Origin of the sequence: Comamonas sp. lk, from assembly GCF_900564145.1 — a bacterium.
In the GTDB taxonomy this organism is placed as follows: domain Bacteria; phylum Pseudomonadota; class Gammaproteobacteria; order Burkholderiales; family Burkholderiaceae_C; genus Comamonas.
Genome location: NZ_UOOB01000001.1, coordinates 2,452,716 through 2,683,401, shown reverse-complemented (window position 1 = coordinate 2,683,401; position 230,686 = coordinate 2,452,716). Strand labels below are relative to the sequence as shown.

The window sequence follows — 230,686 nt, the reverse complement described above, 5'->3', positions numbered from 1 at the left end:
AAAGCGCTCGCTGTAGTCCTGCGAAATCATGGGCAATGCACCGGTACGCGCTCTGTCGCCCATGCCCACCACGCGCGGGCGCGCCATGCCCTGAAAGGAAAAAATCGTGCACTGGGCAAGCGGCACCTGGCGGCCCAGCAAATGCAAGATCTGCTCGGCCACGCCATCACTGCTGCTGCGCCCCACTTTTTCCATCAAGGCTGTGACATCGGCCAGCGCCACGGGCAGCACGGCCGTCTGGGCTGCTGCGGGCAGCAGCATCCAGTGCGAGGCCTGGACTTGATTCGCGCTTGGATTGACGGCATTCATGGTGAGGAGGCGTGGCGGCAAGAAACGGTGAGGCAGCCCGCATTGTCAAGCCAGTCGCCCATGAAAAATCCGGCTGCCACCTGGGTGAGCCGCCGGATTTTTCATGGAAAGAGCAAGACATTCAAACCGGAGCGACGGCTGGCCAGCTACCACTCGCCCACGTCGCGAATGCGCTGCACCCAGTCGACCTCCTCTTCGGGCTGCACACCTGCCACCCACTGTCCATTGCCTTGCTCCCATTCCAGAGGGGGCGGAGACAGATGTTCGCGGCCAAAAGTATGTTCATTGGCAGGAAGCTCGATGCGATGCGGTGTGGTCATGGCAGTCTCCTTTGCTGCAAAGCGTACGCCAGTCGCCCTGCAAACAGTGTAGGAAAAAGAATCTGTGGCGTGTCTACCTCATCTGGCGGGCACGTCAGCCCCGGCCATTGCCCTGCCGCTTTGGCGGCACGGCCTTGACTACAGGCAGCAAACCAAGCGTCCAAGCTGTACGCACCGGCTTTTGCGGCTATGCTGCGGCCCGCTATGCCCCAGACTCTACGCACCCCCGCCCACAGTGATTTGCTGATCAAGAAAAGCCGCTTCATCGGCTGCGTGCAACCCATGACGGACCGCGCCAGTGCACAGGCCGTGGTCGATGCTTTGAGGCGCGAGCACCCGGGCGCAGCCCATGTCTGCTGGGCCTTGCTGGCCGGCGGTCAATCGGCGGCCGTGGATGATGGCGAGCCCAGCGGCACGGCGGGACGGCCCATGCTGGACGTGCTGCGCCATCAGGATCTGGAAGGCGTGCTGGCCACCGTGGTGCGCTATTTTGGAGGCGTCAAACTGGGAGCAGGCGGACTGGTGCGCGCCTATACCGATGCTGTCGCCCAAGCCTTGCTGACGGCCGAAAAAGTGGCGATTCGCCGCATGCAGACGCTGTGCTGCACCGTGCCTTATGCACTGGAAGGTCTGGTGCGCCGCCAGATCGAGCAAGCAGAGGCCGAGCTGCTGCAGGTGGAGCATGGCAGTCTGGTGACGCTGCACTTTTGCCTGCCCGAGGCGCAAGCGCAGGAGTTTATGGCCAGACTCAATGAAAGCGGCCAGGGCCGCGTGGGTTGGATAGAGCACCAAGCCTGACGCCCCGACGCCGCACGCAATATGCAGCGCAAGGCGGCTTGGCCAGGGCTGTTTAGTCGGCCAGCACCACGCCCAGCTTGGCGAGCTTGGATGCCAGCACATCACGACGGCGCATGGCTTTGGACGCTGTTTCACTTGCCGTTGCAATCGCTCTGGGGCCCTTGGTTGCCACCACCTGGATGAGTGCGGTTTTCTTGGCTGCCTCGGCAGCGACCTTGCGGTAGCTGGCGATCAGTGCAGCATGTGGATTGGCTTGGTTCACGGGAACTCCTTGTTTAACAACGCGCATTGTTGCGTCTAAACACCGGCCTGCATCCAACAAATCCGTTTTAAGCCGCAATTTCATACTTTGCAGCGCCATCCGCTCCAGCCCGGCATGGAAAACAAGACTGCATCGCGGTAATCTGGGAGCTTCATCGGGTTCAACGCGCCAAGCGCAAAGGAGTCACGCATGCTGGACTGGAACGAATACCGCAAGGAACTGGCGGGCCGACTGGGCGAGTTTTCACAGCTGTCGCCCGGCACCATGGAAGGCTACAAGGCCCTGGCCGCCGCCGGCAGCAAGACCGGCCATCTGGATGCCAAAACCCGCGAGCTGATTGCCATCGCCGTGGGCGTGACCACGCGCTGCGACGGCTGCATTGCCGTGCATACCAAGGCCGCCAAGGCTGCCGGCGCCAGCAAGGAAGAAATTGCCGAAGCCCTGGGCGTGGCCGTGGCTCTCAATGCCGGTGCGGCCATGGTGTATTCGGCCCGCGCGCTGGATGCGCTGGGCGAGTAAAGCAAGCGCCTGAGGAAAAAACGGCCGGCCCAACGCAGCGCCTCGCCGTTTTTTCAAACCACTCAAATCGAGCTGCCGCTCACCATTTGTTCCGCCATGGCACAAGTGCTTGTGCGCTACGGTGCTTCATCTTTGCCGCCCAATGCTTCAGACTTGGCGTCTTCTTCAAGGACAAAAACATGAGTATTCCCGCATTTGGCGTCGGCACTTTCCGCCTCAAAGATCAAGTCGTTATCGATTCCGTGCGCAATGCGCTCGATCTGGGCTACCGCGCCGTGGATACGGCACAGATTTACGGCAATGAAGCCCAGGTGGGCCAGGCGCTTGCCGAAAGCGGCGTGGCACGCGATGCGCTCTTTGTCACCACCAAGATCTGGACCGACAACTACAGCCAGGCCAAGCTGATCCCCAGCCTGCAAGACAGCCTGAAAAAGCTGCGCACCGACTATGTGGACTTGACGCTGATCCACTGGCCGGCGCCCGGCAACGGCGTGGAGCTGGAGGAATTCATGGGCGCACTGGCCCAGGCCAAGGCCCAGGGGCTGACGCGACAAATCGGCATTTCCAACTTCAACATCGAGCTGACCCGCCAGGCCATTGCCGCCGTGGGCGCGGGCGAAATTGCCACCAACCAGATCGAGCTGAGTCCCTATCTGCAAAACCGCCAATTGACGGCGTTTCTCACCGAACAAGGCATTCAGACCACCTCGTACATGACGCTGGCCTATGGCAAGGTGCTCAAGGATGCGGTGCTGGCCGAGATTGCCGCCAAGCATGAGGCCACTGTGGCCCAGGTCGCACTGGCCTGGGCGCTGCAGCTGGGGTATGCAGTGATTCCCTCATCGACCCGACGCGAGAATCTGGCCAGCAATCTGAAGGCGCGCGAGCTCCAACTCGATGCCGACGATATGGCGCGCATCGCCCAGCTGGAGCGCAACGGCCGCGAGGTCAACCCCGAGGGACTGACACCCGTCTGGGATTGATGGCTGAGCGTTGAACACCGGGAAAAACAGCTTGCAGCGCTTTTATCAATTGCGCTGCAAGCTATTGATTCAATAGCAAACTAACCATCCACGGGATGCAGCGGCGTCTGTAGCGTCAGCTGATAAAAAGCCAGATCCAGCCAGCGGCCGAATTTGAAGCCCACCTGCGGCATCTGGCCCACATGCGCAAAACCCAGGCGTTTGTGCAAGCCGATACTGCCCTCGTTGGCGGCATCGATGGCACCCACGATGGTGTGCACATCGCCACGGCGGCGGGCCTCGGCAATCAGCAAATCCATCAGCTGCCTGCCCAGGCCCCGCCCGCGGTGCTCGGGGTGCACATAGACCGAATGCTCCACCGTGTACTTGTAGGCCGGATAGGCGCGAAAACTGCCGTAGCTGCAAAAGCCCAGCAACTGGCCCTCGGTGTCCTCTATGCCTATTACCGGCCACTGGCCGGCGCGCTTGGCCTCAAACCAGCTCACCATGTTTTGCGCCGTGCGCGGCTGGTAGTCATAAAGCGCGGTGGAATGAACGATGGCGTCGTTCAAGATATCCAAAATCGCACCCGCGTGGCGCTCATGTGTGCATTGCACAATCTTCAGTTCATTCACAGATCTCTCCGGCTGCAGGGCCTGCGCTGCATCATGCCACTGCCAGCCGCCGCTTTTGGCAAATTGCACGTGGTGCAGCGTGGCGCTCGCACCACCGACGGCTTGACCGCTGGCCTGCTCTGCCTACAATCGCCCACTTTGCACCATTCACGAGGTCTTACACCCATGCGCTATTGATGCCGCCGTCTTGCTGACGGCCACCTCCCCACTCCCTGTTTCACCGCGTGCACGACTTGCAGCGGCCTCCATGGCACAGGGGATGTCTGGCATTCATCGCTTGGGTTTTTATGACCGAACCTCGTTTGACGCTTCATGGCGTCTCTTATGTGCTGCCTACGGGCAAAACGCTTTTCTCTGATTTATCCGCCAGCTTTGGCGCGCAACGCACCGGCCTGGTCGGTCGCAACGGCGTGGGCAAAAGCCTGCTGGCGCGCATTCTGGCCGGCGAGACCGCGCCCAGCAGCGGCAGCGTGGCCCGTTCGGGCCGCGTGCATTATCTGGCGCAAGATCTGCTCCAAACCAACGCTGATCAGACCGTGGCCACTCTGGCCAGCCTGCAGCCCACATTTGACGCATTAGCCCGCATAGAGCAAGGCAGCTGCGCCGACCACGATTACGAGTTGCTGGCCGAGCGCTGGGACATACGCCCGCAATTGCAGGCCGCGCTGCACGCCGCTCATTTGACTGGCCTGCATGCAGACGCCCCTACCCGGCAACTAAGCTGCGGCCAGGCCATGCGCGTGGCCCTGGTGGGCGCTCAGCTATCGGGTGCGGATTTCCTGATTCTGGATGAGCCCAGCAACCACCTGGACGCCGCCCACCGCAGCGCCCTGGCCATGCAGCTGCGCCATTGGCGTGGCGGCCTGCTGCTGATCAGCCATGACCGCAGCTTGCTGAACGCCATGGATTGCATGGCCGAACTGGCATCAAACGCCCTTACCTTCTATGGTGGCAGCTATGATTTTTACTTGAACAGCAAACGGCAGCAGGAACAGGCCGCGCTGCAGACGCTGACCCAGGCCAAGCTCGAGCGCGACCGCCAAGAGCGCAGCTTGCATGAGCAACAGCAGCGCCAGCAACGCCAGCAGGCAGCGGCGAACCGGGCCGGCAAGAACGCAAATCAGGCCAAGCTGCTGCTGGGCACGCAAAAAGCACGCAGCCAGGCCACGGCCGGGCGGCTGGCCCAGCAACAGACCCAGGCCAGAGAGGCTGCGCAGCAGCGCGTGCGCGAGGCAGCCCAGTCCATTGACTGGCAGGCCGCCAGCATTTACCTGCATGTGCCGCCGCTGCAGGAGTTGCTGCCGCCAGAGCGTGTGGTGACAGCACTCGACGCCGTGCAACTGCCCTGGAGTTCCCAACTACCAGCGGTTTCGCTGCGCTTGCAGGCGGGCCAGCGCATCGCCATCACCGGGCCCAATGGCTGCGGCAAATCCACGCTGCTGCGGGTGCTGGCAGGCGAGATAGAGCCGCTGCAAGGCAGGCGCCAGATGACTGCCTCTTTTGCCTGGCTGGACCAGCGGCTGAGCAGCCTGGACGATGAGCTGTCGGTGATCACTCAGCTGCAACAGGCAGCACCACGCACGCCGCAGGGATTACAGCGCATGCGCCTGGCCCAGTTGGGGCTCAATGCCAGCCATATGGATCAACCATGCCGTTTGCTCAGCGGGGGCGAGCGCCTCAAAGCCGCTCTGGCCTGCGCGCTCTACCGCGATGCAGCGCCGCAGATGCTGCTGCTTGACGAGCCGGACAATCACCTGGATCTGCCCTCGCAACAGGCGCTGCAAGCCATGCTCTGCCAATACCCGGGCACGCTGGTACTGGTCTCGCACGACGAAGCCTTGCTGCAGGCTCTGCAGCTGACGCACCGCCTGGCGATCAGCGAAGCCGGATGGGAGCTGCTGGCGGTGTAAGCCGCTTCAGCTAAAGCCGCCATGCTCCAGCCGCCACCATTTGGGCAGCAGCGCCTGGACATCTGCTCTCTGGAATCTGTCGTCCATCAGCACCACCACGCCGCGGTCGCTTTCGGTGCGTATCACCCGGCCGGCAGCCTGCACCACCTTGCGCAGGCCGGGGTAGAGGTAGGTGTAGTCATAGCCCTGGGCCTGCCTATGCGCCTGTTTATGTGCCGCATCACGGCCCCAATAGTCGTCAAGCGCCTGCTTCATGGCCTCGTTCACCGGGTTGACCTGGGGCAGGCCCAGCGTGGCGACAAAAGCGCCTATCAAGCGGCTGCCGGGCAGGTCCACACCTTCTGAAAACACCCCGCCCAGCACCGCAAAGCCTATGCCCCGCCCGCCTTGTACAAAGCGCGCCAGAAACTGGGTGCTGCTGGCATCGTCCATGGCCGGGGTCTGGCTCCACATGGGCAGGCCGGGGTGAAGCCTGGCCAACTCCTGCGCCACCTGCTGCAGATAGTCGAAACTGCTGCAAAAGCACAGATAGTTGCCCGGCTTCAGCGCAAACTGGCGCGCCACGATATCGGCAATCGGTTGCAAAGAGGCCTGGCGGTCGTGCCAGCGGGTGGAGATATGGCCGGCCACCTGCACGCTGAGCTGCTCGGCCTTGAACGGCGCATCCACCTCCAGCCAGGCTGTATGCGCGGGCAGGCCCAGCATGTCGCAGTAAAACTGCGGCGGGCTCAGCGTGCCCGAAAACAGCACGCTGGTATGCGCGGCCGCGTGGCGCTGCAGCAGATGGGGAGCGGGCACCACATTGCGAATGCACAGCGTGGAAAACGGCGCCCGGGCGGCAGAGCCTGCATAAGCGGAACGGCGCGGCAGCACCGTAGCCAGGCTGATATCGAACAGCGCATGCGGCCCGAAGGACTCGGCCAGCGACTGAAACTGCAGCAGCTCCCAATACAGGGCCAGCACCGGGTCGGCAGGCGGCAGGGGCTGATCGGCCTGCACTTCGGCAATGGCGCTGATCGCACGCTGCACGGCGTTCAAAAGACTGCTTGGCGGCTCGGCATAGCTTTGGTAGTTGTGATGCTGCGCCTTGTTCAAGGCATTCCAGGCCCGGTTGAGGCCGTCCAGCGCTTTTTTCACCCTGCCCTGCGCCTGCTTGCGCGCCGCATGCAGCGCAAACTGCGAAAGCTCGGCCGTGTACATGCGCCGCGCACGGTCCAGCAGGTTATGGGCTTCGTCCACCAGCACGGCCGCCTTCCAGCCCTGGGCCTGGGTCAGCGCATACAGCATGGCGCAGCTGTCGTAGTAATAGTTGTAGTCACCCACCACCACATCGGCCCAGCGCGCCAGCTCCTGCATCAGGTAATAGGGGCAGATGCCATGGGCCAGCGCCACCGAGCGCACGGCCGGAGCATCCTGCACAGCCAGGCTGACCGCCTGCTCGCGTGCCGCAGGCAGGCGGTCGTAAAAGCCCTGGGCCAGCGGGCAGGAGTCGCCGTGGCAGGCCTTGTCCGGGTGCTCGCAGGCCTTGTCTCTGGCCTGCAGGTCCAGCACCCGCAAAACACCGGGCGCTGTAGTCTGCTGCAGCTGTGCCAGCGCATCCAGCGCCAGGGCGTGGCCTGTGGTCTTGGCGGTCAGGAAAAACAGCTTGTCCAGCCCCTGGCCGGGCATGGCCTTGAGCAGCGGGAAAATCGTGCCCAGGGTTTTGCCAATGCCTGTAGAGGCCTGAGCCATCAGGCTGCGCCCGCAGGCTTTTGCGTCGCCTGGTTCATCGCCTGGTCTATCGCGTGACTGATCGCCTTGGCTATCCGCTGACGCTGGCGATACTGTCGTGCGATACACGGCCACAGCCAACTGCCGCTGCCCGGAGCGAAACTGCGCATGCGGAAAGTCCAGCGCCTGCAAGGCGGTGTTGCGCTGCGCCCGATGCGCCGCTTCGCCGCGCGCCCAAGCCAGGTAGCGCTGGCACTGGCTGTCGAAAAACAGCTGCAACTCATCGGCGGTGTAGAGGCTGCTAAGCACGGTTTCCTCGCCGCTGCCCACATGGAAATACACCAGCGCCACATTGATCTGCGCCAGCTGCCGCGCCTGGCACAGCAGATACGCATAGACCTTGGCCTGGGCCCAGTGCAAGGCGCGGTGGTTGGGGCGTATGCCGTCCAGCGTGCCGCGATAGGTCTTGATTTCTTCGAGCCGGCAGGCTGCTACATCAAAACCATCGGCCCGGCCCTGAACCCACAGTTCCTGGTATTGCCCGCCAAGGTTGATTTCTGACTCGTAGCCCGCAGCGCGGCGGCGGCGCACCGTGGCATGACCTTCCATGCCTTCCAGCGAAGTGGGCGATGGCGTGAAGCGCAGGTCCAGATCGCCGCTACGGGCCGTGAATTCGCACAGAGCGCGAACGCCGACCACGGCTGGCGCGCTGCTGTGATCGGTGGCTTCAGCGCTCAAGCGCCCTCCGCAGGCAGTCCATCACTCCACTGCACATGGCAGACGCTGACCGGCAGCCCGTGATCCGTGCAATACGCCAGCCAGCGAATCTGGTTGTCCTGCAGTTTGTCGCCTGGCCCCTTGACTTCCACCAGTTCATAACGCGGCCGTTCCTGCTCCCGCGCTGGCCAAAAGCGCACCAGATCGGGAAAGCCGGTGCGGTTGCCCTTCACATCCTGCAGCAGCCGGGCAAAAAACAGCTGCAGATGGGCGGCCGGAATGCAGTCCAGCGCCAGAGCCAGCAACTCCTCGCTCAGCGTGCCCCAAAAGACAAACGGCGACTGCAGGCCCTGCTTTTCGGCAAAGCGCTGGGCAATCACGCGGCGGTAGCTGCCGTCTGCCAGCGCCTGCAAACAGGCATCGAATAGCGCCTGGCGGCGCGGCACAAAATCGGGGGCACTCAGATCGGCCGGGCCGCTTTGAAAAGGGTGAAAAAACGCGCCCGGCAGCGGCGCAAAGATGGCGGGCCAGCACAGCAGGCCAAACAGCGAGTTGATCAGCGCGTTCTCCACATAGAACACCGGCGCCTGCCCGGACTGCCAGTGATCGCGCAGCGCGTACTCCACGGCCATCGGCTCGGCCGGCAAAGCCAGCGTCACATCAGAGCACAGCCCAGCCACGGCAGGGGCCAGTGCGGCCGCGCGCCGGCGTTTCTCCTGGGCTGCGCCCGCCCCTGTGCTGCGACGCAGCCGCGGCAGCATGCGGGCAATGCGCTGGGCCTCTTCCTCACTTTCAGGAGCAGACTGTGCAAGCTCTGCAAGGGCTAGCGCTTGATTGAACTGTTCAAGCCGCTCCAGCACCCGAATCCGGCGGTGGCGCGCGCCCGGGTAGTTGCAGCGCGCATAAAGGCTCTGGGCCAGGGTCCAGTTCTGTGCCCGCTCGCAGGCCTGGCCCAGCTGCATCAAGAGCTTGGCGCGGCGCTTTTCCAGCCAGGGGTTGGCGCTCTGGTATTGAGCCAGCGACTCATTGAGCGCCGCCACGTCTGCGCCTTCGTCCAGCGCCTGGCGACAGGCCGAAAGCGCCAGATAGACATCCACATCGCAGCGCTGCTGAAACGCCCGCGAGCCGGCATCGAACGCTACGCTCTCGTAGCGAAACACGCCCAGATCGGCCAGCACAAACTCCGACCAGTCCTGGTAGAGATTGCCAAAGAACATCAGCCTGAAGCGCTCGCATAGCTCGCCCACCATCAGGCGCCAGACCGGCTCGGCGGCCTGCGGGTGCCACTGGGCATAAGCTCTGTCACCCTGCTGAGCGCTTTGCACCAGCGCCAGCATTTCGCTTTTGCGCAGGCTGGGGCTGATGGTGAAGCTGATAGCAGGACTGGTACCGGAGCTGGTAACGAGGCTGCTGGGGAAATCTCTCAGAATCTGCAGCAGCTCGGGCTTGGTATGCAAGCCAAACAGCTCGGCCGCCGTCATGGGCTGAGCATCGTCAATCCAGCCTTCCTGACGCAATGGCTGTGCTGCATCGGCCAGCGCTGGGATTTCCTCGTACACCAGCTTATCGGCCCTGAACCAGGGCCCACGCCGCATGATCATGCGCACCAGCAGCGCTTGCGAGGCCTGGGGCAGCTGGGCAAAACGCGTCATGAACTGCAGCTCTTGGACGCTCAGCAGATCGCCATAGCGCTGGCCCAACCAGTCCAGCGCACGCTGAAAGTTGTGCAGATAGTAAAAGCGATGGGGGGGCGGCGTGCTCAAGCGATCACCTGAGAGGAATGAAATCGGCTTAACTGTGAATTTATACAGTTAATCATAGCAAAGCCGCCAAACCCCACTTAAAAGCCTGCATCAAACTGCTCTCAACCCATGCTCTTGATGCAGTCTTGATAGCAAGCTGTGCAATCCATACAAGGGCTTGATGGCGTGATTCCTATATTCAAGGCCTCACCACCACGGGCGGCTGTGCCCCGCCTTTTTGTATGAAACCTGTCGCCATCCTCCAGCATGAAGCTTCGCAAGGCCCTGGCATCTTGCTCGATCATCTGCGCCGGCAAGACCTGGCCTATGTGCTGATAGACCCCTGCGCCGAGGGCTCGGCACCGGCCCGTGCGCGAGACTACAGCGGCATCATCGTACTGGGCAGCAACCACTGTGCCAACGAGCAGCTGCGCTGGATTGAGGATGAACGCTGCCTGCTGCAAAACGCACTGGCCTGTGATGTGCCGGTGCTGGGCCACTGCTTTGGCGCGCAGATGCTGGCCCGCGCCATGGGTGCCCGCGTCTGGCGCAACCCCTGCCCCAATATAGGCTGGAGTTCGATATGGACCACGCGCGAAGCCCAGCAACAGATGCGCCTGCCCAGCCAGGCCACCATCTTCAACTGGCATTACGACACTTTTGAAATCCCCAAAGGCGCCAGCCGCACCATGGTGGGCACGCATTGCCTGAACAAGGGCTTCCGCCATGGGCGCCATTGGGCGTTTCAAGGCCACCTGGAGGTGACGGAGCAAAGCATCAAGCAGTGGTGCCGCACCGGCCATGAGGAATTGCTGCTGGCGCACGGCCCCGGGGTGCAGAGCGAGGCGCAGATTCTGTCTCAGCTGCCTGTCCATCTGGGCCAGTTGCATGCCATGGCGCTGCGCAGCTACAGCGCCTGGACGGCTCAGCTGCGACCAGGCCATTCACCGCATTTTTTGGAACAAAAAACCGACCCAGCCCTTGATTATCAATCGCCTCTAGCTAGACAAACCATAGCAATATTGGCGCAAGCCACGCGCTAGAGCAGCGGTCAGCCACGCATCAAAGCCGGCACAGCGACTCTAGACGCCCCAGTCCTTCAAGCTCGGCAGCACCGCCTTGGCGGCCGCATAGCCTTCATCGATGGCTTCCCGGGCACGATGAAAGTCCAGCAGGCCGATATGCGCCACCTTGGGCGCGATCAGCACTTCGGAGGGATCGCCCGCCATGCGGCTGCGCGTGATGCGCATCTGCATGATGTTGACGCTGGACATGACCACGTTGAGCAGCGAGGGAATGTTCTGCTGCAGCTCTTCATCGTTTTTGTGAATGCCGCGCTTGAGTACCGAGGAGGAAAACGACTTCACGCTGGTCATGGAGCTTTTCCACTTGCCGCTCCAGCCCATGGGCGGCACATTGGCATTGAACATGCCCGCTGGCGGCTCCAGATCGGTAAAGGCCGGTTCCGGCTCGGCCGCTTGCTGGGCCTGCGGTTTGCCGGGCCTGGCCGCGGCGGCGCCCATGCCGACCGCATTTCTGTTGCGGCGCATGAGGTCGGCATTCAAGTCCACGGCAATCACCACATCGGCGCCCATGGCCCGCGCCAGCGAGACCGGCACGGGATTGACCAGACCGCCATCGACCAGCAAGCGTCCGTCGCGAATCACCGGCGTGAACAGGCCGGGCAGAGCAATCGAGGCGCGCACGGCATCTGCAATCGAGCCTTTGCGCAGCCAGACTTCGGCGCCGGTATGCAGATCGGTGGCCACACAGCCAAAGGGGGCTGCCAGCTCCTCCATGGTTTCCTGCACAAAATGCTCGCGCCAGAACTCGATGATTCTCTCGCCCTTGAGCATGCCGCTGCCCAGGTTGAAGTCCATAAAGCCAAAGACCTTGCGCATGCCCAGGCCCAGCACCCACTCCTCGAAACGGTCCATCTCCCCGGCCGCATAAGCGGCTCCGACCAGAGAGCCTATGGAGGTGCCGCAGACGATATCGGGTTGGATACCGGCCTCGCGCAGAGCGCGCAGCACGCCAAAGTGGGCCCAACCGCGTGCCGAGCCACTGCCCAAAGCCACGCCCACCACGGGTTTACGTGCAATCACGGTGATACATCCCTCTTGTTCTGCGTTGCCGCAGCATTGTCTTTGTCCATCAGGCGGCCGGCGATGCCGGCGTCTGGCCCTTGAGCAGCGCCAGCATACCGGCTTCGTCCAGCACGGCCACGCCCAGCTCCTGGGCCTTGACCAGCTTGCTGCCGGCCTCGGCCCCGGCCACCACATAGCTGGTTTTCTTGCTCACCGAGCCGGAGACCTTGGCCCCGGCCGCCTCCAGCATATCCTTGGCCTCGTCGCGCGAGAGCGTGGGCAGAGTGCCGGTCAACACCACCGTCATGCCGGCCAGCACCTGGGCCGCCTTCTCGGGCGGTGCACCCTCTTCCCAGTGCACGCCGCAGGCCCGCAGCTGCTCCACCACCTCGCGGTTATGGGGCTGGGCAAAAAAAGTGTGAATGCTGTCGGCCACCACCGGCCCCACGTCGGGCACCTGCAGCAAGGCCTCGACATCGGCATCCATGATGGCGTCCAGCGTGCCGAAGTGGCGCGCCAGATCCTTGGCCGTGGCCTCGCCCACATTGCGTATGCCCAGGCCGAACAAAAAGCGCTGCAGCGTGGTGTGCTTGGATTTCTCCAGCGCCGCCAGCACGTTCTGGGCCGATTTCTCCGCCATGCGGTCCAGAGACGCCAGTGCCGTCAGCCCCAGGCGATACAGATCGGGCAGGACCTTGACCACCTGGGCGTCCACCAGCTGATCGACCAGCTTGTCGCCCAGGCCTTCGATGTCCATGGCGCGACGGGCCGCGAAGTGCAGGATTGCCTCCTTGCGCTGCGCGCCGCAGAACAGCCCGCCCGTGCAGCGGTGGTTGGACTCGCCCTTCATGCGCACCACGGCGCTGCCGCAGATGGGACAGTTTTTGGGCATGTGAAAGTTGGGCACATAAGGCTGGCGAGCAGCGGGCACGGTTTGGCCGCCGGGCCGTCCCAAGGCCAAACCAGCCCCCTCGGGGGGCAGCGAGGACACGCCAGTGCCGAGCGTGGGGGTCATGACGCGCCCAACCACCTCGGGAATCACATCGCCAGCCCTGCGAACGATGACGGTATCGCCTACGCGCACGCCTTTTTTGCGGATATCAAAGATGTTGGACAAGGTGGCGTTGGTCACGATCACGCCGCCCACGGCCACGGGCGCCAGTCTGGCCACGGGCGTGAGCTTGCCGGTGCGCCCCACCTGCACATCGATGCTTTCCATCAGCGTGGGCATTTCCTGGGCCGGATATTTGTGGGCCACGGCCCAGCGCGGCTCGCGTGACTTGAAGCCCAGCTGGCGCTGCAGCGCCAGAGAATTGACCTTGTAGACCACGCCGTCGATCTCGTAAGGCAGAGCATCGCGCTCGGCACCCAGGCGCTGGTGAAACGCTACCAGTTCAGAAGCACCGCGCGCAACACACACCTGGGGTGCGACCGGAAATCCCCATGATTTCAGCGTTTGCAGCATGGCGTAATGCGTGCCGAAATCCGGCCCGCCTTGCGCAGGCGGCGTGATCTCGCCCAGACCATAGGCAAAAAACGACAGCGGCCGCTGGGCGGCAATGCCCGAATCGAGCTGGCGCACCGACCCCGCCGCCGCATTGCGCGGATTGGCAAAGGTCTTGGCTCCGGCAGCGCTCTGGCGCTCGTTGAGCTTTTGCAGATCGGCGCGGCCCATATAGACCTCGCCGCGCACTTCGACCACGGGCGGCACGCCCTGGTCTTTGGGCAGAGACAGCGGAATCTTGCGGATGGTGCGGATGTTGTGCGTCACATCCTCGCCCACCTCGCCGTCGCCGCGCGTGGTAGCCTGCACCAGCACGCCGTTCACATAGCGCAGATTCATGGCCAGACCATCGAACTTGGGCTCGGCCACATATTCCACGGCGGGCGCGCTCTCATCGAGCCCCAGCTCCTTGCGCACGCGGGCGTCAAATGCCTGGGCGCCGCTGGCCTGATTGTCGGTTTCCGTCTGGATGCTGAGCATGGGCACGGCATGGCGCACCGGCTGCAGGCCGTCAAGCACCGCGCCAATCACGCGCTGCGTGGGCGAATCGGGGGTGATCAGAGCCGGGTAAGCGCCTTCCAGGGCTTCCAGCTGCTGGTAGAGGCGGTCGTATTCGCCATCGGGCACGCTGGGCTCGTCGAGCACGTAATACTCGTGCGCCCACTGGTTGAGCTGGGCCCGCAGCTCGGCCACCTTGGCCAGCACTTTTTCTGGCGCTATGCTTTGCGCAGCATCTGGCACATTCCTGGCAGGCGGTTCAGCGGAAAAAAGGTCTAGGTTCTCGGTCATGCGCTATCCGCCGGGGGAAATCAAAAAAAGGGGCCAGAAAATCTGGCCCTGGGCTGTCAGCTGAACAGGCGCCGCGCCAGCAGCGAACCTGCAGAAAGCTCGTGGCTGTCGAGTTTGTCATACAGCAGCTCCAGATCGTGCTGAATCGGGTCCAGCGCCGAGACCGGCAGCAGATAGCCGTTCTGGTCGCAGAGCACGCCGTCCATGGTCTGGCACATCTGCTCGGCCACCTGGCGCAGATGGGCAAAAGGCTGTTCGCCGCGCGGCACCTGGGCCACATCCAGGCTGATCAGGAATTCGCGCACCACGGACTGATCGAGATCGTCAGCCACCGCCGCCTGCGGATCATAGTTGAGCACCAGCACCGGCGGCATGCCGGCATTGGGCGAAGGCAAGACCATGCGCCCGGGCATGGAGCTGGGCACAAAGCCCTGGCGGCCGGCGTTTTGCTGCACATAGCCGGCGCTCCAGGAGGCCTGACGGGCGCGGATCATGAAGCTCAGCTGGGCATCGTGCTCGCTGGCGAATTGGTCGAGCTCGCGGGCACGCGAGACTTCGTTGAGCATATCCGGCAGATCGGGCAGCGCGCTCAAGGCGTCGGCAAAGCGCTGGGTCTTGGCCACGAACTCCGAGAACTCGATCTCGTTGAGTGCGCCCGTGCGGTTGGCCAGTTGCACTCCGGACTGGAAACCCAGATAGCGCTGACCGGCCTGCAGCGGCTCCCACTGACGGGTCTGCTGGTTCATGCCTTCGATGGCAAAAGGCTTGTTGCCGGCGCGGCGTGTGCTGGGCTGGGCCTGCATGGCCACTTCGCCGGGCACGGCCTGACCGACCTGGATCGGGGCGATGGCATCGATCAGCGCATCCAGATGGCCGCGGCGCTCCATGGAAGCGGCCGGCGGCACGGAAGCGGCCAGCGGAGCCTCGGTAAACACCGGCTCCTGCTTGGCGCCTGCCATGTTTGCCTGCTGGGCCATGGCGGCATCGGCGCGCAATGCCGTGGCACCTGACTGCAGCTCATCCTCCATCTCGCCATGGGCCGTGGCCACAACGTGACGCTGCTGCTCGGCATGGGCCTCCTGGGCCACCAGCCTGGCCAGCTCGGCATCGGTCTCGGCAAAGCGACCGCCCGCCTCGGGCATGGGCAGCGGCTCCGCGCCGGGCACGGCCTTGCTGAAGTCGCCCAGCACGGGTTCGTGCTGGTATTTGGTGAGGTCGGAAGTGTGGCCTACGGTGTCCATGCCGGGTTCGTGGCGCAAGGGATCGGCCTGCGCTGCCTCGTCAACCGGCTCGGAGCGCTTGGGCGCGTTGCGGCGGGCAGACCAAGAGTTGTAGGCAACGATCAGGACCAGCAGCACAACGCCCACAACGGCCAGACTGATTTGCAAGTTACTCATTTGGAAAAAAGAGGTTCAAACGGTCAACAGGTTGGGATAGGGACTGCGAGGAGCATCCCCCTCAGGATAGCTCAGCCATGGACAAAGCGGACTCCATGTCCACGGCAACAATTCGTGAAACACCTTGCTCCTGCATGGTCACGCCGATCAGCTGACCGGCCATTTCCATGGCGATCTTGTTGTGGCTGATGAACAGGAACTGCGTGCCCTTGCTCATGCTGTACACCAATTTGGCATAGCGTTCGGTGTTGGCGTCGTCCAGCGGCGCATCCACCTCGTCCAGCAGACAGAAAGGCGCGGGATTGAGCTGGAAGATGGCAAACACCAGGGCAATCGCCGTCAGCGCCTTCTCCCCGCCCGAGAGCAGGTGAATCGTCTGGTTCTTCTTGCCGGGCGGCTGCGCCACCACCTGCACACCGGAATCCAGAATTTCGTCGCCCGTGATCACCAGCTTGGCCTGACCGCCGCCGAACAGCTCGGGGAACATGCGGCCGAAGTGGCGGTTCACGATCTCGAAGGTGCCGGACAGCAGCTCCCGCGTTTCCGCGTCGATCTTCTTGATGGCCTCTTCCAGGGTGTTCATTGCGCGGGTCAAATCGTCCACCTGCGCATCGAGGAAGATCTTGCGCTCGCTGGCCAGCGCCAGCTCGTCGAGTGCTGCCAAATTCACCGCACCCAGGGCCGCAATTTCGCGGTGCAAGCGGTCGATTTCGCCCTGCAGACCGTGCATGCGCACATTGCCCTCGGCAATGGACTGGGACACGGCCGCCAGATCGGCCTCGGCTTCGGTCAGCAAATTGCTGTACTGCTCAAGACCCAGACGCGCAGCCTGTTCCTTGAGCTGGAATTCGGTGATGCGCTGACGCAGCGGGTCCAGCGCTTTTTCCAGGCTCTGGCGGCGCTCGTCGCTGGCGCGCAGCTTGTTGGTCAGGTCGTCGTATTCGCTGCGGCGCTCGGCCACGTCTTTTTCGCGCTGCATCTTCAAATCCAGCGCATCCTGCAAGCCGCCCTGGGCGGCCGCATCGGTCAGGCGTGCCAGCTCATCCTGGGCACGCTGCTGCTCCTCGGCCAAGGCCTTGGCCTGCTGGCTGGCGGTCTCGATGGTGCGCGACAGCTCGGAGCGGCGTGCGTGCAGGCTGCGCTGCGAGAACGTGGCTTCCTGCGCCTGGCGCTCCAGACTGCGCAGCTGCTCGCGCGATTCGTTAAGGCGGCGCTCGGCCTCCAGCACCTTGTCGCCCAGCTGGGCATGGCGCTCCTGGCTGTCGGCCAGCTGCATATCCAGCTCTTCAAAGCGGGCCTCGGCCGAGACTTTGCGCTCCTCGATATCGGACAGCTGGGCCTCCACCTCGGACAGGTCGGCCGTGATCTGCGCATTGCGGGCGCGGGCCTGCTCGGCCAGCTGGGACAGGCGCAAGGTTTCGACCTGTAGCTCATGGGCGCGGCTCTGGGCCTCGGTGGCTTCGCGGCGCGCTGAGACCAGACGCTGCGAGGCATCGGCATAGGCGCTTTCGGCTCTTACCAGGGTGGAGCGCGACTCTTCGGCAATCAGCGCCTGGGCGCGGACTTCTTTTTCCAGGTGCTCGATTTCCTGGGCCCGGGCCAAGAGACCGGACTGTTCGGAATCCTGGGCATAAAAGGTCACGCTATGTGCGGTAACGGCATGACCGGTAGGCACGTAAATGATTTCGCCGGCCTGCAGCTGATCGCGCTGGGTCAGAGCTTCATCAAGCGTGGGCGCGGTAAAGCAGCCCGTCAGCCAGTCCACCAGCACCGCATGCAGGCCGGTGTTGCTGACCTTGAGCAGATCGGACAGGCGCGAGAAACGGCCGCCCGCTGGCGAGTTGCCTGCCTGCGGCGGGCTGATAAAGGCCAGACGGGCCGGCGGCGCATCGTGGCCACCCGATCCCAGAAAGCCGCGCACCATATCCAGGCGACCCACTTCCAGCGCGCCCAGGCGCTCGCGCAGCGCGGCTTCCAGGGCATTTTCCCAACCGGACTCAATGGCGATGCGGCTCCACAGACCTTGCATGCCGTCCAGACCGTGCTTGGCCAGCCAGGGCTGAAGCTTGCCGTCGGTCTTGACTTTTTCCTGCAGGGCTTTCAGGGCCTCCAAACGTGCCGACAGATCGGCATGGCGGCGGTTTTCCTGGTTCACGGCCTGCTGGCGCGTGCGGCGGTCCTCGTCGAGCTGGGGCACGCTTTCCTGCAGCTCGTTGAGCACGGCAGCCGCCATCTCGGCCAGCTCCTGCGCTTCGGCCAACTGAGCTTGCAGATTCAGCAGGCGCGCTTCATCGGGAGTTTGCAGTGCGTTTCGGTCGGTGCGCAGGCGCTCGAAACGGCTCTCGAACTGGCGGCGCTGCTCGTCGAGGCTGCGCTGCTCGGCGGCCAGCACCTGAATCTGCTGCTGCACCTGCACCACCGAGCCGCGCTGGTCGCTATCGGCCTTCTGGGCATGGCGCAGCGCATCTTCCAGATCGGGCAGGCGCATGGTCTGCTCTTCGACCTGGGCGGCCAGCATTTCGGCCTGCTCTTCGGCATTCATGCCCTGGCCTTCGATATTCTCGATCTCGCCCTGGGCTTCCTCGTTGCGGCTGTTCCACAGCAACACCTGCTCGGCCAGTTGCTGCAGACGCTGGGTGACGCGCTGGCGGCCTTCGACCACATAGCGGATTTCGGCCTCCAGCCGTCCCACTTCGGCCGTGGCTTCATACAGCCTGGCCTGGGACTGATTCACCTGATCGCTGGCGTCGTAGTGGGCCTGTCGCAGGGTCTCCAGTCCGCTTTCGTTGTTGCGGATGTCGGCCATGCGCTCTTCGAGCTCGTTGACGACCTTCAGGCCTTCGACGCGCACCCGGTCCTGCTCGGCCTCGGCCTCGCTGCGCTTCATGAACCACAGCTGATGCTGCTTGAGCGTGACCTGGGCATTGAGCCCGTTGTACTTGGCCGCCACCTCGGCCTGCTTTTCCAGCTTGTCAAGGTTGGCGTTGAGCTCGCGCAGAATGTCTTCCACGCGGGTCAGGTTTTCGGTGGTCGCCGAGAGGCGGTTCTCGGTTTCGCGGCGCCTCTCCTTGTACTTGGAGACGCCGGCGGCTTCTTCGAGGAACAAGCGCAGCTCTTCGGGCCGCGACTCGATGATGCGGCTGATCGTGCCCTGGCCGATGATGGCGTAGGCACGCGGCCCCAGGCCCGTGCCCAGGAACACGTCCTGCACGTCACGGCGGCGCACGGGCTGGTTGTTGATGAAGTAGCTGCTGTTGCCCTCGCGCGTGAGCACGCGCTTGACGGCGATTTCGCCAAACTGGCCCCACTGGCCGCCGGCGCGGTGGTCGCTGTTGTCGAAGGTCAGCTCCACGCTGGCCCGGCTCGAAGGCTTTCTGTGCGTGGTGCCGTTGAAGATCACGTCCTGCATGGACTCGCCGCGCAGCTCGCTGGCCTTGCTCTCGCCCAGCACCCAGCGCACCGCATCCATGATGTTGGACTTGCCGCAGCCGTTGGGGCCGACCACGCCCACCATCTGGCCTGGCAGGACGAAGTTGGTGGGTTCGGCAAAGGATTTGAAGCCGGAGAGCTTGATGGAATTCAGGCGCACGGTGTCAGAGGCGGTCTAGCGAGCAGCTTTATGTGGGAGTCAGAAACGGAAAAACCGGCTGCGCCGCAGATGGTTTGAAAAACGACCAAACCCGCAACACGCAACCGATAGGCAATGGCGGGAATCATAACGCGCTCCGCCGCCCGGGAAGCCAAGTTCCATGGACTTCAAAAATCATAGCATCTTGCGCATATCCAACCGGCGCCCCCAGTCAATTTCCCTCTAAAACTGCACATTTCAGGCCTGCAGCGGCCGCGAGCGGTACATTCCGGGCGGGCTGCCGGTCCAGCCTTTGAAGGCACGCTGAAAGGCGGCAGCGTCGGCAAAGCCCAGGTCGGCAGCCAGATCCGTGAAGCTGGCCTGGCTGGTGCCCAGGCGCGAGACGGCGATATCGCGACGCAGCTCGTCCTTGATGGCCTGAAACGAGGTGCCTGCCAACGCCAGCTTGCGCTGCAGCGTGGGCGGCGACATATGCAGGGCGCAGGCCGCGGCCTCCAGCCCCACCCAGGCCGGGCGCGATTGCAGCAAATGGGCATGAACCCTGGACTCTATGCTGTCGCCGCCACGGCTGTGGATGACGGCCGCCGAGGGCCAACTGGCCACAAAGCGCTGCAAGGCCTGCTCGTCGCGGCTGCAGCAGCGCTGCAACACGGCCGCATCAAACCAGAACGCCGAGGCCTGCTGATCGAAGCGCAGCGGAGCGGGAAAAGTCTCGCCATAGTCGCCGGCATAGTCGGGGCGGGCAAAGGCAAAGTCAAAGCGCTGCACCTTGAGCGAGCCGCCTAGCAGCCAGGCCGTGATGCGCCACAGCACGCGCAGGGAAAACTCGTGCCGGAAATTCGGCTGCGGCTCCGAGCCCAGGGGTTGCAGGCAAATACCGACCTGCGTGCCCTCGCGCACCAGGCTCAGTTCCAGGTTGTCCTGCAGCAGGCTGAAGGCCTGGCACATCCGGCGCAGCGCAGGCTCGGCATGGCGTTCGGTCAGCGCCAGCCTGGCAATCAGCTCCAGGCTGCCGCGCTTGAGCGGGCGCGAGAACTGGCCTAGCGCTTCGTCGCCCAGTGCCTCCAGCACCCGCCACATCAGGGCAATGTACTGATCGGAAGTGACACGCGCGCCCTCTTGCGCCAGCAAGCCGGGCGCAATGCCTGCGCGCAGCAGAAAGCCGTCGGGACTGTGGCCGCGACGGCTGGCACCGGCCACGATACCGCGCACCAGGGCCATGGAGACGGTGAAGGGGGCTGCCTTGGCAGCGGTTGCGGTCGCGGGCTTCGCTGGCATGCGCTTTGAAGATTGAGGTCTTTTGACATACGAACGATGCCCTCCGCCATGGGCTGGCGCATCGGTAATTTCTACGATGGCTGATCTCTTTTCAAGCGACCAGGAGCAATTTCATGAGCCGTGATGTGTTTGTGGCGGGCGTCGGCATGATTCCTTTTGCCAAACCGGGCAAAAGCGAGCCCTACTTTCAGATGGGTTCCACCGCCACCCGGCTGGCCCTGGCCGATGCCGGCCTGGCTTATGGCGCCCTGCAGCAAGCCTATGTGGGCTATGTCTATGGCGACTCCACGGCCGGTCAGCGCGCCTTGTACGAGGTGGGCATGTCCGGCATTCCCATCGTCAACGTCAACAACAACTGCTCCACGGGCTCCACGGCGCTGTTTCTGGCCCGCCAGGCCGTGGCCAGCGGCGCGGCCGACTGCGTGCTGGCCCTGGGCTTCGAGCAGATGAACCCCGGCGCGTTGGGTTCGGTCTATAGCGACAGACCCAGTCCTTTCGACCGCTTCGACCAGGAAACCGATGCCCTGGTCGGCCAAAGCGATATTCCCCTGGCCCTGCGCTACTTTGGCGGCGCGGGCAAAGCCCATATGCAGGAGTTCGGCACCCATCTGTCGACCTTTGCCAAAATCCGCGCCAAGGCCAGCCGCCATGCGGCGCGCAATCCGCTGGCCCTGTTTCGCACCGAAGTGAGCGAGGAGGAGGTACTGGCCGCGCCCATGCTGTGGCCCGGCGTGATGACCCGCCTCATGGCCTGCCCGCCCACCTGCGGCGCGGCCGCCGCCATCGTGGTCTCCGAGTCCTATGCCAGACAACACGGCCTGGACCACAGCGTGCGCATACGCGCCCAGGCCATGACCACCGACGGCCCGGAGACTTTCGCGGCCCACGATATGCGCGAAGTCGTGGGCTTTGGCATGGCCCAGGCCGCCGCACGGCAAGTCTATGAGCAGGCCGGCATAGGCCCAGAAGATGTGCAGGTGGTGGAGTTGCATGACTGCTTTGCCCATAACGAGCTGCTCAGCTACGAAGCCCTGGGCCTGTGCCCCGTGGGCGGGGCCGAAAAATTCGTCTGCGACGGCGACAACAGCTATGGCGGCAAATATGTCACCAACCCCTCGGGCGGCCTGCTCTCCAAAGGCCACCCGCTGGGCGCCACGGGCCTGGCCCAGTGCACCGAGCTGGTTCAGCAGTTGCGCGGCAAGGCCGCAGACCGCCAGGTGGCCAATGCCCGCCTGGCCCTGCAGCACAACCTGGGCCTGGGCGGGGCCTGCGTGGTAACGCTCTACGAGCGCGTGTAAGGAGAGCCGGATGATTGACAAGAAATGGATAGGCCACGAACTGCCGGCTTCCACGATCACCCTGGACCGGGGTCGTCTGCGCTTCTTTGCCAAGGCCATTGGCGAGACCGCAGCGCTCTACACCGATGTGGATGCCGCGCGGGCCGCAGGCTATGCCGACCTGCCCGCACCGCCCACGTTTGTGTTTGCCGCCGAGCTGGACTCGGGTGCGGTAGATCAGCTGCTGGCCAGGCTCGGGGTGCCGATTGCCAAGATCCTGCATGGCGAGCAAAGCTTCAGCTACCACCGTGTGGCCTGCGCCGGCGACACCCTGACCGTGCAATCCACCGTGGACGACATCTACGCCAAGAAAAACGGAGCCTTGGAGTTTGTCGTCAAATCCTCACGCGCCACCAATCAACGCCACGAGCTGGTGGCTGAGATGCGCTCCGTCATCGTGGTTCGCCACTGAGGAATACCGCATGAGCACACCCCGATTCGACACCATCCAGGTGGGCGATCTGCTGCCCGCCTTGCAGCTGGCCCCCATCCGGCGCAGCACGCTGGCCCTGTTTGCCGGCGCCTCGGGCGATCACAACCCGATTCATATCGACATCGACTTTGCCCGCCAGGCCGGCATGGCCGATGTGTTTGCCCACGGCATGCTGGGCATGGCCTGGCTGGGGCGCTTGCTCACCCAGTGGGCACCCCAGTCCCAGCTGCGCCAGTTCGAGGTGCGGTTTCTGGGCATAACCCATCTGGCCAATGCAGTCAGCTGCAGCGGGCGCATTGCCGAAAAGCGCGACAGCGACCGCTGCGTGCGGGTACAGCTGCAAAGCACCAACCAGCACGGGCAGACCAAGATCTCGGGCGATGCCTGGGTGGCTTTGCCATGAATATCCGAAAAAAGGAGAGCGGCATGAATGCCAAACTGCAGGACAAAGTGGCTCTGGTTTCAGGTTCGGGTCGCGGCATAGGGCGCGCCATCGCGCTGAAGCTGGCCTCCGAGGGAGCGCGGGTGGTGGTCAACGATCTGGACGCCGCCCCGGCCGAGGAGACGGTGGAACTGATCCGTGCTCAGGGTGGCCAGGCCGTGAGCTGCGTGGGCAGCGTGACCCACACCGACTTTGCCGAGCGTTTCATAGACACGGCCGTGCAGCATTACCAGGGGCTGGACATCATCGTCAACAACGCAGGCTACACCTGGGACAACGTGGTCCAGAAAATGACGGACGAGCAGTGGTATGCCATTTTGGACTGCCATCTAACGGCCCCGTTTCGCATACTGCGGGCGGCCCAGCCGGTGATCAAGCAACTGGCCCATGCCGAGACGCAAGCCGGCCAGCGCGTGATGCGCAAAGTGGTCAACATCTCCTCGGTGGCCGGGCTGTTCGGCAATGCCGGCCAGAGCAACTATTCCGTGGCCAAGGCCGGCATTACCGGCATGACCATGACTTTGGCCAAGGAATGGGGGCGCATGAACGTCAACGTCAACTGCGTGGCCTTCGGCCTGATCAAGACCCGGCTGACCAGCTCGGCGGCCGACGGCGACACCGCGCATATCGAGGGACGCGACATCAAGATAGGCGTCAACCCCGGCCTGATGGCGGCCATGGAGCAGATGATCCCGCTGGGGCGCGGCGGCACGCCCGAGGAAGCCGCCGGCGCCGTCTATCTGTTTTGCCAACCCGAGTCGGACTACATCAGCGGCCAGACCCTGATGTGCACCGGCGGCCTGACGGGGATCTGAGCATGCTGCCGCAACTGCACCAGCATCCCTGGATGGATGCCGAGATCGAAGCCTTTCGCGAGCAGGTTCGCCGCTACATCACACGCGAGCTATGCCCTCAGCTGCCCCAATGGCGCGCCCAGGGCTATGTGCCGCGCGAGGTCTGGCGCGGCTTTGGCCAGCACGGTTTTCTGTTGCCCGAGATGGACGAGCAATGGGGCGGCGGTGGTGGCAATCTGGCCTACCAGCTGGTGGTGCAGGACGAGCTGACCCGGGCCGAGGTGCCGGCCATCACCGGCGTGCACACCATTGCCGCGCACTACATCAAAGCCTATGGAACGCCGGAGCAAAAGCAGCGTTGGCTGCCCCTGCTGTGTAGCGGCCAGATGCTGACCGGCATTGCCATGACGGAGCCCAGCGCGGGCTCGGACCTCAAGGCCTTGCGCACCCGTGCCGAAAAGCAAGGTGACAGCTATGTCATCAACGGCTCCAAGACCTTCATCACCAACGGGTTCACCGCCAACTTGCTGGTGGTGGCAGTGCGCACCGGCGATGCGGGCAGCGCCGGCGTATCGCTGCTGGTGCTGGAGACCGAGAAGCTGCCGGGCTTTCGTGTGGGCCGCCGACTGGAGAAGATAGGCCAGCATGCCTCGGACACCGCCGAGCTGTTCTTTGAAGACGTGCGCGTTCCCGCCAGCCACCTGCTGGGCGGTGTGGAAGGCCAGGGTTTCAAGCAGCTCATGAGCCAGCTGCCTTATGAACGCATGCTGCTCGGTGTGGCGGCCGCCTCCGCCATAGAGCGGGCGGTGGAGCTGACCGTTGACTACACCCGCCAGCGCCAGGCTTTTGGCCAGGCGATTGCCGATTTTCAGAACACCCGCTTCAAGCTGGCCGAATGCGCCACGCTGGCCCATGTGGTGCGCAGCTTTGTCAATGACTGCATACAGCGTCTGCTGGACGGCAGACTGGACAACGAGGCGGCCTACATGGCCAAGTGGTGGTGCAGCGAACAGCAATGCCGGGTGATGGACGAATGCCTGCAGCTGTTTGGCGGCTACGGCTATATGCAGGAGTACCCGATTGCCCGCATGTATGCCGATGCCCGCATCCAGAAAATCTACGGCGGCACCAACGAAATCATGAAGGACCTGATCGCCCGCAAGCTGTTTGCCCATTGAGCTGGCGCCGCAGCACGAAGCGGCCGCATTTTGTGTGCCCCCACCACCTCGTAGTCCCACTGCCAGAAAGGTTTGCCATGTATCTCACCCAGAGTCTGCGCCGCTCCATGCAGCAGCAGCCCCATGCCACGGCCACCATCTACAACGGCCGCAAGCGCAGTTTCGAAGCCATGGGCCAGCGGGTGGCCCGGTTTGCCGGCGCCTTGCGCGCGCTGGGCGTGCAGGCCGGCGACCGCGTGGGCATTCTGAGCCTGAACTCCGACTGGTATCTGGAGTACTACCTGGCCAGCTACTGGGCCGGTGCGGCGGTCAACCCCATCAATATCCGCTGGAGCGCCGGTGAAATCGCCTACTCGCTGGACGACTGCCAGACACGGATCTTGCTGGTCGACGACACGTTTTTGCCGCTGCTGCCTGAAATCCGCCAGCGCAGCCAGGCCCTGCAGACGCTGATCCACATGGGAGAAGGCCCGCCCCCCGAAGGTCTGTTGTCCTTCGAGGCCCTGGTTGCCGCTCATGAGCCCGTGGAAGACGCGCTGCGCAGCGGCGATGATCTGGCCGGAGTGTTCTATACCGGCGGCACCACGGGCTCGCCCAAGGGCGTGATGCTGTGCCACCGCAACCTCTACACCAATGCGATTGCCGCCGTCACCGAAGGCATCACCAGCCGCGCCAGCATAGGCTTGCATGCCGCTCCCATGTTCCACCTGGCCGACGGCGCTTTCATGAACGCCTTGCTGGCCTGCGGCGGCTGCCATGTGATGGTGCCGCGCTTTGATCCCGTGAACGTGCTTCAGACCATGGAGCGCGAAGGCGTGACCGATGTGCTGCTGGTGCCCACCATGGTCCAGATGCTGGTGGATCATCCCGATGTGGCCCGGTACGACCTGAGCCGGCTGCAAATGCTGCTCTACGGGGCCTCGCCCATCTCCGAAGGTGTGCTGGACCGGGCCATGAAAACCTTGCCCAATGCCGGCTTCACCCAGGCCTACGGCATGACGGAGCTGGCCCCGATTGCCACCATACTCAGCCCCGAGATGCACCGCCAGGCCGGGCGCGCCAAGGGCAGGCACCGCAGCGCGGGCCGGGCCACCGTGTGCTGCGAAGTCAGGATTGTCGACCCCGACGGCCGGGAGCTGCCGCTGGGCGAGGTGGGCGAAGTGACGGTGCGCGGCCCCGGCGTGATGCTGGGCTACTGGAACAAGCCCGCCGAAACTGCGGCCGCCATCCGCGGCGGCTGGATGCACACGGGCGACGGCGGCCGCATGGATGAGGACGGTTATGTCTTCATTGTGGACCGACTCAAGGACATGATCGTCACCGGTGGCGAAAACGTCTACAGCGTGGAAGTGGAAAGCGTGATCGCCACCCATCCTGCCGTGGCCACCTGTGCCGTCATCGGCGTGCCGCATGAACAATGGGGCGAGCAAGTGCATGTCTTCATCGTGCGCAAGCCAGGCCAGGCGCTTGAAGCCGCCGAGCTGATGGAATTTTGCAAGCTGCACATTGCCACGTACAAATGTCCGCGCGATGTCTCCTTCATTGAAGCCATGCCCTTGTCCGGCGCGGGCAAGATACTCAAGACCACGCTGCGCGCGCCGTTCTGGACGGACAGAGAAAGAAAGGTGGCCTGATGAGCACTACACCGCTTCACTGGGAGATCCGCAACCGCGTGGGTCATATCGTGCTCAACTGCCCCGAGCGCGCCAATGTCATAGACGCCAGCCTGGCCCAGGCGCTGGCCCGGGTGGTCGGGCAAGCCGGCAGCGCCGCCATAGGTGCGGTGCTCATCAGCGCCAGGGGCAAGCAGTTCAGCGCCGGCGGCGACATCGCCGCCTTTGTACAGCACCGCTGCGAGCTGGAACCCATGATTGCGCAGATGCTGGAGTTGCTCCATCCCACCATGCACCAGCTGGCCCAGCTGCCCATGCCGGTCATCAGCGCCATCCAGGGTTCGGTGGGCGGCGGCGGCATAGGTCTGGGTCTGTGCGCCGATATGGTGCTGGCCTCCACCAACGCCTATCTGCGCGGCGGCTACTCGGCCATAGGCCTGAGCCCGGATCTGGGCGTTTCCTACTATCTGACGCGGCGGGCCGGTGCGGCCAGGGCCAAGTATCTGCTCATGAGCAACCAGGTCCTGAACGCCCAGGAATGCCTGCGTCTGGGCCTGTTTGACGAGCTCCATGCGCCCGACCAGTTGCTGGCAGCCGCCACCCAGCTGGCCGAGAGCCTGGCCGCCGGCCCGGGCAATTCACTGGCAGGCATCAAAAAACTCTGCAACTCGGCCATGGACCATGGCCTGAAAGAGCATCTGGATGCCGAGCGCGACGCCATGCTGGCTTGCGCCCGCAACCCCAACAGTCTAGAAGGCGTGAACGCCTTCATGGAAAAACGGCCAGCGGTCTTTGTGCCGCAATAAGAGCGTCAAAGCCCCAGCGCATCCAGCACAGGCTTTTCATAGGCATCGCTCTCGGCCGGATAGCGCAGGCCCTTGAGGCCCTGTTTTTTTGCCAGCGACCAGACCAGGCTTTCCCCGGCGGGCAGCACATCAGGGGCTTGTTCATAAACGCTGTCAGCATAGGCTTCGCTGGGGTCGATAAGCTTCCAGCCCGCCTCGCGCAGGGCGGCGATCACATCGTCCAGAAACAAGGCGTTGATGGTGTTGGTGTGCAGCAGCAGCACATGATCCACCTCGCGCCCCATGGTCTGGCGCGCCAGCCCCGCGTAATAGCGGGCCCGATCCAGCACATGGCGGATATAGGGCTGCTTGAACGCTTGGGGCGACTGGCCCGGATGCGCGGCCATCCAGGCGCGCAGTCGCTGGTCGTAATACCAGTCGCTGGCATCGATAGTTACCGCGCCCGAGCCATAGTGGTGCGCGGACAGCCACTGTCGCACGCCATCGCGCTTGGCCAGGGTATCGCCTTCCTTGAGATATGGAAACCGATAGCGCCTCGCCCAGCTGGGCAAACGGGCGAGCAGGCTTTCATTGCGCTCCATATCGGAGAGATAGGCATCGAGCGAAACATCGGCTCTGGCCAGATTCAGGTGGGAATAGCTGTGGTTGCCCACCTCATGCCCTTGCTGCATCCATTGCGCCACCAGGTACATGCCGTCCTGGCTGTCCACCCGGGCACCGGCCACGAACAGAATGCTTTTGACCTCGTTGTCCTTGAGGGTCTTGAGCAGCAGATTGTTGAGTTCGCGGGCATTGGCCAGCTGATCGGGGTTGTAGCCGTCATCAAAACTCAGCGCCAGCCGCTGGGCCCGTGCCGAGGGCAGCACGAGCGCACAGACCAGGCAGGCGATCAAGGCGGTGACAGCGGGGCGAATCAGGAGCATGGGCAAAGACTTGAGCGATGGGGTGGGCCACATCATGCCCAAATACCGCAGCAGCCGCAGCCTGTGCGCGCTTGCTGCAAGAATGGGCGGCTCTGCGCCCTCCTTCTATTACAAGCCTATTACCAACACCCACCACCATGCTCTTCATTCTTCTCAAAGCCCTGCACCTTGTGTCCATCATCATCTGGGTGGGCGGCATGTTTTTTGCCCATTTCTTTTTGCGCCCTGCCGCGCAAAACCTGCAGCCGCCCGAGCGCGTGCAGCTCATGCATGAGGTGCTGCGCCGCTTTTTCGCGGCCGTGACGGTCATTGTGGTGCTGGTGCTGGCCACCGGCGTGGGCATGATCGGCAGCATCCACTCCATGGCCGCCCAGGCCGGCAGCAAGTTCAATATGCCGCTGTCGTGGATGGTGATGAGCGCGCTGGGCCTGGTGATGATGGCCGTCTTCGGCCATCTGCGCTTTGCGCTCTTCAAACGCCTGGATACCGCCGTGAAGGCCAAGGACTGGAAAGCCGGCGGCGCAGCCCTGGCCAGCATTCGCCAGTGGGTGGCGCTGAATCTGGCCCTGGGCCTGGTGATCGTGATCGTGCTGCGCGTTCCCCTGCCCTGATCCGCGCCCCTAGGCCTCCGAAGTCAAGCCCGGTACTGCGAATGCAGGCCGGGCTTTTTTGTTGGCTGCGGCTTCATGCCGGCCCGCGCTTGTTTCAGCTCATATCGGCACATAGCCCTTTTTACATCTACGCATAAAGCTATTGTTTTTGAAGCATTCAGTATTTTGACCATGTGCGCTGCAGGATTTTTTGAAGCCAGGGGCTGCACAAAGAAACTAGCCTGAGCAATAATTGCCTCCACAATCATTGACCAGTCAAACATTATCCAATGCCAGCACTGTCACCGCACACATGAGCAGCCCCATCATCGATCCCGAGAACGAAGCCACGTTCTTCTACCAGTCAGGCCAGTACGCGCCCCAGCAAAGCGTGGGCTTTCTCATGCGCCGCGTGCTCAGCTCCATCCTGCAGCTGGCCGACGCCCAGCTGGCCGAACACGGCATGACCTATGTGCAATGGCTGCCGCTGTACAAGCTGCTGATCTGCCAGGACACGACCAGCGCCGCGCTAGCCAAGGATCTGGGCATGGACCCGGCCTCCGTCACCCGCGCCCTGGATCGCATCGAGGCCAAAGGCCTGCTGCGACGCGAGCGCTCCACCACCGACCGCCGCGTGGTGCATCTGGTGCTGACCGACGAAGGCCGCCGCGTGGCGGTAGAAGTGCCCAAGGTGCTGTCCAGAGTGCTCAACTGCCATCTGGCAGGTTTCAGTCACAGCGAGTGCGAGCTGATGCTGTCCATGCTGCAGCGCATGCTGGCCAATGGCGATGCACTGCGCGAAGCCCCCGCCGGCGCGGCGCCAGCGCCAGCAGCCGCTGCGCAGTCGGACGATGGCCCGCCTAGCGCTGCCACCTGAGACTTGCCACCCGCTTCGTCTGCCCGATTTCGCTCTCCCAGCTTTTGAAAACCATACAAAACAAGAAACGCTGATTTCCATGTCCTTGTCCAGACACACTGCGCGCTTTGCGCCATCCTCTTTTTTCGCCGCCTCGGCGCTGTGCGCAGCACTGACGCTGGCCGGCTGCGCCTCCCAGGGGCCCGGCCACGCTGCGGCCCCGCAACTGAACGCCAGCCAGCTAGGCCTTGCCGACAATCAGCAAGCGGGCCAGACGCCGGATCAGGCCGCCAATGCCGCCCTGCCCGCTGCCGACTGGTGGACGGCCCTGGGCGACGCCCAGCTCAACACCCTGGTAGGCCAGGCTTTGCAAGGCAGCCCCAGCCTGGCAGCCAGCAATGCCCGCTTTGACAAGGCCGCCGCACTGGCCGACGCCGCCGGCACGGCCACCGACGTGCGCGGCACGCTGAGCGCCGATGCCACGCGCCAGCGCTACACGGCCAACGGCATGATTCCGGCCCCCATTGCCGGCCATGTCTACAACAGCGCCAATGTGCAGGCCGGCCTGTCCTGGGCGCCCGACTTTTTCGGCAAGCACTCGGCCGAGCTGCAGTCTGCCCTGGGCCAGGCCCGTGCCGCCAAGGCCGATAGCGCTGCCGCCGCCAACCAGCTGGCTGCCCAGGTGGCGCGCAGCTATGTGGCCCTGGCCCGCCTGATTGAACAGAAAAATGTGGCGCAGCGCACGCTGGATCAGCGCCAGTCGCTATTGAATTTGAGTCAGCAGCGCACCCAGGCCGGGCTGGACAGTCAGGTGGAGCTGACCCAGGCCCAGGCCGGTTTGCCCGATGCACGCACGCAAATCGAAATGCTGGCCGAGCAAATCACCCTGGCGCGCCGCACCATTGCCGTGCTCTGCGCCCAGGCCCCCGATGCCCAGGCCACACTCAGCCCCCGGCTTTCGGCCCTGAAGCTGCAGACCGTGCCCCAGGTGCTGGGAGCCGATCTGCTGGGCCGCCGCCCCGATGTGGTGGCAGCCCGCTGGCGGGTGGAAGCCGCCGGTAGCGGTATTGACGCGGCCAAGGCCGACTTCTATCCCGACGTGAACCTGACCGCCTTTGTGGGCCTCAATGCGCTGGGTTTTGACAATCTCTTTCAGGCCGGCTCGCGCCAGATGGGCGTGACGCCCGCGCTGCGCCTGCCGATTTTCGACGGCAAGCGCCTGCGCGCCCAGCTGCGCGGCAAACAGGCCGATCTCGATACCGCCATTGCCCAGTACAACGGCGTGGTGCTCGATGCCGTCAAGCAGGCCGGCGACGCCATTGCCTCGGTGCAATCGCTGCAGCGCCAGCAAGTGCTGCAAACCGAATCTCTGGCCAAGGCCGAGCAAGCCTATGCCTTTGCCGTGCAGCGCTACCAGGCCGGCCTGGGCACGCAGATCACCGTGCTCAACACCGAAACCCAGCTCATCAACCAGCGCCGCCTGGCGGTAGACCTGCTCTCACGCCAGCTCGACACCCGTGTGGCCCTGATGGCGGCCCTGGGCGGGGGCTGGCAGGACAGCAGCCTGCAGCTGAGCGAACGCTGAACAGCCGACTGACGAAACCATTACCAGGGCCATGCCCCAAGGCACAGGCCCGGTCGCAAAACCAGACTCATAGATAACAAAGCGCCCGAAATGACCGATAACAACCAAGCTTCCAAGACTCCTGCAGCTTCGGCTTCCCCCGCCGCCAACCCCGCGGGCCGCCGCAAAGGCCTGACCATCGTGGCTGCGGCTGCAGTGGTCGGCGCCGTGGCCTGGGGCGGCTGGCACTGGATGGTGGCCCGCAACTACCAGACCACGGACAACGCCTATGTGGCCGGCAACGTGGTGCAGATCACGCCCCAGGTGGGCGGCACCGTGATCAGCATTGGCGCCGACGATACCGACTATGTGAAGGCCGGCCAGGTGCTGGTCCAGCTCGATCCTTCCGATGCCCTGGTGTCCCTGTCGCAGGCCGAGTCGCAACTGGCCCAGACCGCGCGCCAGACCCGCACCCTGTATGCAAACAACGCCCCGCTGGCCGCACAAGTGGCCCAGCGCGAAGCCGATCTGCTGCGCCTGCAGGCCGAAGCGGCCCGCGCCAGCGATGATGTGACACGCCGCCGCCCGCTGACCGCCACCGGCGCCGTGGGCAAGGAAGAGTTTGACCATGCCAAGGCCCTGGCTACAGCAGCCAGCAATTCCGTGGTCGCCGCCCAGGCCGCCGTGCGCGCCGCCAAGGCCCAGCTGACGGCAGCCGAAGCCCAGACCAAAGGCACGACGGCCGAGGACTACCCCGCCGTCATGGCCGCTGCCGCCAAGGTGCGCGAAGCCTATCTGAACCTGCAGCGCACGCGCCTGCTCTCTCCCGTGGACGGCTATGTCGCCAAGCGCGGCGTGCAGCTGGGCCAGCGCGTAGCCGCGGGCTCGCCGCTGATGACGGTGGTGGATCTGCACGATCTGTGGGTGGATGCCAACTTCAAGGAAAGCCAGTTGGCCAATCTGCGCATAGGCCAGAAGGCCGAGCTGACCGCTGACGTCTATGGCGACAAGATCAGCTACCAAGGCACGGTGGTCGGCCTGGGCGCAGGCACGGGCGCGGCGTTTTCGCTGCTGCCGGCGCAAAACGCCACCGGCAACTGGATCAAGGTGGTGCAGCGCGTGCCCGTGCGCATCAGCCTGGCGCAAGACATGCTCAAGCAGCACCCGCTGCGCGTGGGCCTGTCCATGGATGTGAAGGTCGATCAGCGTGACCAGAATGGCCCGGCCCTGGCCAACGCCCCGCGCACCACGCCCGTGGCCCAGACCCGCGTCTATGAAGGCACGCTGGCCCAGGCCGAAGAGCGCATAGGCCGCATCATCGCCGGCGATACCGTGCCAAGCCTCAAGCATGTGGATGACCGCGCCAGCGCATCCGCCACACCAGCAGCGGCTGCGGTACCCACAGCGCCAGCCCTTGAAGCGGCCGGCAAGTAAGCAGGCATTGCCATGAGCACGACCTCTTCTGCAACGCCCGAGGGCCAAGGCCCTAGCGCGGCACCGCTGCCGCCACCGGCGGCCATGGCTGGGCGGCCCCAGCCTCTGACCGGTGCGCAACTGGTGCTGGGCACCATTGCCCTGTCGCTGGCCACCTTCATGAACGTGCTGGACTCCTCCATCGCCAACGTGGCCATTCCGGCCATTGCCGGCGATGTGGGCGTCAGCCCCAGCCAGGGCACCTGGGTCATCACCAGCTTTGGCGTGGCCAATGCCATTTCGGTGCCACTGACCGGCTGGCTCACGCAGCGCTTTGGCGCCGTGCGCCTGTTCACCATGAGCGTGCTGCTGTTTGTGCTGACCTCCTGGCTGTGCGGCTTTGCCGGATCGCTGGAGACCCTGGTGCTGTTTCGCGTGCTGCAAGGCGCGGTGGCCGGCCCCATGATTCCGCTGTCGCAAACGCTGCTGCTGGCCAGCTACCCACCGGCCAAGGCCGGAACCGCCCTGGCCTTGTGGGGGGTGACCACCCTGGTGGCCCCGGTGGTCGGGCCTCTTTTGGGCGGCTGGATCACGGACAACATCTCCTGGCCCTGGATTTTCTACATCAACGTGCCCGTAGGCCTGCTCTCGGCCGCCATGACCTGGAGCATTTACCGCAAGCGCGAGACGCCCACGCGCAAGCTGCCCATAGACACCGTGGGCCTGGCCCTGCTGGTGCTGTGGGTGGGTGCGCTGCAGCTGATGCTGGACAAGGGCAAGGAGCTCGATTGGTTTGCCTCCAGTGAAATCATCATGTTTGCCGTGCTGGCCGTGGTGAGCTTTGCCGTCTTTATCGTCTGGGAGCTGACCGACGCCCACCCGGTGGTGGATCTGCGCCTGTTCAAGCGGCGCAACTTTGCAGCAGGTTCGATTTCGCTGTCGATTGCCTACGGCCTGTTCTTCGGCAACGTGGTGCTGCTGCCCCTGTGGCTGCAACAATGGATGGGCTATACCTCCACCGCCGCTGGCCTGGCACTGGCGCCCGTGGGCTTGCTCGCCATCTTGCTGACCCCGCTGGTGGGGAAAAAAGTGGCGGTCTGGGACCCGCGCAAAATGGCCACGGCAGCCTTTATGGTGTTTGCGCTGGTGCTGTGGATGCGTTCGCAGTTCACGGTGGAAACCGATTTTCGCCACATCCTCATCCCCACGCTGATCCAGGGCGGGGCCATGGCGTTTTTCTTTATTCCGCTGACCACCATCACCTTGAGCGGCATCGCGCCCGAGCGCATTCCGGCCGCCGCCGGTTTGAGCAATTTCGTGCGTATCACCGCCGGGGCCATGGGCACTTCGATTGCCACCACGCTCTGGGAGAACCGCGCCGCCATGCACCATGCCCATCTGACGGAGTCCCTGGTTCAGGGCCAGGGCGTGTTCGGCATGACGGTGCAGCAGCTACAGGCCAAGGGACTCAGCGCCGAGCAGGCCTATGTCCAGATCAATCGTCTGATCGACCAGCAGGCCTTCACCCGCGCGGCAGACGATATCTTTCTGGCCTCGTCCTTTCTGTTCCTGAGCCTGATCATCCTGATCTGGTTCACCAAACGACCTGAAGCCAGCGCCGGCGGCGCCGATGCTGCGGCCGGGGCGCACTGACATGGCCTGAGTTTCAGCACTGACTGAAATTCCTATCAAACAAGCTGCTGGCGCATATCCCGTATGCACCAGCAGCTATTTTTTTATAGTCATTGGATGGCTGCAGCCCTCGTCCAAACAGACGGTTTGCAAGCCGGCCCCGCTGTCCACAATAAGCGCTTCACGACCAGGACAAAAAGAGAGCCGACATGACGCCAAGCAGCGCGACGCAGCTGAAGCAACTGGAGCAGCGCATCCAGGCACTGGAAGACCTGGCCGCCATCCAGGCGCTCAAGGCCCGCTATCTGCGCGCCTGCGACCGCAAACAGCCCGAGGTGGTGCGCGACTGCTTTGTGCAGCACGGTGCGGTGATCGAAGCCCAGGGCTTTGCCCCCATGGAGGGCCGCGAAGCCTGGGTGGAACTGTTCACCCGACTGGCCGTGAACAACCCGGCCATCATGGACATGCACCACGGCCACAACGCCGACATCCGACTGACCGGCGCCGACACGGCCACCGGAGTGTGGGATCTGGAGTTCTGCCAGATCAACGTCAAGGAGCGCACCGTGGTCAATATGGCTTGCGAGTACCGCAACGAACTACGGCGCGAGAACGGCCAGTGGAAAATTCACACCCTGCGCTCGCGCCAGACCTCGTTCATCATGCGCAGCGTCGATGAGGACGGCCGCGAAACCGTCACGGCTCTGGGCCAGGCCCCGGCGGCTGGCTTTATAGAGAACGCCTGAAAGCAGTTCAGGGTTCAAGCCTGCGCGGCCTTGTCCAGCCGGCGCAGAAAAACGCCAATTTCCTTGACCACCTGGGCATCGCCCTTGGCCTGCGCCGCCGCAAGCCCTTGCTCCCAGGCCGTACGCGCGGCCGCAGCATCGCCCAACTCCAGGCAGGCCTTGCCCAGCAGCTTCCAGGCCACGGAATAAGCGGCATCGAGCTGCGTCGCATGCTGCAAATGGGTTTGCGCCATGGCGGCATCGCCATCATCGAGATAGTTCTTGCCCAGCGTCAGGCGCAGCATGGCGGAGTCCTTGCCTGCGGCCAACATGGCTTCGAGCTTGGGGGTCATGGGATTCATGGCATTCGGTCCTTTGCCCCGCAGTGTGCCGCAGCAGGGCAACCCGGACGTAAAAAAGGGCTGCAGCGCAGCCCTTGGCGCTCAATGCACGTCGGGCCGCTCAGCCCTCGCCCCACAGCTGCTGGGCCATTGACACGAACTGCTTGCGCATCAAATGCTTTTGCACCTTGCCCGTGGCCGTGGCCGGAAAGGCATCGACAAAATGCACCAGCTTGGGCACTTCGAAGCCGCCCAGATGCTTGCGGCAATGGGCCAGCACCGACTCGGCATCCGCAGCCGTACCCGGCTTGCGCACCACAAAGGCGCAGATGGCCTCGCTCCAGTGCGGATGCGGCAGACCGAACACCGCCGCCGCCGCCACATCCGGGTGGGCCAGCACCACGGCCTCCACCTTGATGCTAGCCACGTTCTCGCCGCCGGTCTTGATCATGTCTTTTTTGCGGTCCAGAAACTGCATGCGGCCCTGTGCGTCCCACATGCCCAGATCGCCCGTGTGGTGCCAGCCAAATTTCTGGGCCGCTGCCGTGGCTTCGGGATCCTTGAAATAGCCCAGCATCACATTGGGGCCGCGATGCACGATTTCGCCCATCTGGCCCGGGCCCAGCAAGCGCCCTTCCTCGTCCATGACGGCGGCTTCGCAGGTATTGAGCGAGGAGCCCCAGAAATTGGCATCGGCATCGGGGTTTTGCAGGGGATAGAAGGTCATGGTGGCCGGATAGATCTCGGTCTGGCCCGTCGCCAGAGAGATGGTCTGGCTCATGCGCTGCGCAATCTGCGCCACCAGCGGCTTGGGAATCGGCGCCATGGCGTAGATGCAGTGGCGTATGGTGGTGGGCGCAAAGTTCGGATCTGCCAGCACCGCCGCATACATCAGCGGCAGGCCTACAAAAATCGTCACCCCCTCCTTGATCACCAATTGCGCCACTTCCTGCGGCACGAACTGGCGGGTCAGCACCACACAAGCCCCCGTGGTGGAGGCGGTGATGCTCAGCGTGTGCTGGGCACAGTGAAACAGCGGCAGCCAGCCGCTGAGCACATCAGTCTCGCTATAGCGTATGGCATCGATATTGCCCATCACCGCCGTATAGACCGACAGATGGGAGTGCAACACACCCTTGGGATGGCCCGTGGTGCCGCTGGTATACATCAGCAGAGCCGGCTGGTTGTCGTCTATGGCCACCTCGGGCAAAACCTCGCTGTGCCCGGCTTCGGCCTGGGCCAGTGTGGGACCGGGCAAGTCGCTGCCGGCCTGGGCGCGGGCAAAGATCAGAGGCACGGCCAGCTGCTTGAGCAACTCGGCCAGCCCCGGCAGCGCGGCCCACAGCTCCTGATCGACCACCACGGCCGAAACCTCGGCATGCTGGAGGATATAGGCCAGCACAGTCACATCCTGCTTGATGTTGACCGGCACCCAGACCTGGCCGGCCTTGTGAATGCCGTTGCAGGCCACCACCATGTCAATCGAGTTGGCGCACAGCATGCCTATCTGCTTGCCCTCCCCCACTAGGCTCAGCAGATAGTGGGCAAAACGCGAGCTGCGGGCGTCCAGCTCGGCATAGTTGAGGCGCTGCTCGCCGTCAACCAGGGCAGTTCGCCCTCCATGCTTGCGCGCTGTCCGGTGCAGCAAATCACCAAGAGCCACCCGCCGAATGCGCCGGGCCGTATCACTGAGCTGGATATCGATCATTGCCTGTCTCCTTGGAGTGTTGGGGGTCAGAAGTCCTTGCCTACCTGTTTTCTGTTTTTTATTCACACCTGTCGTGAAGGTCTCGGCCTTTCAGCGGGCTGGCTGGCTGCCGGTCGCTGCGGCATGCTGGGCGGCCGCCAGAATCATGGGCGCCAGATTGCCTTGCGCACCGCCGTCGCAGGCAATCACCGTGCCCGAGACATAGCTGGCCGCATCGCTTCCCAGATACATGGCCAGCTGGGCAATATCCTCGGGCGTGCCCATGCGGCCCAGCGGCACCATGGCCTTCACCATGGCATCGCCCTCAGGGCCCTGGGGCGCCAGGCGCTTCATACCTTCGGTGCCGGCAATCGGCCCGGGCGAGATGGCGTTGACCCGCACGCCCTGCGCTCCCCATTCCAGCGCCAGCACCCGCGTGAGCTGATCCACCCCGGCCTTGGCCGCGCACACATGGGCCTGGTAGGCCATGGCCACCGCTCCCTGGGGTGCGGTGATGAAAATCAGGCTGGCACCGGGCTTGCGCAGATGCGGCAAGGCGCGGCGCGCCACATGAAAGCTGCCCAGCAGATCGATATCGACCACCACCCGGAACGCGTTGGAGGACATCTGATCGGCCGGGGCCAGAAAATTGCCGGCCGCGCCCGAAACCAGCACATCGACAGGCCCATGGCGGTCCACCGCCTGCTGCAGCGCTGCGGCCACGGCCTCGTCATCGCGCACATCGGCCACCACGCCCAGAGCTTGCGCACCCAGCGTGGCCACCGCCGCATCCACATTGGCCTGCTTGCGGCTGGCCACCGTCACCCGCGCGCCCTGGCGCGCAAAGGCCTGGGCAATCCCCAAATTGATGCCCGTGGTGCCGCCAAAGACCATCACATGGCGACCGGCGAAGTCAAATTGCACATTCATGTTCAAACTCCTGGGTGAAGAGGAACTGGCTCAGGCCGGGGTCAGCTCCGAGCGCAGCACGGCTTTCTGGATCTTTCCTGCCGGTGTCAGCGGCAGCCGGTCGCGGAACACGATCTGCCTGGGCACCTTGTAATCAGCCAGGCGTTCGCGGCAAAAATCCTGTAAACGCTCCGGGGTCAGCGTGCTGCCTTGCTTTTGCATCACGTAGTAGCGGCCTACTTCGCCCATCACCGGGTCGGGCACGCCGATGCCGGCGGCCATCAGCACCTCGGGGTGGGTGCCGATCACCGCTTCCACCTCGGCCGGGTACACATTGAAGCCGCCCTGAATGAACATGTCTTTTTGCCGCCCCATCAGATAGATCAGTCCCTGGACATCCAGATAGCCCAGATCGCCGGTATGCAGCCAGCCCTCTGCATCAAAAGCCCCGCCGTCGCTCTGGGCGCCGACATAGCCGGGAATGACGCCGGCACCGCGAAACCACAGCTCGCCCACCTGACCGGCGGGAAGCGGCGCGCCGTCGGCCCCGGCCACCATCAACTCGGCGCCGGCCAGCGGTTTGCCAATCGATTGCAGCAAGGCCTGCTGGTCGGCCTGCCAGGGCGTCATGGCAATCGCGCCCGAGGACTCGGACAGACCGTAGAGATTCATGAAGCTGGCCTGCGGAAAAGCCGCTTGCAGATGCTCTAGCAAGGCCGGCTCCACGTTCGAGCCGCCCACGATGACCAGGCGCAGACGGCTGAAATCCGCCTGGGCCAGCCCGGGGTTGATCAGCAGCAGCGTGAGCATGGTAGGCACGCCGGTCAGCATGGTGGGTGGGTTGCGGCGCGTCATCTCCAACACCGCATCGGCGCTGAACATGGGCACCAGCTCGCAGCAACCGCCGGCCAGCAGCAGCGTCAACACGCCGCAGCTGATGCCTCCCACATGGTTGAGCGGCATGGCCAGCTGCACCCTGTCCTCGGCATGGGCCTGCGTATGGGCTTTTTGCGCCCCGGCCGAGGCCAGCTGGCTGCGGTGCGTCAACCCCGCCGCCTTGGGCCGACCCGTGGTGCCCGAGGTATAGATGATCATCAGCAGGTCGTCGGGCTCGGCGGCATGCGGCAGCGGCAGTTGCTCATCGCCCGTACCGGCTTGCAGCAGGGAGTGAAAATCCAGCCCTTGGCCTTCCCCCACCTCGCCCAGGAACAGCAGCAGTTGCAGGTTTGGAAAGCGCGCGCGGGCGGCGTTGAGATATTTCACATAGTCGAAGCCTGCAAACTCCAGCGGAGCCAGCACGGCCTTGACCTGGCTGTCGCCGAGCATGAAATCGAGCTCCTCGCCCCGGTAGCGCACGCTCAGCCCCACCACCACCGCGCCCAGCTGGGCAGCGGCCAGATAGGTATGAATCCATGCCATGCAATTGGGCAAGATGATGGCTATGCGGTCGCCGCGCCCAATGCCCAGGGCCTGCAGTCTGCGCGCCAGCACAGTCACCGTGGTCTGCACCTGGGGCCAGCTATAGGACTTTCCATGCTCTATATAAGCCGCTCCCGCATGGCGGGCTGCGGTCTGCGCCAGGGCATGGCCCACGGTGGGCGGCATTGTGTCGAATGTCATGACTTGAGTTCCTTGGCAAGTCGTTCAGACTTCGGACAGCGCGGCCAGGCCCAGCATCTGGCGTGCTTCGGCCGGTGTTGCCACCTCGCGGCCCACATCGCGGGCATAGCGGGCCAGTTGCTCTATCAGCGGAGCGTTGGACGCGACCTTGCTGCCATCGGGCAGATAGAACGTGTCTTCCAGGCCGCTGCGCAAATGGCCGCCCAGCTCGGCGGTGCGCAAATGCGCCGGCCAGATTTCGCTGCGCCCTATCAGCGTGGTCTGCCAGGGCGCATCCTTGATCTTGAGCTTGAGCAAGATGGGCAGCAGATCCGGATCGGCCGGCATGCCGGACTCCACGCCCATCACGAAGTTGTACTCGGGCAGGCCTTGGTACATGCCGGTTTCCACATACATGCCGACGCAGCGAACAATGCCCACGTCAAAGCACTCGAACTCGGGCAAGGTCTGGGTCTCGGCCATCACGTCCAGAAAGTCCTGCACCTTGGCCGGCTGGTTGTCGAACAGCATGGGCGGCCAGGCCCAGCTGCCGTTGCTGCGCACCTTCAGGTAGTTGAGCGAGCCCGCGTTGCAGGCCGCCATCTCGGGGCGGGTGGCTCGCAGGCAGTCGAGCGGCCCCTGGTAGTTGGGGCCGACCACGCCCGTGGTCTGGTTGATGATGATGTCGGGACAGGCGGCGCGCATGGCATCCACGCAAGCCTTGGCCACCACGGGGTCCCAGCTGGGCAGATGGCCTTTGCCCTCTTGCTGCTGGCGAAAATGCACATGGACCACGGAAGCACCGGCGTCGTAGGCGCGGCGCGCCTCGGCAGCCAGCTGCTCGGGAGTGACGGGGACATGGTGCTGGTTCGGGTCCGTCAGAACCCCGGTGACCGAGCAGGTGATGATGGCTTTTTCAGACACGATTCGCTCCTTTTTTAGAAGCTGCTTGCGCATTGTGGATAGGCGCTACAGCCCGATTTGACGCTTAAATCTGCCACTGGCGCGCAGCCAGCTCCTTCATGATCTCGTCGGTGCCGCCGCCAATGGTCAGCACCTTGACTTCGCGGTAGATGCGCTCGCTCACCGTGCCGCGCATGAATCCCATGCCGCCCAGAATCTGCACCGCCGTATCGGCGCAAAACTGCATGGCCTGCGTGGCATGGTTTTTCAGCACGCAGACCTCGCCCACCCAGTCATGGCCGGTATCGCCGCCATCGGCGCGCGCGGCCACGGCCTCCACCCAGGCGGCTGTGGAACGTATGCGCTGCTGCATGTCCACCAGCTTGTGGCGTATGACCTGATGCTGGTTGAGCGTGCTGCCAAAGGCCTTGCGCTGCTGCGCCCAGGCCAGGGCCTCGTCATAACAGGCCATGGCAAAGCCCAGCGCCCCGCAGGCAATGCCGAAGCGCTCGCTGTTGAAGTTGTGCATGATGGCCTTGAAGCCCTGGCCCTCCTCGCCCAGCAGATGGCTGGCCGGCACGCGCACCCCGTCGAAATGCAGATGGGCCGTGTCCGAGCATTGCCAGCCCATTTTTTCCAGCCTGGAGCGCGACAGACCCCGGCTGTTTCCCGGCACGGCCAGCAGCGAGATGCCGCCGCCGGGTGCGCCGGCATCGCCCGTGCGCACCGCCACCGTCAGCCAGTCGGCCCGCATGCCCGAGGTGATGAAGGTTTTCTCGCCATCAATCACATACTCATTCCCTTCGCGCCGCGCCCTGGTGCGCAGCGCCGCCACGTCCGAGCCGCCGCCGGGCTCGGTAATGGCCAGGCCGGCAATCTGCTCCCCGGCCAGCACCGGCGCAATGATTTGCTGTTGCAGCGCCGCACTGCCCAGAGCCAGCACCGGCGGCAGGCCGATATTGTGGGAAAGCAGACTAGCCAGCACGCCGCCGCTGCCGCCGTGGCGGCACAGCTCTACCCACAGCGTGGCACGCAGGCCGCTGGATGCAGGCGTGCCGCCCAGTGCCTGCGGATAGCCCAGGCCCAGCAAACCCAGAGCTGCGGCCTGACGGTACAGCTCGCGCGGGAACTCGCCCGCATCGTCCCATTGCGTCACATAGGGCGCGATCTGCTCGCGCGCAAAGCGGCGCACGGTGGCCGCCAAAAGTTCACGATCTTCGCGCTCTTCTATATCTGCCGCCATGTCTTACTCCTGCTGTGCCGCTGGTGGTACCGCTGACTCTGCCGCTGGCTCGGCCGCCGCAAACCGCAGCAGCACCTGACCGGGCATCACTTGCTGGCCTTCGCTGACCAGCACCTCGGCCACCACCACCGCTGCCGGGGCCGCCAGACTGTGCTCCAGCTTCATGGATTCGATGACCAGCGCCGCCTCGCCCGCCTGCAGCCTCTGGCCGGGCTGCACGGCCAGCTTGAGCAACTTACCGTTGAAAGGCGCGCGCAGCTCGGTCGCCACACTTGCGCCACCGGCAGCAGCGGGCGGCAAATAGCTCACATCCTCGACCCACCAGTCCACGCCATGGGCCTGCATATGCCAGCGGGTTTGCCCCTCCAGGCCCTCCAAGCAGACACCGGTCAGCATCTGACTGCAGTCGCCCAAAGCCACCTGCCAGCCATGTGCGTCCTCGCCTCTCGCCACCGGATGAGCCTGCAACTGATCCTGGCGCCCATCGCCGTACTGCACCTGCCATTGCTGGCGGCCCAGCGCCTTGACGTACAGATCAGCCGTCTGCCCGCGGTGGCGCAGCCGTCTGGGCTGGGGATAGGGGCAGGCCAGGCGGCTAGGTGCATCACCCAGACTGCAGAGCACGGACAGGCTTTGCTGTGCCCGGCCCTCCTTCTCATGAAGCCGGGTTTGCAAGCGATCGGCGTCTGTCGCCAGAAAAGAGATCAGCGCCTTGCCAGCCTTGAAAGTTTCATCCTGCAGGCACTCGATCAGAAACGCCCGGTTGGTAGGCAGACCCAGCAGCTCCAGCCTCAGCAGTGCGCCGGTCAGCTGCTCGATGGCTTCGGCCCGCGTGGCGGCGTGCACGATGAGCTTGCCCAGCATGGCATCGTAGAAAGGCGAGACCTCGCTACCCTGCTGCAAAGCATGGTCAAAGCGCAGTGCGCCCACCTCAAAACATGTAGCAGCTGGCGCTTTCAGGTGCTGGATCTGACCGGTATGCGGCCTGAACATTTCGTCTTCGGCGCATAGACGCACTTCCATGGCATGGCCTTGAAAGCGCAGTTCGGACTGACCCAGAGGCAAGGGCTCGCCACGGGCCACGCGAATCTGCCACTCCACCAGATCCAGACCGGTGAGCGCTTCGGTGACCGGATGCTCCACCTGCAAACGGGTGTTCATCTCCATCAAAAAGAAGTGATTGCCTTCAAGCAAAAACTCCACCGTACCCGCGCCCACATAGCCTGCGGCCCGGGTCAGCGTCACGGCGCAGGCGCCCATGCGCTCGCGCAAGGCCGCATCCACCGCCGGGCTGGGCGCTTCCTCTATGATTTTCTGGTGGCGGCGCTGCACTGAGCAATCGCGCTCGCCCAGGTGCAGGACCTGGCCGTGCGCATCGGCAAAGATCTGCACCTCCACATGGCGCGGATGCATGACGGCGCGCTCTATCAGCAAGTCACCGTTGCCGAAGCCGGCCAGCGCTTCGGAGCGTGCACTGGCCGCTGCAGCTGCCAGCTGGTCCGCACTGGACACCAGGCGCATGCCGCGCCCGCCGCCTCCGGCCACGGCCTTGACCATGACGGGAAAGCCTATAGCCTGCGCCTCTTTGGCAAAGCGCGCATCGCTCTGATCTTCGCCGGCATAGCCGGGCAGACAGGGCACATCGTTGGCCTGTGCCAGGGCCTTGGCCGCCGCCTTGCTGCCCAGCTGGCGAATGGCTGCCGCCGGCGGGCCTATCCAGATCAGGCCCGCATCCTGCACCGCCTGGGCAAAGCCGGCATCCTCGCTCAAAAAGCCATAGCCTGGGTGTACCGCGTCAGCACCGGTGGCCCGTGCCGCCTCCAGCAGCCTAGCCAGGTTCAGATAGCTTTCGGCCGAGGTCTTGCCGCCCAGGGCATAGGCCAGGGTCGCCTCCTGCACATGCAAGGCCTTGGCATCGAGCTCGGAAAACACGGCCACGGTTTCCAGACCCATGCGCCGGGCCGTGGCAATGACGCGCCGGGCAATCTCACCCCGGTTGGCAATCAGGATGCGCTTCATGCTTTCACCTCCTGGCCGGACGCCCAGGGCGCAGGCCGCTTGTTCGCAAAGGCCTGGAGACCGGCAGCCGCCTCTGTGCCGCGCAAGGCCTGTGCAAAAATCTGGGCCGCTTGATCGAGTACCGCGTCCAGGCTTTGGCTCGGCACGGCCGCCAGCAAGGCCTTGGTTGCCGCCACCGCTCCGGGCGCCGCCGCGCTGCAAAGCGCCAGTCTGGTCTGGATCTGCGCTTCGAAATCACCGGCCACTACCTGATTGACCAGACCTGCGGCCAAAGCCTGATCCGCCGTCCAGCGCTGACCGCCCAGCAACCATTCGCGGGCTCTGGCCTCGCCCAGGCGGCGCAGCACAAAAGGCGCAATCTGTGCCGGCACAATGCCCAGCGTCACCTCGGGGGTGGCAAATGATGCATCGGCCGAAGCCAGCACCACATCGGCCGTGCACACCAGGCCCACACCGCCGCCCATGGCCGCACCCTGCACGGCAACGATCAGCTGCTGCGGCAAGCCGGCCAAGGCCTGCAGCAAGCGGCCAAAGCCCCGGTTGACGGCAATCAGCGGGTCTGTCGCGCCGCTTTCGCAGGGCTTGCCTATGGCGCCGGAGAAACTCCTCAGGCTGCCGCCCGCGCAAAAGTGAGCGCCACTGCTGGTCAGCACGATGGCACGCAAGCCCTGGTCAGCCTCGGCCCGCGCGCAGGCCTGCAGCAAGGCCTGCACCATTTCATCGCTCAGGGCATTGCGCGTGGCGGGGGCATTGAGCCGCCAGCATTCGGCAAAGCCATGGCCCAAAGGCCGGCGTTCGATCAAGAGCAGCTCGGACATGTCCATCCCCTTCAGGCGGCAGGCCGCTGAACCATGCCCATGGTCTTGGCGATGATGCCCATCATCACCTCATCCGCACCGCCGCCGATCGAGGCCAGGCGGCCATCGCGATACAGACGCGAGATACGGTTGTCCCAGGTAAAGCCCATGCCGCCCCAAAATTGCAGACAGGTATCGGCCACCTCGCGGGTCAGCCGCCCGGTCTTGAGCTTGGCCATGGATGCCAGTTGCAGCGCATCCTTGCCCTGCATATAGAGATCGGCTGCACGATAGGTCAGCGCGCGCAAGGCTTCCACCTCGGTCTGCAGCTCGGTCAGCTTGAACTGCACCCATTGCTGATCGATCAGACGCGCGCCAAACATCTGGCGCTGCTGCGCCCATTGCACGGTCTCGTGTATGCATTCATCCAGAGCCATCAGGCCGCTGGCCGCTGCCCACAGCCTTTCCTCCTGAAACTGCTGCATCTGGTAGATGAAGCCATGGCCTTCCTCGCCCACGCGGTAGCGCTGGGGCACGCGCACCTCGTCAAAGTAGATCAACCCGGTGTCCGAGGAATTCATGCCGATCTTGCGCAGCTTTTTCGCCACCTCTATGCCCCGGGTCAGCTTGCCATGGGGGCCGTCGCGCATGGGCACCATCACCAGAGTCTTGTTCTTGTGCATGGGGCCGTCGCTGGTGTTGACCAGCATGCACATCCAGTCGGCCTGGATGCTGTTGGTGATCCACATCTTCTGGCCGCTGATGACGTAGTCGTCGCCATCCTTGCGCGCCACGCTCTTGATCCCGGCCACATCGCTGCCCGCGCCTGGCTCGCTCACGCCGATGCAGCCCACCATGTCGCCGGCAATCGCCGGGCTCAGAAACTGTCGGCACAGCTCGGGGCTGCCGAAGCGCGCCAGGGCCGGCGTGCACATATCAGTCTGCACGCCAATGGCCATGGGCACGCCGCCGCAGCGGATATGACCCAGGGTCTCGGCCATCAGCAGGCTGTAGGAATAGTCCAGACCCGAGCCGCCATAGGCCTCGGGCTTGTTCAGGCCCAGCAAGCCCAGATTGCCCAGACCTTTGAAGACCTGGTGCGCGGGAAAGATTCCCTCCTCCTCCCATTCATCCACATGCGGATTGATCTGCTCATCGATATAGCGCTTGAGGGTGCTTCGCACCTGCTCGTGCTCGTGGGTGAACTGCATGGTCTGTCTCCGTCGATTGCAAAGGGGGTTCGAATCTGGAAATCACAGGGAGCGAGCGCCACGGCGCCCCGATCCGGGCCGGCTACATGCGCGCCACGCCGAACTGCATGGGCCGCAGACTGCGCTGCGCCGCCTGGGCCATGGTGTCTAGGCAAAACGCCAGCACTTCGCGGGTATCGCGCGGATCGATCACGCCGTCGTCCAGCAGCAGGCCGCTGGTGTAGAAGACATCGGCCTGGGCCTCGAACATGGCGACGATTTGCTCAAACTGCTGCTGCGATTGCTCGGGGTCTGGCGCAAGGCCTTTGCGCGCCAGCGCGGCCTCGCTCACGATCTGCATGGTGCGGGCGGCCTGCTCGCCTCCCATCACCGCCGTCTTGGCGCCGGGCCAGCTGAACAGAAAGTGCGGCGCATAGCCACGGCCGCACATGCCGTAGTTGCCGGCACCAAAGCTGGCACCGCACTGGATGGTGATCTGCGGCACGCTGGCATTCGTCACGGCCTGAATCATCTTGCTGCCGTGCTTGATCATTCCGCCCTGCTCGCTGTCCTTGCCCACCATGAAGCCCGTGGTGTTCTGCAGATAGATGATGGGCTGGCCCAGCTGACACATCCATTGAATGAAGTGCGTGGCCTTGTTGGCACCGGCCACATCGATGGGGCCGTTGTTGCTGACGATGCCGATCGCATGGCCGCCAATGTCCGCCTGGACGCAGACGGTGGCCACACCGTAGCCGGGCTTGAACTCCAGCAGCTCCGAGCCATCGACCAGGCGCGCAATGATTTCGCGCATGTCCACCGGCTCGCGGTGATGGGCAGGCATCAGACCCAGCAAATCCTCGGCATTCAGCAGAGGCGGGTTTGCTATTTTCTTATGAGCATGTTGCGCCTTCTGACTATGCGTCTCATGGCATTTCCATTGAGACAAGCGATCCACCACGTCGCGCGCCATGGCCAGGGCTTGGCGGTCGTCCTGGGCCAGATGCTCGCCCAGACCCGAGATGCTGGTGTGCATCTGGGCACCGCCCAACTCCTCTTCGCTTGCAATCTCGCCGGTGGCGGCCTTGAGCAGCGGCGGACCGGCTAGAAAAGCCCGCGAGCGGCCCTGCACCATGATGACCACATCCGACAGCCCGGGCATATAGGCCCCGCCCGCCGTGCCCGAGCCATGCTGCACCGTGATCACCGGTATGCCGGCAGCAGACAAGCGTGCCAGATTGCGAAACAGGCCGCCGCCCAGCACAAAGCCTTCGACCCGGTAGCGCATGAGATTGGCGCCTGCGCTTTCCACCAGGTGGATGAAGGGCAGCTTGTTTTGCAGGGCAATCTCCTGGACGCGCAGGATTTTATCCAGGCCTTTTTCCTGAATCGCACCAGCTTCAATGCCCGAATCGCTGGCCACCACCATGCAGCGCACACCGCTGACAAAGCCGATGCCGGCAATCATTCCCCCGCCGGGCACGGATCTGGCCGGGTCCGGGCTGTCTTGCATATAGCCTGCCAAGCTGCACAGTGCCAGCCAGGGCGCGCCGGCATCGAGCAGCAAGCCCACCCTCTCACGCGGCAGCAACTGGCCGCGTTTTTCAAACTGGGGCTTGGATTTGAACGAGGCCTGTGCCGCGCGCTCTTCCAGCTCCCGCATGGCCGCAATGCGCGCCAGCGTGGCCTCGGAGCGCGCCTGAGCCTGCGCGCCGGCGGCATTCCATTGAGATGCGTATTGGCTCATGACTGGAACACCTTGGGCATCTGATAGAGAGGAAAACCAGCGAAAGGCCGTACCGCCGGGCGCTGCTGCACCTCGGCAGAAGCTCCACCGGCCGCCATGCCCATGCGCATCTGAGGCCTGGCACCGTCTACACGCAGCACGCTACCGCTGATAAAGCTGGCGGCGGGGCTGAGCAGAAACACGACGGCGGCAGAAACCTCGGCCTCGTTACCGAAGCGCCCTGCAGGTACGGTGGCCGGCATCTTGCGCAGCAAAGGCGCGGCCTCGGGCGGGTAATGGTCCATGCCGCTGGAGGCGATATAGCCCGGCGCCACCGCATTCACCCGCACACCGCTGCCAGCCCATTCCAGTGCCGCGGTCTCGGTCAAGCTGACCATGCCGGCACGCGCCGCGCCGCTATGCCCCATATTGGGCATAGAGCCCCACATATCGGCCACCATGTTCACAATCGCCCCGCCCTGCGCGGCCATGCACTGGTTAAAGCATTCACGCGCCACCAGAAAACCGCCGGTGAGATTGGTGTCTATCACCGCCTGCCAACCCTTGGCGCTGATGGCTGCCAGCGGCGTCAGGTACTGGCCGCCGGCATTGTTGACCAAGGCATCGATGCGCCCGTGCTCGGCTATCACGGCCTGCACCATGGCCTTCACGGCAGCTTCGTCCCGGATGTCGCAGGCATGGCAACTGGCGCGGCCGCCGGCCTCGGCGATCTCGTCTGCCACGGCCTGCAGCTTGGCCTCGCTGCGCCCGACCAGCACCACCTGGGCCCCCAGGGACGCCAGCTCATGCGCCACACAGCGGCCTATGCCGGAGCCGCCGCCCGTCACCACCGCGACCTGCTCCGCAAACAACGCCGCCTGAAAGATAGATCCGTACATCACCGTTCTCCCATAAACAGAGCCAAGGCTTCGGTTGTCAATGCATCCAGACTCAAACTGCCCTGAGGCGAGTACCACTGCGCCGTCCAGTTGAGTGCCCCGAAAATCAGGAGTCGCGCGATCTCCGGCTGGGCTTTGAGACGGCCGGTTCTATGCAAGGCATTGAGCGCCGGCATCCACTGCCCCTCGTACAGATCTTTCTGCGCCGAGACATCCAGTCGCTGCGCCACCGTGAGCACGCGCCATTCGTACAACATGACGGGAATGAAGTCGCTATCCGGCCCCACCAGCACCTGTAGATGGTTGCGCACCAGCGCACGCAAACGCTCCAGTGCATTGGCGCGGCTGCCAAGCGCTGCCAGCGCCGCACTCTGGCTTTGCATGGCCTGATCCATGCCGCTGCGCATCACCTCGTGCAGCATGGCTTCCTTGCTCTCGAAAAAATAGAACATCGCACTGCTCTGCATGCCGGCGGCAGCTGCGATATCACGGGTACTGGTGCCGTGAAAGCCTTTGAGCCTGAACTGCCGGCCGGCGGCCAGAATCAGCTCGTTGCGACGGTTGCCCTCATTGCGCTCCTGAGCACTCTTGGGCGGCCTGCCTCTACCTCTTCGCGGCGGTGTTGCTATGTCTTTGCTTTCTTGCATGAGGTCAGCTTAGCGGCGTTTTTTATTTTCACAAAGCAATTGATCAGTAAAAATAAAAAGGGGATTCACCAACTTGACAAGTTGCTTAAGCGAAGACTTCAAGGAACTCTAAACAAAGCACTTTTGTGCTTCGAAACAGGCACACAAAAAAGGCATTGCTCGCAAGAGCAATGCCTTCGGTGGCGCAAAGCGTTGGACGCAGAAAACGAGTTAGACCAGCTGCAAAGTCAGCACAGCTTTCTCACGCAACAGTTCCACAGTGACGGCTCCGCAGCATCCAGTCATCCAGTGCGACCGAATCCATACAAAAGCGCGACGCGGCATGACAGGCGCGATGACCTACCCTTGGAAGATGGCAAAGAGGGGCAAGACAGAGTGCGCAATCGAATCAGCCAGTAAAAAAAGCAATCTTTCATTGAAAGACTGCCTCAAATACCTTTAGATATTGCGGTTATGGCTATGTTTTTTGAACTCTTGCTCCCGTTGTTTGGCAGCCAGGAATTCATTGCGCCAATGCCCTCAGCCAGTGAAGGCAAGCGCAAAAGTCTGAACCTTAAAGACTTTCACGCCTGCCCTCAGGCTGTGCCGGCTATCAGCTGTGGTCGATCTTGAGCTTGCCCTGATCGATCAAATCCTTGATCAAGGCATTCTGATCGCTTGCACTGGCCAAAGCATGACCTGCAGTGAGATCCACGCCCTTGAAGGTGATCAGTTGATCGTGCCCGGAACCAAGAGTCCCGTCGGTAGACACCTTGAGCACCGTATCGGTACCGGACTTGGAGAAGTTCAGGAACTTGGACAGGTCGTTGCTGCCTTCTTCACCCTGCAGCAAATCACGCAGATCCAGCACATCCTTGCCCTTCGTATCGGTGCCCATGCCAAAGTCATTGACCACATCGGCAGCGGGTGCAGCCTTGCTACCTTGGTCTCCCTTCACCCAGACAAAGATATCGTCGCCCTCACCGCCAATTAGCGTGTCATTGCCCTTGCCGCCCACCAGCACATCATTACCCTTGCCGCCATTCAAAGTGTCATTGCCAGTGCCGGCCAGCAGGGTGTTGCTGCCATCCGTTCCTGTCAAAGAATTACCGGCTTGGTAGCTCAGATTGATATTGGCAGTATCGTCACTGCTTGCATCTTTCAAAGTATATGTATCGTGTGCAATAGCACCCGAGTAATCAATTTTCAAGGTCAAAAGATAGTCTTTTGCGTCGCTTGAAGTGTTATGCAGATAAATCTGATAATCACCATCAGCCTTGGCTGTGAATTGCCCATTCGAAAAATCACTTGTATTTCCCGAGTAAATATACTTCGCTTCAATACCGGTCGCGTCGCTGGTAAATATCAGCTTTTCACCCGCCTTCAAATTCACAGTAATAAAATCGCCATCGTTGATGGAATTATTGTAATTCTTAGCCAAGAATCCATCAACAGCGACCAATGCAGAGGAAATTGCAGAGTTATTGAAGAAATCCGATCGTGCAATCACCAGCTTTTGATTGCCGACAACATCCTCATTCGCATCGAAATCGATAGTCTTTTTAGTAGCACTGATGAAATCGGCACCAGTCCAGCCTGTAGAAAGCGTCTTATCTCCCTGAATAGAACCATTCTTTCCAGTGACGTCATTGGCCGTCAAAACTGCAGCCTTCAACGTTACTTGCGAACTGAGGATATTGGTTATGACATTGTCATTGACCGCATTGACACCCACTTGCAAATCCAGGCCAGATGACGTATCGACACCTTCAAAATTGCCATCAACCGAAATGACTTTTGCCTTGAGATCTGCGGTGCCATCCGTAGTTACAGATACTGTTCCTCTGCCATTAATATCCAGATTGACATCATAAATTTTCCCACCGATATCCACCTTGGCGACAGGGAATGTATTCACAAAATCATACTTACTGACATCTGGCGGGTTGGAGGTCTGAATTTCAAAAATCACAGAGCTTGGGCCGGCAATGCTGCCTGCATCTCCATCCACCACTTCCTTGTACTTGATCGAGTGAATCAAATAATCTGAATCAGCTCCAACTGCTGAGAAAACCGCCTTGGTAAATGTTTGCCCAGTACCTGGTTCAAAGGTGTAAGCCAAGTCCACCTGGTCGGATCCTCCTGGCGCCATTACGGTCTTGGTCAGCTTTCCGGTCGAATCGAAATACTCAATCTTCGCCAAGGTAGACGTTCCACCTCCCGAGACAATAGCCCAGCCAACAGAAACACCGCTCTTGTCAAAGAATTCAACCTTCGCCACTTCAATGTTCGCTCGCCATGCGAACTGAACATCGAAAGTTTTCACTTCATTATTGAATTCAACCGCTATTTTTTCGCTGACGCCATTTTTTACACCCAACTCCTTGTCATCCCCGGAAGCCGCACCAGCCACACCAAAACCATCGTGGTTGGTGCCAGTAACTTTGGAAATGGTGCCAGGCTTGCCGTCAGCCCCGATTGCAGTCACCTTGAAGCTTCCACTGCTGCCAACGTTTCCAACATCAATTTCGGAAGTCTTGGTAACGATGGCTTTAATGGAAACCGTGGTGCTGTCGATATCGTCCACCACCTTGGTGATGGTCGTACTGCTTGTCCCCAGTGCCTCGTAGTTGCCACCGGTGGTTCCCTTGATGCTGAAGGTTTCGCTGGTCTCACCTTGCTTGTAAGCATCGTCCGGACGACTGTCCACGCTCAGCGCGCTGCTCGTGGTCGAGCCCACAGGGATCGTGACGGTACCCACCACGACACCGGCGCTGTTCTTGATCTCAATCACCAAGGGGCTGCCGGTCACAGCATGGTCCACCGAGGCCGTGACCACGATCTTGCCGCCTTCGATCACGCTGGAGGTCGAGCTCAGCGTGATCTTGGTGGTGTCGGTGGTGTCCTTGACAGTCACCGTGGCCTTATCCGTAGTATCGAGTTTCTCGAAGTTGCCACCGGTCGTGCCGGTCACGGAGATAGTGGTGCTTTCACCATCCTTATAGACGTCGTCGCCCTGCACCGCAAATGGCGTGGACTGCACCACCGTACCAGGCACGTAGTTGGTGCCGAAGGTCACCGTTGAGCCATTGCTCAATGTGACCACCAGCGTGGTTGTTGATTTCCACGCAAGACTGACCCGCTATTTCCATCTCAAACTGACCCACCCTTTGGCTTGAGCCGTAGGCTCAAGATGTGGATAAGGTTTTGCTTCTCTCCCTCTTGATGAGCGGTTGTTGGATTGCACAACTGTGCTTGAAGCGGTAGCTGTCGTTGCCTGTTTCCAGAATATGGCAGTGGTGGGTCAGACGGTCCAGAAGGGCCGTAGTCATCTTTGCATCGCCAAACACGCTGGCCCATTCGCTAAAGCTCAGGTTGGTGGTGATCACCACACTCGTGCGCTCGTAAAGCGTCGAGAGCAGATGGAACAGTAGCGATCCGCCAGATGAGCTGAAGGGCAGATAGCCCAGCTCATCGAGTATCACCAGATCCGTATGCACCAGCCTGTGGGCGAGCTGTCCGGCTTTGCCTTGGGACTTCTCTTGCTCCAAGGCGTTGACCAATTCCACGGTAGAGAAGAAGCGCACCCTTTGGCGGTGGTGCTCGATGGCCTGGATACCCAGCGCCGTAGCAATGTGGGTCTTGCCAGTACCGGGTCCGCCGACAAGCACCACATTGTTGGCCTTCTCGATGAATTCACAGCGATGAAGGCTGCGTACCAAGGCTTCATTGACCTCGCTGTGGGCAAAGTCAAATCCCGCCAGATCTCTGTAGATAGGGAACTTGGCAGCCTTGAGTTGATAGGCAATGGAGCGAACTTCTCGCTCTGCGCTCTCGGCCTTCAGCAGTTGAGCCAGCATGGGATGTGCCGCTTCAAAGGCTGGAGAGCCTTGCTCGGCAAGCTCAGTGATGGCCTGGGCCATGCCAAACATCTTGAGTTGACTGGGCATGATGATGATCGCTGCGATGGCTTGGTCATGGCTCATGGTGCCTCCGTAGGAATTGGTCGTAGCGCACAACGTTGGCTTGGTGGTGGACGAGCAAGGTCAAGGCTTGTGGTGAATAGATGGGTTCAGGCTGCGGTGTTCCGTCAAGCAGGCGAGGCAAGACATTGATGATGTGGGTCTTGCGGGGAACGCCTGCTTCCAAGGCCAACTCCACTGCCGCCAGAACCGCCTGCTCATCGTGCTGCAACACCAAGGCTAGGACCTCCACCATCTCACGGTCGCCGCCAGGCTGCTTGAGCAGCAGAGCTTGCAGCCGTTTGAAAGCCTCTGGCAGCTCTGCAAACGGAGCACCGTTGCGCAATGCACCGGGCTTGCGCTGCAACACGGCCAGGTAGTGACGCCAGTCATAAACCGTACGACCAGAACCTTGGTGATTGCGCTCAATGATGCGCTGGTGTTCGCAGACGACCTGGCCTTCGGCCACGACAACTAAGCGGTCGGCGTAGACCTGCAAGCTCACGGGCCGGTTGGCGTAAGAGGCCGGTACGCTGTAACGGTTGCGCTCAAAGTGCACCAGGCAGGTGGGCGAGACCCGCTTAGCGTGTTCGACAAACCCATCAAATGGTCGAGGCATGGGCATTAATGCCGAGCGCTCTAGCGCCCAGACATCTGCGACTGAGCCAGGCAACTGGCCATGCGTAATCCCTTGCCATAGCGCCTGACATCGCTGCTCCAGCCAAACGTTGAGGGCACTGAGCGTAGGAAAGGCCGGTACAGATTGCCAGATGCGATGACGGGCATCTCGTACATTCTTCTCAACCTGTCCCTTCTCCCATCCCGAGGCGGGATTGCAAAACTGTGCCTCGAACAGGAAGTGGCTGGCCATCGCGCTGAAGCGGGCGTTGATCTCTCTGAGCTTGCCACGGCCGACACGATCGACGGCTGTGCGCATGTTGTCGTAGATGCCCCGCCTGGGGATACCTCCAAACACCGCAAATGCCCGGTTGTGGGCATCAAAAAGCATCTCATGGGTTTGAAGCGGATAGGCCCGTAGATAAAACGCACGGCTGTGACTGAGCTTGAAGTAAGCCCCTTCCCGCTTGCTCCGCACACCCGCAATGACAGCCCAATCCTCACTCCAGTCAAACTGAAAGGCTTCGCCAGCAGCAAAGATCAGTGGAACAAATACGCCTCGGCCCGCTGTTTGTTCAGCTGCATGGAGCTGAACCTTCCATGCTCTGGCAAAAGCGGCTACCCGACCATAGGATCCCGCATAACCCAGAGCCTGCAAGTCTTCGTACATCTGCTTGATCGTGCGCCGCTGCTTGCGAGAGCGATTCGCTTCAGTACGAAGCCAGCCCGAGAGTTTGCTGGCGAATGGGTCTAGCTTGGTGACGATGGTGCGCTGCGCAGGGCGAGGCTGCACAACATCGGAGCGCAAATACTTGCGGATGGTATTGCGAGAAAGCCCGGTTCTGCGGGCGATCTCTCGGATGGACAGGTGCTCACGCAGAGCCCAGCGTCTGATGACACTCAAAGTGGCCACGTCAATCACTCCTGGTCTCCTGCTGCACAAGAAAGCAGCAGGCTAGGGTTAATGCGTGGGTCAGGTTGAGATGGAAAAGCCAGGGGCTAGTGGGTCACTTGTGGGTGGAAATCAACACCGACCAGAAAACTCGAAAACGATGGAATCCCACAATTCCTGCGTCTTCAACCTAGTTGTCTTGCAATGCAAGAAGACATCGTGTTTTGTCTTGAGACAGAGACCTGACAAATAGGCTGTGGCGCTTGCATGGGTCAGGCAGAAATCATTCGGAGGGCTTCCTTTCCACTCACGAGCAAGGCGGAGCTACCGGTTTCTGGCCGATATTCTTTACGCATAACCTTGCTATGGAGCTGATCATATCGATTGCTAAACAATTTACAACAATAAAAACCAATAGTCTCAAACTAAAAGACCTGAACTCTTCGGCATGAGGCGCACCTCGAGTGCTCCTCGCAAGAGTACTCTGACTCTGCGCTACAGAGGCACATATCGCAATAAAGATACATTTTTAGTTACAAAAAACAGGTTATTGACCGATTCAAAATCGTACCCAACAGATCATGAAATTTTGTCAAATTACAAACTAAAGAGATTACCGAGACCGAGTACACCAATACCAAGCACAGAGCCAACCGATATGCACAGTCTCCGCTTGGCAAAATCACTCATCGGGAGTGCTTTGCATAAAATTTCAGCATAGGAAATCCCAAAAAAGCTTGGTCTGTGGGCGACCGAGACCAGTTCTGGCTGCAGATCGTCTGCCGCACTACACAATCAAGGCGTGCAGGATGCGTCATCGCTTGCATTAGGGGCAAAGGACTTTCCTGATGACCATCGAAGTCAAATACCTAAGGCGCGGTAGTCCAGCTTGGCCTCGCGCTCACGGAGTGCCACAGCAAATCAACCGATCGCGGAAACGCACAAAAAGAGGTCACTGCCGAGTGCAACCTCATCGGGCATGCGGTCAACGCCCAGTAAGCGCGACTGCCATTGAGCGAGTTCGGCTTAAATAAGACGCTAGGTACGCGTCCAATGGGTAGCCTTGGCGAAGGAGCTGGAGCCGCTTGATGCCGTTCTTTAACTGCAATGAGGATCGTCACTCCAGCGCAACATACGTGGGTGCATAAGCCTGAGAAAACCCATCAGGCACCGGAGCTCGCTCTCAGCAAAGAAACACCGGCCCATCGATTGAGTCCGGCTCTGCGCAACTACAGCCGGAAGCGAGCCCTGCCAATTCGGAATGGGAAGGCCGCATTACTCCATTTCGCGCTGAGTGCGAAAACCGCATCTTCAGCAGCCGAAGTCCGACAGGCCACACAAAAATTCGGGCAGCCGCCGATAGTCCGACCCTGGCAAACAGGCAAGCTGCTATTTCAGTTCAGGCCTCGAGCTGGCGCCAAACGGTTTTTCCGCCGCTGGATTTGTCCAGCTGCGTCAGCACATCGGCATGTGCCTGCAACTCCTGCTCGTTGGCTCGAACCACTTGCAGCTTGAAAGTGCTCAAGTCCACCGAAGGAATGGCGATGGCACCTGCGGCCTCGGCCTCCGAAGGCTCCTCAGCAACAATGAGCGCGTCCTGGCCGCGGGTGAGGTTGATATAGACATCGGCCAGCAACTCGGCATCCAGCAAGGCGCCGTGCAGCGTGCGGCCGGAGTTGTCGACGCCGAGTCGATCACACAGCGAGTCCAGCGAGTTGCGCTTGCCCGGGTACATCTCCTTGGCCATGACCAAGGTATCGATCACGCCAGAGATGCACTGTTTGAGCGGCGGACGCTTGGCCAGCTTGAGCTCGTTGTTCAGAAAGCCCAAGTCGAAAGGTGCGTTGTGAATGATGAGTTCCGCACCTTGCAGATACTCCCAGATCTCGTCGATCTTGGTTTCGAAACGCGGCTTGTCGGCCAAAAATTCCGTGGTGATGCCGTGCACACGCAAGGCATCGGGGTGGCTGTCGCGCCCGGCATTGAAATACAGGTGCAAGTTATTGCCGGTGAGCTTGCGGTTGACCATCTCCACACAGCCCAGCTCAATCAGTCGGTCACCATCGACCGCCGATAAACCTGTTGTTTCCGTATCCAGAATAATTTGGCGCGACATGCCTGCCCTTTTCTTTGCTGTGCTCAGTGGTTTTCTTTGGCGTGATTGATGGAGTACTTGGGAATCTCCACCGTCACATTTTCACGCGCCAGAATGGCTTGGCACGACAGGCGGGACTGAGGCTGCAGGCCCCAGGCACGGTCAAGCAGGTCTTCTTCTTCTTCCTCAGCTTCATTGAGCGAGTTCAGGCCTTCTCTGACGATGACATGGCATGTGGTGCAGGCACAGCTCATATCGCAGGCGTGTTCGATGTTGACGCCATTGTCCAGCATGGCTTCACAGATCGAGGTGCCGACAGGCGCCTCGATTTCGACTCCGTTCGGGCAATACTCGGCGTGGGGAAGGATTTTGATAATGGGCATGACTGACTGCTAATGTCTGCGGATCGAATTAAAGGGACTGCACGTTCTTGCCGGCCAGAGCCTGCTGGATGCTGCGGTTCATGCGCTCGGCGGCGAAGGCTTCCGTGCCCTTGGCCAGAGCCTGTGTGGCGTGCTCAACAACGGCAGGATCATCGCTGCCCACGCTGGCACGCAGGGCGGACAACAGCCCCTCAATCAGCTCACGCTGCTCGCTGCTGAGCACATCACCATCGGCTTGCAAAGCGCTTTGCGTGGCCAGCAGCATGCGATCGGCATCCACACGGGCTTCCACCAGGGCACGAGCCTTCATGTCTTGCTGGGCAGTGGCAAAACCGTCTTGCAGCATGCGGGCGATTTCATCGTCCGACAGGCCATAGGAAGGCTTGACGTTGATGCTCGCCTCCACTCCGCTGATCTGCTCTTTGGCGCTCACCGCCAGCAGACCATCGGCGTCCACGGTAAAGGTCACGCGAATGCGTGCCGCACCAGCAGCCATGGGTGGAATGCCGCGCAGCTCGAAGCGGGCCAGGCTGCGGCAATCGGCCACCAGATCGCGCTCGCCCTGCACCACATGAATGGCCAAAGCGGTCTGCCCGTCCTTGTAGGTGGTGAAATCCTGAGCACGTGCCGTAGGAATGGTTTCGTTGCGGGTGATGATCCGCTCAGCCAGCCCACCCATGGTTTCCACGCCCAGAGACAACGGAATGACATCGAGCAGCAGCAGATCACCTGCCGTGTTGTTGCCCGCCAGCTGATTGGCCTGGATGGAGGCGCCCAGGGCCACGACTTCGTCGGGGTTGAGATTGGTCAGCGGCTGGCTGCCAAAGAAATCGGCCACGGCCTGGCGCACCTGCGGCATGCGCGTGGAGCCCCCAACCATGACAACGCCTTGCACCTCATCGCGGGTCAAGGCGGCATCCTTAAGTGCACGACGCACGGCAGACAGGCTTTTAGCAGTAAGGTGAGCAGTCGCCGCGCTGAAATCCTCACGCTTGACATCAAAACTTAGTGAACCCGAAGACAGATCAGCGGTAAATGCTACAGTTTCTGCATCTGTCAACGCCTGCTTGCAGTTGCGTGCGGCAATGCGCCAACCCGTCTTATCGGCTGCGTTTTGCAGCTGCACGCCGGTTTTATCAGCCACAAAAGCGGCCAGCGCATCGTCGTAATCATCACCGCCCAGGGCCGAATCACCGCCCGTGGCAATCACTTCAAACACGCCTTGGGACAGGCGCAGCACGGAGATATCGAAAGTGCCGCCGCCCAGGTCGTAAACGGCGTAAACACCCTCCGCCGCGTTGTCCAGGCCATAGGCAATCGCCGCAGCCGTGGGCTCATTGATCAGGCGCAGCAGGTTGATACCGGCGAGCTTGGCCGCATCCTTGGTCGCCTGACGCTGGGCATCGTCAAAGTAAGCGGGCACGGTGATGACGGCGCCATACAGCTCATCATCAAAAGTGTCTTCGGCGCGAAAGCGCAGCGTGGCGAGAATTTCAGCGCTGATTTCCACGGGCGTCTTGGCGCCGCCCACGGTTTCGATAGCGATCACACCGCTGCTCAGGCTGTCTGCAGCAAACTGGTAAGGCAGTTTCTCGGGTGACTCGATGTCCTTGAGACTGCGACCCATGAAGCGCTTGGCCGAGCTGATGGTGTTGACTGCATCTGCGGCCTGCGATTCTTTGGCATCAAAGCCGATCTGACGACGGCCGCCGCTCAGGTAACGCACCACGGAAGGCAGGAGCACGCGGCCTTGCTCATCAGGCAAGCACTCGGCTACACCGTTGCGTACGGCGGCCACCAACGAATGGGTAGTTCCCAGGTCGATACCGACTGCGATACGCCGTTGGTGGGGATCAGGAGATTGACCGGGTTCGGAAATCTGCAAAAGCGCCATGGAAATTCTATTTATGAAGGTGACAGGCCAGCGGGGATGGCCTTTTCAAGATCGGACTTTCTCTTTGCATCTGCAGGAATACATCGCAGAGAGAACTGCTGGGTCTTATTGTCCCAGTTGATCGCGGCGGCGCTCTATGTCCTCGGCAAATCGCGCAACAAACATGAGGGCTCTCACTTGAGCCACGGCCGCAGCCGGGTCATGCGCTTCGTCGAGCAAACGGCCACACTCGGCCAGCATGCGGCGGCGCGCTGCCAGCACCTCAGCATCGAGCGCATCCAGCTCCTTTTCGCTATCGGCTTCTTCCAGCGCTTCCCGCCACTCCATCTGCTGCATCAAGAATGCGGCCGGCATGGCGGTGTTGTCCTCCGCCCGCACAGGTGCGCCATTCAGCTCACACAGATAGGCGGCTCGCTTGAGCGGATCCTTCAGACGTTGATAGGCCTCGTTGATGCGCACAGACCACTGCATGGCCACGCGCTGAGCTGCAGCCCCTTGTGCGGCAAAGCGATCGGGGTGGGCTTCGCGCTGCAGCTCTTTCCAGCGTGTGTCGATCACGCTGCGCTCTTGCGCAAACTGGCGCTGAAGCGCAAACAATTCAAAGTCGTCGGATTGCAGATTCATGGCATTAAAAAGCCGCCTGCAGCAAAGCTGAGGCGGCTTCCTTTATTCAAAACCAGGGAGCTGACCAAGGCCAGAGATACCTAGCAAGCGCCGCCTTGCGGCGAGAGGTCGTCCCTCTTGGGGGCGCCCGGCCAGGGGAAGCCGCAAAGCGGCTCAGGGGCAGTTAAATTCTGAAGCTCTCGCCGCAGCCGCAACGATCACGCTCATTCGGGTTATGGAATTTAAAGCCCTCGTTCAGCCCCTCGCGCACGAAGTCAAGCTCCGTACCGTCGATATAGGCCAAGCTTTTGGGATCAATCAGGACCTTGATGCCGTGATCTTCGAAAACCACATCATCAGCCTGCACCTCATCCACATACTCCAGCTTGTAAGCCAAGCCGGAGCAACCTGTGGTCTTCACACCCAGGCGAACACCAATGCCCTTGCCACGGCGGGAAAGATACCGGCTCACATGACGGGCAGCCGCCTCAGTCATAGAGATCGCCATGATCTCAGGCTTCCACAGCCACCGTGCGCTTGGCACGGTAGTCGCTCACAGCGGCCTTGATGGCATCTTCGGCCAGAATGGAACAATGCACCTTCACGGGTGGCAAAGCCAGCTCTTCAGCAATCTGGCTGTTCTTGAGTGCTGCGGCTTCGTCCAGCGTCTTGCCCTTGACCCATTCGGTCACCAGGGAAGAGGAAGCGATGGCCGATCCACAGCCATAAGTCTTGAAGCGCGCGTCTTCGATCACGCCGGTTTCGGGATTGACCTTGATCTGCAGCTTCATCACGTCGCCGCAGGCAGGTGCACCCACCATACCCGTGCCTACGGAGTCATCGCCCTTGTCGAACGAGCCCACGTTGCGGGGGTTTTCATAGTGGTCAACCACTTTTTCGGAGTAAGCCATGGTGTCTACCTCTTGAACTTCTGATCTTTGCTTAGTGTGCCGCCCATTGAATAGTGCTGAGGTCGATGCCGTCTTTAAACATCTCCCACAGTGGGCTCAATTCGCGCAGCTTGGCTACATTGGTGCGAATGGCTTCAATGGCGGTGTCAATCTCTTCTTCGGTCGTGAAGCGACCAATGGTCATGCGCAGGCTGCTATGGGCCAGCTCATCGCTGCGACCCAGGGCACGCAGCACATAGCTGGGTTCCAGGCTGGCGGATGTGCAGGCGGAGCCGGAAGATACGGCCAGACCCTTGATGCCCATGATCAACGATTCGCCTTCGACGAAGTTGAAGCTCATGTTCAGGTTATGGGGCACACGATGCTCCAGATCACCGTTCACAAACACTTGCTCCATGTCCTTGAGGCCATCAAGCAGGCGCTGCTGCAGACGCTTGGCGTGCTCGTAGTCCTTGGAAAACTCTTCCTTGGCAATGCGGTAGGCCTCGCCCATGCCCACGATCTGGTGGGTAGGCAACGTGCCCGAACGCATACCGCGCTCGTGTCCGCCACCATGCATCTGGGCTTCCAGGCGCACGCGGGGCTTGCGGCGCACATACAGAGCACCGATACCCTTGGGGCCATAGCTCTTGTGCGATGCCAGGCTCATCAGGTCGATGGGCATGGCCTGCATATCCAGCACCATCTTGCCCGTGGCCTGTGCAGCATCCACATGGAAGATGATGCCTTTTTCGCGGCAAATGGCACCAATGGTGTTCAGATCCTGAATCACACCGGTTTCATTGTTCACGGCCATCACGCTGACCAGAATGGTGTCGGGGCGGATCGCCGCCTTGAACACTTCCAGATCGAGCAGACCGTCTTCCTTCACGTCCAGATAGGTCACTTCAAAACCCTGACGCTCCAGCTCGCGCATGGTGTCCAGCACAGCCTTGTGCTCGGTCTTGACAGTAATCAAGTGCTTGCCCTTGCCTTGATAGAAATGGGCAGCACCTTTGATGGCCAGATTGTCAGACTCGGTGGCGCCGCTGGTCCAGACGATTTCGCGTGGATCGGCATTGATCAGGTCAGCCACTTGCTGGCGGGCTTTTTCAATCGCTTCTTCAGCAGCCCAGCCCCAGGCATGGCTACGCGAAGCCGCATTTCCGAACTGATCACGCAGCCACGGAATCATGGCATCCACCACACGGGGATCCACTGGCGTGGTTGCGCCATAGTCAAGGTAAATAGGAAGGTGCGGGGTCATGTCCATGACTGGCTCAATCTAGTTATTCGGCTGACAAATCGTGAGAGGAACTGATGGGCGCAAAGCCCCACCCGGACAGCGTGGATATGCCGCACAGCCATGCATATCACCCTGCCCTGCTTTTGCTTGGCAGCACCTTGAGAGTGCTGCAGACCTTCGCTGACCGCTGAGTGCGATCAGGATTTGGCGAAGGCGTTACCCAGAGCGAACACCGAGTTAGGTGCATTCACGCGGATAGGCTTGACCACAGGTGCTGTGGAAATCGCACGGCGCACCACAGGCTTGTCTTCAATCTGGATGCCCTTGGCCAGTTGCTCGTCCACCAGCTTCTGCAGGGTGACGGAGTCAAGAAACTCCACCATGCGCTGGTTCAAAGCAGCCCACAGCTCATGAGTCATGCAGCGGCCGGCTTCGCCCAGACAGTTTTCCTTGCCGCCGCACTGGGTAGCGTCGATAGGTTCATCCACGGAGACAATGATGTCTGCCACGGTAATATCGGTTGCCTTGCGAGCCAGCGTATAGCCGCCGCCGGGGCCACGAGTGGATTCCACCAGCTCGTGGCGACGCAGCTTGCCGAACAGCTGTTCCAGGTAGGACAGCGAAATTTGCTGGCGTTGGCTGATGGCAGCCAACGTGACGGGGCCATTGTTCTGGCGCAGGGCCAGGTCGATCATCGCGGTGACCGCAAAACGGCCTTTAGTTGTGAGACGCATTCCGAGCTCCTTCAATCAGGATTGTTCGTTACAGAAACGCCTGCGTGGTGCTTTTATAGAGACCCGGCAGGCACAGTCTCCGCCCTTACTCCGTCCTGTTAATAGGTTCAGAGCCCTTCTGAGAGGGAAGTTTGTTGTTGAGTGTTTGCGTTGAGTATAGCACATTCCCCATTGTTTTTGTCGGGTAACAACTCACAGCAACACGCAAGCAGCTTCAATTTGCCGGACGCCTCCTACGGCGCAGCCCCAAATAACTGCTCTTTTAGTAGGGCCAATTGATCACGTATGCGGGCTGCCTGCTCGAACTCCAGACTGCGCGCGTGCTCCAGCATCTGCTTCTCCAAGCGCTTGATTTCCTTGGCTACATCCTTCTCGGACATATCCTCGACACGTGCCCGCTGCAGGGCCTGCTGCTCGATACGCTCGGCTTCCTTGCTGCTTTTCTCGCTGTAAACACCATCAATCAGGTCTTTCACCCGCTTGACAATCTGTTTTGGCTCTATGCCGTGAGCTGCGTTGTGCGCCACCTGCTTGGCGCGGCGCCGCTCGGTCTCTCCGATCGCCTTTTTCATGGACTCCGTGATGCGGTCACCGTACAAGATGGCCTTGCCATTGATATTGCGCGCCGCGCGGCCTATGGTTTGAATCAGGCTGCGCTCGGCGCGCAAAAAGCCTTCCTTATCAGCATCCAGAATCGCCACCAGCGACACTTCCGGAATATCCAGGCCTTCGCGCAGCAAATTGATCCCGACGAGCACGTCAAAGGCGCCCAGGCGCAGATCACGGATGATTTCCACACGCTCCACCGTGTCCACATCCGAGTGCAGATACCGCACCTTAACGCCGTTGTCCGTCAAATACTCCGTCAATTGCTCGGCCATGCGCTTGGTCAGCGTGGTGATGAGCACGCGCTCCTGCTTGTCCACGCGCAGGCGGATTTCCTGCAGCACATCATCCACCTGGTGTGTGGCCGGGCGCACTTCGATTTCAGGATCAACCAGACCCGTGGGCCGTACCACCTGCTCCACAACCTGACCGGCATGGGTTTTCTCGTAATCGGCGGGCGTTGCCGAAACAAACACCACCTGACGCATGCGCTGCTCGAACTCTTCAAACTTGAGCGGACGGTTGTCCAGCGCCGAAGGCAGGCGAAAGCCATATTCAACCAGCGTGGTCTTGCGCGAGCGGTCACCGCTGTACATGGCGTTGAGCTGGCCGATCATCTGGTGGCTCTCATCGAGAAACATGATGGAGTCACGCGGCAGATAGTCCGTCAGCGTGCTGGGCGGATCGCCGGGGGCTGCGCCTGACAGGTGACGGGTATAGTTCTCGATGCCCTTGCAATGCCCGACCTCGGTCAGCATTTCAAGGTCAAAGCGCGTGCGCTGCTCCAGCCGCTGGGCTTCCACCAGCTTGCCCATCTCCACCAGTTGCTTGAGGCGCTCGGCCAGCTCCAGCTTGATGGTCTCCACGGCCACCAGCACCTTGTCTCTTGGCGTGACATAGTGGCTGCTGGGATAGACGGTAAAGCGCGGAATGTTCTGGCGCACGCGGCCCGTGAGCGGATCAAACAGCTGCAGGGTTTCGATTTCGTCATCGAACAACTCGATGCGCACGGCCAGCTCCGAATGCTCGGCGGGGAAGACGTCGATCGTGTCCCCGCGCACCCGGAAGGTGCCGCGGCTGAAATCCGAGTCATTGCGCTGGTACTGCATGCGAATCAGCTGGGCAATCACATCGCGCTGGTTCATGCGGTCGCCGGTGCGCACCGTCATGATCATGCGGTGATAACTCTCGGGCTCGCCAATGCCGTAGATGGCGGACACCGTGGCGACGATCACCACATCGCGCCGCTCCATGATGCTTTTGGTGCACGACAGCCGCATCTGTTCGATGTGCTCGTTGATGGCACTGTCCTTTTCAATGAACAGGTCGCGCTGGGGCACATAGGCTTCGGGCTGGTAGTAGTCGTAGTAGCTGACAAAGTACTCGACCGCATTTTTTGGGAAAAACTCTCGGAACTCTGAATACAGCTGTGCGGCCAGTGTCTTGTTGGGCGCAAACACGATGGCGGGCCGGCCCAGGCGCGCAATCACGTTGGCCATGGTGAAGGTCTTGCCCGAGCCCGTCACGCCCAAAAGCGTCTGAAATGACTCGCCGTCATTGACGCCATTGACCAGTTGCTCGATCGCCGTCGGCTGGTCCCCTGCCGGGGGATAGGGTTGAAACAGCTCGAAGGGCGAGTCGGGGTAGTGCACAAAGCTGCCTTGCGGCGCATCAGTCATATCTTGTTCTTGCATGATGTCATGTCCATGACGCATAGGGTTAGCGCGGGTAGAATGGCAGACCAACCCTCAAGCCTAACCTAGAGTAGTTGGGGGTGACCTGACTTATTTCTATCCATCAAGGATTTTTCATGTCTCTGTTTACCGCCGTCGAAATGGCCCCCCGCGACCCTATTCTGGGTTTGAATGATCAGTTCGCTGCCGACACCAACGCCAACAAGGTGAATCTGGGCGTGGGTGTGTACTTCGACGACAACGGCAAGCTGCCTTTGCTGCAATGCGTGCAAGCCGCTGAGAAGGCCATGATGGACAAGCCCACGGCACGTGGCTATCTGCCCATCGACGGTATCGCTGCTTACGACAACGGCGTGAAGGCTCTGGTCTTCGGCGCCGAATCCGACGTGGTCAAGTCCGGCCGTGTGTCCACCGTGCAAGCCATCGGCGGCACCGGCGGCCTGAAGATTGGTGCCGACTTCCTCAAGAAGCTCAACCCCAATGCCAAGGTGCTGATCTCCAACCCCAGCTGGGAAAACCACCGCGCCATCTTCCAGAACGCCGGTTTTGAAGTCGAGAACTACGCTTATTACGACGCAGCCACCCGCTCCATCGACTTCGCCGGCATGCTGGCCGACCTGAACGCTGCCGCTGCCGGCACCGTGGTCGTGCTGCACGCCTGCTGCCACAACCCCACCGGCTACGACATCACTGCCGCCCAGTGGGATCAAGTGATTGAAGTGGTCAAGGCCAAGGGCCTGGTCGCCTTCCTGGACATGGCCTACCAAGGCTTTGGCTACGGCATCGCCGAAGACGGCGCCGTGATCGGCAAGTTCGTGGCCGCCGGCCTGAACATTTTCGTCTCCACTTCTTTCTCCAAGAGCTTCAGCCTGTACGGCGAGCGCGTGGGCGCCCTGTCCGTGGTCGCCAACGACAAGGAAGAAGCCGCTCGCGTGCTGTCGCAGCTCAAGATCGTCATCCGCACCAACTACTCCAACCCTCCTACCCACGGTGGCGCCGTGGTGGCTGCCGTGCTCAACACCCCTGAGCTGCGCGCCCAGTGGGAAGCCGAGCTGGGCGAGATGCGCGTGCGCATCAAGCAAATGCGCCAAAAGCTGGTCGACGGCCTCAAGGCTGCCGGCGTGACTCAGGACATGAGCTTCATCACCACCCAGATCGGCATGTTCTCGTACTCCGGCCTGTCCAAAGACCAGATGGTGCGTCTGCGCTCCGAGTTCGGCGTGTACGGTACCGACACCGGCCGCATGTGCGTTGCCGCCCTGAACAGCAAGAACATCGAGTATGTCTGCAAGGCCATCGCCGCGGTGATCTGATGCACCACTCAGGGCCGCGGTCGCAGCCCTGAAAAGCAAAGAGCAACGGACGTTGAATCCGTTGCTCTTTTTTTATGCTCCGCCGGTTCTCAACTACTTTATTTCTATAGCTGCCTGTGCTTGATCAGTCTTTATTTCAAGCCCATAAAGGCCTGAAACTCAATGAATTCATGCGCTAGCAGCTATCAAATCTGGTATCTCATCAAGTATTCAAGCCCCAGATGGCCGAGCGCATGGATAGCGCCCCATATTGAAAAGCGTCGTTAAAAACCCGCGGCGACTCGCCCTCGTGCACCGCGCCCGCCGAATACAGCAGCGGCAAATAGTGATCGTGGGTGGGATGGGCCAGACGTGCCTGCGGGCCCCAGTCCAGAAAGGTGGACAGATCGGCCAGATTGCCGCTGTCCCAGTGCTGCTGCACCTGGGCATCGAACTGCTGGGCCCAGTCAAACGCCTGGTCATCCGCCACATCGCGGCGCAGCGCACGCAGGTTGTGCACCACATTGCCGCTGCCCACAATCAGCACGCCGCGCTCGCGCAGCGCCCGTAGCTGAACACCCAGCTCGAAATGCTTTTCCGGCGGCAGACCATAAGGCATGCTCAGCTGCATGACGGGAATCTTGGCTTCGGGGAACATGGGCAGCAGCACCGACCAGGTGCCGTGGTCAAAGCCCCATTTCTCATCCACCCGCAAGGCCGAGCCATCAAGCGGCGAATGCAGCTCGGCAGCCAGTTGCCTGGCCACCTCAGGTGCACCCAGCGCCGGGTATTGCTGATCAAACAACTCCTGGGGAAAGCCGCCGAAATCGTGAATCGTGCGCGGTTGGGCCATGCCGGTCAAAGCCCAGTCCGACTCCGTCAGCCAGTGCGCGGAAATGCACAAGATCAGCTGCGGTGCAATGCCTTTGGCGGCCAACTCCGCGCCCAGCGCTTTCCAGCTCTGACGCCAGCGCGTGTCTTCGATCACATTCATGGGGCTGCCATGGCCGAGAAACATGACCGGCATGCGCGGCGAGGGCTTGAGTTGTTGCAGCAGCTCTTGGGGCAAAACAGTGGGTGAGGTTGTGGTCATGGAATAAGCCATCCAAGCCCCGGATGCCGCCACCATTGTGGAGCCCAGGGCAACAAGCGTACGTCGACGCATAAGATCCGTTCAGCGCTGCCCAGGCAACAGCCAGTGCAGCTTTTTCAACATGGGCCAAGCTTGCCACAGAGCAATGCCCTTGTGGAGGCTGGCTGGCGCAACACACTGTCCTGAAAGCGCCAGGTCTTTAGCCACACACGCGATACAAGAGCAACTACTCAAGGCTGCAATGAACTGATGAACACCATGGACGACTCCCAAAGCTTTGCCCCGCTTCAAGGCGTGCGCATTCTGAGCCTGGCGCTCAATCTGCCCGGACCTGCGGCACTGTGGCGCTGCGCCGGCATGGGAGCGCAATGCCGAAAGCTGGAGCCCTTGTCCAGCGCCAGCAAAGACGGTGGCGGTGGCGCCGACCCCATGCAGCTCTACTGCCCCCAAGCCTATGGGCAGATGCATGAGGGCATCACCGTGCTGCAGGCCGACCTCAAGACTGAAGCCGGCCAAGCCAGCCTGCACGCGCAACTGGCACAAACCGATGTGCTGCTGACCTCATTCAGGCCTTCGGCGCTGAAGAAACTGGGCATGGATTGGGCGGTGCTGCAGCAGCGCCATCCCCGGCTGTCACTGGTGCGCGTGGTGGGCAGCGAAGGAGCACTGGCCGACGTACCCGGCCACGACCTGACCTACCAGGCCGAAGCCGGACTGGTGCACAGCACCCAGTTGCCGCCCAGCCTGTTTGCCGATATGGCAGGTGCGCTGATGGCCAGCGAAGCCGTGCTGCAAGCCGTGCTGGTCAGCAGCCGCAGCGGGCGCGGCGTGTTCAGAGAAGTGGGCCTGGCCCAGGCCGCCCAGTGGCTGGCCCTGCCCTGGCACTGGGGCCTGACCCAGCCTACGGGTGACGTAGGCGGCGGCCACGCCGGCTATCGCATCTACCCCTGCGCCGATGGCATGGTTGCCGTGGCTGCGCTGGAGCCACATTTTGCCCAGCGCCTGTGCGAAGCCGCAGACCTTCTGTTCCGCCACCCCAGCGATATGCACAAGCCGGAAATCCACACCGGCGTGGCGCAGTTTCTGGCCGCCCTCAATTGCAAGCAGCTGATGCAACTGGCCCAGGAGCGGGACATACCGCTGCATGCCCTGCCCAGCGCACACTGACCGCTGTTTTTAAGCCGGGCGCTTTTCAAAGCCGAATTTCTCGGTATCCACCTCGCCCTGGCCTTGCAGCGCGTAACGGTCGCCGGCAATGGCTTCGGGCCTGAAGATGTCATCCAGCTCGGCCAGCAACTCGGGGCTGAGCTTGACGCTGCCGCCGCGAATGTCTTCGTGCAGATGCTCCACGCTGGTGGTGCCGGGCAAGGCAATCACCTGCTCGCCCTGGTGCAGCACCCAGGCAATGGCCAGCTCGGCCAGCGTGCAGCCGGCTTTCTCGGCCACGGCCTGCATGGGCGCCAGCAGACGCAGATTGCGCGCATAGCTCTCGGGCGCAAAACGCGGCATGGTGGCGCGGATATCGCCTTTGACCAGAGCGCCCACTTCCTGCAGCTTACCGGTCAGAAAGGCACGGCCCACGGGGCTAAAGGCGACATAGGCAATGCCCAGCTCCTTGCAGGCGGCCAGCGTGCCCAGCTCGGCATTGCGCGACCACAACGAATACTCGCTTTGCAGGGCCGCAATCGGGTGTTCCTTGTGCGCGCGGCGCAGCGCATCGGCACCGACTTCGGACAGGCCCAGGGCGCGGATCTTGCCCTCCTCTTTGAGGCGCGCCATCTCGCCCACCGATTCTTCTATGGGCACGTTCTTGTCCCAGCGGTGCAGATAGTAGAGATCGATCACATCGGTGCCCAGGCGCTGCAGACTGTCTTCACAGTTCTGGCGCAGCGTCTTGGGGCGGCCGTCGATCACGCGGCGCATCACGCCGTCATCACCGCGCACACCGGCCATGCCGCATTTGCTGGCCAAGGTGATGTGGTTGCGGTGGGGCTTGAGCACCGGACCGATCAGCGATTCATTGGCGCCGAAACCATAAAGCGCCGCAGTGTCGAACAAGGTGACGCCGGCATCCAGCGCTGCATGCAGCACGGCATGGGACTGCTCCACGCTGGGCGATGCGCCATAGGCATGGCTGAAATTCATGCAGCCCAGAGCTACATTGCTGACCGTGAATGGGCCTAGTTGACGGGTTTGCATAGAGGGAATCCTTTGAATGCCTATCGGGCGGCAATGGAGACTGATTTTGAGTGATTTTGGCCTGTAATGCTTGACTGACATGCGCATACAGCTATCAATTTCGACAAGCTTACCAATATCCAGGCTCAAACAACAAAGGCCGGAGCCCAGCCCCAGCCTTTGTACAGCTCAACAAGTCACCAGGACTTATTCAGCGTTCAGCTGCTGCTCCAGGTCGTGCAAGACCTTGTAGCAGTTGAACACCTGCTGCACGCTGGAGTTGGGCTCGCGGCCCTCGCGGATGGCAGCGAAGAATTCACGGTCCTGCAGCTCGATGCCGTTCATGGACACATCGACATTGGAGACGTCGATCTTTTCATCCTTGCCGGTGTACAGATCGTCGTAGCGCGCCAGATAGGTGCCGGTGTCGCCGATGTAGCGGAAGAAAGTGCCCAGAGGGCCGTCGTTGTTGAACGACAGGCTCAGTGTGCAGATGGCGCCATTGGCGGCCTTGAGCTGAATGCTCATGTCCATGGCAATGCCCAGATCCTTGTGGATGGGGCCTTGCACGGCGTTGGCCTTGACGATGGGGCTGCCGGCCTGGTAGGCAAACAGGTCCACGGTATGGGCAGCGTGATGCCACAACAGATGATCCGTCCAGCTGCGCGCCTGACCCAGGGCGTTCATATTGGTGCGGCGGAAGAAATAGGTCTGCACATCCATTTGCTGGATGTTGAACTCGCCGGCTTCAATCTTCTTGTGCACCCACTGATGGCTGGGGTTGAAGCGGCGGGTATGGCCCACCATGGCCACCAGACCGGTCTGCTTTTGCAGCTCGGCCACTTCTTGCGCGTCCTTCAGGCTGTCTGCCAGAGGGATTTCAACCTGCACATGCTTGCCGGCCTTCAGACAGGCAATGGCTTGCTCGGCGTGCATTTGCGTGGGCGTGCACAGAATCACGGCATCGACTTCGGGCAGCGCCAGGCTCTCGGCCAGGTCGGTCGCCACATGCTTGATGCCGTATTTGTCGGCCACTTCCTGGGTCTGGTCCAGACGGCGACCGACCAGGGAGACGACTTCCACGCCGTCAATGTTCTTGATGCCGTCCAGATGCTTGATGCCGAAGGCACCTGCGCCAGCCAGGGCGACTTTGATGGTTTTAGACATAAATGAGTCTCCGTAGAGCCGCCTCAAGGAGGCGAAGGCCCCTTGTTCCTTATTGGTTAGGGGCAGTGAATACGCGAAGCCATGAACGTGGGGGCACGCTCATTGGTTCTCCAGGATCAGATGCCCCACCGCGGTGTTCGATGCAGGCACGTGGTAGAAACGGTGCGCCACCTTGGGCAGCGGTGCCGGGCTGTCCACGTCGGACATGGCGCCACGCGCGATCAGCCACATCACCAGCTCGATGCCTTCGGAACCGGCCTCGCGCACATAGTCGATATGCGGCAGCTGGGCCAGACCCGAGGGGTTTTCGATCAGCAGGTCCAGGAACTTGTTGTCCCATTCCTGATTGATCAGGCCGGCACGCGCGCCTTGCAGTTGGTGGCTCATGCCGCCTGTGCCCCAGATGTGGACATTGATGTCCTCGTCGTAGCTCTCGATGGCCTTGCGAATCGCTCGGCCGATGTTGAAGCAGCGCTGACCCGAAGGCACGGGGTATTGCACCACGTTGACGGCAAACGGAATCACCGGGCAAGGCCAGGAGCCGGTTTTGGGGTCTTGCTCGCCGCACATCAGCGACAAGGGCACGGTCAGGCCGTGGTCCACGTCCATCTTGTTGACGATGGTCAGGTCAAAGTCCTGCTGGATCACGGATTGCGCAATATGCGCCGCCAGCTCGGGGTGACCCTGCACCTTGGGCACGGGGCGTGGGCCCCAGCCTTCGTCTGCGGGTTCGTACTCCGCGCCCGTGCCGATGGCAAAGGTGGGAATGCAGTCCAGACTGAAAGCCGTGGCGTGGTCGTTGTAGACCAGAAAAATCACATCGGGCTTGTTGTCTTTCATCCACTGACGCGAGAAGTCATAGCCCTTGAACAAAGGCTGCCAGTAGGCCTCCTCGGTCTTGCCCAGATCCATGGCAGCGCCGATGGCGGGCACATGCGAGGTGAAAACAGATGCAGTAATGCGAGCCATGAATCAGTTGCCTTCCTTGTTCTTGTTACCGGCTGCGCCCGCAGCACCTTGCGGTTGACGATGCGCCTGTGCGTCTCCGTCCTCGCCCACATAGCGATTGCCTTCGGCCGAGCGGCCGCCGGCAATCATCATGGCGCGGTACTCGTCCTCGGTCATACCGGTCATGGAGCCCGCCATTTGCTGAAAGCTCTTGCCGTCGGTAGAGCCGATCTTGGCCAGAAAATAGATGTTGCCACCGGTGCGCATGCACCAGTTCAGGTCGCGCGCCAGCACGGCCTGTTTTTGCTCTTCCGTCATCGCCCATTCATCCAGATAGGCGCGCTCGTTGGCCCGAAAACGCTCGCGGTTCTCGGCCTTCATCAGCGACATGCAAAACTGGTTGATCCAGTAACCTTTGCGGGACTGCTCGGCATCAAAAATGATGGTGCCGGGCACATCCAGGTATGGTTTTTCCAATGCCATAAATTTCTCCTCTTAACCCTTATCAAGGGCAAGTTGCCCTGCCCTTCAAAAACTGGCACAACCCAGGCGAGAGACAGCCAGCAAGGGCCGCCCCGCAGCGAGGCTGTCGTCCCCCTCCCGATTCAACGCATCGAGAGAGGGGAAGGTGCGGCGCCGCCTAGGCAAAGCGCCTCAGGGGGTGTCAGGCCAGTTCCGGCCAATACAGACGCATGGGGTTGTCCACCAGCAGCTTTTGCTGCAGCTCGGCCGTGGGCGCGATATGGGGGATGAAGTCCACCAGCAGACCGTCGTCAGGCATATGGTCCTTCAGATTGGGGTGCGGCCAGTCCGTGCCCCACAGCACGCGCTCGGGGAACTCTTCCACCACGCGGCGCGCAAACGGCAGCACATCCTGGTAGGCATTCTGCTCGCCATTCAACGCCTTGGGCCCGGTCACAGACAGACGTTCGGGGCAGGATACCTTGCTCCACACATTCTGGTGCTCGCGCATGAATTTGAGGAACAGAGCGAACTCTTCGCTGTCCACGCCCTTGCTCACATCGGGGCGACCCATGTGATCGACGACCACGGTGGTGGGCAGTGCGGTAAAGAAGTCCCACAGCTCGGGCAGATCCACGGCTTCAAAGTAAATCACCACATGCCAGCCCAGCTTGGCGATGCGGCCGGCAATCTCCAACAACTCGTCCTTGGGCGTGAAATCCACCAGGCGCTTGACGAAATTAAAGCGCACACCGCGCACACCGGCGTCGTGCAGCTCCTGCAGCTCTGCGTCCGAAATGCTGCGCTTGACCGTGGCCACACCACGGGCCATGCCGCCCGAAGCCTTGCAGGCATCGACCATGGCACGGTTGTCCGCACCGTGGCAGGTGGCTTGCACCACCACATTGCGCGCAAAACCCAGGTGGTCGCGCAGCGCAAACAGCTGGGCCTTGCTGGCATCGCAAGGCGTGTACTTGCGCTCGGGCGCGAAAGGAAATTCGTTGCCGGGGCCGAACACATGGCAGTGCGCATCCACAGCACCAGCGGGCAGCTTGAAGCTGGGCTTGCTGGGGTTGGCGTACCAGTCCATCCAGCCAGGGGTTTTTTCAAATTGGCTCATGTTTGAATCCTTTTGGGCTGGATGCGCACTAGTAGCCTGCACACCCTGCTCTCAATTTATTAATCGATGTACTTGAGACCTGCGGCAGCCAAGGGCTCGCGCATCTTGTACATATCCAGGCCCAGGATGCCCGAGGCCAGCTTGGCGCGCTTTTCGCCTTCAAAGCTTTCACGCTTGCGGGCCACGTCCAGCACCTGGGCAGCCTTGGCGGCAGGCACGCAGACCACGCCGTCGTCGTCGGCCACGATCACGTCACCGGGAGTCACCAGCATGCCGGCGCAGACGATGGGGATGTTGACCGAGCCCAGCGTCGCCTTGATGCAGCCCTTGGAGGAAATCGCCTTGCTCCAGACCGGGAAGTCCATCTCCTGCAGCGTCTTCACATCGCGCACGCCGGCATCGATGATCAGAGCGCGAGCGCCGCGCGACTGGAAGCTGGTGGCCAGCAGGTCGCCAAAATAGCCGTCGGTGCATTCACTAGTCACGGCAGCGACCACGATGTCGCCGGGCTGAATCTGCTCGGCTGCCACATGCATCATCCAGTTGTCGCCGGGTTGCAGCAGCACGGTCACTGCCGTACCCGAAACCTGCTTGCCCGCGTAGATGGGACGCATATAGGGCTTGAGCAGCCCCACGCGACCCATGGCCTCGTGCACGGTAGCCGAGCCCAGAGCGGCCAGGCCGTCGGCGGCAGCGCGATCGGCGCGCTGGATATTGCGATAAACGACTCCGAGTTCGTACATGGAATACCTCTTTGCTTCGCAGTGATTGAATCAAAAATAAGAGCTGCTAGCGCTTGCGTTGAATCAACTTCAATTTGATTACAAGCTAAAACCTATGTGCGGCCTGCGCTAGCTGCTCCTTTTTTCTATACGGTAAGTCTTACAGGCCCTTGGCCTTGAGGGCCGAGTCCAGGCGCGTGAACACGCGGCGGGCATTGCCTTCGTAGACCTGCTGCTTTTCTTCGGCCGTCAGGTTCTGCGTGGCTTCGATATAGCGCTTGGTGTCGTCGTAGTAGTGGCCGGTTTGCGGATCGATACCGCGCACGGCACCGATCATCTCGCTGGCAAACAGGATGTTCTTGGTGGGAATCACTTCCGTCAGCAGGTTGATGCCGGGCTGGTGATAGACGCAGGTGTCGAAGAAGATGTTGTTGAGTAGATGCTCTTCCAGCAGCGGCTTTTTCATCTCCTGCGCCAGACCGCGAAAACGGCCCCAGTGGTAAGGCACGGCGCCACCGCCATGGGGAATCAGGAACTTCAGCGTGGGGAAGTCCTTGAACAAATCGCTGGTCAGACACTGCATGAAGGCCGTGGTGTCGGCGTTCAGATAGTGCGAACCGGTGGTGTGAAAGCAGCTGTTGCAGCTGGTGGAGACATGAACCATGGCGGGGATGTCGTACTCCACCATCTTTTCGTAGATGGGGTACCAGCTACGGTCGGACAGCGGGGGCGAAGTCCAGTGGCCGCCCGACGGGTCGGGGTTCAGGTTGATGCCGACATTGCCGTATTGCTCCACGCACTTGACCAGCTCGGGAATGCAGGTGGCGGGGTCCACGCCCGGCGACTGGGGCAGCATGGCGGCAGGAATGAAGTGCTCGGGGAACAGCTCGCTGACGCGAAAGCACAGCTCGTTGCAGATGGCGGCCCAGCTGCTGGAGGTCTCGAAGTCACCGATGTGGTGAGCCATGAAGGAAGCACGGGGGCTAAAGATGGTCAGATCCGAGCCTCGTTCCTTCATCAGGCGCAGCTGATTGGTTTCTATGGTTTCGCGAATCTCGTCATCGCTGATCTTCAGATCGGCCGCCTTGGGGGCTTGGGACGGGTCTTTCAAGCCGGCAATCTGCAGATCGCGCCATGCGCCCAGCGCAGCCGGGGCGGTGGTGTAGTGACCGTGTACGTCAATGATCATTGTTATGCGCTCCTGAATGAGAAGGAAATCAAATAGGGGGTCGTCAAAATCAGCATCCGTCTTGCGACTTGGGGCTTGCCAGCTGCTTGATGACCAGGGCCGCTGTGGCAATCAAACCGGGAATGGCAACCACGGTGAAAATCTGGCTGAAGCTCATCTGGCGCACCGTGAGTTCAGCCACCAGAAACGAACCGGCAATGCCGCCAAAGCGGCCTATGCCCAGCATCCAGGCCACGCCGGTGGCGCGACCGCTGGTGGGGTAAAAAGCCGCGGCCAAGGCAGGCATGGAAGATTGCGCCGTATTCATGATGGTGCCGGCCACAAACACCGAGACCACCAGCCAGCCCAGGCTGCCGGCTTCCTGACCAATCCACCAGATGGACAAGGCGGTCAGCGCATAGCCCACGGCAATGATGCGGTTGGCGTTGTAGCGATCCATCAGCCAGCCAAAAGCCACCGCACCCACGCCGCCCAGTGGGAACAGCGCCGCCACCAGCGTACCGGTCTTGGGGTCCAGCCCGCCTTCCTTGAACAACACCGGCATCCAGTTCATCAGCGCATAGAAGATGACCAGACCCATGAAGTAAGCCACCCACAGCATGATGGTGCCCACACGGTACTGTTTGGACAGCACCACGGCCATGCCGCTCTGACCTTCGGTCACGGGCTTGTTTTCGGTCATGATGAAGCGCTGCACGCCTTGCACGGCATTGCCGGCAATCCGGGTGAGCACCTTGCGAATGCGTTCGGCCGAATGGCCCTTGGCCACCATATAGCGCACCGACTCGGGCAGCAACAGCAGCAAGAGCACGGCCAGCACCAGCGGCACAATGCCGCCCAGGTGCAAGACACTACGCCAGCCGAAATGCGGAATCATCCAGGCGGCCAGAAAGCCGCCAAAAGCTGCCCCCAGCGGAAAACCGCAGAACATGGCATTGGTCAGCGTGGCACGGCGGGCATCGGGGCAGTACTCGCTCATCAAGGTTACGGCATTGGGCATGGCGGCGCCCAGGCCGATGCCGGTGACAAAACGCAGCGCGGTCAAGGTGGTGATGTCATGCGAATAGCCTGAAGCCAGGCAGGCCACTCCAAACACAAACACCGAACCCACCAGCACCGCCTTGCGGCCCAGCCGGTCCGCCAGCGGGCCGGAGCACATGGCGCCTGCGGCCAGACCAAACAGGGCCGCACTGAGCACGGGCGCCAAAGCGGGCTTGCTTACGCCCCACTCCGAGATCAACGAAGGAGCGATATAGCCTATGGCGGCAGTATCAAAGCCATCAAGCAGCACGATCAAAAAGCACAGGGCAAAAATCACCCATTGAAAGCCGGAAAACGGATGCTCGTTGAGCACCGTTTGTACATTGGCCACGGACGAAGCCGCACTGCCAGAAGAATGTTGCGAAGTCATATTGGTTCTCGGTTGCCTCTCTTTGTCGCCTCACGCTCCAATCTCGCGGCGGGCGCCAAAGCCTTCGGCGAAGACTTCTGTGCGTCTGTCACGAAGGGCTATATCTGCCCTTTGTCTTGTTCCATGGTGAAAATCAATTGCCAGGAAATGGCCTTGCCATTCCCGACAGCGGCCGCTGTGCAATCAGGCCGGCTCCATGCCCTGACGCCGCTTGGCCTCTGCGGTCTCGGCCGAAGCCATGAATGCCAGCAGACGCTCGGCAGCCCCGACCTGGTGCGAGCCCGCCACCACGGCGCCTGAAAACACGGTGTCTATGGCGCAAGCCGCAGGCAGCGGACCGACGATGGCGATGCCGGCCACGTGAATCAGCTCGCTCAGTTGCTGAAAGCCCAAGGCCACTTCCCCCGAAGCGACCAGCGAGCCCACCGGCACGCCGGGGCGCGCCTGAACAATGCGAGGCTGGATCTGCTGGGCAATACCCCAGCGTTCGAACAATTGCTGCAAGGCCACGCCGCTGGGGCCTGTGGAATAGCCGATGCTGGGCGCAGCCAGCACGGCGGCGCGCAAAGCATCTTCACTGGAAATGTCGGGTTGTGCCGCGTCTGCCCGCACGGCAACTACGGTGCTCGACAGCACCAGATCCACCTTGCTGCCGGCCACGGCGCGGCCGCTAGCGATCAGCTTGTCGATGGCTTGATTGGCAAGAAAGACCACGTCAAATGCTTCATCGCCCGCCGCTACACGCTTGGCGGCATCCACGCCGCCTACGGATTCAATCGTGACGGACTCTGCGCCGCGCGCCTGCCATGCTGCCGCCAGTTCGGCCAGCACCTGGCGTGTGGCCATGGAAGAAATACCGCGAAGAACCATGCTCATGCCTTCCCCCTCAGAGCCATGGCCGCATGCAACGCAGACGCAGATCGACCTTGATCCAGATACAGGGGCTTGAATGAAGGGATAGCCCCGCAGTTCGGCATGCAGGGATGGACGTTTTGCAGCATGACAGCTTTGACTCAACAACAGATAAAGCTATTGTGTGCGTCATCACCCGGCCAGACTAGCCAGCTGCCGGGCTAGCAGCTATGCCTGCAAAGCATAGCCAAGGCGTCTCATATTCCAAACGAAGATAGGCAATAAAAAAGCGCTTACCTCTTTTAAACAAAAGAGGTAAGCGCTATCAAATCAGGAATTCATCGTTTTAAATGCTGTGCGTAAGCAACAGTAAAAACAATGGTTAACCCTTGGATTTAATCATCATGACGACCATGCCCGCGCCCATGACCGTTGCCGTGACCGCGTCCGCCCCGCCCGTCCCTGTCCCAATCTCTTTCGCGGCGTTCCTCACGTTGCCAGCGGCGCTCGTCATGGCGTTCACGCTCCCAGCCACGGCCGTGATGATGGTCATGGCGATCGCGTCGCGCTTCACGCCAATGCGGGGGTGCGTTTCGCAGAAAATACACCTGCTGACCGCAAGCGCTGTAGCGCCCGCAGTAGCGGCGCCAATTGCGTGAATGATCGGGAGGCACCCACAGATAGATCGGTTGCGCATGGGGCATCGCCCTGGCGCCGGGCATGCCCAGCATGGGCTGCGCATACATCAGCGCCGGCGGCGGCGCATTGCCAATATCCACCCGCCCGTAGACACCGGGTGCCAGCTGCCCGGATATGGCACCGCTGATATAGGCCTGGGCATGGGCCGCAGCGGCCCCCAGCAGCAATGCCAGAACAGCTAAGCCGCGCACAGAAAATCGATGAATAGACATAGGGGACTGAAGTCGTTGTGAAGTGCACGGAATGGGAGGCTGGGTTGAAGGCTGAGACTTGGAACCAAGCTAGCTCTCAACTCGTGCCGTCATCTACAAGCAACGTTTCCAGCCATGATTTGGCTGACATTCCACCTCATCGGCCCGGGTAAATGCTAGCGAATCGTTTGTCTATCCAGTCCTTTTTTAAGGATCAAGTCCACCACCGGCTGCTCACGCTTGTTAGCCCGCATGCAATGGTCTTTCTGGAAGCAATCGGTCAATTTGATGACTGCGCGCGCCCAGGATTTGTTCTCGCGTTCACGCCAGGCATGTGACGAGACACTCTCCCATGCATAACCATTGAACAAGGTTGCGTTGACAAAGTGATCCAAGGCTCTGACGCCCGAACGGCCACGCTCCGCCTTGCCGCAAAAACCCACGATGACCAAGAGCAGGTAGCCCAAAAATGCCATGGGCACAATGGCGCACATCAGCGCAAACCCCGCTAAGCGCTCTTTCATGCCGATACACCCGTCGCGCCCTCAGCAAGCTCTAGCGGGTTGCGTTTTTTCAGTTGCACCTGCACTCCGTTTTCAGAACGGATTGTCAAGCGTCCCACAGGCTGGGGCACATGGTCGTCCACCGGCAAAAGCTCATACTCTCTCAACAAACAGGCCAAGATGAGAACCGCTTCCTGCAACGCAAAAGCGGCCCCCAAGCAGACTCTAGGTCCCATGCTGAACGGCATATATGCGTGCTTGATGGCCTCCTTGCTCTCCTGTCTGTCAAAGCGGTCTGGATCGAAAGCATCGGGCTCCTTCCACCATTTGCGGTGGCGCTGCAGCAGCCAGGGAGCCACCACCACCGTGCTGTGCGGCTTGAGCTGCTTCCCGCGCATAGGGCAGGCACTGGTATTTTCCCGGGCAAAAAAACCCACCGGAGGGAACAGGCGCAAAGTCTCCCTGAAAATATTCCATAGCAAAGGCAGGCTTTTCATATCTGCCTGCGTAGGCTCGCGCCCGGCAAACACCTCATCGATTTGCAAGCGCGCTCTCGCCTGAATATCGGACGAATTGGCCAAAAGATGACAAGCCCAGGTCAGAGCACTGGCCGAGGTTTCATGGCCGGCCAAAAACAGCATGGCTACCTGATTCACCAATTCGGATTCAGTAAATGCTTTGCCGGTTTCAGGATCCTTGGCGGTCATGAAGGCCGCCAAAATATCCTCGTGCTCGCCAGATTCGCCACGCATATGTGCCTCATAACGCGGCTTGATCATGGAATGCAGCAGATTGCGGATTTTCCTTGCGGATTTTTTACTTTGCCAATTGAGCCAGGGTAGTTTGAGCCAGCGAATGCCAAATAGCGCCGGGAGCATCAATTTGGGTGCCAGTGCCTGGTAGTGCGCAAATGAATGAAACACTTGGTGCGCATCAGCGCCCTGCATGGGCGTGGAGAAAATCGTGCGAAAAATAATATCGGCAGTGACATGCGTCATTTCGACTTCTATGTCATAAGGCACTTGTGTTTGCTGCTCGGCCAGCCGCTCCAGCATGGCGTTGGCCGCACCTAGCATGCGCGGGAATGCGACATTCAGCCGTGCCTGCTCAAAAGCGGGATTCATCATGGAGCGCTGACTCTGCCAGAGCGCCCCATTAGTAGTGAAAATACTGTCACCAAGCAGAGGCTTCAAGGACTCATGCAGCAGATGACTTTTAGGAAAGTCCTGCGCCTGCGTTTGCATCACACGCTTAATTTCCTTGGTGTCGTTAACCATGTACAGATCCACGCCAGGCAGATGAACCTCACCCATTTGCATGGAGTAGCTGCGTTCAAACAAGGCATCCATCCAGGAACGCCGGGCATGCAAAAACATCCTGAGCTTGGAGGCTTTCTCAGGATGCGGTTTGGGATACACGGGGCAAAAACGATTCATCGAACCAAAAACTTTTCTACGTATTTGCGCACAGTAGTGGGCGCGGTGAGCATGGCAAAAAAATTGTAAGCTCCGGCTTTTTCGGAGGCCATCAGATACTGAAAATGCATGCGCATCTTGTTGCGCCGAATGAAGCGGTAACGGCGAGGCTCAAACAGCTTGTGAAAGCGCGGAGTGCACATATGACGAGGATTGACGTAAGACTCATTCGCAGGAGACGCGTCGGGTAACGCCAACTGCAATAAATCGCACATGCCAAAGCTTACGCTGTCTCCTGGGGAGGAGATGTCCACCCAGTAAATTTCCGGGTCAGCGGCGACCTTGCTCACACTTGAACGAAAACCACTGGCCGTCGGGAAGAACGAGAACAAGGGAATGCAGTTGCCCAAGGTCAGTAGTGTCACCCGGTCTTTCACTGGTTGCACTTCAGTGCTACGCAATACATCCGACAGTGCATCCAGCAGCTTGATGGACTGAGCGCTTCCAACGCTGAAGCCCAGCACAACCAACTCCAAATCGGGTTGTTGCCGAACTCGTTGCGCAAGCCATTGAGCCATATCGTGAATGCGCTCGTGTTCTGTCGCACCGGACTCTGAAGTTCTGGCACTCGAACGTGCAAAGTTAAAAATTCTGAGCAGCCAGCTGATGTGCAACAAACCATCCAGTTTTTTTCCGCCCCACGCGACCACAGAAACTACACCCAGACAAGCCAGGGCCCGGCTCCACCAGGGCCAGTCGGCGCCTGCATGCCAAGTGCCATAAAAACCTGCTACCCCGAACAAACCGAGCAGCAGCATGAAGATCAACGGATAGACAAAGGCAAGCAAGGTATAGGGAAGTGCAGCACCCAACGAACGAAGGCTGCGCCAACTAATCAGCGCCTCCCCATAAGTTCTAAGACCTGCCTTGCACACGGCATAAAGCGACTTGGGCCAATGCGCGCGTATATGATCGGTCCAGTCGAAAAACACATACTCGCTAGCGTCAGCAGAAGATCCGGCCAGGGTCCACACCGAATGTGCCTTGCCTGCTTCATCCAGTTGAAGCGCTCTGAGTTCGCCCACTGCATACTCAGCCTGATCCACTTGCGCCTGGAGCCGTGCCTGCTGAGCGCACAAGCGGTGGTAGTAGCGTCCGCCTCTCGGATCAAATCCGCCAACAAACACCACCAACCGCGACGGGGCTGCATTTTCTTTCTCGCTCATGGCTCTGCTTTCATCCCCTGCACCAATGGCTCGTGCGGATGGATGGAGACAGGTTGCGGAGATACCGCATTTTGCAAAGGCCACAGGCGCTGAGCCATCTTCCCCTGGAGCATGACGCCACAGCGCCACTGACATACGGACAGCTTCTTATAGAAATTGCCATTGAGTTGCGTTCTCTCCAGCAAAGCCCTCTTGAAGCGTTTCAGAACCTCCTTGTCCGGCGTAGCAGACTGTGCCGCAAGCCAGAACTCGCTCAGATGCCCTTGATAAGTCAGACCGGGTATGTCGTACAAGGCACTGCCGCAGACCTTGACCGGCGCTCCATGCCCCAGAGCGGACAAACCCGTGGTGCTGTTGACCAGCACAACCCCTTGGGCCGCTTTCAGCAAGCTGGGCAAGTGCTGATCGTGTATGTAGAGCACTCGCTTCTCAAGTCCATATCGCTTTGTCAGCAAGCGTATGACTTTCGAATAGTCCCTGTGACCTCGGTCCATAGGATGGTGCTTAAACACGAGCAAATGATCCTTCAGCGTGGTAAGCCCCAGCGGAATGCTGTCTGACACCACTGCCGAGCGACGCAATGCGGCAGCAAAGGAGTTCATGACATGGTCGATAAAACCGCAAACCGACTCATAGTCCGAATGCACGGTGATTTGTGCATCGTTATGCACCTGTAGCGGCACCAAAAAGAACTGTTCGTGCCTTTCGCCTATCAACCTCTGCGAAATACCGCGCTCGGCAAAGCGATACCAGGCCTTGCGCCCAAAGGACAACCACCACCAAGGAGCATCAGCGACCGACATCTTGCGATGGTGCAAATCGTTGTTCCAAAATCGTTGCGCCAGCCACGCCGCAAAGAAATACAACATGCCCCACATGGCAGCATGCCAGTAGGAGCGTCCTACCTTCTGGTAGTTATCCGTCGCCTTGATGCTTTCACTTGGCTCATCCTGCTCCGATGAACTGGCACTTTCAGCCACCACGGAACTGAGCCAAGATTCCAATGCCGTATGAAATTGGGAATGACCATTGACTCCGATAGGCTCAAAGGTCACATGATCCGGCCGCAAATAGCCTTCTTCAAACACTCCCACGGCAAAGCCCATTTGCTGGCCGAGCTTTCGGACTCCGACATGCACAGGCCTGCAGTCTCCGAACAACAAAACGGCATCAATCTGCTGCGCAAGAATGAAGCGCTTAAGCTCAGGCAACCAGTCTTCGATCTGTCCTTTGAAGCTCCTTGCACCCATGGGATAGAACAGCCAGTCCCCCGCATTGAAGTTGTATTTAAGAACTTCAGCACCCACATCTCGCAGATCTCTAGCCAGATTTGAGAAAAATGGGCCTACCGGCCCCTGCAGCAGCAATACTTTTTTATGCTTAAAGCTTGAATTGCTTGCGCTCTCCAAAACAGCCCCTCAAAAAATCGCAAAAAATGCACCGCGTATGTGTGCACAAAGTCAGCTCAAGTCAAACAGCCAGAATCTCGAGTAGCGATCATAGCGGTGACATATTGATTCATTTGTTCTTAAAAAAAGAAGATTGCAACAAAATGGTAATTTTTCTTAGCTTGCGTCGGATCGATCCATACCTGAGTTTCTGAAGAGAGCCGTCTGCAACACGGGCATCGCGCTCCTCCAACAGTCTGAGTAAAACCGCCTCACAGGTCGTGTAGCCTTTGAGCAACGGATCCCAGTACAAGGGATAGTGCAGCAAAGCTCCGGCAACTAATTCATCTATCGAAAGTTGTCTTTTCCGCCTTGGAACCGGCAGCACATCCTCGGTCAGCCCCCAGCCTGCGTAAAAAGGCCGACCATGCACCAACACATGTTTGCCACGAAGTAAGGCATCAAAGCCCGTCAAAGACGTCATCGTCACCACTGCATCGCAAGCCTCGATACAACTGACGACCGAAGCATCAAGCTCTATGTAATCGGCATGTTTCAACACTTGAGCCTTGTCGACATGCCCATTGCGATTGCCGCTGCTGACATCGGGGTGCGGCTTGAAGACGATGAACGCTGAGGGGAACGCTAATCGCGCAGCCTGAACCAAGCCCAAGTTGGTATGTACGCCCTTGACATCGCAACCAAAACGAATGGAAGCATCATCCTCCACCTGGCCCGGCACCAAAACCACTTGCTTGTCATTTATCGGCCAATCCACGGAAAGATTTGGTTCCAGGTTGTACTTGGTAATGCCGTGCTTGACGATGAAAGCGCGCACATTCCTGGCACGCTCCAGATCCTGAGCGGTGAAAGCCCGCGTATTGAGCAAGTCCTCCAGTTCGGAAGGCTGGATTGGGTCGAAATAAATGCCTTGCGCATCCAGCACAAAGGAATGCGGCGCAATCAAGTCCGAGCCCAGGCCTACGGAGCGCACAAAGCCGTCCTCCATGTGCAGCAGGCGAACGCCGGATGCCTCAGCCAACTCCTGCACTCCGTCGGGCGGCACCCTACCCCAGCAGACCAAGCAATCTGCACCTGCCGGCTGCAACTTGGCAGCCGCTGCTGCATGACGAACAAACAGCACCCGGCCCTGATGCAAGGAAAGCCTTTCTTTAAAGTTCCACGCACGCCAGCGCGGAAACGCTATGCAAATCATTCGACCGGAAAAGCGCCTTGCCATCCTCCGCTGGCACTCCAGCCACTCCATCACATCCGTAATGGAACCCAACTGCCGCGTTTCCGGATTCAGGTAGCGCGTGTAGTGCATATAGGCTGCAGCAAACAGTTCATCAACCGTGCGCCGCTGAACAGCACGCCGAGCCATAGCAGGATGCTGCATCTGACGATCATCCGTCACCCCCCAGCCTGCGTACCAAGGCACACCAAAGCAAGTCACCGGCTTACCTGCCAGCAAGGCTTCAAATCCCATGGTGGAGCTGACAGCGTAGACCTTATCCATCTGGGCGATCAAACTCATAGGGTTCACTGCATCGCGCAGCAATACGGTGCGCTCCTCAGGCTGCACATCTGCCAGATAACCCCTCTTGCGGCCGGAGGACACTTCCGGGTGAGTCTTGACATACACGGTGGCGTTGGGGTTCTCAGCCTGCGCGGCGGCGAGCATTGCCTTAAAGGTTGTAGCATCTGCCCCACCCAGCTTCACACTCATATCGCCTGCTGTCTGATCCACCACCAGCACCCGCAGCACATCGCTGGTACGCAAAACGCCTTCAGGCAAATCCGGCGCGTGGTTGTATTTGCTCAAACCAGCCGAAAGCAGCGCGGCGCGCGCTTGGCGCACCGGCGCTGCGTCTGGGGCCAGCACATCTGCATCGCTGCACAGCAAACGCTCCAACGCGCTAGGCCGGGTGCAATCGTAGTAAATGCCTTCGTCATCAACTACCAGCGATAGCGGCGGGTAATACTCGCCCGTACCGAAAGAGCGTAGGAAACCATCCTCCAGTGCCAGATAAGGGAGCCCATGCTTGCGGGCATAGCGCAAAGCTTTCTTAGTGCTTGGGCGCAGCCCCCAGCCTGCGATCACATCCACGACTAATCTGCGCCAAGGGCGTGCACGCTCCGGCGTTGCCTTGAGCAACACAGAGAGAAGTGGAATCCTCAGAATTCCAGCAGAAAAAATGCCGATTTTTTGATTCACAGTGTGATGACTAAAGAATGCAGCACTGCTAGTGACAGTGGGCTTGCAACCACATTTGTCCTTGTGTCGTTTCTTTTTGCTGCGCACTCACACAAATTTCGGCAGGTGCGGGAAACGGGCGGTCCTTGGCAAGCGCCTGCATATCCAGTGGCAAACAAGGCAATTCATCGTGCCGCAAACAGTCTAGGTGCCAAGCGGACCATGCCTCCCAATAGGCAAGCCGCTGGGGCGATACACCGGTTTCAGAATAACCGGTGTCACCGGCCGTCATTAATGAGCCTACGCGGTGCGACCCCAACGCCAGTGGCTTCGCAATTCGCTTAATGGCCCTCTTGCCAAACACCAAGCGCAGGCGTGCAAGAAACTCGCTGTCTGCCCCCGTTCGGACGCAATCCCAGGCCCCCATGCGTTGTAAAACGAGCTCGCGCCGGAACAGTGGCGACGATGGATTCAACCTCATCAGGGAATGGACGGGCCGTGCATAGAACATACCGTCATCCGTCATTCGCACCCAATGCGAGGTTGTTGCCACCAGCGAAGCATCTTCGAGCAGTGGCCGCACCTGCAGTTCAATCTTCAGCGGATGCGACCAATCATCCGAGTCATGGCAAGTCACAAACTCGCCACGCGCCAACTGCAACCCCATGCTCTTGGCCAGATAGGTACCCCCATTAGTGTCCAGCCGCAACAGCCGCACGCGAGCATCCCGACGGGCCCATGCATCGACAAAATCTGGCGTTTCATCGCCGCTAGCGTCGTCCACCACAATGATTTCTAGATTGCGGTAGCTCTGATTCAGCAAGGATTCGATTGCAACGCTGGCGCGCTCCTTGGTTCGAAAAGTCGTCATCAGCACACTGACCAAAGGGCCGTTGCAGGACGGCAGCTCTTTCGAGAGCATCACATTGCAAGGGCTTGGAGCGATACTTCCATCGCGAAGCTCCAGCGCTGGCAAGCCAAAGGCCACCATAAAAGCATTGAGCCTTTGCAACTGCAGTTGAGGCTCACCCTTCTCAGCCATCGTTTGATAAAGATGCAGCTCAGGCCAGCGGCTTGCCTGCCCAGTTGCCAAAGCTGACTTCAGCACTGCTTGCGCATCCAAGAGTCGCCCGTTGCATAGCAGCAGCGCCGCATGCAATGCCGGATGTGCAGCAGTACGCTCGCCCCCAGTCTCAAACAGCTGCAAGGCCTCTAGGGGCATCAACGGAGCCAATGCATCGGCCATTGACACGCGCAGACGTTGCCTGAGAGGCTGTGGCAACCTGTGCCAATGCAATGTCTGCATCAAGCTACGCGCTTGCTCATGTTGGCCACAGGCAGCCAGTGACACAAGCTGAGGAAAGGCATAACGCCAGTCTCCAGAAGGCAGTGGCATATCAGCCACCGTTCGGTACATTCCCAAGCGGTAATACGCCAGCGGCTGCCAGCTATTCAAACCACTCCAGCCGCGATCAACAGCAGCCAGGCTCTTCGCAAACTCACCTTTACCCAGATGGGTCAAAGCGCGCAACATACCCGTCATCAAGACACACTCACCAAACTACCCTGCAAACAAAAAGACAACAAGCCAGCAGTAGATGCATCCAGACCCTCTAGCTCAGCACTATCCATGCGGTCACGCAAATCCTTGGCTAAAGTTTTGCCCAGTTCGACTCCCCACTGGTCAAAACTATTGATACCCCAAACCGTGCCGGCCACGAACACTCGATGCTCATGCAAGGCCAGCAATGCTCCCAGTGACTCGGGCGTCAAAGCATCCAGCAGCATGAAAGTGCTTGGTCGATTGCCCGGGAAATCCTGATGCCCAAGTAACTGCCCCTCTCCGGCTCTGGCACCCTGCATCAAAGCCTGAGCCTGCGCCAACGCATTGGCTAACAGTGCTTCCTGATGCTCGGGCAAACCGTGCTCGGCAGTGCGCGCAGCGATGAACTCAACAGGAATACGCTGCGTGCCCTGATGCAGCCACTGAAAAAATGCATGTTGACCGTTGCTGCCTGGCTCTCCCCACACCATACCGGTCGTGAGACAGCCTACGGGTTTGCCATCTGCACGCACCTGCTTGCCATTGCTTTCCATCTCCAGCTGTTGCAGGTAGGCAGGCAGACGGCGCAGCCCATGGTGATAAGGTGCCACGCAGCGCCCCGGCATCTGCAAAAAACTGGCATACCACACATCAAGTAGACCCAACCAGACAGGAGCATTGTGCTCCAACGGTGCCTGTGCAAAGTGCGCATCCATTTCTGCAGCGCCTTGCAGCAAGCGCTCGAACACCTGTGGGCCTACAGCGACCGCCACCGGTAGCCCGACGGCCGACCAGACCGAGAACCGCCCACCAATGCCTTCAGGAATATGCAGCGTCTGCGTAAAACCGCTTTGCCGCGCTACATCCTCGCGTGAGGAAACGGCCACAAAATGATTCGGCCAATGCAGATCGCCGCCCGCACACAGCCACGCCTTGGCAGACGCCATATTGCGCTGCGTCTCAGCCGTAGACCAGGACTTGGACGCCACAATGAACAAAGTGCGCGCCGGCACCAAGCATTGCAGCGCCTGATGCAGGTCATGCCCGTCCAGATTCGACACCACATGCACTCTCGGCCCCCCGGCATACCAGGGCTGCAAGGCCTGCAGCATCAACTCCGGCCCCAGGCCGGAGCCACCAATACCGATATGCACCACATCGGTAAAACGCGCATCGGTGCGAATCTGCTGCGCCAAGGCCAGCATGTCACGCAGGCCAGCATGACATTCATCCTCAACCACCCAAGCGCCCCCTTGCGGCACCAAAGGCGCGCGCAAACGTACATGCAAGGCCGGTCGCTGCTCAGTCTCATTCACCACCGCACCGTCATACAAGGCATCACGCCGCGGCGCCACGCCAGCCTGCTCGGCCAATTGCAGCAAAGCCGCCAGTGCTGCCTCATCCCAAAGGCACTTGGAGCAATCCAGCAAGACATGGGGCGCTTGAAGGCTCAAACGCTCAAAACGCCCCGCATCGTGCAAGGCATGGGCAAGGTTCAGCTCCCGCTCACAAGCCGCCGCCCTGGCCTGCAACCCCTGCCAAATAGTGGTATCCGCATTCAATGTCATTGTTTTTAATCGCGTTTGCATTGCGCAGGCGCTTGCCCCACTTCTCAAGGCAAGCGCTGCTTTCAATCATTCCCCAGAATACGAGTAAAAATGACTTACAACCCTTGCTGTGCAATCGGTTAAAGCTATCTTTTTTGAAAAATCAAACTTTGAGGCTTTGAAGCAATTCTTCAAACTGAGGCCCCACCTCAGGGTGCTTGCGCGCCATGGCCAGCGTAGCCTCCAGATAGCCGATCTTGGAGCCGCAGTCGTAGCGCTTGCCCTGGTAGCGGTAGGCCAGTACCTGCTCTTCCTTCATCAAAGCCGCGATGCCGTCAGTCAACTGAATCTCACCGCCGGCACCCTTACCCAATCTGGCCAGGTGGTGGAAGATACGCGGCGTGAGCACATAGCGGCCCACCACAGCCAGCGTGGAAGGAGCCTCTTCTGGCTTGGGCTTTTCCACAATCGCGTGCACAGCCTCCAGGTCTTCCTTCAAAGGCTTGCTATCCACAATGCCATAGCTGCGCGTATCTTCACGCGGCACCTGCTGTACCCCCAGCACCGAGCACTTATAGTAGTCGTACACGTCCACCATCTGGCGCATCACCGCCGGCTCGCCATCGAGCAAATCATCGGCCAGCAGTACCGCAAACGGCTCATTGCCCACTACCGGTTGCGCACATAACACCGCATGGCCCAGGCCCAAGGCCTCAGGCTGGCGGATATAAACGCACTTCATATCCGAAGGCATCAGGCTGCGCACATAACTGAGCATTTCAGTTTTACCGCGCAACTCCAACTCATTTTCAAGCTCGTACGCCTTGTCAAAATGGTCTTCAATGCTGCGCTTGCTGCGCCCCGTCACAAACACCATTTCCTTGATGCCCGCAGCCAGGGCCTCTTCCACCGCATACTGAATCAGTGGCTTATCAACCACCGGCAGCATTTCTTTAGGGCTGGCCTTGGTGGCAGGCAAAAAACGAGTGCCCATGCCCGCGACTGGAAAAACCGCTTTTGTGACTTTCATTTTTATCTATCTTTTCAATGCAAAAAACGCCTCAAGCATCACCGCCGAATAAATCGCGCGTATAGACCTTATCTGAGATATCGGCAATTTCCGGAACCAGTCGGTTTGCCACAATCACATCCGCCATCTGCTTGAACTCGGCCAAGTCCTTGATGACCTGGGAGTTGAAGAAATCCGGCGCATCGAGCACAGGCTCATACACAACAACCTCCACACCTTTTGCCTTCAGGCGCTTCATCACGCCCTGCACAGAAGAAGCGCGGAAATTGTCTGAACCGGCTTTCATCACCAGGCGGTAAATACCCACCACTTTAGGTGCACGGCGAAGAATGTCCTCAGCCACAAAATCCTTGCGTGTGCGGTTGGACTCCACAATCGCATGCATCAGGCTCTGGGGAACATCGGCATAGTTGGCCAGCAACTGCTTGGTATCCTTAGGCAGACAATAGCCCCCATAGCCAAATGAGGGATTGTTGTAATGCGCGCCAATTCGGGGGTCCAATCCTACGCCTTCAATAATCTGGCGTGAATCCAATCCGTGCACGGCGGCATAGCTGTCGAGTTCATTGAAATAAGCCACACGCATGGCCAGGTAGGTATTGGCAAACAGCTTGATCGCCTCGGCCTCGGTGCTGTCCGTCAGCAATACCGGCACATCCTTTTTGATCGCCCCTTCGCGCAGCAGATCCGCAAAAACCTGACCGCGTTCAGATCGCTCGCCCACCACAATCCGGCTGGGGTGCAGATTGTCGTACAAGGCCTTGCCTTCGCGCAGAAACTCCGGCGAGAAAATAATATTTTCGCTACCCGTTTTTTCTTTCAAACGCTTGGTAAAACCCACGGGTACGGTGGACTTGATCACCATCACCGCATTGGGGTTGATGGCCATCACATCACGCACCACCGCCTCAACCGACTGGGTATTGAAATACTGCGTTTGTGGGTCGTAATCCGTTGGCGTAGCAATGATGACAAAGTCTGCCTCTTTGTAAGCCTCATGCCTATCCAAAGTCGCTCTGAAATTTAGCTTCTTATGAGCCAGGAACTCCTGAATTTCAGCATCCACAATGGGCGATTTCCTCTCATTCAAAAGAGAAACTTTGCGCTCATCAATATCCAGTGCCACTACTTGATGCCGAGCGGCAAGCAATACCGCATTAGACAAGCCTACATAACCGGTTCCAGCGATGGCAATTTTTGTCATTTTTTCCAATCCATTTCAAAAACCTCGGCCTCGAAAAACGACGCACCCAATGCATCCTTGGCAGAAACCAGCGGCTCCTGACCCAGATCCGGCCATTGAATACCCAAATCCTCATCGTTCCAGCGAATGCTGCGCTCATGCGCTGGTGCGTAAAAATCAGTGGTTTTGTAGAGGAAATCTGCGCGCTCACTCGTAACAACAAACCCATGGCCAAAGCCTTCAGGCACCCACAACTGACGCTGGTTTTCTTCCGAAAGCTCCACACCCACCCAGCGGCCAAATGTCGGAGAGGATTTTCGCAAATCCACCGCCACATCAAACACACTGCCGCTGCTCACGCGAACCAGCTTGCCCTGGACTTGTTGAATCTGGTAATGAATCCCACGCAAAACGCCCTTGCTGGAGCGCGAATGGTTATCCTGCACAAAATCCACATACCGACCCACCGCATCATCGAATATTTTTTGATTGAAGCTTTCAAAGAAAAAGCCGCGTGCATCGCCAAAAACCTTTGGCTCAAAAATCAGCACCTCAGGAATCGCTGTCTGAATCACTTGCATATTGGTATCTCGTCAATCCAATAAACCCGGCATTTTTGATATTCTCCCTAAATGCCAGGCATAAAGCCGCAATACTGCCGCCACGTTCACAACGGCAGGCGTTCCCTAAGTACCTGCAGCAAATACTGCCCATAGCCATTCTTGGCCAGCGCCTGGCCCAGCTTTTCCAGTTGAGCAGCATCAATCCATTTCTGGCGATATGCGATTTCCTCCGGACAGGCCACTTTCAGGCCTTGGCGCTGCTGCAGTGTGGCAATGAATTGACCCGCATCCAGCAAGCTATCGTGGGTTCCGGTATCAAGCCAGGCATAACCGCGCCCCATCAGCTCCACGTTCAACTTGCCCTGCGCAAGATACATGCCATTGAGGTCTGTAATCTCCAGCTCGCCACGCGCCGAAGGCTTGACCTGTTTGGCCAGCTCCACCACCTGCTCGTCATAGAAGTACAGGCCGGTGACGGCGTAATGGCTCTTGGGCTGCTTTGGCTTTTCTTCTAGCGAGAGCACTTTGCCGTTGGCATCAAACTCGGCCACGCCGTAGCGCTCGGGATCTTGCACATGGTAGGCAAACACCGTCGCACCCTCATGTTGAGCATCCGCTTTTTTGAGCAGCGGCTGGAAGTCATGACCGTAGAAGATGTTGTCACCCAGGACCAAGGCACTGGGAGCGCCGTTGAGGAATTTCTCGCCAATCAGAAACGCTTGAGCCAAACCATCCGGGCTGGGTTGCACTGCGTATTCCAGATTCAGTCCCCATTGACTGCCATCCCCCAACAGTTGCTCAAAGCGCGGCGTATCCTGCGGCGTACTGATGATCAAAATGTCTCGGATCCCTGCCAGCATCAACGTGCTCAGCGGGTAGTAGATCATGGGCTTGTCGTAGATCGGCAGCAGTTGTTTGCTGATGGCCAGGGTGGCGGGATGCAGGCGTGTGCCGGAGCCGCCCGCCAAAATGATGCCTTTGCGCTGTGTCGTCATGATGTATCAATTAATAGCAGCAGGCGCTTATCAGATAAGCACTTGAAGCAGATTTCTTAGAAATTACAGAATCTCTCGCAGCATACGATCCACGCCTTGCTGCCATGCAGGCAGATGCAATTGCATGGTGGTTTGCAGTTTTTGCGTATCCAGACGCGAGTTCAAAGGTCGTGCAGCCGGTGTCGGGAAGGCCGTGGTCGGAACGGCAGCAATACTTTTCACCTTCCAGTCCAGGTCAGGTCGCAGGCGTTTAGCCTGTTCAATCACATGGCTGGCATAGGCATGCCAGTTGGTCTCTCCTCCGGCAACCAAATGGTAGAGACCGCCATCGCCTTCATGAGCGCAAACATGCCGCACGGCGTGAGCGGTGACATCGGCAATCAGATCGGCACCGGCCGGCGCACCCCATTGGTCATTGATCACGCTGAGCGCTTCACGCTCCTGCGCCAAGCGCAGCATGGTCTTGGCAAAGTTGCCTCCACGCGCCGCATAGACCCAGCTGGTGCGAAAAATCAGATGCCGACAAGCCGTGGCGGCAATCCGCTGCTCGCCTTCAAGCTTGCTGCGGCCATAGACCGATAACGGTCCCGTGGCATCACCCTCCTTGCGCGCAGCCGTACCGCTGCCGTCGAACACATAGTCGGTGCTGTAGTGCACCAGCAATGCGCCCAGGCTTTTGGCCTCTTGTGCCATGACTTCGGGCGCCTCGGCGTTCAGGCGCAAGGCCAGGTCCGACTCGCTCTCAGCCTTGTCCACCGCCGTATGCGCTGCGGCATTGACGATCACGTCGGGGCGCACGCTGCGAATGGTCTGCGCCAGTGTCTGCAGATCACTGACATCGCCGCACAGGTCATTCACGATCTGCCGATCCAGTGCAATCACTTCACCCAAGGGCGCGAGACTGCGCTGCAGCTCCCAGCCAACTTGGCCGTTCTTGCCCAGCAGCAGCAGCTTCATGCCGAAGCCTCGCTGGTGTATTGCTTCTGCATCCAGTCACGATAGGCACCCGACTGCACATTGGCCACCCACTGCGGGTTGCCCAGATACCACTGCACAGTCTTGCGAATGCCGGTCTCAAAGGTCTCGGCAGGCTTCCAGCCCAGCTCACGCTCCAGCTTGCGGGCGTCAATCGCATAGCGGCGATCATGGCCGGGCCGGTCGGCCACATAAGTGATCTGCTCGGCGTAGGGCTTGCCGTCTGCGCGCGGGCGCAACTCATCGAGCAATGCGCACACGGTCTTGACGATGTCGATATTGGCCATCTCGTTCCATCCGCCCACGTTATAGGTCTCGCCCAATTGGCCGGCCTCGAGAACACGGCGGATGGCGCTGCAATGGTCGCGCACATACAGCCAGTCACGCACCTGCATGCCGTCGCCGTAGATGGGCAGCGGCTTGCCTGCCAGCGCATTGACAATGACCAGCGGGATGAGTTTTTCTGGGAAATGCAGCGGACCATAGTTGTTGCTGCAGTTGGTCGTCAGCACCGGCAGGCCGTAGGTGTGATGCCAGGCTCGCACCAGATGGTCGCTGGCTGCCTTGCTGGCCGAGTACGGGCTATTGGGCTCGTAATTGTGCTCTTCGGTAAACGCAGGGTCCGTGGGTGCCAGCGTGCCATAGACCTCGTCGGTGGAGACATGCAAAAAGCGAAAGCCGGACTTGGCCTCGCCTTCCAGTCCATTCCAATAGGCGCGCACCGCCTCCAGCAAGCGGAAAGTGCCCACTACATTAGTCTGGATAAAGTCCCCGGGGCCATGAATGGAACGGTCCACATGCGACTCGGCCGCAAAGTTCACCACGGCACGAGGCTGGTACTGCGCCAGCAATTGCGCCAGTTTTGCACTGTCGCCGATATCGGCCTGCACAAACACATGGCGGGCATCGTCCTTCAAACTGACCAGATTCTCCAGATTGCCCGCATAGGTCAGTTTATCAATATTGACCACGGGCTCATTCACATGTGCCAGCCAATCGAGAACAAAGTTGGCGCCGATAAAACCTGCACCGCCAGTTATGAAAATTGACATAAATACCGGAACCTTTAATCAAAGTAAAACAAATAGCCAAAATTATTGCCATGAAATAACATTGTGCACCTTCAATTTCCCAAATCAATGAGTGCAAATATATTTCATTGAAATTTGATATAGAAAATCACCATTTATGTGATTAAATAACTATTATCAGAAACTTTAAATCTCTATCATTCAAGCAAGACTTTGTGAAATCGGTCAAAATGTTTTTTGTCGTCATCAAGATACTCCTCATTGCAACAAAAATCCGACAGGGTATTATTGGATAATAAAAACCCACCCAATCCAACCGGGTGCTCACTCTCATTCCCAAAAACAAATGGCCCCCTAATATTAAAAGGAAAAGATGTTAGCTTTAAATATTTTGATTTCAGAGAACCTTGCTGCACGTTTCCACAAGAGCTAATTCTAAAGCAATTTTCATGGAATTCCGACCAATGGAGAATACCCAACAAACTCAAATCAGGTGAAATATCAATAAAAGTCTTTTTTTCCAATTTCATTAACTTAGATGCAAATAGTGAGTTTGATCTAAAAATAGAAGACTCTGAATCACTTACATCAATATAAAAAATATCGGATTTCCTACTGAATTCAAAGTCAGACGAAATACGGTAACTTGGTTGATTATTTATATAACTAACAACCCAATTAGCTATTTCAAAAGCATAATCGGAGTTAAGGTGAGCAGGGTCATCAAAGGCTTTATCAAGATTGTCTTCACTAAGTGTGCTAAAAAAAGGATGACAATCTAATAATTTTGCATTTGATCTCCTTGCCATTTGAACGTGCGCCCTGTATACAGGATTAAATTCGATATCAAAAATTCTCTTTCGAGTCGGAAGTAGTAAAATAATTGTTTTATCACTTAGACCAATACCACTACCGTAATAATAATCCATACACGTTGATAGTGTCTGAATGGAAATATCCCCATTTCCAAAAAATGACACATCGTTAACGAATGGCTCTACTATTACGTATTTAGCCCCATCCAAAATATCGCGGAACATCAGGAATACAAATGCTATATAACTTGAGCAAGTTGCACCTAATGACAAATTAATAATTCTATTTCCGCTAAATATTCTTGAAAAATGGAAGGCCCAACCATTTTTCATTAGACTATTGCTAGCACCAATTATGACTATATACTCCTCCTGAGAATTAACATCCGCAAGAGAGTTTATTTTATATTCAATCGGTGACATTCCACCAAAAGTCATCATTAAATCCATTTCCTCGTGTATTTATACCAGAAATTGCATCAAAAAGAGAGCCCAAGTCAATCGCCACACCACCTGCTTTTTTGACCTCATTGCAGTATATCTTACCCAAAATACCTGCACCAACCAGTACCAGGTCTCCTGGTTTTATAGATTTACTTATACGATTCAAAACTTGAAAGAATATGTCTGGGTAGTGCTTCTGATTGCTGCTATTCTCCGAATAAACATACTCAGCAGGAATTTTTATTACTTCAACTTCACGCCCTAAAGATGACTCAAGTTTCGCCAAATTTCGACATGTAATTGCATATATCTTATTTACTTGACATAAGAGCCTCTTAAATTCGAGCGCCCGTCCTAATTCGTAGTGAATATTGACAGACGTGTAGCTCTTTTTCAAGTAGCAATTAAAATACCGAAGATGAAAGTAGGTACTATTCTCAAGAATGTGTAGTTTATTAGAGGATAACTTCTTTAAAGTTGGCAACCCTATTGAGTCAGCATCTGCGACGGCACCGCGTAGCATATGTGAAATAGCTGAGGTGTCATTCTTTTCAAGATTATATCCAAACTGGATTTGGTAGGTTATCTCAGCTTCTTCCTGAGAGTAAGAAACACCATAGCCTAGCAATCGATTTTCGCAGTGATTAACCCTAATAAAACTATACGGCTTCTTTTTCTCAATTGATTTTGAGACCCCTTCTATAAACTCCTGAGTGGAAAGCATATTTTGACTAACCACCTTACAAACCAGTGCACGCTCAAAATCCTCCCAAGCATTTGATACATCCCTGCGAAATTCCAACATAGCAAACCCATTAAGCTTACTAAACTCTGGTCTCACACCAATTGCATTGAATACTCTTGACAAAAGACCTACTCTACTAGTGATATTCTCATCTGCGTCTATATACCTGAGACTTTTCTTTGTAATCCCAAGAAGCCCCGCAAATATCGTCCGGACATTTATCTCAGAAGAGTAGCTGAGTACTGATCCATAAACAATCACATTATCGAAAGAAAAACTTTTTTCAAGAGCAGAAGTCAAGTTGAGCAGATTAGTGAATTTAATATCTTCTTGACCGTATTTGAAGGAACCACTACTTAAGTTTACCTTAATATTGAATTCCGAATCGTGCGCTTTTTCAAAAACACTCGAGTTACTGTATATCGCCAAACTATCCATCGATCAATCTCCAACAGTGTGCAAAGACCTCATAAAATAAGTCTTGTATTTATAAGTTAGCATTATTAACAAGAGACAGATTCTTCAAGTCTCCCCAGAATACTTGACTCCCTGAGTAGCAAGTAATTCCAGCACAAATGCATCAAAATCGGATAACGTCTTTGCAAGCATTCTCTCTCGAAGTACCCATTGCCGAAGTTGCTCCCCCAAAGTGCGGTTATTTAACCCTAATTCAATTTGATCAAGCAAAGCCTGCGTCCATGCAAGCTCCTCATTGCGAACCAAACGAACCCCCGGAGCATTCGCATTTCTATACACACTTATATCTGAAGCAATGATAGGTAACCCCAAAACTCCACAATCGAGCAATTTTAAGTCAGACTTATAAACATTGAAACTTGTTTCACGCAGCGGTGCGATAGCAAAATCAAACCGCTGCGCCTGATCATGTATCCATTTCGTAAAATTTATATAGTCCTTCGCAGGAACATCTAAAACTTCAAGCCAAGGCCGCCCATTCACCAAGTCTTTCCGCGCAGTAACTCCCACAAGTGTAAGCCTAAACTGTGGAGACACTTTAGCCACAGACTCAAGGGCCGGCAATACCACCATCAAGTCATCATCATGAGTCATTGTGCCCATATATAAAGCACGTATGGTGTTATCCACCGATTGCTTCTTAAGCTCTTTACGCCACAAACGATCGCTTAGCTGGTTAGGCAGCAAAAACACACGAGGGTGCATCGTCTTGATTTTATTCTTTAGCGTAGGAGTCGAAACCGTTATTGCAGCAGCTGATGCTATTTGCCGCTGCAAAGCAGAAGCATAATTCGCATAGACTCCATGAGGATCTTTGTCCCGAGGTACAGCCAGCAAATCATCATCTAATTCCAGACAGTATGGAATATTTGACTTAGCAAGCTCAGCTATAACATTTTCAACCATCTCCTCTGCGATTGCTGTTCTCTGGATTATGACTCCATCCAGCATTTTCTCCCTTGCACTCGCTAGCAGCATGGGCACGGTCATTTTAATATAGGTGACGTTACGAGCTAAGGCGTTGCGAGTACGCTCCCATACACGTATATGGGTAGAACCGGGCGCATGGCGCAAATCAGCACTGGCAGGACACACAACACCAACACGCTTACGGCCATATGGCGACAGTACTTGCTTATTCGTGGCGCTTTCACGAAGTACGTCACTGTAGATATTCAAATATCCTGCCGCCATTTGAGTGGTACTGTTGGCTAGGCCGTAGCCATTTTGCCAGTCCGTCAGTGCCTTTTCCGTTTTTTCGTATTCCCTCTCATCAAGAGCAAAGTGAAGAATTTCTTCGTACAGCTTGGGAATATTACTGTGATCCAGGACCCAGCCGGCACCGCTTCGACGCACACGATTTGCCACATTCGGGAAATTAAACACTGCGACCGGAAGACCTACAGACCACAACTCAGTTAATGTGTGGCAATAAGTTTCATCCCATATGGAAAAGATAGCGCCAAAGTGTGGACGAACGGAAAGTGCTTTTTTAGAGAAATCTTGTCGATCATAAGCACCTAAAACTACAACTCCATTTTTTGGAACGTCTCCAATTATTCGACCTAGAATGTTAAACTCCAGTCGCCCAGCTTTATCGTGCTCAATCAATGCACGAATGATCTCAAGGCCCTTCATTGCATTAATGTTTCCAGGAACAAGAATGCGTATCCGCTCCCCCGACTTTGGTTTTTCGCGAATGCGATGAAATTGAGGGAAGTCACGTCCGTGGGGAATTACTACAAACCGGTCAGCTGGTAGCCGTGGCATTCCTTCCAAAATCAACTTTCTCGCGCTTTCTGCCGTAGTCACGAAAGCATCGCAATGCTCCAGCGCACTCTGAAATCTGTCACGCCAAAAATGCAACCAATTTCCCGTCGGGACTGGCAGTGAATCTTTAGGCCATAAGCTCTCACGATGAATAGAGCCCTCCTCTAAAAAGGTATCACCTAAAAAGATACCTGCATCGTCTATCAGCTTTAAAGAAGGCGAAAGCGCATAAAAGTCATGAAAGGAATAGACAACCTTTATAGCCAATTGCCGCGCTATGCGCGGAAGCGAAAGTCCATGCCAACCCAAATGTCGGATATGCACAAGATCAAAACCAAACTCTTGTAGCCAGCTGGATATAACAGCGTCGTATTCGGAAGAATTGTGGGTTACGGGATCCACCGGCTCATGCAATCTGCGTGAACGCTCGAGAGAGGTAACTCCGTCGTCACTCATTCGACTCAACTCCAGTATTTTACTGTCGCATCGCAAAACCCAGCCCTCAAACACCCCAGAAAGTGCCTGCATTAAGTCTCGATTGGTTTGGGGTGTCCCCCCAGTCTGCGTGGCAGTGACGAAAAGAACACGCGGAATCCAGCCAACTCCTTGCGAGTCCACAGCATCCTGCATTGCCAAGCATGCACGGTTACGCGCCAATGCAATCTTTTCACTGGTGCCGAATACCCGAATAGCTTTTTTATATTCAGGATAGCGTACATCCACCACCGCACGCCCTGCTTTCATTAAATCAATCTTTGATTCACCAAAACTTTTAGAGCGATCATGGAAAACATAGGTTCGGTCGTCTATCACATTGCTCCACCCCGCACGCCATGCTCTCATGCAGAAGTCGTTTTCCTCACCGTATCCACGTGGAAAAGCCTGTGCATCCAATGAGCCGATACTATTGATACATTCACGGCTAACGTACATGCAAAAACCGTTGCCGGTTGGTACCTTTGGGTACAACCCCAAGCTACGGCGGCGGAAAGCACGCGCGTAGGTGATTTCGTCCACGCCCTCGGGTAACTTGTTATCGTTACCCATCTCTGGAGCTGAAAAGGCCCCGGCCCGATCGGACATGGCCGTCACTGTAGCAATGCGGGGCGCAGAACAAGCAGCCAACAGCATTCCCTCCAACCAGCCAGGTGTAACACGAGCGTCCGAGTTCAGTAAAACGACATCATCATCCCCAGCCTCGTCAATTCCGCGGTTCACTGTGCGCGTAAAGCCAAGGTTCTCTGGATTACGCAGAATACGAACGCGTTCACAATCATGCTCAGCCAAAATACGACTCACGCGCTGATCAGGAGAACAGTCATCGATCAAGAGAATTTTTGCAAACTGTGGTGTGTAAGCGAGCAAGCGCTTAATGCAAACTTCCACATCATCTGGAGCGTTATAAATAGGAACAATGATGGTTAAACCACGCTGAGGGAACTTTGCGCCGAGAAGTATTACTTTCGGATCACCCTCTGGTGCTTGTACCACAATGCTCTCCGAAAGAGTGCCGTCCGGGAACCTAAGGGAAATCGTATGTTGACCTTCCCTTAAATGAATTACCGGATTCGTAAACTCTAATCCACCGAACCCCTCAGAAACGCCCTTTTTTTTCAAATCCAGTCTGCGACCATCATTCTTAACTTTTAGAAAAAATTGGCCATCCAGGAGAACATCGACGTAGAAAATTTCATTTGATTTTTTTTCGTTAACGCACCACCCACGAATAGAGGTAGCGTCAGACTGCTCCAGCCTGTATCTGTATGGTGACCGAGCCTGAAAAATCTTATTTTTATCCGTGACAACAGGAGTTGCAACCTCCTTTTCTTCTATACCAATCCGTCGATTTGCCAATTCGATATTTATCTTTATATAATTATTTAGTTCAGGATTTTTAGAAATAGCCTTTTTATAAAGTTCAACAGCCTCTTTATATTTTTCTTGACGAAAAGCCAAATTCGCTTCTTTAATAAAAGTCATTTAAATCTCACATCATTATCCAAAAATTTCAAGAACTGACCCCAGTGCACCGAACTCACTCCAACAATAACATCAGGTGGTACAATTTTTTTACTTAACTTCAGCAATACCCCCAAATCTTCAAATCAATATTACTATGATTTATAGAAAATTAATTATGCATGCAATACCTTTAGGGTAGGCGCCAATTTTATATATTCTCGAATTCTTTCGATTATTATTAAATGTATAACCCAGAATATTTTTAACACCAGAAGCAATTATCAATTTTATTTTTTCTTATCGATTTCAATATTTATTATTTCTTCAATTTTACTATGAAGTCTATCCAAAAATAATTACATCATTTTCTTTTTTCAGAACCTGCAGCTAGACATAAAATATGCACATAAGATTTATTGTTTTTATCCAGATAATTTTTTAAATCTACCAATTCCTCCCATTCTCCAAACATCCATAGAGAATAAGCATTTTCTAGCGAAACGCGATGGGACTTATCCATTTTCTCCTCCTTCACCTATTCCACTAGCTAGTAAACAGATCCCAGGCAACAGAGCTGCTACTTCAAGCAAACGGGTATTCAACTCCTGCTGACTGGATTGCAAAGTCTTTTGCCATAACTGGTATAGCGTTACCTGGTTGGCAGTGGTGGTGAGAAATTGCTCAAACAAGGGGTGGGCCACTGGTTGGTTAGAACGCTGGTTTTGCCGTTTGGCCAGAGTCGCGGCCAGCACCTGAGGGAGTTGCCCCGGTGGCACAGGTGTAAAAGCGCCTTGTGCCGCCAAATCTGCCAACGCAGGCGTGGGCGTGGCCAACACGGTCAGCCCCATGGCCAGAGCATCCGTGAGCTTGGCCGGGGTTTGATACTGTGCAGCTACGCTGTCCATGTCCTGCAGCAACACACAAATATCACCTGCGGCCAGTGTGTCTGGTAGTGTTTGAAAACACTGGTTTGGCAGCATGATGGTTTGAACGTCAGGCAAGCTAGCAATTTGCTGTTTCAGGCTAGACAAGTTGTCAGGAAAGTCCCCCGCAATGAGAAACACCAAATCACTGTGCCGCTGCTCGGCAATAGCTTGCGCAGTTTCCAGCAAGCCCTTGTGAGCGCGCGGCGTGCCTGCAAAAAGGATCACGGTATGCCCTGGGTCAATTCCCAGCCTCGCACGGGCCTGGCTACGACGCTGAGTGCTGGGGGCAAACTGAGCTGCATCGCGTGCATGATGAACAATACTGCCACCATAACGTTGCTGCAAAGCGGGGTTGACTGTGGTGATACCATCAAACACCTTGGTCAATCCTACGCCTAGGCGGGTGCTGGTGGCACTCCTCAAACTGGATGGGGTATTGGGCAGATGAGGGGTTGTTTGCAAGTATTCTTCCAGCGTAACAGGACTGATAGCCTTGGCGAAAGCTAGCTCTTCATCGTCCACATCCATTAACACAGGGCAAGCCCAAACAAGTTTGTACAGCAAGCCCAACAAGATATTAGGCCAACGCGGCTTAGATAAGTGCAGCAGATCACAAGGGTGGGCCAGCACAAAATCCAACGCTTGCTGTACAAAGCTTTGCCCGGTCGCTACATACAATGGGTGGATGGACAAAGGAAAGTCTTGAAGAGGTTCCCAGATCTGCGATTTTTGCTGGGGATAAAGACACCCAATGACCTCCGCCCGCCCTATGCCCGCCCAGATTTGCGCCAATGTGGTAGCACGACCCGTGGCGTTCAGAGAAAGGTCCCAACTACTCACCAGCACACGGGGAAATTCTTGCCCTCCCTGACTAGTACGCTGTGCACGATAAGCTTTTTGCGCCCGATGCAAGTTACCCTGCAAAACCGGCGCCAAAGGCGCGCACTGCTGCAGTGCACGGACATACAAGGCAATAGCGGCAGCATAGTCTCGGCCCTGCATGGCATGGTTGGCTTGCTGCAGGAGCGTCATGATTCAGCGTTACGAGGGCTATTTACAAAGGGGCCGTCGACCCTATCAGACAGCATCGGTTTTTGCTCGGTATCGGACAACAAAAGCTCTTCCACCAATTTAAGTTGTACTTCAGCTCTGTACAGCACCTCATCCAACAGAGATTGGCACTGCTGGGCTTCATGCTGCTTGACCTCCAATTCCTTCAACTGGGCTTGCAGGTTGTTTTTCACTTGCATTTCTGCATCGCGTACTTGAGCTGTTTTAGCCAAATCAGCCTCTAATGCTGCCTGTAGTTGCGCTTGCGGCTCTTGTTTATGAGTCAGCTCAGCCTGCAGTTGCTCCTGCGCTTTGATGCTGGCTTGTTTGGCTAGGCTCTCCAACTTCAGATTTTCTGTAATCTGGGCTAAATTCGATTCCACCCCCTTATTTACCTGTGCTGGCAGCTCTTGTTCTTGAAGCAACTCAGTCTGCAACTTTTTCGACGCCTTGATGTTTGACTGCAATTGCAACTGCGCCTGCTCAGCACTCTTCCAAGCACGTTGATAGTCACGAGCAAAAAGCGCATAGGCAATATCTGGGTGATGCTCAGACTGCAGGGCCAGTTGCCTAAAGCCTGGCAAGGCCCTTGCCAGCACCGCCAAAGTAGCACCTTCCAGTTGACCGGGCTGTTGCTCTTCGGGCAAGACAACTCGCGCAAGCACTACATCCAGCGGAGGCGAGACCTCCTCAGAAGTTTGCAGCATGGTCGCTACGGGCAGGCAATCCAGGATCAGCCACTGATGCGAAGCATGAGTCTTTAACAATGAAGCTAGCGTCATGGCCTCTACCTGCTCTGTATTTACCGTACACAAATTGGGCCAGAGGTGTCGCAAACTTTCTGGTGCCAGCAACCCATTTTCAAGCTCCAGGTTTGCAAAGAAGAAAGCCACGACCTCCTGCTTAGGTGCCACGACCTGTTTAATCAAAAATACCTCACCCTCTGAGCATGAGGTATACAAACGCTGCAGTGCTGCAAATTTCAGGGGGTCACCTTCAACCAAGGTGCGTGAAATGCCTCCGTCATGCAACGATTGCGCCCAGACACCTTTGCCACCGCCTGCTCCCACGAAAGTCATATGCTGCGCAGGCAGCAGATCCTGAAGACACTCCATGCAGGAAATAAGGCTACTTAGCTTTTTATTCATTGTTTGCAGGTTTCTGCTGTGCACTCGGCAATCGGGCGCAATTTCAGCCTGAATACAAGTCTCCACTAGTCAGCACTGACAGCGTCGATACGGCCTATTGTTTTAGCGACGCTCTTTTCTGAATGCCCTCACCTGAGCATATAAAGCACCAGGAAGAGTTACCCAGCCACTCAACGACTGTGTACGCTGTACCCATGTCTCGCCCAGTCGATAAGACAAATGGCGCTGAACGTGAGCGACTTCATGTGCATCTATGTACTCTGTAACAGTGAATCGACCAGATTTTTTTAGATAGCTGCCAGCCTCACGGAATTACGTCTCTCAAACTCTATTGGAGACAGACCATCAGCAGACGAATGTCTGCGAATGGGGTTGTAGAACATTTCGATGTAGCTGAAGACATCGCTGTGCGCCTCTTGCCTCGTAGGATAGGTTTTTCTGCGGATGCGCTCCCGCTTAAGCAACTGAAAAAAACTTTCAGCAACTGCGTTGTCGTGACAGTTTCCTCGCCTGCTCATACTCGATTGCAGGTTGTGGCTAGCAAGGAAGCGCTGCCATTCATGGCTTGTAAATTGGCAGCCTTGGTCAGAGTGCACGGTCACGGTATTGCATGGTCTTCTACGCCAGAGCGCCATATGCAATGCATCCAAGGGCAGCTGGGTATCAATGCGGCTACCTGTTGCCCAGCCAACAACTTGGCGTGAGAACAGGTCAATTACCGTTGCCAGGTACAGCCACCCCTCATGAGTGCTGATATAGGTGATATCAGTCACCCAGACTTTGTTCGGAGCATGCACGGTGAACTGCTGCGATAGTAAGTTGGGAGCCACGACTGCTGGAGCACCTCCTCGCACACGAGGGCGTCGTCCGTAGCCTCGCTGAGCCTTTAATCCCTCACAGCGCAGCAGTCTTGCTACCCGGTGCCTGCTGCAGGTCTCGCCTAAGTCACGCATGTCCAATGTCAACTTGCGGTAGCCATATACGCCACCGCTTTCTAGCCATGCCTGCTTTAGAAGGCCCAATAGACGCTGGTCATCGGCCGCACGTTGACTGAGCGGCCGAACCCTCCAAGCGTAGTAACCACTGGGGTGCAATTGCAGCACCCGGCACATGCGCACAACGCTGTAAATCAACTGGTGCTTGGCAATGAAGGCGTACTTCAGTCGCACTGGCGAGCGAAGTACGCCGCCGCTTTTTTTAGGATGTCACGCTCCTCGGTGACCCTTTTGAGTTCTGCTTTGATACGGCGTAATTCTTCGCTTTGACTGACTTGCTCCTGCCGCTGAGCTGCGGGGATTTGCTGCAGTCGAATCCACTTATACAGACTATGCGTGCTCACGCCTAAACGGCGTGAGACGTCGGCTGCGCTGTGGCCGTGTTCCAAGATTTGCTTGACGGCCTCAATCCTGAATTCTTCTGGGTAGCGTTGTGCGTTCATATGGACTCCTATTTGAACGGAAATAGGAGGCTGTGAACTATCTACAAAAAGTTGGTCGATTCACAGGGGGCAGCTTTTCAGCAGTTGCATCCAGCTCCGCACGAATGCGCTTTGCCTCAGCATGCAAAGCCCAAGGCATGGAGAGCACGCCAGAGACACTGCCTGATTTTTTGATCATTGATGCACCCAAGCGGTACGGAAGCTGTTGCTTGACCCGATCAGCGGCACCGTAATAAGCCTTGGGCTGAGAGCCTGCCTTGTACCGCCTGTTCTCCATGAAATAGCGCTCGAGTTCTTCCTGGACTTTGTGCAGTTGCGACAACAGTAATTCATTTTCTTTTTGCAGTTCCGCAACAGGGACCTTGGCACGCTCGGTCTGCAGTTCCTTTTTCAGCTTGGTTTCACTTTGCTGCAGCTGCAAGGCCTTGTCTTGGACGGCTTTCAGCTCGGTCTGCAGCTTGTTAGCCTGCGCCTGATACGGTTGCATTTTTTTGGCAGTGTCCTGCGCAGCCTGCAGATCGACTTTGAGTTTGTTTGCTGCAGTTTCCACTTGCTGCAACTTGCCTGCTTTTTCCTGCAAAGCCTTCAAATCAGCAGCGCTTACCCTGGCAAGTTCGGTTTGGAGTTGCTTTTTCAGTAGCTCTTCGCTTTGCTGCAACTGCAAAGCCTTGTCTTGCGCGACTTTCAGATCATTCTGCAACTTGTTAGCCTGGGACTGATATGGCTGCAGCTTATTGGCCTTGTCCTGTGCGGCCTGCAGTTCAGCTTTGACCTTGGGCAGTTCTGCCAAAGTCTTTTCCTGCTTCTGAGCCTGCAAATAACGGCTTTCCAGCTCTTCCTGCACTTTATGCAGTTGCTCCAGCAGCATCTGGTTTTCTTGGCCAACGGCCTGCAGCGTGAATGATTTTTCCTGCGCGGCCTTTAAATCAGCCTTGACCTTGGGCAATTCCGCCAAAGTCTTTTCCTGCTGTTGCACTTGAACCGTTCGGCGTTCCAGCGATTCCTGTATCTGATGCAACTGTGCTAGCAACTGTTGATTTTCTGCGTCGGAGGCCTGTTTTTGCTGCAGGGTTAGCTGCTGCTGTCCCTTTAGGCATTCCTGCGTCTGCTGCAGTTGGGCTTGCAGGTACAGCTGCTTCTCCAGTGACTCGTTGACCGCCTCTTGCACTTGCTGCTGCATCAGTTTGATTTGTTCAGCCTGAATCCGAGCTCGCCGGGTTTGCTCTTGCAGTTGCAGGCGCTGTTGTACCAAGGCCTGCCAGGCTTGATACGAAGCTTGGCTGCTCTCCAATTGCAATGCGGGCACGGCTGTACTGGGCTGAACATCCATTCCATGAGCCAATGTGGCGGCAGCCTGGAGCTCTTCATACAGCTGCATAGCTTCAGGATGAGCTTGCAGCAGTTGCCGGGCCAACAGTTCAGTTAGAGCATCGTTGCCCACATAGCCCTGCTCGAATACGCCAGGTTCAGCGCATTGGGGCAGATCCACTGCCGATACCACAACGCCATGGTGTTGCACAGCCACCGGGCCTTCTGCGGCCGTAGGGGCTGAGGCCTGTAACGCCTCCAATTGCGCACGCAAACGCTTACGCGCTTTCTTGAATTGGCTGCCTTGCATGGTATGAAGCTTGGCAGTCAGGCTTTCTATGGTGTCAGCTTCTGCTAGCGTCTCTTGCTGCGTGCCATTGGCAGCAGCAGCCAGCAGACCGAATGGCAATTGCAAAGGTGCTTTGATATGCGCGCTGATATGGTGCAGTGTGCTGTTGGCCGATGCCTGCACCTGAGCAGCATGCACCAGCACGCTGCGACCAGGGTTGCGCAGGTGAAAGTGCAGCAGCGCTGCGTTGTAGCTCACCCAAGCATCGATGCGGCGCTGAAACTCTTCCTCGGAGGCTGCAGCCTTTTCCAGTGGCGCACGAGTAAAGACTGTTTCAGGAGTGCCGTACACCAGCACAAAGACGACTTGCGGATCTTGCTCTTTCCAATAGTCAAGCAGATAGACAGCACCAGTGTCCGCCCAACCCCACAAGGTTTGATCCAGATTGGCGAGCATCAGGTCCAGCACCATGCCCTGCCAAACAGGTGCCACCCGAATTTGCTGCAACTGCTGCGCAGTCTGCAGCTGCTCCACGGGTACTGCGCCATGGACCTTGAGCAGAGTTTGGCTGATCTGTACGGGTGTCAGGTTTTCACGGCGCGAAGGCAATGGGGATGCCATACCGCATTCCGCCAATAGGCGTTGTACCTCTTCATGGCCTGAGTGAGGGTGCCCGACGATGATGATCTTGTTCATGTGTACTTCTCTATAAGGTAGGCATGGAGACTCTGAACAAGCAATTCGCCTGAAAGCTCCATTACCCAAACACTTCCGCCAACTCGGAAAGAGGAAAACCGACGTTAAGACGCCTCTAAATTGCGCTGACTGCTATCAAAAAAACAAACTACAAACCTAATACAACCTTGGCACTGATAGCAACCTGATAAATGATCTGCGTCATATCCTTCCAGAACTGGCGCTTTTTCTCGTCCACCTTGGGCAACACCAGAATCTGGTCCCCGGCTTTGATATCGGTGCGGCCAAACAGGCTGTCGGTATCCACCTGCTCATACGAGCCATCACGTCTGGCCACCACCACGCGCGCGTTGTCGGCCATTTGCGTAAAGCCGCCGGCACGGTTGATATAGGTTTGCAGATTTAGATTGGCGTCGTAGGCCACGGCGTTCGGGAACAGCACTTCGCCACTGACCAGCACCAGATCATCTTTGCGAGGGATACGGATCACATCGCCGTTTTCCAGCAGCATGCTGCCGAGCTGGCCGGCTTTGGCAATTTGCACCTGCCCCACGGGCTCAACCTCCTTGGCGCGCTTGACCCATTGCAGGCTCAGCTCTGCCTCATCCTTGCGCAGACGGGCCTCGTCGCTGCTGCCACTGCGCGCGGTCAGCAGACTCATCTCCAAGTTGTGCAGGCTGGTTGCCAGCATTTCCTTTTGGCGCTGTTTCACGCTTTCACGAAACAGTTGCACGCTACCCATGTCTGAATTGACATTGGACTGAATCTGATCCAACAACACACTCATATGTGAGCCATAAGGCAGCACATATTCCTGCGCGCTGTTGTGCTCGCCTTCCACACGCACGGTAATGGTTCCCGGCTTTTTGTCTGCGGTGAACTCCAGCTCGTCGCCATTGGCCAGCGCCACTTGGTTGGCTTCACTCAAGGGGTAGTACTCGGCATTGCGGATATTGCCGGTATTGCGCGTGACACGAACATGGGTGGCCGTGGCCTGGGGCTTGGCCAGCGCCATGAGCTGAGCCACTGTCTGCTGACTACCCAAAAATTCGAAGCGCTTGGCATTGGCAACCAAACCCTTGACCTTGACCCGCTGCTCATACGGCGGCACAAAGATCACGTCGCCATCCGCTAGTTGCACCATGGGCATGGTGCCTTGCAGTAAAAAATCATAGAGATTGACGGTAGCTCTAGTCTCCTGCCCGCGCTTGACCTGCACTTGCAGATAGCTGCCTCGCTCAGGGTCCACGCCACCGGCCATGTCCAGATAACGCAGCACGCTGTCCATGCTGGTACCGTTATAGAGGCCGGGGCGATTGACGTTGCCACCGACAAACACACGCACCGGTTGCGCAGCCGCCAAGCTGGCATAACTGCTCACGTTGTTGCGAAAGGTGCGGCGCACCGCAGCCTGCACCAGGCCTTCCAGCTCTCGATTACGCACTCCAACCACGGTGACCGGCCCCGCGTGTGGCAAGAAGATATTGCCGCGTGGGTCTACCGTCAGCATTTGCTCAAAGGCAAATGCGCCCCACAGACGCACCTGAATCTGGTCGCCAATGGCAATGGCGTAGTCCGGGTTGAACTGGCTGGCACCAGGCTGGCTGAAGGCTCCGGTAAACAATTGCGCGCCAAACACATCACTGGACTGATTTTCCAATTGGTCTTGTGTTTGAGGTGCCGGAACCAACACACGCACATCTGCGGGCTTTGCAACTGAGGCTAAGTCCTTGCCCTCCTTGCCTGGGATGGTTGCGTTGCTTGCCACAGCCGCATTGCTTCCGTACAAAGCCTGCGCAAGTCCGAGATCGGTTTGTGCCAGTGCTGGATGAACATGGGCAACGCCCCACAGCAGGGTGGCAACCAATGTCTTTAAGCACTCGTTTTTTTGATTCGCTACCAGTGGAGTAGCGCGACTCGCCATATTTTTGAACATTCTTGATAGTTTTCTTCGTGAGCTCCAGCGCTGATAGACGCCAGAAGCTATCAAATACATAGCATCAATCGCGGTGATCCTTGACGATGGCCAACAACAAATGAGCGATACCTGCCATAAGCAAAATGCCAATGATCCAGATGCTGGTCTTGTATAGCCGCTGAGGGCGCATGGAGCGCTCTGGCAAATTAGGCTGTTGCAGCACGGCAACTTTTTTCAAGGTGCGAGTCGCTTCCAGGCGCCCCTGCTCCAGCGCCGTGAGAGCGGTCTTGTACATATCCAGCGCAAACTTGGACTGAAGCTCGAGCTGGGCAAATGCTTCTGCCGTGCGGTTCAGCGTCTTGCCGCCAGGCGCTGCAAGCTTGTCTTTTTCAAGCGCCATCTGCTTCTCTAGCGCATCAATTCGCTGATTGAGCAAAACAATGCTCGGGTGGTCGGCCACCAGATAGGCCTGAAGTGCCCCGCGCTGGGTCTGCAGGTCGACCAGCTGGCCTTGCATATTGGCCACAATGACGGCAATGGCCTGTGCAGCGGCCTCCGGCGAGATCAGCCCTTTTTGTTCTTGAAACTCGAGCACGGCCTGGCGTGAACTACGCACCTTGGTCTCCAGCGCGCGAACCTGCCCCTCCAGAAAATTAACTTGATCCTGCGCCACGGCATGGGCCATCTGGTTCATGAACAGCTCGCCCTGCTGAAGCAGGCTGCCTGTAATTTTCTGAGCCATTTCGGGAGAAAAAGCCTGGGCATTGATGACGAGGACCCCGGAAAATTCGTCGTATTCCACCTCCACACGCCTCAGGTAATACCAGTAGAAATGCTCACGACTGGCGTCCGCCGACCACAGTTTGCTGATCCAGTCTCCAGAGGCGCTGAAGTGCTCACGCAACTGCAGCTGTTTGTCCAGCAACTCGGCCATGTCTGGCGAGCGCAAATACTCGCGCAGCAGCAGCTGATCGCTGCGGTTATTGCCGGCTCCCCCCCCAGAGAGCAGGCTGCCCAGATCAAACGAGCCTCCGGTTGGCAAATTGCTGCTTTGCACAATCAGCCGCGATTCAGAGACATAACGATCTGATGCAAGCACCAGCCAGTAAACAGCGCAGCCTATGCAGAGCATTAAAGTCACTGCACTGAGAGGGGAGGAACGGAGCCAGCGCGACCAACGGCTCCCGGAGAGAAAAGATTGCTTCATGGGGTACGGGTGGAAATACTGTCGCGATAGGCTTGCAGCGCGTCGTCAATCTGGTCAAACCACTGGGCCTTGCCTTGGTGCAACCAAACACCGGCCTGGCAAAAGTCCTGCAAGGTTTTTTCGCTGTGGGAGACCATGATCAAACTGGCTTTGCCCACTTTGTCCTTGAAAGCCTGAGCGGCCTTATCCTGGAACGCTCGGTCGCCAGTGGCTGTCACTTCGTCGGAGATATAGACATCGAAATCAAAGGCCAGCGACAGCGCAAACTGCAGCCGCGATTTCATGCCCGATGAATAGGTTTTGATGGGCTGCTCAAAGGCCGGACCGATTTCGGCAAAATCCTGCACCTGTTGCAAAATGCGCGGCAAGTCATGTCCCATGCCGTGGATCCGCGCCACAAATTTGGTGTTCTGACGGCCCGTCATGCTGCCTTGCAGACCACCGCCAAAACCCATTGGCCAGGACACATTGCAGTGCCTTCGCACAACACCTTGGGATGGGTAGTCCACTCCACCAATAATGCGCAGCAACGTGGACTTGCCTGCACCATTGCCTCCAATCAAGCCAACGCTGCAGCCTGCGGGAATGGTGAAGTTCACGCCACGCAGCACCCAGGGCCCATTGCCGTGATCGGTGTAGTAACGCTTATGTACGTCAACGACTTCAATCATTGAGTCACCAGCCTTTGATTGAAGCGCCTGAACAGCAGCAGCCCCGTGAAGACAAGCACCACAGCGCATTGATAGGCATAGGCCAGATCCAGACCGCCCACCGCGTGGTAGTAAGGCGCAAAACCAAGTCGAGCCGCTTCAATCGCATGGGCCAAGGGGTTGTAAAGCAACCAATCCACATACGGAGGTTTAATTGCAGACAGCGGCAACATCACGCCAGAAATCATCATTAAAGGCATCATGATGAAGCCGATGATGCGTTCCAGTTCGGGCACCAGCATCACCATCACCGCAAAAATCATGCCCAGGCCAAGAGCGCATAGCCAGGCGAGAACAAAGGCCTCCAGTACTTTCCATGCACTATCGGGCCAGGCCATCCAGCCCATGAAAGCGCCAATGGCAAACACCAAAGCGCTGATGATCAACATGCTGACGCCTTCCACGGCCGCACGCACCAAGGCCACATCAGGCGGGCGCACCTGTCGATAGGCAAACAGGGATTGATTGGCATCCACACCGTTCTGCACCTGACTGAGCGTGCGCCTGAAGGTCATGAACACCAGCATGCCGACGGCAAGCCACAGTGCGGTTGCCACACCCCCTATGTGGCGAACCTGAATGAAGGTAAAGATCAACACCAGCCACAGCACGTTGGCAATGGGCTCAACCAACAGCCACACCCACGCAAAGCGGGAGCCAAACAGCCTGACCATCGCCTCGCGCAGAAAAAGCGCTTGCCAGACATGGGCTGCGGCAACCCACGCCTTACTTCCCCCGTACGCAGAGCTGCCTGCAATTTTTTCTGTCTCTGCCATAAACCCGCCTGAAGCACCTGCAAAAAAATGAGGGCGCATAAGCGCCCACTACTAAAAAAAATCGTTCCGCTACCTCAATGCAGTTCTAAAGTGTAATTTACAAAACAATGATTCAGACGAATGAATGCCTTCAAGACGTGCAAAACACCCATGAAAATTGAAAAAATCAATGGGAAAAATTCTGAAATTTAAAATACCCATCAGACAGATGCAACAACCACCAATTAACCACCAAATTAAAATAATTATTTTCACTTAATGTGGTAAGGACATTGCCATGAAATGTAAAGGATTAATTCATTATTTATGACTGCTGCCCGGCTCCAACCACACGGACTTCTTCTGGCGGCAACCGCTGCTTTGCGGCAACGGCTACAGAATGCGCTGCCGCCGCACTCAACACATGAACCGATTCACGCCTCCTGCTCCTGCAGCAAGCGCCACATGACCTTGCCGCTGCCACTTTTGGGCAAGGCGGTAATGAATTGCACGATGCGGGGCGCTTTGTAGGCTGCCATATTGTCGTGACACCACTGCACAACGTCTTGCTCGGTGGTGCTTTCATGGCCGGCGCGCAGTACGACCACAGCCTTGACGGTCTCGCCGCGATAGGCGTCCTTGGCAGAGATGACGCAGGCTTCCTGAATGGCAGGGTGACGGAACATCAGTGCTTCCACCTCGGCCGGCCAGACCTTGAAGCCGCTGGCATTGATCATGCGTTTGAGGCGGTCGGTAATAAAGAAATAGCCGTCCTCATCCACCCGCCCCAAGTCGCCAGTACGGAAGAAGCGTTTGCCGTCCAACTCGAAGAACGCCTGGGCCGTGGCCTCGGGGCGCCGCCAATAGCCTTCGAACACCTCTGGGCCGCAGACCACAATCTCGCCCTGCTCACCTTGCGGCACCTCTTGCAAGGTGTCGGGGCTGATGACGCGGGCGTCCGTGCTCATGAAGGGAATGCCCAGACACTGCTGCTTGGGGCGATCTGGCGGATTGCTGTGCGATGGGGCCGCCGTTTCCGTCAGCCCATAGCCTTCGCAAAAACGCAGGCCGTACTGATCCAGCAAACGCTGAGCCACCGCCTGCGGCATGGCAGCACCGCCGCCGCCTATGTATTTGAGGCTGGACAGATCAAACGAGGCAAAGTTGGGGCTGGCCAACAAATCGATGACCATGGTCGGGATATTGGTCCAGCTGGTGACCTGGTAGTGCGAGATCAGCCTGCCCGCCAGCTCGCGGTCCCAGCGCGGCATGATGATCAGCGTGGCACCCATGTAGATGGCACTGTGCAACACCGAGACCATGCCCGTGATGTGAAACATGGGCACCACACCCAGCACCACGTTCTCGCTGCAGCCGCTGCCCCAGAGCGTGCCCGCCACCGCGTTGTGATTGATGCTGCGGTGCAAATGCATGCAACCCTTGGGCTGCCCGGTGGTGCCGCTGGTATAGGGCAGCAAGGCCAGATCGTCGCGCCCCACTACGTGGGCGGGTGGCTGCGCACTGCAGGCCAGCGCCTGCTGCCAGGCATGGACCTCGCCGCCTTGCATATCGGCAGCGGCATAGTCCCTGAGCATCCAGTTGCGCCAGGCTTCGGGCGGAGCATCCAGCCCCTGGATATCGGCATCAAAGCCGTCGGCAAAACGCGTCACCACCATATGGGCCAGTCGCTGCTCGGCAGGCAAGGCATTGCTGGCCTTGGCCAGTTCTAGCGCCAGATCGGCCGTGGTGATGGCGACCTTGGCGCCCGAATCCGTGATGTAGTGCTTGAGCTCCTCGGCCAGATTCATGGGGTTGACCGGCACCACCACGGCATTGGCACGAAAAATGGCGTAATGCGCCAGCACCAGCTGAGAAGTGTTTTGCATCAGCACGATCACGCGGTCGCCCTGCTTCACGCCCAGGCCATGCAGATAGGCCGCCATGCGCTCGGTTCCCTCGCACAACTCGCGGTAGCTGGTACTGCGCCCCAGAAACACCAGCGCCGCCTTGTCCGGATAGCGGCGGGCATTGATGGCCAGATTCTCCCAGAGGCTGGTGGTGGGAACAGTGATTGAATGCGGCAAACGGGAAGGCCAGGACGTGTGATGAGCAGACATGGGCAACGTGCAGTTCAAGAAGGATGGCGGGCACCAAGGTGCAATGAAGACGCTAGTCCATTTGGACTACGCAGACTGCAGGCTAGTGCGACTGCCCGTGAATCACATCGGGGTTGAACCAGGAAAGCGTCACCAAGGCGACCTCAAAATCTAGGTCATTCGCCCTGCAGCCATTACATCAATTGCGCATCTAGCTATCAAAATAAAAGCAATCAAGATTCACCTGGCGCCAGCTCTCAGGCGACCGAAGGCCCGCAGCAACAACGATTACCATCGACTCATGACACATGAATCCCGCCTTCAGCAATCTATGCGCGCGCTGCTTGTCAGCCGGCGCACCGCCGCCTTGGCCGTGCAGCCAGCGACCGATTTTGCGCAGTCCACGGCCCTGCCCGCGCCCCTGCTCTCCTTCGTACCTTGGGCCTGGGACAGCCGCTTCAGCTGCATCGTCTTGCATGTCAGCGCCCTGGCCGGCCATACCCAAGCCATGGCCTTGCACCCGGCCGTGAGTCTTTTGATGACGGCCGATGAAGTGGCCGGACAAGGCGTGCATGCGCTGGAGCGCGTCAGCATTCAGGGCGTGGCGTCCACCCCTGGCCACGACAGCGTGCTCTGGCAAGGCGCACGCAGCAGCTATCTGGAGCGTTTTCCCGAAGCGGAACCCATGACAGCGCTGGGAGACTTTCGCTTTGTCTGCATCACCCCCACCCTGGCCCGCCATGTAGCCGGCTTCGGAGCGGCACGCCATGTATCGGCCCATGATTTGATAGAAGCGCTCAATCCGGTCAGGGCCGAATAAAGCGTATTTTGCTATTCAATCAATAGCTAATTGCGATTGATATATCTGGGCTACAACCCTATCAAGCTGCTCAAAGCTGGCTTGGAACCGCTATCTGGCCTTGCCAGGGCCTGAAATTAAAAACAGGAAATTCAACACGGCAGGGAATAAACGCCGGCTCGGCTGCGTCTATCCAGTGAAGCCAACCTTTAAAAAACACCACTCAAGCTCCATGCGCGCTCAAGACGAAGCGGATATTGTTGCCTGCATTCCCAGCCTGCGCCGCTATGCGCGCGGCCTGACTTCCGACCGGGAACGTGCCGACGATCTGGTGCAGGACACGCTGGAGCGCGCCTGGGAGCGTTTCGCCCTGTGGCATAGACGCGGCGATGTCAGGGCCTGGATGTTCGGCATCATGCACAACCTGTTTGTGGACCGCATGCGCAGCCAGCGCCGCACGCCCGAAGATGCCACTGGGGATGCACTGCCCGAACAGCCCGAACGCTCAAGCGCATCGGACAGGCTGGAAGTGCGCGATCTGGACCGGGCGCTGCAAAAGCTGTCGCATGACCAGCGCGAGGTGCTGCTGCTGGTCGGCGTGGAAGAGATGAGCTACCAGGCCGTGGCCAGCGTGCTGCAGGTGCCGATTGGCACCGTGATGTCACGGCTGTCGCGGGCAAGGGAACGTTTGCGCGCCGAAATGGAAGGACGCGAAGTCAGCAGCAAACTGCAGCGCGTGAAATAACATGGACAAAATCCAACTCATTCACCCCGGCGGCACGGCACCGATCACCGAAGCCGATCTGCACGCCTATGCCGATCAGCAGCTTTCCACGGCCAGACGCGCCGAAATCGAGCAGTTTCTGAGCTCGCGTCCCGATGAACGCCGCCGCGTGCAGGACTGGCAGACGCAAAACCAGTCGCTGCGCCATCTGCTCAATCCCGTGCTTGAGGAACCGCTGCCCCTGCGCCTGCCGCTAGGCCCCAAATCCACGGCATGGCCCTGGCGCAGCCTTGTCGCAGGCCTGGCTATTGCCGTACTCAGCGCCAGCTCGGCCTGGGTGGCGCGCGGCTTCATAGACGACGGCCGCAGCGCCCGGCTGGCCTTCAACGCACACCCTGCCGCTGTCGCCTACCAGAGCGGCGATCTCAGCGGCTTTGCACTGCGGGCGGCCGTGGCCCATGTGGTGTACAGCCCCGATGTACGGCGCCCGGTGGAAGTCGATGCCGACCAGGAGCAGCAACTGGCAAGCTGGCTGTCCAAGCGACTCGGAATCGAAATCAAGCCGCCAAGCCTGCATGCTGTTGGCTATGAGCTGATTGGCGGACGCTTGCTGCCCGGCGACACTGGGCCGGTCGCGCAGTTCATGTACCACGACAGCACCGGCCAGCGCCTGACGCTCTACGTCACCCGCGAAGTACCCAAGGCCGCAAATCGGCCCGAAACCGCCTTTCGCTTTGGTACCGACGGTCCGGTCAACGTCTTTTACTGGGTAGACAAAAACCTGGGCTACGCCATTTCTGGCGGCTCTCACCGCGCCGAACTGACGCGCGTGGCTACCGAGGTCTACCGGCAGTTGAACGACAGTTAAACGACCGCTGAGCAACAACTAAGCAACGATTGGGCGGCCGTTACTTCGGGGCTGAATGCACGAAGAATCTGCGCACCGGCCAAGCCGCCCCCTACCTCCACCCCTGCTCACCCGATCACCGGCCAGCACCCAGGCCGGGTCGTCTTCGCCCTGCGCGCTTCTTTCACCAACTGACATTTTCAGGAGTCTTTATGCACGCCAATCGCCGAGAAATTCTCAAATACACGGCTGCCGCAGCGACGGCTGCCGCAGCCACGGTCGCGGCCCTGCCCGCCAGCTTTGCGCAAAACACAGGGGCGGGAATTGATGTGCGCGATCGGGTGTTTATCACCAACGAAGACTCCAACACCGTGGTCGTCATCGACCCACGCAGCAACACGGTGGAGACCACCATCAATCTGACCAGTTTTGATGAAGATGCGCGCCCGCCGTTTCGCTACGTCACGGCCGGCGTCGCCCCCACCCACGCGGCAATGATCCACAAGCCGCTCTACCACGGCTGCATCGACGCTCACGGCGCCGTGCCCTCGCCCGATGGTCGCTTGCTCGCCACCAGCGGGCGCGGCTCCAGCAATGTCTATCTGATTGACGCGTTGGAAAAGCGCGTGATCGGCAACACGCCCAACCCGGCCGCCGGCCCCAGCACCAATGCGGAACGCCTGTCCAGCGGCATCCTCGTGGGGCGCGAACCGCACGAGCCCACCTTCAGCCGCAACGGCAAGGAGTTTTGGGTCACCTTGCGCGGCGAAGACCGGATTGCCATTTTGGATGTGGGCCGCGCCCTGCGCCAGCTGCGGGGTTCCGAGGTATCTGCGGTGCGCCAGTTCCTGCCCACGCTCAACGGCCCGGCGCAGGTCTGGTTCAACCGCGAAGGCACGCTGGCCTTTGTCGCCAGCCAGAAAGTGGCCAAGGTCGATGTGTTCAGCGTCAACCCCGGCGCCGACGGCTACTCGCAACCCAAGCATCTGCGCACGCTAGATATCAGCGCCCAGGACAAGCTGGGCTTCACGCCTTTCATGAAGACCACACCCGACGGCAAGGAGGTCTGGTTCTCCCACAAGCTGATGGACGCCGTGTCCTGCCGCTCCACGCACCAAGGTTTCGAGCTTCTGGACAACGTGGCCCTGGGCACTTTAGGACGCCCCAACCATGTGGAATTTGTGTCCAACGCCAAGGGCAGCGTGGTCTATGCCAGCCTGGCCCGGGTGGACGATAGCGGCCCCGGCGGCGTGGCCTCCAGCCAGATCGCCATCATCGACCGCAGCGCCAAGCCCGGCGAGCGCAAGATGGTCGCCAGCTTTTTCAGCCACGGCCGCGAATCCCATGGTCTGTGGACCAATCCTGAGAACACCTTGCTCTATGTGGCGCACGAGCAAGACGAGTTGCCCGGCACACCCAATGCCGGCCAGACCGTCTGCAGCGCTTTTGATGTCAGCGACCCGTTCCAGCCGCAATTCATTGCACAGATCCCGCTGGGCAATCTGGCTCTGCCCTCGGGCGGATTGCGCAACAAGAAAAGCATCAATCTGGTCTATGTGCGCACCGGCGTCAAAGGCCAGACCGCATGAGGACGGGCCGGGGAGCAGGGCTTGGCCTGGTCTTGCATCTCGCGCTGAGTTGTGCCTCGGCCTTGCTGGCCGGCAACGCCCTGGCGCAGACCGCCCACCATCATCACCATGCCGCCATGGACGCGGGCGCGGACGCCGGCACCGCGCCCGGCTTTCAAACCGAGATGGATGCCGGCATGGCCCGCATGATGCGGGACATGCATGGTCCGGGCTACAGCGGCAATGCCGATGTGGACTTTCTGGTCATGATGATTCCCCACCATGAGGGTGCCGTCGATATGGCCCGCCTTGTGCTCAAGCATGGCCGCGACCCGCTGACCCGCCAGCTGGCCGAGGAGATCATCGCCAGCCAGACCATTGAGATTGAAAGCATGACGCGGCGGCTGGCCTTGCTGCGCCAGGCTCAATCCGGCAGCAGCAACGCCGCCAGCGCCGAGTTTCCCGTGCTCAGCGGTACGCGCGGAGACTGAGGCACCGACTGCAGTTGCAATGCCTAAGACGGTTGGGGCAGCTCGGCTATCAAGCCCTACCGCCCCCGGCCGATCTCAGCTTTGCAGTTGCTGCCAGACCTTGTCCAGCCGCTTGGTGCTGACCGGATACGGCGTGCGCAGCTCCTGCGCAAAAAAGCTCACGCGCAACTCCTCCAGCATCCAGCGGTACTCCTGCATGCGGGCATCGACCTGACCCTTGCGCTCGGCCAGCAAACGCCAGTAGCGCTGCTCCATGGGCTGCAACTCCTTGAGCTTGGCGGCATCGCGGGCCGGGTCGGCGCGGTATTTATCCAGGCGCGTGGTGATGGCCCTGAGATAGCGCGCGTAATGGCCTAACTGGCTCCATGGCGCGATGGCGATGAAGTTCTTGGGCATCAGCTTTTGTAGCTGCTCGCCCCCGTCCTTCGTAGCCTCTGGTGCATTCTTCGTGTCCTTGATCTTGCGCGCGGCAGCAGCGTACTCGGTCAAAATCGTCGCAGCCATGCGCGCCACTTCGTTGGCGATCAGCGTCAGGCGGCCGCGGCCTTCCTGCACGCGCTGCTTGAAGTCGGCCTCATTGGCCGGCAGCGGCTCCTGCAGAAAAGCACGGTCTATCGCCACGTCAATGATCTGGCTGCGCAGCTCTTCCTGTGTGCCCAACGGCATATAGGCCACGGCCATTTTCTGCAGATCCGGAATGTTTTTTTCCAGGTATTTCAGCGCATCGCGAATCTGCAGCGCAAACAAGCGGCGCAGGCCCACGCGGTGCTTGGCGGCCGCCACCTCGGGCTCGTCAAACACTTCGATGCCCACCGAATCGCCATGGTCGATCAAGGCCGGAAAGCCCACCAGCGTCTGTCCGCCCTGCTTGATTTCCATCAGCTCGGGCAGCTCGCCAAAGCTCCACTCCTTGTAGCGCGCATCCGAGGCCTGGGCAGGCGCCGATTTTTCTGGCTTGCCTGCAGGTGCTCTCGATTGCGAAGCGGCTGGCGCTTGATTCTTTTGATCTTGAGGCTTGTTTGTATCTGAAGTCGAAGCAGCTTCAGCGCCAGCAGCTATCTTTAATGAGGCAAGCGCCTGGAAAGCACCGCGCGCCTTGGCCCCCCATTCGGCTTTCAAGGCGCCCAGATTGCGACCCTGGCCCAGCTGGCGACCGTGCTCGTCCGTGATGCGGAAGTTCATGAACAAATGCGGGCTCAGCATATCGAGCTTGAAGTCGGCCCGCTTCACATCCAGCGAGGTTTCATCGCGCACCTGCTTGAGCAGCACGTCGATCAGCCCACTGTTCTTCGTGTTTTCTGCCCAGTGGTCTGGCTGCGTAAACAGCTCGGCCAGGCGCGCCGCGCTCTCGGGCAGCGGCACAAAGCGGCTGCGCGGGCGCTGGGGCAGGCTCTTCAAGAGCGCCTGAATCTTGTCCTTGAGCATGCCGGGCACCAGCCACTCGGCCCGCTCCTCCGACACCTGATTGAGCACAAACAGCGGCACGGTCACCGTCACGCCGTCGCGCGGATCGCCGGGGCTGTGCAGATAGCTGGCCGCGCAGTCCACGCCGCCCAGCTTCACCAGCTTGGGGAAGTTGTCGGTGGTGATGCCAGCGGCCTCGTGGCGCATCAGCTCGTCGCGCGACAGGCGCAGCAGATCGGGATTGCCCTTGCTTTGCTGGCGGAACCAGTGATCGAAGGTGGCACCGCTGTACACATCGCGTGGCAGCTGCTGGTCGTAGAAGGCAAAGATCAGCTCGTCATCGACCAGCACGTCCTGGCGGCGGCTCTTGTGCTCCAGCTCTTCCACCTTGCGCATCAGCTTCAGATTGGCGGGCAGGAAATGCCATTTGGTTTCCCACTCGCCCTCGACCAGCGCCTGGCGGATGAAGAGGTTGCGCGCCTCGTGCGGATCGACTCGGCCGTAGCTGACGCGGCGGCCGTTATAGACCACCAGTCCGTACAAGGTGGCGCGTTCCAGTGCAATCACATCGGCCTGCTTCTTGCTCCAGTGCGGGTCCAGCAGCTGCTTCTTCAAAAGATGGGCGCCCACCTCTTCCAGCCACTGAGGCTCGATGGCCGCAATGCCACGGCCGTATAGGCGCGAGGTCTCGACCTGCTCGGCCGCCACAATCCAGCGACCGGGCTTTTTGGACAGATGCGCGCCCGGATGCGGGTGGAACTTGATGCCGTGCGCGCCCAAATAGGACTCGCTTTCCTCGCCCTTGTAGCCAATATTGCCCAGCAAACCGGCCAGCATGGACAGATGCACGGCCTCGTAGCCAGCGGCCTCGTTGTTGAGCAGCCATTTCTGCTCCTTGACCACGGTCAGCAGTTGGGAATGGATGTCACGCCACTCGCGCACGCGGCGGATGTTGATGAAGTTCTGGCGCAGCAACTGCTCCCACTGGCGGTTGCTGATCTTGTGCGTGCCCTCTTCGGTCTCGGCCGGGTTGAACAGCGCCAGCCTCTCCTCCACGGTGCCTTCGACCTGCGCACCGCTGGCACGCTGGCTGACCGGCAGAAAAGCCTGGCTACGGGCGCTGGGCTTTGCTGCTGGCTTGCTTTGCGCTGCCATTTCGGCGCGGCTCTTGGCCACCACCTTGCCGCCGCGCGCATCCGACAGCCATTTCCACAGGCGCAGATAGCCGGTGAACTCGCTCTTGTCGTCGTCGAACTTGGCGTGGGCCTGATCGGCCTGCTGCTGCGCCTCCATGGGGCGGTCGCGCACATCCTGCACCGACAGGGCCGAGGCTATTATCAGCACCTCGGCCAGAGCGCGCCGGCTGCGTGCCTCCAAAATCATGCGGCCCACGCGCGGGTCCAGCGGCAGACGCGACAGCTCCTTGCCCATGGGCAGCAGCTGGCCGTGGTCGTCCACCGCGCCCAGCTCGGCCAGCAACTGGTAGCCGTCGGCAATGGCGCGGCCCGAAGGCGCTTCCAGAAACGGGAAATGCACCACATCGCCCAGGCCCAACGCCTTCATGCGCAAGATCACGCCGGCCAGCGAGGAGCGCAGAATTTCCGGGTCGGTAAACCGATCGCGACTGGCAAAGCTTGCCTCGTCATAGAGGCGTATGCAGATACCGTTGGCCACACGGCCGCAGCGGCCGGCGCGCTGGTTGGCGGCGGCCTGCGAAATGGGCTCGACCAGCAACTGCTCCACCTTGCTACGGAAGGAATAGCGCTTGACGCGCGCTGTACCTGCATCAATCACGTATCGAATGCCAGGAACCGTGAGCGAGGTTTCTGCCACATTGGTGGCCAGCACAATGCGGCGACCCGTATGGCCGTCAAAAATGCGGTCCTGCTCGGCCTGGGACAGGCGCGAGAACAGCGGCAGCACTTCAGCGCTGCGCAGCACGGGCGAGTGCTGCAAATGCTTGCGTAAATGGTCGGCCGCCTCGCGGATTTCGCGCTCGCCGGGCAGAAACACCAGAATGTCGCCGCCCTTGCCGCCTTGCCACAGCTCGTCCACGCCATCGGCAATGGCGTCGTTCAGGTCCAGTTCCTTCTTTTCCTCGAAGGGGCGGTAGCGCATCTCCACGGGGAAGGTACGACCCGAGACCATGATCACCGGCGCGGGGCCGTTCTTGGACTCGAAATGCTTGGCAAAACGGTCGGCATCAATCGTGGCCGAAGTCACCACCACCTTGAGATCGGGGCGCTTGGGCAGGATCTGCTTGAGATAGCCCAGCAAGAAATCGATGTTCAGGCTGCGCTCGTGCGCCTCGTCGATGATCAGCGTGTCGTAGGCTTTGAGCAGCGGATCGGTCTGGGTTTCGGCCAGCAAGATGCCGTCCGTCATCAGCTTGACCGAGGCGCCTTTTTGCAGCGTGTCCTGAAAACGCACCTTGTAGCCCACCACTTCGCCGGGCTGGGTGTTGAGCTCCTCGGCAATGCGCTTGGCCACCGATGAGGCCGCAATCCGGCGCGGCTGGGTGTGGCCGATCAAGTGGCCGCGCACCTGCCCTTTTTCATCGGGCACGGCGTTGACCTTGCCCCGGCCCAGCGCCAGCGCGATCTTGGGCAGCTGCGTGGTCTTGCCCGAACCCGTCTCGCCACAGACGATGATGACCTGGTGGCGGTCCATGGCCTCCATGATCTCGTCACGGCGGCTGGATACGGGAAGTTGCTCGGGGAAGGTGATCTTCAAAGACATAGGGGCGTGATTATCCCTGCGCGCAGCCGCAGTTGCCGGGCGCACAGCGCAATTCCATGGCGCCGCGCTGTTTTGCCACATGAACTTGCTATGCTCGGCCCCGATTGCTTTACTGCTGATTCCATGGTTTCTCTTGCTACGCTCTTCATTCCGCTACTGGCCCTGTGGCTGTGGTGGCCCCTCAACTCTCTGGCCCGCCGCACGCGTCTAGTGGCCATCCTGGTCACGGTAGTGCTGGGCCTGTTTCCTGCGCTGCTGCTCAAGCTGGTGCAAAGCGGGGCCGCCCCCTATGCAAGCATTGCCCCCTGGCAGGTGCCCGGCGGCTGGGTGCTGGCCGTGTTGATGCTGGCCCTGGTCTTGGTGCTGCTGCGCGATGCGAGCTGGTTGCTGTCCAAGCTGGGCGGAGCCAAGGCGCTGGCGCGTGGCCTGCATAGCCCCCAACTGACCGGCGCGGCCTTGATGGCTGCAGGGGCACTGGCTGCGCTTGGCGTGCACAACGCGCTGCAGCCGCCACAAATCCAGGAACAAACCGTGGCGCTGAAGAATCTGCCGCCGCAGCTCAGCGGCCTGCGCATTGCCGTGCTGGCCGATATCCATGCCAGCCCGGTCAATAACAGCACTTACGTACAGACGGTGGTGGACCGGACCCTTGGCGCTCAGCCCGATCTGATCGTGCTGCCCGGCGATATGGTGGACGGCGATGTAGACAGCGGCCGCGCGAATGTGGCGCCGCTGGCCCAGCTCAAAGCGCCTTACGGGGTCTGGCTGGCGCCCGGCAATCACGAGTACTACAGCGGCTACAACAGCTGGATGGCGGAGTTTCACCGTCTGGGCCTGAATGTGCTGGAAAACCGCATGCAGCTGCTCAATATCAACGGGGCCAAGCTGGCCTTGTCCGGCATTGGCGATCCGGTGTACGGCCGCACCTCGCCCCATAACGCCGACCCGGCCCAGCCCGAAGGCGTACCGCCCGACGTGGAGGCCGTGGCCCGCCAGGCCCAAGCGGCGCAGGCACAGTTTCATATGCTGCTGGCCCACCAGCCCAAATTTGCGCGCGACAACGCCGCCCATGGCATTGATTTGCAGCTCTCTGGCCATACCCATGGCGGCTTGATACGCGGCCTGGATCAATGGGTGGTGGCGCCCGTAAACCAGGGCTTTGTGCGCGGTCTGTATGACGTGGGCGCCATGAAGCTGCTGGTCAGCAGCGGTGCAGGTCTGTGGGCCGGTTTTGCCATGCGCCTGGGCGTTCCGCCGGCCATCGAGGTGCTGACGCTGGAGCGCGCCCCGTAAGCGCCCATATCGCGGCCCGCACGCGGTCTTGAATATGGAGCATTATTTGAACGAAATCAGCCAATGATTTTCTACCCATATTCACGCCTGCCATAAAGACGTTTTCGCTGGCCCAAATCTTTTGAATATTCAAGCCATCCACTTTATTTTCTTGCCACCCCAAGCCTGGGTATCGGCTATATCTTGGCCCATATTTCGCAGCCCCGGATATTGCATGGCGCTGAGCATTTCTCGAATCATGCCTGGGCACCGGCGCTTATTCAGATAGTAAGATGCAAGCCAGATATAGCCCTGCTTGCCCCCATGCAAACCACTTTTTTTGATCTCAACAGCAAATGAATTGTTCACTGTGCGGTAACGCGTTGAGCCCTTCGGCCAAGTTTTGCAATCGCTGTGGCAGCAAGCAAGTGCTTGCACCCGAAGCTGCACCAGCCGAAAAATCTCCCGCACCGGCAGTGGAGAAAATCTGCGGCCAGTGCCAGGCAATTTGCAAGCCCCTGGCCAGGTTCTGCCCGCAATGCGGAAATTCCTTTGCCGTCGCTGCGGCAGCCACGACGCCTCAGCCCGCCGTGCACCTGCCCGAAGCCAATATCGTGGTACCGCCACCACCCGCGCCATCATCCGCGCCGGCACGCCAGGAGCCTGTGTTTCAGGCCGCAGCCTCAGGCAATCAGCCAAGCATTGCGCCATCGGCGCCGGTATCGGATCTGGTATCGGAACCAGTTCCCGGCTTTTTGCCACCAGCGCCAGACAAGCACGCCTACAGCGCGCCGGCCTTTCCGCAAGAGCCGCAACGCAGCAGCCGGGCCTGGATCAAATGGTCGGCCCTGGCTCTGGTAGCAGCAGCCATCGCAGGTGGCATCTTGCTGGCCCGCAATATGAGCGCGTTTCCCGGCAGCTCCGGCAATCCAAGCACGCCTGTTCCAGCTGCAGACAAAAACGCCATCTCGGCCGAGGACAAGGCCAGGGCCGATGCCCTGGTAGGCCCGCAAGGCGCAACGGCCAAGCCCGTCGATCCCTCCACCACCATTGTTGTGCCGCCCGACGCTTCGACAGGTGGCGAAGCCTCGACCGCCCCTGCGCCAACCGTTGCCCCTCAAGCCCCCGCAATCCCGGCGCAGGGCACGGGAGCCGACAGCAGCCAGACAAGGCCGGTCGAGGCCCCAGCTCCCGCGCCTAGACCCGTAGCCAAGCCCAAGCCACAGCCCAAGGGCCCGCCATCACTGGATGACCTGCTCGATTAATGCATAGCCCGCAGCGTGCCGACCGACCCGGCTGCTGCCCGCTGATGCCTGTTTTCACCGGGTTGCTGAGGGCTCAAGCCAACGATGGCACCCGCGTTCTCTCTGAAAGTCCTGCCATGCGTTCTCTCAAACTCACTGTTATTGCCTGCGCCGCCGTTCTGGCCAGCGGCTGCGCCACGCTGGAGGAAGCCTCCATCGGCCTCAGCTGCATGCTCTCTCAGGTCACCAACTCCGCTGACCCCAATTGCGCCAAGCAAGCGGGCGCAGCACCTGCCACCAGCACGGGCGCTCAGGCCGATCGTTTCGGCCGCCTGCAAACCGCGCTGAATCAGGAAACCCAGCAAGCCCAGAGCGCGCAGGCCAGGGCCATCGAGGCCATGAGAAACCTGCCCGTCAATCTGCGCGGCGTGGCCGGACCGGTTCGCACCAAGCCCATAGAGATCACCGACAGCCAGAGCCACTCCACCAGGCGCCTGATCAGTTTCTCCTCCGTCAGCGTCGATATGCCGCTGGCCGCCAAGGGCCGACCCGAATACACGCGGGCCATGGATACGCTCAAGGAACTGGCCAACCAGCTGGCAGACAACCGAGGCTCCTCGGCGATTGTGGTGACGCAATCCGAAGCCGATGTGAAAGCCGGCCGCGTGAACACCCAGACCGGCACCAGCCAGACAAGCCATGGCAAACCCGTCAGCGTGCAAAAGCAAAGCGATGCCAGCCTGCCCGCAGGCATAGAGCGCTACACCATCCAGGCCGGCGAAATCCGCGGCCAGCTCTGATGATTCAAGCCTAAACAGCAATCACCCGCCCTGCCGGCAGCCCTGTACCCAGAGCTGATCCGGCAATGGCCGCCCTTGGTAAACCATCCACCTTCAAGACAGGACGGGACATGAAACAAGTTCAATCATTGGGAGAGGTTCGCTTCGGCACGCTGGCGCGTGCGGCCGAAGGCCTGACGCAGTGGCGGCCGCTGCTGCTGGGCTTTTTGACGCTGCTGTCCACCGCCATCGTCATCAGTCTGGCGCAATGGCTGGCAATCAGCGCCGGAGGCTTTCTCGGCCTGATCATGATGCTGCTCGCCTTTGTGGTGCTGATGGCCGGTTCGTCGGGCGTGGGCATCATGCTCATGGACAAGGCCAAGAATGAGCCAGTGCGCTCCTTTGGCGCCGCCGCCTCGGCCGGACTGATGTGCCTACCCAAGTTTTTGCTGTTTGGCATCATCTTGCTGGTCGGTTTTCTGGCCTACATGATTGTGGCCGCCGTCATCTACTACATCTGCAAGATCCCGTTCATCGGCGGCTTCATCGCCTTTGTCGCCCACCCCGTGCTGGTGCTGACGGCGGCAGCCATTTTGATTGCGCTGATCTGGGTCATTGGCCCGTTGATGGCTCCCGCGCTATGGAGCGGCCTGTCCCTCAAGGCCGCACTGGCCAATGTGGTGAGCATTGCCCGCACCCGCCTGGTGGAAGTCGTGCTCATGGAAGTCGTGCTCTACGTCATTCTGGGTCTGGTCTCCATCATGCTGTTCGCCGGCCTGATGCCGGCCACCATCAGCCTGACCGGCCTGGCTCTGGGCATTACCGGTGGCGCCAACGCCATGATGGGTGCAGCCATGGGCGGCGGCTACGGTGGCATGGGTGGTTATGGCGGCATGGGCCCCATGGCCAGCATGATGGGCAGCGGCGCCGGTCTGGGCCTGATGGCCGGTCTGGGCGTGCTGTACTGCGTGGTCGGTGCCATGCTGGCCCAGGTCATGATCATGGGCATGAACCTGATCTATCTGCAGGCCCGCGAAAGCGTGGACTCCTCCGAAGCCGAAGGCGCTCTGGACGGCCTGATTGGCGATGTGCGCAAAAAAGCCGAGGAAGCCAAGGAGCGCACCATGGCTGCTGCCGAGCGTGCCAAGCAAGCTGCAGCGCAAAAAATGCAGGAACGCGCCGACGCCAAGGCCAGCGCGGAAGCCGCAGCTGCCACAGCAGCCGACGCGTCCCCCACGGGCAGCACCAGCTCTGCTAATGCTGCAGCAACGGCCGCTGGCCTAGCCGGTGCCGCCGCCGTCAGTGGCGCCATGCATACCCCAGACCAAGCCAGCGAGCAGCAGGCACTGGACGCGCAGGCAGCCGCAGAGGCTGCGCGCCGCCAGACCGAAGCCGAAACGGCACGGGCCGAAGCCGCACGTCTACAGGCCGAGCAGCAAGCCGTCCAGCAGGCGGCACGCGAGCGCGCTGCCAGCGAAGCACTGGCCCGTGCAGAGCAGGAAGAAAGACTGCGCGCCCAGGCGCAAGCCGAACGCCTGCAGGCCGAAGCTGAAGCCTCTCGCCAACGCGAACAAGCCGAAGCCGCCCGCCAACGCGAAGAGGCTCAAGCAGCGCACCAGCGTGCTGAAGCTGAGGCCGCCCAAAAGCGCGCAGCGGCCGAACAAGCTGCACGTGAACAAGCCGAGCAAGCACGTCTGAAGGCCGAAGCCGAAGCCGAAGCGGCAGAAAAAGCGCGCCAGCAGGCCGCCGCCGCTGCGAACCACTGCCCTAGCTGCCAGGCCCGTGTCACTCCAGACGATGTGTTCTGCGGCGAATGCGGACACAAGCTGAAGTAAAAAGCATAGCAAACAGCGCTTGATGGGCGCTGGCTTTTAGAGAGTTAGGCTTTAAAGCAATGCCAGTCAGTTCAAGCACTGACTGGCATTTTTCTTTGGATATTGGGCGAAGTGCTTTTCTGACTCACGGCAGAGCGGGCCGGCGCCATATCAGCCCAACTTGCTTCTTACTGGTGAGCCTGGGCGCTCACTGCGGCTTTTCCAGCTCGCAGAGCTGCTCGGCGTCTTGTGTCAGCGTCACGCGCAACACTTTGCGCGCATCGGCATCAAACACCGGCAGATCGGGGCAGTAACGCGGGCCTTTGGGCGTATCCACGCGCAGATAGCTCATGGCATAGGCCGCCTGCACGCGCGGCGAGCGGCCGGCTTGCGGCGGGGCCAGTACCTGCAGCTGGGTTTGCTGCGGCAGCGCATCCGCAGCAATATCACACCATGGGCCAGGCGCCTTGCCCATGGCCAGGCCGGTCGGCGTTTGGTAGAGCGCATCGGGCCAGGCCACATGGCCGCGCTCATAGGCAGGCATGATGTAGCAACCCATCAAGCGCCCGTTTTGGCGCACCGGCAGCACATAGCTCTGAGCCTGTTCCACCGCCACCAACTGGCCGCCCTGCCAGGCATAAATATCCACGCCATGGCTGCAGCAGCTGCCGCGCCAATAGTTGTAAATGCGAGCGGCCTGGCCATCAAAACTGGGCGAGGTGATGTCTTGCAAAGCTGGCGGCGCCAGCACAAATCGCTGCTGCGCCGGTTCATACAGCCAGGTGGTGTGCGCAATATTGGGGCCGGCCGGCAAAGCCAGGGCCTGGGTCAGGTCGGGCCAGCCGTCGAAATTGGCGTCCACCCACTGTGGCTGCACCAGCCCGCAGCTGCCATAGGCCTGCGTCGCCAGGGTCTGCAGCAGACGGCCCTGGCCATAGATGCGTATGGCACTGACTTGCAGTTCGTTGTCCGGAAAATCGCAATCCTTGGCCGAGCGTATGGGCCGCTCAAGCACCAGGCGCAGCTCATGCTGCGGCGCATGCGCAAATGCGCTCTGACTTTGCTGCAGCCGCAGCGGCCACTGCTTTTTGCCGTCCATCGATTGCCAACGGCCTTGAATCTGCACCGGAGCCCTGCCAGTCAGCGGCGTCAGCAGCCATTGCCCGCTGGGCGCGGCCTCATCACTGCCCTTGGGCGCTAGCGCCGGTGTTTCAGTCAGGCGGCTGCCGGCTCCTGCCTCAACCATTCCCTGCAGATCAATACGCCCCTCGGGCCGACAAGGCAGATAGCAATAGCTTCCCATCAGCGCATCACCAAGCCGCCACAGCTGAACCTCAACGCGCTTGCCCGCAATCTGGCCCTGGTACTGCGCAGCCCAGGTAGGAGCTTCAAACACCGGCCCGACCTGCGCTGTCTCGCCTGCGTTCCCGCCCAGGTCACCGCCCGCTTTGTCACGGGTTTGCGCCTGGATCTGAGTAGCCGCCAACAGCACCGTGCTCAAGGCCAGCAGCAACGCGGCGCCGGCCCGCCAGGAACGCTGTGAAAGAAAGCGAAACAGAAAGTGCATCGTCAGATCGTAAAAAAACAATAGCAACCAGCGCAATACGCACATTGGGTTCAGGCGATTTGACCGCATTGGAGCCCATCCGCCATAGGCTTGCGGCAAGATGGCTTGTATCTTGCCGCAAGCCCGCTCCTTTGGCGCACCCCATGCACACTGAAACTCCAACACCGCCTCCGACGCAGCCCGCCCGCAACATGGGCCTACTGATCGCAGCCCAGTCTCTGGGAGGCGCCTCCCCGCCCATCATCATCTCGCTGGGCGGGCTGGTGGGGCAGCAGTTGTCGAGCAATCCCACGGCCTCCACCCTGCCGGTCAGCATTTATCAGCTGGGTCTGGCGCTCTCCACCCTGCCTGCCGCCTGGATGATGAACCGCATGGGGCGGCGCGCCGCCTATGTATTGGGCGCGCTCCTGGGCGTGATCTCGGGCGTGGTGGCCGCTCAAGGCATTGCGCAGTCCAACTTTGTGATGTTTTGCCTGGGCACGGCGCTGGCCGGCTTTTATGCGGCCTGCGTGCAAAGCTACCGTTTTGCGGCCACCGACCTGGTGGGCGACCCCGGCGAGCAAGCCAAGGCCATTTCACGCGTGATGATTGGCGGGCTGATCGCCGCCATCATCGGCCCGCAGGTGGTGATCTGGACCCGCGATCTGCAGCCCGCCACACCGTTTGCCGGCAGCTTTTACAGCCAGGCCGTGCTGGCTTTGCTAGCCCTTCCCTTGCTGATGTCGTTGCGCCTGCCACCGCCCCAGGCCAAGACGCAGGCGGCGGGCCAGGCCAGGCCGCTGGCCCAGATTGCCCGCACGCCGCAATTCATCGTGGCCTGCGCTGCCGGGGTGGTCAGCTATGGACTGATGGCCTTTTTGATGACGGCAGCCCCCATGGCCATGGTGGGCTGCGGCCACAGCGTTGGCGAGGCAGCCATGGGTATTCAATGGCATGTGCTGGCCATGTTTGCGCCCAGCTTTGTCACCGGCCGCCTGATTGCCCACTTTGGCAAACGGCAGATCACGGCGCTAGGCCTGTTGCTGATCGGGCTGGCAAGCGCTCTGGCCTTGATGGGACTGGACATCTTTCACTTCTGGGGCGCGCTGATCTTGCTGGGCGTGGGCTGGAATTTCGGCTTTATCGGCGCCACCGCCATGCTGACCGAGTGCTATCGCCCGGCCGAGCGGGCCAAGGTGCAGGCGCTCAACGATTTTCTGGTCTTCGGCACGGTGGCCCTTGCCTCCTTCGGTTCGGGCCAGCTGCTGCACAGCGCGGGCTGGAACGGCATCAACATCGGCATGCTGCCGCTGGTGGCCGTGGTGCTGGTGTTGCTGGGCATCCGACGCTTCCAAACCGTCAAGGCCAATGCGGCTGGATGAGCGCATTTGCTTGCGCTATCAAATACAAAGCTGCCTGCGATTGATATATCTTGTTTTTATGCGGTTTTCGACCTGAAACAAGCCCATATCAGGCTCCAGCCGCTATGGTTTTGAAAGCACACCTGTTTTTGCGCCGCAAACTGCGGATTCTGCGTAGAGAAATCCACGCCGCCAGCGGCTCGAGCGCGCTAGTAGCCGCTACACTTTGCGCCGCAGGCTTGCGTGCCCCATCCGATGGCAACGCAGGCCTTTTGACTCTGACTTCCGAGGTTTTCTCCCCACCGCCATGTCCACCGTTTTCAACTTCACCTTTGTCCCCTGGTTCCGGTCTGTGGCCCCCTACATCCACAAGTTCCGACACCAGACCTTTGTGGTGGGCTTGACCGGTGAAGCCATTGCCGCTGGCAAGCTCAGCTCCATCGTTCAGGATCTGGCGCTGATCCAGGCCATGGGCGTGAAGATCGTGCTGGTGCACGGCTTCCGGCCTCAGGTGAACGAGCAACTGCGCCTCAAAGGCCAGGAGCCGCGTTACTACAACGGCGTGCGGGTCACCGATTCCATCGCCCTCGATTGTGCGCAAGAAGCTGCCGGCCAGCTGCGCTACGAAATCGAAGCCGCCTTTAGCCAAGGCCTGCCCAACACCCCCATGGCCGGAGCCCGCGTGCGCGTGATCTCGGGCAACTTCCTCACCGCCCGCCCCGTGGGCATTGTGGACGGCGTGGACTTCATGCACTCGGGCCTGGTGCGCAAGGTGGATGTCGAAGGCATTCGCAGCGCACTGGCTTCGGAAGCCATGGTGCTGGTCTCGCCCTTTGGCTTCTCGCCCACGGGCGAGGCCTTCAACCTCAGCATGGAAGAAGTGGCGACGCGCGTAGCCATCGAGCTCAAGGCCGACAAACTCTTGTTTCTGTCGGAGGTACCCGGCATCCGCATGGACCCCACAGGCCCGGCCGACGAAAGCAATCCCATAGACACCGAGCTGCCGCTGGACGCCGCCCGCCGCATGCTGGCCCAGCTGCCACCGGCCCAGCACCCCACCGACGTGGGCTTTTACCTGCAGCACTGCGCACAAGCCTGCGAGCATGGCGTGGAGCGCAGCCACATCCTGCCGTTTACGGTCGATGGCGCACTGCTGCTGGAAATCTATGTGCACGACGGCATCGGCACCATGGTCATCGACGAAAAGCTCGAAGAGCTGCGCGAGGCCACGATTGACGATGTGGGCGGCATCATCCAGCTGATCGAACCGTTCGAGAACGACGGCACCCTGGTCAAGCGCGACCGCACCGAGATTGAACGCGACATCGCCAGCTACACCGTCATCGAGCACGACGGCGTGATCTTCGGCTGCGCAGCCCTGCACCCCTACCCCGAAGCCCGAACGGCCGAGATGGCAGCGGTCACCGTCTCGCCCAAGAGCCAGGGCACGGGCGATGGCGAAAAGCTGCTCAAGCGCATAGAGCAGCGCGCCCGCGCCCAGGGCTGCGACACCCTGTTTGTGCTGACCACCCGCACCATGCACTGGTTCATCAAGCGCGGCTTTCAGCCCGTGGACCCCGAATGGCTGCCCGAAGCCCGCAAAGCCAAATACAACAAAAGCCGTAAAAGCCAGGTGCTGGTCAAGAAGCTGTAAGCACCAACCGACATAAAAATAGCTGCCAGCGCTTGATGCATAAGCGCTGGCAGCTATTTTTTTATGGAATCAAGCTTCTGACGTTGCTTGACTGACACGGAGCGTGCCCGCTGCAGGCTATCTAGGTCTGCCTGTGAACGGCTGCCATAGCGCAGAACCGGCGATGATCGAGTCTCCTGTCTATCGTTCAAACACTGGTGCGGCAAACACGCCCTGGACAGTTGAAAGTGAGCTCACGCGGCACAATCGCTGCAGCGGCCATAAAGCGTAATTTCATGGCTATCAACCAAAAAGCCGGGAGGTGCCAAACCGGCTAAGTTTCCGGGACAGGCATGCACATCGAACACCCGCTGGCAAACCGTGCACTGGAAATGATGGTGATGGCCGTGGTGCGCCACTTCATACATGGGTGTGCGCTCCGGCAAGTGAACCTCATGCAGCAAACCCTCTTCAGCCATCGCTTTGAGCGCCCGGTACACGGTCGCAATTCCCAGCCCAGGTAACGTTGCTTGCGCCAACTCCAGTACTTCTTGTGGAGTCAGCGGCCTTTCGGCCTTTGTCATGGCCTGCTCAATGGCCGCGCGCTGCTTCGTGGATCGTTGCATGGAGGAATTCATCGTGGCGAGGCTATGTCATGGAAGCGGCAGGAGGCAATATTGTGCCGTGACTCGCTCTTTGACCAGCATCTACAGGTACTTGAGCCAAGTGATGTCACGCCGACGCTGTTTGAGGGCGGCAAACCTGCGCACTGCGGGATACAAGGCCACGGCCAGCAGCGCCGAGATCACCCACAGCCACGACAAACTACTGAGCCCAAACAATTGCCCCTGGTTGACACCCCAGATCGTCACTGCCGCCAAGTACATGAACTTGAGCACGTACAGATGCAGCACATAAAAGAACATGGGTGCAGCTCCCAACGTGGCCAGAGGCTTCAGCCAGTTGCCAATTGCGGCGTTCTCGAATGCGCACAGCAGCAGCAAACCGATACCGAGCGTCAACAGCAGGAACAATAGGGACGGCGGATACTTGGTGACGTTGAACCAGGACATCACTGTCTGCAGCGTGTTCGCACCGGTGAACCAAGGTGCATCGCCATACAAGTTGAGCGTGCGTAGCACCGCAAAGCCCAGCAGGCAGCTTGCGCCTGCAATGAGCAAATAGCGTCTGCGCTGTGCCGTGTCGAACGCTTTGCTAAACCACGGACCGATGCCATAGCCCAAGGCGATCACGCCAATCCAGGGAAGCAGCGGATAGGACGTGCGCAGTTGCACTCCTGCCAGTTCCAGCCAGCCACGGTCATGCAAGATGGCCCAGGGTGCATGCATCACGTGGCCCGCAGGGAAATGCAGGCTGTCGAACAGGTTGTGCCCTGCCACCAGCATGAAGCCCAGCAGCAGCAAGGCCTTGCGTGGCAGCCACACCAGTACCGACAGGGCCAGCATGGAAAGACCAATCGCCCAGATCACCTGCAAAAATACTTTGGCGGGCGGGAACTGGAAGGTCCAGGCGAAGTTGACGACCGTCACCTCCAGCAGCACCAAAAACAGGCCACGCCGCCACAAAAAGCCCGACGCTGCGCGAGCCTGACCTGTCTCGGCATGGCGGATGGCATATAAGTACGCCCCCAGTCCTGTCAGGAACACGAACACCGGCGCACATAAATGGGCCAGCAAACGAGGGAAAAACAGGCCCGGGGGGGTATCAGCGACCACCATCGGGTCCTGAACTTGCAGATGCAGGTAAAAGGTTTCACGGACATGGTCGAGCAGCATGAACAGCATGACGAGACCGCGCAGCGCATCGACCGATTGCAGGCGGCCAGCACTCGCTAGCGAAGACGGAGAGGATAACAAACTACTTTCCCTATTGATATTGAATTATCACTATCATATCAATTCTTTGTTTACCTGCATCCGGCGTGCTTTGAACGCCATCCATCTCTAGCAAACGGCCTATCTGCTCAAAAGCATAGAAGCACATGCGCATGGCCTTTTCTGAAAAATCTATCGTGACTCCCCACATCATCACCTTCGTCCTAGCCGCAGCTACTTCGTTGTTCTTGGTGAGTAGCACGGCTTTCGCTGCGACACAGGAAGAGGCTAAGGGCTTTGTCCAAGGCAGCGCATTCCACATGCAAAACCGCATGCTCTTTGAACAGCTCGACTATCAAAAAGGAAGTCGTTTTCGTGCAGTCAGTGGACAGAGAGGCCAAACACTTTCTCGCGAGTCGGCATACGGTCTGATGCTCACCTATGAATCCGGCTATACCCGCGGACTCTTTGGTCTGGGACTGGATGCTCACGCCTATGGAGCCGCGAATCTGGGCACTGAAGCGAACCACGCGCGTGTCACACCACGCTATGTGGCCAAGGATGGACAAGAGGTTACCGATAGCTTTGGACGCGCCGGTGCTGCGCTAAAAATTCGGATCTCATCCACGGAACTGAAACTGGGCGAGATGCGAACCAAGACGCCGATTTTCAGTTCATCCGATACTCGCTTGCTGCCGGAGAGCAATCGAGGCTGGCAAGTCATCAGCAGAGACATCCCTACACTAACGCTACAAGCTGGGCGCTTTACTGGCTGGGCCGATCGCAATGCGCGCAAGAACGGCGCTGACTTGCTGGCTAATTACTCAGGCGCGACCAGTGGAGCATTCAGTTTTATCGGTGGGGCGTGGGCTACCCCCGTCACCCATCTGACGCTTAGCAGCTATTACGGGAAATACGCGGATAACTGGAACACCGCGTATTTGGGAAGTTTCTACAAGCTTCCTCTTTCAGATAAGCGTTCGCTGTCGTTCAATCTGAATCTCTATCGCAGCACCGATACAGGTAAAGCAAAATCTGGCGAGATCGACACCACAACCTGGAGTCTGATGAGCACCTACGGCATAGGCGCTCACAAATTCGGAATCGGCTACCAGAAAGTCAACGGAAATAATCCGTTTGACTATGTGAATCGAGGCTCCATCTGGTTGGGAAACGCAATGCAACTGTCCGATTTTAATGGTCCGGGCGAAGCTTCTTGGCAGCTCAAGTACGACGCAGACCTCTCAACCATCGCAACCCCTGGACTTAGCCTGGGCCTAGCCTACACCCGGGGATCCGGCATCGACAACAGCCATCTCAACATCGTGTATGCCAACTACCTCGGCTATTCAGGAGTCAACGGCAAACACTGGGAGCGAGATATTCAGCTTCGATACACCGTACAGCATGGAACTGCGAAGCATCTGTCTTTGCAACTGCGCTATGGCGTGCACCGCACGAATAAAGCGCAAGGTGAGTCGAATATGAATCAACTTCGACTGCAAGCAGAAATGCCGTTTAGCATTCTATAAACCCGAGTAAACCGTATGAAAGAACTGTGGATTCACCGGTCGATGCAATCGACATCGAAGCTCTAGCTCTGCTCGAATATCTCCAGAACACCATCGACTATTATTTATTTCAAATAGTGCACAAACCAAAAGCCGGCAGTTATCACGAATCTTTTAACTTTGCGTGAGGACTTCGAGATCGTGCCTTTGTAAGCTGATTGGCGTTGACTCCAGAAAGCCTATGCCATGACAACCCGACGCCACCTGATCCTGGGCGCAGCAAGTTCTGCTGCTGCGCTCTATGCCGGAGTTTTCCAACTCCGCGCCACCGCAGCGACCGAGACCTTCGAGGTCAGCTACACCGATGCGCAATGGCGGGCCCGGCTCAGCCCGCAGCAATATGCCGTGCTGCGACAAGAGGGCACGGAGCCTGCTGGCAGCAGCCCGCTGAACAAGGAGCATCGCTCGGGGACCTTCTCCTGCGCGGCCTGTGCGCTGCCGCTGTTCGCATCTACTACCAAATTCGATAGCGGCACCGGCTGGCCCAGCTTCTGGAAGCCCTTGGACAAGGCGGTGGCCACCCGCCAGGACCGAAGCTTTGGCATGGTGCGTACCGAAGCTCACTGCCGGCGCTGCGGTGGTCACCTAGGTCACGTCTTCGACGACGGACCGCCCCCGACAGGACTGCGCTACTGCATGAACGGTCTGTCGCTCAGCTTTGCGCCAACGCCAGCCTGAGTGACCATTCACCAGGAAATAAGCACAGGGCGTTTGTTGCGCTGCGTCACAGCTTTTTTGTACCAACTGGGTACAAAGGCGTATCCGACTCAAGCAAGTGATACGCCATGAAATCCCTCCCTCCCCAGGCCATCAGCCAGGATGTGCTGGCCGAAAAATATCTGGCTGCAGGTGAGCAGTCAGAGCAAGAACTGTTTGCCCGCGTGGCCAAGGCCCTGGCGGCGGTGGAAGCGCCCGAGTTGCAGGCCCACTGGGAGCAGCAGTTTGCCGCCAATCTGGCACGTGGCGCCATTGGCGCGGGTCGCATCATGGCCGCAGCCGGCCTCGATACCAAGGCCACGCTGATCAACTGCTTTGTGCAACCGGTGGCCGATGCCACCAATGGTTTTGATGCCCAGGGCAACCCCGGCATTTACACCGCCCTCTCTCAGGCGGCAGAGACCATGCGCCGGGGCGGCGGCGTGGGCTACGATTTTTCCAACCTGCGCCCGCGCGGTGCACTGGTGCGGGGCACGAACTCCCTGGCCTCCGGCCCCTGCTCTTTTATCGATGTGTTCGATGCCTCCTGCACCACGGTGGAATCCGCAGGCGCCCGACGCGGGGCGCAAATGGGAGTCCTGCGCATTGACCACCCCGATGTGCATGAATTCATCACCGCCAAGCGTGTCAAGGGGCGTTGGAACAATTTCAATGTTTCGGTGGGAGTCAGCAGCGCCTTCATGCAAGCCGTCAAGGCAGATGCGTCCTGGGATCTGGTACATGTCGCCATGCCTAGCCAGGTGCAGATTCAGGCGGGCGCGCACCTCAGGGAAGCCGGCAAAGAAAGTGTGTGGGTGTACCAAAGCCTGCCGGCCCGCCAGCTGTGGGATGCCATCATGCGTTCGGCCTATGACTTTGCCGAACCCGGCATTCTGTTTCTGGACAATATCAACCAGGACAACAACCTTTGGTATGCCGAGCAGATTTCGGCAACCAACCCCTGCGGCGAACAGCCGCTTCCGCCTTATGGCTGCTGCGATCTGGGGCCGGTCATACTCACCCGCTTTGTGCGGGAGCCGTTCACCAGCCAGGCCTGTTTCGATCTGGAGGGCTTTGCCGCCGCCGTAGCCGTTCAGGTGCGCATGCTGGACAACGTGCTAGACGCCACCGTCTGGCCTCTGCCCGAGCAGCAGCGCGAAGCCCAGCAAAAGCGGCGCATCGGCGTGGGTTTTACCGGACTGGGCGATGCGCTGATTCTGCTGGGCCTGCATTACGCCAGCGCCGAGGGCCTGGCCCAGGCCGAAGCCATTGCCCGCACCTTGCGCGATGCCGCCTATGCCGCCTCGGTGGAGCTAGCGCAGGAAAAAGGCGTGTTTCCGCTGTTCAACGCCAAGCAATACCTCAAAAGCGGTTTTGCCAAGCGCCTGCCCAAAGAGCTGCGCTCCGCCATCAAAAAGCACGGCCTGCGCAACAGCCATCTGCTGTCGATTGCGCCCACAGGCACGGTCTCGCTGGCCTTTGCCGACAATGCCTCCAATGGCATAGAGCCGCCGTTTTCCTGGACTTACACCCGCAAAAAGCGCACTGCCGATGGCGGCGAGCAGTTCTATAGCGTGCAAGACCATGCCTACCGCCTCTACAAAGCCCTGCATGGCGAAGACGCGCCGCTACCCGATTATTTTGTGAGCGCATTGGAGCTCAGTGCCAGCGAGCATGTGGCCATGATGCGCACGGTGCAGCCGTTTATAGACACCTCGATCTCCAAGACCGTCAATATCCCGGCCGACTACCCATTCGAAGATTTCAAGCACCTGTATATGGAGTGCTGGGAGGCCGGTCTCAAAGGCTGCGCCACCTACCGGCCCAACGATACGCTGGGCGCCGTGCTGGCTCTGGCCCCGGAACCTGATAAGAATCAAGTCCCAGCCCAATCGGATAATGCACCACCAGCTATCAATTCAGGAATGAACGCCGTCATCGAACGCCGCCCTGAAGGACCGCTGAACGCCGTGGTGGACAAGATCGAGTACTTCACCCACGACGGTGCCCGCCGCCTGTATCTGGTGGTGAGCTTTGTGGTCATAGACGGCGTGGAGCGCCCCATCGAATTTTTCATGCCCGTGGGCCAGACCGGAGAAAGCCAGCAGTGGATTACCGCCACCATGCGCAGTCTGAGCCTGGCCGCACGCGGCGGCTTTCTGGACAAGGCTCTGGCCGATCTGCGCAAGGTCGCCTGGGATAGAGGCCCAGTGCGCTACGGCCATAAGACACGCGAAGACGGCAGCCGCATCCCGCTGTGGCATGACAGCGAGGTGGCGCTGCTGGCCTATGCCATTCAAAGCATCATCGCCAACCGCGGCCAGCCGCAGCCTGCGCCCAGCACGGCTGCCACGCCTGCCCCCTCCAATTCACCCCTTATGGGCGGCAAATGCCCGGAATGCGGCGCCCATGCGGTGATCAAGAAGGACGGCTGCTCTTTTTGCACGGCCTGCGGCCATATCGGAGCCTGCGGTTAAAGCACTGCGGTCTGCATGAACGGCTCTGGACTGAGGTACAACTGCGGTATGCAATTTCTACCCAACCGGCCATGAGCATCGTCGTCTACTACCTGCACAACAGCAGCCCCGAAGGAGCCGAGCCTGCATGGCAGGCCCTGTGCCAGCCGTTCAGCGACGCCCAGATGAGCGAAGCCTTGAAACAATGCCAGCTGCTGCGCGGCGACACGCGCAACGCCCACGTCACCATCTCGTCAGAGCTGCGCGCCATGGTGGGTCCCATAGGCGTGGCAGCTGTGGAGAACGGCCAGACGCCCGACGGCCACGCCTATGACTGGAGCAAGGCCGGCCGCGCCGGCGCCAGCCGCAGAAATGCACAGCAGCCGCCGGTGCAGCGCAAGGATATGGACAACTGAAAACCCAGGGGCCTTGAACGCGCTTCAAAAGCAACAAATCCCGGGCTTGCCGGGATTTGTTGCTGCGCCAGCTCACCGTCAGATGGCGTAATACCAGCGCTTGACCGCCTCCCCGGCCTTGGCCAGCACGGCATCGCGCCCGGGGCCGTCCAGTTTGCTGCCCGTCAGATACGCCGTCACCAGAATCGGCGAGGACTGGGGCGTGGGCCAGACCACCAGGTTGTCGCAGGCTGTGCCGTTCTCGCCCGAGCCGGTCTTGCCCCCAAACTTCCAATCAGTGGGCATGCCGGCGCGCAGGCGCTTGTCGCCCGTGCGGCTTTCTATCAGCCATTGTCGCAAAAATGCTCTGCCAAACCCTTCGATCACGTCACCCCGCTGCAAGGTTTGCAGGGTTTGCGCCATGGCGGCAGGCGTGGTGGTATCGCGCTCGTCTCCGGCAATGGCCGTATTGAGCTGCGGCTCGCGGCGATCCAGCCTAGTGGTCTTGTCACCTATTTCGGCCAGCCAGGCGGTCAATGCCGCCGGGCCGCCTGTGGCATCAAGCAGCACATTGGCTGCGGTGTTGTCGCTGAAGACCACGGCCGCTTCGCACAACTCCAGGGGCGTCATACCGCCGTTAGCGCCAGCGCGCTTTTCCGTCACCGGCGACCATGGCACCAGCTCCGAGGGCGAGAAATATCGCTTGCGCCAGAGCTCGATTTGTCCTTTTTGCGCCAGATACAGCACGCGCGCTGCCAGAAGCGTCTTGAAGGTACTGCACATGGGAAAGCGCTCGTCACTGCGGTAGCCCGCCGTCGCGCCCGAGCTGGTGTCGATCACATAAAGACCGAGACGGCCTTGCGCCTGAATTTCTATCTGCGCCAGCTCTTCAGCCAAGAGATTGGCCGCTCTGGCTTGTCGCCGGTTCAACAAGGCACAGCCGCCCAAGCCCAAGCTCAACCCTGATGCCAGCGCGGATGCCAATACGCTGCGTCGTTGCATAAGTTCCTCTACTGATTACGTCCTACAAGTTGCAGCATATAGCGCGGTAAAAACAAAGACCATCGGTAATATTTGACATCTGTCATAAGAAAAACTTTTAACTAAATCAGAATGGCGCTATGCAACTGCCTCTCAACGCCTTGCGCATGTTCGATGCCGCCGCCCGGCATCTGAACCTGACCCGCGCCGCCCAGGAGCTCCATGTCACCCAGGCGGCAGTCAGCCAGCACATACGCAATCTGGAAGAGCGCCTGGGCAAGCCGCTGTTCAGACGCCTGCCCCGCGGTCTGGCGCTCACCGATGAAGGCCAGGCCTTGTGGCCCGTGGTGGCGCAAAGCTTTGAGCGCATCGAGCAATCGCTGCAGCAAGTGGCCGAACCGCGCCCGCGCGAGATACTGACGGTGGGCGTGGTCGGCACATTTGCGATTGGCTGGCTGATTCCGCGCCTGAGCCAGTTTCAGCAGCTACATCCCTATATCGATCTGCGCCTGCTTACCCATAACAACCGGGTGGATCTGGCTGGCGAAGGATTAGACGCTGCCGTGCGCTTTGGCGATGGCTCCTGGCACGGCACGCATGCGCACATGCTGCTGCGCGCCCCGCTCTCGCCCATGTGTGCCCCGGCACTGGCCCAGCACCTGCGCCAGCCCGCAGATCTGGCAGGCCAGACGCTGTTGCGCTCCTACCGCAGCCATGAATGGGACGGCTGGTTTGCCGCGGCCCAGCTGCCCGCCCCGCTGGCGCGCGGCGCCATGTTCGATTCATCGCTGACGCTGGCCGAAGCCGCCACCCAAGGAGCGGGCGTGGCCTTGCTGCCCGCGCGCATGTTTGAACACATGCTGCTGCAGGGCCGGCTGGTGCGCCCTTTCATGCAGGAAGTGGATACAGGCGCCTACTGGCTGACCCACCTCAAATCCCGCCAGCCAAGTGCTGCACTGGCCACTTTCAGGCAATGGCTGCTGGCGCAGCTGGAGCGAGACCCGGCCGACGACGGCGGGCGTGATGCAGTGGACAACCCGCCAGGCGCAATCGGGCAGCTGAGGAAAACCCACAATATGTCGCAGGAACACTGATGGCCGGCCTGCTCCTATTTGCAAGCGTCTGCCACAAATACAAGGGCCAAACTCCGGCCACCATCGCGCTGATTCGAGTGCAAAAACACCGTGTGCACGGGCATTGCGTCCTCACAGCCCCTCAGCATGCGAAAATCGCAGGCTAATTCTCAAAGAACACGATAGGTACATCATGGAAGCAGAACGCATCAACCAAATCGGCAACACCCTCGAAGATCTGGCCGCTCGTACGGCCGATCTCCGGAGGTATCTTTGACTACGATGCAAAGTACGAACGCCTGCGCACGGTAAACGCCTCGCTGGAAGACCCTGCCGTCTGGAACGATCCCAAGAAGGCACAGGAACTGGGCAAGGAAAAGAAGTCGCTCGACTCCGTCGTGCTGACGCTGGAAAAGCTCACCACTGAGTTGGCCGACAACGCCGAGCTGTTCGAGATGAGCAAGGAAGAAGGCGATGAAGCTGGCCTTGAAACCATCGAAGCCGAAACCGCCAAGCTCAAGCCGCTGATCGAAGAGCTGGAGTTCCGCCGCATGTTCGGTGGCGAAGCCGATCCGCTGAACTGCTTTATCGACATCCAGGCCGGTGCCGGTGGTACCGAGGCTTGCGACTGGGCCAGCATGCTGCTGCGCCAGTACCTCAAGTACGCAGAGCGCAAGGGCTTCAAGGCTACGGTGGAGGAAGAGACTCCGGGCGACGTGGCCGGCATCAAGAGCGCAACCATCAAGGTGGAAGGCGAATACGCCTACGGCCTGCTACGCACGGAAACCGGCGTACACCGCCTGGTGCGCAAGTCGCCGTTTGACTCCTCGGGCGGGCGCCACACCAGCTTTTCCTCGCTGTTCGTCTACCCCGAGATTGATGACTCCATCGAGATCAACATCAATCCGTCCGATGTGCGTACCGACACCTACCGTGCCTCTGGCGCCGGTGGTCAGCACATCAACAAGACCGACTCCGCCGTGCGTCTGACCCACATGCCCACCGGCATCGTAGTGCAATGCCAGGATGGCCGCAGCCAGCACAGCAACCGTGATGTGGCATGGCAGCGCCTGCGCTCCAAGCTCTATGACTTCGAGATGCGCAAGCGCATGGAAGAGCAGCAAAAGCTGGAAGACACCAAGACCGATGTGGGCTGGGGTCACCAGATCCGCTCCTACGTTCTGGACAACAGCCGTATCAAGGACTTGCGCACCAACGTCGAAGTCTCTGCCACCCAGAAGGTGCTGGACGGTGATCTGGACGTGTTCATCGAAGCCTCGCTCAAGCAAGGCCTCTGATCCCTTCGAAAGGAATCGATATGCTGCAACTGCGTGACGGGCAAGCCCCTGCCACCGCCATCTACCGCGCTGACTACCAGGCTCCCGCCTGGTGGATAGACACGGTGGATCTGACTTTTGACCTGGACCCTGCCAAGACCCGCGTGCTCAGCAAGATGCACGTGCGCCGCAATCCCGATGTGGCGGCCCAGCCTCTGCGCCTGGATGGCGACGAGCTGAATCTGGCACGCGTGCTGGTCAACGGCGCGGGCACCTCGTTCAAGATGGACGGCGACCAGCTGGTACTGGAGAACCTGCCCGAAGGCCTGGAGCCCGTGGAGCTGGAAATCTTCACCACCTGCGCGCCGGCCAGGAATACCAAGCTCATGGGCCTGTATGTGAGCGAGGACACGTTCTTCACGCAGTGCGAAGCCGAAGGCTTTCGCCGCATCACCTATTTCCTGGATCGCCCCGATGTGATGGCCATGTATACCGTCACGCTGCGCGCCAACAAAGCCCTGTATCCGGTGCTGCTGTCCAATGGCAATCTGGTCGATTCCGGCGATCTGGAAGAAGGCCGCCACTTTGCCAAGTGGGTCGATCCGCACAAAAAGCCCAGCTATCTGTTTGCCTTGGTGGCGGGCAAGCTCGTCGCCCGCGAGCAACAGATCAAGAGCCGTGCCGGCAACAACCACCTGCTGCAGGTGTTTGTGCGCCCCGGCGATCTGGAAAAGACCGAGCACGCCATGAACTCGCTCATGCACTCCATTGCATGGGATGAGGCGCGCTTTGGCCTGTCCTTGGATCTGGAGCGCTTCATGATCGTCGCCACCAGCGACTTCAACATGGGTGCCATGGAAAACAAGGGCTTGAACATATTCAACACCAAGTATGTTCTGGCCAACCAGTCCACGGCCACCGACACCGATTACTTCAATATCGAGAGCGTGGTCGGCCATGAATACTTCCACAACTGGACAGGCGACCGCGTCACCTGCCGCGACTGGTTCCAGCTCTCGCTCAAGGAAGGCCTGACCGTTTTTCGCGACCAGGAGTTCTCCATGGACATGGCGGGCAGCGCCTCTGCGCGCGCCGTCAAGCGCATCGACGATGTGCGCGTGCTGCGCACAGCCCAGTTCCCCGAAGATGCCGGCCCCATGGCCCATCCGGTGCGCCCTGACAGCTATATCGAGATCAACAACTTCTACACGGTCACGATCTACGAAAAAGGCGCCGAAGTCGTGCGCATGCAGCACAACCTGGTGGGCCTCAAAGGCTTTGCCAAGGGAATGAAGCTGTATTTCGAGCGCCACGACGGCCAGGCCGTGACCTGCGACGACTTCTCGCAAGCCATTGCCGATGCCAACCCCGACTCGCCTCTGGCCCAGCATCTGCCGCAGTTCCGCCACTGGTACAGCCAGGCTGGCACGCCCGTGCTCAAGGCCGTGGGCCAGTACGATGCAGCGGCGCAAACCTACACGCTGACGCTGTCGCAAAGCTGCGCACCCACCGTGAGCCAACCCCAGAAGCTGCCGTTTGTGATTCCCGTGCAAATGGGTCTGATCACCGTCAGCGGCCAGGAAATTGCGCTGCAACTGCAAGGCGAAGAAGCGGCACAAGTCAGCACCAGCCGCATGCTGGTACTGACCGAAGCCACGCAAAGCTTTGTCTTCACCAACGTGAGCGAAGCTCCCGTGCCTTCGCTGCTGCGCGCTTTCAGCGCCCCCGTGGTGCTGGACTGTGAGTTCAGCGATGCACAGCTGCTGACCCTGCTGGCCCACGACAGCGATCCTTTCAATCAGTGGGAAGCCAGCCAGCGCCTGGGCCTGCGTTACGCTCTCAAGGCGATAGCAGCTGCCGCAGATGCAGAAAGCACTAGCGGTCAATTTGGCACTGAAGTTTTGCCTGCAGACTATGTGCAAGCCCTGCGCGATGTGCTGTGCAACGACCAGCTCGATACCGCGTTCAAGGACCTGATGCTGACCTTACCATCGGAAGGCTATATCGCCGAACAGCTGGCCGAGGTCGACCCGCAGCGCGTGCATGCCGTGCGCGAAGCCATGCAACTGCAGTTGGCAGGCGCGCTGCAAAGCGAGTGGGAAGCGGTGTGGGAAACCCATCGCGATACCGGCGCCTATACGCCTGACCATGTCAGCGCCGGACGCCGCGCGCTGGCCGGTCGCGCCCTGACCATGCTGTGCCTGACAGCGGTGCGCAACGGCGATAGCGTCTGGCCCGGCCGTGCCTACCAGCGCTGCAAAGATGCAGGAAACATGACAGACCGCCTTGCGGCCCTGTCTGCCCTGCTCTACAGCGCCAGTCCGCTGGCCGAGCAAGCCCTGCAGCGCTTTCATGCCATGTTCCAGCAGGATGCGTTGGTGCTCGACAAATGGTTCTCGCTGCAAGGCGGTGCCTGCGATCGCGGCGGCAATGTGCTGCCCGCCGTCAAGGCCCTGATGAAGCATGCGGACTTCCAGATCAAGAACCCCAACCGCGCCCGCAGCCTGATCTTCAGCTTCTGCAACAACCAGGGTGCGTTCCACCGCAGCGATGCGGCAGGCTATGTGTTCTGGGCCGACCGCGTGATCGAGATCGACGCCTTCAACCCCCAGGTGGCCGCGCGTCTGGCCCGTGTGATGGATCGCTGGAAAAAACTGGCCGATCCCTACCGCACGGCGGCACATGCCGCCATCGAGCGCGTCGCTGCAAAGCCCAATCTGTCCAACGACGTACGCGAGGTCATCACCCGCGCGCTGGCAGATTAAAGTTTTAGCCTTTTCCTATTTCAACCATTCGGGCGCTGCATGCGGCGCCCTGTTTCCTTTCAAGGAGCGCTTATGACACGACGTGTCAGCCTGACCCGCTATCTGGTCGAACAACAACGCATGGACGGCCGCATCCCTCCCCAGCTGCGCCTGCTGCTGGAAGTGGTGGCCCGCGCCTGCAAGCGCATCAGCTTTGCCGTAAACAAGGGCGAACTCGGTGACGTGATGGGCACGGCCGGTAGCGAGAACGTCCAGGGCGAAGTGCAGAAAAAGCTGGACATCATCGCCAACGAAACGCTGATCGAAGCCAATGAATGGGGCGGTCACCTGGCCGCCATGGCCTCGGAAGAAATGGAAGGCATCTATGTGGTGCCCAATCGTTATCCGCAAGGCGAATACCTGCTGATGTTCGACCCGCTGGACGGTTCCTCCAACATCGACATCAACGCCTCCATCGGCACCATCTTCAGCGTGCTCAAGAAGCCCGAAGGCCACCCCGGCGTACACGATAACGATTTCATGCAGCCCGGCTCCAGCCAAGTGGCTGCAGGCTACTGCATCTACGGCCCCCAGACCACCCTGGTGCTGACCGTGGGCGATGGCGTGAGCATGTTCACTCTGGATCGCGAGCAAGGCTCCTTCGTGCTGGTGGAAGAAAACGTCACGATTCCTGAAGACACCAAGGAATTTGCCATCAACATGTCCAACATGCGCCACTGGGACGAACCCATCAAGCGCTATGTGGACGAATGCCTGGCAGGCAAGGAAGGCCCGCGCGGCAAGGACTTCAACATGCGCTGGGTGGCAGCCATGGTGGCCGACGTGCACCGTATCCTGTGCCGCGGCGGCATCTTCATGTATCCCTGGGACAAGCGCGAACCGCAAAAGGCCGGCAAGCTGCGACTGATGTATGAAGCCAACCCCATGAGCTGGCTGATCGAACAAGCCGGCGGCGCCGCCACCAACGGCCGCCAGCGCATTCTGGACATACAGCCCACCCAGCTGCACGAGCGCGTCAGCGTCGTCCTAGGCTCCAAGAACGAAGTCGAGCGCGTGACCAAGTACCACACAGAAGCCTGATTTTCGCGCTATAATATTTTTCTATTGCCGGTGTAGCTCAGTCGGTAGAGCAGCTCATTCGTAATGAGAAGGTCGGGCGTTCGATTCGTCTCTCCGGCACCAAGTCAAATAAGGAAACCCCGCTATGTTTTGCATAGCGGGGTTTTTCTTTATGTATTCATGTCGCCATGCAGACTTTTAGAGTCTTTGACCAGCACGCACCGTTTCTACCAAACATCGTGCGTACCGCAACCCAAGTCTCAACAACCTTTTACTAAAACTAAAAACCAGCCTCCCTCCAAAACACGCTTGCAGCTGTATTGACAAACTGAGAGGCGATGGCCTCCCAGCGGCCATGGATGCTGACTTTGCCTCGCCAGCGGTGTTGGGAAGCAGCCTCTCCAGCAGACGGCGTTGTCACATCCAACACAACTCTGTAGACGGGACGCTCTGGGTAGAGCGCACCCTGCATGCTTCTCACCGGAATATTGCCACCGGCAAGCGTAGACAAGTTTGCTTCTGAAAGCACCCGGCTTGCGTCCTGGTCAATGCTGCGAACCTTCAAATCCAGCACGGGCCCCGCTCCACCATCAGAGATAAAAATCCCGCTATCACCTATGCGGAGGCGCTGAACATCTTCTTCCTGCACATAGGCAAGAACCTCCAACTGAGCGCCTACGACCTTACCCAACAATTCATGGCGTGCCAGCCAATCACCAGGGCGAAGGTCTGGATCAACATCTCTCAGCACGCCCGTACCTGCCGAGCTCAGGCGATAGCGACTGGCTTCGGTTTCTATCGCCAACTGCTGAGCCGTCGCCTGTGTTTGGCGCTCCAGCAGAACCTGCCAATCCCGACGTAGTTCGGAGTCAAAACCCGCAGCAGCCATTTGCTGCAAATACTGAGTCTGCTGAGCATCGCTTTGGGCTTGAGCAGCTTTTAGAGACGGCGAATCCAGCATAAAGATCGGCGCATTCACTTCAGTCATCTGTGCTTCTGGCAGCAGTTGCTGTTGCAACTGCGATGCCTCGAGTGCATGCAAAGGCCATACTTCGGCGGATTGCAACATACCTTGCGTACGAACCGGAGTAGGCAATGGCAGCCAGCAGAGAACGACGAGAGCGATCACCCCTACGGCACTCCAACGGGCTCTTCGACTATTAATAATCTGCGGCCAGCGCTTGTACCAGGCTGAAATTTCGGACCAAAGGGGCTTGGCAATGAACCACACAATTTCCACCAAAAATAGCAAGATGCCCAGTGCCTTGATAAAAAAGTGATAGACCAAGGCAGCAATACCCAGAAATAAGACTAGTCGATAAATCCAGGTCACCCAGGCAAACACAATTAGCCAACGGCGTTTTGAATCCGTGAAGGACTCGGGCGCCGGCTCACCAAGATTGAAAAGCTTTTCTCTCAAATCCCAGCGCGCCAGCGCAAAAGCACGTGAATGCAAGTTGGGCATTTGCAAAAAATCCGATAGCAAAAAATAGCCGTCAAAGCGCATGAAAGGGCTGGCATTGATCGCCAAGGTGCTGACCCAGGTGGTGGTGGCCAGTAGAAAAGCCATGGACTTTGGCACACCATCGGGTAACCAGACCCAGGCCAACAAGGCCCATGCAGCGATGACGAGCTCCGTCACGATACCTGCACCAGCCACCTTGAGACGCTGGTCACGTCGAGTCAGTTTCCAGACCTCATTGGTGTCGGTGTAAGCCACCGGCCACAACACCAGAAACGCTATGCCCATGGTGGGAACACGGCAGCCAAATCGTTTGGCCGTAAAGCCATGACCCAGTTCATGCAGCACTTTGACAAACCCCAGCGTCAGTCCATGGGCCAGTAGCCCCTGCCAAGTCAATGAGTCAACCAAGGTGGCCGTGAACTCTCCCCAGGAGCGTGAAACACCCCAAATTCCCGCGACCAGAGCCAGCATACTGGCCCAGCCAAACGTACGACCGAAGAAGAACTCCAGTCGCGGAGCCCAACGCCCCAGCCACCGATCAGGCTTGATCAGCGGCACCCGGAAAAACAGGTAGTTGTGAAGCAACCATTGCATCCAGCTTGATCGCCTGGACTGCCATTGCTGAGCCAGCTTTGCGGCGCAATTCGGCTCGGGCTCTAGTAGGTCATTGCGCTGTGCAAATTGAAAAAGCGCAGCCACATCTTCCTCACGGAGTGTCAATGTCGTGTCATTGATGATGTCCTGCGCAATGGATTGCGCAGTACCTAAATGCCAGCGTTTGAACACTTCGAAGCTGGCCCAATCAAGCTGAAAGAATAGATTGCGCACCGGGTCATGCAAAGTCCAGCTCGGCTGGCCATCAGGCAGCACGGGTCCGGGGAGCAAATCAAGCTCCTCACGCAGACTGGGCCAAGCACTATTCATGCTCGCCTACCAAGCAATGAATTGGCGAAGCACGGCCCAGGGCTTGCGCAAAACCCAATAGGCCAACGGCACCCATTCACCTTGCAGTTTGGCAGTCCCTTTAAGGCCAATGCGTGCGCCCTCCTCAAAAGGCATGGCAGCGCGCATCCGATAGGCATAGCTGCCATCAGGCCTGGCGCTGGCGTCATACGCCATGTATCTAAGCTTGCCTTCGAGCCCTGCCATGGGGTTAGCCGCCAAATACAGTTTCACAGGAGAGCCTTGCTTCAGAGGAATGGCGTCACTGACAGGAACCCAGGCCTCGATTTCCACCTCATTGGGACGGGCGATACGCATTACCCGCTCGCCAGTCTGCACAGGCTTACCCAGCCACTCTATGGGCGCATCAAATAAAACCATGCCATCTTCAGACGCCAACACCCGGCTGCGATCACGTTGATCGTTCAGGTATTGCACCTCGCTGCGCTTCTCGCCAATGCGGCCAACCAGTGCTGCCAGTTGCGCTTTGGAGCGTGCATCACCCAGGGCCAACTGAGCAGACTGTCGGTATTCGGCTTCGGCTGTCAGCAATGCTTGCTGTGCGACATCCAGGCGACTGCTGATCTGAGCCTCATCCAAGCCAAACAGAGGATCACCTTTGCGCACGATCTGATTGGGTTGAACATGAATCTGGTCTATGACCCCGTCCAGGGGCGCTCTGAGAACCACGGGCTGAGCGGCAACCAGCTCCCCTGGCGCCAGAACGCTCATATGCACAGGTAGAACACTTAGTACAAGCAACCCACCCAACGCCCAAGTGGACTTCTTCAACCACCATTTTTGAGCGACAGCGCTGGAAGCCACAGACTTTCGCCAAAGCCTAGACTGGCCGGCCTTCAATGCCTCATAAGCGTGAAACCAGATATGGCTCCATTCTGCGAGAAGTGGAAGGCGCTGTGCTTCAAAGGGATGGGAACCTGAGAGCAGCAGCCCCCCACGGGGAAGAGCCGCCGCAACGTCCTCAAGCAAAGGAACCCATACCGCATACGCTCCGAGCCATTCGCTCCAGGATTTGGCCAATTCAGGGGGAAGCTGAGAAATATCAACGCTGCGCACTTGCGTTGATTGCTGAGCATGTAAAAAACGACACAGCTCATTCAACCACTGGGCATAAGGCGTATTTTTATCATGCTCCACCACACCAGACACCGCAGTCACTCCGCTGTGGCTTATCCATAAACAGGCTTGGCGATAAGGGGCCAGCAAACGGCTATCGTTGACCAGCATGAAGCCAAGTTCGGCACTGCTGCGCGCAGCCCGAGCGCGATGACCCAACTCCAGCAGCAGCATCGCCGGGTTCACGTTCTGAGGTAACACAGCTGCGTTCACCGCACTACTCCTCGGGTGGCTTTGCGCATGATTTCATCAACCACGGGAATACATAGGCATTCTGTGCCCCGCCTGATGCTTCGCTGCATTTGCCATCTTCTCGCTCAGCCCTGCACGTCCGGGGAGCACGACTGATGAAGTACGAGCAGTACCGATCACCAGCTTGAAAGTTTGAACGGACTCACGCCCCTGTCCATCGCTCACCTTGATATGCAAAACAAGTGTGGCGTTCATGTCTTTAGGCGCATTGATCAACAGCTGACCTGTATTACGGTCCAATTGAATCCATCCAGGCAAGGCTTGTTGCCCGGATAAACTAAATTGCAGTGAAGATGTATCGAATGAGCTTTCTGGAGCTATCAGCAAGGCCTTCAGATTCAGGCTGGAGCCAGTTCCAGCAAGAGCAGAAAGAAGCTCAGGAGTTCCATCAAGCCCGGATCGGATTGCCTCTCCCGAGGCAGGAAGAGGCGAACCCATCCAGTCACCAAAGCCTGTGACAGCTTGCAAAGCGGTCAATCCATATCCCGCCCCGCTCTCTGCCCCTGATATTCCAGAATTTTGCGCTGAAGATGTTGGGTGAAGTAATGTCGGCGCGGAATGGAGAAAGTCAATGCTCGGTTCAGCTACCTCTGATGGCTGAAATAAGTTGGCAGCAATCCCCTGAGTCATCGGCATCCCCGAATCACTGGCTGCCAATGCAGTTTGCGGCAGTACCGCAGGAGGTAGCAATGGCTCAACGACGAAGTTGAGCAAAGCCTCGCGGGACGTATTGCCTGCTGTGTCTATCTGCTGAACCAAAAGCCGGTGTGCACCGAGACCCGATAGTTGCAGAGCGCCGCCTTGGCCAACATTCCAGGACACACCGTTGTCCAGTGAATATTGCCAACGAGCACCTGCTTCCACCCCAGAAACAAAGACAACACCTGTGGGTGAGATCTGCTGTCCATTCACCAAGGTGAATTGATCCAGTGAAAGCTCTGGTACGGCAGGGGCAAGCGTTTCAACGGCATAAACGTTGGAGTCAGTGCTGCCTGTGCCGGTGTTGCCTGCTGCGTCCTTCACACCTGCATTGTTCAAGGTAATTAGATTGTCCGTGTGCTCAACATCAGCCACAGGCGTCAAGGTCGCCGTCCAGGTCTTGCCGCCATCCGAAGAGCTCAAGCCGCTCAACACCCCATTGGCAACCGTGAAGTCCGCCGTGGTCAAACCGGTGACCGCTTCGTTAAAGGTGATCGTCACCAGCGAGGTCTCGCCCACTGACAAAGCGCTATCGGCCACCACAATGCCGGCCGTGGGACGCAAGGTGTCGATGGCATAGCTATTGGAGTCACTCGTGCCCGTGCCGGTGTTGCCGGCGGCATCCATATAGCCGGTGTTGTCCAGCGTGATCAGATTGGCGGTGTTCTCGAGATTGACCGTCGGCGTCAAGGTCGCCGTCCAGATCTTGCCGCCATCGCTGCTGCTCAAACCGCTCAACACCCCGTTGGCAACCGTAAAGTCCGCCGTGGTCAAACCGGTGACCACCTCGTTAAAGGTGATGGTCACCAGCGAGGTTTCGCCCACTTTGAGTGCCGCATCGCTGACCACAATGGTCGCCGTGGGACGCAAGGTGTCGATGGCGTAGTTGCCCGAGTCCGTCGTTCCCGTGCCGGTGTTGCCGGTAGCATCCGCATAGCCGGTGTTGTCCAGCGTGATCAGATTGCTGGTGTCGGTAATGCCCACCGTGGGCGTCAAGGTCGCCGTCCAGGTGCTGCCGCCATCGCTGCTGCTGACTGCGCTCAACGTACCGTTGGCGATGGTTAGGTCGGCATTGGTGAAACCAGTTACCGCTTCGCTGAAGGTAATGGTCACCAGCGAGGTTTCGCCCACTTTGAGTGCCGCATCGCTGACCACAATGGTCGCCGTGGGACGCAAGGTGTCGATGGCGTAGCTATTGGAGTCACTCGTGCCCGTGCCGGTGTTGCCGGCGGCATCCATATAGCCGGTGTTATCCAGCGTGATCAGATTGGCGGTGTTCTCGAGATTGACCGTCGGCGTCAAGGTCGCCGTCCAGATCTTGCCGCCATCGCTGCTGCTCAAGCCGGACAGCGCACCGTTGGCAACCGTGAAGTCCGCCGTGGTCAATCCGCTCACCGCCTCGTTAAAGGTGATGGTCACCAGCGAGGTTTCGCCCACTTTGAGCGCCGCATCGCTGACCACAATGGTCGCCGTGGGACGCACGGTGTCGATGGCGTAGCTATTGGAGTCACTCGTGCCCGTGCCGCTGTTGCCGGCAGCATCCGCATAGCCGGTGTTGTCCAGCGTGATCAGATTGGCGGTGTTCTCGAGATTGACCGTCGGCGTCAAGGTCGCCGTCCAGATCTTGCCGCCATCGCTGCTGCTCAAGCCGGACAGCGCACCATTGGCAACCGTAAAGTCCGCCGTGGTCAAACCGGTGACCGCCTCGTTAAAGGTGATGGTCACCAGCGAGGTTTCGCCCACTTTGAGTGCCGCATCGCTGACCACCATGGTCGCCGTGGGACGCACGGTGTCGATGGCGTAGCTATTGGAGTCACTCGTGCCCGTGCCGCTGTTGCCGGCAGCATCCGCATAGCCGGTGTTGTCCAGCGTGATCAGATTGACGGTGTTCTCGAGATTGACCGTCGGCGTCAAGGTCGCCGTCCAGGTCTTGCCGCCATCGCTGCTGCTCAAGCCGGACAGCGCACCGTTGGCAACCGTAAAGTCCGCCGTGGTCAAACCGGTGACCGCCTCGTTAAAGGTGATGGTCACCAGCGAGGTTTCGCCCACTTTGAGTGCCGCATCGCTGACCACCATGGTCGCCGTGGGACGCACGGTGTCGATGGCGTAGCTATTGGAGTCACTCGTGCCCGTGCCGCTGTTGCCGGCAGCATCCGCATAGCCGGTGTTGTCCAGCGTGATCAGATTGGCGGTGTTCTCGAGATTGACCGTCGGCGTCAAGGTCGCCGTCCAGGTCTTGCCGCCATCGCTGCTGCTCAAGCCGGACAGCGCACCGTTGGCAACCGTAAAGTCCGCCGTGGTCAAACCGGTGACCGCCTCGTTAAAGGTGATGGTCACCAGCGAGGTTTCGCCCACTTTGAGTGCCGCATCGCTGACCACAATGGTCGCCGTGGGACGCACGGTGTCGATGGCGTAGCTATTGGAGTCACTCGTGCCCGTGCCGCTGTTGCCGGCAGCATCCGCATAGCCGGTGTTGTCCAGCGTGATCAGATTGGCGGTGTTCTCGAGATTGACCGTCGGCGTCAAGGTCGCCGTCCAGGTCTTGCCGCCATCGCTGCTGCTCAAGCCGGACAGCGCACCGTTGGCAACCGTGAAGTCCGCCGTGGTCAATCCGCTCACCGCCTCGTTAAAGGTGATGGTCACCAGCGAGGTTTCGCCCACTTTGAGTGCCGCATCGCTGACCACCATGGTCGCCGTGGGACGCACGGTGTCGATGGCGTAGCTATTGGAGTCACTCGTGCCCGTGCCGCTGTTGCCGGCAGCATCCGCATAGCCGGTGTTGTCCAGCGTGATCAGATTGACGGTGTTCTCGAGATTGACCGTCGGCGTCAAGGTCGCCGTCCAGGTCTTGCCGCCATCGCTGCTGCTCAAGCCGGACAGCGTGCCGTTGCCAACCGTAAAGTCCGCTGTGGTCAAACCGGTCACCGCCTCGTTAAAGGTGATGGTGACCAGCGAGGTCTCGCCCACTGACAAAGCGCTATCGGCCACCACAATGCCGGCCGTGGGACGCAAGGTATCGATGGCGTAGCTATTGGAGTCACTCGTGCCCGTGCCGCTGTTGCCGGCGGCATCCATATAGCCGGTGTTGTCCAGCGTGATCAGATTGCTGGTGTCGGTAATGCCGGCCGCAGGCGTCAAGGTCGCCGTCCAGGTGCTGCCGCCATCGCTGCTGCTCAAGCCGGACAGCGTGCCGTTGGCGACCGTGAAGTCCGCCGTGGTCAATCCGGTCACCGTCTCGTTAAAGGTGATGGTCACCAGCGAGGTTTCGCCCACTTTGAGCGCCGCATCGCTGACCACAATGGTCGCCGTGGGGCGTACAGCGTCAACACGCACGCCGGAGGTACTGGCAACGTTCTTGAGTAAGGTGATCGCATCGTTACCCACGGCATCACGCATCGTCGCCCCATTGAGCTGCATGCTATTGCCGACACTGATGCCATTGCTGTCAAGTTGGCCGCCGGTAACCGTCAAACGGAATACCAGAGCATTGGTTCCTGCGCCGGACAGGTAAGTTGCATAGGCCGTGACACCATTGTCCAGAGTGACCTCCAAACGTGGTGAACCCGCAGTAGTGTCGAGTTGCACCACATCGTCCAGATGCACGGTGAAGTCGAGGTTCTGCCCGGCCACATAGCTGCCGTTGGCCGGGACATCAACGCTGGTGATACTCGGCGCAATACGGTCGACGGCATAGACTGCACCGGAGAGGCCACCGACCACCGCATTGTCCGCAGCATCGACGATACCGGTTCCGCTGCCGTTGAGGTTCAACCCCAGCGTTCCTAAACCACTCAAGCCGTTCACCAGAACAGTCCAGGTTGTGCCGTTGACCCGGGTCACAGTAGAGATCGTGCCGCCGGCGCTTCCGGTGAGAGTCAGAGCGAAGTCATTGACATCCACACCGCTGACGTCTTCGCTGAAGGTCACGGTGAAGCTGACCGAGCCGTTGTTGGTCGGCGTCGCGTCGACATGGACAATGCCGCTGGCGCTCGGTGCGGTGGTGTCCACCAGCACGCCAGCAGTGCTGCCGAGGCCATTGAGCGTCAGATTCAGGTTATTGCCGGCAAGATCGGTGAGGGATTCGCCGCGCAAGTCTAGGGTGTTGACAGCGATACCATCGGTATCGGTGTCACCACTCTGCACGGTGTACTTGAACACCAACTGCGCGCTACCGCTGCCCGAGATATAGGTGGCATAACGGGTCGCGCCGCCCACATTGAGCACCAGCCGTGGCGCAAGCCCACCGATCTGAACCGCCTCACTGGCCGCCATGGTGAACAACAGCTCGGTGCCCGCCTTGTAGCTGCCACCGGCCGGAACTGCCACGCTGACCACCGTCGGCACCACACCGTCGACCTTGACGTTGGCCGGGCTGGCGATGTTGTTCAACGCGGTCACGCTATTGTTGCCAGCGGCATCACGGATGCTGCCGCCGTTAGGGTCCACGCTGTTGCCAAGCGTGACACCAGTGCTATCGAGCTGCCCGCTCGCCACCACCAGACGGAACACCAGGACGCTGCTGCCGGAGCCAGACACATAGTCTGCATATACCGTGCCGCCCGTGTCGAGGGTCACGGCAATGCGCGGGGTGCCACCAACGGTGCTGACCACCACGTTTTCACTGAAGTTGACTGTGAAATCGAGGTTCTGGCCGACGATGTAGCTGCCATCGGACGGCATGCCGACGCTGGCCACCACCGGCACCACACCATCGACCACGATATTGCTGCGACCGCCCAGAGAGTTCGCACCGCCTATGGTCGGCAGGGTCAGGATCGCCAGATCGCTGGTGTTGTTGCTGATCACCGCGCCGTTCATTTGCAGCGCGGCGGTGCTCTGGAAATCAAGGTCGACGCTGCTATCACCGGCCTGTACGGTGTACTTGAACACCAGGGTGTTGCTGCCCGTCCCGCTCACATAAACCGCATTGCGATCCAGCAGTCCGGTCTCCAGCAACAGGCTCGGAATACCGCCGCTGGTATCGGCGTTGACCACCTGGTCGAAGACCACGTTGACCAGCACTTCGTCACCTATCTTGACGGTGCGATCCAGGCCCTGGGCAGAAACACTGGTGACCGCCGGGTTGGCCGGAACCACGGTGATGAGGATCAGGTCGAAATCGGTCTTGGCACCGCCGCTGCCGGAGAAACCCATGTCGTTGGTCTGGATGCTCATTTGAGCATTGCCGAGGAAGCCGGTGGTCGGCTTGAACGTCAGACTCTGCAGCGTGGTATTGAGATCAGCCAGGGTCCCCTGCATGCGGATGGAGGTGTCATCGACGCCATCGCCGGTCACGAAGCTCACACCGCCGGCAGCGGTCAGCGACATGGTGCCGTTCACCGAGTTCAGGATCACGATCACGTTGCTGCTGCCGGCATCCGGATCGCTGAAAGAAATGGCGTTGCCTTTAAGGGTGTTGAACGCCAGGACCACGTTCTGCTTGATGGTCTGAGCACCCGGCACACTGTTGACCGGCGCATCGTTCACCGCGGAGACGTTGATGATCACGGTCTTGCTATCGGTCTGCGCAGCGCCGCCGGTATTGCCGTTGTCGTTGATCGAAACCGTCAGCAGCACGCTGTCGGTGCTGTTGAGCGCAGTCTGGAACGACACGCGGGTGGCGGCGATGAAGGTGTTGATATCGCTCAGGCTGCCGGACAGCGTGAGCGTACCGGTACCCGAACCATCCACCGTGACCCCGCTGCCGGAGACGGCGCGCAGGACACCGCTTGGCACCGAGAAGGTTGCAGTGACCGAAGCATTGCCGGCGTCCACGTCGCTGAAGCTGATGTTGGTCACGCCGCCGGGTACATCCTCGGTTACAGTGAGTGACACCGGTACGGTGACCACCGGCGCGTCGTTCACCGGGGTGACCGAGAGGGTGATGGTCTTGGTGTCGGTACCGACGCTGCCAGTGTCGACCCCGACGGTCAGGGTCACGTCGGCCGTGGTGTTGGCCGCCGTGGTGTAGGTTACGCGGTTGTTGGAAATGAAGGCATTGACATTGGCGATGGTACCGCTCAGGGTCATTGCGGTAGGGGTTCCGCCCACGGTCACGCCAGCGCCGCCTAGGGCTCCAAGGGTGCCGGAGGTGACGCTCAGGGTCATGAAGATGTTGCTGGAGTCAGGATCGCTGATGCTGATCTGGCTGATTACCGTGGCGATGTCCTCTAGCACCGTGATGCTCGTCGGCACATTGATCAGCGGTGCGTCATCCACGGCGCTGATGAGGATGTTACGGGAGACGCTCAGGGAGTCCAGGCTACCGTCATTGACCTTGAACTCTACGGTGCGGGTCCCCACTGTGGGCGAGTCTGACAGGTTGGTGAAGGTCACCGCCTGCAACGCCGCCTGGAACTGCGCCAGGCTCGCCTGGTTGCCAGCAGAGGTTAGGGTCAGGGTGCCAGTGCCGGCATCCCACGTGCCGATGATATTGCCCATGGTCGCCGAAACGGAAACCAGCGCCAGGTAATCATTGCCGTTGCTGTAGTTGTTCGAAATACGCACGGTCGCCGAGGCGATGTACGGGCCGTCGGCATCGGTGATGGTCAAGCCGCTATCGATGACCACCGGGAGCGACGTGGTGTTGTTGCCCTCGGTCCAGGTCAGGCCGCCGCCACTGCCAGTGAGCGTCGGCGCATCGTTGACCGCAGTCACAGTGATGCTGGCAGTGTTGAGTCCGGTGGAGAACGCCGTGTTGCCGCCAGCGGCGGACGCATTGGCCTTGGTGCCCTGCATGCCGTTGGTGATACCGGTCTGGTCCCAGGCGCGGAACGTGAAGTCGGCGGTGGTGCCATTGACGCCATCCGGCACGAAACGCACATGGTCACTGGAGCGCAGCAGCAGCGCCGAGCTGACGGTGACGACACCGACGTTGTTCCAGGTCGTGCCATCGAGGCTGTACTGCCAGCTGCCATTGCCTGCGCTCAGGCTGGTGATGGCGATGCCCTTGATCGCACCCGTATCGACATCGGTGTAGTTAGTGGAGTACAGCGAGCTGACCAGCACGCCGGGGTTGTTGATCTGGCCATCGGTCAGACCCAGCAAGGTCGGCGACGCGCTGGTCAGTACCGGTGCGTCGTTCACACTGGTAACAGTGAGCGAAGCCGACGCCGTGCCGCTGGAGAAGGCGGTGCTGCCCCCCGAAGAAGTGGTGTCGGCTGTGCGAGGCACAGAGCTGGAGGACGCCGTGCCGCTGCTCCGGTCCCAGGCGCGCAGGGTCAAGGTCGCAGCCTCGCCATTGGCGCCATCAGGGACGTAACGGACATACGTGTTGCCCGTCAGCAGCAACGCAGTGCTGTTAGATACCGTGCCAAAGGCGGTCCAACCGCTGACGCCGTTGAGGGAAAACTGCCAGGTGCCGTTACCGGTGGTGGCGGTAACTGCTGCCCCGAGCAGCGCGCCGGAGTCCGGATCGCTGTAGTTCAGGCCAGCCAGTACCGTGTTTATCTGGGTCCCAGTGGACGTCGTGTCTTCATTCGTGCCTGTCAGGAAGAACGGTCCGCCCGAGAGCGTTGGCGCATCGTTCACCGCAACCAGGGTAACCGCACTGGTCGTGCCAACGTTGGTAGTGTTGCTGCCGCCACCGTTGTCACGCACGCTGAAGAGCACCACCGAACGGCTGGTACCAATGGGCGCTTTGCTGTCGTTGGCGTAGGTCATGCCGTTGATGAGGGCATTGGCCGCCGCTGCCGTAAGCCCTGCTGCGCTGCTTATGGTCACCTCAGCGGTGCCACTGGCATACGTCACCGCAATCGACAGACTGTTGGTCACGGTGTTCACCGAGTTACCGTTGCTCAGGAGCACATCTGTACCGTCGATGCGCAGCCTCTCGGAACTGCTGTTGCCGACGTTGAGACCCTGAAGACGATCTGATCGATTCTCTGGGAAGCCTCGACGGGGCTGATAGCGGTGCTGCTGAACACCGCGACCTCACTGCCGCCCTCGGTGAAGGTCGGGTTGGACGCTGTGATCGTAGCCGTCGGCGCGTCGTTCACCGCAGTAATAGCAAGGCTGATGTTGGCGACGTTGCTGACACCGCCGGTGCCATCGGCAAGGGTGACCTGGATGTTCCGCGCGCCAGTGCCGATATCGGTGGTGTTGCTGTTGCTGTAGGACAACCGCTGCAGCAAGGCGCTGACCACAGTGGGTGTAGCGAGGCTGTTGAAGTTGATGACCAACGGATCGCTGCCGGTACCGCCACTAGCGATGCCGACAATGTTGTTGCTGTAGGAAATGAGGCCACCGGACACACCGATCTGCCCAGCTCCAATGCCTTGGTGCATGACGCCGAGCACATCCTCGCTGTTTACACGGCCCGAATTGATGGTAACGGTGAGTGTACCGCCGGAGAAGTTCAGCGAATCGGCGTCGGTTACCTCAGCATTGCCGCTCGGATCGATCAGCACCGGCGCACCTTTCTCGGTGTAGGTGATGCTGTCGCCATCTAGGCCGGTGATCACGGGCGACGCAATGCTGGACGTGACGAAGTTGAGCGCGGTTTTGGTCTGGATACCCATGTAGACCCTGCCGGAGGCATTGACAAAGGTCTTGCTGTCGATGAGCACTGCATAGGCCACGCCACCGACAAGGTCTGCCGGCGGATCGATGGTCCAGGTGGAACCGCTGCCAGCTACCGCACCGCTATTCACGTCGATGGTCTGTACCACCACACCGTCGCTGGTGCGCACGATTTTGATATTGCCGCTGCCCTTGGTCACGCTCTGGTCGAAGGTCAGCACGATGTTGGCAGACGGCGAGACCGCGCCGCTGTTGTCGGTCGGCGTGCTGCTCAGCAGCTTGGGCGAGGTGCCGTCCTGGTAATAAACGCTGGCGCCGACTCCAGCAAAGGTGCCGAGCAGGTCAGTGTCGCCATCACCGTCGAAATCACCGATGCGGAAGTTGGTGGTACCGAAATCCACCATCTGCAAGCCCTTGAAGGGCGAGTTGGCCCGGGTCACAGTAGGGGCGAAAATGCCATCACCGAGGTTCTCGGCATAGTTCCAGTCGGTGCCGTTGGCGGCCATCTGCCAGAACATGTCGGCATCGCCATCGCCGTCGAAATCGCCAAAGATCGCGCGCTGGGAAAAAATCGCTATCGGGATGTTGCCACCCGCCCCGAGACTGAACGTTCCGTTGCCGTTGTTGAGAAAGAGCGATGCGGAGTTGGCAGCAGCCATGTAAATGATGTCGAGGTCGCCGTCCCCCTCGAAGTCGATCACCCGGTAGTTGAAGTTGCTGTAGGTCGGCAGCGCGAACGAAGCGAACGGCGAAGCACTTTGCGCCACATCGGTGAAGGTGCCGTTGCCGTTGTTCAGCGCATAGCGCCAGCTGTTCAGGTTGTCGACAGTACCGGGCTGGTAGAGGATGTCGGCGGCACCGTCGCCGTTGAAGTCACCCACGACCAGGCGCGAACCGAATTGCGCGCCACCGAAACCGGTGGGGGTTGTACTTTCGAACACACCGTTGTTGTTGCGATACAGGAACGCCGGACCGAGGGTAACGGTAACACCCAGCAGGTCGATATCACCGTCTTTGTCGAAGTCGGCGGCATAGTAATTGGAGCCGGTGTTGGCCATGTCGACCATCGAAACAATGTTGCGAAACGGCGAGGTGATGTCGGTGCGGTCGACAATGGTGAAGCCACCACCGAACTTGCCGGCGGCGAACTTCCACGGCGCGTTGACGGTGTTCGAGGTCTGGAACAGGATGTCAGCTCGCCCGTCACCGTTGAAATCACCGACAACCATCCTCGACAGGGCACCTACTCCCAGTACTGGCGCGCTGGCGTTGGCGCCACCGGTAAACTGGGCGGCCATCACCGCGGTGTAACCTTCCAGTTGCGCGCCCAGTACGGTGGTCTCAATCGAACCGACACTGCGCTCCAGCGTCCAGTTGCCACCCAGGATCGCAGCGCCGGTGTCATCCGCGGACGCCGCGACATCCGCACCGGTGATGCTTGCCAGTTCACCGATAAACGCCTTACCTTGCTCCGTTTCGCCGACTTTGCAACCGTACAACATCAAATCGCCGTCGACCTTGAGCGCCGCACCGATGCTTTCCAGTGCCGCGCGGTGTTCGGCGAGGTTGTAGCCGGCCAGCCAGACATTGCCCACCTGCACGTTGCCGTCGGCACCGTGGGACAGCAGGTGAATGGCATCCAGACCTTCGCGGCCCTTAAGGTAGTCGGCCATCTGCTGCAGGCCGTCCTTGGTCGAATCGAGGATGACGACCTCGGGACTACCCGACAGGCCTTGCAGCAGCTCCGCCATGTTGGCCACCTGACCATCCACAAACACCACCTCCTGGCGCTGTGTTGCCACTCGCGCACCCTCGGTCGCTCTCTGGGCATCTGCCGTCAGTGCATGCCGCAATGCACTGGCCGTGTCCACCGTGTGCTCTGCAGCCACGGGTATCGCAGCATCTGTCACGGCATGCGCCACATCCGCAGCAGCTGCACCGTCAAACATAAAGCGCTGCTCCAGCGCCAGCGGGCGCACGACGCTGGCAGGCTGCGGATGGCGTGGAGCGTCGGCCTTCACGATCTTCGCCGTAAGCGCCTGTGTCAGACGGTTCCAGAGTTGGCGGTGTTTGCGGGTCATCCAATGTCCTTGCTGTGGCTGCTGGCGTAGCTCTGACCAGTTGTGCGGCTTCCGAGCGTCAGTTCAGCCCACACTGGGTGCGGGCGGTATCTCGTGATCTGACTATCGAAAACATGAGCAGCATGCGTAAACAAACAAAGGCTTTCGAGATTTAAGCTCTTCGAAACCATTTGAATACGGGCGCAAACCGCTCCTCTATTTGAATATTTAAGGCTTAGCAGCCGCAGGTGGTACCAACAGCACCTGCCCGCTCATGCCGGCTATCAATTCGGGAAACTTGCCATGAATGGCAGCATTGACCTTGATGGACTGACTGACCGGGTCCACTCTTGCCGCCAGGCGCTGCACCTTGGCGGGGTAGGCCTTGCCGGTTTCATCAATGCGCACCTGAAACTCCGTGCTCTGCTGCAGCCAGGTAAGCCAGCGCGAGGGCACCAGAAACTCCAGCTCCAGCAGGCTGTCGTCAATGATGTCCAGCAGGGGCTGGCCTGGCTGGGCATATTGCTGCTCGCGAATTTTTTGCTCGGCCACCCGACCTGCATAGGGTGCGGTGATCTGGCATTTGCTCAGCAGACTGCGGTTGGCTGAGACTTCGGCCCTGGCCTTGTTCCATTCGGCCTGAGAGACATCCAGTTCCACCTTGCCGACTGAGTTCAACTCCGCCAGACGCTGGTTGGCTTTCCAGGTTTTTTCGGTGGCGTCAACGCCTGCCTGGGCCTTGTTGAGCTGTGCTTGCGGCAGGCTGCAGTCAAACTGCACCAGTAGCTGGCCTTGGCGAAAGGCCGCGCCTTCCGTTACGGGCAGGCGCTGCACCTTGGCACCGATCTCGGCCGCCAGCGTGGTGTAACGACGCGGCGCCAACTGGGCGCGTATCTCGCGCTGTTCCAGAACGCTGGGCAAAGCGGCCTTGGGTTTGGGCATCGGCGTGGGCGCACTGGGCTGGGCATGGGCGCCCATGGAGAGGACTAAAAGCATCCATAGAGCATTACGAGGCACGAAACGCATCATTGAATCTGCCCTGCTTCCCAGCTTTGCAGCGATCGGGCCACGGCCTGCGTGAGTTCGGGCAAGGGCATGCTGTCCGTGCCTTCAATCACGGGCTCCATGCCCAGCGTGGCTTGCAGGCGGGAGCTTGCAGCCTGCATATTGGACAGGGCTTGATAGCGACGTAGTACCGAAAGGATGGTGGCCGTACGCTGGGAAACCAGCTCCAGCGCATTGATCTTCTCGGCCTGCAACTGATTGCTCACATGCTCGGAAATGCGCTGATCCACATCGGCAATGGTTTGTGCTCTTTCATATTGGTGCACGGCATTGGCGAACTGCAGACGGGCCACATGCAGCTGAGTCAATACCGCCATCTGGGTAGCCAGGCGACGCTGATCGGCCAGTTTGACGCCGGCATCTGCCAGTTGGCGCTGGGCCGGCAAGGCCAGCAAGCCCAGCAGATTGAAGGAAATCTGCAGACCCGCGTCCTGCCAGCGGTCATTGATCAGATAGCTGTCGCTGCTTTTGTTGGCGCCGTAGTTGAAGGACAGGCCTGGGAACATGCGCAGCATCACGCGCTTGGTTTCCTCGTTGGCAATACGGGCGTTGTAAAGGCTCTCACGCAAATCGGGGTTGAGCAGCAGGGCCCTGTCTTCCAGCTTTTCCACGGGTTGCTCCAGCCAGCGCTTGGCGTTGGACATGGCCGGCTCCACCACGCGCAGCGGCTGCTGGAGCGCACCGGGCGGCATGCCCATCAGTGAGGACAGCTCCACGCGCGCGGAAGACAACTCCTGCTGCACGGCTTCCAGCAGGCGTATGTTTTCCAGCAGCTGCCGCTGATAGCGCAGCGGGTCCAAAGGTGAGCGCAGTTTTTCCGCTTCCACCTTGCGTGAGTCTTCCAGCGCCTTGTCGGCTTCCTGCGCGGCGATGGAGAGCGAGGACTCGAGTGCCTGGGCCGCAGCCACGCGCCAATAAGCAATGCGCACATCCTGGATCAGCGTGTGGATCGCTTTGCGGCGGCGCTCAGACGCAATCTGGGCCCGGTCCGCATGCTGGCGCGCAGCGTAGTAGCTTTGGCCAAAGTCCAGCAGACTCCAGGAAAAACTCAGCGAAGTCAGCGTGGACTCCCTGTCCGAGGATATATAGGGATGAGCCAGAGAAGGGGCCCCAGTCACCGAATCCGTGCTGCGGCTGATCAGATCCTTGTCGCGATAACGATAACCGGCCGAAGCCACCAGCTTGGGCAGCATATCGAACTTGGCCACATCGGCCGTGCCCTGGGCCACAGCCTCCTCCATGCCGCGCAGGCGCTGGGCAGAGTTGTACTTGATGGCACGGGCAATGGCCTCCTCGAGGCTGACAGGACCGGTCAGCGCAACCGCATCCTTGCCCAGGCTTTGCTTGTCTGCCTGAACCTGCGACTGTATTTCTGCCGTGGACAGCGCCTGGCTGGTTAAATTGGCACAGCCGGTCAGCCAAATGGCAGATCCCAGCAAGGCGGTCAGCCGGACACGGCCACGGAAACTTGTCTCTGGCCGGTCATGAGCAAGGGTGTTCATATCTGCGATGGGGAGGGTGGCAAAGATGGCTCGACAACAAGACCTGGCAGTGATCTGCGCTATGACACTCAAAAAGTGTTCAAAAGTCTTAATTGTCAAAAAATGTATTAAGAATACTACCGAGCAACCGTTACATCAGCAATCACTGAGATCAGGTATTTTTGTAATTCATGCAATCCCGAACTCTTTTCGCCTTGATCTGTAGCGCCCAAGAAACATGGCTTGGGTCAGACTCCATCCTCGATCGAAGCTATGACAGCTGAGCAATACCTCACCCATTTGCACGCCGTGTATGAACAGTTCCAATTGCCGTTCCAGCGGATGCCACCGGCATCAGAGGCGGACCTGGCCACGCTGGCCGATGTGCTTGGCCCCTTGGATACCCAACTGACCGCGCTGTGGCGCATCACCCGGGGCAGCAGCACCGACAGCGATCAGCCCATGTTTCAAAGACCTGGCTTCGTCGATGCCCTGGACTTTCTCACCCCACAGCGGTCCATCGCCCAGGCACAGGCCATGGAAAAGCGCGCTCAACGTATGTGGGATCTGGCCGGGCCGGCTTCTGACGACAGGCGCCTGACCGGTCGCTGGTGGCATACGGGCTGGCAACCGTTTGCCAGCTTTTACGGGGACATTGTTTTGCTGATTGACCATCACCCCGGCCCCGAGGGCACGGTGGGCCAGGTGATTGCCTATGTGCACGATCCCGATCACATCAGCTGGATTGCACCAAGTTTTGGCGCCTACCTGCAAGCTGCCGCCGACAGCATGGACCAAGACCGCGAAGAATTTCTGAACGGGCCATTAGAAGGAGCATGAGACGCTCAATAGGTGATAAAACCCAACGGCTCCATCATTCGACCCAAGCCCTGCGCCGGATAGGAACGCCCTCGGCAGGCCGGCCTTGCATCACTTTCTACGGATTAGCGCCACATCATGAAGCTCGGATACACCATTGTTTACGTACCCAACGTCCAAGCCTCCTTGCAGTTTTTCTCGGCAGCTTTTGGTTTTGCAGTGAAGTTTCTGCACGAATCCGGCAGCTACGGCGAACTGGCCACCGGCGAGACCACACTGGCGTTTGCCGCGCATGAGCTAGGTCATGGCAATTTTCCTGGAGGCCATATCGCGGCGTCAGAGTCAGAGCAACCGCTGGGCATGGAGTTGGCGCTGCTCACTGACGATGTGGAGGCCGCACATGCCCGGGCGATACAGGCAGGAGCCGTGCAACTGGCCGCACCCAGCGCCAAGCCCTGGGGGCAGACCGTTTCCTATGTGCGCAGCCCTGATGGCTGCTTGATTGAGCTTTGCACGCCGGTGAGCGGCTAGGACTTCAGGGTCACTCGGGGGCGCGCAGGCCTGGATGCATCGCACGCAGCAGCGCGCCCTTATCAGCTGGCCGGATCGTCAGAGCATGTCTGCAACTGTGTCTTTGTCCGCCACAGCGCCCAAGCAATAGCTGGACAGGGTCGCCGACTCCATGAACCGCTCTTCAAAATAAACCCGTTGCGCCGCGTCCTGCTGCGCCGCACCGACGACCACCATCAGCGGCAGCAGATGCTCTTCACGCGGGTGGGCCGTGCGGGCACCGGGAGCGCTTTCCCAGTCGGCCAGCCGCTGGCTGCGCTCGGCGGGCGTGGTTTGCAGCATGGTCTGAGCCAGCCAATCGTCAAAACGCTTGGAAGGCACGTGACCCGCAGTGCCAAAGGTGCGCATATTGTGATAACTGGCACCGCTGCCGATGATGAGCACCTCTTCGTCGCGCAGCGCTGCCAGGGCGCGACCCATCGCCAGGTGCTCGGCCGCGTTCAGGTTGCTGCGCAGACTCAGCTGCACCACAGGCACCTGGGCCTCGGGGTAGATGATTTGCATGGGGGCAAACATGCCGTGGTCATAGCCGCGCTGCCCGTCCTGGCGCACCGCAATACCGCCCTGCTCCAGCAAGCGCTCCACACGCTGGGCCAATGCCGGCGAGCCGGGCGAGCGGTACTGCACTTGATAGGTGTGAGCGGGAAAGCCGCCATAGTCATACAACATGCCTGGCTGCTGCGCGCTTTGCACGGTGAATACGGGCTCCTCCCAATGGGCCGAGATCAGCAATACCGCTCGCGGCCTGCGGCCTAGCTGGCGCGGAATATCACGCAAAGCGTCTGCCATCTGCGCGTGCCAGGCCTGCATTTCAGCCACCCAGGGCCAGGGGCCTGCGCCATGGCAGATGAAATAGACCTGCATGCGACTGCTCTGCACCATGAAATCCCCTTAGATGGCCTTCTCACTATCAAAAACATAGCTTCACGCGCTTTATCAAAGTACGTTTGAAGCTAAAAGGCATGAAAAAGCCTCCTTGCGGAGGCTTTGGCGATGGCAGGCTCAGGCCTGAACAGGCCCTAGCCATGCATCATCTCACCGCTCAGGCGGCGAAGTTGGCTTCGGCAAACTTCCAGTTCACCAGCTTGTCGAAGAAGGTTTCGACAAACTTGGGACGGGCATTGCGGTAGTCGATGTAGTAAGCGTGTTCCCAGACGTCCACGGTCAGCACGGCCTTGTCGCCCGTGGTCAGAGGGGTGCCGGCAGCGCCCATGTTGACGATGTCCACCGAGCCATCGGCCTTCTTGACCAGCCAGGTCCAGCCAGAACCGAAGTTGCCCACGGCGGAGGCCACGAAAGCCTTCTTGAAGTCGGCGTAGGAGCCCCACTTCTTGTTGATGGCATCAGCCAGAGCGCCTGTGGGTTCTGCACCGCCGTTGGGGGCCATGCAGTTCCAGAAGAAGGTGTGGTTCCAGATCTGGGCTGCCTGGTTGTAGATACCGCCCGAAGACTTCTTGATCACCTCTTCCAGCTCCATGTTCTCAAACTCGGTGCCGGCTTGCAGTTCATTGAGCTTGACCACATACGCGTTGTGGTGCTTGCCATGGTGGAACTCCAGAGTTTCCTGGCTGTAGGCAGGAGCCAGAGCATCAATGGCGTAAGGCAGTGGGGGCAGAGTGCGTTCCATTTTGGTTTCCTCGTGGTTGAAATTGTGGTTGAGCAGCAGACATACAGCGCCTATGCCACCGGCAAGCCAGAGCACATGCTGTACTACAGCATTCAAGTATTGCACAAGAGAGTGCTTGCCATCCCCTTCAATGCGGCATTGCAGGGATGCACAAGACGCGCGGCAAGCCATTGTAGAAACAACTACGGGCATTGCCGCCGTTCATCGAGACTATGCAGCGCCCGGGGCCTAGCCGTTTTGCAAGCAAGCGCTCACCGGATAAAGCCTGCCGCCGTGGGATAGCAGAGCAGTAAACCTCTGCAAATCATCACAGCCTGATAAAGAGATTTGATCGCCCGCGTCTGAATTGCCTCAAAGCAGGCGCGGCTGGGTGACGACCACATCCACCGCCCCGTCGGCAAGCTGGGCTTTCAGCGCCGCACCGGGCGGGGCCTGCTTGACCTGGGTGACGGGCTTGCCCTTGGTATCGGTCAACAAGGCATAGCCGCGCTGCAGCACCAGGCGCGGGTCCAGCAGTTGCAGGCGCAAATCCATGCGCTCCAGGCCTTGCTTTTGCTGCTCCAGACGACGCTGCAAGCTTTGAGGTAATTGGGCTTGCAGCGCTTGCTGGTTCTGCGTCATACGCTGCAATTGAAAGAGCATGGCATGGCGCAGGCGCTGGGCCTGACGGGCCAGTTGCAAATGATTGCGCGACAGCTGCTCGCTGGGGCGGCCCAGGCGCTGGGCGGCCAGATCCAGGCGCTGGGCATTTCTATCGAGCACGCGCTGCACAGCGTTGTCTAGCCGGTCCTGCAGCAAATCCAGGGCACCCAGCCAAAGCTCGCGCGGCTGGGCCACCAGTTCGGCAGCGGCCGTGGGCGTGGGCGCGCGCAGATCGGCACAGAAATCGGCAATGGTGAAATCGGTCTCATGCCCCACGCCGCTGATCAGAGGCACAGGGCTTTGCACCAGGGTGCGGGCCAGTTGCTCGTCGTTGAAGGCCCAGAGATCCTCCATAGAGCCGCCGCCGCGCACCAGCAAAATGCAGTCTATGAGCGGCGATATTTGGGCCAAATCACCCTCCTGCCCTTGTCCAGACTGCGCTAGCTGGTACATTTTTTGTAGCGCATCGACCAGCGACTGAGGCGCTTGAGCGCCCTGCACCAGGGCCGGAACAATCACCACCGGAATATGCGGCACCCGGCGGCGCAAGGCCGTGACCACGTCATGCAAGGCCGCAGCCCCCAGCGAGGTGACCACGCCAATGCCACGGGGCATGGTGCTCAGCGGTCGCTTGCGGGCCGTATCGAACAGGCCTTCGGCCTCCAGCTTTGCCTTGAGTCGCAGAAACTGCTCGAACCAGGCACCCTGGCCGGCACGCTGCAACTGCTCCACCACCAGTTGCAGATCGCCACGCTGCTCATACACCCCCAGACGCCCGCGCACCTCCACCAACTCCCCATCGCGGGGGTAGAACCCCATCTGTTCGGCATTGCGGCGAAACATGGCACAGCGAATCTGCCCACCGGCATCCTTGAGGTTGAAATAGCAATGCCCGCTGGCTGCGCGCGAAAAGCCCGAAATCTCGCCACGCACGGCCACCGGATTGAATCTGGCCTGCAAAGCATCACCAATGGCGTGGCACAGGGCACCAACTTCCCACACACGCGGCGCGCTGGCTGGATTGGAGCAGTCAAACATCGTATTCATGCGGGCTTACAAACAAAGAGGTGGGCATCGGGGTGGCTGATTTTTGTCCACAGATGTCGGCGTCCAGCCTCGGGGGCGACATTGCGCATACAAACGTCGAAATCATTCAAACAACAACTTGCAAGCATTTGATTTAAAACAATTTTCTCAATATTCACGGCATGGACACAATCCATGCCGCGCCCTATTGCAGTGCAGCATGAAGTGATCACTCCGGCTTAGCTCACAAAGTTATCCACAGAATTTTGTGCCATATGCGTGAAAAACAGGTCCGCCATGGGTCGTAGATGGGTCAGAATCACGACACAAAATCAGAGGGAAACGCCCGCCGAATCTGGCGCAGACCCGTTGTCAGCCGCTGAATCAGGGCCGGCTTGTCCTGGCGCAAACCCGGTAGCCGCTCTTCAAGACAATCGCATCAACACGCGCAAATACGAACCCAACTGCAACTGCCCTGAGCCATAATCGCCGACTGCAATTGCGAACGACTAGGGAGAAGCAACGTTGCTGTCGATCATACAAGCCGCAGGATGGCCTATCTGGCCTTTGATTGCCTGCTCGATATTGGCTCTGGCACTGATTTTTGAACGCTTTGCTTCGCTGAAGACGGGCAAGGTCATACCGCCCAATCTGCTCAACGAGGCCATCACCGTATCCTCGCGCAACCTGCCCACGCCGGAGTTGACGCAGCAGCTGTCACAAAGCTCGGCGCTGGGCGAAGTGCTGGCCGCAGGTCTGCGCACCATGCAAATCCACCCGGACAGCAGCGAAGACGAATTGCGCGCTGCCATGGAAGGCGCGGGCCGCGCGGCCGCCCACAAGCTCGAAAAATACCTTAGCGCCTTGGCCACCATTGCCTCGGCCGCTCCTCTTTTGGGATTGCTGGGCACGGTCATTGGCATGATTGAAATTTTTGGCTCGCAGTCGGGCGCCCCTACGGGTGGCGGCAACCCGGGCCAGCTGGCTCACGGCATCTCGATTGCGCTGTACAACACGGCGTTTGGCCTGATTGTGGCCATCCCCACCCTGGTCTTCTGGCGCTACTTCCGCGCTCGCGTAGACGGCTATCTGCTGAGCATGGAGCTGGCTTCCGAACATTTTGTGCGCCATCTGTCGCGCCTGAAGCTAGCCAAGTGAGCGGTACATGAACTTCCGTCCCCGCCATCGCGATGAGCCAGAGATCAACCTGATCCCCTTCATCGACGTGCTGCTGGTGGTGCTGATCTTTTTGATGCTGTCCACCACCTACAGCAAGTTCACCGAGCTGCAGCTGACGCTGCCCGTGGCCAATGCCGAGCAGCAGCGCAACCGGCCCAAGGAGATCATCGTCTCCGTGGCTGCCGACGGCCGCTACGCCATCAACAAAGCCGCCGTGCAAGACCGCAGCGTGGCCGTGCTGGCCCAGGCCCTGACCACGGCCGCCGTGGCCGGCCTGGACAGCATCGTCATCATCAGCGCCGACGCCATGGCCCCTCACCAGTCCGTGGTCAGCGTGATGGAGGCGGCCCGCCGCGCCGGACTGTCGCAAATCACTTTTGCCACACAGACATCGGCTGCCGCAGGTACGGCCAAATAAGAGCACACCTGTCACACAAGCCGCCTTGACTGGCGGCTTTTTCATTTGCGCAGCAGCTGCCTGCCACGCCGTATGATCGGCCAGGCTTTTCCATCCCCGTCTTCATGCCTACAGCCCCAAGCACCTCCTCTCCATCCCTGCCCTCCAGCGGTCTGCGCGCCCTGTGGCGCCGGCGGGGTGTGGGCGCCTGGCTGCTGTGGCCGCTGTCCGCGCTGTATGGCGCGCTGCAAGGCTGGAACGCGCAGCGCATGCTGCAAACCCAACAAAGCGCGGGCCTACCCGTTATCGTGGTCGGCAATGTGATTGCAGGCGGCGCGGGCAAAACCCCGGTGACCCAGGCCGTGGTGGCCCATTTGCTGGCCCGCGGCTGGCAGCCCGGCATCATCTCGCGCGGCTATGGCCGAAAAAGCCGCGATTGCCGCGAAGCCCGCGCCGACAGCTGCGCCAGCGAAGTCGGTGATGAGCCGGCCCTGCTGGCCCGCTCTACCGGCGTTCCCGTGTTTGTCGCCGCCCAGCGCATTGAAGCGGCCCGCGCCCTGCGCACCGCCTATCCGCAGGTCGATGTCATCGTCAGCGACGACGGCCTGCAGCATCTGGCTCTGGCCCGCGATGTGGAGCTATGCGTTTTCAACGATGAAGGCGTGGGCAACGGCTTTTTGCTGCCTGCAGGCCCGTTGCGCGAAAAATGGCCCCGCCCCGTGACGGCCAGTCTGTATGCCGGCCAGCCACCCAGCCCCCTGGGCAGCGCCCCGGCATTTGCGCTGCAACGCCAACTGGCCGATACCGCCGTCAACGGCAAAGGCGAGAAGATCGCGCTGAGCTGCTTTGCCGGCCAGCGTGTGGAAGCCGTGGCCGCCGTAGCCAGACCCGAATCGTTTTTTGCCATGCTGGCACAGCAGGGCATTGCCCCTGCCGTCACCCAAGCCTTGCCAGATCACTATGATTTTGAGAGCTTCTCGCGCAGATTGGATAATGGCCAGCCCTTGATTTGCACCGAAAAAGACGCGATCAAACTCTGGAATTCCCACCCCGAGGCCTGGGCCGTGCCCCTGCAGCTGCAGCTGCCTCAGGCCTTCTGGGAGCTGCTGGATGCGCATCCCGCCCTGGCCGCTCGCCCCCAAAATTGCGGCAGCGGCGCCGTCTCAGTGCTCGGCTCTGACTATCATTGAGCCCATACAGGCCGCCCCGCCTCAACTCATCACACTTTTGCAGGATTCCCATGGACGCCAAACTTCTTGAACTGCTGGTCTGCCCCGTCACCAAGGGCCCGCTGCGCTTTGACCGCGAGCGTCAGGAACTGATCAGCCACAGCGCCCGTCTGGCCTACCCCGTGCGCGACGGCATTCCCGTGCTGCTGGAAAACGAGGCCCGTACGCTGTCGGACGAAGAACTCGAAGACGACCGCTAAGCCATGAGCTACACGGTACTGATTCCTGCCCGCCTCTCTTCCACCCGCCTGCCGGGCAAGCCCCTGGCCGATATTGGCGGCCTGCCCATGGTGGTGCGCGTGGCCCAGCGCGCGGCGCTGGCCGGCGCCACCCGCTGTGTGGTGGCGGCAGACGATGCCAGCATCGTGGCGGCTTGCCAGCAGCATGGCGTGCAAGCCATCCTGACCCGCAACGACCACCCCAGCGGCAGCGACCGCCTGGCCGAAGCCTGCGAACAGCTAGGCCTGTCGGGTGACGATGTGGTGGTGAATGTGCAAGGCGACGAGCCGCTGATAGACCCGGCCCTGATCGACGCCGTCGCCCAGCTGCTGCTGGCGCGCCCAGAAGCCAGCATGGGCACAGCCGCCCACCCCATAGACAGCCTGGCAGACTACCGCAACCCGAATGTGGTGAAGGTGGTCTGCGATGCCAAGGGTCTGGCCAGCTATTTCAGCCGCGCGCCCATCCCTTTCTCGCGTGATCACGCCGATACAGCCTGGTGGAACGCTGAAAGCGGTGCTGCGGCCCAAGCCGGTCATGCGGGCTTTACGCCGCTGCGCCATATAGGCATCTACAGCTACAAGGCCGGTTTTCTGCGCGAATTCCCCCGCCTCTCGCCCGCCCCCACCGAGGCCATGGAACAGCTGGAGCAGCTGCGCGCCCTGTGGCACGGCCATCGCATTGCCGTGCATATCACGCCCCATGCGCCAGGCGCCGGCGTGGATACGCCCGAAGATCTGGAGCGCGTGCGCGCCCTGTTTGCCTGAAGCCGGACACGCCAAGGGAATTCCCTTGGTTCACTATCAAAACAAAAGCAGTTGGCGCTCCACACATATGGGTAGCATATTGAATTCAATATAAAACCCATATAAATCAAGCGCTTCCCGCTATAATTTCCACTTAGTCCGAATAGCGCATGCGGGCGCCAGATTCCACAGCTACAACTACAGCCATCGCTCAAAGGTAGCAACAAAGCCTTCCCAGGCCGCACTTGTGACAGTCGCTAGCCACTTGTGTAAGCCTGTGTTGGTCTTGTGCGTGCTATCCTTGCCCGCGAAAAAATATAGCCGGAGGGCAAAACTGGTGACCACCCCACCACCTCTGGCAAGCCAAGAATTTCTACTCTCCTCAAGGATCTCCATGAAACTGATTTTGTTGGGTGCACCCGGCGCCGGCAAAGGCACTCAGGCCGCCTTCATCTGCCAAAAGTATGGTATCCCCCAAATCTCCACCGGTGACATGCTGCGCGCTGCCGTCAAGGCCGGCACGCCTCTGGGCCTGCAAGCCAAGGCGGTGATGGACGCCGGCCAGCTGGTCAGCGACGACCTGATCATCAACCTGGTCAAGGAACGCATTGCCCAGCCCGATTGCGCCCAGGGCTTTCTGTTCGACGGCTTCCCCCGCACCATCCCCCAGGCCGACGCCATGAAGGCTGCCGGCGTGAAGCTCGATTACGTGCTGGAGATCGACGTGCCTTTCGAGGCCATCATCGAGCGCATGAGCGGCCGCCGCAGCCACCCCGCCTCGGGCCGTACCTATCACGTCAAGTTCAACCCACCCAAGGTGGCTGGCAAGGACGATGTCACCGGCGAAGACCTGGTGCAGCGCGAAGACGACAAGGAAGAAACCGTCAAGAAGCGCCTGGATGTGTACAGCAGCCAGACCCGCCCTCTGGTGGACTACTACAGCAACTGGGCCAAGGCCGACGCCGCTGCAGCTCCCAAGTACCGCGCCATCAGCGGCACTGGCAGCGTGGAAGAAATCACGGCACGCGCTTTTGCGGCTCTGGCCGAATAAGCCAGCCTCGGCAAGCGCGTCGTTAAGGCGCGCATTCAAAAAAGCACCTCATCGAGGTGCTTTTTTGCGTTCTAGCGCTTACTCTGCATGCGCCAGCCGCTATCAGTTCAGGAATCACTGCCCGACTGCAATGCCAGCGCCAGCATCAGCGCCACGCGGGCCTTGCCCGGCGCGAGCAGGATCACATCCGGCTCTCCCTCCGTTGCGCCAGCGCGCAGCCAGCCCGAAATCCCTGCCATCGCCTTGACCACAGTAGGTTGCGAGGGCAGCTCAGTAAAGCCCACGGGCAAGCCTTCCAGGCAGCGGGTGCTGCTCCACACCACCACGCCAACCTGCTGTGCCCGTGCCAGCGCCTGAAGCATTTGGGCATGAATCGTGGCATTGCCCGTGCCTGCCACCACCAGACCGCGCACGCCGGCGGCCACCAGCGCATCCACGCTGCGTCCGCTTTGCAAAGCCCCGGAGGTCAGCAATTCCACCCAGGGCAGCTCGCTGTGGGCCAGCAAGTCCTGGAACGCCGTGCTACTCAAAGCCTGTGCCTGGCTGGCGACCACGGGCTGGGCCAGCCAGCGCACGGCACACTCTTCCACCACGGCACAAGGTCCGCTCTCATAGGAGCGCAGCGCATTGAGGCGGTAAGGATGCACCTTGAGCACCTGCTGCGCGTCATGCACCTCGCCGGCCGCAACCACCCACACGCCAGCCACGGCGCTGGCGGCCACGGCCACCGCATCCCGCAGGTTTTGCGGGCCATCGGCCTGTAGCGAAGTCGCCGGGCGCATGGCGCAGGTCAGCACCACCGGCTTGATGGGCTGCAGCACGGTTTGCAGCAGCCAGGCGGTTTCCTCCAGCGTGTCCGTGCCGTGCGTGATCACCAGGGCCTGCGTATCGGCATCGGCCAGCGCCTCGGCCACGGTCCGCAGCATGCTGCGCCACACCGGCCAATCCATATCCTTGCTGTCGATCTGGGCCAGCTGCATGGCGGCCAGCGGAGCCGCAGCCAACTGTGGCAAATCCGGCACCGCAGCCAACAAGCTCTCCACGCTGATCTGCCCGGCCTTGTAGCCCACGGCCTGCGTGCTCGATTCCGCCTGGCCCGCAATCGTTCCCCCGGTGCCCAAAATCACAATCTTAGGAATTGCCACTTGCTCTCCACAAAAAACTGGTTAAAAATACAGTTACTGTATAAACCAACAGATCAGAATTCCAGACCCAGGCCTTCAAGCCTGAGCCTATCGAACCAAGACTGGATGCCAGCATGCTAGACCACCCCAAGCTCACTCCCCGCCAGCAGCAGATTCTGGACCTCATCCAATCGACTATTTCCCGCACCGGCGCTCCCCCTACACGCGCCGAGATCGCCAGCACTTTTGGCTTCAAGTCCGCCAATGCCGCTGAAGAGCATCTACAGGCCCTAGCCCGCAAGGGCGTGATTGATCTGGTCAGCGGTACCTCGCGCGGCATTCGCCTGCGTGCGGACACCGTGCGCAACATCAATGCGGCCCGTGGCGCCAGCTTTTCCCTGCCGCTGTCCTCCATGGCACAGCTGGTGCTGCCACTGGTGGGCCGCGTGGCTGCCGGCTCGCCCATTCTGGCCCAGGAACATATAGACCAGAGCTATGCGGTCGAGCCCAGCCTGTTTGCCGCCAAGCCCGATTACCTGCTCAAGGTGCGCGGCATGTCCATGCGCGACGCCGGCATCATGGATGGCGATCTGCTGGCCGTGCAAGCCACCACCGAGGCACGCAACGGCCAGATCGTGGTGGCCCGCCTGGGTGACGATGTGACGGTCAAGCGCTTCAAGCGCACACCCCAGGGCATTGAGCTGCTGCCCGAAAATCCCGACTACAAGGTGATTCATGTGGCGCCCGAAGAGTCGTTCGCCATCGAAGGTCTGGCCGTGGGTCTGATCCGCAACAGCATGTTCATGTAACTACTGCCGCTGCGCGCCAGGCCTTACCGCTGCGCACAGCCCCTGTTTTCTCCAGCCCAGGTGGTAGGCGCGAAGCCTTGCAGCTTCGCCCTGAGCGGAGCTTTGCCTGAAATTTGCAATCCTGCCCTGCTCATGCCTCACGGCTTTTGATAAGGAGTTGCCAAATGGGATTCACCGCACCACTGCTGTCTTTGACACGTTTTGCCTGGAAAATCTTTCCCGTCGCCACTGCCGCAGGACAGCCCTCAGCCGCATGGGCTGCAAGCAATGACAGCGGGCCAGACCACGTAGACGGATCCAGCTCCGGCAGCGCACAAGAGCAAAAGCAAGCACAGCGGTTTCAAGGCACCGGCGCCTACCCCAATGTGATTACCCTGCGCAGCAGCCGTACCCGCCGCCGCAATAGCGCAGGTCGCTACGGCAAGCCAGTGGCCGCGCAGCAGCAACTGGCCTTGCCACTGCAAGCGGCTGACAGCACCCAGCCGCGCCTGCTGAGAATCGTGCAGCGCGAACCACAAAAGCAGCCCGAGTGCCTGCTGATTTCCGGCCGCATGGCCGATGTTTGCGCGGCGCTTGAGCGCATGGCAGGCGCAGAACAGGTCTGGCACGCCTGAGCCGTTGCGGGCAACGATCACCGCCCCCTGACGCCGTAATACAGCCCCGCTGCATGAGACGTTCAAAGGCGCTCAGCGTTGCTCAAGACGATTCACATTCCCCCTGGAATCCGTCGCACACAGCCACTGCACGCCTTGAAGCATGAGAAAGACTTCATAGCCTCCGGCCGCAGGCACATGCGATAGCGGTAGCACGAACAAGGAATTTGCCCCACTCTTCAAGGCCAGAGCGCTTTTGCACGCAGCCATGGCTGCCGATGCAGCCTGCATATCGGCGGCCGGCGCCGACTGACCGGTGCTTGAAGAACTTTGCTCCATGGAAAGCGTGTACTGCGCCTGTTCACCACGCCGCGCTGCATTGCGCATCAGAAATACATGGATGACATAGTCTGCCCCTGTCTCCGGGCGAAACATACAGACATTGCCCGTCAATGCGCCCTGGCAAACCGCCTCTGAACTGCCTTTTCTCTCGACATTGAAGTAATTGCTGGGGTTGTTGGTGACCAGCTTGACCGTCACTTGCTGGTCAGGCCCGGCAGCCAGCGCATATTGAGCGCTATCGTCCCCCTTGATCTGCCCGCTGACCGAGGAGCTGGCACTGCTGCGCAGCGCGACACGTTCCTGGGCAAAGGCTCCGCCGCTCATCAGGCTGACGGCGATCAACAACATCGGAAGAATTCGTGTCATACAAAGCCCCTTGTGTTGGTTCCAGAGCGCATCCAGCAGCTGGAAGTTCCAATTTTGCCTTGATGTCGGGGCTGAGTCCGATCGGAGCTGCTTGAAGCCGATAGGCCGTAATGGAGTTAGGGCACTTTGGCGCTTTATCTCACCTCCGCCTGCACGAGGCTGCAGCCAGCTTGCGCTTTTGCGGCTCTCAACATGGCTTGCGGCAGCACTTCGCCTTGGTCACCATGGCCGGCTTTTGCTCCTAAAATTGATAAAAATCAAATGGGGGAGCGAGATGGATTTTTTAGGCAGTCAAGGATCCGAGCTGAGAAAAATGAAAAGTCAGCTCGTGGCCCAGGAAGCGTTGCTGTTCGCAGTGATCGAAACCCTGAATCCCGAACATTTCAAGACTTTGCGTCTACGTTTTGAGTTGCATGCCGAAGAGGCCAAGACCGAGGTCCTGAATTCCATGGCCACGGACGAGTTGTATGAGCGTCTGCTTGAGCATCTTGAAAAATACTCAAAAACCATCAGCAACAGCGATTGATGCCATGAGCACACCGGCGGCTTCAGCTTTCCTTGCTGGCTTCCCAGCCATCCAATCTCGAGATCCGCTCACAGCGCCCAGACCTTACCCCCGAATCAGCCGGAAGGACAATAGAGTCTCTGCTATCAATACTCTTGCAGCACGGCGTCAAAATACCGGGCAGATCCTCTTCAAGTGACATACTTCGTAAAGTGATGCCAAAAGCTACGCTAAGCTATGGAGTGAGTAAGGCGGGCCTAGGGCCGCCTGGCGGCGTTGGTTTTGGCGCAGATTGGGGCAGCCAAAGCTTTAGCGCATTGAATGCATTGGATTTATCCAATCAATTCAGCCACTTACCAAAGGATTCCGGTAGTGAACATAGTTATTCTGGACGATTATCAAGATGCCGTGCGCAAGCTCGAATGCGCCCAGTTGCTGGAGCCTTTCAATGCCAAGGTCTACACCAACACGGTCAAGGGCGTAGGCCAGTTGGCCATCAGGCTGCGCGACGCGGACATCATCGTTCTGATCCGCGAACGCACGCCCATCACCCGGCAGTTGCTGGAAAAACTGCCGCGTCTCAAGCTCATCGCCCAGACGGGCAAGGCAGGCGCCCATATCGACGTCAAAGCCTGTACCGACCATGGCGTGGCCATTGCCGAAGGCGTAGGCTCTCCGGTCGCCCCTGCCGAGCTGACCTGGGCCTTGATCATGGCGTCTATGCGCCGCCTGCCGCAGTACATTGCCAATCTCAAACACGGAGCCTGGCAGCAATCGGGACTCAAGACCGGCTCCATGCCCACCAACTTCGGTCTGGGCAATGTGCTGCGTGGCCGCACCTTGGGCATCTGGGGCTATGGCCGCATAGGCCAGTTGCTGGCCAGCTACGGCAAGGTGTTTGGCATGCAGGTCTGCGTCTGGGGCAGCGAAGCCTCCCGGCAAAGAGCTGTGGATGATGGCCTGACGGCCGCCGCATCCAAGGAAGCTTTTTTTGAGCAAAGCGATGTGCTGTCTCTGCACCTGCGCCTGCATGAAGCTACGCGCGGCGTGGTCACGGCTCAGGACCTGGCCCGCATGAAGCCCACCGCCCTGTTCGTCAATACCTCACGCGCCGAGCTCATAGAGCCTGAGGCCTTGCTCTGCGCGCTCAATCGTGGCCGCCCCGGTCTGGCCGCCATCGATGTATTCGAGAGTGAACCCATTTTGCAAGGACATGCCTTGCTGCGTCTGGAAAACTGCATTTGCACGCCGCATATAGGCTATGTGGAGCAAGACAGCTACGAGCTCTACTTCCGCGCCGCCTTTGAGAATGTGGTGAATTTTGTGGCCGGCAATGCCACCCACATCCTCAACCCCGAGGTGCTCTCAGGCCCTATCCGGCTCAGACAGTGAAAGCGGCTGCCAGCCTCGGAGATCAGTGCCTGCTCTCCGTGCCCTGCTCGGATTTCAGGCTGACTTGCTTTGACAGTTCGCCCTCCGTAGCCTCATAGACAGACTGGCGCACCACGGTTTCCACCTCTTGCCGCAATCTAAGCACCATGGTGCGGGTCTGTTCCTGCACCACTTGCGCGATGGCCTCGCGCAAGCGCTGCTCCAACACCAGATCAACCCTTTGCATGAGGCGATGAACCAGATCTTCTTCGCTTACCGCAGAAGCCAGAGCATTCGCAACCAACCCTTGCTGCGGCTGCTGGGGCGAAGGCAAGCCAGTTGCCTGGGGAGGCGCCGACTCATGCTCTCTGACAGGCTCTGACCCCAGCTCGGCAAGGTTCGAAATATCCAGCGCATGCGGTTCGGCTTGAACCAATGCTGCCGTTTCAACTTGAGCTTCAGCGGCCGGTTCCTGGCTCGCGGCCTCAATCACTTCGGCTGGCGAAAACGAGGGCTGAGGCGGCAAAGCCTCGGGCAGCGGCGGTAACTCCTTGGGAAGAGCTACCGCGCCGCGCTTGGCATACAGACCGTCAGCAAGCCAGGGAGAATGAAAAGCTGCGGCCTGCTTGGGCACAGCCAAGGCGCCAAGCGTGTCTGGCGCCAACTCGGGCTGCGGTGCCGGCTCTCGCAACGGCATTTCTTTCGCGCGTGCGGCGTCTTGTTCTGCAACAGCCGATTCACGCTCTGCATCTATCACTTCGGTCAAGGTCGGAACAAAGCGTGGCGGAATTCTGGGTGTGGAGTTCATTGCCTACCCCTTGAGATTCAAGTCATGCCGCACGATGGCATAGCCACGCGCTGCATAGTCTTTCCAGCGCTCGCGCGCATCATGGCGGTCCATTTCGTCCACGGACGAGACGATTTCCACCACGCGTGCGAACTGCTCGAAAGACTCCGGCACCTGCCGGGTGAGGTTGACCAACACATCGTGATGGGGCAAGTCCTGCAACGAGCTTGTCAACACAATGGGAGCGGCCGAGACCAGTTGCGCACCGTCGCTGATACGTGAATGGGCCAGAAAATCCGTGGGCGAAACAGCCCACAGCTTGGGCGAGAGGCTGGCAAGCTGCGCCTCCTCGGCCAGGATAACAAGGCGGGCGCCATGCTTGATGGCCTTGCGCGCAAAACGGCAGACATAGGCCTGCTTGTCAGGCGCGTTGAAATGAAAAGCGATTTCAGTCACATCACACTCCCGCCAGTGCTCCGGACTCCAGAGCTGGACCAGAACACCGGCGGATGGTTCATCAGATGGCGGAGCCGCCAGCAACAACTGGCTTGGCACGCACGGCACGCGGCTTGGTCGCGCCTGTGGAGTCAGAGCTCGCGGCTGCCGCCTTTATCGCCTTCACTACAGGCTTGGTCGCCGGAGTTTTGGCAGATGATCTGGTCGAGGCCTTGGTTGATGTTTTCGCCGAAGTCTTTGCCGAGGTTTTAGCCGGAGCTTTGGCTGCGGTCTTGGTCGCGGCCTTTGCAACACTTTCCTGCGCCAGCAGATAGTGCAGCAACAAGCCCACGGGCCTACCTGTACCGCCCTTGGCTGCGCCACTCTTCCAGGCCGTACCGGCGATATCCAGATGCGCCCAGGGAATGTCGCCCACGAATTTCTGCAAGAACTTGGCAGCAGTGATTGCGCCGCCGGCGCGCCCGGCCACATTGCCCATATCGGCAAAATTGCTCTTCAGACCTTCGGCATATTCGTCATCCAGCGGCAAGCGCCAGCACAGGTCATGGGCCGCATCACCGGCGTTTTGCAGCGCCTGCGCCAAAGCATCGTCTGCCGTGAACAGACCGCTGCGCACGCCACCCAGGGCCACCACGCAGGCTCCGGTGAGCGTGGCCATATTGACCATGGCGCTGGGTTTGAAGCGGGCAGCGTAAGTCAGTGCGTCGCACAGCACCAGACGGCCTTCGGCATCGGTATTGAGAATCTCAATGGTTTGGCCGCTCATGCTGGTCACCACATCGCCGGGCTTGACGGCTGCACCATCGGGCATGTTTTCACAAGCAGGAATCACGCCCACCACATTGATTGCCGGCTGCAGCTTGGCCAGCGCCTGGAACACGCCCAGCACACTGGCAGCGCCCCCCATGTCGAACTTCATCTCGTCCATCTCGGCTGCGGGCTTGAGCGAAATGCCGCCGGTATCAAAGGTGATGCCCTTGCCTACCAGCACAATCGGGGCCACGTTCTTGGCCGCACCGTTGTAATGCAGCTCGATCAGACGCAAAGGCTCACGCGAGCCCTGGGCCACGGCCATGAAGGCTCCCATGCCCAATTTGGCAACTTCGGCCGGGCCATGAATCTTGCAGCTCATGCGCGCCGACTTGGCAATGCCGCGCGCAGCATTGGCCAGCAAGGTCGGCGTTGCATGATTGGCGGGGCGATTGGCCCACTCGCGTGCAGTTTCAACACCTTCCATCTGCGCTACAGCCAGATCGAAAGCGGCAGACAGGGCTGCCGATTTCGAAGGTACACCCAGCAACACTTTTTTCAGCGCCACAGCCTTGGCCTGGGGCTTGGTATGGGTGTAGACATAAGTGGCATCAGCCAACACCTGTACGGCCGCGGCAACCGCCTGCGCCGAAGCCTCGAAGGAGAAGCTCAGCACCGCCTTGGCAATGCCTTCCGTCTTGAGCAGGGATGCGCAAGCCGCCAGTGCGCTGCGCACGTCCTTGGCCGTGCCTTTGCCGGCGCCCAACAACACCACGCGACGGGCAGCCACTGCGGGTACTTGGTACATCTGCAGTTGTTTGCCGCAAGACAAGGCAAAATCACCGTGTTTAATGGCATGGGCCGCCAAGGTACCGATGGCATCGCTGCCCAATGCAGCCTCTTCGGAAACCAGCACCAGCAACAAGTCACATTTCTCACGCGCTGCAGCGGCAGCGGTCAGAGCCTTCAGTTCAAAGTTCATAATCGGCATTTTCCTTTTAGCCAATGTTATTCGATTCATCCATACGCAAAGAGCTGGCCCGCAGCTTTGGGGCGACGGCCGTGGTTCTTATCACTGTGGTGATGACCATGATGCTGATCCGCACCCTGGGTCAAGCTTACAAGGGCAGTGTCAGCCCTTCCGACGTAATGCTGGTCATGGGCTTTACCGTGCTCGGGCAATTACCCACGATTCTTGCACTGAGCATGTTCGTGGCCATCGTGGGTTCGCTGTCACGCATGTACCGAGACAGCGAAATGGTCATCTGGTTTGCTTCCGGCCAGGGCTTGGCATCGCTGCTGCGGCCGCTGCTGCGTTTCGCCTGGCCGGTCATCCTGGTCACCACCGGTTTGGCCCTGGGCGTGCTGCCATGGTCATATGCCCAGATCGAGCAGATCAAGACCCAGTTTCAGCAGCGCAGCGACATTGACCGGATTGCACCCGGTGAGTTCCAGGAATCCGCAGGCGGCAACCGGGTCTTTTTCATCGACAAGGATGCGCCAAGTGCCATGGCGGCCAGCAATGTATTCATTGTCTCCAATGATCCGGGACGCGAATCCGTCACCTCGGCCAAGGGTGCACGCCTGGAAGTCATCAATGGCGAGCGTGTGGTGATTCTCATGGACGGCCAGCGCATGGAAACCCGCGCCAGCGATGGCACGGTCAAGGTCAGCGATTTCAAGGAATACGGCACCCAGATCGACGGCGAGAACCCCATCTCCATGGAAGAGCAGGCCGCTCGCAGCATGCCCACCATGGAGTTGATGCAGCGTAACGAACCGATTGCCCGCTCGGTGCTGGGCTGGCGCCTGGGCCTGCCGCTGGCGGCTCTCAATTTCGTGATTCTGGGACTGGCCGTCTCCAGCGTGAACCCCCGTGCTGGCAATAGCTCCAGCCTCATGATTGCCTTGTTCGCCTTTATCGTTTATTACAACCTCATGACCCTGGGCGAAAGCTGGGTCTCCTCCGGAAAACTCAGCATGACCGCCTTGCTGCTGCTGCTGCACGGCACCACCTTTGTCGCCAGCATGTTCATCTTGCTGGTACGCCACAAGCGCTGGTCATTGCGTGATCTGCTGAGCCGCAAATCCGCCACGGGAGCCGCACGATGAAAGTATTGCGCGGGCTGATCTATCGCCAGATCCTGGCTGCCGTCCTCTACGTAACACTGGCCTTTCTGGCCCTGTTCTTCTTTTTCGATCTGGTCGATGAGATGCGTTGGGTCAGCCGAAACTCGGCCTACGACATCACGCAGGCGCTGCTGTTCGTGGCGCTTGCCATTCCAGGCCATCTCTACGAGCTGATGCCAATTGCCGTGCTGATAGGCACCATTTTCGTCATGGCGCGCTTTGCCCAAAGCTCGGAATTCACCATCATGCGCACCAGCGGCATGGGCCCCTGGCTGGCCTTGCGCACCTTGCTGGTTCTGGGTGCATTCTTTGTAGCCGTCACCGTGATCGTTGGCGACTACGCCGCCCCCGCAGCAGACAATGTGGCGCAAAAATTGCGCGCTTTGAGCAAGGGCCAGCTCACCCGGGGTGCCACCGGCGCCTGGCTCAAGGAAAAACAGGGCGATCACTCCATTGCCATCAATGTGCGTGCTGTCAAGGCTCCAGGCGATTTCGTCAGCGTTCGTGTATTCGAATTTGACGGCGACGGCCGCATCGTGCGCCAGCTCAATGCGACCGCTGCCCAGGTGGATGAAGACAACGATCAATGGCTGATGCAGGGCGTGCAGGAAAGCCGTCTGTCTACCGAAGGCGACAACACCAAGTTGGTTCGCAGCACGCATAAATCCATGGCTTGGCCCACCAAGGTCACTGCGGCCATGGTTTCCGGTGCACTGCTCAAGCCCGACAGCATGTCCACCATTGCCCTGTTCCAGTTCATACGCCATCTGGATGCCAACGGCCAAGCCGTGCAAAAGTACGAAATCGAGTTCTGGCGCAAGGTGTTCTATCCCTTGAGCTGTCTGGTCATGGTGGTGCTGGCCCTGCCTTTTGCCTATCTGCACTTCCGTTCAGGCGGCATTGCCACTTATGTCTTTGGCGGGGTGATGGCTGGCATTAGCTTTTTCCTGCTCAACAACGTGTTTGGTTATATCGGCACCTTGCAGACCTGGTGGCCATGGCTGACCGCCGCAGCACCGGGCCTGCTCTACACCGCGCTATCGCTTTCAGCCTTTGGCTGGTTGGTACTCAGACGTTGATCGATGGAAAACTCAAGCCATTTCCCTCAAACAAGCCCGGCCACCAAACCCGGGCTGATCCTTCTGGCCCACGGCTCGCGCGATGCTCTGTGGCGTCAGCCAATTGAGGCCGTACAGCAAGCCGTGGCCGAGCAGCAGCCCCAGCTGCCTTGCCTGTGCGCCTATCTGGACGCCTGCGCTCCGGATCTGCCATCGGCCGCTGCCGAACTACTGAGCCAAGGCGTCAACTATTTCACCGTGCTGCCGCTATTTCTGGGCACAGGCAAGCATGCGCGCGAAGACATTCCGCGCCTGATTGAGGTTCTGCGCCAGCAGCACCCTCACTGCCGCTTTGAAGTGCTGACCGCTGCCGGAGAAGACCCTCGCATAACGGCCTTGCTGGCCGATATGGCACTCAAAGCCATCGGTGCCCGGCCAACTGCAGACAGCGCCAGATAACGCTTAGCGCAGAGGGTATTGAATCCTCGCCCAAAAAATTCTGCTGAGCGATCAAAGCTGGCTTGTCGCTCGGGCATCACTTTTTGCAGGGCGCTTTGCTTCATCGAACTCGAAAAAATAGCTTAAATCTATTTAATCTCTAAAATCGATTAGGGATTATCTGCACAAAGACCGCCATGCTGTGTCGATCTTTACCGTAGCTGCGGGACTATCATGGGTCATGGCGCTCTGCACGAGACCGGCATTGACGCACACGACACTGCCCTTCTACAGCACCAGCCTCACCGAAAAAAGCCACAAATCCAGCCGCCCGGAACGAGCTTGGCAACAACACGTATCGGACCTGCCCAGCCATTCATCCACAAAACCATGTGAGATCTCCAATGCCAATGCGCATCAAATTTCAGCACTGGATTGTTTCGGCCAGCACTCTTCTGATCCTGCTCCTGACTGCTGTCTTCATGGCGCTGGTATTCGGGCAATTCCAAGGCTTGGCCGTCAGCAGCGCAGAAGAGAAGTTCAATTTGATCGCAGACAAGGTATTCCTCCAACTGGAAGAGTCACTGCAGACGGAAAAGCGCTTCGTGGAGATCATGTCAACCAGCGATGTGGGTTTGCCCAATACCGACACCGCCTTTGAGGATGCTGAAAATCTCTTACCCACGGTTTCACGGGCATTGCAAACCATGCCCATCCGCTTCTCAGCCTATTTCGGCTTTCCGAATGACGATTTTCTTCAGGTGATTGCCGTACGGTCCAACCCGGCAATAGAAGCCGACCTGTATGCCCCGCCCGGCACCTTCGAAGCGTATCGAACCATTCGAGCCAATCTGCGCACGGAAAACTGGTCATTCCGGGACCAAGACGGCCAGGTGTTGGGAGAGCGCACCACACCCACGACTTACCGGCCCAGCCAACGGGTCTGGTATACCCAGGCCAAAAACGCGAAGACGGTACAAGTCAGCGCGCCCTATATTTTTGTGGAAACAGCATCTCACGGTTTGACATTTTCGGCCCCCACGCCCAACGGCACTGCGGTGTTCGGCAGCGACATCACGTTGACAGCGTTCAACGACATCCTCAATCGCTTGAAACTCAGCCCCCATGCCACGGTACTGGTCACCGATGAAGAGCTTCGCGTGCTGGCCAAGCGCAAGGGAGGTGCGCTGTATGGCGACCTCCCGCCGGGCCAAATCGTCTCCCTGCGGGACCTGGACAACAAATACCTCAAGGCCGTTGCAGACCTGGGCCGTCCATCCAAGGACTTGCTCGCTGAAACCATAGAGCTGGCGGGCGAGAACTTCATGCTAACATCGCGCCGCATGACGTCTGTGCAGGGAGCAAATTACCGCATCTATGTCATCGCGCCCCTGAGCGATTTCACTGGAATTGTTCTCAAGACCCAGCAGAACGTGTTGTGGGCCGCATTAGCGGCCATCGTGTTGTTGATCCCAATCGCCTACCTGGGCACACGCGGCGTAACGCGCTCACTGACCGCCCTGACGCGCCAATCAGAGCGCATTCGACAACTGGACTTCTCGACCAAGCCCGAACCAGTGCCCTCGCGGCTTTACGAAGTGCATGTTCTTAGCAGGGCACAGGAAGTCATGCACGACTCATTGAAGGAACGCACCGAGGCCCTGGAGGCTGCGACTCAAAAGCTCACCCGCCTGGTGGACATAGGCATTCTGCTGGGCAGGGAGAAGGACAAGAACACGCTACTCAAGAATGTGTTGCTTGGCGCACGCGACATTGCGCACTGTCAGTCCGCCGCTTTGTTCCTGAAAACCGATCATCAGACGCTGCGGCTCACCATGCTCACCGACGACATACCGATGCCCGAGCTGGAATTGAACTTGCGCGACGCCAGCACGGGAGAGTCCTGCCATCACTCCGCCAGCGCGGATGCCGTATGGAGCGGTAAGACCGTCGTCGTGGACGATGTTGCATCGGACAAGCGCTTCGACTTCACGGAGGCATTGAAGCTTGCAGAAATTTCCGGTCATGACATCCGCTCGCTCCTGACGCTGCCGCTCAGCGCACATGAGGGAGAGGTGCTGGGGGTCATCCTGTTGAGGAACGCGCTGGATCCTAAAACGGGTCGGCTCAGCCGCTTCGACAGCGACACCGTGAAGTATGCCGAGGCCCTGGCTGCGGAGGCGGCGATCATCATCGAGAACCAGCAGCTCATCCAGGCTCAGAAAGAGCTGATGGACTCGATGATCAAGATCATCGCCGGCGCTATCGATGCCAAGAGTGCCTACACCGGCGGACATTGCGAGCGGGTACCCGAGCTGGCCGTGATGCTGGCCGAGGAAGCAAGCAAGGTCAATGACGGCCCCCTGGCAGACTTCAGCTTCCGCAACGAAGACGAGTGGCAGGAGTTCCGCATCGGCGCCTGGCTGCATGACTGCGGCAAGGTGACCACGCCAGAGTATGTGGTGGACAAGGCCACCAAACTGGAAACCATCTACAACCGTATTCACGAAATTCGAACACGCTTCGAAGTGCTGTTGCGCGATGCCATGATCGAGCGCTTGGAATCCATCTGGGAGCGCGGTGTCCCCCCCAGTCAGGCCGATGCAATCTTCCAGCAAAAGCAAACGCAGTTGCTTGCAGACTATGCCTTCGTCGCGCAATCCAATGTAGGTGGGGAGTTCATGGCCCCGGAACGCGTAGAGCGCATCGCGGCCATCGGAAGCATGACTTGGATGCGGCATTTCGACGACCGCCTCGGCCTGTCGCAGGAGGAAGAAAATCGCCTGACCAGCCAGCCAGCCCCCACGTTGCCGGCCCAAGAGCGCTTGCTCGCTGACAAGCCCCATCATATTGTCCCGCGTACGGCCGAAAGCACCCCGGACGCCAAATACGGCTTTCAGGTCAAGGTACCGCAACACCTTTACAACCAAGGTGAGGTCTACAACCTGAGCATCTCGCGCGGCACCTTGACGGAAGAGGAGCGCTTCAAGATCAACGAGCACATCATCCAGACCATCGTCATGCTGGACAACATGCCTTTTCCCAAGCACCTGAAGCGGGTGCCTGAGTACGCAAGCACGCACCACGAAACCCTGAGCGGAACAGGTTACCCTCGCAAGCTTCTGGACAAGGATCTCTCCGTTCCATCGCGGATCATGGCCATCGCCGATATCTTCGAAGCTTTGACGGCCAGCGACCGCCCTTACAAGAAGGCAAAAACGCTGTCGGAGGCCATCAAGATCCTGTCTTTTTTCAAGAAGGACAGGCATATTGACCCAGTGCTGTTCGATCTGTTCCTGACCTCAGGTGTCTACAGGCGCTATGCAGAGCGCTTTCTCTTGCCTGAACAGATGGACGAGGTTGACGTGGCCATGTACATCACCAGCACCTGAACCGGTTCCTGTTCGCGCCTGCGCTGAATGTGTGGGTCTGCGGGCCGGAGCAACGCAACATGAATACGCAGATTTGAAATAAAAAGAAGATTCTTTAGATATTTGAAGCATAATGACGCCAGCTTTTAGTCTGTGCCGCCATGAATCTGCACCAATTTCGCTTTGTTCAAGAGGCCGCGCGCCGCAACCTCAACCTCACCGAGGCTGCCAAGGCCTTGCATACGTCCCAGCCCGGGGTCTCCAAGGCCATCATCGAGCTGGAAGAAGAACTGGGCATCGATATCTTTGCCCGCCATGGCAAGCGCCTCAAGCGCATTACCGAGCCCGGGCAGGAAGTGCTCAAAAGCATAGAGCTCATCATGCGCGAAGTAGGCAACTTGAAGCGCATTGGCGAGCAGTACAGCGCCCAGGACAGCGGCACACTCAGCATCGCTACCACGCACACCCAGGCGCGCTATGTGCTGCCTCCTGCCGTGGCTCGCTTGCGCGAGATGTACCCCAAGGTCACCATCAGTCTGCACCAGGCCACGCCCGCCGAAGTGGCACGCATGGTGATAGACGAAGTTGCCGAAATCGGCATGGCCACCGAATCACTGGCAGATTACCCCGACCTGGTCACCCTGCCCTGCTATGAATGGCAGCACGTGCTGGTTTTGCCCACAGGCCATCCGCTGGCGCAAAAAGAGCGCATCACGCTGGACGACATCGCCCACGAAGCCCTGATCACTTATCACCGCTCCTTCACCGGCCGCAGCAAGATCGACCACGCTTTTGAAATGCGTCGGCTGCAGCCGCACATTGTGCTGGAAGCGATTGATGCCGACGTGATCAAGACCTATGTGCGCCTGGGTCTGGGCATTGGCATCGTGGCCGAGATGGCCATGCGTGACGAGCCTACCAATGACCTGGTGGTTCGTCCCGTGGGCCATTTGTTTGGCTCCAGCGTGGCGCGCGTAGCCATCAAGCGCGGCGCATACTTGCGCAACTTCGTCTACAAATTTGCCGAGCTGCTGAGCGACCGCCTCTCGCGCGACCTCATCATCCGCGCCATGAGCGGCAGCGTGGACGATTTCGGGCTGTAAACCCCTCCTCCAGAATGTTTGTCAGGTCTGCGGCGAGCTGCACGCAGGCCAGTTTTGCAGAACTGCCGTGACTCCTACCTTTCCCAGCAAGCTGCCCCATGTGGGCACCACGATCTTCACCGTCATGTCGGCCATGGCTGCAGAGCACAAAGCTGTCAATCTAGGCCAGGGCTTTCCTGACTTTGGCTGCGATCCACAGTTGCTGGATGCCGTCGACGCCGCCATGCGCGCCGGCCACAACCAGTACCCACCCATGAGCGGCTGGCCGGCCTTGCGTGAAGCAGTCGCGTCAAAAATAGAAGCACTTCACGCCCGCCGATACGACGCCAACACTGAAATCACCATTACGGCGGGCGCCACCCAGGCCATTCTGACCATCATCCTGGCTACCGTGCATGCGGGCGACGAAGTCATCGTTCTCGACCCCTGCTACGACAGCTATGTGCCCAATATCGAGCTGGCAGGCGGCGTGGCCGTGCGTGTACCACTCACGCCGGGCACCTTCCGCCCGGACTTTGCAAGAATCGCCGCAGCCATCACGCCGCGCACCCGGCTGCTGATCATCAACAGCCCGCACAACCCCAGCGCCACCATCTGGACCGATGCCGAGATGCGCCAGCTGCAGACCCTGCTTGCGCCCACCAATGTGCTGCTGATTTCCGACGAGGTCTATGAGCACATGGTCTTTGACGGTGCCCAGCACCAGAGCACTGCCCGCTTTGCCGGTCTGGCCGAGCGCGCCTTCATCGTCTCCAGCTTTGGCAAGACCTATCACGTCACAGGCTGGAAAGTGGGAACCGTGGCCGCGCCTGCCGCCCTCACGGCCGAATTCCGCAAGGTGCACCAGTTCAACGTGTTCACCGTGAACACGCCCATGCAGGCTGGCCTGGCCAGCTATATGCAAGACCCGGCGCCCTATCTCAATCTCTCCGCCTTCTACCAAGCCAAGCGTGACCTGTTCACCAGCGGCCTGCAAGGATCACGCCTGAAGCTCTTGCCCACGGCGGGCACGTATTTTCTGTGTGCCGATATCTCGTCGGTATCCGACCTGAACGAGGCCGACTTCTGCCAATGGCTGGTCAAGGAAGTAGGCGTCGCCGCCATTCCGCTGTCGGCCTTTTATGGCGATGGCTTCGATCAGCGTGTGGTGCGCTTTTGCTTTGCCAAAAAGGACGAAACCCTGATCGAAGCGGCCGCACGCTTGCGCAAGCTGTAAATCCGCAGTGAAAGGCAAGACGGCCGAGCAGCTTGCTCGGCCGTCTTGCGATCAGGATCTTGCCTTGATGCCTACCTGCATCGGAGGGGGTGAATTCACACCGCGCCCGACCAAGGCAGGTCAGCGCATATGGCCCAGCCCTCAGTCGTTGGCAACAAAGCCTGAGGCCTCAACTATGGGCTTCCACTGCGCGCGCTGCGTCTGGATGATCTTGCCTGCCTCCGCGCCAGGCAAGCCGTTAATTTCCATACCAGCCACGGCCATCTTCGCGCGCAAGGCCGGATCCTTGACCGCCTCTATGAAGGCTTTCTCAAGACGGCTGACGGTTGCTGCAGGTGTGCCAGTCGGTACGAAGGCCGAGTACCATCCCGAGGCCATGTCGAATCCGGGGATACCGACTTCCTTGAGCGTGGGAACATCAGGTAGCAAAGTCGATCGCTTGGTGCCGGTCACACCCAGGAAACGCAGCTTGCCGGACTTTTGCAGTCCTACCTGGCTGGCAATGGCGTCAATGCCTATGGGCAGCGAGCCACCCATCACATCGGTAACCATCATCGACGCGCCGCGGTAGGCGGTTGGCGTCAGGGGCAGATTCAAGGACTTGCTCATCGCAAGAGTACCAAAATGGATGGCGCCGCCCATCGAAGCCATGCCAAACCCGGCAGTTTCCGGATGCTTGCGCACCCAGCTGACATATTCAGGCATGGTCTTGAACGGCTGGTTGACGCTGGTGGATGCGACCAACGGTACGTCCGCAAGATAGGCCACGGGGATGAAATCCTTGTCGGGATCGTAGCCGGGGCGCGTATAGGTCATAGGAAACAGAACAAAAGGCGGCGCTGGCGAGATCAAAATTGTCTTTCCATCCGGCGGCGCCCGTTTGACCGCTTCAACGGCCAGGCGAGTGGATGCGCCCGTTTTGTTCTCCACCAGAACGACTCCACCCAGCGAAACGCGCAGCTTGTCCGCGATCGAGCGCGCGAGCACATCAAGCGCGCCGCCCGGCGCAAAGCCGATGACGATTCGCGTGGGGGTGTTGTCGGTATCGCTGGCAGCAGCGACGCCGGGGGCTACTGCCGCACACGCAACGGCCAGCATGGCAGTCACTTTGCGCAAGGAGAAAAAACGTTCCATGGATTTGCCTCGATTGGTTTTTATGAAGGGAATGTCAGGACGCTGAGAATTCCAGCTCGGTATCCAGCTCCAGCGGATAGATGGGTCGGCGCAGGTTCTCGAAAGGAAACAGCTTGTAGTCAGAGCTGCACACACCCGGCCCTGCCACCAGCACGATGTGCTGGGCAATGGGACCGAAGCCGGCGCGAAAGTGCTGGCGTGACTTGATCAAAATGTATTTCTTGCGTGCCGGATCGATCCCGGCGTGGGTGAACACCCCCGTGTCAAAAGGCTCCTGCGGCTTCTCGCAAACCATGACCAGGATGCCGCCCATATCCAGAACCGCAGTCCGCCCCAGGCTGAGATGCACGCCGGTGAACATGGGCCCGGTGACCTGGTAGTTGCCATCGGTGATGCATTTCACGCGCCCTGTCAGTGTCAAAGGTTGCCCCTTGAGCTTCATGGCAGGCATGTCGGTCTTGCCGCCCACCTCCAGGCTGATGGTCTGGCCTACGCCTGCCGCTATCATTTGCGCTACAGCACCTGGGTCGCAGAAAGGGCCGGCCACCACATCATCAAGTCCCTGGCGCATCACTTCCGCCAGCACGGCCATCTGGTCCGTAGGCCCGCCTGCACCGCAGTTGTCGCCATGATCCACCAGAACAATCGGCCCACCCTCAAGCATCTTGGCGCTTGCCACCGACTCCGCCATCGGCTCGATGGGATAGACAAAATCGGCGCGCCGCTCCCAGGCCATCTGTGTCAGCTCATCCAGCAACTGCTGCGCCGCCTGCTGCCGTCCGGCATCCGCTACCAGCAGCACGGTCAGCCCGACATGGGGAATGTCCGAAAGTGGAAAGCCGCCAAACACGGAAGCATTGAGCACCTCGCCATCAAGCTCCGCGGCCAGGACACGGTCCATGATGTCCTTCATGGGCTGCTCCCTGGGGGACTGGCGCAGCATGTGGGTGAGCATGGGCAGCGTGCGACTGAGGATGACCGGCTGCACCTCGCCTCGCAGCTTGGCCATCAGCGTGCGTGCGGCACGCACGCCGGTTTCGTAGACGTCTACGTGCGGATAGGTGCAATAGCCGGCAATAGCCGTTGCGTTGCTCACCAGGGCATCGCTGAAATTGGCGTGAAAATCCAGCGCCACCGCAATCGGTATCTCGGGTGCCACAGCCCGTATGCGTCTGAGCAGCTCGCCTTCGGCGTCCGGAAAGCCTTCGGCCACCATTGCGCCATGCAGATCAAGCATCACGGCATCGCATCCCTCACGCACCGCGGACACGATGCGCTCGCTCATGAATTCAAAGGCCTCGGCCGTCACAATCCCGCTGGGCACGGCATTGCCCAACAGCGGCATGACGAACTCGTCACCCTGCCTGCGCACTATGTCGATAAAGGCGGCAGCAGCATTGTTCGTGCCCTCGCAGGAGCGGATGGCATTTTCACCAACCGCAGGTCCATTTGTATCCGAGCCACGGTTAAAGGCCGTGAGCGGCGTGGCAATGGGGGAGAAGGTATTGGTTTCATGCCGCATCAGGGCAATGACAAAGCGCATGTTTATTTCCTTGGCTCGCATGATTTCGCTCGCGTTCAGGAAAATATAGTCCAGGCGCTTCTTAGCCAAAAGCGAATTAATATTGATAGGTGTTGAGCATTTGGTTAACCATCTGAGAATTTCATGCAGTCTGCCGTCCATCCCGTCCAATCGCTTTTGGCACGCCTGAAGCTCCGTCACTTGCGCGTCATTCAGGCGCTGGGAGAACTGCGCACCGCAGCCAGGGTGGCAGAGCATTTCCATGTCAGCCCGGCGGCTGTGTCAAAGACGCTGGCGGAAGTGGAGGAGATTGTGGGCATGCCCCTGTTTGAACGTGGGCACCGGGGAATGCGGCCGACCGAAATTGGCAGGGAAATGCTGGACGGCGCCAGCATCGTCATCAGGCAACTCGGTCGCATGGCGGAGTCGCTGCAAGCCATGAAGGAGGGTACGCAAGGCCAGCTCAGCCTGGCTTTTCGCACGACCTCGGTACACGCCCACGTTGCGCAAGCTATTTGCGCATTCCGCGAGAGCCATCCGAATGTGGACATCACCATCGTGGAAGGCGGAATCCTGGAGCTGATCGATCAGCTCGACGAAGGTGTACTCGATCTGGTGTTTGCCTACGACGATCCGCGCTTTGAACAGGAATCCTTGTGCCGCGCGCCCATGATTGCCGAGCAAGCGCTGCTCGTGGTAGCCAGCGTGAATCACCCCTTGCTCGAGAAAAAGCGGCTTACGGCCAAGGAGTTGGCCGAGCATCCCTGGTGTTTGCCCGTTCAGGGTGGGCGAATGCTCTATCACCTGCAAGCTGCGTTTCGAGCCTTGGGAGAAGCCCCGCCTACAAAAGGCGTGCGGGTCAGCGACGTGTCCATGACGACCCGACTGATGCAGACAGCTGATTTTCTAGCGGTCTATCCGCAACACATCGCGACCCAGCTGGAGCAGGAGGGGTTGGTGCGCGTGCTGCCCTTCAAACTGGACAGAAAAGTCGAGCAGGTTGTTGCCATATGGAATGGCGCCCTGGTGTCGCGCTCCGCCGCAAAAGCCTTTCGCAATTTCATTCTGAGCGGGCAAGCAGCTGTCTAGCTTCTGTCCAGCTCCGCCTGAAAAACAAGCAGCCAAGCGTTATTGCGCAACAAGTCGGACCTACTCATCGGACAAATCTGGAGAGCACCTCCCCAAATCAAGGTACTTCCGTTCAAACGCTTCGGCCCCAACCACCGCCAAGGGCCTTGTACAAGGCCACGCTTTTTTGCAAGCGTTCTTGATGCAGTTGCACGGCCATGTCCTGGGCCTGATACAAAGATCGCTGTACATCAAGCAGCGTCAGCAGCGACTCGGCACCCGCACGGTAGCGGGCTTCTGCCAAGGTCAGCGCCTTGCGGGCCTGCTCCAGCTCTTCGGCCTGCGCCTGCACCCGCGTCTGCGTCCAGGCCAAGCCGTTCAGGGCTGTTTGCACCTCCGCAAACGCTTGAACAATGCTCTGCCTATAGGCAATCAGCAATTCTTCGCGCCTGGCAGCCGTCTGATCTCGACCTGCCGCCAGACGGCCCGCGTCAAAGATAGGGGCGACCAGGCTCGCGCTCAGAGAATACAAAGGGTTGTCGAACACTTTGCGCAGTCTGTCGCTCTCCGAGCCCAGATCCAGCTGCAGGGTCAAGCGCGGCAACATCGCTGCTCTGGCCACCTGCAGATTCGCATCGGCAGCCGCCAGCCGCGCTTCCGCTCTGGCGATGTCAGGTCTGCGGGTCACCATCTCCAGCGGCTGGCCCTGGTCAATCGCGGGCACCTGCAAGGCCGTCAGGCTGGTCTGAGATAGCGGCAGATTCTCCGCTTGGCCCAACCACAAAGCCAGCGCTGTTTGCGCATCCGCCTCTTGCTGCTGCATCGATGCCAGAGCCCGCTGCTGCACCGCCACCAGACCGCGCTGCTGAGCCAACTCCAAGGGAGTGGCCGCACCCCAGCGGCCCCGGGACTCCACCAGTTGCAGCAGGCGCTGTGCGGTTGCGAGGTTGGCTTGCGCAATGCCAATGCGCTCGCGCAAGGCAACCACCTGCAGCCAGGCATCGGCCACCCCGGCAGTGACGGTCAGTTGCACCGTGTCCCGGTCAAACACACTGGCCTGAAGGCCGGATTGGGCTGCATCGCGCAAGGCACGATTGCGCCCCCAGAAGTCCACTTCATAACTGGCAGACAACAAGGCGCCCATGCGATCTGACGCCGTATGCTGGGCACCGTCCAGGCGCCTGTAGCCCGCAGCGTTGAGGCTGCCGGTAAGCTCTGGGAACAAGCCGGCTCTTGCCTGGCGTACGCCGGCAGCGGCCTGGTTCACCCTGGCGACGGCGGCCGCCACATCCCAGCTTTGCTGCCTGGCCATGTCAATCAGGCCTGTCAGCTCTGGGCTGCCAAAACCTTGCCACCAATGCACGCTTGCCTTGTTGGCGCTGACATCTGATGCAAGCTGCCACCGGGCTGGCAACTTCACCACTGCGACTTCCTGTGGAATTTCCTGCCGCACCGCTGGCGCGCTACATGCGGCCAGCATAAGAACCCCCGCTGCAGCGGCAGCCGTCTTGATCATCGCCATCCTCATTCTCCTGCCAGCGCCCGCACCGGGTCCAGGCGCGCTGCCGTCTTGGCAGGCATAAAACCAAACACCAGCCCTGTGATCACGGCGCAGGCAAACGCACCCAGCATGGCTTTCACGGAAAAGACCATGGGCACATCGGCCAGGATCAGCACCACACCGATCACCAGGCCGGCAAGCAGCCCTGCGCTTCCACCCACTAGCGTCACCAAACTGGCCTCCGTCAGAAACTGGCGCAGGATGTCGCGCTGGCGTGCGCCCACAGCCATGCGAATTCCTATCTCGCGCGTGCGCTCCTTGACGGTCATCAGCATCACATTCATCACGCCTATGCCGCCCACCACCAGAGAAACGGCAGCGATCAGGCCCAGCATCATGGTCATGCTCTTGCGCGTGGCGACTTCCGCCTGAATGCGCGCTGCAGCATTGCCAATACCGAAATCTTCGCGGCCTCCATGCCGGGCCAGCAGCAGCTGGTGCATCGCCGTCTCGGCCTCGTTCACCTGGGCCGACGACATGGCTTCCACCACCACATAGTCGGGCTGGGTCTGGCTTTGGTAGACACGCGCCCGCCCGGCTCGGTAGGGGATGAACACCATATCGTCGTAATCCTGTGCCCCGGACTCTGCGCCGCGCTCGCTCATGACGCCAATCACTTCAAAGGCGGAGTTGCCGATGATGAGCTGCAGACCCAAGGGATTGGGTGTATCGGGGAAAAAATGCCGCCAGGCCTTGTGGCCCAACACCACCAGCGGCGCCAAGTCATGGTCTTCGGCATCGGTGTAAAAGCGACCCTGGGCCACACTCCAGTGGTGCGCGGCCGGCATCTCATGACTGGCCGCAAACACATAGATCTGCTTGTCGGCACTGCCATAGCGCACCGTCACTGGGTCCCCTATCACCGGCAGCACCCGGCGAATTTCCGGCAACTCGCGCACCGCTTGTAAATCCTCTGCGCTCAACTCTCCCGCTGGACCTCCCGTGGCGGGGGGCTTGCTTCCTATGTAGAGAATCGACGTTCCCATGGTGCCCATGCGCTCCAAGACCTGGCGTCGAGCACCTTCGCCAATGGCCAGCATCACGATCACCGAGGCCACGCCAATCACAATGCCCAGCAAGGTCAGGCTGGTGCGGGCACGGTTGCTGCGCATTCCGCGCCAGGCACTGCGGCAGGCTTCCTGCATATCGGCCCACCAACTCCGGGCGTTCGCAATCGAAGCCAAAGGCGGGGCCGCCCCTGCAACAGGCAAAGGCAAGACCGGCTGGAGTTCGGCTTGCGCGGCTGGCTGCCGTTCTGCACCCTGAGGCTGGGCTGCGCTATCGCTCACAATGCTGCCGTCACGGATTTCAATCACCCGCCGCGCCTGTGCGGCCACCGCCCTGTCGTGGGTAATCAGGATGATAGTGTGCCCGGCATCGGCCAGCTCGCTGAGCAAAGCCATGACTTGTGCTCCGCTATGCGAATCCAGCGCACCCGTGGGTTCATCGGCCAGGATGATACGGCCGCCGTTCATCAGCGCGCGGGCGATGGAGACGCGCTGCTGCTGCCCACCCGAGAGCTGATGGGGCCGGTTGTCCATGCGCTCGCCAAGACCCAGCCGCTCCAGCAATTCCTGGGCGCGCTGTGCACGCTCGACCTGGGACAGGCCTGCATAGATGGCCGGCATTTCCACGTTCTCGCGCGCCGTCTCGCTGGCGATCAGGTGATAGCCCTGGAACACAAAGCCAAAAGCCTCACGGCGCAACCAGGCCAGCGCATCGGCGTCAAGGCCGTCCACATCCTGGCCCTGAAAACAATAGGTCCCGCTGCTGGGTCTATCCAGACAGCCCAGAATATTCATCAGCGTGGACTTGCCCGAGCCCGAGCTACCTACCACGGCCACGAACTCTCCGGCCCGGATCTCAAGGTTGACTCCACGCAAGACCGTGACTTCGGGCTGACCACTCTCTGCGCCGCCATAGTGCTTGCAAATGCCGCGCAAGCCAATCAGGGGTGGGCCGCTCTCAGGCTCTGTACTCACCACTTGCGCGACTTTGACCTCATCGGCTACCGGCTCTGCAAGAACACTCACCATTGCAGCCACCGCAGTCCGCCTTCGCTGGTGGCTTCAGCCGTCACCACCTTGTCACCTTCAAGCAGACCATCAAGCACCTGCACCTGATGGCGGCTTCGCACGCCGGTGCGCACGTTTTTCAACTGCGGCTTGCCGTCGGCACCCAGCACGCGCACGGCATGGCCATCTTGTTGCGCCGTCGCCTGCAATGCCATCAACGGTATCGTCAATGCCTGCTTGGCATGTGCTGTGACGAAAACAACTTGGGCCGTCATCTGCGGCATCAACTCGGCATCAAGATTGTCCACATCAAACAGCACCGTATACGCCACCGCCTTGGTGACGGGCGCAGGCACGGCAGCCGATCCACCTGCGGCGGCTGCACTGGCCGAAGGTGCGGGCAAGACCTGACGCACCTGACTGGTCCAGCGGCGTGGCTTGTCCTGGCCCGCACTTCCCAGCGTGGTGAAGTAGACCGCCATGCCATCCTTGACGCGGCGCACATCGGCCTCGGACACATCGGTCCAGACCGTCATCGCGCTCAGGTCGGCAATTCTCAAGATGTTGGGCGTCTGATAGGTGGCGTTCAAGGTCTGACCTTCGCGCGCATCCAGTGACACCACCGTCCCCGCCATAGGGGCATAAATGCGGGTGTAGCCCAGCCTGGCCTCATCGGCCTTCAAGCTCGCCTGGGTCTTGTCTATTTGCGCCTTGAGATGCTCAATTCGTGCGGCCGCCCCTGCCAGCTGAGCTTCTGCGGACTGCACATCTTCTTCGCGTGTAGCTGCCTCGCGTGCCATCTGCTGCTGGCGATTCCATTGCTGTCGCGCCAAGCGGTGCTGGGCCTGCTGCTCGGCCAACTGGGCACGCAGCCCAGCAAGCGAAGCCCGGCCGGCATCCACCGTTGCGCGCTGCACGCTGGGATCGATCTCCACCAGCAAAGCACCTTTTTCCACCTGAGCACCAGGCGCCACCAGCAGCCGCGTGATCTGCCCCGAGACCTGCGCCCCCACATCCACATAGCGTCGGGGTTGCAATATACCTATGGCCGTGACCGTGGCCTCCACATCGGCGCGTGTCACCACGGCGCTCTGGTACTCGGTGCGGGGACGACTGGCCCACCATAAAGCACTACCAAGTCCACCAACCACCATCAGGGCAAGCACGCCCCAGCGTTTAACTCCACCAAGCTGCATCAACGTAGCGCTTTCCAGAAAATAACAAAACCGCAGCTTGGCAACGCGCGCTGCGGCCCAAGCTGCACACGGAGTGCCCTCGGCGTATACAGACGAATCTGTTCAACGCTGAAGACCTCTGAGCGGCTGTTTGACATTCAAAACATCAAGGACCAGAGACAGCTGCCTATGCCCAGCACAGCAGCCGCCATGGCAGCACGAGCCAACCAGCGGGCAGACACTGCCAGCCACCCGGCCGTCAGCAAGGCACCCAGGCTCCAGAAGCCCAGAACCACCACCGTGCTGACGGAAGCACTCCAACCCGACACGACAGGCACCCAGGTTCCCGCCAAAAGCAGCACACCTGCACAGCGCCACAGCCGACGCTGTGCAGCAGGAACCTCATCCAACGCCGTCCACTGCGCGTAATGGCGATCCATGGCAAAAGCCAGCGCTGTCATGCCGGCAAACGACAGCGCCCAGGCTTGCAGAGATGCAGACAACATGCTCATACGGCCTCCTCTTCTTGCACGGCGTTACTGGGCCTGTGCGCAGGGGATGGGGAAACACCGGCAGGTGCATACGGCGGCGCACTGGATTGCGGCTTTTGCTGGCGCCTGCTCTTCACCACCGGGGCGCGCAGCAAGCCGTGCAGCACCCAGGCCGCGGCAAGACCCACGCCAAACACAAACAACTCCACGCCTGCGCTTTCCCAGTCGCCAGCCTGGAAATACGAGCCCATATGCTCACCCGTGCTCCAGAAGCTAAGCAGTGGCAGCAGCAGGCACAACAGCGAGAGCACGGCCATTTGCTCTCTCCAGGCCGCTGCGGGCGCGCGCAGCAGGGCATGGGCCAAAGTCAGTAGCCACAGCGCAAAGAACACGCCCAGCTCCCAATCGTCGCGGTGCGGCAAGCCCAGAGGCACTAGACGATTGCCCCACAAGAAACCCACACAGGCGATGACCAGCCCGGCGATGGCGGTCACATTGAGTCCCTCGACCAAGCGGTAGACCCTGGCTGTTGCATTGCCAAACTCGCCCAGGTGCTTGGCGCGGCGCTTGACCACGAACAAGATGGCGCCCGTAGCCATCATGGCGCTGCCCGCCAGACCGCAGATGAAGTACACCCACTTGAGGGCCAGACCTCCGAAGCTTGCCATATGCAAGCTGCCCATCACCGATTGCGTCAGCAAAGCCGCGCCACCATCCACCCCGCCCGGTTGGCGCAGCTGCAGCAGCTCACCTGTGGCGGCGGAAAACATGGCCAGACCGCTGCTAGGACTCAGGCGCTGGCGCAGCTCGTCAGCATCGTTCCATCCATACACGCCGATGCGGGCCGAAGCATCTCCCGGGTAATCAATCACCACGGCTCGAACAGGCTGGCCCATCAACGTCTGGCCACGTAAAACAAAGGGTTCCAGATCAGGCACAGCCATGGCCTTACCTGAGCGCTGCGGCTTGCCGGGCTCGTTGAGCGCCGTCTGAAAGGCCTTCGTACCTTCGCTGCTCGCGCCAAAATAGGTGGCAATGCCGGCCGGCATAAAGGTCAGGCCGGAGATCGCAATTCCCGTATAGGCAATCATGAGCTGGAACGGCAGCGTCAACACGGCCACGGCATTGTGGGCATCAAGCCAGCTGCGCTGGCCCTTGTGCGCACGGAAAGTGAAGAAGTCCTTGAAAATCCGCCTATGAGTGATCACCCCGCTGACCAGGGCGACCAGCATGGCCAGGGCTGCAATTCCCACGATCCACAAGCCGATCTGACCGGCATGGAGTTCATAGTGAAAATCCACAAAGTGATGCCCGCCCTGGGTCTGGCGCGCCGGCGCCGGTTCTGACCCTTGCAGTGATGCTCCGGTCAGAGGATCCAGTTTGACAGCCGCATACTGGCCTTTGGCATCAAACCAGTACACGCGCAACTCCCCTGCCCCTTTGGCGTCGGCGGGCCACAGCTCCCACATGCCAGCACCTGGGTGCTGCCGCTCCATATAGGCCGTCGCCCAGCCCAAGCGCTGGCCCAAAGTTGCCACCGGACCAGCAGAGCCAGCCTGATCAAGCAAGGCCGCAGCCTCCTCGGCATGGTGCTCGGGAGTCATCCAATGGGTAATCGGCTCTTCAAAGACCGCCAGAGTCCCGGTCAGAAACACGGCATACAACAGCCAGGAAAACCACAGGCCACACCAGGTGTGCAGCCAGGCTTGGGCCTGACGAAAGCCGCCCTGCCCGGCACCAAAAGCTTTTTTTTGCTGCGCCATGGGTCAGCCTCTCACAGCAGTAAGCAACGCCGCTGCGCTCAGCAGCACCACCGTCGCCCCGCCCAGCACAGCCCATACCCGACGAGGTGCCACCGGCGAGAAAGCCCAGATCACAGCGGCTACATACCATAGCCAACTCGATTGCACGCCGCCAAGAACGGCTTCCACGCGAGCAGCGCCCAGAGCTCCGCACATCACCACCCAGGCGCTGGCGAGCGCATAGCCCCCCAAGACCGCGGCAGCGAGGCGCGAAATCAAACTCAAGCCCGAATGCTTTTCAGCAGATTGATCCATCTCGCACACCTAATCAGAAGCGACCCTTGAGGGACACGGTCACCGTGCGCTTTTCGCCATAGAAGTTTCCGTAGCCCGCATAACCCACGGTGCTGTAGTAAGTCTTGTCGAACAGATTGCCCACATTCATGGCCACGCTCCAGTCCTTGTTGATGGCGTAGCCCACCCGTGCCGACCAAACGGCATAGCCAGGCGAAGTGAAGTTGTAAGGCGTCCAGGCACCGTCATAACGACCGGTGCTCGGGTTGTAGGCACTGATGCCCGAAGCCCTGAAGTTGGAGCCTTGCGCCACCACGCCGCCGCCCAGGCTCCAGCCGCGCAGTGCGCCGCTCATGCGGTAGTCCGCCCAGGCCTTGAACAGATGCCGTGGAGTCACGGTGCTGAACTGAGCGTTGTCCTTGCGCCGGTCTTGGTTGCTGTTGTAGGTATAGCCCACAGCCACCTGGAAATTGGGAGTGATGCGCCCGGTCATCTCCAGATCAAGACCCTGACTCAGTTGATAGCCGTCACGAAAATAGCAGCAACCGCCGCGCCAGTCCGTTTGCGGATAGGCCGGGTCATAGACGGCCTGGCCCCTCTTCTCGGTACGGAACAGCGCGGCACTGGCCATCAGGTCCTTGTTCAGTTCTCCCTTGATGCCCAGCTCATAGGTACGCCCACGGACAGGATCCAGGGGTGAGCCTGGCAAAGGTGCCGAAAATTTTCCGGCCTGTGATTGATAGATTTCTGCCGTGCTGGCATACAGGCTGGCCGACTTGGAAAGCTCATAGACCAGTCCGGCATAGGGAACGAACACATTGGATTCACGACTCTTCGAGGTCAGAGAACCGTCCATGTCATGCTGCGTGTTCCTGTCCTGCAGCACATAGCGGCCGCCCAGAATCACGGCCCAGCGGTCTATGGGTCTGAGTCGTACCGAACCATAGAAGCCGGATTTCTGCGCCTGAGTCTGGGAACCATTGGCCCACTCGCCCAGCGGATAGCCCGGATCTGCCGGAGGAATCCGGTTGAACACATCGGCTGGCCCGATTCTGGGCCACAGGCTGCGATAGAAGTTGCTGGAGCGGTGCTGATCGAAGCCCAGGATCACATCGTGGCGCTGGCCAAATGCGTCAAAGCCGCCTTGAAGATTGATGTCGAAACTGGTCTCGCGCTCGCGCGACTTGGCCTGATGTATCCACCAGTCCGTACCCAACAGGGTGCCGGGTTCCGGAGCACTTTCAATTTCGGCCGCATTGATGCCTTCATTGAAGCGCGTATGCCTCAGCTGTGTCTTGAGCAACCACTCGGCATTGAGCTGGTGCTCAAGCTTGGCAAACACCGTGGTGTTTTCTCGATTGATCCAATTCCAGGGCGCGCCAAAGTTGGTGTTGCGCGGAAAACCGATATCGGTGCCGTCCGCATAACGCGGCAGGCTGGCATTGAAGCCGGTGTTGCGATCTTTTTGGTAGCTGGCGCCCAGCGTTGCAATGGTGCTGGAGGTCAGATCGAACTCCAACGCGCCATACAGCATCTGACGTTTGAGTTTGGAGGGTTCCGCCATTTCACGGCGATCATGGTTGGCCGCAACAAAGCGCCCTCTCACGCTACCGGACTGGTTCAACGCCCCGGTGGTATCGATCTCTGCACGATAGTTGTTCAAAGTCCCGCCGGAAAGCAGCATCTGCGTCTGACGCTGGGCAAGCGGCCTCTTGTAAGTGAAATTGAGAACACCACCGGCTTCTCCGGCACCGAACATGCCATCGGCACCGCGCAGCAGACTCACGCTGTCGAATTGCGCCATGTCCAGATTACGGTTGCCCGAGCGTGTAGAGCCTGCAGCGCCGCCATCAAATCGCATATTCGAGATCGACATGCCGCGCGACAGGTAAGTGGTATCGAGCCAGGTCTCCTCACGCGTCACCCCGGTCGTGTAGTTCATCACGTCATCCAGGGTTCGCATGGCCTGGTCATCCATGCGCTGGCGGGTGACAACGGTCACCGACTGCGGAATTTCGCGCAAGGACTGAGCCGTCTTGCCGACCTCGACGCCCTGGGGAATATAGGAATCGACAGCTTCCCCATACACGCTGGGGGCGGCCTTCTCGGTGACCGTGACCTCCGCCAAAGTGGAAGCAGTTTCAGCTGAAGATCCGCTTTGCGCGAAGCTGACGTGGGGAAGAAGGCAAACCAGGCCTGCTGCAACAGCAGTGCTGCGAAACGAAAATGGCAAAGCCCCGCTGGCGGGACGGTACGAACGATCTAGCATGAGCAATTCAGGTGCGAACCATGGGAGGCCCTCGACAGAGATCGCTTTTGGATCACTTCGAGAGGCAGTGAATGCTGTGGCTAGATCGGAAGAAACCGCGTGCGGGCTAGCAGCCTACAAGATAAAGAATGATTCTCACTTGCATTTACTACAATTGTAAAGCAAGCGTAAAGAAATTTCCATGTGATGGCAGAGCTTCAGGTCTTGTCCGACAACGCAGGCACTTTTGAGCGGCGCGAATCAACGCCAGTAGCGCGCCATGTCTGCCGCCTGACAGCGCCTCTTTGCTAGAGCTTAGGGAGCAGCCCCAAGCTCCAACACCAGGGCTGAGGCCCCGGGTGCTACCACCAAAGCGGGACTGTAGACATCGCCACTCTTGGGCATAGCCTGGCCGTCAAGCGACAGCCGCGCCTGCACTCGCAGCGCAGCAAAAGCCGACAGATCGACGGACGGATCGAGGAGATTTTCAGGGCCCAATGTGAAATGCGTGGGCAAAGCCTTAGCAGGCAGGCGCAGCACTGCCACCGGTCGAGGATGGCCGTCGGCACGCACCACCACAAAGACCTGGGCCTGCGTGTCCTGAATCTGCGCGGCCTGAGCTGTCTGTCCAGCAGACCAGCGCAGCTCGCCACTGAGTCGGCTCGGCGATGCCTCTGGAATCTTGGCCTTGGCTGCCACCGACCGCCCGCCTTCCGGCGACAAGGTTTCCAGCCTGAGCAAATCGTCCTGCACACGCAACGCCAAATCAGAGCCCGGCTCCAGCAGGGCCAGCAAAGCCTGCCAGTGCTTGCGTGCCTGCCCCAGCTCACCAAGACGCAGGGCCGCACTACCCGCCAGAGCCAAGGCCTTGGGCTGACTTGGTTGCAGCTTCAGCGCGTGGGCAATGGCCTGGCCTGCATCTCCATCCAGGCTGCCGCCACGCGCAGAAGCCAAGGCATCGGCCATATCGGCCCACAGCATGGCCTGGACTTCTGCATCCATCTGGCTGCGCTGCGCCTCTTGCACGGCCTGGCGCCAGGCCTTGGCCGCGTCGTCGTAGCGCTCCAGAGTTTCATAGGAGCGGGCCAGCATCACCCAGGCGGGCAGATTCTGCGGCTGCTCTTGCAGACGGCGGGCCAGTCCATCCACCATGGCTTGCACCTGATCATTTTGCCCATCGTGCGCATCGGGCTGCTCCTGTGTCAGCCGGGCTGCGGCCTGCGGATCACCCACCTGCAAATACAGCGCAAATGCAGCCACCGGCAGCAGCACGGCCAGCGCCAGGGCGCTGCCACGCTTGACCCAGGGGCTCTGGCGCCAGGCGGCCGATCGTTTGGGCCTTTCGAGCTCGTTCAGCAAGCGGCGCTGCAACTCTTCCACGGCCTGGGCATGATCGGTCTCGCTCAGGCGCGATCCCTGCCGTTCCTGCTCCAGCTCGGCCAGTTGGGCCTGGTACAGGCGTCGCAGCATTGCCTCATCACGCTCGGCTGGAGCCGGTGCCGTCTCTGTCAGCAGCGGCGGCAGCAATACCGCTAAACTCATCAGCATCAAAGCAATGGCTCCCAGCCACAACCAGTGCATGGCAGTCATGCTTGCCCCTCTTTCTTACCATCATCCGGCATTTCTTCATCCAGCCATTGCCGGGCTCTCTGACGTTGAGCCTGGGTGAGCGGCGCATTCTCGGGGCGACCACGGCGCAAGGTGCGCCGCAGCAGCCAAAATCCGCCCAATGCCGCAACAAAAGGACCGCACCACAGCAGCCAGGTAGACGGTTTCCAAGGCGGGTTGTAGCGCACAAAAGCGCCGTAACGCTGCTCAAAAAATGCGATCACCTCGGCATTGCTATGACCTTGCTCAAGCTGGGTACGAATCTCGCGGCGCATGTCCTGAGCCATGGGCGCCCGTGATTCGGCCACGGTCTGGTTCTGACAGACAACACAGCGCAGTTGCGCAGCCAGCGCCATTTCCCGATCCTGCAGGTCCTGTGACGCCTGAGCCTGGGTGCAGGCCCAGGCCACGGCTGCGGCCACCAGCCATTCACGAAGCCTCATTTCACACTCCTGATCGCGGGCAGCAGATGATCACGCCAGACCTCAGGCGTCACCGGCCCCGTATGGCGAAAACGCACCCGGCCCTGGCCGTCGATGACAAAGGTTTCGGGCACGCCCTGTATACCGAAATCCATGCCCACGCGACCATCGGCATCCACTGCCGAAGCTCGGTAAGGGTTGCCGGCCACGCGCAGCAGCGCGCGGGCCTTGTCGGGCTGGTCCTTGTAGTTCAGGCCATAAACCGACACCTGGTCCTGCTGAGAAAGCGCCAGCAGCACGGGCAGTTCTTGACGGCAAGGCGCACACCACGAGGCCCAGACATTGAGCAACCAGACCTGGCCGCGCATGGAGTCCAGCTCCAGACGCTGCCCGGGATCTTCAAGCAGAGGCAAAGCGATGGCCGGCGCCGGCCGATCCAGCAAGGCAGACGGCAAGGCCCGGGGATCGCGCTGCAAGCCCAGGCCCAGCATGACTGCCAGCCCCAGGAAAATCGCCAGTGGCAGGACAAAACGCATCAGGCGGCCCCTTGCAATGCAGTGCTACTCAGTTGGCTGTGCGTGCGACGCGAGCTCATGCGAAAACGCCTATCCATCAGGCTCAACCCCGCCCCCAAAGCCATCATCAGCGTGCCAATCCACACCCAATCCATGAAAGGCTTGATCTGCAGACGCACGCTCCAGCGCAAGCCTTGGTCGTCGAGCGGCTCACCCAGTGCGACGAAGACATCGCGCGTCCAACCACTGTCGATAGCGGCCTGACTCAGTGCCATGCCCTGGGCGCGATAGACGCGCTTTTCTGGCAGCATGATCCACGCGGCTTGCCCCGGTTTGCCGACGCTAAATTGCGCTCGCTGAGCGTCGTAGTTGGGGCCGGCAACCGGTCCCAGACTGTCAAAGCGAAACTGATAGCCACCAAGCTCGACGGTTTCACCTTGTGCCATTGTGGTCTCGTGCCGGCTTTCAACGCCATCGGCCAGACAGACGGCCAACACGAAAACGCCCACACCCGCATGCGCCATCAACATGCCCCACCAGCCCCAGTTCTGGCGTGCCAGACGCTGGCCTAACTGGCCTTTCTCCAGCCCTTGGAAAAGACGCTGCCAGAGATGAACCAGGGTGCTAAGCAGACACCACAGCCCCAGCGTCAAACCCAGCAAGGTCGCAGGCGACAGTTGCAGCCCCCACCAGCCGCTGCTCAGCGCAAGCACCAGTGCGCAGGCCGCACTCATCACCACGGCCATGCGCAGACGGCGCCACAGCTCACCAGAGGAGTTGCTTTTCCAGCGTGCCGCCGTGCCCACGCCCATCAGCGCCAAAGCCGGCAGCACCAGAGGCAGGAACACGGCTTCAAAGTAAGGAGGCCCCACGGAAATTTTCTCGCCGCTCAGCACATCGAGCGCCAGCGGATACAAGGTGCCGATCAGCACGGCCAGCGCGGCGGCGCTGAACAGCACGTTGTTGATCAGCAGAAAACTCTCGCGCGAGAGCATGGAAAATTGCCCTGAACCACGCCCAAGTTCAGGGGCACGCCAGGCAAACAGCCACAGCGAGCTGCCCACCACGGCCACGATGAAACAGAGGATGTAAAGCCCTCGCCCAGGGTCCACGGCAAAAGCGTGCACCGAGGTCAGCACACCGGAGCGCACGAGGAAAGTGCCCAGCAGACACAAAGAGAAGGCACAGATGGCCAGCAGCGCCGACCAGCTGCGGAAAGCGCCACGCTGATCGGTGACTATCAGCGAATGCACCAAGGCCGTCCCCATCAGCCAGGGCATGAACGAGGCGTTCTCCACCGGGTCCCAGAACCACCAGCCTCCCCAGCCAAGCACGTAATAGGCCCAAGCGCTGCCCAGCAAAATGCCCAGGGTCAGAAAGCCCCAGGCTGCCAGCGTCCACGAACGCGACCAGCGCGCCCAAGCGGCACCCAGCTCGCCAGAGATCAACGCTGCCAATGCAAAGGCAAACGGCACGGCAAAGCCCACATAACCCATGTAGAGCAAAGGCGGGTGCAGCACCATGCCGGGGTCCTGCAGCAAAGGGTTCAGATCCTTACCCTCGGGAGCCGCCGGCACCAGACGGGTGAACGGGTTGGAGAGAAACAGCAAAAACAATAGCAGGCCTACGCTGATCCAGCCCAGCACCGCCAGTACGCGGGCCACAAAAGCCGGTGGCAGATCGCGGCTACGCCAGGCCACGGCCAGAGTCCAGCCAGACAGCATCAGCTGCCACAGCAGCATGGAGCCTTCATGCCCGCCCCAGAACGCCGCCAGCTTATAAGCCATGGGCAGATCGCTGTGCGAATTGGCCGCCACATACAGCACGGAAAAATCGCCTTGCCAAAAGCACCAGAACAGGCTGGCAGCCGAGAGCACGCACAGCAGGCATTGCAAAGCGGCAGCCGGTCTGGCCAGACGCACCCAGCTGCTCAAGCCCCAATGAGCTCCAGCCAGGGGTAGAACGGCCTGCAAGGCTGCGACAACCAAAGCCAGCACGAGGGCAAATACACCAAGCTCCGCAATCATGGCCGCCCTCCTTTTTCTGCCGCCTTGTCAGCCGCACTCTTGAGCGCGTGGGCGGCCTCAGGCGGCATATAGTTCTCATCGTGCTTGGCCAGCACTTCGGTGGCATGAAAATACCCTTCTGACTGAAGCTTGCCCGAGACCACCACGCCCTTGCCTTCGCGAAACAGATCGGGCAGCAGACCGCGATACTGCACGGGAACGCGCTGCACCTCGTCAGTAACCACAAACTTCAGCAGCAACCCGTCTGCGCTGCGCTGCAAGGAACCCTGCTCCACCAGTCCGCCAAGACGAAAAGCCGCCCCGTGCGGCACGGAACCAGACTGAACCTGGCTCGGGCTATAGAAGAACATCACATTGGAGTTGAGCGCACGCAACACCAGGGCAACGGCGGACGACACCAGAACCAGCCCGGCAAGCACCCACAACAGACGACGCTGACGTGGCTTCATGGACGCTCCTTGGATTCGAGCGCGTCAAGCGAATCGCGACGGGCGCGGCCGCTGCGGCGGTACAGGCAAACCAGTTCAAGGCCTATGGCCGCAATGCTCACCCCATAGGCCAGCGCGATGAAAAATGCATGGTCCTGCATTACAGATGCTCCTCACGGCTGCGTTCCAGAATCAAGGCCCGGGTTCGCACCAGGGCCACGGCCAGCGTATAAGCCCAGCAGGCCAGAGCCATCAGCAACATTCCGGCCAGCATGGTGTAGGTCATGCTGGGCGCCGCATCCATGCGGATGCTTGCCCCCTGGTGCAAGGTGCTCCACCACTGGACGGAGAAATAAATGATGGGAATATTGACCACTCCGGCCAATAGCACGATGGCACCGGCACCGTCGGCACGGCGCGTATCCTCTATGGCCGAGACCATGCCTATATACCCAAGGTACAGGAACAGCAAGATCAGCTCCGAAGTCAGTCTGGCATCCCACACCCACCATGCGCCCCAGGTGGGCTTGCCCCAGGCGGCCCCCGTCCACAAGGCGATGGCTGTGAACAGCGCACCGGTGGGCGCCAGGGCACGGGCCAGCAAAGGCGACAGGCGCGTGCCGTAAATCAGTCCTAAAGCCGCATGAGCGGCGGCCACAAGATAGATAAACATGGACATCCAGGCTGCAGGAACGTGCAGAAAGATGATGCGGTACACCTCACCCTGCTGACTATCGGTAGGAGCCAGTGCAAACCCGACCCATAGGCCAGTGGCTGCCAGCAAGGCAGCCAAAACGGCCATCCAGGGCCAGACCCGGCCCGCCCAGTGGTAGAAAACCGGTGGCGAGGCCAGTTGACGCCATCGGCCGCCACGGCTGCTAGCGGCAGATGGCGACGACGATTTGGAAATCAGGGAATTCATATCACTCCAGCGCCAGACGCAAAGCGCCTGCTATGGCCCAGGGGCCGGCCAGAATCGCCAAACATAGCCAGGCGCCCAGCAAATTGAGGGCAGGCGCGGCGCTCAACCCCTGCTGGGCCTGGGCCACGGCGTGGCTGCCGAAGATCAGAACGGGAATGCTCAGCGGCAGCACCAGCAAAGCCAGCAACATCTGCCCTCGCACGCCCAGCGTCAACGCAGCGCCCAGAGCAGCCAGCAGACACAGGCTGGGCATTCCCAGCGCCAGCGAGGCCAGCAAAATGGCAATCACATCGCCATCCAGGCCATATTGCCAGCCAAGCAAGGGAGCAACCAGCAGCAATGGCACCACGCACAGCAAGCAATGCGTGGCCACTTTGATACCTACCAACAAGGGTAAAGCTGCAGGTGCCAGCAGCCACTGCTCGAGTGAGCCATCGGCCATATCGCTCTCAAACAGGCGGTGCTGGCCCAGCAGCACGGCCAGCAAGGCTGCCACCCACACCATGCCCGGGGCGATCTGCTTGAGCAAAGCCGTATCAGGCCCCAAAGCCAGCGGAAAGAGGCTACCCACCAACACGAAAAAGAACAAGCCCCCCAGAACATCGGCAGGCCTTCGGGCGGCCAGTTTCAACTCTCTTGCGCAAACAGCTCTCAGCAAACAGCCTCCTGCACATTCTTTGCAGTGGCTTGCACCGGCGAGGAAAGATCCAGTATCGACATGGCGGATGCCGGCAATATCAGGTTGCGATGCGATGCCACCACCGCCATACCGCCTCCTGCCAGATGCTGCTCCAACGCCTGGCCCAGATATTGTTCGCCCTGCATGTCAAGGCAGTTGTCGGGCTCGTCCAGCAGCCACAGCGGACGCTGACTCAGCAATACCCGCGCCAGGCCTAGACGCCTGCGCTGCCCCTGCGACAAGCGACCAAAGGGCCGCGATGCCACATCATTCAGCGTCAAAGCCTGAAGGACCGTCTGCACCGCCTTCTTATCCCATGGCACGGCCATCAACTGCAGCGAAAAACGCAGATTCTCCAGCCCGGTCAGGGTATCGCTCATTCCAGCCTGATGCCCCATATAGGCCAGTTGCCCCTGGTAAGCGGCATCTGCTGCGCGCACCTCCTTGCCGCCCCAGTGCAGGCGGCCCGCACGCCAGGGCAGCAGACCGGCCAGACAACGCAGCAGGCTGCTCTTGCCGGCACCGTTATGACCTCTCAGCATCAGCAACTGACCGGACTCCAGTTCCAGACTTCGGTCACGAAACAGTACCCGGCCGCCGCGTATGCAGCCCAGGCTGGAAACCGAAAGAGAGCGCGAGAGGCGCGGGCAAGTGACCGCGTCAAAACCTTGCATGCCGTTACTGAGCCAAGGCGAGCGGTGACCCAGGCACCTTTTGACCGGGCGAATCGCTGGGACCTTGGCCGGGGGGAATATGGGGCAGCTTATGGGCAATACCCTTGTGGCAGTCGATACAGGTTTTTTCCTTGCTGGCCAGATAGGTGTTGTGCATGTTCTGGGCACGCAGGCTCTGGCGCGTCATGTCCATGGAGTCATAGTTATGGCAGTTACGGCACTCCAGTGAGTCATTGGCCTTCAGGCGCGCCCATTCATGCTGCGCCAGCTCCAGCCGCTTGGCCTGGAATTTTTCAGGCGTGTCTATGGTGCCGAAGATCTTGCCCCAGACCTCTTTGGAGGCCTGCATCTTGCGGGCAATCTTGTCGGTCCAATCGTGCGGAACATGGCAGTCGGAACACACGGCGCGCACGCCAGAGCGATTGGTGTAGTGGATCGTGCTCTTGAGTTCGGCAAACACGTTTTCCCGCATTTCATGGCAACCGGTACAGAATTTCTCCGTATTGGTCAGCTCCATGGCGGTATTGAATGCACCCCAGAACAAAATGCCGCCAACAAAGCCGCCTATGGTCAGAAAGCCCAGACTGAAATGCACACTGGGGCGACGGATCACCGCCCAGTAGCGCTTGAGAAGTGTCAACATAAAGGGACCTCGTGCGCCGCAGCGTCAGTTTTTCTTGGATGCCTTGCCCGACTGGGCCTGCATGGCCTTGAGGATCACGGTGTCCACATCCTCGAAGGTATTGCTGACCAGGGGGCGCACGGCATCCTGGGCCACATGGCACTGCTGACAGAAATAGCGCCGCGTGGACACCTGGCCCAGCATGCGGCCATCACGATCCATATAGTGCGTCACCGATACCGGTATGGCCTGGGAAATCTCGGCCTTGGTACGTGAGTGGCAATCCATGCACTTATTGAAATTCTTGTCCACCTGATAGCCGTCCACACGATGCGGAATCGTGGGCGGCTGCCAGGTGTAGTTGCGCGTGCGACGCACATCGTCATTGATGGCATTGCCCAGCACCGGCGGCTTGGTGGCTTGCATGATGGGCGTGGTTCCGCGCGCCGCATCGTAGAACGTCTCGGCAACAGCAGATGGACCCCAGGCCATGCCCGTGCACAGCATCAGGGGCACGACCAAAGCACGAACGAAATGACGGATGAAATTCATGACCCACACTCCTTTCGTCACACCTTGGTGATCTTCACGGCACACTTCTTGAAGTCCGTCTGCAGCGAGATCGGATCGGTTGCATCCAGTGTCACCTTGTTGATCAGCTGACTGGCATCGAACCAAGGTACATAGACCAGGCCACGCGGCGGCTTGTTGCGGCCCCGGGTTTCGACACGGGTACGCATGGAGCCACGCCGTGAAGCCACTTCCACCTGACTGCCCCGGCGCAAGCCCATGGCCTTGGCATCGTCGGGATGCATATAGCACAGCGCATTGGGTACGGCACGGTGCAGCTCGGGTACGCGCCGGGTCATGGAGCCCGAGTGCCAATGCTCAAGCACCCGGCCCGTGGAGAGCCAGAACGGATAGTCCTTGTCAGGTGCTTCCGCGGCTGGCTCGTAGGGTAGAGCAAAGATGTTGGCCTTGCCGTCAGGGTTGCCGTAGAACTGGTACTCAGTGCCCGGCTTCACATACGGATCCGTGCCTTCACGGTAGCGCCAGCGGGTCTCCTTGCCGTTGACCACCGGCCAGCGCAAACCACGCACCTTGTGATATTCGTCGAACGGTGCCAGATCGTGGCCGTGGCCGCGACCGAAGGTGGCGTATTCCTCGAACAGGCCTTTTTGCACATAAAAGCCGAACTGCTTGGCCTCATCGTTCTCATAGGCCGGGTCCATTTCGGCCAGAGCAAACTTGTCCACCTGACCGTTGCGATACAGCACATCGAACAAGGTCTTGCCACGCAACTGGGGCTTCTTGGCCAGCAGTTCCTCGGGCCAGACTTCCTCGACCTTGAAACGCTTGGCAAATTCCATCAGCTGCCACAGGTCGGAGCGGCATTCGCCAGGTGCTTTCACCAATTGATGCCAGAAGTGCGTGCGACGCTCGGCATTGCCATAAGCGCCCTCTTTTTCCACCCACATGGCCGTAGGCAGGATCAGGTCGGCCGCCACGGCGGTGACCGTCGGGTAGACATCGGAGACCACCACAAAATTTTCGGGATTGCGATAGCCTGGATAGCCCTCCTGTGCCAGATTGGCACCGGCCTGGATATTGTTGTTGACCATGACCCAGTAGGCATTGAGCTTGCCGTCCTTGAGCATGCGGTTTTGCTCGACCGCATGGTAGCCGGGCTTGGGCGGGATCGTGCCTTCGGGCAGCTTCCAGATGGTTTCCGCCGTCTTGCGGTGCTCGGGATTGGTCACCACCATGTCTGCCGGCAGACGGTGGGAGAAGGTTCCCACTTCGCGTGCCGTGCCGCAGGCCGAGGGCTGGCCCGTCAGCGAAAACGGGCTGTTGCCCGGTGTGGCAATCTTGCCCAGCAACAGATGGATGTTGTAGACCAGATTGTTGGCCCAGACACCACGTGTGTGCTGATTGAAGCCCATGGTCCAGAACGACACCACCTTGCTGTTGGGGTCGGCATACAGCTCTGCCAGGGCCTTGAGCCGGTTGGCCGCAACGCCTGTGAGCTTGGCCGTGTAGTCCAGGGTATAGGTGGAGACGAACTTGGCGTACTCCTCAAAGCTCATGGGCTTGGCACCGCCGGGATCATTCGCATTCTTGGCGGCTTTTTGCAGCGGATGCTCGGGGCGCAGGCCGTAACCTATGTCAGTGTTGCCCAGCTTGAAGTTGCAATGCTTGGAGACGAACTCCTTGTTGACTCGTCCCGTGGCAATGATGTGGTTGGCGATGTAATTGAGAATCGCCAGATCGGTCTGGGGCTTGAAGGTCAGCTCCAGATCCGCCAGTTCGTAGGAACGGTGCTCGAAGGTGGACAGCACGGCCACTTTCACGCCCGGCGTGGAAAGGCGACGGTCCGTCACCCGCGTCCAGAGCACCGGGTGCATCTCGGCCATGTTGGAGCCCCACAACACAAAAGCGGTTGCGGCTTCGATGTCGTCGTAACAGCCCATGGGCTCATCCATGCCGAAAGTGCGCATGAAGCCGGCGACCGCCGAGGCCATACAGTGGCGGGCATTGGGGTCGATATTGTTGGTGCGAAAGCCCGCCTTGAACAGCTTGGAGGCCGCATAGCCCTCCCAGACCGTCCATTGACCGGAGCCGAACATGCCCACGGCATCGGCACCTTTGGCCTTGATTGTTTTCTTGAACTGCTCGGCCATGACATCGAATGCCGTATCCCAGGACACCGGCTGGAACTCTCCATCCTTGGCATAGCGGCCATTTTTCATGCGCAGCAGCGGCTGGGTCAGACGATCGCCGCCATACATGATCTTGGACAGGAAATAGCCCTTGACGCAGTTGAGTCCTCGGTTGACCTCTGCTTCCGGGTCGCCCTGGGTCGCCACCACGCGGTTTTCCTTGACGGCGACCATGACGCCACAGCCGGTACCGCAAAAGCGGCAAGGAGCTTTGGACCATTTCAGTCCGACATCTGCGGCCGCAACGCTGCCTTGCGACAGAACTTCAATGGGAATGCCGGCCACAGCGCCTGCAGCGGCAGCAGCGGATTGACGGACAAAGTCGCGCCTGGTGCTAGTCATGTTCTACCCCTTGATTGAGTGATTGCCAGCTTTCCGCATGCTGGTAGACGAGTGAGGCGTTGATCACCCCCTGGAGTTGCTCGATTTGAGACACACGATCCAGAATTTCCCTTGCGTGGGGTGCTTCCAGCGTCACCACCAGCTTGCCGCTGGGGTGGCTTCCATGCACCTGGGCACCGTCGATGGCGGCCAGCCCGTGGGCCACCTGCGCCAATGCCTGGGGAATTACATGCACCACTAGACTGGTGATATGCAACTCATCGTTCGTATCGGGCATGCGTAATGCCCTCATGCGTGCGGAGGCCCGCCGATCAGCATCTGATAGATCCAGACCAGAAAGCCAAAGCTGGCAATCAGCACACCAGAGAGCACTGGGGCCATCACCACCGTCATAAAGACAAAACTACGCAACTCTTCCGAGCGCGTCGACTGGGGCTGAGGATTCGTCATAGGTCAATCTCCGCTTGCTGGATACCAAGGCATCCGTAATCTGGCTAAAGAGATGCAGATAGACAATTGTGCCCAGAGATTACAGGCAAGCGGACATAGTCACAAGCTAGTTAATCATTCCTTGCGCTATGACAAGATCACCGATCTTCGTCATCAGTCAGTCATGAGTGATTGCTGACGCCCTTGGAAAATGAGTCCGACACGTTGACCAGGCAGCTCAGACCTATCCTTCCCAGGAAAGACACGCTGCATATTCTCAGTACCCTGCCCCGGTGAGTTGAAAGCGAAATACCGCGCCCTTGTCCGGCAAGCGCACCAGCTGAATATCGCTGCCGTGCAATTGCAAAATACGCTTGACGATCACCAGACCCAGGCCGCCGCTGCCGGATCGCTCTGAGCTTGCGCCGCTCATAAAGGCCGGGCGTATGAACAAGGACTGCTGGAGCTCGGCCGGTATGCCGGCGCCGGTATCGCTCACCTGCACCGCCACGCCAGAGTTCTGGGAACTCAGCTGCACCACGATTTCACCACCCGTGGGCGTATGGCGAATAGCGTTATCCAGCAGATTCGTCAGAACACGCTCAATCATGCCCAAGTCGGCAGACACCACGGGAAGATTGGGCGCAATATCGGGCCTGAGCCTTTGCTGACGGGCTTCTGCCGCCAGTTCGAATTTCTGGAACACGTCCTGCACCAGGTCGGCCAAGGCAAAATTTTCCCTCTCGGGCTTGACCACGCCGTACTCCAGTCTTGCCAACTCGAACACCTCCTGGGCCAGGCGCCCGACCTTGCGGCTCTGGCCCAGTGCAATTTCCAGGTAACGCCGCCGTTCGGTCTCGTCAAGCGTGGCAGCCTTGAGCATCAAGGTCTCCAGATAGCCATGCAACGAGGTCAGCGGTGTGCGCAAATCGTGAGAGATATTGGCAAACAGTTCCCGGCGCTGCTGGTCTTGCAACGTCAGCTCGCGCCACTGCTCGGCAATGCGCTGCTTCATTTGCATGAAGGCCTGGCCCAGTTGCGCAATCTCGTCGTGCCCTTGCGACAGACGCTCCAGCCTGGGGGCTTCGTTTTCCAGCGCCGCAATGCCTTCGGTTTCGAAACGCTTGACCACCGCCGTCAGCTCGCGCAGCGGCCGGGTGATGAGGCGAAATGCGGCCAACCCCGCTAGCAGGCCCAGCAGAGCGCCCAGGCCCGTCAGCCACAGCGTGGTTCGCAGCACGTTGTCGGCCGCTGTGTTGGCGACCAGCGCATCATGGTCCTCGCCCTGAAGCACCACATAGACATAGCCTGCATCACGCCCGCCCATGCGCAGCGGGGCGGCGCTGAACACCTTGCGCGCATCCAGGCTGCGCGGGTCGTCGCCCACAATGGGCAGCGCTGCGCCGGCGAGCAGGTCACGAACCGGCTTGAGATCGACTTTGTCGCGCTTCAAATGCCCTGGCGGTGCGGCCTGGGCCTCGATGCGTCCGTCCAACCCCAGCAGATAGACCTCCACACTGGGATTGACGGACATCAGCTTGCCAAACAAATCCTTCACGGCCTCCTGATTCAGGCCGCCGGGCTTCATCAGTTCCGCATTCCCTGCAATATGGGCTGCCAGTCCACTGGACAGGCGCTGAATCACCTCCTGCTCATGCTTGCCATTGGAGCGCACCTGCAGCCAGACCGAGGCGCCGCAGCACACCAGCAGCAAGGCTGCAAACACGGCCGACAGCCGTCTTGACAAGGAGGCCCAGGCCATCATGAGGCGCCCTCCTCGCCGGCAGAGGCAGACAGCTTGTACCCATGCCCCCAAACCGTGAGAATCCGGCGCGGCTGCGCCGGATCGGCTTCTATCTTCAGGCGCAGCCGGTTGATATGGGTGTTGACGGTGTGCTCATATCCATCATGGTGATAACCCCAGACCTGGTTGAGCAGGTCCAGGCGTGAAAACACTTTGCCGGGGCTGCGCGCAAAAAAATACAGCAAATCGAACTCGCGCGGTGTGAGCTCAATGAGCTTGCCGCTGACCCGTACCTCCCGGGCCAGGGGTTCAATGTCGATTTCGGCAATCGAGAGGCTGCCCGACTCCATGCGTGCATTACGGGCCAGCGCGTCGTTGCGTCGCAGCAGCGCCTTGACGCGGGCCACCAGTTCCAGCACCGAAAAAGGCTTGGCCAGGTAGTCGTCCGCACCCAGCTCCAGCCCGAGAATGCGGTGCACCTCGCTGGAGCGGGCGCTGATGATGATGATGGGTGTGTAGCGTGCCATGGCCCGGGCCCGGCGGCAGATTTCCAGGCCGTCAATGCCCGGAAGCATCAGGTCCAGCACCAGTGCATCCCAGTTGCTGCGTTCCAGTTCACGCAGGCCCGCATGGCCGTCGGCCGCATGCTCGACGGCATATCCCTCATCGCGCAGATGCAAACGCAAAAGCTCCGCAATGTGGAGGTCGTCCTCGACGATCAGTACGCGCTTGGTTGATTCCATAGCTAGGCATTTTCTCGCGATACGCGCTGGGGAGTTATCACAATTAATTGAACTTTGCGTGATACATCGGCCATGGGGTGCGCCCAACAATGGCCTACATGAACAGCACCATCATCGCCCCTCTCGCCGACACGGCTGATGTTCGGCCCATTCATCCGCTGTGGATGCGGCTCACGCACTGGCTCAACGCCCTGGCCGTGGTGATCCTCGCCATGAGTGGCTGGCGCATTTACGATGCTTCGCCTTTTTTCCCTTTCACCATCCCGCCGGCCATCACCCTGGGCGGCTGGCTTGGCGGCGCGCTTCAGTGGCACTTCGCCGCCATGTGGCTGCTGGTGTTCAACGGCTTGCTGTATCTGGCGCTCAATATTTTCAGCGGCAGATTGCAGCGCAAATTCCTGCCCCTCAGTATCAAGGGCGTGGCGCACGACCTGATCGAGGCACTTCAGGGCAGGCTCTCGCACGCCAACCCGCGCCAGTACAACCACGTGCAAAAGCTGGCCTATCTGTTCGTGATCCTGGATCTGATCGTGATCGTGCTGTCCGGCCTGGTGCTGTGGAAATCGGTGCAATTTCCCCTGCTGCGCCAACTGCTGGGTGGTTACGAATTTGCACGGCGCATTCACTTCGTGGGCATGACGGCCATGGTGGCCTTTGTTGCAGTGCATCTGGTGATGGTGGCCCTGGTGCCCCGCACCCTGCTCACCATGATCAGCGGCCGCGCACCCAAAACACTATGAAAATATTCAAAGCCCCTACCTTGAGCGGCGTAGATGCCGATGCCGCAGTGCGCGAAGCCCGTGCGCAGATTGCCAGCAAGCTGGACCAGCCTGCCCGCCGCGCTTTTTTGCAGCGTTCATTCACGCTGGGCGGCCTGTCACTGCTCACCGGTTGCAGCATCAGCGATGACGCCCACGTGGAAGCCGCACTGGGCAAGATCTCGCGCTTCAACGACAAGGTGCAAGCCCTGATCTTCAGCCCCACGCAGCTGGCGCCCACCTACACCGATGCCGAGATCACGCGCCCCTTTCCTTTCAATGCCTACTACAGCGAAGACGAAGTACGCTTGGTGGACGAGGCCAGCTACCGGCTGGAAGTGACGGGCCTGGTCGCAGACAAGCATGCCTGGACGCTGGCCGAGCTGCGAGCCATGGCACAGGAGGACCAGATCACGCGCCATATCTGCGTTGAAGGCTGGAGTGCCATAGGCAAATGGGGTGGCGTGCGCTTCTCTGATTTTCTGCGCCATATCGGTGCCGACACCACGGCCAAGTACGTGGGTTTCAAGTGCGCCGACGACTACTACACCAGCATTGACATGCCTACCGCGCTGCACCCGCAGACGCTTTTGACGCTGAGCTATGACGGCCAGCCGCTACCGCCCAAATACGGCTTCCCCATGAAGCTGCGCATGCCGACCAAGCTTGGCTACAAGAACCCCAAGCACATTCAGGCCATGTTCGTGACCAACACCTATTCCGGTGGCTACTGGGAAGACCAGGGCTACAACTGGTTCGGAGGCAGCTGAGGGAGCCCCCTCGGCCGCCAAAGAAAGCGCGAGGCCGTGTTCCCAAGAACCGGACCTATCTTTTGACAATGACAACGCAACTGAAAGCATCCAAATGAACAAGCTCACCACTACCGTACTCGCCACCTGCCTTGCCTTTGCTGGAGCCTCCGCTTTTGCCATGAGCGATATGTCCAAGGACAACATGGCTAAGGACAGCATGTCCAAGGACGGCATGAAAAAAGACCATATGGGCAAAGACTCCATGTCCAAGGACGGCATGAAGAAAGACCATATGGCCAAAGACTCCATGTCCAAGGACGGCATGAAGAAAGACGCCATGGGCAAGGACTCCATGTCCAAGGACGGCATGAAGAAAGATGCCATGGGCAAGGACTCCATGTCCAAATAAGCGCTGAACCGGAATCGCTCTACCCGCCTATTGAACTGCAGCGGGTTGAGCGCCCAGGTTGACGTTCAGCTCTGCCTGGTTCTGCCTGGTGTCAACTTGCGCCGCCCGCAACAGCCACCTGCAAAAGGAGTTTTCATGAAATCCCGCACTCTCGCAGCCTGCAGCCTGGCTGCTGCGGCACTGCTCTTGCAAGCCGCACCCTCACTGGCGCAAACACCGCGCCGGATACCGGCTCCCATCAGCGATATCGCCGCCACAACGGCAGGGAGCGACAACGCCGTCTTTGCCGGCGGCTGCTTTTGGGGCGTTCAAGGCGTGTTCCAGCACGTCAAAGGCGTGAGCAATGCGGTCTCCGGCTATTCGGGCGGTGAGGCCAAATCGGCGCGCTATGACGACGTGGGCTCGGGCCGCACCGGCCATGCCGAAGCGGTGCGCATCACTTACGACCCCCAACTCATCAGCTACGGCAAGCTGCTGCAAATCTATTTCTCGGTGGCGCACGACCCCACCGAGCTGAACCGCCAGGGCCCTGACCGTGGCACGCAATACCGCTCCACCGTATTTGCGCAAAATCCCGAGCAGGCGCGCATTGCCAAGGAATACATAGCCCAGCTCAACCAGGCCAAAACCTATGGCAAGCCGCTGGCCACGACGATCGAAATGTCCAAACCTTTTTATGCGGCCGAGGATTACCACCAGGACTACCTGACGCTGCACCCGAACCAGCCCTATATCGTCATCAATGACCTGCCCAAGATCGAAGATCTCAAGCGGTCATTCCCCGAGGTCTACCAAGCTACACCTTCGCTGGTTCGCCAGGCCAAGAACAGCTGACGGCCTGCAAGCACCCGAGAAGGCACAGTTCCGAGCGCGATTTAAGTCGCTATTGATTCAATAGCTTATTGCGCATGATCTCTTTAGCTTCTCAAACAATTTTGCATTGAATGACTTGTTGATCAAGCGCTGACAGCTATCAAGTCCATAGACAACAAAGGCCTGCCGGATCACTCCGCAGGCCTTTTTTTGCTCAGTCGACTAAAGACTTACACGCGTTCAAAAATCGCGGCAATGCCTTGGCCGCCGCCAATGCACATGGTCACCAGGGCATAGCGGCCGCCCGTGCGGTGCAGCTCGGCAATCGCTTTGGTGGTGATGATGGCACCGGTCGCGCCCACGGGGTGACCCAGGGAGATGCCCGAGCCATTGGGGTTGACCTTGGCCGGATCCATGCCCAGCTCCTGGATCACGGCGCAGGCCTGGGCCGCAAAGGCTTCGTTGGCTTCGATCACGTCCATGTCCTGAATCTTCAGGCCTGTACGGGCCAGCACCTTCTGGGTGGCGGGCACAGGGCCAATACCCATGTAGGCAGGCTCCACACCGGCGTGGGCATAACCCACCAGGCGGGCCAGGGGCTTGGCACCGGCGGACTTCAGGGCCTGCTCGCTCATCATCAGCACGGCAGCGGCGCCGTCGTTGATGCCGGAGGCATTGCCGGCGGTGACGGTGCCGCCTTCCTTATTGAAGGCGGGCTTCATGCCGGCCAGCGTCTCCAGCGTGGTGCTGGCGCGCACATGTTCGTCGGTGTCGAACCGCACCACGCCCTTGCGGGTGGCGATTTCCACGGCCACGATCTGCTCCTTGAAGCGGCCGGCTTCAATGGCGGCGGCCGCACGTTGCTGGCTCAGCACGGCCAGCTCGTCCTGCATGGCACGGCTGATCTGGTAGCGCTCGGCCACGTTTTCGGCCGTGATGCCCATATGCAGTTTTTGCCAGGGGTCGTGCAGAATGCCCAGCATGTAGTCGATGCTCTTGGTATCGCCCATGCGTGCGCCCCAGCGCGAAGCCATGTCGAAGTAAGGGCCGCGGCTCATGGATTCGGAGCCGGCACCGATCGCCACTTCGCAGTCACCCAGGGCAATCGCTTGCGCCGCCGAGACAATGGCCTGCAGGCCGGAGCCGCACAGGCGGTTGACGTTGAAAGCCGGCGTCTCGATGGGGCAGCCGGCATCGACGGCCGCCACGCGCGACAGGTAAGCGTCCTTGGTGTCGGTGGGAATCACATTGCCCATGACCACATGGCCTACGGTGTCGGCCGCAATGCCGGCGCGCTCAATGGCCGCCTTGACCACGGTGGTGGCCAGCTGGGTGTTGGGTACGTCCTTGAGTCCGCCACCAAACGTGCCTATGGCGGTACGGGCGGTGCTGACGACAAAGATGTCTTTGGTGCTCATGATGGCTCTTCCATTTATCTATCAAAAACAGGAGCGCATAACGCGCTCCTGGCAATGGCTTAAGACCTTTTTGGCTTAAGCCGAAGTGGGCTGCGCTTCGCGCAGCAGTTTTTTGTTGATCTTGCCCACGCTGGTCTTGGGAATCTCGGCGACCAGGCAGATGCGGCTGAGTTCGGGCACGGCATAGGCGCTGATGCGCTTGGCCTGCACATGGCTTTGCAGATGCTCGCGAATGAATTCGGCCTTCACACCGGTAGCAGCCACCACAAAGGCCATGGGGCGCTCGCCCCATTTGGCGTCGGGCACGCCGATCACGGCAGCTTCGCTGACTCCGGGAACCTGGGTGATCAGGCCTTCCACCTCGATGGAAGACACCCATTCGCCCCCGGTCTTGATCACGTCTTTCAGGCGATCGACGATCTGCACCATGCCGTTGGCATGCATGACGGCAATGTCCTGTGTGTGCAGATAGCCGCCGCGCCAGAGCTCTTCCGAAGCTTCGGGCTTTTTGAAGTAAACCGGGGTGAGCGAGGGCGAGCGCAGCACGACTTCGCCACGGGTCACGCCGTCGCGCGGCACGTCCTTCATGTCTTCATCGACCACGCGGAAATCCACCATCAGTGAAGGCATGCCGGTGGAGCTGCGCAGACGCACATCGTCTTGCGCGCTGAGCTTGGCGTGGGTAGGCGCCAGCGCCAGCGAGACCACGGGGCCGGTTTCCGACATGCCGTAGCCGCCAAACACATCCATGCCCTTGGCCAGTGCGGCTTCGCACAAGCCGGCCGGCAGGGCCGAACCACCGATGACGACCTTCCAGCCGCTCAAATCCTGGCCCGTCTTGTCAGCACCCGTCACCAGCATTTGCAAAATCGTGGGCACGCAGTGCGAGAACGTGACTTTCTCGGTCTCGCGCAGCTTGAGCAGCACTTCCGGCAGATAGCGGCCCGGCAGCACCGTGCGCAAGCCCAACATAAGGGAGATATAGGGGAAGCCCCAGCCCAGCACATGGAACATGGGAGTGATGGGCATGTACACATCGCCGCGATGCAGGCGCTGCTCGCCCATGGGCGAGCACATGCTCAGCGCCGTGGCCAGCGCATGCATGACGATATGGCGATGGCTGTAGCACACGCCCTTGGGATCGCCCGTGGTACCGGTGGTGTAGAAGGTGACGGCCTTGGTGTTTTCGTCCAGCTCGGGAAAGTCGTAGTCGGCAGCAGCACTGGACACCAGGGCCTCGTACTCACCGGCCACGTCAAACGAGGTAGCAGGCAGCGCGCCGTCGTCCGAGAGCACGACGATATGACGTATGCGCGGCAGCTGGGCGCGGATTTCCTCGATCACCGGCAGAAAATCCGTGTGCACCAGCAGCACATCGGTGTCGGCATCGTTCAAGGTGTAGAGGATTTGCGCGGGTGACAGGCGCACGTTCACGGTGAACAGGGTGGCGCCCATCATGGGGATGCCAAAGTAGCTCTCCAGATAGCGGTGGCTGTCCCAGTCCATCACGGCCACAGTGCTGCCGGCGCCCACATCCAGGGCCGTGAGCGCATGGGCCAGCTGGCCTATGCGCTGGCTGAAGTCGCGATAGCTGTAACGCATTTGTCCGCGATACGTGATCTCCTGCTCCCCATGCAGGCTCATGGCATTGATCAGCAGTTGCTTGATCAGCAGGGGATAGGTGTACGCCGAGGGTGTTGGCGTCAGCAGATTGAGATTTGCGGTCATGGTCATTCGTCTTGCCCAAAGAAAATCAGAGGAAACAAAGCGCGGCGTTCAAGCCTTGGATGGCGGCCTTAGCCAGAGCTTGCCGTCCAGTATCAGGGGTTCATACATGGGAATCAGCAACCCGGGCGACGCCGTGCACTGGCCGTTTTTGATGTTGAACTGCAGGCCGTGAGCCGGGCAGCGCAGCACATGGGCTTCGCAGCTGCCGCTGGCCATGGAAGCGCCCGCATGCGGGCAGCTGTTTTCCAGGGCATAGAACTCGCCTTCCACATTGAGCAGCAAGATGGATTCGCCCCCCGGGGCGAAGACCAGCTTGCGGCCGCCGGGCGGCAAATCCCTGGCCTCGCCTGCGGCAATCAGCGCCGTATCAGGCAAAGTCGCGGTCGACAGCACAGGCATGCTCCATGGCGCGCAGCAGTTCGGTGGGGGCCACAGCTCCCGTCACCTGCAAACGCTGGTTGAACACCATATGCGGCACGCCGCCGCTGTGCTGCAAACCGCTTTGGTATTGCAGCGCATCGAACTCGGCTGGATTCCAGTTCAACGCGGCGGTATGGGCCAGCTGCTGCAACACGGCGGTATCGCCAATATTGCGCCCCTGCACAAAATAGGCGGCAAAAATGGATTCCACAAAGCCGATCATGGCCTGGCTGTCCAGCTGCGTCTGGGCGTAATTGACCAGAGCGCAAACCAGGCGCGTGTTGGGGAAGGTCTCGATCGCAGCGTGGTTGATCTGCAGGCCAGCCGCCTCAGCAGCGGCACGCACTTGCGCGCGGCGCATTTCCACGGCCTTGGGACCGCCCAGACGGGCTTCATAGAAAGCCTGGTAAGGCAGACCCTGCTCAGGAATCTGGGGCAGCAAGGTGTCGGCATGCCAGTGCAGATCAAGCTGCAGCTCAGGCTGCTTGGCCTGAAAGGCCGCATGTGCCGTCAGCAGATTGCGCAGACCAATCCAGCACCAGGGGCAGATCAGATCCAGCGAGAAATCGATTTGCAAGTTTTGCTTCATGACCATCTCCTCAAACCAGCTCTTGCAACAGAGCGTGCACACCGTCCCAGGGGCCATAGCCTGCAGCGGGGTTCAGGTGCCCGACTTCGCCCAGGTCCACCAGGCGCGCGCCCCAATCCATGGACAGCTGGTGCATGCGTTCGAACTGCGCCAGCGGATCATTGCGGCTGGCCGCAACCAGGGTAGGAAACGGCAGCGGACTGCGCGGCATGGGGCTCCAGCCATTGGCCTGCAGCTGCTCCAGCGTGGGATAGCCAGCCGGCATGGGGCTCTCCACATCTGCCGGTGTGGCCAGCAGCGCGCCACGAATCTTACGCCCCTGCTGCTGAGCCCAGTGCACCGTAGTAATGCAGCCGGCACTGTGGGCAACGATGATGACCGGACCCTCAATCGTGGCCAGCGCATCGTCCAGCGCCTGGACGCGCGCAGCACGGCTGAGCTTGTCATGCTCGAGCGGCGGCACGGTCACGGACTTGGGCAGCTGCTTGGCCAGATGGGTCTGCCAATGATCTTCCACATGGTCGCGCAGGCCGGGAACGATCAGAAAAGTAAGGTCTGCGGGATAAGAGCCGGTATTCATGGTGATGCAGGTAATAAGAGAGAAGGCCAGACTGGCTGGCCGTACGTTTGCCTAACGCTCAAAAAGGCTTGGAGCCGATGATTCCCGCCCGCTCCATCTTGCGATGGCAGGCCGGATAGTCCATGACGGCATAGTGCTGGGTGGCGGTGTTGTCCCAGATGGCAATGCTGTTGGGTTTCCAGCGCCAGCGCACCTGGTACTCAGGAATTTGCGCCTGGCTGACCAGATAGCGCAGCAGCTCGCCAGCGCCATGGGTGTGATCCTGACCCACGCGTACGCGGGCCGGGGTGTGGAAATTGGTGAAGTGGGTCGTGAAACCGTTCACATACAGCAGCTTTTCGCCGGTTTCCGGGTGGGTGCGCACCACGGGATGCTCGGGGTCGGGGTACTGGGCCTTGAGGGCCAGACGCTTTTCCATCGGCATGGCCGCGCCAAAGCTGAACTCGATGCTGTGGCGGGCCCGCAGCTCCTGAATCTGAGCCTTCACGCCCTCTGGCAGACCTTCGTAGGCCAGCACCATATTGGCCCACATGGTGTCGCCGCCTACCGTCGGGCACTCTATGCAGCGCAGCACCGCGCCAAACTGCGGCACCTCGCGCCAGGTCGTGTCCGAGTGCCAGGCATTTTCGTAGCGATCAGGTGGGCTGGCCGGCGTTTTGTAGATTTGCAACAGGCCCGGATTTTCCGGATCGGAGCCAACCACAGGATGGTCCTCCAGCTCTCCGAACTTGCGCGCGAAAGCCACATGCTCGGCACGGCTGATGTCCTGGTCGCGCAAAAACAGCACACGGTGCGTGAGCAGCGCCTTGCGGATTTCGGCAAACAGGTCCGCGTCCTGCACGGCATCGGCCAGATTCACGCCCGTAAGTTCCGCGCCTATGGCGCAGGTCAGTTGTTCTACTTTCATTTTTTGTCTCCTCCGGGTGTGGTGGATTTAGAGCGTAAAGATGGCCGAGCCCACAATCTTTCGTGCTTCCAGATCGCGGTGGGCCTGAACCGCATCGGCCAGTTCGTAGCGCTTGCTGATGTCAACCTTGATGCGGCCTTCGGCCACATGGCTGAACAGCTCGCCGGCCAGTGCGTCGCGCTCCTTGGGATCGGCAATGTAGTGAGCCGATGCGGGACGCGTCAGGAACAGCGAGCCCTTGCCGGCCAGCATCTGTGGATTGAACGGAGGGATGGGGCCGGAGGCCGTGCCCAGGCAGACCATCAGACCTCGTGTCTTCAGGCTGTTGAGCGAGCCTTCAAACGTGTCCTTGCCCACGCTGTCGAACACGGCGTTCACGCCCACGCCGGCGGTGATCTCGCGCACGCGCTTGGCCACGTCTTCATGGCTGTAGTTGATGGTGTGATCGCAGCCATGGGCCTTGGCCACTTCGGCCTTGGCATCGCTGGAGACCGTGCCGATCACGTTCAGACCTTCAAGCTTGGCCCATTGCGAGACCAGCAAGCCCACGCCACCTGCGGCTGCGTGCAGCAAGATGGTGTCGCCCTTCTTGAAGTCCCAGATACGGCGCATCAGGTAAGCGGCCGTCAGTCCGCGCATGGTGATGGCGGCTGCGGTCTCGAAGTCAATCGCGTCGGGCAGGCGAATCAGCGGTGCTGCGTCGATGAGGCGCTCGGTGCTGTAGGCACCCAGCGTGTTGTGCGCGCCGGTATAGGTGACGCGGTCGCCAATCTTGAAGTTGGTTACGCCATCACCCACGGCCGTGATGGTGCCACAGGCTTCGCTGCCAATGCCGGCTGGCAGCGGAGCGGGATACAGGCCGGAACGGAAATAGGTATCGGCAAAGTTCAGAGCCACAGCACCTTGCTTGAGACGGACCTGACCTGGACCAGGTTGACCGACTTCGATTTCCTCTTGGCGCAACACTTCGGGGCCGCCAACTTCGTGATAACGGATTACTTTAGCCATACAAACTCCTGTCAAATACCAACAAACACTGCGGGCAGCGGCTCCACCAGGCAACCGCCAACACCGCCATCAAAAATCCAGTCAAACACCTCAGGCCTGCGCCGCCGTAAAGGGAAGCAGTACTGCGGTGTTTTCCATGCGCTTGCCGACCGCCTCCTGCCGCAGCACCAGAGCCATATCGGCCTCATCGCTGCGCGAGGCTTTCCAAAAACAGACGACAGACAAAATTGCTACAGAAGAAAAAGCTGCGTGCCAGCCCCAGTGATCGGCAATCACCCCGCCCAGTGCGGAAGCCGCAAAGAATGCGCCCAGCAAGGTGGAATGCCAGCGCTTGGGAAACAAGCCCTTGAGCAGGGCCGTACCTGCAGCGCCATCACCCGTCTCGCCCAGGCCCACCACCGTGCGGGCCGTAAAAAGCTGGAAGTCATTGCGCACAAACACGCAGGCAATGGCGGCCATGCTCCACACGGATGCCATGACCACAATGCTTTTCACACGGCCAAAGCGATCGGCCATCCTGGCCACGGGCAAACTGCCCACGGCCACCATCACGGAGATAAGCAAAAACAGGGCGGCCAATTGCTTGTTCGATAATCCCCATTCTTGTTTCAAATGCGGAAACAGCGAAACCACAATCTGCCTATCCATATAGTCAGAGAGCATGAGCAGGAAAATCATGACAAAGGCAAACCAGGCACGCGCGGGGCATGCGGCGTAATCATTGCTTTGCTTGACATGGGAATCTGCTTCAGTGGAAAGCACGCGTAGTCTCCGTTATCAGGGCACAGTTTTTATTTTCGATCGATTAACTCAATACCTATAAACAGAGCTGAATATCGATTTCATATTTCATTAATCAATGGAACTGACACTTCCGCTTAATTCAAATGTAGAAAAAAACTCGAAAACATATTTCTCTAAACGCGCCAAACTTTTTCCTTCTAGCGACAACCAAGGTAAACCCCTAGGACACCCTCAACCGCCTGAAAGTGGCTGCTGGCAAGGCCTGCGCGGCCATCGCCCTCTGTTTGCATGACCTGGTGCGCGCCATGGCGACAAAGACAGCGCTGCTTTGAGCGGCTGCGCACTCTAGAATTGCTGCCGTTTACGTAAACGTCAACTCAACAGGCCTGGACCTGTGCCCGGAACTAGAAGGAAGCCAAGACGATGACATACGCCGCACCTATCAAAGACATGCTGTTCGACATGGAGCACCTGGCTCAGCTCGAACAGGTCGCCCAGATCCCCGGCTTTGAAGATGCTGGTCTGGAAACCGCCCAGGCCGTGCTCGAAGAATGCGCCAAGCTGTGCGAGGGCGTGATCGCCCCCCTCAATGTGGCCGGCGATGTGAATCCTTCTTCCTTCAAGGACGGCGTCGTCACCACCACGCCCGGCTTTGCCGATGCCTTCAAGCAATACGCCCAAGGCGGCTGGCAAGGTCTGCAGCACCCCACGGACTTTGGTGGCCAAGGCCTGCCCAAGACCATTGGTGCGGCCTGCATCGAAATGCTCAACAGCGCCAATCTGAGCTTTGCCCTGTGCCCGCTGCTGACCGATGGCGCGATTGAAGCCCTGCTGACGGCCGGCAGCGACGAGCTCAAGGCCCGATATCTGGAGAAGCTGGTCACCGGCGAATGGACCGGTACCATGAATCTGACCGAGCCCCAGGCCGGCTCCGATCTGGCCCTGGTGCGCACCAAGGCCGAACCCCAGGCTGATGGTTCTTACAAGGTCTTCGGCACCAAGATCTTCATCACCTATGGCGAGCACGATATGGCGGACAACATCGTCCACCTGGTGCTGGCCCGCGTCGCAGGGGCCCCCGAAGGCGTCAAGGGCATCAGCCTGTTCGTCGTGCCCAAGTTCCTGGTCAATGCCGATGGCTCTCTGGGCGAGCGCAACGATGTCCACTGCGTCTCCATCGAGCACAAGATGGGCATCAAGGCCTCGCCCACGGCCGTGCTGCAGTTTGGCGACGGCACGGCGGCGAGCATTGCAGACAGCGCCGGACCCGGCGCCGTGGGCTACCTTGTCGGTGAGGAAAACCGCGGCCTCGAATACATGTTCATCATGATGAACGCCGCCCGCTACGCCGTGGGCGTGCAAGGCATTGCCGTGGCCGAGCGCGCCTACCAGCATGCCGTGGCCTACGCCAAGGAGCGGGTGCAAAGCCGTCCCGTCGGTGGTTCCGTGAAGGCCAGCGCCGCCATCATTCACCACCCCGATGTGCGCCGCATGCTCATGACCATGCGCGCCAGCGTGGAGGGCTGCCGTGCCATGGCCACGGTGGCGGCCGCAGCCTATGACGCGGCCCACAACCACCCTGACGCCGAGGTACGCCAGCAAAACCAGGCTTTCTATGAATTCATGGTGCCCCTGGTCAAGGGTTACAGCACCGAGATGAGCCTGGAAGTCACCAGCCTGGGCGTGCAAGTGCATGGCGGCATGGGCTTTATCGAGGAAACCGGCGCCGCCCAGTACTACCGCGACGCCAAGATCCTGACCATTTACGAAGGCACAACCGCCATTCAGGCCAACGACCTGGTCGGCCGCAAGACCGGCCGCGATGGGGGCCAGAGCGCCAAGGCTATTGCCGCCCAGATCGAGAAAACCGAAGCCGAACTCAATGCCAGCGGCACGGTCACGGCACTGGCCGTGGCCAAGAACCTGGGCCAGGCACGCCAGGCTTTTGTGCAGGTGGTGGACTTTGTGGTCGCTCAGGCCAAGGCCGACCCCAATGCCGTGTATGCGGGCAGCGTCCCCTATCTGCTGCTGACCGGCAACCTGGTCGCCGGCTGGCAGCTGGGCCGCTCGGTGCTGGTAGCCCAGGAGCTGTTGCAAAAGGGACAGGAAACCGCGTTCATGCAGGCGAAACTGACAACCGCCCGCTTCTATGCCGAGCACATTCTGAGCCGCGTGGCCGGTCAGGCCGATGCAGTGCTGAACGGCGCTGCCAGCGTGATGGCCTTGCCCATGGACGCGTTCTGACCCTTCGCGATAACTGCAGATCAAAGCGCCATCCGGCGCTCTGAAAACAAGAGCTTCCTACCCATGATCAACAAGGGCTGAAAGCTCTTTTTACTTGAAATTTCTTTTCAGCTGTCAGACTTGGCTAGCGCGCTGTCTTTCTGAATACGCCTCCAGCGGGAAAAAGCACTGAGGCTGCTGAAGCCCAGCAGGGGCGCGATATCGGAGAGCTTGCGGTCGCCATAGCCCATCAGCCGCTGCGCCTGCTCATGGCGTATGCGATCAAGCAGCTGGGTAAAGCTCAGACCTTGTTGCGCCAGCCGGCGATGTACGGTGCGCCTGTCCACCCCCAGGTGCAGAGCCACTTGCTCCGCGCTGCAGCGCCCTGTGGGCAGCAAGGCCACCATCAGTTGCTCCACTTCGGAGCTAGGCGAGTGGCGGCTGTCCTCCAGATCCTGGCGCACCAGCTGGCGCATTTGCTGGCGCATGACGGGATCGGCCGTGTGCAAAGGCGCATCCATATCGGCCGTTGACAGCGCAATGCCGTTGTAATCCTGAGAGAAAAGCAGGTTGCCGCCCAGAATGCTGCGATGCCAGGCCATATTGGCCGGCGGCGGATGCATAAAGCTCACGCTGCGCGGCCTCCAGTCCTTGCCCAGCGCCAGACAAAGCGTGTGATAAAGCGCACCGATGGCCATCTCTATGGACTGGCGTGCGGCACATACCGAGGGCAGAAAATGCTGTTCGATCACGGTCACGCCGCCGGACTCGTGAATCTGCGTGCTCAGGCTCTCGTTGTGCAGATAGAGGTAACGGGTCAGGGTATCCAATGCCTGGCGCAGCGTCGGCTCGTCACGGGCCAGCATGCCGACCACGCCAAATGACGACAACCGGCGCGTCACAGACAGGCGCAGGCCGAACGCCTCTTCGCCCGACATTTCGCCCGAAAGCTCCATCACGCGCATGACGGACGCTGCGGGAACGCGCAACTCGGTGTTGTCCAGGCAAGACCTTGGCAGGCCCACGGCCGCCAGCATTTCGTGCGGTACCAGTCCGACGCTGGATGCGAGATCGGCGTAGTGCGTCAAGCTCGCACTGCGCATCAAAACAGTCATAGAGATTTCCCCTTGGTGTCCCAATAGGATAAATGGCTGTCCCAGAACGGCAAGCATTTAATGCAGCTCCTGCCTACATTTCGCCAGGACAGCAGCCGTAAACCCTGCGTCTCATACATCCGGATTCCCGGTATTTAGCTTGAAAAGGCATTTATGAACTTCCTCGACGGCCACCTCTTCCCCGAAAACCAGCAGCCGCTGATCATCACCGCTGCGCCCTATGCCCCCTCGTGGATGCCCGGTGACTTTCCCGGCGAAATCGCCGTCACCATGGAAGAGCAGATCCAGAAAGCCGTGGACTGCTACAACGCCGGCGCCCAGGTGCTGCACCTGCATGTGCGTGAACTCGACGGCCGCGGCAGCAAGCGCCTGTCCAAGTTCAACGAGCTGATCGCCGGCGTGCGTGCCCGCGTGCCCGAGATGATCATCCAGGTCGGCGGCTCCATCAGCTTTGCCCCCGAGACCGATGGTGCTGCTGCCAAGTGGCTGTCCGACGACACCCGCCACATGCTGGCCGAGCTGGACCCCAAGCCCGACCAGGTGACGGTGACCATCAACACCTCGCAGATGAACATCCTCGAGCAGTTCGATGCGCGCGACATCCAGGGCACGTCCATGGAAGACCCGGTGGTGTTCAACGCCTACAAGGAAATGACCGTGCCCGCCCAACCCGGCTGGGCCGAGGAGCATATCCGCCGCCTGTCCGAGGCCGGCATCCAGAGCGCTTTCCAGTGCTACAACATCAACAGCTTCGAGTCGGTGGAGCGCCTGATGCGCCGCGGCATCTACAAAGGCCCGCTGGTGATGAACTGGGTGGCGATTGGCGGCGGCATGGACGCCCCCAACATCTACAGCCTGGCCCACTTTGTGCGCGCCGTGCCCGATGGTGCCGTGCTGACCGTGGAAAGCTCGGTGCTCAACGTGCTGCCCATCAACGCCATGGGCATTGCCATGGGTCTGCATGTGCGCTGCGGCACCGAAGACAACCTGTGGAACCAGACCCGCACCGAAAAAATGGGCACGGTGGCGCAGATCGAGCAGTTGGTGCGCATGGCCAAGGAGTTCAGCCGCCCCATTGCCACGCCGGCGCAAGCGCGTGAGATCTGCCAGATCGGCGTGTTCTACGACAGCGTGGAAGAGACGCTGGAGAAGAACGGCT

192 protein-coding genes, 1 tRNA gene and 1 pseudogene (2 of these 194 only partly in view) are annotated in these 230,686 nt (G+C 59.8%); 65 read left to right on the top strand and 129 right to left on the bottom strand.

The window, feature by feature from the left end; genetic code table 11:
* Both EAO39_RS12275 and EAO39_RS22560 read right to left on the bottom strand, forming a co-directional pair.
* Window positions 1–309: the beginning of a LuxR C-terminal-related transcriptional regulator gene (locus tag EAO39_RS12275; protein ID WP_120967743.1), read on the bottom strand. 567 nt of this gene lie to the left of the window's left edge; 309 of the gene's 876 nt are visible here — the first part of the coding sequence; its start codon is at window positions 307–309; the stop codon falls past the left edge of the window.
* 146 nt (window positions 310–455) lie between these two features.
* Window positions 456–629 (bottom strand): hypothetical protein, encoded by a 174-nt coding sequence (locus tag EAO39_RS22560; protein WP_162989545.1) that lies wholly within the window; start codon window positions 627–629, stop codon window positions 456–458.
* 204 nt (window positions 630–833) lie between these two features.
* Between EAO39_RS22560 and EAO39_RS12270 the strand changes: the two genes are divergently transcribed.
* Window positions 834–1,427: a YigZ family protein gene (locus EAO39_RS12270; protein ID WP_120967742.1), complete on the top strand. Its 594-nt coding sequence runs from the start codon at window positions 834–836 to the stop codon at window positions 1,425–1,427.
* Window positions 1,428–1,479: 52 nt separating this feature from the next.
* On the opposite strand, the gene EAO39_RS12265 is transcribed toward EAO39_RS12270, so the two are convergent.
* Entirely contained in the window at window positions 1,480–1,689 is a 210-nt protein-coding gene (locus EAO39_RS12265) for a hypothetical protein (protein ID WP_120967740.1), read from the bottom strand.
* Between the two features lie 189 nt (window positions 1,690–1,878).
* Here EAO39_RS12265 and EAO39_RS12260 point away from each other — a divergent pair, with 189 nt between their 5' ends.
* Both EAO39_RS12260 and dkgB read left to right on the top strand, forming a co-directional pair.
* On the top strand, window positions 1,879–2,208 hold the full coding sequence (locus EAO39_RS12260) for a carboxymuconolactone decarboxylase family protein (protein WP_120967738.1): 330 nt from the start codon (window positions 1,879–1,881) through the stop codon (window positions 2,206–2,208).
* Window positions 2,209–2,387: 179 nt separating this feature from the next.
* Window positions 2,388–3,191: a 2,5-didehydrogluconate reductase DkgB gene (gene dkgB / locus EAO39_RS12255; protein ID WP_120967736.1), complete on the top strand. Its 804-nt coding sequence runs from the start codon at window positions 2,388–2,390 to the stop codon at window positions 3,189–3,191.
* Window positions 3,192–3,271: 80 nt separating this feature from the next.
* Here the strand turns inward: dkgB and EAO39_RS12250 are convergent, their stop codons facing one another.
* Window positions 3,272–3,805, bottom strand: coding sequence for a GNAT family N-acetyltransferase (locus EAO39_RS12250; RefSeq protein WP_120971013.1), 534 nt, complete (start codon window positions 3,803–3,805; stop codon window positions 3,272–3,274).
* 287 nt (window positions 3,806–4,092) lie between these two features.
* Here EAO39_RS12250 and EAO39_RS12245 point away from each other — a divergent pair, with 287 nt between their 5' ends.
* Window positions 4,093–5,715, top strand: a complete 1,623-nt coding sequence (locus tag EAO39_RS12245) for an ABC-F family ATP-binding cassette domain-containing protein (RefSeq protein WP_120967734.1) — start codon at window positions 4,093–4,095, stop codon at window positions 5,713–5,715.
* A gap of 6 nt (window positions 5,716–5,721) precedes the next feature.
* Here the strand turns inward: EAO39_RS12245 and EAO39_RS12240 are convergent, their stop codons facing one another.
* Both EAO39_RS12240 and EAO39_RS12235 read right to left on the bottom strand, forming a co-directional pair.
* Complete coding sequence (locus tag EAO39_RS12240; protein ID WP_240466978.1) at window positions 5,722–8,163, bottom strand: ATP-dependent DNA helicase; 2,442 nt, start codon at window positions 8,161–8,163, stop codon at window positions 5,722–5,724.
* On the bottom strand, window positions 8,160–9,905 hold the full coding sequence (locus tag EAO39_RS12235) for a VRR-NUC domain-containing protein (RefSeq protein ID WP_120967732.1): 1,746 nt from the start codon (window positions 9,903–9,905) through the stop codon (window positions 8,160–8,162). The genes EAO39_RS12240 and EAO39_RS12235 overlap by 4 nt, the downstream gene beginning before the upstream one ends.
* 221 nt (window positions 9,906–10,126) lie before the next feature.
* Between EAO39_RS12235 and EAO39_RS12230 the strand changes: the two genes are divergently transcribed.
* Window positions 10,127–10,927, top strand: a complete 801-nt coding sequence (locus EAO39_RS12230; protein WP_120967730.1) for a type 1 glutamine amidotransferase — start codon at window positions 10,127–10,129, stop codon at window positions 10,925–10,927.
* A 39-nt stretch (window positions 10,928–10,966) separates the two neighbouring features.
* On the opposite strand, the gene EAO39_RS12225 is transcribed toward EAO39_RS12230, so the two are convergent.
* From EAO39_RS12225 to EAO39_RS12205, 5 genes are all read right to left on the bottom strand, one after another.
* A complete protein-coding gene (locus EAO39_RS12225) occupies window positions 10,967–11,995 on the bottom strand; it encodes a patatin-like phospholipase family protein (RefSeq protein WP_120971009.1) in 1,029 nt (342 codons plus the stop codon).
* A 43-nt stretch (window positions 11,996–12,038) separates the two neighbouring features.
* On the bottom strand, window positions 12,039–14,264 hold the full coding sequence (gene ligA, locus EAO39_RS12220; protein ID WP_120967728.1) for an NAD-dependent DNA ligase LigA: 2,226 nt from the start codon (window positions 14,262–14,264) through the stop codon (window positions 12,039–12,041).
* A gap of 56 nt (window positions 14,265–14,320) precedes the next feature.
* Entirely contained in the window at window positions 14,321–15,661 is a 1,341-nt protein-coding gene (locus EAO39_RS12215; protein ID WP_120967726.1) for a cell division protein FtsZ, read from the bottom strand.
* Window positions 15,662–15,722: 61 nt separating this feature from the next.
* Window positions 15,723–19,250 (bottom strand): chromosome segregation protein SMC, encoded by a 3,528-nt coding sequence (gene smc, locus EAO39_RS12210; RefSeq protein WP_120967724.1) that lies wholly within the window; start codon window positions 19,248–19,250, stop codon window positions 15,723–15,725.
* A gap of 237 nt (window positions 19,251–19,487) precedes the next feature.
* The gene (locus EAO39_RS12205) at window positions 19,488–20,528 is read right to left on the bottom strand and encodes an AraC family transcriptional regulator (RefSeq protein WP_120967722.1); all 1,041 of its coding nucleotides are present in this window, start codon (window positions 20,526–20,528) and stop codon (window positions 19,488–19,490) included.
* A gap of 113 nt (window positions 20,529–20,641) precedes the next feature.
* Between EAO39_RS12205 and EAO39_RS12200 the strand changes: the two genes are divergently transcribed.
* The 7 genes from EAO39_RS12200 (at window position 20,642) to EAO39_RS12170 (ending at window position 27,131) form a co-directional block, all read left to right on the top strand.
* Window positions 20,642–21,826, top strand: a complete 1,185-nt coding sequence (locus EAO39_RS12200; RefSeq protein WP_120967720.1) for a lipid-transfer protein — start codon at window positions 20,642–20,644, stop codon at window positions 21,824–21,826.
* 10 nt (window positions 21,827–21,836) lie between these two features.
* Window positions 21,837–22,277, top strand: a complete 441-nt coding sequence (locus EAO39_RS12195) for a MaoC family dehydratase N-terminal domain-containing protein (protein WP_120967718.1) — start codon at window positions 21,837–21,839, stop codon at window positions 22,275–22,277.
* Between the two features lie 10 nt (window positions 22,278–22,287).
* Entirely contained in the window at window positions 22,288–22,701 is a 414-nt protein-coding gene (locus EAO39_RS12190; RefSeq protein ID WP_120967716.1) for a MaoC family dehydratase, read from the top strand.
* A 23-nt stretch (window positions 22,702–22,724) separates the two neighbouring features.
* The gene (locus EAO39_RS12185) at window positions 22,725–23,555 is read left to right on the top strand and encodes an SDR family oxidoreductase (RefSeq protein ID WP_120967714.1); all 831 of its coding nucleotides are present in this window, start codon (window positions 22,725–22,727) and stop codon (window positions 23,553–23,555) included.
* Window positions 23,556–23,557: 2 nt separating this feature from the next.
* Window positions 23,558–24,712: an acyl-CoA dehydrogenase family protein gene (locus tag EAO39_RS12180; RefSeq protein WP_120967712.1), complete on the top strand. Its 1,155-nt coding sequence runs from the start codon at window positions 23,558–23,560 to the stop codon at window positions 24,710–24,712.
* A 77-nt stretch (window positions 24,713–24,789) separates the two neighbouring features.
* On the top strand, window positions 24,790–26,346 hold the full coding sequence (locus EAO39_RS12175) for a long-chain fatty acid--CoA ligase (protein ID WP_120967710.1): 1,557 nt from the start codon (window positions 24,790–24,792) through the stop codon (window positions 26,344–26,346).
* A complete protein-coding gene (locus EAO39_RS12170; RefSeq protein ID WP_120967708.1) occupies window positions 26,346–27,131 on the top strand; it encodes an enoyl-CoA hydratase-related protein in 786 nt (261 codons plus the stop codon). The genes EAO39_RS12175 and EAO39_RS12170 overlap by 1 nt, the downstream gene beginning before the upstream one ends.
* 5 nt (window positions 27,132–27,136) lie before the next feature.
* On the opposite strand, the gene EAO39_RS12165 is transcribed toward EAO39_RS12170, so the two are convergent.
* Window positions 27,137–28,090, bottom strand: coding sequence for a polysaccharide deacetylase family protein (locus EAO39_RS12165; protein WP_120967706.1), 954 nt, complete (start codon window positions 28,088–28,090; stop codon window positions 27,137–27,139).
* 101 nt (window positions 28,091–28,191) lie between these two features.
* Between EAO39_RS12165 and EAO39_RS12160 the strand changes: the two genes are divergently transcribed.
* On the top strand, window positions 28,192–28,665 hold the full coding sequence (locus EAO39_RS12160) for a CopD family protein (RefSeq protein ID WP_120967704.1): 474 nt from the start codon (window positions 28,192–28,194) through the stop codon (window positions 28,663–28,665).
* A gap of 23 nt (window positions 28,666–28,688) precedes the next feature.
* Here EAO39_RS12160 and EAO39_RS22555 read toward each other — a convergent pair whose 3' ends face one another.
* Complete coding sequence (locus EAO39_RS22555; protein WP_162989544.1) at window positions 28,689–28,928, bottom strand: hypothetical protein; 240 nt, start codon at window positions 28,926–28,928, stop codon at window positions 28,689–28,691.
* Window positions 28,929–28,957: 29 nt separating this feature from the next.
* On the opposite strand from EAO39_RS22555, the gene EAO39_RS12155 reads away from it, so the two are divergent.
* From EAO39_RS12155 to EAO39_RS12135, 5 genes are all read left to right on the top strand, one after another.
* Window positions 28,958–29,521, top strand: a complete 564-nt coding sequence (locus EAO39_RS12155; RefSeq protein WP_120967702.1) for a MarR family winged helix-turn-helix transcriptional regulator — start codon at window positions 28,958–28,960, stop codon at window positions 29,519–29,521.
* 79 nt (window positions 29,522–29,600) lie between these two features.
* Entirely contained in the window at window positions 29,601–31,085 is a 1,485-nt protein-coding gene (locus EAO39_RS12150) for an efflux transporter outer membrane subunit (RefSeq protein ID WP_120967700.1), read from the top strand.
* Window positions 31,086–31,175: 90 nt separating this feature from the next.
* Window positions 31,176–32,498: an efflux RND transporter periplasmic adaptor subunit gene (locus EAO39_RS12145; protein ID WP_120967698.1), complete on the top strand. Its 1,323-nt coding sequence runs from the start codon at window positions 31,176–31,178 to the stop codon at window positions 32,496–32,498.
* A 12-nt stretch (window positions 32,499–32,510) separates the two neighbouring features.
* Window positions 32,511–34,130: a DHA2 family efflux MFS transporter permease subunit gene (locus tag EAO39_RS12140; RefSeq protein ID WP_120967696.1), complete on the top strand. Its 1,620-nt coding sequence runs from the start codon at window positions 32,511–32,513 to the stop codon at window positions 34,128–34,130.
* Between the two features lie 188 nt (window positions 34,131–34,318).
* Complete coding sequence (locus EAO39_RS12135; protein WP_120967694.1) at window positions 34,319–34,855, top strand: nuclear transport factor 2 family protein; 537 nt, start codon at window positions 34,319–34,321, stop codon at window positions 34,853–34,855.
* 14 nt (window positions 34,856–34,869) lie between these two features.
* Here EAO39_RS12135 and EAO39_RS12130 read toward each other — a convergent pair whose 3' ends face one another.
* From EAO39_RS12130 to uvrB, 25 genes and pseudogenes are all read right to left on the bottom strand, one after another.
* Window positions 34,870–35,196 (bottom strand): hypothetical protein, encoded by a 327-nt coding sequence (locus EAO39_RS12130; protein ID WP_120967692.1) that lies wholly within the window; start codon window positions 35,194–35,196, stop codon window positions 34,870–34,872.
* 100 nt (window positions 35,197–35,296) lie between these two features.
* Complete coding sequence (locus EAO39_RS12125; RefSeq protein ID WP_120967690.1) at window positions 35,297–36,883, bottom strand: AMP-binding protein; 1,587 nt, start codon at window positions 36,881–36,883, stop codon at window positions 35,297–35,299.
* A 90-nt stretch (window positions 36,884–36,973) separates the two neighbouring features.
* Complete coding sequence (locus tag EAO39_RS12120) at window positions 36,974–37,792, bottom strand: SDR family oxidoreductase (protein ID WP_120967688.1); 819 nt, start codon at window positions 37,790–37,792, stop codon at window positions 36,974–36,976.
* A 30-nt stretch (window positions 37,793–37,822) separates the two neighbouring features.
* Window positions 37,823–39,391 (bottom strand): AMP-binding protein, encoded by a 1,569-nt coding sequence (locus tag EAO39_RS12115; RefSeq protein WP_120967686.1) that lies wholly within the window; start codon window positions 39,389–39,391, stop codon window positions 37,823–37,825.
* A 24-nt stretch (window positions 39,392–39,415) separates the two neighbouring features.
* A complete protein-coding gene (locus EAO39_RS12110) occupies window positions 39,416–40,294 on the bottom strand; it encodes a 3-keto-5-aminohexanoate cleavage protein (RefSeq protein WP_120971007.1) in 879 nt (292 codons plus the stop codon).
* Window positions 40,295–40,358: 64 nt separating this feature from the next.
* A complete protein-coding gene (locus EAO39_RS12105) occupies window positions 40,359–41,516 on the bottom strand; it encodes an acyl-CoA dehydrogenase family protein (protein ID WP_240466977.1) in 1,158 nt (385 codons plus the stop codon).
* A 3-nt stretch (window positions 41,517–41,519) separates the two neighbouring features.
* Window positions 41,520–43,535 (bottom strand): biotin carboxylase N-terminal domain-containing protein, encoded by a 2,016-nt coding sequence (locus tag EAO39_RS12100; protein WP_120967684.1) that lies wholly within the window; start codon window positions 43,533–43,535, stop codon window positions 41,520–41,522.
* The gene (locus EAO39_RS12095) at window positions 43,532–44,353 is read right to left on the bottom strand and encodes an enoyl-CoA hydratase-related protein (protein WP_120971003.1); all 822 of its coding nucleotides are present in this window, start codon (window positions 44,351–44,353) and stop codon (window positions 43,532–43,534) included. Before EAO39_RS12095 ends, EAO39_RS12100 begins: the two co-directional genes overlap by 4 nt.
* 11 nt (window positions 44,354–44,364) lie before the next feature.
* Window positions 44,365–45,543: an acyl-CoA dehydrogenase family protein gene (locus tag EAO39_RS12090; protein WP_120967682.1), complete on the bottom strand. Its 1,179-nt coding sequence runs from the start codon at window positions 45,541–45,543 to the stop codon at window positions 44,365–44,367.
* An 82-nt stretch (window positions 45,544–45,625) separates the two neighbouring features.
* Window positions 45,626–47,269 carry a carboxyl transferase domain-containing protein gene (locus EAO39_RS12085; RefSeq protein WP_120967680.1) on the bottom strand — a complete coding sequence of 548 codons (1,644 nt, stop codon included), beginning with the start codon at window positions 47,267–47,269 and terminating at the stop codon, window positions 45,626–45,628.
* Window positions 47,266–48,147 (bottom strand): SDR family oxidoreductase, encoded by an 882-nt coding sequence (locus EAO39_RS12080; RefSeq protein ID WP_120967678.1) that lies wholly within the window; start codon window positions 48,145–48,147, stop codon window positions 47,266–47,268. The genes EAO39_RS12085 and EAO39_RS12080 overlap by 4 nt, the downstream gene beginning before the upstream one ends.
* The gene (locus EAO39_RS12075; protein ID WP_120967676.1) at window positions 48,147–48,794 is read right to left on the bottom strand and encodes a TetR/AcrR family transcriptional regulator; all 648 of its coding nucleotides are present in this window, start codon (window positions 48,792–48,794) and stop codon (window positions 48,147–48,149) included. Before EAO39_RS12075 ends, EAO39_RS12080 begins: the two co-directional genes overlap by 1 nt.
* A 592-nt stretch (window positions 48,795–49,386) precedes the next feature.
* Entirely contained in the window at window positions 49,387–51,099 is a 1,713-nt protein-coding gene (locus EAO39_RS12070) for a type I secretion C-terminal target domain-containing protein (protein ID WP_346427109.1), read from the bottom strand.
* Window positions 51,100–51,363: 264 nt separating this feature from the next.
* Window positions 51,364–51,897 (bottom strand): annotated as a pseudogene (locus EAO39_RS23100) (immunoglobulin-like domain-containing protein); the annotation flags it as partial.
* 64 nt (window positions 51,898–51,961) lie between these two features.
* Window positions 51,962–52,759 (bottom strand): IS21-like element helper ATPase IstB, encoded by a 798-nt coding sequence (istB, locus tag EAO39_RS12065; protein ID WP_120967672.1) that lies wholly within the window; start codon window positions 52,757–52,759, stop codon window positions 51,962–51,964.
* Window positions 52,749–54,275: an IS21 family transposase gene (gene istA, locus EAO39_RS12060; protein WP_120967670.1), complete on the bottom strand. Its 1,527-nt coding sequence runs from the start codon at window positions 54,273–54,275 to the stop codon at window positions 52,749–52,751. The genes istB and istA overlap by 11 nt, the downstream gene beginning before the upstream one ends.
* A 1,369-nt stretch (window positions 54,276–55,644) precedes the next feature.
* Window positions 55,645–56,361: a DNA polymerase III subunit epsilon gene (gene dnaQ, locus EAO39_RS12055; RefSeq protein WP_120967668.1), complete on the bottom strand. Its 717-nt coding sequence runs from the start codon at window positions 56,359–56,361 to the stop codon at window positions 55,645–55,647.
* Window positions 56,362–56,384: 23 nt separating this feature from the next.
* On the bottom strand, window positions 56,385–56,723 hold the full coding sequence (gene fdx, locus EAO39_RS12050; protein WP_120967666.1) for an ISC system 2Fe-2S type ferredoxin: 339 nt from the start codon (window positions 56,721–56,723) through the stop codon (window positions 56,385–56,387).
* Between the two features lie 28 nt (window positions 56,724–56,751).
* Window positions 56,752–58,617 (bottom strand): Fe-S protein assembly chaperone HscA, encoded by a 1,866-nt coding sequence (gene hscA / locus EAO39_RS12045; RefSeq protein WP_120967664.1) that lies wholly within the window; start codon window positions 58,615–58,617, stop codon window positions 56,752–56,754.
* A 105-nt stretch (window positions 58,618–58,722) separates the two neighbouring features.
* Window positions 58,723–59,241 carry a Fe-S protein assembly co-chaperone HscB gene (hscB, locus tag EAO39_RS12040; RefSeq protein ID WP_120967662.1) on the bottom strand — a complete coding sequence of 173 codons (519 nt, stop codon included), beginning with the start codon at window positions 59,239–59,241 and terminating at the stop codon, window positions 58,723–58,725.
* A 163-nt stretch (window positions 59,242–59,404) separates the two neighbouring features.
* Window positions 59,405–59,728 carry an iron-sulfur cluster assembly protein IscA gene (gene iscA, locus EAO39_RS12035; RefSeq protein WP_120967660.1) on the bottom strand — a complete coding sequence of 108 codons (324 nt, stop codon included), beginning with the start codon at window positions 59,726–59,728 and terminating at the stop codon, window positions 59,405–59,407.
* 4 nt (window positions 59,729–59,732) lie between these two features.
* On the bottom strand, window positions 59,733–60,131 hold the full coding sequence (gene iscU / locus EAO39_RS12030) for a Fe-S cluster assembly scaffold IscU (RefSeq protein ID WP_120967658.1): 399 nt from the start codon (window positions 60,129–60,131) through the stop codon (window positions 59,733–59,735).
* Window positions 60,132–60,162: 31 nt separating this feature from the next.
* Complete coding sequence (locus tag EAO39_RS12025; protein WP_120967656.1) at window positions 60,163–61,383, bottom strand: IscS subfamily cysteine desulfurase; 1,221 nt, start codon at window positions 61,381–61,383, stop codon at window positions 60,163–60,165.
* A 170-nt stretch (window positions 61,384–61,553) separates the two neighbouring features.
* Window positions 61,554–62,090: a Fe-S cluster assembly transcriptional regulator IscR gene (gene iscR / locus EAO39_RS12020; RefSeq protein ID WP_003054211.1), complete on the bottom strand. Its 537-nt coding sequence runs from the start codon at window positions 62,088–62,090 to the stop codon at window positions 61,554–61,556.
* A gap of 233 nt (window positions 62,091–62,323) precedes the next feature.
* The gene (gene uvrB, locus EAO39_RS12015) at window positions 62,324–64,390 is read right to left on the bottom strand and encodes an excinuclease ABC subunit UvrB (protein ID WP_120971001.1); all 2,067 of its coding nucleotides are present in this window, start codon (window positions 64,388–64,390) and stop codon (window positions 62,324–62,326) included.
* A 116-nt stretch (window positions 64,391–64,506) separates the two neighbouring features.
* On the opposite strand from uvrB, the gene EAO39_RS12010 reads away from it, so the two are divergent.
* Complete coding sequence (locus tag EAO39_RS12010; protein ID WP_120967654.1) at window positions 64,507–65,703, top strand: amino acid aminotransferase; 1,197 nt, start codon at window positions 64,507–64,509, stop codon at window positions 65,701–65,703.
* A 202-nt stretch (window positions 65,704–65,905) separates the two neighbouring features.
* Here EAO39_RS12010 and ygiD read toward each other — a convergent pair whose 3' ends face one another.
* Window positions 65,906–66,811, bottom strand: a complete 906-nt coding sequence (gene ygiD / locus EAO39_RS12005) for a 4,5-DOPA dioxygenase extradiol (protein WP_120967652.1) — start codon at window positions 66,809–66,811, stop codon at window positions 65,906–65,908.
* A gap of 222 nt (window positions 66,812–67,033) precedes the next feature.
* Here ygiD and EAO39_RS12000 point away from each other — a divergent pair, with 222 nt between their 5' ends.
* Window positions 67,034–67,942 (top strand): CoA transferase, encoded by a 909-nt coding sequence (locus EAO39_RS12000; RefSeq protein ID WP_120970999.1) that lies wholly within the window; start codon window positions 67,034–67,036, stop codon window positions 67,940–67,942.
* Between the two features lie 9 nt (window positions 67,943–67,951).
* Here the strand turns inward: EAO39_RS12000 and EAO39_RS11995 are convergent, their stop codons facing one another.
* The 36 genes from EAO39_RS11995 to EAO39_RS11835 form a co-directional block, all read right to left on the bottom strand.
* Window positions 67,952–68,974, bottom strand: a complete 1,023-nt coding sequence (locus tag EAO39_RS11995; RefSeq protein WP_120967650.1) for an aldo/keto reductase — start codon at window positions 68,972–68,974, stop codon at window positions 67,952–67,954.
* A 186-nt stretch (window positions 68,975–69,160) separates the two neighbouring features.
* A complete protein-coding gene (locus EAO39_RS11990) occupies window positions 69,161–70,120 on the bottom strand; it encodes a Gfo/Idh/MocA family oxidoreductase (RefSeq protein ID WP_120967648.1) in 960 nt (319 codons plus the stop codon).
* Window positions 70,121–70,219: 99 nt separating this feature from the next.
* Entirely contained in the window at window positions 70,220–71,089 is an 870-nt protein-coding gene (locus EAO39_RS11985) for a class III extradiol dioxygenase subunit beta (protein ID WP_120967646.1), read from the bottom strand.
* A gap of 3 nt (window positions 71,090–71,092) precedes the next feature.
* Entirely contained in the window at window positions 71,093–71,551 is a 459-nt protein-coding gene (gene ligA / locus EAO39_RS11980) for a protocatechuate 4,5-dioxygenase subunit alpha (protein WP_120967644.1), read from the bottom strand.
* A gap of 181 nt (window positions 71,552–71,732) precedes the next feature.
* On the bottom strand, window positions 71,733–72,650 hold the full coding sequence (locus tag EAO39_RS11975) for an amidohydrolase family protein (protein WP_120967642.1): 918 nt from the start codon (window positions 72,648–72,650) through the stop codon (window positions 71,733–71,735).
* A 59-nt stretch (window positions 72,651–72,709) separates the two neighbouring features.
* On the bottom strand, window positions 72,710–73,393 hold the full coding sequence (ligK, locus tag EAO39_RS11970; RefSeq protein ID WP_120967640.1) for a 4-carboxy-4-hydroxy-2-oxoadipate aldolase/oxaloacetate decarboxylase: 684 nt from the start codon (window positions 73,391–73,393) through the stop codon (window positions 72,710–72,712).
* 139 nt (window positions 73,394–73,532) lie between these two features.
* Window positions 73,533–74,561, bottom strand: coding sequence for an amidohydrolase family protein (locus EAO39_RS11965; protein ID WP_120967638.1), 1,029 nt, complete (start codon window positions 74,559–74,561; stop codon window positions 73,533–73,535).
* Between the two features lie 49 nt (window positions 74,562–74,610).
* Window positions 74,611–75,972 (bottom strand): aromatic acid/H+ symport family MFS transporter, encoded by a 1,362-nt coding sequence (locus EAO39_RS11960; RefSeq protein ID WP_120967636.1) that lies wholly within the window; start codon window positions 75,970–75,972, stop codon window positions 74,611–74,613.
* A 183-nt stretch (window positions 75,973–76,155) separates the two neighbouring features.
* Entirely contained in the window at window positions 76,156–76,848 is a 693-nt protein-coding gene (locus EAO39_RS11955) for a substrate-binding domain-containing protein (RefSeq protein WP_120967634.1), read from the bottom strand.
* 371 nt (window positions 76,849–77,219) lie between these two features.
* A complete protein-coding gene (locus EAO39_RS11950) occupies window positions 77,220–77,735 on the bottom strand; it encodes a hypothetical protein (RefSeq protein ID WP_120967632.1) in 516 nt (171 codons plus the stop codon).
* Between the two features lie 155 nt (window positions 77,736–77,890).
* Complete coding sequence (locus tag EAO39_RS11945) at window positions 77,891–78,190, bottom strand: hypothetical protein (protein ID WP_240466976.1); 300 nt, start codon at window positions 78,188–78,190, stop codon at window positions 77,891–77,893.
* A gap of 44 nt (window positions 78,191–78,234) precedes the next feature.
* Window positions 78,235–79,566, bottom strand: a complete 1,332-nt coding sequence (locus EAO39_RS11940; protein ID WP_240466975.1) for a cytochrome P450 — start codon at window positions 79,564–79,566, stop codon at window positions 78,235–78,237.
* A gap of 83 nt (window positions 79,567–79,649) precedes the next feature.
* Window positions 79,650–80,858, bottom strand: coding sequence for a hypothetical protein (locus EAO39_RS11935; RefSeq protein ID WP_120967625.1), 1,209 nt, complete (start codon window positions 80,856–80,858; stop codon window positions 79,650–79,652).
* Entirely contained in the window at window positions 80,855–82,267 is a 1,413-nt protein-coding gene (locus EAO39_RS11930; protein ID WP_120967623.1) for a capsular biosynthesis protein, read from the bottom strand. The genes EAO39_RS11935 and EAO39_RS11930 overlap by 4 nt, the downstream gene beginning before the upstream one ends.
* A 109-nt stretch (window positions 82,268–82,376) precedes the next feature.
* A complete protein-coding gene (locus EAO39_RS11925; RefSeq protein WP_120967621.1) occupies window positions 82,377–84,464 on the bottom strand; it encodes a capsular polysaccharide biosynthesis protein in 2,088 nt (695 codons plus the stop codon).
* Window positions 84,465–84,492: 28 nt separating this feature from the next.
* Window positions 84,493–85,977, bottom strand: a complete 1,485-nt coding sequence (locus tag EAO39_RS11920) for a glycosyltransferase family A protein (RefSeq protein ID WP_120970997.1) — start codon at window positions 85,975–85,977, stop codon at window positions 84,493–84,495.
* A gap of 8 nt (window positions 85,978–85,985) precedes the next feature.
* Window positions 85,986–87,554, bottom strand: coding sequence for a glucose-6-phosphate isomerase (pgi, locus tag EAO39_RS11915; protein WP_120967620.1), 1,569 nt, complete (start codon window positions 87,552–87,554; stop codon window positions 85,986–85,988).
* 142 nt (window positions 87,555–87,696) lie between these two features.
* Window positions 87,697–88,563: a UTP--glucose-1-phosphate uridylyltransferase GalU gene (gene galU, locus EAO39_RS11910; RefSeq protein ID WP_120967618.1), complete on the bottom strand. Its 867-nt coding sequence runs from the start codon at window positions 88,561–88,563 to the stop codon at window positions 87,697–87,699.
* Window positions 88,564–88,594: 31 nt separating this feature from the next.
* Entirely contained in the window at window positions 88,595–89,767 is a 1,173-nt protein-coding gene (locus EAO39_RS11905) for a nucleotide sugar dehydrogenase (protein WP_120967616.1), read from the bottom strand.
* Complete coding sequence (rfbC, locus tag EAO39_RS11900; protein WP_120967614.1) at window positions 89,764–90,327, bottom strand: dTDP-4-dehydrorhamnose 3,5-epimerase; 564 nt, start codon at window positions 90,325–90,327, stop codon at window positions 89,764–89,766. Before rfbC ends, EAO39_RS11905 begins: the two co-directional genes overlap by 4 nt.
* An 86-nt stretch (window positions 90,328–90,413) precedes the next feature.
* On the bottom strand, window positions 90,414–91,304 hold the full coding sequence (rfbA, locus tag EAO39_RS11895) for a glucose-1-phosphate thymidylyltransferase RfbA (protein WP_120967612.1): 891 nt from the start codon (window positions 91,302–91,304) through the stop codon (window positions 90,414–90,416).
* Window positions 91,305–91,367: 63 nt separating this feature from the next.
* Window positions 91,368–92,261, bottom strand: coding sequence for a dTDP-4-dehydrorhamnose reductase (rfbD, locus tag EAO39_RS11890; protein ID WP_120967610.1), 894 nt, complete (start codon window positions 92,259–92,261; stop codon window positions 91,368–91,370).
* Entirely contained in the window at window positions 92,258–93,331 is a 1,074-nt protein-coding gene (gene rfbB, locus EAO39_RS11885; protein ID WP_120967608.1) for a dTDP-glucose 4,6-dehydratase, read from the bottom strand. The genes rfbD and rfbB overlap by 4 nt, the downstream gene beginning before the upstream one ends.
* A gap of 176 nt (window positions 93,332–93,507) precedes the next feature.
* A complete protein-coding gene (locus tag EAO39_RS22550) occupies window positions 93,508–94,566 on the bottom strand; it encodes an SGNH/GDSL hydrolase family protein (protein ID WP_162989541.1) in 1,059 nt (352 codons plus the stop codon).
* Window positions 94,535–95,752, bottom strand: a complete 1,218-nt coding sequence (locus tag EAO39_RS22545) for a hypothetical protein (protein WP_162989540.1) — start codon at window positions 95,750–95,752, stop codon at window positions 94,535–94,537. Before EAO39_RS22545 ends, EAO39_RS22550 begins: the two co-directional genes overlap by 32 nt.
* 84 nt (window positions 95,753–95,836) lie before the next feature.
* Window positions 95,837–99,541, bottom strand: coding sequence for a glycosyltransferase (locus tag EAO39_RS11880; protein WP_120967606.1), 3,705 nt, complete (start codon window positions 99,539–99,541; stop codon window positions 95,837–95,839).
* A gap of 343 nt (window positions 99,542–99,884) precedes the next feature.
* The gene (locus EAO39_RS22540; RefSeq protein ID WP_162989539.1) at window positions 99,885–100,043 is read right to left on the bottom strand and encodes a hypothetical protein; all 159 of its coding nucleotides are present in this window, start codon (window positions 100,041–100,043) and stop codon (window positions 99,885–99,887) included.
* A complete protein-coding gene (locus tag EAO39_RS11875) occupies window positions 100,036–101,481 on the bottom strand; it encodes a glycosyltransferase (RefSeq protein WP_120967604.1) in 1,446 nt (481 codons plus the stop codon). The genes EAO39_RS22540 and EAO39_RS11875 overlap by 8 nt, the downstream gene beginning before the upstream one ends.
* Window positions 101,478–102,647, bottom strand: a complete 1,170-nt coding sequence (locus tag EAO39_RS11870) for a hypothetical protein (RefSeq protein ID WP_162989538.1) — start codon at window positions 102,645–102,647, stop codon at window positions 101,478–101,480. Before EAO39_RS11870 ends, EAO39_RS11875 begins: the two co-directional genes overlap by 4 nt.
* 287 nt (window positions 102,648–102,934) lie before the next feature.
* Window positions 102,935–104,085, bottom strand: a protein-coding gene (locus EAO39_RS11865; protein ID WP_120967072.1) for an IS3 family transposase whose coding sequence is annotated in 2 segments (ribosomal slippage) — window positions 102,935–103,836 and window positions 103,836–104,085 — 1,152 coding nt in all. Because the reading frame shifts where the segments join, the coding sequence is not laid out codon by codon here.
* 37 nt (window positions 104,086–104,122) lie between these two features.
* The gene (locus tag EAO39_RS11860; RefSeq protein ID WP_162989537.1) at window positions 104,123–106,378 is read right to left on the bottom strand and encodes a chromosome partitioning protein ParA; all 2,256 of its coding nucleotides are present in this window, start codon (window positions 106,376–106,378) and stop codon (window positions 104,123–104,125) included.
* Window positions 106,379–106,526: 148 nt separating this feature from the next.
* Window positions 106,527–108,302 (bottom strand): polysaccharide biosynthesis/export family protein, encoded by a 1,776-nt coding sequence (locus tag EAO39_RS11855; RefSeq protein ID WP_120970995.1) that lies wholly within the window; start codon window positions 108,300–108,302, stop codon window positions 106,527–106,529.
* Between the two features lie 76 nt (window positions 108,303–108,378).
* Window positions 108,379–109,338 carry a chain-length determining protein gene (locus EAO39_RS11850; protein ID WP_162989536.1) on the bottom strand — a complete coding sequence of 320 codons (960 nt, stop codon included), beginning with the start codon at window positions 109,336–109,338 and terminating at the stop codon, window positions 108,379–108,381.
* A gap of 161 nt (window positions 109,339–109,499) precedes the next feature.
* On the bottom strand, window positions 109,500–110,174 hold the full coding sequence (locus EAO39_RS11845) for an ABC transporter ATP-binding protein (RefSeq protein ID WP_120967596.1): 675 nt from the start codon (window positions 110,172–110,174) through the stop codon (window positions 109,500–109,502).
* Window positions 110,171–110,989, bottom strand: coding sequence for an ABC transporter permease (locus EAO39_RS11840; RefSeq protein WP_162989535.1), 819 nt, complete (start codon window positions 110,987–110,989; stop codon window positions 110,171–110,173). The genes EAO39_RS11845 and EAO39_RS11840 overlap by 4 nt, the downstream gene beginning before the upstream one ends.
* 413 nt (window positions 110,990–111,402) lie before the next feature.
* Window positions 111,403–113,085 (bottom strand): long-chain fatty acid--CoA ligase, encoded by a 1,683-nt coding sequence (locus EAO39_RS11835; RefSeq protein ID WP_120967592.1) that lies wholly within the window; start codon window positions 113,083–113,085, stop codon window positions 111,403–111,405.
* 280 nt (window positions 113,086–113,365) lie between these two features.
* Here EAO39_RS11835 and EAO39_RS11830 point away from each other — a divergent pair, with 280 nt between their 5' ends.
* The 5 genes from EAO39_RS11830 to EAO39_RS11810 all read left to right on the top strand — a co-directional run bounded on the left by EAO39_RS11830 (window position 113,366) and on the right by EAO39_RS11810 (window position 117,493).
* On the top strand, window positions 113,366–113,884 hold the full coding sequence (locus EAO39_RS11830; RefSeq protein ID WP_120967590.1) for a pyridoxamine 5'-phosphate oxidase: 519 nt from the start codon (window positions 113,366–113,368) through the stop codon (window positions 113,882–113,884).
* A gap of 211 nt (window positions 113,885–114,095) precedes the next feature.
* On the top strand, window positions 114,096–114,608 hold the full coding sequence (locus EAO39_RS11825) for an RNA polymerase sigma factor (protein WP_120967588.1): 513 nt from the start codon (window positions 114,096–114,098) through the stop codon (window positions 114,606–114,608).
* A 1-nt stretch (window position 114,609) separates the two neighbouring features.
* Window positions 114,610–115,455 (top strand): anti-sigma factor, encoded by an 846-nt coding sequence (locus EAO39_RS11820; RefSeq protein ID WP_120967586.1) that lies wholly within the window; start codon window positions 114,610–114,612, stop codon window positions 115,453–115,455.
* Between the two features lie 191 nt (window positions 115,456–115,646).
* A complete protein-coding gene (locus EAO39_RS11815) occupies window positions 115,647–117,023 on the top strand; it encodes a YncE family protein (protein ID WP_120967584.1) in 1,377 nt (458 codons plus the stop codon).
* A gap of 32 nt (window positions 117,024–117,055) precedes the next feature.
* Window positions 117,056–117,493 (top strand): DUF305 domain-containing protein, encoded by a 438-nt coding sequence (locus EAO39_RS11810; protein WP_240466974.1) that lies wholly within the window; start codon window positions 117,056–117,058, stop codon window positions 117,491–117,493.
* A gap of 75 nt (window positions 117,494–117,568) precedes the next feature.
* On the opposite strand, the gene hrpA is transcribed toward EAO39_RS11810, so the two are convergent.
* Window positions 117,569–121,717 carry an ATP-dependent RNA helicase HrpA gene (gene hrpA / locus EAO39_RS11805; protein ID WP_276209284.1) on the bottom strand — a complete coding sequence of 1,383 codons (4,149 nt, stop codon included), beginning with the start codon at window positions 121,715–121,717 and terminating at the stop codon, window positions 117,569–117,571.
* Between the two features lie 42 nt (window positions 121,718–121,759).
* On the opposite strand from hrpA, the gene EAO39_RS11800 reads away from it, so the two are divergent.
* Complete coding sequence (locus tag EAO39_RS11800; protein WP_120970992.1) at window positions 121,760–122,929, top strand: metallophosphoesterase; 1,170 nt, start codon at window positions 121,760–121,762, stop codon at window positions 122,927–122,929.
* Window positions 122,930–123,058: 129 nt separating this feature from the next.
* Here EAO39_RS11800 and EAO39_RS22535 read toward each other — a convergent pair whose 3' ends face one another.
* Window positions 123,059–123,346: a hypothetical protein gene (locus tag EAO39_RS22535; RefSeq protein WP_162989457.1), complete on the bottom strand. Its 288-nt coding sequence runs from the start codon at window positions 123,344–123,346 to the stop codon at window positions 123,059–123,061.
* On the opposite strand from EAO39_RS22535, the gene EAO39_RS11790 reads away from it, so the two are divergent.
* From EAO39_RS11790 to EAO39_RS11780, 3 genes are all read left to right on the top strand, one after another.
* Entirely contained in the window at window positions 123,265–124,173 is a 909-nt protein-coding gene (locus EAO39_RS11790; protein WP_120967576.1) for a zinc ribbon domain-containing protein, read from the top strand. The two genes, EAO39_RS22535 and EAO39_RS11790, sit on opposite strands and share 82 nt — an antisense overlap.
* Window positions 124,174–124,289: 116 nt before the next feature.
* The gene (locus tag EAO39_RS11785) at window positions 124,290–124,952 is read left to right on the top strand and encodes a hypothetical protein (protein WP_120970990.1); all 663 of its coding nucleotides are present in this window, start codon (window positions 124,290–124,292) and stop codon (window positions 124,950–124,952) included.
* Window positions 124,953–125,062: 110 nt separating this feature from the next.
* On the top strand, window positions 125,063–126,766 hold the full coding sequence (locus EAO39_RS11780; protein ID WP_120967574.1) for a zinc ribbon domain-containing protein: 1,704 nt from the start codon (window positions 125,063–125,065) through the stop codon (window positions 126,764–126,766).
* Window positions 126,767–126,953: 187 nt separating this feature from the next.
* On the opposite strand, the gene EAO39_RS11775 is transcribed toward EAO39_RS11780, so the two are convergent.
* Complete coding sequence (locus EAO39_RS11775; RefSeq protein ID WP_240466973.1) at window positions 126,954–128,312, bottom strand: hypothetical protein; 1,359 nt, start codon at window positions 128,310–128,312, stop codon at window positions 126,954–126,956.
* A gap of 143 nt (window positions 128,313–128,455) precedes the next feature.
* Here EAO39_RS11775 and EAO39_RS11770 point away from each other — a divergent pair, with 143 nt between their 5' ends.
* Both EAO39_RS11770 and argA read left to right on the top strand, forming a co-directional pair.
* Complete coding sequence (locus tag EAO39_RS11770) at window positions 128,456–129,673, top strand: MFS transporter (RefSeq protein WP_120967572.1); 1,218 nt, start codon at window positions 128,456–128,458, stop codon at window positions 129,671–129,673.
* Between the two features lie 286 nt (window positions 129,674–129,959).
* Window positions 129,960–131,306 carry an amino-acid N-acetyltransferase gene (argA, locus tag EAO39_RS11765; protein ID WP_120967570.1) on the top strand — a complete coding sequence of 449 codons (1,347 nt, stop codon included), beginning with the start codon at window positions 129,960–129,962 and terminating at the stop codon, window positions 131,304–131,306.
* A gap of 233 nt (window positions 131,307–131,539) precedes the next feature.
* Here argA and EAO39_RS11760 read toward each other — a convergent pair whose 3' ends face one another.
* Together EAO39_RS11760 and EAO39_RS11755 are read right to left on the bottom strand one after the other, a co-directional pair.
* Entirely contained in the window at window positions 131,540–131,911 is a 372-nt protein-coding gene (locus EAO39_RS11760) for a transcriptional repressor (RefSeq protein ID WP_240466972.1), read from the bottom strand.
* Between the two features lie 81 nt (window positions 131,912–131,992).
* Entirely contained in the window at window positions 131,993–133,162 is a 1,170-nt protein-coding gene (locus EAO39_RS11755; protein ID WP_120967566.1) for a heparan-alpha-glucosaminide N-acetyltransferase domain-containing protein, read from the bottom strand.
* Window positions 133,163–133,293: 131 nt separating this feature from the next.
* Here EAO39_RS11755 and EAO39_RS11750 point away from each other — a divergent pair, with 131 nt between their 5' ends.
* The 4 genes from EAO39_RS11750 to EAO39_RS11735 all read left to right on the top strand — a co-directional run bounded on the left by EAO39_RS11750 (window position 133,294) and on the right by EAO39_RS11735 (window position 138,259).
* The gene (locus EAO39_RS11750; protein ID WP_240466971.1) at window positions 133,294–134,652 is read left to right on the top strand and encodes an OprD family outer membrane porin; all 1,359 of its coding nucleotides are present in this window, start codon (window positions 133,294–133,296) and stop codon (window positions 134,650–134,652) included.
* 225 nt (window positions 134,653–134,877) lie between these two features.
* Window positions 134,878–135,369, top strand: a complete 492-nt coding sequence (msrB, locus tag EAO39_RS11745; protein WP_120967562.1) for a peptide-methionine (R)-S-oxide reductase MsrB — start codon at window positions 134,878–134,880, stop codon at window positions 135,367–135,369.
* Between the two features lie 107 nt (window positions 135,370–135,476).
* Complete coding sequence (locus tag EAO39_RS11740) at window positions 135,477–137,864, top strand: adenosylcobalamin-dependent ribonucleoside-diphosphate reductase (RefSeq protein ID WP_120967560.1); 2,388 nt, start codon at window positions 135,477–135,479, stop codon at window positions 137,862–137,864.
* A 71-nt stretch (window positions 137,865–137,935) separates the two neighbouring features.
* A complete protein-coding gene (locus tag EAO39_RS11735) occupies window positions 137,936–138,259 on the top strand; it encodes a hypothetical protein (protein ID WP_120967558.1) in 324 nt (107 codons plus the stop codon).
* Window positions 138,260–138,337: 78 nt separating this feature from the next.
* Here EAO39_RS11735 and bla read toward each other — a convergent pair whose 3' ends face one another.
* Window positions 138,338–139,240, bottom strand: coding sequence for a class A beta-lactamase (bla, locus tag EAO39_RS11730; protein WP_120967556.1), 903 nt, complete (start codon window positions 139,238–139,240; stop codon window positions 138,338–138,340).
* Between the two features lie 119 nt (window positions 139,241–139,359).
* On the opposite strand from bla, the gene EAO39_RS11725 reads away from it, so the two are divergent.
* The 5 genes from EAO39_RS11725 (at window position 139,360) to EAO39_RS11705 (ending at window position 145,516) form a co-directional block, all read left to right on the top strand.
* Complete coding sequence (locus tag EAO39_RS11725; protein ID WP_120967554.1) at window positions 139,360–140,313, top strand: LysR family transcriptional regulator; 954 nt, start codon at window positions 139,360–139,362, stop codon at window positions 140,311–140,313.
* 172 nt (window positions 140,314–140,485) lie between these two features.
* A protein-coding gene (gene prfB / locus EAO39_RS11720; protein ID WP_120967553.1) for a peptide chain release factor 2 occupies window positions 140,486–141,590 on the top strand; the annotation gives its coding sequence in 2 pieces (ribosomal slippage) (window positions 140,486–140,566 and window positions 140,568–141,590; 1,104 coding nt in all).
* A gap of 20 nt (window positions 141,591–141,610) precedes the next feature.
* Window positions 141,611–144,334 carry an aminopeptidase N gene (gene pepN, locus EAO39_RS11715; RefSeq protein ID WP_120967552.1) on the top strand — a complete coding sequence of 908 codons (2,724 nt, stop codon included), beginning with the start codon at window positions 141,611–141,613 and terminating at the stop codon, window positions 144,332–144,334.
* 72 nt (window positions 144,335–144,406) lie between these two features.
* Window positions 144,407–145,414 carry a class 1 fructose-bisphosphatase gene (locus EAO39_RS11710; RefSeq protein ID WP_120967550.1) on the top strand — a complete coding sequence of 336 codons (1,008 nt, stop codon included), beginning with the start codon at window positions 144,407–144,409 and terminating at the stop codon, window positions 145,412–145,414.
* 26 nt (window positions 145,415–145,440) lie between these two features.
* Window positions 145,441–145,516 (top strand) — tRNA-Thr (locus EAO39_RS11705).
* 157 nt (window positions 145,517–145,673) lie between these two features.
* Here the strand turns inward: EAO39_RS11705 and EAO39_RS11700 are convergent.
* The 6 genes from EAO39_RS11700 to EAO39_RS11675 all read right to left on the bottom strand — a co-directional run bounded on the left by EAO39_RS11700 (window position 145,674) and on the right by EAO39_RS11675 (window position 163,035).
* Complete coding sequence (locus tag EAO39_RS11700) at window positions 145,674–147,782, bottom strand: site-2 protease family protein (RefSeq protein WP_205589376.1); 2,109 nt, start codon at window positions 147,780–147,782, stop codon at window positions 145,674–145,676.
* Between the two features lie 6 nt (window positions 147,783–147,788).
* Window positions 147,789–149,150, bottom strand: coding sequence for an HlyD family efflux transporter periplasmic adaptor subunit (locus EAO39_RS11695; RefSeq protein WP_240466970.1), 1,362 nt, complete (start codon window positions 149,148–149,150; stop codon window positions 147,789–147,791).
* A 36-nt stretch (window positions 149,151–149,186) separates the two neighbouring features.
* A complete protein-coding gene (locus EAO39_RS11690) occupies window positions 149,187–157,694 on the bottom strand; it encodes an Ig-like domain-containing protein (RefSeq protein ID WP_120967548.1) in 8,508 nt (2,835 codons plus the stop codon).
* Window positions 157,685–160,489 (bottom strand): DUF4347 domain-containing protein, encoded by a 2,805-nt coding sequence (locus EAO39_RS11685; protein WP_120967546.1) that lies wholly within the window; start codon window positions 160,487–160,489, stop codon window positions 157,685–157,687. The genes EAO39_RS11690 and EAO39_RS11685 overlap by 10 nt, the downstream gene beginning before the upstream one ends.
* Window positions 160,490–160,696: 207 nt before the next feature.
* Window positions 160,697–161,464 carry an efflux RND transporter periplasmic adaptor subunit gene (locus EAO39_RS11680; protein WP_240466969.1) on the bottom strand — a complete coding sequence of 256 codons (768 nt, stop codon included), beginning with the start codon at window positions 161,462–161,464 and terminating at the stop codon, window positions 160,697–160,699.
* A gap of 29 nt (window positions 161,465–161,493) precedes the next feature.
* Window positions 161,494–163,035 carry a TolC family protein gene (locus EAO39_RS11675; protein ID WP_240466968.1) on the bottom strand — a complete coding sequence of 514 codons (1,542 nt, stop codon included), beginning with the start codon at window positions 163,033–163,035 and terminating at the stop codon, window positions 161,494–161,496.
* Window positions 163,036–163,287: 252 nt separating this feature from the next.
* Between EAO39_RS11675 and EAO39_RS11670 the strand changes: the two genes are divergently transcribed.
* Window positions 163,288–163,854: an SMI1/KNR4 family protein gene (locus EAO39_RS11670; protein WP_120967542.1), complete on the top strand. Its 567-nt coding sequence runs from the start codon at window positions 163,288–163,290 to the stop codon at window positions 163,852–163,854.
* A 117-nt stretch (window positions 163,855–163,971) separates the two neighbouring features.
* Window positions 163,972–164,364 carry a VOC family protein gene (locus EAO39_RS11665; protein ID WP_120967540.1) on the top strand — a complete coding sequence of 131 codons (393 nt, stop codon included), beginning with the start codon at window positions 163,972–163,974 and terminating at the stop codon, window positions 164,362–164,364.
* A 78-nt stretch (window positions 164,365–164,442) separates the two neighbouring features.
* On the opposite strand, the gene EAO39_RS11660 is transcribed toward EAO39_RS11665, so the two are convergent.
* The 3 genes from EAO39_RS11660 to xseA form a co-directional block, all read right to left on the bottom strand.
* Complete coding sequence (locus EAO39_RS11660; protein ID WP_120967538.1) at window positions 164,443–165,285, bottom strand: class III extradiol ring-cleavage dioxygenase; 843 nt, start codon at window positions 165,283–165,285, stop codon at window positions 164,443–164,445.
* Window positions 165,286–165,445: 160 nt separating this feature from the next.
* On the bottom strand, window positions 165,446–166,030 hold the full coding sequence (locus EAO39_RS11655; RefSeq protein WP_120970980.1) for a Fe-Mn family superoxide dismutase: 585 nt from the start codon (window positions 166,028–166,030) through the stop codon (window positions 165,446–165,448).
* 351 nt (window positions 166,031–166,381) lie between these two features.
* On the bottom strand, window positions 166,382–167,710 hold the full coding sequence (gene xseA / locus EAO39_RS11650; RefSeq protein WP_120967536.1) for an exodeoxyribonuclease VII large subunit: 1,329 nt from the start codon (window positions 167,708–167,710) through the stop codon (window positions 166,382–166,384).
* A 513-nt stretch (window positions 167,711–168,223) separates the two neighbouring features.
* On the opposite strand from xseA, the gene EAO39_RS11645 reads away from it, so the two are divergent.
* From EAO39_RS11645 to adk, 6 genes are all read left to right on the top strand, one after another.
* Window positions 168,224–168,856 carry a MotA/TolQ/ExbB proton channel family protein gene (locus EAO39_RS11645; protein ID WP_120967534.1) on the top strand — a complete coding sequence of 211 codons (633 nt, stop codon included), beginning with the start codon at window positions 168,224–168,226 and terminating at the stop codon, window positions 168,854–168,856.
* A gap of 7 nt (window positions 168,857–168,863) precedes the next feature.
* Window positions 168,864–169,295 carry a biopolymer transporter ExbD gene (locus tag EAO39_RS11640; RefSeq protein ID WP_120967533.1) on the top strand — a complete coding sequence of 144 codons (432 nt, stop codon included), beginning with the start codon at window positions 168,864–168,866 and terminating at the stop codon, window positions 169,293–169,295.
* Window positions 169,296–169,399: 104 nt separating this feature from the next.
* Complete coding sequence (gene lpxK, locus EAO39_RS11635) at window positions 169,400–170,464, top strand: tetraacyldisaccharide 4'-kinase (RefSeq protein WP_120967532.1); 1,065 nt, start codon at window positions 169,400–169,402, stop codon at window positions 170,462–170,464.
* Between the two features lie 50 nt (window positions 170,465–170,514).
* Window positions 170,515–170,703: a Trm112 family protein gene (locus EAO39_RS11630; RefSeq protein ID WP_120967531.1), complete on the top strand. Its 189-nt coding sequence runs from the start codon at window positions 170,515–170,517 to the stop codon at window positions 170,701–170,703.
* Between the two features lie 3 nt (window positions 170,704–170,706).
* Window positions 170,707–171,489, top strand: coding sequence for a 3-deoxy-manno-octulosonate cytidylyltransferase (gene kdsB / locus EAO39_RS11625; protein WP_120967530.1), 783 nt, complete (start codon window positions 170,707–170,709; stop codon window positions 171,487–171,489).
* 373 nt (window positions 171,490–171,862) lie between these two features.
* Window positions 171,863–172,519 carry an adenylate kinase gene (adk, locus tag EAO39_RS11615; RefSeq protein WP_120967528.1) on the top strand — a complete coding sequence of 219 codons (657 nt, stop codon included), beginning with the start codon at window positions 171,863–171,865 and terminating at the stop codon, window positions 172,517–172,519.
* Window positions 172,520–172,626: 107 nt separating this feature from the next.
* On the opposite strand, the gene EAO39_RS11610 is transcribed toward adk, so the two are convergent.
* On the bottom strand, window positions 172,627–173,664 hold the full coding sequence (locus tag EAO39_RS11610; RefSeq protein ID WP_120967527.1) for an asparaginase domain-containing protein: 1,038 nt from the start codon (window positions 173,662–173,664) through the stop codon (window positions 172,627–172,629).
* A 113-nt stretch (window positions 173,665–173,777) separates the two neighbouring features.
* On the opposite strand from EAO39_RS11610, the gene lexA reads away from it, so the two are divergent.
* Entirely contained in the window at window positions 173,778–174,452 is a 675-nt protein-coding gene (lexA, locus tag EAO39_RS11605) for a transcriptional repressor LexA (RefSeq protein WP_120967526.1), read from the top strand.
* Between the two features lie 164 nt (window positions 174,453–174,616).
* The gene (locus tag EAO39_RS11600) at window positions 174,617–175,066 is read left to right on the top strand and encodes a hypothetical protein (protein ID WP_120967525.1); all 450 of its coding nucleotides are present in this window, start codon (window positions 174,617–174,619) and stop codon (window positions 175,064–175,066) included.
* A gap of 72 nt (window positions 175,067–175,138) precedes the next feature.
* Here the strand turns inward: EAO39_RS11600 and EAO39_RS11595 are convergent, their stop codons facing one another.
* A complete protein-coding gene (locus EAO39_RS11595) occupies window positions 175,139–175,753 on the bottom strand; it encodes a hypothetical protein (RefSeq protein WP_162989534.1) in 615 nt (204 codons plus the stop codon).
* A 313-nt stretch (window positions 175,754–176,066) separates the two neighbouring features.
* On the opposite strand from EAO39_RS11595, the gene EAO39_RS11590 reads away from it, so the two are divergent.
* Both EAO39_RS11590 and EAO39_RS11585 read left to right on the top strand, forming a co-directional pair.
* On the top strand, window positions 176,067–176,279 hold the full coding sequence (locus EAO39_RS11590; protein ID WP_240466967.1) for a hypothetical protein: 213 nt from the start codon (window positions 176,067–176,069) through the stop codon (window positions 176,277–176,279).
* A 351-nt stretch (window positions 176,280–176,630) separates the two neighbouring features.
* A complete protein-coding gene (locus EAO39_RS11585) occupies window positions 176,631–177,650 on the top strand; it encodes a D-2-hydroxyacid dehydrogenase family protein (protein ID WP_120967522.1) in 1,020 nt (339 codons plus the stop codon).
* A gap of 22 nt (window positions 177,651–177,672) precedes the next feature.
* Here EAO39_RS11585 and EAO39_RS11580 read toward each other — a convergent pair whose 3' ends face one another.
* From EAO39_RS11580 to EAO39_RS11570, 3 genes are all read right to left on the bottom strand, one after another.
* On the bottom strand, window positions 177,673–178,437 hold the full coding sequence (locus EAO39_RS11580; RefSeq protein WP_120967521.1) for a hypothetical protein: 765 nt from the start codon (window positions 178,435–178,437) through the stop codon (window positions 177,673–177,675).
* Window positions 178,438–178,440: 3 nt separating this feature from the next.
* A complete protein-coding gene (locus EAO39_RS11575; RefSeq protein WP_120967520.1) occupies window positions 178,441–178,872 on the bottom strand; it encodes a DNA polymerase III subunit chi in 432 nt (143 codons plus the stop codon).
* A 61-nt stretch (window positions 178,873–178,933) separates the two neighbouring features.
* On the bottom strand, window positions 178,934–180,604 hold the full coding sequence (locus EAO39_RS11570) for a leucyl aminopeptidase (RefSeq protein ID WP_120967519.1): 1,671 nt from the start codon (window positions 180,602–180,604) through the stop codon (window positions 178,934–178,936).
* Between the two features lie 23 nt (window positions 180,605–180,627).
* Here EAO39_RS11570 and lptF point away from each other — a divergent pair, with 23 nt between their 5' ends.
* From lptF to EAO39_RS11540, 6 genes are all read left to right on the top strand, one after another.
* On the top strand, window positions 180,628–181,734 hold the full coding sequence (gene lptF, locus EAO39_RS11565) for an LPS export ABC transporter permease LptF (RefSeq protein WP_120967518.1): 1,107 nt from the start codon (window positions 180,628–180,630) through the stop codon (window positions 181,732–181,734).
* Entirely contained in the window at window positions 181,731–182,831 is a 1,101-nt protein-coding gene (gene lptG / locus EAO39_RS11560; RefSeq protein ID WP_120967517.1) for an LPS export ABC transporter permease LptG, read from the top strand. Before lptF ends, lptG begins: the two co-directional genes overlap by 4 nt.
* A gap of 3 nt (window positions 182,832–182,834) precedes the next feature.
* The gene (locus EAO39_RS11555; protein WP_120967516.1) at window positions 182,835–183,269 is read left to right on the top strand and encodes a CbiX/SirB N-terminal domain-containing protein; all 435 of its coding nucleotides are present in this window, start codon (window positions 182,835–182,837) and stop codon (window positions 183,267–183,269) included.
* Between the two features lie 383 nt (window positions 183,270–183,652).
* Complete coding sequence (locus EAO39_RS11550; RefSeq protein ID WP_205589375.1) at window positions 183,653–186,640, top strand: HD domain-containing phosphohydrolase; 2,988 nt, start codon at window positions 183,653–183,655, stop codon at window positions 186,638–186,640.
* A gap of 140 nt (window positions 186,641–186,780) precedes the next feature.
* Window positions 186,781–187,722 (top strand): CysB family HTH-type transcriptional regulator, encoded by a 942-nt coding sequence (locus EAO39_RS11545; protein WP_120967515.1) that lies wholly within the window; start codon window positions 186,781–186,783, stop codon window positions 187,720–187,722.
* A 67-nt stretch (window positions 187,723–187,789) separates the two neighbouring features.
* Window positions 187,790–188,938 (top strand): pyridoxal phosphate-dependent aminotransferase, encoded by a 1,149-nt coding sequence (locus tag EAO39_RS11540; protein WP_120967514.1) that lies wholly within the window; start codon window positions 187,790–187,792, stop codon window positions 188,936–188,938.
* 141 nt (window positions 188,939–189,079) lie between these two features.
* Here EAO39_RS11540 and EAO39_RS11535 read toward each other — a convergent pair whose 3' ends face one another.
* On the bottom strand, window positions 189,080–190,072 hold the full coding sequence (locus tag EAO39_RS11535) for a tripartite tricarboxylate transporter substrate-binding protein (protein WP_120967513.1): 993 nt from the start codon (window positions 190,070–190,072) through the stop codon (window positions 189,080–189,082).
* 34 nt (window positions 190,073–190,106) lie between these two features.
* Complete coding sequence (locus EAO39_RS11530; RefSeq protein ID WP_120970976.1) at window positions 190,107–191,615, bottom strand: M81 family metallopeptidase; 1,509 nt, start codon at window positions 191,613–191,615, stop codon at window positions 190,107–190,109.
* Window positions 191,616–191,738: 123 nt separating this feature from the next.
* Between EAO39_RS11530 and EAO39_RS11525 the strand changes: the two genes are divergently transcribed.
* Window positions 191,739–192,683 (top strand): LysR family transcriptional regulator, encoded by a 945-nt coding sequence (locus EAO39_RS11525; RefSeq protein ID WP_120967512.1) that lies wholly within the window; start codon window positions 191,739–191,741, stop codon window positions 192,681–192,683.
* 112 nt (window positions 192,684–192,795) lie between these two features.
* Here the strand turns inward: EAO39_RS11525 and EAO39_RS11520 are convergent, their stop codons facing one another.
* The 23 genes from EAO39_RS11520 to EAO39_RS11410 form a co-directional block, all read right to left on the bottom strand.
* Window positions 192,796–194,184: an efflux transporter outer membrane subunit gene (locus EAO39_RS11520; RefSeq protein WP_240466966.1), complete on the bottom strand. Its 1,389-nt coding sequence runs from the start codon at window positions 194,182–194,184 to the stop codon at window positions 192,796–192,798.
* 2 nt (window positions 194,185–194,186) lie between these two features.
* Window positions 194,187–196,259: an ABC transporter permease gene (locus EAO39_RS11515; RefSeq protein WP_120967511.1), complete on the bottom strand. Its 2,073-nt coding sequence runs from the start codon at window positions 196,257–196,259 to the stop codon at window positions 194,187–194,189.
* Window positions 196,253–197,434, bottom strand: coding sequence for an efflux RND transporter periplasmic adaptor subunit (locus tag EAO39_RS11510; RefSeq protein WP_120967510.1), 1,182 nt, complete (start codon window positions 197,432–197,434; stop codon window positions 196,253–196,255). The genes EAO39_RS11515 and EAO39_RS11510 overlap by 7 nt, the downstream gene beginning before the upstream one ends.
* Before the next feature lie 137 nt (window positions 197,435–197,571).
* Window positions 197,572–197,925 (bottom strand): DUF3325 domain-containing protein, encoded by a 354-nt coding sequence (locus tag EAO39_RS11505; protein WP_120967509.1) that lies wholly within the window; start codon window positions 197,923–197,925, stop codon window positions 197,572–197,574.
* The gene (locus EAO39_RS11500) at window positions 197,922–199,667 is read right to left on the bottom strand and encodes a PepSY-associated TM helix domain-containing protein (RefSeq protein WP_120967508.1); all 1,746 of its coding nucleotides are present in this window, start codon (window positions 199,665–199,667) and stop codon (window positions 197,922–197,924) included. The genes EAO39_RS11505 and EAO39_RS11500 overlap by 4 nt, the downstream gene beginning before the upstream one ends.
* A gap of 3 nt (window positions 199,668–199,670) precedes the next feature.
* Window positions 199,671–199,961 carry a hypothetical protein gene (locus tag EAO39_RS11495; RefSeq protein WP_120967507.1) on the bottom strand — a complete coding sequence of 97 codons (291 nt, stop codon included), beginning with the start codon at window positions 199,959–199,961 and terminating at the stop codon, window positions 199,671–199,673.
* A 13-nt stretch (window positions 199,962–199,974) separates the two neighbouring features.
* A complete protein-coding gene (locus EAO39_RS11490) occupies window positions 199,975–202,209 on the bottom strand; it encodes a TonB-dependent siderophore receptor (RefSeq protein ID WP_120967506.1) in 2,235 nt (744 codons plus the stop codon).
* Between the two features lie 294 nt (window positions 202,210–202,503).
* On the bottom strand, window positions 202,504–203,778 hold the full coding sequence (gene ccmI / locus EAO39_RS11485; RefSeq protein WP_120967505.1) for a c-type cytochrome biogenesis protein CcmI: 1,275 nt from the start codon (window positions 203,776–203,778) through the stop codon (window positions 202,504–202,506).
* Window positions 203,775–204,239: a cytochrome c-type biogenesis protein gene (locus EAO39_RS11480; protein WP_120967504.1), complete on the bottom strand. Its 465-nt coding sequence runs from the start codon at window positions 204,237–204,239 to the stop codon at window positions 203,775–203,777. Before EAO39_RS11480 ends, ccmI begins: the two co-directional genes overlap by 4 nt.
* On the bottom strand, window positions 204,236–204,754 hold the full coding sequence (locus EAO39_RS11475) for a DsbE family thiol:disulfide interchange protein (protein WP_120967503.1): 519 nt from the start codon (window positions 204,752–204,754) through the stop codon (window positions 204,236–204,238). The genes EAO39_RS11480 and EAO39_RS11475 overlap by 4 nt, the downstream gene beginning before the upstream one ends.
* A complete protein-coding gene (locus tag EAO39_RS11470) occupies window positions 204,754–206,760 on the bottom strand; it encodes a heme lyase CcmF/NrfE family subunit (RefSeq protein ID WP_120967502.1) in 2,007 nt (668 codons plus the stop codon). The genes EAO39_RS11475 and EAO39_RS11470 overlap by 1 nt, the downstream gene beginning before the upstream one ends.
* A complete protein-coding gene (gene ccmE, locus EAO39_RS11465; protein WP_120967501.1) occupies window positions 206,757–207,209 on the bottom strand; it encodes a cytochrome c maturation protein CcmE in 453 nt (150 codons plus the stop codon). Before ccmE ends, EAO39_RS11470 begins: the two co-directional genes overlap by 4 nt.
* Window positions 207,206–207,349 carry a heme exporter protein CcmD gene (locus tag EAO39_RS11460; RefSeq protein WP_120967500.1) on the bottom strand — a complete coding sequence of 48 codons (144 nt, stop codon included), beginning with the start codon at window positions 207,347–207,349 and terminating at the stop codon, window positions 207,206–207,208. The genes ccmE and EAO39_RS11460 overlap by 4 nt, the downstream gene beginning before the upstream one ends.
* Window positions 207,349–208,110, bottom strand: coding sequence for a heme ABC transporter permease CcmC (gene ccmC / locus EAO39_RS11455; RefSeq protein ID WP_205589374.1), 762 nt, complete (start codon window positions 208,108–208,110; stop codon window positions 207,349–207,351). The genes EAO39_RS11460 and ccmC overlap by 1 nt, the downstream gene beginning before the upstream one ends.
* A gap of 1 nt (window position 208,111) precedes the next feature.
* Window positions 208,112–208,768 carry a heme exporter protein CcmB gene (gene ccmB / locus EAO39_RS11450; RefSeq protein ID WP_162989533.1) on the bottom strand — a complete coding sequence of 219 codons (657 nt, stop codon included), beginning with the start codon at window positions 208,766–208,768 and terminating at the stop codon, window positions 208,112–208,114.
* Window positions 208,762–209,463, bottom strand: a complete 702-nt coding sequence (gene ccmA / locus EAO39_RS11445) for a cytochrome c biogenesis heme-transporting ATPase CcmA (protein WP_120967499.1) — start codon at window positions 209,461–209,463, stop codon at window positions 208,762–208,764. Before ccmA ends, ccmB begins: the two co-directional genes overlap by 7 nt.
* 4 nt (window positions 209,464–209,467) lie before the next feature.
* Complete coding sequence (locus EAO39_RS11440) at window positions 209,468–210,106, bottom strand: cytochrome c3 family protein (protein ID WP_120967498.1); 639 nt, start codon at window positions 210,104–210,106, stop codon at window positions 209,468–209,470.
* Window positions 210,107–210,130: 24 nt separating this feature from the next.
* Entirely contained in the window at window positions 210,131–210,637 is a 507-nt protein-coding gene (locus tag EAO39_RS11435; protein ID WP_120967497.1) for a nitrate reductase cytochrome c-type subunit, read from the bottom strand.
* 17 nt (window positions 210,638–210,654) lie between these two features.
* On the bottom strand, window positions 210,655–213,147 hold the full coding sequence (gene napA, locus EAO39_RS11430; protein WP_120967496.1) for a periplasmic nitrate reductase subunit alpha: 2,493 nt from the start codon (window positions 213,145–213,147) through the stop codon (window positions 210,655–210,657).
* Window positions 213,140–213,424 (bottom strand): chaperone NapD, encoded by a 285-nt coding sequence (locus EAO39_RS11425; protein WP_240466965.1) that lies wholly within the window; start codon window positions 213,422–213,424, stop codon window positions 213,140–213,142. Before EAO39_RS11425 ends, napA begins: the two co-directional genes overlap by 8 nt.
* An 11-nt stretch (window positions 213,425–213,435) precedes the next feature.
* Window positions 213,436–213,597 (bottom strand): periplasmic nitrate reductase, NapE protein, encoded by a 162-nt coding sequence (locus EAO39_RS11420; protein ID WP_120967495.1) that lies wholly within the window; start codon window positions 213,595–213,597, stop codon window positions 213,436–213,438.
* A gap of 256 nt (window positions 213,598–213,853) precedes the next feature.
* On the bottom strand, window positions 213,854–215,338 hold the full coding sequence (locus EAO39_RS11415; RefSeq protein WP_120970966.1) for a HAMP domain-containing sensor histidine kinase: 1,485 nt from the start codon (window positions 215,336–215,338) through the stop codon (window positions 213,854–213,856).
* Window positions 215,338–216,063 (bottom strand): response regulator transcription factor, encoded by a 726-nt coding sequence (locus EAO39_RS11410; protein WP_120967494.1) that lies wholly within the window; start codon window positions 216,061–216,063, stop codon window positions 215,338–215,340. Before EAO39_RS11410 ends, EAO39_RS11415 begins: the two co-directional genes overlap by 1 nt.
* Window positions 216,064–216,161: 98 nt before the next feature.
* Between EAO39_RS11410 and EAO39_RS11405 the strand changes: the two genes are divergently transcribed.
* The 4 genes from EAO39_RS11405 (at window position 216,162) to msrA (ending at window position 218,816) form a co-directional block, all read left to right on the top strand.
* Window positions 216,162–216,803 (top strand): cytochrome b/b6 domain-containing protein, encoded by a 642-nt coding sequence (locus EAO39_RS11405; protein WP_205589373.1) that lies wholly within the window; start codon window positions 216,162–216,164, stop codon window positions 216,801–216,803.
* Window positions 216,800–217,591, top strand: a complete 792-nt coding sequence (locus EAO39_RS11400; RefSeq protein ID WP_120967492.1) for a molybdopterin-dependent oxidoreductase — start codon at window positions 216,800–216,802, stop codon at window positions 217,589–217,591. The genes EAO39_RS11405 and EAO39_RS11400 overlap by 4 nt, the downstream gene beginning before the upstream one ends.
* Before the next feature lie 94 nt (window positions 217,592–217,685).
* Window positions 217,686–217,982 (top strand): pentapeptide MXKDX repeat protein, encoded by a 297-nt coding sequence (locus tag EAO39_RS11395; protein ID WP_120967491.1) that lies wholly within the window; start codon window positions 217,686–217,688, stop codon window positions 217,980–217,982.
* A 135-nt stretch (window positions 217,983–218,117) separates the two neighbouring features.
* Window positions 218,118–218,816, top strand: a complete 699-nt coding sequence (gene msrA, locus EAO39_RS11390) for a peptide-methionine (S)-S-oxide reductase MsrA (RefSeq protein WP_120967490.1) — start codon at window positions 218,118–218,120, stop codon at window positions 218,814–218,816.
* Window positions 218,817–219,025: 209 nt separating this feature from the next.
* On the opposite strand, the gene EAO39_RS11385 is transcribed toward msrA, so the two are convergent.
* The 8 genes from EAO39_RS11385 to EAO39_RS11350 all read right to left on the bottom strand — a co-directional run bounded on the left by EAO39_RS11385 (window position 219,026) and on the right by EAO39_RS11350 (window position 226,207).
* Window positions 219,026–220,213, bottom strand: a complete 1,188-nt coding sequence (locus EAO39_RS11385; RefSeq protein ID WP_120967489.1) for an acetyl-CoA C-acyltransferase family protein — start codon at window positions 220,211–220,213, stop codon at window positions 219,026–219,028.
* A 75-nt stretch (window positions 220,214–220,288) separates the two neighbouring features.
* Complete coding sequence (locus EAO39_RS11380) at window positions 220,289–221,941, bottom strand: fatty acid--CoA ligase (protein WP_120970964.1); 1,653 nt, start codon at window positions 221,939–221,941, stop codon at window positions 220,289–220,291.
* Window positions 221,942–221,989: 48 nt separating this feature from the next.
* A complete protein-coding gene (locus EAO39_RS11375) occupies window positions 221,990–222,340 on the bottom strand; it encodes a Rieske (2Fe-2S) protein (RefSeq protein ID WP_120967488.1) in 351 nt (116 codons plus the stop codon).
* Window positions 222,309–222,950, bottom strand: a complete 642-nt coding sequence (locus tag EAO39_RS11370) for a DsbA family protein (protein ID WP_240466964.1) — start codon at window positions 222,948–222,950, stop codon at window positions 222,309–222,311. The genes EAO39_RS11375 and EAO39_RS11370 overlap by 32 nt, the downstream gene beginning before the upstream one ends.
* A gap of 10 nt (window positions 222,951–222,960) precedes the next feature.
* Window positions 222,961–223,530 (bottom strand): alpha/beta hydrolase, encoded by a 570-nt coding sequence (locus EAO39_RS11365; protein ID WP_120967486.1) that lies wholly within the window; start codon window positions 223,528–223,530, stop codon window positions 222,961–222,963.
* A 58-nt stretch (window positions 223,531–223,588) separates the two neighbouring features.
* Window positions 223,589–224,437 carry a TauD/TfdA family dioxygenase gene (locus EAO39_RS11360; RefSeq protein WP_120967485.1) on the bottom strand — a complete coding sequence of 283 codons (849 nt, stop codon included), beginning with the start codon at window positions 224,435–224,437 and terminating at the stop codon, window positions 223,589–223,591.
* 27 nt (window positions 224,438–224,464) lie between these two features.
* Window positions 224,465–225,445: a quinone oxidoreductase gene (locus EAO39_RS11355; protein ID WP_120967484.1), complete on the bottom strand. Its 981-nt coding sequence runs from the start codon at window positions 225,443–225,445 to the stop codon at window positions 224,465–224,467.
* Window positions 225,446–225,535: 90 nt separating this feature from the next.
* Window positions 225,536–226,207 (bottom strand): MFS transporter, encoded by a 672-nt coding sequence (locus tag EAO39_RS11350; RefSeq protein ID WP_240466963.1) that lies wholly within the window; start codon window positions 226,205–226,207, stop codon window positions 225,536–225,538.
* Window positions 226,208–226,612: 405 nt separating this feature from the next.
* Here EAO39_RS11350 and EAO39_RS11345 point away from each other — a divergent pair, with 405 nt between their 5' ends.
* A complete protein-coding gene (locus EAO39_RS11345) occupies window positions 226,613–228,433 on the top strand; it encodes an acyl-CoA dehydrogenase (protein ID WP_120967483.1) in 1,821 nt (606 codons plus the stop codon).
* Window positions 228,434–228,540: 107 nt separating this feature from the next.
* Here EAO39_RS11345 and EAO39_RS11340 read toward each other — a convergent pair whose 3' ends face one another.
* Window positions 228,541–229,527: an AraC family transcriptional regulator gene (locus EAO39_RS11340; RefSeq protein WP_162989532.1), complete on the bottom strand. Its 987-nt coding sequence runs from the start codon at window positions 229,525–229,527 to the stop codon at window positions 228,541–228,543.
* A 153-nt stretch (window positions 229,528–229,680) separates the two neighbouring features.
* On the opposite strand from EAO39_RS11340, the gene EAO39_RS11335 reads away from it, so the two are divergent.
* Window positions 229,681–230,686: the 5' portion of a 3-keto-5-aminohexanoate cleavage protein gene (locus EAO39_RS11335; protein ID WP_120967481.1), read on the top strand. The gene runs 53 nt beyond the window's last position; the window shows 1,006 of its 1,059 coding nt (coding positions 1–1,006); the start codon lies at window positions 229,681–229,683; its stop codon lies beyond the right edge, outside the window.

Coding starts and splice junctions, on each gene's coding strand:
- EAO39_RS22560 (WP_162989545.1), bottom strand. CDS start 629: ATGACCACACCGCATCGCATCGAGCTTCCTGCCAATGAACATACTTTT.
- EAO39_RS12270 (WP_120967742.1), top strand. CDS start 834: ATGCCCCAGACTCTACGCACCCCCGCCCACAGTGATTTGCTGATCAAG.
- EAO39_RS12260 (WP_120967738.1), top strand. CDS start 1,879: ATGCTGGACTGGAACGAATACCGCAAGGAACTGGCGGGCCGACTGGGC.
- dkgB (WP_120967736.1), top strand. CDS start 2,388: ATGAGTATTCCCGCATTTGGCGTCGGCACTTTCCGCCTCAAAGATCAA.
- EAO39_RS12245 (WP_120967734.1), top strand. CDS start 4,093: ATGACCGAACCTCGTTTGACGCTTCATGGCGTCTCTTATGTGCTGCCT.
- EAO39_RS12230 (WP_120967730.1), top strand. CDS start 10,127: ATGAAACCTGTCGCCATCCTCCAGCATGAAGCTTCGCAAGGCCCTGGC.
- ligA (WP_120967728.1), bottom strand. CDS start 14,264: ATGACCGAGAACCTAGACCTTTTTTCCGCTGAACCGCCTGCCAGGAAT.
- EAO39_RS12215 (WP_120967726.1), bottom strand. CDS start 15,661: ATGAGTAACTTGCAAATCAGTCTGGCCGTTGTGGGCGTTGTGCTGCTG.
- EAO39_RS12205 (WP_120967722.1), bottom strand. CDS start 20,528: ATGCCAGCGAAGCCCGCGACCGCAACCGCTGCCAAGGCAGCCCCCTTC.
- EAO39_RS12200 (WP_120967720.1), top strand. CDS start 20,642: ATGAGCCGTGATGTGTTTGTGGCGGGCGTCGGCATGATTCCTTTTGCC.
- EAO39_RS12195 (WP_120967718.1), top strand. CDS start 21,837: ATGATTGACAAGAAATGGATAGGCCACGAACTGCCGGCTTCCACGATC.
- EAO39_RS12190 (WP_120967716.1), top strand. CDS start 22,288: ATGAGCACACCCCGATTCGACACCATCCAGGTGGGCGATCTGCTGCCC.
- EAO39_RS12185 (WP_120967714.1), top strand. CDS start 22,725: ATGAATGCCAAACTGCAGGACAAAGTGGCTCTGGTTTCAGGTTCGGGT.
- EAO39_RS12180 (WP_120967712.1), top strand. CDS start 23,558: ATGCTGCCGCAACTGCACCAGCATCCCTGGATGGATGCCGAGATCGAA.
- EAO39_RS12175 (WP_120967710.1), top strand. CDS start 24,790: ATGTATCTCACCCAGAGTCTGCGCCGCTCCATGCAGCAGCAGCCCCAT.
- EAO39_RS12170 (WP_120967708.1), top strand. CDS start 26,346: ATGAGCACTACACCGCTTCACTGGGAGATCCGCAACCGCGTGGGTCAT.
- EAO39_RS12165 (WP_120967706.1), bottom strand. CDS start 28,090: ATGATGTGGCCCACCCCATCGCTCAAGTCTTTGCCCATGCTCCTGATT.
- EAO39_RS12160 (WP_120967704.1), top strand. CDS start 28,192: ATGCTCTTCATTCTTCTCAAAGCCCTGCACCTTGTGTCCATCATCATC.
- EAO39_RS22555 (WP_162989544.1), bottom strand. CDS start 28,928: ATGTTTGACTGGTCAATGATTGTGGAGGCAATTATTGCTCAGGCTAGT.
- EAO39_RS12155 (WP_120967702.1), top strand. CDS start 28,958: ATGAGCAGCCCCATCATCGATCCCGAGAACGAAGCCACGTTCTTCTAC.
- EAO39_RS12150 (WP_120967700.1), top strand. CDS start 29,601: ATGTCCTTGTCCAGACACACTGCGCGCTTTGCGCCATCCTCTTTTTTC.
- EAO39_RS12145 (WP_120967698.1), top strand. CDS start 31,176: ATGACCGATAACAACCAAGCTTCCAAGACTCCTGCAGCTTCGGCTTCC.
- EAO39_RS12140 (WP_120967696.1), top strand. CDS start 32,511: ATGAGCACGACCTCTTCTGCAACGCCCGAGGGCCAAGGCCCTAGCGCG.
- EAO39_RS12135 (WP_120967694.1), top strand. CDS start 34,319: ATGACGCCAAGCAGCGCGACGCAGCTGAAGCAACTGGAGCAGCGCATC.
- EAO39_RS12130 (WP_120967692.1), bottom strand. CDS start 35,196: ATGAATCCCATGACCCCCAAGCTCGAAGCCATGTTGGCCGCAGGCAAG.
- EAO39_RS12125 (WP_120967690.1), bottom strand. CDS start 36,883: ATGATCGATATCCAGCTCAGTGATACGGCCCGGCGCATTCGGCGGGTG.
- EAO39_RS12120 (WP_120967688.1), bottom strand. CDS start 37,792: ATGAATGTGCAATTTGACTTCGCCGGTCGCCATGTGATGGTCTTTGGC.
- EAO39_RS12115 (WP_120967686.1), bottom strand. CDS start 39,391: ATGACATTCGACACAATGCCGCCCACCGTGGGCCATGCCCTGGCGCAG.
- EAO39_RS12105 (WP_240466977.1), bottom strand. CDS start 41,516: ATGGCGGCAGATATAGAAGAGCGCGAAGATCGTGAACTTTTGGCGGCC.
- EAO39_RS12100 (WP_120967684.1), bottom strand. CDS start 43,535: ATGAAGCGCATCCTGATTGCCAACCGGGGTGAGATTGCCCGGCGCGTC.
- EAO39_RS12095 (WP_120971003.1), bottom strand. CDS start 44,353: ATGTCCGAGCTGCTCTTGATCGAACGCCGGCCTTTGGGCCATGGCTTT.
- EAO39_RS12090 (WP_120967682.1), bottom strand. CDS start 45,543: ATGCAGTTCACCCACGAGCACGAGCAGGTGCGAAGCACCCTCAAGCGC.
- EAO39_RS12085 (WP_120967680.1), bottom strand. CDS start 47,269: ATGAGCCAATACGCATCTCAATGGAATGCCGCCGGCGCGCAGGCTCAG.
- EAO39_RS12080 (WP_120967678.1), bottom strand. CDS start 48,147: ATGTACGGATCTATCTTTCAGGCGGCGTTGTTTGCGGAGCAGGTCGCG.
- EAO39_RS12075 (WP_120967676.1), bottom strand. CDS start 48,794: ATGCAAGAAAGCAAAGACATAGCAACACCGCCGCGAAGAGGTAGAGGC.
- istB (WP_120967672.1), bottom strand. CDS start 52,759: ATGAGCCATGACCAAGCCATCGCAGCGATCATCATCATGCCCAGTCAA.
- dnaQ (WP_120967668.1), bottom strand. CDS start 56,361: ATGTCGCGCCAAATTATTCTGGATACGGAAACAACAGGTTTATCGGCG.
- fdx (WP_120967666.1), bottom strand. CDS start 56,723: ATGCCCATTATCAAAATCCTTCCCCACGCCGAGTATTGCCCGAACGGA.
- hscA (WP_120967664.1), bottom strand. CDS start 58,617: ATGGCGCTTTTGCAGATTTCCGAACCCGGTCAATCTCCTGATCCCCAC.
- hscB (WP_120967662.1), bottom strand. CDS start 59,241: ATGAATCTGCAATCCGACGACTTTGAATTGTTTGCGCTTCAGCGCCAG.
- iscA (WP_120967660.1), bottom strand. CDS start 59,728: ATGGCGATCTCTATGACTGAGGCGGCTGCCCGTCATGTGAGCCGGTAT.
- iscU (WP_120967658.1), bottom strand. CDS start 60,131: ATGGCTTACTCCGAAAAAGTGGTTGACCACTATGAAAACCCCCGCAAC.
- EAO39_RS12025 (WP_120967656.1), bottom strand. CDS start 61,383: ATGGACATGACCCCGCACCTTCCTATTTACCTTGACTATGGCGCAACC.
- iscR (WP_003054211.1), bottom strand. CDS start 62,090: ATGCGTCTCACAACTAAAGGCCGTTTTGCGGTCACCGCGATGATCGAC.
- uvrB (WP_120971001.1), bottom strand. CDS start 64,390: ATGCAAGAACAAGATATGACTGATGCGCCGCAAGGCAGCTTTGTGCAC.
- EAO39_RS12010 (WP_120967654.1), top strand. CDS start 64,507: ATGTCTCTGTTTACCGCCGTCGAAATGGCCCCCCGCGACCCTATTCTG.
- ygiD (WP_120967652.1), bottom strand. CDS start 66,811: ATGGTGGCGGCATCCGGGGCTTGGATGGCTTATTCCATGACCACAACC.
- EAO39_RS12000 (WP_120970999.1), top strand. CDS start 67,034: ATGGACGACTCCCAAAGCTTTGCCCCGCTTCAAGGCGTGCGCATTCTG.
- EAO39_RS11995 (WP_120967650.1), bottom strand. CDS start 68,974: ATGCAAACCCGTCAACTAGGCCCATTCACGGTCAGCAATGTAGCTCTG.
- EAO39_RS11990 (WP_120967648.1), bottom strand. CDS start 70,120: ATGTCTAAAACCATCAAAGTCGCCCTGGCTGGCGCAGGTGCCTTCGGC.
- EAO39_RS11985 (WP_120967646.1), bottom strand. CDS start 71,089: ATGGCTCGCATTACTGCATCTGTTTTCACCTCGCATGTGCCCGCCATC.
- ligA (WP_120967644.1), bottom strand. CDS start 71,551: ATGGCATTGGAAAAACCATACCTGGATGTGCCCGGCACCATCATTTTT.
- EAO39_RS11975 (WP_120967642.1), bottom strand. CDS start 72,650: ATGAGCCAATTTGAAAAAACCCCTGGCTGGATGGACTGGTACGCCAAC.
- ligK (WP_120967640.1), bottom strand. CDS start 73,393: ATGTACGAACTCGGAGTCGTTTATCGCAATATCCAGCGCGCCGATCGC.
- EAO39_RS11965 (WP_120967638.1), bottom strand. CDS start 74,561: ATGATCATTGACGTACACGGTCACTACACCACCGCCCCGGCTGCGCTG.
- EAO39_RS11960 (WP_120967636.1), bottom strand. CDS start 75,972: ATGACTTCGCAACATTCTTCTGGCAGTGCGGCTTCGTCCGTGGCCAAT.
- EAO39_RS11955 (WP_120967634.1), bottom strand. CDS start 76,848: ATGAGCATGGTTCTTCGCGGTATTTCTTCCATGGCCACACGCCAGGTG.
- EAO39_RS11950 (WP_120967632.1), bottom strand. CDS start 77,735: ATGTCTATTCATCGATTTTCTGTGCGCGGCTTAGCTGTTCTGGCATTG.
- EAO39_RS11945 (WP_240466976.1), bottom strand. CDS start 78,190: ATGGCATTTTTGGGCTACCTGCTCTTGGTCATCGTGGGTTTTTGCGGC.
- EAO39_RS11940 (WP_240466975.1), bottom strand. CDS start 79,566: ATGGATGCCTTGTTTGAACGCAGCTACTCCATGCAAATGGGTGAGGTT.
- EAO39_RS11935 (WP_120967625.1), bottom strand. CDS start 80,858: ATGAGCGAGAAAGAAAATGCAGCCCCGTCGCGGTTGGTGGTGTTTGTT.
- EAO39_RS11920 (WP_120970997.1), bottom strand. CDS start 85,977: ATGTTGCGCGCTTTGACCCATCTGGGTAAAGGTGAGTTTGCGAAGAGC.
- pgi (WP_120967620.1), bottom strand. CDS start 87,554: ATGACATTGAATGCGGATACCACTATTTGGCAGGGGTTGCAGGCCAGG.
- galU (WP_120967618.1), bottom strand. CDS start 88,563: ATGAAAGTCACAAAAGCGGTTTTTCCAGTCGCGGGCATGGGCACTCGT.
- EAO39_RS11905 (WP_120967616.1), bottom strand. CDS start 89,767: ATGACAAAAATTGCCATCGCTGGAACCGGTTATGTAGGCTTGTCTAAT.
- rfbC (WP_120967614.1), bottom strand. CDS start 90,327: ATGCAAGTGATTCAGACAGCGATTCCTGAGGTGCTGATTTTTGAGCCA.
- rfbA (WP_120967612.1), bottom strand. CDS start 91,304: ATGACGACACAGCGCAAAGGCATCATTTTGGCGGGCGGCTCCGGCACA.
- rfbD (WP_120967610.1), bottom strand. CDS start 92,261: ATGAAGCTGCTGCTGCTGGGCAAGAACGGCCAAGTTGGCTGGGAGCTG.
- rfbB (WP_120967608.1), bottom strand. CDS start 93,331: ATGTCAATTTTCATAACTGGCGGTGCAGGTTTTATCGGCGCCAACTTT.
- EAO39_RS22550 (WP_162989541.1), bottom strand. CDS start 94,566: ATGATGACTTTTGGTGGAATGTCACCGATTGAATATAAAATAAACTCT.
- EAO39_RS22545 (WP_162989540.1), bottom strand. CDS start 95,752: ATGGATAGTTTGGCGATATACAGTAACTCGAGTGTTTTTGAAAAAGCG.
- EAO39_RS11880 (WP_120967606.1), bottom strand. CDS start 99,541: ATGACTTTTATTAAAGAAGCGAATTTGGCTTTTCGTCAAGAAAAATAT.
- EAO39_RS22540 (WP_162989539.1), bottom strand. CDS start 100,043: ATGGATAAGTCCCATCGCGTTTCGCTAGAAAATGCTTATTCTCTATGG.
- EAO39_RS11875 (WP_120967604.1), bottom strand. CDS start 101,481: ATGACGCTCCTGCAGCAAGCCAACCATGCCATGCAGGGCCGAGACTAT.
- EAO39_RS11870 (WP_162989538.1), bottom strand. CDS start 102,647: ATGAATAAAAAGCTAAGTAGCCTTATTTCCTGCATGGAGTGTCTTCAG.
- EAO39_RS11860 (WP_162989537.1), bottom strand. CDS start 106,378: ATGAACAAGATCATCATCGTCGGGCACCCTCACTCAGGCCATGAAGAG.
- EAO39_RS11855 (WP_120970995.1), bottom strand. CDS start 108,302: ATGGCGAGTCGCGCTACTCCACTGGTAGCGAATCAAAAAAACGAGTGC.
- EAO39_RS11845 (WP_120967596.1), bottom strand. CDS start 110,174: ATGATTGAAGTCGTTGACGTACATAAGCGTTACTACACCGATCACGGC.
- EAO39_RS11840 (WP_162989535.1), bottom strand. CDS start 110,989: ATGGCAGAGACAGAAAAAATTGCAGGCAGCTCTGCGTACGGGGGAAGT.
- EAO39_RS11835 (WP_120967592.1), bottom strand. CDS start 113,085: ATGTCTGCTCATCACACGTCCTGGCCTTCCCGTTTGCCGCATTCAATC.
- EAO39_RS11830 (WP_120967590.1), top strand. CDS start 113,366: ATGACACATGAATCCCGCCTTCAGCAATCTATGCGCGCGCTGCTTGTC.
- EAO39_RS11825 (WP_120967588.1), top strand. CDS start 114,096: ATGCGCGCTCAAGACGAAGCGGATATTGTTGCCTGCATTCCCAGCCTG.
- EAO39_RS11820 (WP_120967586.1), top strand. CDS start 114,610: ATGGACAAAATCCAACTCATTCACCCCGGCGGCACGGCACCGATCACC.
- EAO39_RS11815 (WP_120967584.1), top strand. CDS start 115,647: ATGCACGCCAATCGCCGAGAAATTCTCAAATACACGGCTGCCGCAGCG.
- hrpA (WP_276209284.1), bottom strand. CDS start 121,717: ATGTGGCAAAACAGCGCGGCGCCATGGAATTGCGCTGTGCGCCCGGCA.
- EAO39_RS11800 (WP_120970992.1), top strand. CDS start 121,760: ATGGTTTCTCTTGCTACGCTCTTCATTCCGCTACTGGCCCTGTGGCTG.
- EAO39_RS11790 (WP_120967576.1), top strand. CDS start 123,265: ATGAATTGTTCACTGTGCGGTAACGCGTTGAGCCCTTCGGCCAAGTTT.
- EAO39_RS11785 (WP_120970990.1), top strand. CDS start 124,290: ATGCGTTCTCTCAAACTCACTGTTATTGCCTGCGCCGCCGTTCTGGCC.
- EAO39_RS11780 (WP_120967574.1), top strand. CDS start 125,063: ATGAAACAAGTTCAATCATTGGGAGAGGTTCGCTTCGGCACGCTGGCG.
- EAO39_RS11775 (WP_240466973.1), bottom strand. CDS start 128,312: ATGCACTTTCTGTTTCGCTTTCTTTCACAGCGTTCCTGGCGGGCCGGC.
- EAO39_RS11770 (WP_120967572.1), top strand. CDS start 128,456: ATGCACACTGAAACTCCAACACCGCCTCCGACGCAGCCCGCCCGCAAC.
- argA (WP_120967570.1), top strand. CDS start 129,960: ATGTCCACCGTTTTCAACTTCACCTTTGTCCCCTGGTTCCGGTCTGTG.
- EAO39_RS11760 (WP_240466972.1), bottom strand. CDS start 131,911: ATGCAACGATCCACGAAGCAGCGCGCGGCCATTGAGCAGGCCATGACA.
- EAO39_RS11750 (WP_240466971.1), top strand. CDS start 133,294: ATGGCCTTTTCTGAAAAATCTATCGTGACTCCCCACATCATCACCTTC.
- msrB (WP_120967562.1), top strand. CDS start 134,878: ATGACAACCCGACGCCACCTGATCCTGGGCGCAGCAAGTTCTGCTGCT.
- EAO39_RS11740 (WP_120967560.1), top strand. CDS start 135,477: ATGAAATCCCTCCCTCCCCAGGCCATCAGCCAGGATGTGCTGGCCGAA.
- EAO39_RS11735 (WP_120967558.1), top strand. CDS start 137,936: ATGAGCATCGTCGTCTACTACCTGCACAACAGCAGCCCCGAAGGAGCC.
- bla (WP_120967556.1), bottom strand. CDS start 139,240: ATGCAACGACGCAGCGTATTGGCATCCGCGCTGGCATCAGGGTTGAGC.
- EAO39_RS11725 (WP_120967554.1), top strand. CDS start 139,360: ATGCAACTGCCTCTCAACGCCTTGCGCATGTTCGATGCCGCCGCCCGG.
- pepN (WP_120967552.1), top strand. CDS start 141,611: ATGCTGCAACTGCGTGACGGGCAAGCCCCTGCCACCGCCATCTACCGC.
- EAO39_RS11710 (WP_120967550.1), top strand. CDS start 144,407: ATGACACGACGTGTCAGCCTGACCCGCTATCTGGTCGAACAACAACGC.
- EAO39_RS11700 (WP_205589376.1), bottom strand. CDS start 147,782: ATGAATAGTGCTTGGCCCAGTCTGCGTGAGGAGCTTGATTTGCTCCCC.
- EAO39_RS11685 (WP_120967546.1), bottom strand. CDS start 160,489: ATGACCCGCAAACACCGCCAACTCTGGAACCGTCTGACACAGGCGCTT.
- EAO39_RS11680 (WP_240466969.1), bottom strand. CDS start 161,464: ATGCTTTTAGTCCTCTCCATGGGCGCCCATGCCCAGCCCAGTGCGCCC.
- EAO39_RS11675 (WP_240466968.1), bottom strand. CDS start 163,035: ATGAACACCCTTGCTCATGACCGGCCAGAGACAAGTTTCCGTGGCCGT.
- EAO39_RS11670 (WP_120967542.1), top strand. CDS start 163,288: ATGACAGCTGAGCAATACCTCACCCATTTGCACGCCGTGTATGAACAG.
- EAO39_RS11665 (WP_120967540.1), top strand. CDS start 163,972: ATGAAGCTCGGATACACCATTGTTTACGTACCCAACGTCCAAGCCTCC.
- EAO39_RS11660 (WP_120967538.1), bottom strand. CDS start 165,285: ATGGTGCAGAGCAGTCGCATGCAGGTCTATTTCATCTGCCATGGCGCA.
- EAO39_RS11655 (WP_120970980.1), bottom strand. CDS start 166,030: ATGGAACGCACTCTGCCCCCACTGCCTTACGCCATTGATGCTCTGGCT.
- xseA (WP_120967536.1), bottom strand. CDS start 167,710: ATGTTTGACTGCTCCAATCCAGCCAGCGCGCCGCGTGTGTGGGAAGTT.
- EAO39_RS11640 (WP_120967533.1), top strand. CDS start 168,864: ATGAACTTCCGTCCCCGCCATCGCGATGAGCCAGAGATCAACCTGATC.
- lpxK (WP_120967532.1), top strand. CDS start 169,400: ATGCCTACAGCCCCAAGCACCTCCTCTCCATCCCTGCCCTCCAGCGGT.
- EAO39_RS11630 (WP_120967531.1), top strand. CDS start 170,515: ATGGACGCCAAACTTCTTGAACTGCTGGTCTGCCCCGTCACCAAGGGC.
- kdsB (WP_120967530.1), top strand. CDS start 170,707: ATGAGCTACACGGTACTGATTCCTGCCCGCCTCTCTTCCACCCGCCTG.
- adk (WP_120967528.1), top strand. CDS start 171,863: ATGAAACTGATTTTGTTGGGTGCACCCGGCGCCGGCAAAGGCACTCAG.
- lexA (WP_120967526.1), top strand. CDS start 173,778: ATGCTAGACCACCCCAAGCTCACTCCCCGCCAGCAGCAGATTCTGGAC.
- EAO39_RS11600 (WP_120967525.1), top strand. CDS start 174,617: ATGGGATTCACCGCACCACTGCTGTCTTTGACACGTTTTGCCTGGAAA.
- EAO39_RS11595 (WP_162989534.1), bottom strand. CDS start 175,753: ATGACACGAATTCTTCCGATGTTGTTGATCGCCGTCAGCCTGATGAGC.
- EAO39_RS11590 (WP_240466967.1), top strand. CDS start 176,067: ATGAAAAGTCAGCTCGTGGCCCAGGAAGCGTTGCTGTTCGCAGTGATC.
- EAO39_RS11580 (WP_120967521.1), bottom strand. CDS start 178,437: ATGAACTCCACACCCAGAATTCCGCCACGCTTTGTTCCGACCTTGACC.
- EAO39_RS11570 (WP_120967519.1), bottom strand. CDS start 180,604: ATGAACTTTGAACTGAAGGCTCTGACCGCTGCCGCTGCAGCGCGTGAG.
- lptF (WP_120967518.1), top strand. CDS start 180,628: ATGTTATTCGATTCATCCATACGCAAAGAGCTGGCCCGCAGCTTTGGG.
- lptG (WP_120967517.1), top strand. CDS start 181,731: ATGAAAGTATTGCGCGGGCTGATCTATCGCCAGATCCTGGCTGCCGTC.
- EAO39_RS11555 (WP_120967516.1), top strand. CDS start 182,835: ATGGAAAACTCAAGCCATTTCCCTCAAACAAGCCCGGCCACCAAACCC.
- EAO39_RS11550 (WP_205589375.1), top strand. CDS start 183,653: ATGCCAATGCGCATCAAATTTCAGCACTGGATTGTTTCGGCCAGCACT.
- EAO39_RS11545 (WP_120967515.1), top strand. CDS start 186,781: ATGAATCTGCACCAATTTCGCTTTGTTCAAGAGGCCGCGCGCCGCAAC.
- EAO39_RS11535 (WP_120967513.1), bottom strand. CDS start 190,072: ATGGAACGTTTTTTCTCCTTGCGCAAAGTGACTGCCATGCTGGCCGTT.
- EAO39_RS11530 (WP_120970976.1), bottom strand. CDS start 191,615: ATGCGCTTTGTCATTGCCCTGATGCGGCATGAAACCAATACCTTCTCC.
- EAO39_RS11525 (WP_120967512.1), top strand. CDS start 191,739: ATGCAGTCTGCCGTCCATCCCGTCCAATCGCTTTTGGCACGCCTGAAG.
- EAO39_RS11520 (WP_240466966.1), bottom strand. CDS start 194,184: ATGGCGATGATCAAGACGGCTGCCGCTGCAGCGGGGGTTCTTATGCTG.
- EAO39_RS11515 (WP_120967511.1), bottom strand. CDS start 196,259: ATGGTGAGTGTTCTTGCAGAGCCGGTAGCCGATGAGGTCAAAGTCGCG.
- EAO39_RS11510 (WP_120967510.1), bottom strand. CDS start 197,434: ATGCAGCTTGGTGGAGTTAAACGCTGGGGCGTGCTTGCCCTGATGGTG.
- EAO39_RS11505 (WP_120967509.1), bottom strand. CDS start 197,925: ATGAGCATGTTGTCTGCATCTCTGCAAGCCTGGGCGCTGTCGTTTGCC.
- EAO39_RS11500 (WP_120967508.1), bottom strand. CDS start 199,667: ATGGCGCAGCAAAAAAAAGCTTTTGGTGCCGGGCAGGGCGGCTTTCGT.
- EAO39_RS11495 (WP_120967507.1), bottom strand. CDS start 199,961: ATGGATCAATCTGCTGAAAAGCATTCGGGCTTGAGTTTGATTTCGCGC.
- EAO39_RS11490 (WP_120967506.1), bottom strand. CDS start 202,209: ATGCTAGATCGTTCGTACCGTCCCGCCAGCGGGGCTTTGCCATTTTCG.
- ccmI (WP_120967505.1), bottom strand. CDS start 203,778: ATGACTGCCATGCACTGGTTGTGGCTGGGAGCCATTGCTTTGATGCTG.
- EAO39_RS11480 (WP_120967504.1), bottom strand. CDS start 204,239: ATGAGGCTTCGTGAATGGCTGGTGGCCGCAGCCGTGGCCTGGGCCTGC.
- EAO39_RS11475 (WP_120967503.1), bottom strand. CDS start 204,754: ATGCGTTTTGTCCTGCCACTGGCGATTTTCCTGGGGCTGGCAGTCATG.
- EAO39_RS11470 (WP_120967502.1), bottom strand. CDS start 206,760: ATGATTGCGGAGCTTGGTGTATTTGCCCTCGTGCTGGCTTTGGTTGTC.
- ccmE (WP_120967501.1), bottom strand. CDS start 207,209: ATGAAGCCACGTCAGCGTCGTCTGTTGTGGGTGCTTGCCGGGCTGGTT.
- EAO39_RS11460 (WP_120967500.1), bottom strand. CDS start 207,349: ATGCAGGACCATGCATTTTTCATCGCGCTGGCCTATGGGGTGAGCATT.
- ccmC (WP_205589374.1), bottom strand. CDS start 208,110: ATGAATTCCCTGATTTCCAAATCGTCGTCGCCATCTGCCGCTAGCAGC.
- ccmA (WP_120967499.1), bottom strand. CDS start 209,463: ATGCAAGGTTTTGACGCGGTCACTTGCCCGCGCCTCTCGCGCTCTCTT.
- EAO39_RS11440 (WP_120967498.1), bottom strand. CDS start 210,106: ATGTTGACACTTCTCAAGCGCTACTGGGCGGTGATCCGTCGCCCCAGT.
- EAO39_RS11435 (WP_120967497.1), bottom strand. CDS start 210,637: ATGAATTTCATCCGTCATTTCGTTCGTGCTTTGGTCGTGCCCCTGATG.
- napA (WP_120967496.1), bottom strand. CDS start 213,147: ATGACTAGCACCAGGCGCGACTTTGTCCGTCAATCCGCTGCTGCCGCT.
- EAO39_RS11425 (WP_240466965.1), bottom strand. CDS start 213,424: ATGCCCGATACGAACGATGAGTTGCATATCACCAGTCTAGTGGTGCAT.
- EAO39_RS11420 (WP_120967495.1), bottom strand. CDS start 213,597: ATGACGAATCCTCAGCCCCAGTCGACGCGCTCGGAAGAGTTGCGTAGT.
- EAO39_RS11415 (WP_120970966.1), bottom strand. CDS start 215,338: ATGGCCTGGGCCTCCTTGTCAAGACGGCTGTCGGCCGTGTTTGCAGCC.
- EAO39_RS11410 (WP_120967494.1), bottom strand. CDS start 216,063: ATGGAATCAACCAAGCGCGTACTGATCGTCGAGGACGACCTCCACATT.
- EAO39_RS11405 (WP_205589373.1), top strand. CDS start 216,162: ATGAACAGCACCATCATCGCCCCTCTCGCCGACACGGCTGATGTTCGG.
- EAO39_RS11400 (WP_120967492.1), top strand. CDS start 216,800: ATGAAAATATTCAAAGCCCCTACCTTGAGCGGCGTAGATGCCGATGCC.
- EAO39_RS11395 (WP_120967491.1), top strand. CDS start 217,686: ATGAACAAGCTCACCACTACCGTACTCGCCACCTGCCTTGCCTTTGCT.
- msrA (WP_120967490.1), top strand. CDS start 218,118: ATGAAATCCCGCACTCTCGCAGCCTGCAGCCTGGCTGCTGCGGCACTG.
- EAO39_RS11385 (WP_120967489.1), bottom strand. CDS start 220,213: ATGAGCACCAAAGACATCTTTGTCGTCAGCACCGCCCGTACCGCCATA.
- EAO39_RS11380 (WP_120970964.1), bottom strand. CDS start 221,941: ATGACCGCAAATCTCAATCTGCTGACGCCAACACCCTCGGCGTACACC.
- EAO39_RS11375 (WP_120967488.1), bottom strand. CDS start 222,340: ATGCCTGTGCTGTCGACCGCGACTTTGCCTGATACGGCGCTGATTGCC.
- EAO39_RS11370 (WP_240466964.1), bottom strand. CDS start 222,950: ATGAAGCAAAACTTGCAAATCGATTTCTCGCTGGATCTGATCTGCCCC.
- EAO39_RS11365 (WP_120967486.1), bottom strand. CDS start 223,530: ATGAATACCGGCTCTTATCCCGCAGACCTTACTTTTCTGATCGTTCCC.
- EAO39_RS11360 (WP_120967485.1), bottom strand. CDS start 224,437: ATGAAAGTAGAACAACTGACCTGCGCCATAGGCGCGGAACTTACGGGC.
- EAO39_RS11355 (WP_120967484.1), bottom strand. CDS start 225,445: ATGGCTAAAGTAATCCGTTATCACGAAGTTGGCGGCCCCGAAGTGTTG.
- EAO39_RS11345 (WP_120967483.1), top strand. CDS start 226,613: ATGACATACGCCGCACCTATCAAAGACATGCTGTTCGACATGGAGCAC.
- EAO39_RS11340 (WP_162989532.1), bottom strand. CDS start 229,527: ATGACTGTTTTGATGCGCAGTGCGAGCTTGACGCACTACGCCGATCTC.